The organism is Paenalcaligenes sp. Me131 (genome assembly GCF_050487225.1).
GTDB lineage: Bacteria > Pseudomonadota > Gammaproteobacteria > Burkholderiales > Burkholderiaceae_B > Paenalcaligenes.
Map to the genome: position 1 here is coordinate 57,672 of NZ_JBKQGY010000004.1, position 230,686 is coordinate 288,357.

Sequence of the window (230,686 nt, forward strand, 5' to 3'; positions counted from 1 at the left end):
GTAGTGCTAGCCATTCTTCAGGGCTTTTCACAAAAGCGCTGGAGTCATAATTAATGACCCCATCGCGATCCAGTATGGCAAGCATTAGGCCGCCAGCCTTGAAATGTCAGCAACCTGATTCATCAACTGGTGCAGCTTTTGCAACAGAGCCAAGCGGTTGTGTCGCACCGCAGGGTCTTCAGCCATCACCATCACATCAGCAAAGAAGTTGTCCACAGGCTCTTTGGCTTGTGCCAAGGTAGCTAAACTTGCGCTGAACTCACCCGCCAAGAATTGGCTTTCTGCCACAGGGGCTAATTGCTCAATGCAAGCAGCCAGCGCTTGCTCTGCAGGTTCTGCTAACAATGCTGCTTGTACAGCACTGAGTTCGGTCTCGGCTTTACGCAGCAAGTTGCCAATACGCTTGTTGGCACTGGCCAAGCTTTGTGACTCGGGCAGGGCAGCAAATTCGGAACATGCTTGAATACGGGCTTGTACTTGTTGCAGTGGGGGCTGTTGCGCCAACACGGCTTCAACCACGTTACGGTCGTGACCGTTAGCCACCAACTGGTTTCTATAACGCTCGTAGATGAAGTCTTGTACTTCAGCCAATGTAGTAGCAGCCAGTTCGCCTTCTTCAAAGCTTTGTGCTGCAATTTGCAGCAGTTCGTTCAAGTCCAAACGGCTGTGGGCGATATCACCTAAGTAACCACCGGCTTCTAACTGTTCAAAGGCACTGATTAGACCCAATGCAGCACGGCGCAACGCATAAGGGTCACGCTCGCCTGTAGGCGCTAAGCCAATACCCCAAATACCCATCAAGGTTTCGGCGCGTTCGGTCAAGAACAATAGCGCAGACACCAAGCTAGCATCGGTGACAGCATTGTTCAGACGGTGCTGGTACTGGTTGCGCAGGGCATCAATAACGCTAGCATCTTCGCCATCAGCGGCCGCGTAGTAGGCACCCATCACACCTTGTAGCTCAGGGAATTCGCCCACCATGTTGGTGTTCAAGTCGGCTTTGGCCAGCAGTGCAGCACGATCAGCTAAGGTCACATTTGCACCCAGACGTTCGGCCAAAGCGCGAATGATGGTGCGCATACGTTCTACACGTTTGCGTTGTGAACCCAGTTTGTTGTGGTAAACGCTGTTTTCCAAGCTGGAAACACGCTCTTCCAACGGTTGTTTACGGTCGGTTTCAAAGAAGAAACGTGCATCTGCCAAGCGAGGCAGAATTACTTTTTCGTTACCTTGAACGATGTTGGAAGGATCTTCCAACTGCATGTTGCTGACAATCAGGAACTTATTGGTCAGCGTACCTTGTTTAGGGTCAAACAGTGGGAAGTAGCGCTGGTTCAGACGCATGGTCAGAATCAAGCACTCAGGTGGTACTTCCAAGAAAATAGGATCGAACTGACCAACGTAAACGCTAGGGTGCTCAACCAGTGCGGTCACTTCATCTAGCAGCTCTACTACTTCAGGGTCTGTGCCTAGGCTGGCTTCCAGACGTGTGCAAGCGTCTTGCAATTGCGCTTCAATACGTGCGCGGCGATCAGCGTAAGACGCAATCACTTTACCTTCGGTTTCCAGTTGGGCTACATAGCTTTCTGGGCTTTGGATGGTAATCAGGCTTTCGCACATGAAGCGGTGGCCTTTGGTGGAGCGGCCAGCTTGCAGCCCCAAGGTGTTCACGGCAACGACGTCATCACCCCATAGCGCGATCAAACTGTGGGCTGGGCGCACAAAGCGTACGCTAGTCAGGCCATCCGACAATTGATAACGCATGACTTTTGGAATAGGCAGGTGCGTAATGCTGTAGTCCAACGCGGCTTGCAGGCCTTCTGCCAATGCAGCGCCTTTGGCCATACCTTTAGCGAACAAGCAATCTTGTTTGCCATCGGACTCTACATGCAGATCTTGTGCAGTCAGGTGACCCAAACCTTTGCTTTCCAAGCGTTTGCTTAGGGCAGGGGTCAGATTGCCATCAGCATCCAGACCGATTTTGACGGGCATCAGTTTTTCAGAAAACGGCTGATCATCAGCGTGGTTTTTGACGCTACTGATTACGGCGGCCAGACGACGTGGTGTGGCGTAGGCGGTAACCGTTGCGTCAGCGTCTACCAAATGCTGTTCACGCAGTGTTTTGAGCAGACCATCGGCAAAAGCCTGACCCATGTTGTTCAGTGCTTTGGGTGGCAGCTCTTCAGTTTGCAGTTCAACCAGCAATGAGCGGGATTCGTTTGGCATCATGGTCATTTAGTTGGCCTCCGCAGCGTTACTAGGCAGCATAGGGAAGCCAAGGCGTTCACGTGAATCATAGTAGGCTTGTGCCACACCGCGAGATAGATTGCGGATACGGCCAATGTAAGCAGCACGCTCAGTCACACTGATGGCGCCACGGGCGTCCAGCAAGTTAAAGGTGTGTGCGGCTTTTAGCGTTTGTTCGTAAGCAGGCAAGGCCAGATCGATTTCAATCAGGCGTTTGGCTTCACTTTCGTAGTCTTGGAAGTGCTGGAACAGGATCGCAGCGTTAGAGTGCTCGAAGTTGTAGGTGGACTGCTCTACCTCGTTTTGATGGTAGATGTCACGGTAGTACACCGTGCGGCCATGCGCATCACGTGTCCACACCAAGTCGTACACACTTTCTACGCCTTGAATGTACATCGCCAGACGTTCTAGACCATAAGTGATCTCGCCGGTAGCGGGCACACAGTCCAAACCGCCTACTTGTTGGAAATAGGTGAATTGGGTGACTTCCATACCGTTTAGCCAGACTTCCCAGCCCAAGCCCCATGCGCCTAACGTTGGGTTTTCCCAGTCGTCTTCTACAAAGCGGATATCGTGCTGTTTGGGATCAATGCCCAATGCCTGCAACGAGCCTATGTACAGATCCACAATGTTTTCAGGTGCAGGTTTCAGCACGACTTGGTACTGGTAGTAGTGTTGCAGCCTATTGGGGTTCTCGCCGTAGCGGCCATCACCAGGGCGGCGTGACGGCTGCACGTAGGCAGCGCTCCATGGCTCGGGGCCAATAGCACGTAAGAAGGTTGCAGTATGGGAAGTGCCTGCGCCGACTTCAAGGTCAATGGGTTGTAGCAAAGCGCAGCCTTGTTTATCCCAATAGTGTTGAAGCGTAAGGATCAGTTGCTGGAAAGTAAGCATAGGGTAGTAAGACTATGGTTCGATGTACTGCCAAAATTCTTCCATTTTAGCTGGTTTTGAGTGCTGACGGGGCAGAGACTGTGTTTGTTCTACGCGAGATGAGGCAGGACAAGTACAATAACGGGATAAGACGTTTTGGCTTTTATTTGAACCGAAGACAAGCATATGACCACGATTATCAAAGAACAGGACTTAATACAGTCCATTGCTGATGCCGTACAGTTCATCAGCTATTACCACCCCGCCGATTACATTCAGCACTTGGCCCGCGCCTACGAACGTGAAGAAAGCCCAGCCGCCAAAGATGCTATCGCTCAAATTTTGACCAACTCGCGCATGTGTGCAGAAGGCCATCGCCCTATTTGTCAGGACACCGGTATTGTGAACGTGTTCCTAAAAGTAGGTATGGATGTGCGTTTTGACATTAAAGGCAGCTTACAAGAGGTCTGTGATGAAGGGGTACGTCAAGGTTACTTGAACCCGGATAATCGTCTACGTGCCTCGGTGTTGTCCGACCCGCTGTTTGCCCGTAAAAACACCCGTGATAATACGCCCTGTATTATCTCTGTAGAGCTGGTGCCTGGCTCTACAGTGGATGTACAAGTGGCAGCCAAAGGCGGTGGTTCAGAGAATAAAACCAAATTTGCCATGTTGAACCCTAGCGAATCCTTGGTGGATTGGGTGCTGCGCATGGTGCCAGAAATGGGTGCAGGTTGGTGTCCGCCCGGTATGTTAGGGATTGGGGTTGGTGGTACGGCTGAAAAAGCCATGCTGATGGCCAAGCAGTCCCTGATGGAAGACATTGATATGTACGAGCTGCTGCAGCGCGGTCCACAAAACAAATTGGAAGAGCTGCGTATTGAGCTGTACGAAAAAGTGAACGCCTTGGGTATTGGCGCACAAGGTCTGGGCGGTTTGACTACTGTGTTGGACGTGAAGATCAACACTTACCCAACACACGCTGCCTCTAAGCCTGTGGCCATGATTCCTAACTGTGCAGCTACACGTCACGCACACTTTGTGCTGGATGGTTCTGGCCCAGCTCACTTACAAGCGCCATCCTTAGATTTGTGGCCTGATGTGCATTGGGCACCTGATTACAACAAGTCCAAGCAAGTAAATCTGGATACGCTGACTAAAGAAGAAGTTGCTAGCTGGAAACCCGGTGAAACATTGCTGCTGTCCGGCAAAATGTTGACGGGTCGTGATGCGGCTCACAAACGCATCCAAGACATGTTGGCCAAAGGCGAGAAATTGCCAGTGGACTTCACGAACCGCGTGATTTACTACGTAGGCCCTGTGGACCCAGTACGTGACGAAGCCGTTGGTCCAGCAGGCCCAACTACAGCGACTCGTATGGATAGCTTTACCGACATGATGTTGGAAAAAACAGGCTTGTTGTCCATGATTGGTAAGGCAGAGCGTGGCCCAGTGGCGATTGAAGCGATCCGCAAACACGGTTCTGCTTACTTGATGGCTGTAGGTGGCGCGGCATACTTGGTCTCCAAAGCGATTCGCGAAGCCCGTGTAGTGGGCTTTGAAGACTTGGGCATGGAAGCCATTTACGAGTTTGAAGTCAAAGATATGCCAGTGACCGTAGCGGTAGACTCCGCTGGTACATCGGTACACAAAACTGGCCCAGAGGTCTGGCGCAAACGTATCGCAGAAATCCCTGTGGTTCCTGTGTAAGTATGTGCGGTTGCTATTAAGGGCGGTGGTGGAAACACATCGTCCTTATGAAAACACCCTATGCGTAATGCTGGGGTGTTTTTTTATGTGCTGTTCGTGTGCGTGAAAGTGGAGGTAAAAGCCCGCTTACTGACTACTGTCTGCCGTAGCCTAAGGCTGCGAAAGTATTTTTTAATTTGTAAACTAAATAAAAAAATACTTCCATCCGCCTTTCCTTCATCGCTTGCCTAAGTTTTTGTTTTGGTTGCTGCTGTAGAGTCTCGGATTTCTGGTGAGTACGCTACTGTGGGGGATAGGCAATCAGCTGTCAGTTTCAATGCTTTAGGGGCAGAACAGCACCTGTAGTCTTGCACCGAGTGCCGTATTCACAGCAATGACAGGCCAGTAAGTAGAAGTACAAAATCAACCATGAATGGCTGTAGCCTGAGTCCGCTTAAGAAAGGGCAGTACGCCTGACGCCGTCCAATACAGTCGTGGGGACGGAGAGGAAACTTTTTTGATTTGGTGTCTCAAATCACAAAAAGCTTTCCTGCAGTTCCCACAGCGCGTGCGATGAATGCCGCCTCTCTATTTGAGTAATTAACTAACGTCTTCAGCCTCAAACAACAAAGCCCCAGCAATACACTAGGGCTTCGTTAGCAGACTAAGACTGGCAGCTAGGAACAGCGCAGACGTATGAATCAATCGTCGTCTTCGTCATCAAACCCCATATCTAAAGCTTCAATACCTTGATCTGCCACGCTAGGCAGCAAATCCTGCACTGAGCCTTGAGCCAACTTCAGCGTAGGAGCCAAATCAGCCAAGGGGTACAGTACAAACGCACGTTGGTGCATTCTGGGGTGCGGCAGAGTGAGTTCAGGGGTGTCCATCTGCGTATCACCAAACACCAACAAGTCTAGATCCAGCGTGCGTGGGCCATTGTGTTCAGTGCGTACACGACCATGCTTGTTTTCTAGGGCTTGCAAGGCATGCAACAACTCTAGCGGACTAAGCGTAGTGTGTAGGCTGACTACCGCATTAATGAAATCAGGGCCTGATGCTTCAAACGGTTTGGTGCGATAAAAACCAGAGCTTTCCAAATTAGAGCAGTCAGGCAGTTCGCGTAATTCATCAATCACATCCAGCAGCATGCCAATGGGGTCGCCTAAGTTGGCACCCAATGCAATGTAGGCAAGTGTTTTACTCATTTGAAGAGGTGTCCTGCGTGGCGGTGTTTTTTGGACGTCTACGTGGTGTGCGTCGGCGGCGGGTAGTTGTGCTGCGTGGTGCAGTGGGGCGGGCTTCAATCATAGCGGCGCGGGTTTCTGTGTTTTGGCTATCGGCCAAATCCATCCACCATTGCGCCATGATGCTATCCACTTCTTTGGCTTCCGCACGCAACTGTAAGAAATCAACCGCAGCACGAAAGCGCGGCAGTTCGATCATGCGCCAGATGGCTCTATTGTTCACCCGCTCAAAGCGTGGCTGCATGAACCAGATTTCACGCATATCACCTTGGTAGCGGCGTTGAATAGGCAGTGTGCGACTTTGTTCTTCAATCACGATGTCGCTGGCTTCAGACAGTGCTTGTACCGGAGGGGAGCCTGCTTTGAGGCGCTTTTCCCATTGCTCTTGTACCGCTTTCCAGAGCAGAGCAGCAAACACGAAGCTAGGGCTGGTGTTGCGGCCACTACGTACACGGCTATCGGTGCGTGCTAGTGCAATCTCCAAGAACAAGCGTTGTTCAGGGTCAGCGAGGCTGTGCTCCAAAAATGGCAACAGATACGGCACTAAAGCCTCTTGCTGCAATTGCTCTAAGCATCGCAAGGCATGGCCACATTCCAGCAGCTTCAGCATTTCATCAAACAGTCTGGACTCAGGCACATTCGTGATGAGTGAGGCCAGTTTTTGAATAGGCTGATGCGTTTGTGGCTCGATGGTGGCATTTAGCTTGGCGGCAAAACGCAGCGCGCGCAGCATACGTACCGGGTCTTCACGGTAACGGGTATCCGGATCGCCGATCATGCGTACCACACGGTTTTTTAAGTCTTCCACACCGTTGTGGTAATCAATCACTTCTTCGGTAATAGGGTCGTAGTACAGCGCGTTTAAGGTGAAGTCACGACGGTTTACATCGTCGAGTAGCTCACCGTATTCGTTGTCACGCAAGATACGGCCATGGGCATCTGTTTGTTGCTTTTGGCTGTCTCCGGCCCTGAAGGTGGAGGTTTCGATGATTTCACGGCCAAAAACCACATGCACCAGTTTGAAGCGTTTGCCAATAATACGGGCACGCCTAAATAATGGGCGAATTTGCTCTGGCGTGGCGTTGGTCGCCACGTCAAAGTCTTTGGGCTCCAAGCCGGCAATCAGATCGCGCACAGCACCGCCCACTACATAGGCTTCATAGCCATGTTGTTGCAGCACTTCGCATACTTTGAAAGCATGACGAGACACGAGGTCTGGATCAATCCCGTGTTGAGATTGAGCCAGCCGTTTGGGGCCTTTAGCTGGTGCGGCGAATAGTCGCGCGACGAAAGTTTTTATTGTTCGTTTCAGCATGTGAGTTGATTAGGATTTCTCATCCATTAACTGTGCGAACAGGTCTAGCACGGCCCAATTGCGCTCGTGTGCTGTACGACGCAGCCCTTCACCTGGGTTGGTGGCTACAGGATCAGAGACCAGTTCCATTAAGGGTAAGTCGTTGCTGGAGTCGCTGTAGAACCAAATGCGGTCGAAGTTGTTGCGTTGTAAACCTAATTCGTGCAGCCATTGGTCTACACGGGTGATTTTGCCTTCTCTAAAGCTAGGCACGCCGGTTAGTTTACCAGTGTAAATACCATCACGTTCTTCGGCTAACGTAGCAATTAGGTGCTCAACGCCTAAGGCTTTGGCGATGGGGGTAGTTACGAATTCGTTGGTGGCGGTGACAATGGCGCACAAGTGGCCTTGCTGTTGGTGGTAACGCAGCAAATCCAAGGCGGCTGGTGTGATGGAAGGCAGAATCACTTCTTCCATGAATTCCGCTTGCCATGCCAGTAATTCTTGACGTGGTGTGTTGCTTAACAACCCCAGCATGAACTCGGCAGACTCTTCTGCCGTGAGGTTGCCTTGGTTGTAGCGATCCATCAGATCTTCGTTTTTACGTCTAGCTTCTTCTGGATCACCAGCACGACCTGTGCGCGCCAAAAACTCGGCCCACTGATAGTCGCTGTCTAAGGGAAGCAGAGTGTGGTCCAGATCAAAAAGTGCCAGATTGGTTGGGGTATTCATAGCTACTCAACAGAAAGAAGGCCTTCGGCCAATAAATCTCGGAGCAACGGCAGGGTAATGTGCCGTTTGCGCGTTAGGGAATAACGGTCCAGTGCATCAATTAGGTTGATGAGCTGGCCCATGTCGCGTTCATAGTGGGTTAATACCCAGTGCATGACCTCTGGGGTCAGGTGCAAACTTTTTTCTAAGGCACGGGTGCGCAGCGCTTCTTCACGTTCCGCATCCGATAAGTGTTGTAATCGGAATACCAAATCCCAGCCTAGCCTCGTGCGTAAGTCTTCACGTACTTTAGTAGCCAGTGGGGCAAATTCACCGGAAACTAGGATAATAAAGGCTTGGCTGGATGCTGCACACTCGCGCCAGCGATTGTACAGAGCAAATATTGCAGCTTGTCCTGCCGCGCTGAATTGTTCGATATTGTCAATAGCGACCAGTGGTTGGGTGAAGGATTCGGCCGAGATTAGCTTCTTTAGCTGCGCAATAGAATCAGAAGCACTAAAATAGACTCCGTGATGACGCGCAGCCATGGCTTGCAGCAAATGCGTACGACCAACCCCAGGCGCGCCATATAGATAAATGGCGCGACCAGACTGACACTGCATCAGGGCGTTTAACACTTCCTGATTGGAACCGATAACAAAGTTATCCAGTGTTGGTGTAGGGGTTGGAGAAATATCCAGAATCAGTTGTTGGTTCATGTGTCGTACAATCTCATCCAACCTGTAATTCTTACATATCCCACGGCTTTTCTCATGACAAACAATCAATCCGTATCATTAACCTACCGCGATGCTGGGGTAGACATTGACGCAGGGGATGCCCTTGTTGATCGCATCAAACCTTTAGCCGCTAGAACCATGCGCCCTGGCGTCATGGCAGGTATTGGCGGCTTTGGTGCCCTGTTCGAGGTACCTAAACATCTCAAAGAGCCCGTATTGGTCTCTGGCACTGACGGTGTCGGCACCAAATTACGTTTGGCTTTTGACTGGCAACGCCACGATACCGTTGGTATTGACCTGGTTGCCATGAGTGTTAATGATATTCTGGTTCAGGGTGCTGAGCCATTGTACTTTCTGGATTACTTTGCGTGTGGAACTTTGTCAGTGGATACCGCTGCACAAGTTGTCGCAGGTATTGCCAAAGGCTGTGAGCTCTCCGGTTGTGCACTGATTGGTGGCGAAACAGCAGAAATGCCTGGTATGTACCCCGAAGGCGAGTACGACTTGGCAGGTTTTGCGGTGGGTGCTGTAGAAAAGTCACACATCATTTCTGGCCAAAACATTGAAGCTGGTGATGTGGTGTTGGGTCTGGCATCTAGCGGTGCGCACTCCAACGGTTTCTCGCTGATTCGTAAGATCATCAGCCATGCCAATGCGAAGCCTACAGACCTGTTAGATGGTCGCCCATTGTCTGACGTAGTGATGGAACCTACACGCTTGTACGTGAAATCCATGTTGTCGGCGTTGGCAGCACACCGCGAAGCCATTAAAGGTATGGCTCACATCACAGGCGGTGGTTTGTTGGAAAACATCCCACGTGTTCTGCCTAAAAACACAGCGGCACGTATTCAGCGCGATGCGTGGGAAATGCCAGCTCTGTTCAAATGGTTGCAAGAAAACGGTGGCGTGGCTGACGAAGAAATGTGGCGTGTGTTTAACTGCGGTATCGGTATGGTAGTTGTAGTGCCTGCTGCTCAAGCTGACGTGGTTGCAGCACACCTGAGCGAGCAAGGCGAAACGGTATACCGTTTAGGCGAGATCGTAGAAAGGGTTGCAGATCAGCCACAAGTGTTGATGGTGTAACACATTAGGCGGTGGGCCAGACCTGAGCGGCAGCGTCCACCACCACTTCCGCTTTATGCGGATTCAAGCAGTCCATACTAAGCCGTTGCGGGTCACTACGCAGCCAAGTCAACTGACGTTTGGCTAGCTGTCTGGTGGCAGCAATGGCTTTTTCTATGGCGTCGTCTTGTGAGCATTCGCCATCCAAATGTGCCCATAGCTGTCGGTAACCCACGCAACGAATAGATGGCAGCGTAGGGTTTAGGTCGGGTCGCGCATACAGGGCCTGTACCTCGGCAAGCAGCCCTGCATCAATCATTTGTCGGTAGCGCAAAGCAATCTGAGCATGTAGCCAGGCTCGGTCAGAGGGCTCTAGGCTGAGGGTGTGAAACGGAATGCTGGGTTTTTGGCGTTCTTGTTCTTGTAACCACGCACTCATGGGTTTTCCACTGATCTCGTAGATTTCCATAGCACGTTGTATACGTTGGCTATCGTTAGGGGCCAAACGTGCGGCTGTGATGGGGTCGTATTCTGCTAGCAACTGGTGCATAGCGGGCCAACCTAGTTGTGCCGCTTGTTCGTCTAAACGTGCGCGCACTTCAGGGTTAGACGATGGCAGATTATTAAGCCCTTCACGTAGCGCTTTGTAATACAGCATCGTGCCACCACAGAGCAGTGGGTAGCGTCCACGTTGCCAAATCTCTTGTATGAGTTGTGTGGCATCCGTAGCAAAGTCTGCAGCAGAGTAGCTTTGTGCAGGGTCGCGAATATCGAGCAAATGATGCGGTACTAAGGCTTGTTCTTCGGCGCTGGGTTTGGCCGTGCCTATGTCCATACCTTGGTAGATAGTGGCCGAATCCATCACGATGATTTCTATGGGCCACCGTTTGGCTAACGCCAAGGTAGAGGCACTTTTGCCCGCAGCGGTAGGGCCGGTCAAACAAATGACCGGCAGGCGTGAGGTATCTGTACTCATGTTTTATTGTCCACGCAGGAAAAGTTTGTCCAAATCAGCGATGGACCAGTAAAACCAGGTTGGGCGGCCATGGTTACACAGATCAGCTCTGTCGGTGTGTTCCATGCGGCGCAGTAAAGCGTTCATTTCGTCCAGTGTTAGACGGCGGTTGGCTCGTATCGCACCGTGACATGCCATGGTGGCGAGCAACTCGTTGCGTTGTTGGGTTAATTGGGCTGAGCTGCCTAGGTTGTTCAGGTCTTGCAAGACGTGGCGGGCTAGGGCTTCGATATCGCCTCTTGCCAGCAAGGCTGGTACGGCCCGTACCGCTAAAGCGGTGGGGCCAGCCGGGCTGATTTTTAGCCCTAGCTCTTGCAAAGCCTCTTGATGGTTTTCTACCAAGGCCATATCGGTTTCAGATGTTTGGAACACGATGGGGACCAGTAATTCTTGGCAGGGCAGATCGCGCGCATCCATGGCTTGTTTAAGCTGCTCGTACACCACGCGCTCATGGGCGGCGTGCATATCCACCAGAATCATACCGTGCTGAGTCTGCGACAAAATATAAATGCCGTGCAACTGGGCGATTGCTATACCCAATGGTAGTTCTTCGGCGGCAGAGCCGGGCTCAGAGGCTGGCAGGGTTGCACCAACTGTAGCCACTGGCTCCGCTAATGAGGGAGGAGTCTGCTCTGGCAGAGGTGCGTAGAGCTTTTGCCACTGCTCGCCTTGTTGGGTGCTGTATGGCTGCTGCAGATCAAATCGGCCTTGGTGTCTGTAGCTAGGTTGCAAAGGGGCGGAGGGGGCCGAGCCTGTAGCTGTGTCACCCGCTACATAGGTAGGTGATGCAGTAGGTGGGAATGACATGACCGAGGGTGCGGAGTCATCCATCGTATGAGTTTGGTGTTCGGCTTGGCTTTGTGCCAGAGCAGCACCTAAGGTTTGCACAATAAACTTGTACACAGCCCCAGATTCGCGGAAACGTACTTCGTGTTTGGCAGGGTGTACGTTGACGTCTACTGTGTTGGGGTCTACGTTCAAATACAACGCGTACGAGGGCTGTCTATCACCGTGCAGTACGTCAGAATAGGCTTGTCGTATCGCGCTGCTGACCAATCTGTCGCGTATAAAGCGACCATTCACGTAGAGAAACTGTTGATCTGTACGGCTGCGGGCATGGGCAGGGCGAATGATTAGGCCATGCAGTGAGATCAAGCCTTGGGTTTGGCCAATGTTAATGCTTTGGCTAACGAACTCTTCCCCTAATACATCCAGAATGCGCTGTTCGATGGAGCCGCTGCGCCAGTGACGGGTGGCTTTGTCGTTATGAAACAGTCTAAAGCTGATATCGGGCCGGGCCAGAGCAATACGCTCTAAGGCGGTGACGCAGTGGCCGTATTCGGTGTTTTCGGTGCGTAAGAATTTGCGGCGAGCAGGGATGTGGTCAAACAGTTGGCGTACATCTACCGTAGTGCCGACGTTGCCGCTGGCGGCCTCGGGGTGTTGCTGGTTTTGACCTTCTAATTCCCATGCATGCGCGGCGTCTTCGGTGCGTGAACGTAAGGCCGTGCGTGCTACTGAGGCAATGGAGGCCAATGCCTCGCCCCGGAAGCCCATAGAGGCGACGGCTTCTAACTCAGACAGACTACGGATTTTACTCGTGGCATGACGCGTGAATGCCAAGGCTAATTCGTCGGGGGGTATACCGTGCCCATCGTCGGTGACTGCTATACGGCGAATGCCGCCTCCTTCTAAACGTACTTCGATGTTGGTGGAGCCCGCGTCTAGGGCATTTTCCAGCAACTCTTTGAGTACGGATGCAGGGCGCTCAATAACTTCACCTGCGGCAATCTGGCTTACCAACAGATCTGGCAGGGCGGCGATAGAGTGACGAACTGGCATATTCTGTAATTTGTAGTGAGAGTGTGCGTATTTTGGCGGTCACGTGTTGTATAGTCTGGTTTTCCCCAAATATAGTACGACGTTGAATAACGATGCCTGAAATACTGACGATGATTTTGCAGATAGATCAAACGCTAGGGCTCTGGGTAGAGCAATATGGTGCGTGGATTTATCTAATCCTGTTCCTTATTATATTTGCTGAAACAGGTTTGGTGGTTTTCCCGTTTTTACCGGGGGATTCCTTGCTATTTATCGCGGGGGCGTTTGGTGCATCGGGTATGCTGGATCCAGTGGCTTTAGGGGCGTTGTTGTTTGTAGCGGCGGTTCTAGGAAATACGGTTAACTACTATATAGGGCGTTATATCGGCCCCAAAGTTTTTACGACGGAGTCCCGTTTTCTGGATCGCAAAGCGTTGGTCAAAACGCAGGCTTTTTACGCTAAACACGGTGGTAAAACGTTGGTAATGTCGCGTTTTTTGCCCGTCTTCAGAACCTTTGCCCCGTTTGTGGCGGGTGTGGGTAGTATGAATCAAGCACTGTTCCAGCTTTACAATACGTTGGGTGCTTTCCTGTGGATTGTGGGGTTGATTACGGCAGGTTATTTCTTTGGCAATGTACCCATTATCAAAGATCACCTAAACACCATCGTATTGATTGGGATTGGCGCAGCAGCCGTGCCGGTTGCGGGTGGTTTGATCTGGAAATTGGTACGACGTAGTGCTGAGAAGCAGTAGAAATAAAGCCTGTTAGAGACCGACATTAACAGCAATAGTCTACAAACAATTTGCCCCCACATCCGAATAGGATGTGGGGGCAAATTGTTGAGAGCGTTATGGCTTATTGGCGTTTCAGTGCCATACCCAGCAGCAGCATGCTCCAGCCTTGGAACAGCAAGTCTACGGATAGGATCAAACCCAATACCCACAAGCTGTTTGTAGGCCAGCCAGCAGCAATAATCAGACCTACAACCAAGGTCAGCAAACCAGACCAAGCAATCCAGCCACCACCTGCTTGTGTACGGTTTTGTAGCCATACCCACAAACGGAAGAAACCAGACGCAATCAGCGACGCACCAAATACCAAGGTAAGCACTTCAGCACCTACTAATGGGTTTAGGATCGCAATCACGCCAGCCACTAAATACAGCAAGCCGCTTAATGACCAGAACAAGAAAGAGCGCCAGTTTTTGCAGCTCCACGCGTGTACGATTTGCAATGCACCACCAATGGCCATCAGCACGCCAATAAACAGCACGCTTGCCAAGGTGGCACCAACCACGTAGATAAACGCAATCAGACCCAACACCACAAATGCAGCACCCAAGCCCATCAACCAACCGGGGCGCAACTGTGACTTCCATGCATTGATCAAGTCATTGGGGTTAGGAGGAGTGTTCTGCGGCTGAACAGGTTCAGTGCTCATGTAAATCTCCGGTGGTATGCAAAAAGGTTAGCCGTGGTTAGCCAAGGCTACGCCCGATGAAAAATAGTCGTTGATGCCAGACAGCATCGCTTGAGCTAATTTATCTTGGTGACCTGCACTACGTAGCAAACGTTCTTCGTTAGGGTTACTAATGAAGGCGGTTTCAATCAGGATAGAAGGAATATCCGGTGCTTTCAGCACAGCAAAACCAGCGCGTTCTACCTGACGTTTGTGCAGTTGGTTGATCTTGCCAATCTCAGAGAGAATGCCAGAGCCCACACGTACGGAGTCATTGATCTGCGCAGAAGTGGACAAATCTAACAGTACCTCGGCCACTTGACGGCTTTGGCCACCGATATTGACCCCACCTACTAAGTCGGCTTGGTTTTCTTTATCGGCTAACCAGCGGGCTGCTGTACTGGTTGCCCCGTTTTGGGACAGTGCATAGATGGATGACCCACGCGCAGAGGGTTTAATCCACGCATCGGCATGAATGGAGATAAAGAGATCGGCCTTTACACGACGAGCCTTTTGTACGCGTACGCCTAGCGGCACGAAGAAATCTCGGTCGCGAGTAAGGTAGGCGCGCATGTTGGGTTGCGCATCAATTAAGCGTTTTAGGCGCTGAGCGATTTGCAGAACCACATCTTTTTCGCGTGTACCACCTGGGCCAATCGCCCCTGGGTCTTCACCACCATGACCTGGGTCTAAGGCAATCAGTACCGGGCGGTTACGGCCTGGTGCCTGATTGACGCGAGGCACTGTGGTTGTGGGTGGTGGCGTAGTAGGTTGCGCAATGCGGGGTACTTCTTGACCTTGCACAGACGGGGGCGGAACCACTGGCTGGTTTTGTGCCAAGCTTTCTAGCACACCAGCTAAGGGGTCGTTATCGTCAAACTGTTGCAACGCCAAGAGAGGATCGGCCGCTACACGTGGGTACAGGTCTACCACCAAACGGTATTTGTACTCACCTACCGGTTTAAGCGTAAACAACTGCGGGGCAATGGGCTGTTTAAGATCCATCACCAAACGCACCACGTTATCGCGGTTTTGGGCGATACGGATGGTAGAGATATACGGATCATTGGGGCGAACTTTAGACACTAGTTCCTGCAGCGTGCTATTCATGGTGAGACCTTCAATGTCTATCACCATACGATGCGGGTTTTCTAGTGTGAAGTGTTCAGCTTTTAATTCGGTATCCATTTCCAGCGTGACGCGCGTGTAGTCGTCAGCGGGCCACGTACGCACAGCCACAATGGCGCTGGCGTGAGCGACGCGAGGAACAATGGGTAAGAGAATCAGCGAGGACGCGGACGCCAGCAAGCGTCGGCGGTTTATGCTTTGGGTGGTAAATTCTGAATTTTTGTTTTGATCAGTTCTAGCCATGATTGCCCCTTCTTGCTGTAGGCCGAGAGATTGATCTGCCTGCCCGGTTCGCAATAGTCAAACGTGATCGTTAGGTCGGGAGTGGGTAACAACGCACCTGCTTGATCAGGCCATTCAATGAGCACAACAGCATTTTCCTCAAGCATATCACGAAAACCCGCATCTAACCATTCTCGGCTATCGCTAAAACGATAAAAATCAAGATGATACGCCTTTAAGCTAGAAAGATTATAGCTTTCTACTAGACCGTAACTTGGGCTTTTGATACGCCCCGTTACACCTTCGTGTCGTAAAAAAGCTCGCGTGAAACTGGTTTTTCCTGCACCTAAGTCGCCAATAAGGTGAATGTGGCCACCATTATCGTTAGCGGAGCACACCAACGGCGACAGCCATTCGGCCACTTGCTGGGTGACGGATTCGTCAGCCGCATACAAATCTAGGCTAAGCAAAGGAGCAGGTTTAGTGGTCATGACTATAAAAGAAAGAGGCAGTATGTAGGGTAGCAAAGAGAGTGCAGCAAGGAGTGTACCTAATGACGGGGTGCTGTCACCAGTTCACCCTTGCTGTGACTATCGAGTGTTGTGCTGCCTATATATAGATATAGAGGGAGCCACAAGAGCCGGAGGCTACTTTTTATCGTTTAGTTTGGCGTAGAAGTTTGCCAATATCGCACCACTGATGTTGTGCCAAACGCTAAATAGTGCACTTGGAACCGCCACAATAGGATCAAAGTGTTTGCTGGCAAGTGCTGCGCCTAAGCCACTGTTCTGCATGCCTACCTCAATAGAGATGGCTTTACGTTGTGCCAAGCCTAACCCCATGATGCGGGCAACGATGTAACCAAACAGATAACCAAAAGTATTGTGCAGGATCACAATAGCAATGATGATCAAGCCAGTTTCTTGCAAACGCGCTTGGTTCAGTGCCACAACGATGGCGACGATCATGACAATGCCAGCCACCGACACGATGGGTAGCACAGGGGTAATTGTGGAGACGCGGGCACCCAATAACAGGCGTACCACTAAACCCAGAGCAATAGGCACAATCACAAAGTTGATGATGGACATCATCATGGCGTAGAAAGAAACGTCAATGCTTTCAGCGGCCAACAACTTCAGCAATAGCGGAGTCATGAATGGGGCTAGCAATGTGGTTATGCTGGTAATCGTTACGCTCAGCGCCACATCACCACGAGAAAGATAGGTGATCACGTTGCTGGAAGTACCGCCTGGGCACGAACCTACCAGCACCACACCCAGTGCTAGCAGTGGGTCAATGTTGAAAAGCTTGACTAAAGCCAGAGCCAGCAACGGCATGATAATGAATTGAGCGCATACACCTAGCAGAACTTGCAGAGGTTTTTTTACTACCTCAGAAAAGTCCTTTACTGTCAGGGTTAGGCCCATACCGAACATGATTATCCCTAAAAAATAGACGATTAAGTCTTTTAAGGGGACAAACATCTGAGGGGAGAAAAAGCCCAACAGAGCAAATAATAAGGTCCAGATGGCAAAGGTTTTACCAATGAACTCAGAAAATAGATTTAGAAAACGCATGGAAATCGTAAACGGTTAAGTAAGCAGAGGAGTGCTTGTAAAAAGCCACATGATGATTGCTATAAAAACAGCTTTTGACTGTGGGTGACTACTGACGTATCCGTGTCAGAGATGGAAACCGTCGTTGTCAGTATCACGGTGTAGCAGATTCCATGTGATGTTGAATCTGTAGTTGCAACCATCATGATAAAGAAAATTGAATCCAAAGAGGTAGTGTTAGTGCCGCCAGCAGTGTGCCTAATGACATCGTAGTGGCGACCAAGTCACCTTTACCGCCCATGCGGGCCGCCAGTACGTGAGCTGACGATGCGGTAGGTAAGGCGGCAAACAGAATCAGCATTTGTGTTTCTAGTGGTGATAGCGCCAGTAACTTGCTGATGAATACGGCAGAGATAGGCACGATCAGCAGTTTGACCGCAATAATCCAGCCCACTAAGCGTTGAGCACCATGCAGCGCCTTAATAGAAATAGTGGCCCCCACGCAGAGCAAACCAATCGCCAAGGCACATGCGCCTAAACGGCTTAGCGCTGTGTTAATGGGAGTGGGCATAGAAATATCCAGCAAGCTAAAGGCCAAGCCTAAGACGGTTGCAATAATGAGCGGGTTTGCCAGAATTTCTTTGTACGGGTTGCGATTGCTATTACGAGCCAGTGCATGCACAGCCAAGACGTTCACTATAGGTACAGACAGCCCTACAAATACCGCCATGATGGCTACGCCATTAGGGCCCGCCAAAGCAGAGGCTAAGGACAAGGCCAAATACGTATTAAAGCGAAAGGCGCATTGTTGTAGCGAGGCGTGTTGTAAGCCGTCGCATTTTAAGATTGGTTTTGCTAACCAGGCCGCGACAGCACCTACGGCAGTAAGGCACACGACGGCAGCTAAGAGCAAGAGAGTCTCATCACCTTGCAATGAGGTCTGGCTAATAGAGTAGAAGAGCAGGGCGGGAAACAGCACGTAGTACACCAGCTTTTCAGCGTAGCTGAAAAACTCACCTTGAAAGCCTAGGCGGTGTTTCAACAGGGCGCCCAGAGCTATCAATAGGAAGTCAGGCAGTATCAGTAGAAAAGTATCGAACATGCTGGAAAGTCTAGGCTGGTCGCGCAATCTGTTAGATTACGCTATTTTCATTTGCCCGTACCAGCCTAAAGTCTTTATAATTTTGGGCTGTGGCTCCATAGTTAAATGGATATAACTTTCCCCTCCTAAACAAAATTGGGCACGCCTAAGCGAAAGCTTGGCAGTGAATGCGCTTAAATTCGGTGAACCCCCTGTGCAAACGCGGCAATACCGAGCGAAGCCTCGCAAGAGGAACGTGTAGAGACTCGACAGGCGCAGCCTACGGCAATTTGCTATGGCTAAGATAGAGTCCAGACTACAAACCTGTGCAATGCAGGGCAGTGAAAACTGTAGTGGTACGAAGGGAAGATTACAGGTTCGATTCCTGTTGGGGCCGCCATCTATACCGCCTATTTTCAAAACAGAGCGGTATCAAAGCGCAGAGCATGGCGTTTCTCGCTATCATCTACATTCTGTCATATTGGGCTTTTATGATGCAGGAACGGCATCAGGGCGGCGTGTGCTGCACTGAGCCTTGTGTCCCTGTTTTGTAGTGCCAACGATGATCTCCCTGCCATTTCAAGCTTTTTTGCTGGTTGCCCAGCATGGCAGCATTACCTATGCTGCGCAACGGCTAGCCCTTAGCCAACCTACCATCACCAACTATATACGGCAGATAGAACAACGCTACGGTATTGAGCTGTTTTATCGGCAAGGTAAAGGGCTGGTTATCAGCAAAGAAGGGCAGCACATATTGCCGCATTTGCTCTTACTGCAGCAGCAAGCCACGCAAGTGGAGTTCATGCTGCGCGACTATAAAAAAATGCAGGGCGGCTGTTTACGGGTGGGGGCGACAGGCCCGTACTACATCATGGAAAAAGTGCATGCGTTTCAAGCACGCTATCCTGCGGTAGAAGTCTGTTATCTGCAAAAAAACTCTGTAGACATACTTAATGCGGTACGCAATTACGAGCTAGAAATAGGTACGTCGTCTTTACTCATACAAGACGATGCTATGCGCTGCAAAGTGTTGGCGCAGGATCAGCTTTTTTTCGTGTGTCATACGCGTCACCCCTTGGCAAGAAAAACGGCAGTGTCATTAAACGATCTGGTGAAGCACGACTTCTTAGTGCGTGAGCAAGGGTCTATGACACGCCATATCGTATTGGACAGTTTGCAGCAGCACGATGTGAAACTGGCCTCCCTCATCGAGGTGGGTAGCCGCGAAGCCATCCACTGGGCGTTGCGCCACAACATGGGCTGTAGCTTGTTGCCCCAACGTGAAATCCCTCCTTTCCCTGATGTGCGGACCATCCCGCTATTGGATGTGTCATTGCCGGTGCACGAGTACGTGTATTTCTTGAAAGAGCGCCAAGAAACGGCAGTGATACAAGCCTTCGTCGATACCTTGGAATTGACCGCACCTTAAATTTTGTAATGCATGCATCAAGAAAAGCATGGTTGCTGTCATTCACCTATCACTTCGCCTCGCGATACTGGCACATGTTCCTGGTTGTACGTGTGTGCAACGTATCACTTGCTGTAGGCATGACAAAGGTTGGTGTGTTTTGTCGCGCGGTATGGCGATTTTAAAGAAGCTCTATCATGACATTGGTTCCTCTTCGTAAGAAAAAAGGTTGGCGCGCAGGAACAGTTACCGTAACGGTGCTGTTGACCGCATTATTAAGCGCGTGTGGTGGCGGTAGCGATGATGACGACTCATCAACAACCACACCGCCAGAGCAAAGCTTTGGTGCTCTGGGCGGTAAAAAAACACTAGTCGTTCATGTGGATGGATTGGTGATGGAGCCATTGCAGGCAGCATTATCCATGCATCCAACCTTGCAGGAACTCGGCGAATTGCTGCCACTGCGCAGCGGTGGTTACGCCGGAACGTCATCGGAACAACAAACTAAAGCCTTGCCAAGTTGGGCTTCGTTGGTAACAGGCACATGGGCGGTTGAGCATGGCTTGAGCACAGTATTGCCTAGCACTGGTCCTGCACTCAAAACACCAACGGTTTTTGACTGGGTAAAACAGGCTGATCCAGAAGCGCAAACAGCATTGGTGGTGAGCACGCCTGACTACCTCACAACCTTACAAACGAACGTGGATGACGGCGACATTACGGCGTTATCAGAATGCGCCAATGACGATGGCTGTGTGACCACGCATAGCCGTGAAGCGGTTGTGAACGGTGATGATTTTATTTTGGCGCAGTACTCGGGCCTGCTAAAGCTCTCTGATCAGCATGGTTTAGGTTCAGCGCAATATAAACAGCAGTTGCAAACGGTGTTGAGCGACCTTGACGGTTTAGTCGCATTGATCGGTGAGCGTGAGGCGTTGGCGGCTGATGAATCATGGCAGATCGTGTTGGTGGGCAGCTATGGCATGGACGAGTTCGGCTCGGTATCGGGCGCACAGTTCGAGCGTAATAAAACCGGTTGGATGTTGAGCAATATTCCGGTGAGTGACACGGTTATTGCCGCAGGCGATGTGTCTCGCGGCGTGTTGGATCATGCGGCTATTGTGGACGTACTGCCTACGGTGTTAGCGGGTATGGATGCAGCACCGTCAGCCGGTAACTACGCCTTTAACGGTAACGATCTACGTAACCCGGTTCAATTGACCAAACTGGTCTATGACTACAACCTCAGCACGTACAACTTAGTGCTGGAGTGGACGTTATACAGCGATGCTCAGTTTGCTGCACCGGTGGAAATTTATCGTGAAGGTCAACTGTTAGCGAGTGTTGATGCCACGACTCGTCGTTATGTGGATTACATGATCCCTAGCGGCCCAGAGGGTGAGTTGCTACCACTGCGTTATGAGATCCGTACTCAAGGTGGTACGGCAGCAGTGCAAACCGTTGTATTGCCTCCGCCTATGTTGAATGCCAGCGTGCTAAACGGCATGGTGCTGTACTACCCATTCTTGAACGGTAAAGCAGATGACGTGAAACAGGTCTCTACCTTCACGCCATGGAACACGGCTAACCCAGGTGCCACATGGGTGACCAATGCCAGCGACTTGCCCTACAAACCCTCCACTACACCTAGTGCCAATAGCGCCTTGATGATGGATCTGGGTGCATACAAACAAGGTGGTTTAGCCGGTTACAAGCTGAATATGGCCAATGCCGATGTGACGACAGATCCTTCCGTTGAGGCATTCACGATTGGTTTCTGGTTCAAAACAAACGGCGTATGCATAGGCGGTGGTTCGTCTGTTTTGGCGAACAAAGACTACGACAGCGGTAACAACCCTGGCTTGGCAATTGGTATGTTTGCTAACTGCGAGCTGCGCTTCAACACCGGTGGTGGAGGCAATAGGGATGAACTGCAAAACTTTAGCTTAACGCCTAATGAGTGGGCGTACGTAGCTGTAGCTGTGGATAAGAAAAACAAACAGCTTTATGCCTATTTGATGGACCCCGTCGCAGGTCAACAAAATAGCCAGAAAGATATGGCAGATGCTCGTGTGAAAGCCATTGGTGGCACGGGAGCCGGTCTGATGGGCTTTGGTGACGACGTGACCGGCAAGTACTCCAAAAACTACAGCTTCACCGGCGTGAAAAGCTACAGCGATTTAGCCGTGTGGAACCGTCTGTTGACGCTAGATGAGGTGAAAAACATTTATGCCTCGCGTCAGCCTATTTCTGCCTTGCACCCTTAAGGATTAGTTATGTTCACATCAACGCAATTTTCGCGTCCTGCTATATGGGGACGTTATCTGGGCCGCCTGTTTTGTGTGGTGGCACTGAGCATAGGACTGGCCGCTTGCGGTGGTAGTAATGACAGTGATGATGATTCGCCTACTACGCCTGAAAAACCAGATCCTTCCACTCCTCCCGCCGCAGTGATTCACTGTGCTCCTTAATTGCAGGACAAGATAAACGTCATGAGTGTATCCAGAAGAAATTTTATCCGTGGTATGGCAGGTAGCAGTGTGGCTGCTAGTGTGTTGGCTGCTTTCCCGCCCAGCATTAAACGTGCATTGGCTATTCCGGCAAATTCACGTACCGGCACGATTGAGGATGTAGAGCACATTGTGGTGCTCATGCAGGAAAACCGTTCCTTTGACCATTACTTTGGCACCATGAAAGGCGTGCGTGGTTTTGGGGACAGGTTTACGATTCCAGCACCTAACGGTCGATCCGTATGGGAGCAGCATGATAGTGCGGGCAAAGAAATCACGCCCTATCATTTGGATAGCAGCAAAGGGAATGCGCAGCGTGTCAGTGGTACACCACATACTTGGGTAGATGGTCAATTGGCGTGGGATCACGGCCGTATGACAGAGTGGGCCAAGCACAAACAAGCGCATTCTATGGGCTTTTACCGTGAAACAGAGCTGCCTTTTCAGTTTGCGATGGCTAATGCGTTCACTATCTGTGATGCCTACCATTGCTCTATGCACACAGGTACTAACTCGAATCGTTTGTTCTTGTGGACCGGCACCAACGGCCCTACTGCTACGAACGAAGCGGTGGTGAACAATACCTTGGATAGCATAGGGACATCATTGGTGGGGTTTGAGTGGACAACCTACCCTGAGCGTTTAGAGGAAGCAGGCATTAGCTGGAAGGTATACCAGAACATGCCAGATAACTTTACGGATAACCCTTTGGCTGGCTTTAAGCAGTACCGTAAAGCCAATGTGGCCTCAGGTAAGCCAGTGGGCGTGTTGTTCCCTGCTTACCACCCCGATGATGACGCCAAAGCACCGTTGTACAAGGGCATCGCTAACACCATGCCTGATGGCGGGATGCTGCAACAACTACGTGATGATGTACAGAACAACGCCTTGCCACAAGTGTCGTGGATTGTTGCGCCAGCCAACTACTCCGAACACCCAGGGCCTTCCAGTCCAGTACAAGGTGGTTGGTACACCCAAGAAGTATTGGATGCATTAACCGCTAACCCTGAAGTCTGGAGCAAGACCGTTTTACTGGTGAACTTTGATGAAAATGATGGTTTCTTTGATCATGTACCATCACCATCAGCGCCTTCGTATAACGCAGACGGTTCACTAGCAGGTAAAACAACACTTGCTGTAGAGCAAATGGGTTATGAGTACTACACACATAAAAAACCTAGTAGTGCAGGCAGCCAGCCTACACCGGATAGAAAAGTGTATGGCCCAGGTATTCGTGTACCCATGTATGTGATTTCGCCATGGAGTCGTGGTGGGTGGGTGAACTCGGATGTGTTTGACCACACCTCTGTGATTAAATTTATAGAAGCGCGTTTTGGCGTGATGGAGCCTAACATCAGCCCATACCGTCGTGCTGTATGTGGTGATTTGACCTCTGCCTTTAACTTTAAGACCCCTAACGATGAACCCTTGCCATTCTTGAAAGGTCGTTATACCAAGGGTGAGGCGGACTCTATTCGTGCTGCTCAACAGGCATTAGCACAGGTGCCACGTCCATCCATTACTAAGCTTCCAGCGCAAGAAGTGGGTGTACGTCCATCGCGTGCTTTGGATTACCACCTGCATGTGAGTGCACGTTGTGATGCAAGCTCTGGTGTGTTGCTGATGTTTAGCAATACTGGTAAGCGTGCGGCGGTATTCCATGTGTACGACAAGTTGAATCTGGATCGTTTGCCACGTCGCTACATGGTAGAGCCAGGTAAAACATTGGAAGATACTTGGGATGTCGTGAAGGACAACGTGGGCCGGTATGACTTGTGGGTATTGGGTCCTAATGGTTTCCATCGTCACTTCAAAGGCAATACCAGCAACCTGACCTTCAACCCCGCTAATCCTGAGATCCGCGTGTGTTACGACGTGACCAATGGCGATGCCTATGTGGAACTGATGAACGGCGGTAAAGAGGCATGTACGTTTACCGTGCAAGCTAACTTCTACCGTGAAGATGGTCCATGGGTAGCAAAAGTAGGTCCAGGTGAAAAACAGAAATTGGCTTGGGAGCTGAAACAGAGCGGTCATTGGTACGACTTCTCGGTGAGTTCAGATTCTGATCCAAGTTATGTGCGTCGATTTGCTGGTCGTGTAGAAACCGGCAAGCATGGCGTGAGTGATCCGGCATTGGCTTTGCAGGATTTCTAAGCTAACGCTGTACTAGGCAGGCAAACGCCCATGAGTTTCTCATGGGCGTTTTTTATTGGTATGGGTGCGTGGCTAAAGGATAATAGGGCAGAACATCAGCGATTGTGCAAAGGAGTCAAATAGTGGCCGTGAACCTTGCAGCCGAGTTAGTGCGTATTAGCGAACTTGATGAGATAGAGCGCGCGCACGCTTATGAAGACCTTATGTATGATGCGTCCAGCTTGGTTGAGCAGGGCCAGATTGAAGCGGCGTTACCTATACTCGGGGTGCTGGCAGAGTTGGATCCCTACGATGATTTACTACAGGCGGTCGTGGAGCCTGCTATCACGTATTTAGAGGCATTAGGGCGTCGAAGCCCCATACCTCTCTCAGACATCGAGCACGATTTGTTGCAGCGTTTTCATACGTTGGCGGACGATAAAAAATATGTAGCTGTGGCAACGAGCTTATTTAGAAGCTATGAGCACAAAAGACGCGATGCGCTGATGTTGGCGTTGGTCTATGTGGATAAGCTGCCAGAAGCAGCACGCAATCCTAAGGTTGGGGCATTAGCGGCACAAATTCATAAGGCCCTAGCGCAACCTATAGGCGTAGAAAGTGTGCGTATAGGCGATAGCTGTTGAGGTATCGTTGCGTGAGATACGACGTATGGTGAGGTCAACATGATGGGTTTATTGAATCAACTGATTCAATTCAATAATAGGCAGCATCACAGCCAACACAATCAGCATCACAAAGCCGCCCATAAATAGAATCATCAGAGGCTCTAAGATGGCTGTGCTAGTGGTGGCACGTTGTTCCAATTCAGTAGACAGGGTGTTGGCAGCACGCTCAAGCATGAGCGCTAATTGCCCTGTGCGTTCACCGCTTTGCACCAAGTGTATTAATAGCGGTGGAAAGCCTTGGTGTTGGCGTAAGGCCGAGGCAAGGCTAGAGCCTTCCTGTACAGCGAGCGTACTTTGGGCGATGGCTTGCTGTAAGTGGGTGTTGCGTATGGTGCGTTGTGCGGCTTGTAAGGCCGCCAATAACGGGACGCCACTGCTATTTAAAATCGCTAAGGTAGACGCAAAGCGGGCAATATCCACGCCTTGTAAGTATTTCCCTAGCAAGGGGGCTTTCAGTAGTTTGGCATCCCAGGCTAAGCGTAGTGAGGGCACGCGTAAGGCAAAACGCCAACCAACAATCGCTATACCTAGAACAATCAGACACACCACGCCCCATTCGCGGGTGAAGTCACTTAACCAAATCATGGCTACCGTTAAGGGTGGCAAGCTATTTTGGGTTTGTACAAAGGCGTTGACCACCTGCGGTACGACATAGCTCAGCATAAAGATCACGATCAATACCGACACAATGCTGACGATCACTGGGTAGATCAGGGCATTGGTGAGCTTGTTACGCAGTTGGTGGCGTTTTTCTATGTAGTCCGCCAGTTTGGTCAGCACGGTATCTAACTGGCCTGAGTGCTCACCGGCATCCACCAAAGCGCGATAAATGTCGGGAAATATGTGTGGAAATTGCCCCAAGGCTTGGCCCAGACGTTGCCCCGATCGTATTTCTTGGCGTATGTGGCGCAGCACCTGCTGTGTCGCAGTACTGTCGCTTTGTTCTATCACGGCGGTTAAGGCTGCCTCTAAAGGCAGTTGCGCATCTAACAAACAGGCCAGTTGGCGGGTCATCCAACTTAACTCTCGGTCGCCTAGTTTTAAGGAGCGCTTAGAGTGAACTCCTGTGCGCGATTTGGCGCGTAGTTTGAGTACCAATAAACCTTGCTGGGCGAGTAGCGACTGTGCCTGTTCGGGCGTATCAGCTTCAATAAAGTCCTGTATGGTTTTACCCGCAGCATCAATAGCCTGATAGTGAAAGTACGTCATGGCTAATGTTCTCGCGTGACGCGTTGCAGCTCTTCTTCTGAGGTTTGGCCACTATCTAACCAGCGCAAACCGTCATGGTGCAAGTCGTGCATGCCGTGTTCTTGGGCATGGTGGCGCAGCGTGTGGGTATCGGCGTTTTGGCTAATCAGGCTACGTAAGCTGTCATCCACCACAAATAGCTCGTGTATGCCAGTACGCCCTCGGTAGCCCGTGAATCCACAATGCTCACAGCCCTGTGGGTTACGTTGTGCGCGCCCAGAGGCGATGGGTGTTTTACAGTGCTCGCATAGCTTACGGATAAGCCGTTGAGCTAAGGCTCCTTGCAGCGTACTGGCGAGCAAAAACGGTTCTATACCCATATCAATCAAACGTGTGACGGCGGATACGGCATCGTTGGTGTGCAAGGTGGCTAATACCAAGTGACCCGTCAGCGATGCTTGCACGGCAATTTGTGCAGTTTCTAGGTCGCGGATCTCACCAATCATGATGACGTCGGGGTCTTGGCGCAGGATGGCGCGCAGTGCCGTGGAAAAGTGCAGATCAATGCGCGAATTTACTTGTGTTTGCGAGACGCCAGCCAAGTCGTACTCAATAGGGTCTTCGACGGTCAGGATATTGGTGGTTTGTGCATCTAAACAGCCAATGGCGGCATATAAGGTGGTGGTTTTACCGCTACCAGTTGGGCCAGTCACCAGCACAATGCCGTGGGGGCGACGTATCAATGAGGTCAACTGCTGGTAATGGGTAGGGGCTAAGCCCAACGCAGCTAACTCTAATCTGCCAGCTGATTTGTCCAGTAAGCGCAGCACAGCGCGCTCGCCGTGACCCGTGGGTAGGGTAGACACGCGTACATCAATGGCACGCCCCCCTACACGTAGCGAGATACGGCCATCTTGGGGCAAGCGTTTTTCAGCAATGTCCAATTTAGCCATGATCTTGATACGTGAGATCAGGGCGTTATGCAGGGCACGTTTGGGCTGCACAATATCGCGTAGCGTGCCGTCTATACGAAAGCGCACCACCGACCGGTTTTCAAAGGGTTCTATGTGTATATCGCTGGCCCCTTGGTTAGCAGCTTGGGTCAGCAACGCGTTGATCATGCGGATGATGGGGGCATCATCGCTAGACTCCAGCAAGTCCTCTACCTCAGGCATTTCATGCATGAGGGAATCCAGATCAATCTCGTTGCTAGCGGCATCCATGACGGCTGCCGCGTTATCTTGCTGGCCGTAAGAGCTGTTTAACCACTGCTCAATTTCTTGAGCGGGCACCAGTTTGAAATCGGCTTGCCTATAGCGTCTACGTACTTCGGCCAGCGCCCAGTCTGGGGTGTCAGTACAGTGCAGCGCCTGCAACTGTTGATTGTCTTCACGCAAGATCAGGCGTTGGGTTTTAGACCAGCTATAAGGCAATAACATTAGTATTGGCCTCGCATGTCTAGCTGCGATTGCTGTAATGGCGTTAAATCTGGCAACGCATTTGGGCCACCAATATTGCTAAACCACAGGTCATTAAAGGGCATGGCTTGTTGGGTAGAGCGCATGTAGTTGTAGCGGTCCAACGTCAGGCGCTGGCTATCTTGCTGGTCGCGCACAATGTGGGGGCGCAAGAAAATCATCAGGTTGGTTTTGGTGCGTTTACGTGTTTCATAGCGAAACAGGCTACCTACCACGGGTAAGCTGCCCAAAATAGGCACGGCAGAGGTGCTGTCATGGGTGCTGTCTTCCAACAAACCACCCAATACAATCACTTGGCCATCATCTACCAGCACATTGGTTTCCAGCGCTCGCTTGCGTGTGACTAGCGTGGATGAGCTCATCGACATATTGGGGTCTATGCTGCTGACCTCTTGGTACAAGGCCAGTTTCACTGTACCGCCTTCTGAGATTTGTGGGCGTATACGTAAGGTCAACCCCACGTCTTCACGCTCAATGGTTTGAAACGGGTTGCTGGATCCATCGCCAGAGGTGGTGTATTGCCCCGTCACAAAGGGGACGGTTTGGCCCACGATAATGCTGGCTTCTTCGTTATCCATGGTGAGGAGGTTAGGCGTGGACAAGATGTTAGCTGCGCCATTTTTTTCCAAAGCGCGTGCTAATACACCCAAGTTAACGATCTCTTGGCCTAGTACGTTGACAGTACCTTTCACCAAACCAAGGCTTAGGCCTTGCCCCAGCGCATCCAGTGTGGTGGCACCGGTGATTGTCGTGCCTACACCGCTACCTCCTAAGTTAGTACCCCCAACAAAACCGCTACCGCCTTCACCCAAATGGCTACCGCCCGCCATCCACTGAATACCAAACTCAGCGGCATCGTCAGCGTTGACTTCAATGATTAAACTTTCTACCAGTACTTGGGCACGACGTTGATCCAGCAGATCAATTACCTCACGTATGCTGCGATACAGAGGTGGTGGGGCAGAAATAATTAAGGTGTTGGTGGTGGGATCGGCTTGGATGGTAGCGCCCCCTGCTGAGACACTCACTGGCTGCAAATTGGTGGGTTGTGGCAATGCGCCAGAAGCCATCAAGTTGTTTTGCATGGTGTCGGCATTGATGGCTGTGGGAGCGGGGTTAGCGTTGGCAGAGGTTGCTGCTGGCATAGCTGATCCCATACCGGTTGCGGGGCTTTGTGGGTTTAAGCCTTCCAGTGCTCCCTTTAGTACCTGTGCTAAATGGGTGGCCTGCGCATTTTTGAGGTACACCACATGCAGGTTGTTGGGTCTGGCGTTAGGCGAGTCGATTTTGTAGATCAGGTCCTTGGCCATCTCCAATCTGGACGAACTACCGGCACGGATAATAATAGAGTTTGTACGCGGGTCAGCCACGATTTGCGTGCGTGCATACGGTTCGCTATTGGCGTCGTTCAGCAGTTGATTCGCCAAGGCTGCCACGTCCAATGCCACGCCGTGTTCGATGGTGATGAGCTCAGTGTTTAAGCTGTGTGAGGTATCAATGCGCGCAATCACATCGGCGACGCGAGCAATGTTGTCGGCGTAATCGGTAATCACCAAGCTGTTGTTATTGGGGTAGGCGGTGATGGGGTTGCTGGGCGATACCATAGGACGCAGCACAGCCACCAAATCAGCGGCTTTTTCGTAGTTCAGATTAAAGACCTGCGTGACAATTTCGCCGCTAAGGTTAGCCAGCTCTGAGGCTGAATAGCTGACGGCACTGGCGTGTACTTTGGCCTCGGCTTCTGGCACGACTTTGCTGCTGCCTTCACTGTGTACGACAGCAAAGCCTTGCATACGCAATGCACCTAACAGCATGCTGTAGGCTTGCTGTGGGCTAACCGGTACTTCTGACACTAACGTGAGCTGACCTTGTACACGAGGGTCTACGATAAAATTTCTGCCAGTAAATCTTGCCAACGTACGCACAACCTGTGCCAGGTCCGCTTCCACAAAGTTTAAGGTCAGGGTGTCACCGGGGTTTTGTGCGCCTATAGGGGCAGGGGCCGATAACCTAGGTGTTTCAGCCGCTTGCTTCCACGTGGAAGCCGGGCGCACAGGGCGTCTAGAACTCTCGCCTACGGTACGGGTGGCTGCAGGTTGAGCATACGCATCTGCGGCAACCGTTCTGGAGGTTTGGATGGTAAGCGGGCTAGAGGGCGGGCGGGATTCTGACTCTGACAAGGTACTACAGCCTTGAAGTACCAAAATGCTGCTTAATGCTGCTAACGGGAAAAAACGTTCAATACGCATAACAAAAATCACGCCAAATGATCAAGGTGCAGTCTGCAGGCGAATAGCAGCACGTCCATCGTGGACGGGGCCTAGCAGGTGCAATAACGGTTGTAAGGCAGCAAAGTATTCTGGGCTGCTGTAAGCCTCCCCGGTAAAACTCCAGGGTTGTGTGGCGCCGAAGCTGCCCTGACCACGCAGTTGCAGCGGGCCGTGTTCGGTACGTAGTTGCAGTGAGGACGATTTAGCCAGTTGTAGGTCTAGTACATACGAACCCAAGGGGCGTAAGGAGCTGACGGCTACAGAGGCGTCCTGCCAGTGCAATTGCAGATCTATGGCTGCAGGTGAGTTGGCATAGAAGGTGGGCCAGCTTAGGCTAAGGTTGCCTTGGGGTTGCAGCGATGCCAGTAACGGGTGGACGCTGCTTAACAGGCTGGCCGGTAGTTGCAAGCGCGATTGACCAATACTGAGTCTGGTACCGTTCAGAGTCAGCAGTAAGGGTTGAGCCAGGTCATCGCTGTTGATCTGTAGTTGGGGCCACGGAGTCCAGTTCCACTGCCAGTGAATACGCGAAGGTAGCGCTTGTGGGTGTTGAGTATTCACGATGAGTTGTGAACTTCCTTTCCATAGAGTGCCTTCACTGACATTAAGTTGTAGAAAGGCTGGCATCAAAACGTGTAGCCAGGATGCGGGTGCAGCCACTAGAAAACCGGCTGCAAACGCGAGGGCAGCCATAAGAATAAGAAGAATTCGTGTCATGATTGTGACACTCCCTCAGTAGCGGGAATTTGGTATTGCACGGTCACGGTCCCACTGAGTACGCCGGCTTGTTCTCTTCCTTCAATGCGTGATCGAGAAAGCTTAGTAGCCGTAATGTGTAGATTCAACGAAGCAGGGGTGTGCAGCAGCCACACCAGCGCCTCTTCAGCGGGCACCTGCTGTAAGCGTAATTGCCAGCTGTTTGTGTGATCAGGTAGGGAAACCAACGTGGCTTGATCGTTTTTAAACGGCTGCAAACTGTTTTGTAGTGCCTCGTATACCTCAGTAGGCGAGTACTGTGCAGTAGGTATTGCGGTAGGTGTGGGCTGACCTAGTAGCGTTTGTAGCTGAGTAAATTCGTAGTGTGCGACGCGTAGCTGCTGCGAGTGTTGTTGTGATAGCTGCCACAGTTGAAACGCGACGTATCCCAGCACCAAAAAAGGCAGACACCATAACAGTACACGTACACGCAACCGTTCTCGTGGTGTTTGGCGCTGCCACTGTTGTTGCAGGCCAGAAAGTAAGGGTTGCAGACGCTGGTCTATACGCTGACGTAAGTGCAGTAAGGATGAGGCCGGTTTCATGGTGTTAAGGGTTGTAGTTGCAGCACAAGAGGGGCTTTCTTCGGCTCATATACCCACTGCAATCCTTGTGCTTGCAGTTGTGTGTGGGTCTGTTCCAGTAAGGCGTCTACGGATTGCGTATTGCTATCGGGTTGTAGTGTGATGCGTAGGGTGTGATCGTCCCAGGCTATGGAGTGCACGGCAGGGGCTAAGGGCTGCAGCCATTGGGCTGATCGTTGCAGTAACGTTGGCAAGCTAAGCGCAATAGACGGATCGGGTTGGCCTGTACTTTGCAGCGCTTGTTGAGCTTGCTTGAGGGGAGCTATCACCACAGGCAACTGCGGCCACCGTTCACTCACGGCGTGCTGAGCCAGGGTGTGTAGCTGCTGCAGTTCGTGACGTTGTTGACGGGTGTGTACATACAGAGCAGCCACCAATACAGCCAACGCGATTAATGTCCAGCCTAGTGGGCGGCGTAGTCGTTTTTCTAATGGGGTGTGATGCTGCAGTTGGGCGCCTAATTCCAGCGCTTTACTCCAGACATAGCAGGTGGGGGCGTTAGCCTGTGTTTTGCTGAGGCAAACAGGTTGCATCAGCACACGGTTTACCCCTAGCGCATGCAGACTATGCAGCAAGGTTTGCAAAGGGGCTCGTTCTGTCCACGCGACGCTAAAGCCGTGATCGGGCAAAGGCTCATAACAAAACAGATGTTGTTGTAGTGGTGCCAGCAGCATTTGCTGTAAACGGCTTTGTATGGCCATGGCTTGCTGAGCTTTTTTGACGGGTGGAATACGAATGGTGGTATGCACCGTATCCAAGGTGTGCACCATCAATAGAAATGGCACTGTTGCAAACTGTTGGGCCAATTGCCTAAGCGTAGCGTTGCCTTGTCGTGTAATGTGTTCACGCTTGTAGATCAGCGCAAACGCCACCTCACTCTCTACGGTGAGGTGCTCTAGTTCAGGCAGCAGAATTTGTAAATGGGTGCGCATGATTAATACCGTATCCAGCGAATGAAAGCTTGTGAGCCTTTGCGTTCTACTAGAGCTTGCAACGATTGCTGAGTGCCGGAAATCTCCAATAGTCCCTGCGCACTAAACCACTGGCTTTTGACGCCTAACGTGCGAGCGGGGATGGACACTCCAGGGGGGAGTTGCAAGCTGAGGTCCGAGGCTTGGTTAAACCATCTGCCTTGATCTCGTTGCGTGGTGAGCCGTACCGCATCGGCAAGGCTTAAATCGTCTATGTAGCTATGCAGCACTTGGGGGGAGGCCATATTGATGTTTAGCAGCGTATCGGGGGGCAGCAACGTGGTGTAGTCATCTAAACGTGCGCGTTGTGCAGGGCTTAACGACTGTGCCGCAATGAGTTCAGAAGGCAGTCTGCCCCCCACCTGAGTGGCTGGGTGTTGAGTACTTTGATACGCCTGAGCAATTTGCTGGGCAAGAGCCGTCGCTAAGGTTTTGGGTAGTTGAACACTGTGCAGCAGCTTTTCTAACCGGGTGATTTCTTCGGGGCGAGTTTCACCTTGTCGTTGCAAGCGTAGTAGGTTGAATTTGGCTTGTTCATCGCTGAGAAAACCCGAGAAATAGGCCGTGCTGCGTTCATCTTCAATAGGCATACGGTCTATACGCTGCGCCCATAAGCCATGTTTGGTGGTAAGCGCACTATGGCGGCTATCTTGCAGCAGCAATTGACGTGTCCAATCCATCGCACCACGTAACAACCACGTGGCTTGGGTCACATCGTTTTCAATGATGGATTGTTCGCTGTATTCCGTTTGTTTGCTAATCAAGGCCGCGGCAATTGCGCTGGTGGCAAACACGATGACCAAGGCATTAATGACGGCCAGCCCTTGCTGTAACGTAAAGCGATTCATGATAGTGGGATCACCTTGCGATAGCGTACTGATTGGCCACGCTCTAGTCTGACGATGGTGATTTCTATGCCAGTCGGTGCTCGTGTGGTTTGTGTCAGCGGTAGCGGCATCCAGCCACGTGCGGGTATCCACGCGCGTGCGCTGAATTGCTGAACGTCATCCAGAACAGGGTTTTGTGTAGCAGGTAAAGCGCCAGGCAAGGTCGCAAATGGTATGCCTTGATCTCGGTACAGTACGTTGTTCTCACTGCGCCATTGCAGCCACACATTACCCACAGTTGGTGGGGTAGCCGTTTGGCGTATGGCCAGTACGTTACTGCGTGGTTGTTGCTCCCAGACCAAGGCGCTGTAGGCGGAGCCAATGCCATCCGGATGCAGCGGAAAATCGCTAAGCTCTTCATTGAACAGTGGTGAGCTTTGGCGGTGCAGTATGTCGTGCTCTAACTGCTGTAGCACAGCATGTATGGATTGATGCCGTGTTTGGGTGTCTTGCAGTTGCGATTGCGTACGCTGTATGTAATCCAACGCGCGCCACGACAGCACACTCAGCAAGCTCATGATCAGCAGCGTCACTAACACCTCTAATAAGGTGAAGCCGCGCTGTGTGGTGGCCGCGTGCGTCATGGTTGCATCAAAATGCCGTGCAAATAGGCAAAGTTTTGTTGATGATCAGGCAGCGTGACGCGCACCGTGATTTGTCTGAACTTGGCATGTTCGGTGCTAGCACTGGTGACTTCACAGTTGAACTCGTACATGCCTTGCGTACAGGGGTAATTCTGTTTTCCTGGGGAAGGGAATTGTCGTTGCAAGCGTAGTTCAGCCAGTGTGTTACTCGCACTATGCAGGGCTAGATTACGCATCTTGATAGATTGCGTGCTGCGAGTGCTGAGTTGCAGGGCTTGCAGCACAGCCGTCAGCGCAATGCTAATGATGGCCAGTGCTACCAACACCTCTACCAAGGTATAGCCTTGTTGTGATGCAGTGCGGTTCATGGTGCACTGACATCAAAATTGCCATGCAAATCTCGGCGGATAATCAACCTATCTACGCCGTTATCGAGTGTGATGAGCAAGGGGGTGTACAACCACGAGGGTTCTATCAATAGCGTGCTAGACGGTTGCAGCGTTACGTTGGTGGATCGTGCGCCACGCCATGAAACATGGGCGAGGGAGGCAGGTAAGGGCGAGTTAAAAGTTGGGTTTTCTAGTGCCTCAAACCCAAAGCCATCTTCGCGTTTTTGCCAGCGCAGTGTTTGCTGATGTTGGATGGCATAGCGCTGGGCCGCCTGAAAGCGCTGCGTCAACAGCTTGGCATCTTGGCTCACGCTGTTGTCGTAGGTAGAGGGTAGGTAATGTATGCCTACACTGGTGCTTATGCCAATGATGAACAGCACAATAATGACTTCCAATAATGAAAAGCCGTGTTGCCTAGGGTTGCGCTTACTGCCAAGAGCCAATGTCTGCATTCATTTCTTCGCCGCCGCGTTGACCATCCGCGCCAAAAGAGAACACATCCACATCGTTACTCACGCCGGGGTTGAGGTATTGGTACGCATTACCCCATGGATCCGTAGGCACTTTATCCAAATAACGCTGCCAGTTTTGTGGCGTAGGTGGTGCGGAAGGTTTTTGCTGTAACGCTTGCAGACCTTGTTGTGCGCTGGGGTAAAAACCATTGTCCAAGCGGTAGAGCTTCAAGGCTTGCATGATGCCCGCAATATCTTGTTTAGCCGCGACAACACGGGCCTGATCGGGGCGACTAAGCAGGTTGGGAACCACCAGTGCGGCCATGATGCCCATGATGACAATAACCACCATGATTTCTATCAGAGAGAAACCGCGCTGTGAGGCTTGGGCGGTTGTAGAGCGGGGGAGTGAATGCTGTGGTGTCATACTTCTTTCATTAATACATGCCAGACTCTGGGGTGGAAAAAATCATGCCGGTCAGAGCACTGTTGAATCCGGTCCCCAGTGTATAGATGAGATATGTCAGTTTTATGGCGCGATGGATACAGCGTTTGATGGTAGTGGTAGCCGCTGGCGTGGCGGGTTATGGCACGGCTTATTTAGCCGCACCCACCACATTACGTTTTGCGCCGTTGGCGGCGACGCATACCGTATTGCAAGGCATGGAGGCCGATGCTGTGGCCACATGGTTTGGCAAAGCTGGAGGCCCTGTGCGCATACTCATACAAGGAGTAATGAGCTCTAGTCAGCCCAGCCAAGGCGCCGCGCTATTAAGTATTGATGGGGCACCCGCACAAGCCTATAGAAACGGTGATTGGCTAGCCGATGGTGTGCGTTTGGTGGTGGTAGAGCCGCGATCTATACAAGTAGAACAACACGGGGCTCGCTACACCGTAGACGCCCCTCAAGAACCCGTTGCGGTATTGCAAGAAGCCATACGTGTGGTGCACCCCACGCCATGATGGTGATGCTGGCTGTGGGGCTAACCTCGCTGTTGTATTTGCGCTGGCAATGGGCGGCTTGCTGCCAGGAGTTTTCAGTCGCAGAGAGGATAAATCGTCGTCAGCAAATACGGGTGTACAGCGGGGTAGTAGCGAGTCTGTTGTTGGCGTTAGCCTTGCCCGCCAATGCTATGCAGCAGATGGCGTTGAGCTTATTTCTTGTGCAACTGTGGCTGTTAATGTGCTTTGACGGCTGGTACGGCTATTTACCCGATAAGTTGAGCTACACCTTACTGTGGTCTGGATTGCTATGGTGTGCTTACGATACGCCGTGGGTATTGTCAGATCGCGTGTGGGGGGCGGCACTAGGCTACGGTTTGCCGTGGGCAGTAGGCACAGTGTTTGCGCTATTACGCGGTAAAGAAGGCTTGGGGCGCGGGGATGCTAAGTTCTTAGCAGGTATAGGAGCATGGTTGGGCGTGCTAGCTGTGCCGTATGTACTGTTTGTAGCCAGTGCGCTGGCCTTGTGTTACGCCGTGCTACAGCGTTGCCGTACAGCCAGTTGGCCCACCATGCTGTATTTTGGCCCGTTTTTAGGGCTAGCCGCTGGCATGATGCTGATGGTGCAGTATTGGCGTTAAGGCCAGCGGCAAGTACGTCGTGTTAGTCGGCTTGATCTAAGCCCATCTGCCAGAAATCCACCTCTAACCGTGTGGCATCTCTAAAGGTAGTGGCCAGATAATCCATACGCGCTGGATCTATGTGGCTAAGGTGTTGGTTCAGCCAGTCTTTCTCGGCGTTGGCGGCCTGCTGAAATTCAGGGCTGATGTACATCTTGATCCAATCTGCGTATGGGTTATCGTCGGATAAATCAGTAAAGTCTTGTTCTACCAACCAACTGGCGATTTCAGCGTACCCAATCAGACATGGCACCAGTGCGACGTGCAAATCCAATAAATCACCACGGTTACCCGCATCTAATACATAGCGGGTATAAGCCATGGTGGCGCGGGCTTCAGGCAGTTCACCCAGCTCTTTTTCGCTAATGCCCCAGCGCTCGCAGTACTGAATGTGCAGGCCCATTTCCAGATCAACAATGGCTTTAAGGCTATCCAGACCTTGGCGCAGTTCTTGCATAGAACGGCTTTTATACACCGCTAAGCCCCAGGCACGAGCAAAGTGCACGAGGAACAAATAGTCTTGGCGTAAATAATGCTTGAAGGCTTCGGCAGGTAACGACCCTGCGCCTAATTGGCGCACAAAGTCGTGCTGAGTGTAGGCTTTCCACGCATCGTGGCAACGTTGTTTAAGCTGGTCAAAAGGAAGCAGGTCAGAACTCATGGGGCCTCTTACAAAAGAAAAAGCACTATAGGGGCTCACACTACATGGCGTTAGGTTGTGGTGAGGGGCTCAGAAATTTCGATCAAATTCAGGTCAGGGTCACGCAGATAAATAGAGCGTATGGGGCCAGTAGCCCCTGTGCGTGGCACAGGGCCTTCTACAATGGTGATGCCCTTGGCGTGTAAGTGTGCAATCACGTCATCTAATGGGCGATCAGCCATAAAACAGAGGTCCAACGCACCGGGGACTGGTAAGTGAGCTTTGGGCTCAAACTCTGCACCTTTGACGTGCACATTGATTTTTTGACTACCAAAGCTAAAGGCTTTACGGTTCTGGCCAAAGGTGACAAGTTCCATACCCAAACCGTCTACATAAAAAGCAACACAGGCGGCTTCGTTACTGGTGGTCAGTACCAAATGATCGAGGTGATGAATCATGCGCTATTCCAGTAAAAATTAAGCGTGTGCGTCTAGCCCAGCGTCTACAGGGGTAGCACCTAAGGCCGTGACCAATGTGGTGGGCGGCAGTTCCAGTAGGTAACCACGCTTACCGCCATTGATCAAAATAGTAGGAAATTCCAGCAGGCTTTGCTCTATGAAAATAGGCATGGTTTTGCGTGTGCCAAACGGCGATGTGCCGCCCACCATATAACCTGAGTGACGTTGAGCAACTTCTGGTTTGCAGGGGGTGACTTTTTTTACACCTATTTGTCTGGCGAGGTTCTTAGTGGATACCTCGCGGTCGCCGTGCATCACAATAATCAGTGGCTTGGTATTCTCATCTTCCATGATCAATGTTTTCGCAACTTGGGCAGGCGGAAACTTCAACTGTCGTGCCGCCTCTTGAGCACCACCGTGATCGATGTAGTCATAGTTGTGTTCAGTGAAGACGATATTTGCTTTGCGTAGCCACTGTGTGGCTGGGGTTTCGCTAACGTGTTTTGCTTTGGCCATAACGAAATTATGCTCGTGGATGGTGTTGTTGATGCAGTTGTGTGAGCCGCTCTCTGGCAACGTGGGTGTAAATCTGGGTGGTAGAAATATCAGCGTGCCCAAGCAGCAATTGCACGACACGTAAATCAGCACCGTGATTCAGTAGGTGCGTGGCAAAGGCGTGACGCAGCACGTGGGGCGATAGCGGTGCGTGAATGCACGCTTGCAGCGCATACTTTTTGATCAGCAACCAAAAGGCCTGTCGGGTCATGGCTTGACCACGCCCGGTCACAAACAAAAAGGGGCTACGCTGTTGGCCTAGAATTAGCTGTCGTGCATGCTGTAGATAGTTCTGTAGGCAGTCTTGGGCTTGCGCACCTAACGGCACTAATCGGTCTTTTCCACCTTTACCACCTACTACACGTATCACACCATCATTCATGCTCAGGTGTTGCAGTTGCACGTTGATGAGCTCACTTACGCGCAGTCCGGTGGCGTACAGCGTTTCCAACATGGCGATATCGCGCAACCCCAAAGGCGTATCGGCTGGGGGCGCTTGCAGCAACGCATCCACCTGCGCTTCGCTCAACGTAGCAGGTACGCGTACCGCTTGTTTGGATGAGTTCAGATTTTGGCACGGGTTATGCGCGATCAATTGCTGACGCAGTGCCCAGCCATAAAACTTTTTCAAGGTCGCCAACCGTCGGTTGGTGGTGGTGGCTTTATGGGTTTGAGCCTCTACACTGCGCCACGTTTGTATAGCTTCAGTGGAGGCATCCAGCAGGGGTTTGTCATGTTGCTCATGTAACCACTCTGCAAAAATAGTAAGGTCGCGCTCGTAGGCGGCTAACGTATTGTTGGCCAACCCTTCTTCTAGCAAACAGTATTCTAAAAAGGCAGCAAGCTTGGACGTATTCATGCCTAGCATAATACTACGAGAGCACCGTCCAAGGCAGGTGCAGCAGCGGGATTACTCTGCTGTGAAAACCACGGTTTATACGGCGTTTGCGATATCTATATACATCTATATATAATGATTTCATAGATTCTTACAACTTGCCAAGGAGAAGGCATGAAAAGCTATAGCCGTATTGTTCGAGCGCTCTGTGTATCGGGTGCGTTGAGTGCAGGTCTGGTTTTTGGTACTGCTGTTCAGGCCGGAGAATTGTTGGTGTCAGGTGCTGCTAGCTTGACCAATGCATTCAAAGAAGTTGGTGAGGCGTTTGAGAAAAAACATAGTGACACTAAAGTGCTGAACAGCTTTGCGGCGTCAGACGTGTTGCTGCAGCAAATCGTGAATGGTGCTCCCGCTGATGTGTTTGCTTCGGCTGACCAAAAAGCGATGGATAAAGCCGTTGAAGCAGATGCCGTCGTGCCTGATTCACGTGCTGACTTCGTGCGCAACCAAGTGGTGCTGATTGTTCCTAATGACAATCCTAAGAACGTAGAAGGCTTGGCCTCATTGTCCAATACTGATGTGACCCGTATTGCATTCGGTAATCCCGAAACAGTACCAGTAGGCCGTTACACCAAAGGCGCTTTGGAAAAAGCAGGTGCTTGGGAAGCGGTTACTGAACGTCAAGTGTTGGGCCAAAACGTACGCCAAGTATTGGATTACGTGAGCCGTGGTGAAGTGGATGCAGGTTTTGTGTTTGCCACTGATGCCGCCATCATGAAAGACAAAGTGAAAGTGGTAGAGGTTTTGGAAACAGTGACGCCTGTGACCTACCCAATCGCGGTTGTGAAACGCGATGGCGCGAACCCACAAGCACAAGAGTATGTAGATTTCATCTTGTCTGATGAAGGCCAAGAAATTTTGGCTAAATACGGCTTTTCTAAGCCTTAATTAGGCTAAGCATATGCTGTCAGGACTGTGGGTCCCCCTGTTACTTTCCTTGAAGGTGGCAGGGTGGGCCACTTTTTTTGCCTCCATTCTGGGTATTGCTGGTGCGTACGCCTTGTCGCGCTGGAAGTCCCCATTCTGTAACGTGGTTGACTCAATCTTGACGTTACCGATGGTGCTGCCTCCTACCGTGGTGGGGTATTACCTGTTGGTATTGTTGGGGCGTCGAGGCGTAGTGGGGCAATGGTTGGCACAGTGGAACATCGAATTGGTGTTCACCTGGCAGGGGGCAGTGGTTGCCGCAACCGTGGTGGCCTTCCCTATGGTGCTCAAAGCCGCCAGAGCAGCCTTTGAAGATGTAGATCAGCGGTTGGTAAATGCGTCAAAAATTTTGGGCGTTTCCGATACTGCCACCTTTTTTAGAGTGACCTTACCCTTAGCCATGCGCGGCATTATGGCAGGTGTGTTGTTAGCGTTTGCCCGTGCGTTAGGTGAGTTTGGTGCCACCTTGATGATCGCGGGTAGTATTCCGGGCCGCACACAAACCTTATCCATTTCTATTTACGAGGCTGTGCAAGCCGGTAATGATGATTTGGCGATGGTACTGGTCATTACCACCTCTATTAGTTGTGTGTTGGTGTTGTGGTTGGCAAGCTATATCAAGCCTGCTTATGCTCGCCGACAAGGAGCACGCTAATGAGTATCACCATACGTATACAGCGCACCGTAGGGCAGGGCGATAGAAGTTTTAGCCTTGATGTAGACATACATACCGAAGCCAGACGCATCGCGTTATTTGGTCCATCAGGCTCTGGAAAAACCTTAACGGTGCAAGCCGTGGCAGGTTTACTGCGCCCTGATAGCGGGCACATAGCCGTGGGCGATAGGGTGCTGTTCTGCTCGGAAAAGAACATTCTGGTATCACCGCAGCAGCGCAGGCTTGCGTATTTGCTGCAGGATTATGGCTTGTTCCCTCACCTGACGGTGGCACAGAATATTTGCTATGGCTTGCGTCGTTCGTGGTTGAACCCTGGTCGCAAGTTCTTGCCTGAGTCAGCAAAACGGTGGGTGCAGGCATTTGAACTAGAAGCGGTATTGCACAATTACCCAGCCGAAATTTCAGGTGGGCAAAAGCAGCGTACCGCCTTGGCTCGTGCGTTGGCGGTAGAGCCTGAACTGTTGATTTTGGATGAGCCTTTAGCAGCATTGGACGTGCATCTGCGCCGCAAAATGCGCGTAGAGCTACGAGAGCTTCAGCAGCAGTTGGATATCCCTTCAATCATCATCACGCACGACCCCGAAGATGCCGTGGTCTTGGCGGATGAAGTCTATCGTATCCGTCGTGGGCGTATAGAAGGCAGCTGTACACCAGCTGCCTTGCAAGCCGAATCAGAAAGCCAGTTAGCGCAGGAAGAAGTAGGTTAATCCAGCGTACCGAGCAAGACGCTAGAAGCTTTAAAGATGGCACACGCATCTTGGCCTAAAGTGAGTTTTAGGCGTTGCATGCTTTCGCTGGTGATGGTGGCGGCAATACGATGCCCGCTAGGTAACTCCAAGCCTACCTCTGCACCCACTTCTTCACTTTGCAGGTGAACGATTTTGCCATGCAGAATATTGCGTGCTGACATACGAGCCGTACCGCAATCTGTGCCAATAATAATGGACGAGGCTTTAATAAACGCCAGCGCCCGTACCCCTTTGGTCAGCCCTAGTGTTTCCACACTTTCGCGGGTAACAGAGGACACAATCTCAAACTGTTCACCAATGCTCAGGCGTACTTCAGCGCTGATTTGAGACAGGGTGACATCACTGACTGTACCGATGAAATTATTACGTGCAGAAGTTTGTACCATCATGTTTTGCAATACCTGCATGGTTTGTTCAGAACCCGGACGGGCACGGGACAAGCGTTTCATGAAACGCTGATGCACTTCGTCTAAGTGCTCATACAGCTCAAGAATCTCAATGGCTTTTGGGGTGAGCATTGCGCCGCCCCCACGTTGGCCACCTGTGCTGCGTTCTATGAGGGTTTCATCAGACAAGTTATTAATGGTGTCGATGGCATCCCACGCGGCTTTGTAGCTCAACCCTATATCGCGGGCAGCAGCAGAAATAGAACCGTGCTCACGGATAGCCGCAAGCAATGCCATGCGTCGTGGGTTCCCCCAGTTCTGGGTTCCAGACCTAAACCATATGGAGCCAGCGAGTTCAAATTCAGGCATAGAAGAGTCGGACATAATTCAAACAATACTGTCAGTAAGTAAAGGGCATCTTAGTACAAGGAGGCCGCTACAATAAGCATCTATATTACAGGACAAAGCGGAGGCAAATCCCCGTCATGCAGGAAATTCCTTATTTGCAGATGCACGAACTGGGCGAGTTGGAGAGTACTCAAACCTTGATTCTGACGGTGAATAACCGTTTTGCCCGGCGTATTCTGGAAACCTTGCAGCGTTCGCTGAACGCCGGTCAACGCACGATGGCGGTGCCAGAAATCATGCCCGTAGGAGCATGGTTGCGCCAGTTGGCGGACGAGCTGTGTTTTAGCGAACGCTTTACGCCTGCTGCGCATGTGCTGGACAGCTTTGGCTGCCACTATGCATGGGAAGAGTCCATACGTGAGGAAGAAGCCACCGAGGGCGAAGGCTTGTTGGATATGCGTCAAGCCGCCAAGTTGGCCAGTGAGGCGGATACACTGCTGGACGATTGGCAAATAGATGTTCTAGAGGCCGAGCAGTCTCCTGACTACGAGCGTTTTTTACGGTGGCGCGAACGCTATAAGAATAGACTGCAAGAGTCGGATTTAGATGATGCTAATAGGTCGGCTAATAGAGTGTTGCAGGCGCTACAAGCCTCGGCCTTACAGCCACCCTTTACCACACTGGTATTAGCGGGGTTCCACGAGCTATCGCCGCGTTTCACCGTCTTGTTGCAAGCGCTACGTGCTCAAGGGGTAAGTTGCTATCAACTGGCGACACAAGAAGTGGAAGTCTCTGATCCATTGCAAATAGCTGCACACGATAGCGATCAAGAATGGCGTTTGGCCGTGCAGTGGGCGGTAGAGCAATTGCGCGCGAATCCATATCACAAAGTGGCAATTGTGGCAGCGCAGTTGGAAAAAAATGTGCCCTTAGCCCATAGGCTATTAAGCGAAGCCTGCCGAGGGGGTGGGGATAATCTACCTGCTTTAGCGTGGAACGTGGCGGTAGCTAGACCGTTAACAGAATGGCCGTTAGTACGTGCAGCCTTAGCATGGTTAGAGGTGATGGCCGAGTTGTTGCGCACCGAAAACGTCACTGCCAGTACTGTAGGCAAAGCCTTATTGGCAGGAGCCTGCGCAGGCAGCATGAGTGAAGCCGCCTCGCGGGTGATGTGGGATGTACGCTTGCGCCAGCAAGGTGAGCTGAGTCTAGATAGGCTGACATGGGAAACCGCACTGACTGAGCGTTTGCCTGAACTGCATCAAGCATGGGGCGTGGCTTGGGCACACTTGCAAGCACAGCCAACACGCCAGTCCGCCTTGGGGTGGGCGCAATGTATGCGTACCTTGCTGCAGCACTTGGGGTTCCCCGGTCAAGAAAGTTTAGATAGTCACGCGTTTCAGGTAATGGAAGCGTTTGATGCCAAGTTGGGGCAATTTGCTCAGCAAACGCCTTTGTTATCCACACTGCGTTTTGGGCAGGCGCTGCGATTGTTAACACGCTTGCTGCGTGAAACCGCCTTTCAGCCCCAGCGCGATCCGTCGTCTCGCTTAGATGTGTTGGGGATGCTGGAGGCCGAGGGCGGTCAATGGGATGCCATCTGGATTCTAGGGTTAAGCGACGAAGTATTGCCTGCTGCAGTGCGACCTAACCCGCTCATTCCCTACAGTGCGCTACGGCGTGTGAATGCACCGCGCTCTACCCCCGAGCGTGAGCTGCAATGGGCGCGTTACTTGTTTAACTCGCTGTGTGGCAGTGCCAAGGTGGTACGCGTGAGTTATCCACAGTATCAGGGCGAGCAGTTATTGCGTCCTAGCCCATTACTGAGCAAGTTAGAGCAGTACGACTACACGTTACCGGCAGTGGATACAGAGGCTGCTGCACTGGAGTATGTGCGTGATGAGCATGGTCCTGCTCTAGTGCAAAATACCCCAATACGCGGTGGGGCAGGGGTGCTGGATACGCAAGCGCGATCCCCCCTATGGGCATTTGTGAAATACCGTTTATTTGCCGCCGCCTTGCCAGATTATGCGCAGGTGGGTGAACAAAACGTGCGTGGCCAGTTTTTGCACAGTGCCATTGAACGCGCATGGGAAGCATGTGAGCCACGCACGCAAGCTGGCTTGGCACAGTGGCTAGAAACCCAACCCCAAGGGTTGGCAGAGTGCATTGAAAAAGCGGCACAAGAAACCTTGCACGGCTATTCAGCGCGGTTGCGCCAACTGGAGTGCGAGCGCGCTGACATGGTATTGCGTAGTTGGTTTGCTTTTGAGTTGACGCGTCCCGATTTCGAGGTGCGTTCATTAGAGCAAACGCTGTACTGGGCCTATCAGAATTTGAGCTTATCCATGCGACTAGACCGATTGGATCAGTTGGCGGATGGCAGTGTGGTGGTGCTGGATTACAAAACCTCGTTGAACAGACGCAATCCGCTAGATGATTGGTTGCGACCTAGACCCATAGAGTTGCAGTTGCCGTTGTATGCCGCGCATTTGCAGCAACAGGGAGAAGACGTGGGTGGTGCGGCGTTAGCGTGGCTGAATACCCGAGCACCCGGTGTGACAGGGTATGCGCAGCAGCCTTTTGGCGATGTGATGACGCCGGAGTCAGCCAGTAAGAAATACGATCTTCCCGATTGGGAAACACAAGTGCAGCAGTGGCAACAGGCTATAGAAGCGTTAGCGGATGAGTTCTGCGCGGGCTATGCCGCAAATCAATTATGGAATGAGCAAGATCTCATGTTTTGTGACGTATTACCGATGTTGCGCTTGAATGAGGTGAACGATGATCACGCCTAATGACGCCGCCGTACGGCAAACCGCCATTGACCCACGACGTTCATTCCTGGTGCAAGCGCCTGCCGGCTCAGGAAAAACCGAGCTGCTTACCGATAGAATTTTGGCATTGCTAGCCACCGTGAGACGGCCAGAAGAAGTAGTTGCTATCACCTTTACCAAAAAAGCAGCGGCAGAAATGCATGCTAGGGTGCTAGAGAAATTGCGGGCAGGTGCATCGGATATCTCTCCCGTAGAGGCCTATAAGCGCCAAAGCTGGGAGCTGGCCCGTCAAGCCATGCAGCGTGATGAGGAACTGGGCTGGAGTTTGTTGGATTACCCCGCACGCTTAAGTATCCGTACCATTGACTCCCTATGCGCGCATTTGGTGCGAGCCATGCCGTGGGTGAGTGGCTTAGGCGGTATGCCTGCCGTAGCCGAGGATGTGAGCCAACATTACCGCCGCGCTGCACAAGCCACATTGGCGATGATCGAAGAACAAGAGCCGGTAGCCAAAATGATGGCGCATATGGATGTGCACGTACCGGCGGCAGAAGAGTTGTTGATGCAAATGTTGGCGAGCCGTGACCAGTGGCAGCCTATTTTGGGTGATCCCGAAAGCATCTTCCAAATCGAAGATAACCTGGAAGAAATCCTGCAGGCAGAACTAGCCTTGTTGGCATCCTCCATGCCGTTAGGCTGGGCACACGATTTAGCACCATTGGTGCGCCATGCTGCCGAACAACTTGCGGCAACAGGTAATGACAGCCTGCTGTTATTACAGCAATGGAATGGTGAGCCTTTATCGGCAAACATAGATGCCTTACCGCAATGGCGCTGTTTGGCCGACTTTTTGCTGACAGGTAAAGGCGAGCTGCGTAAGCGCATTACAGTTGCCCAAGGTTTTGCCCCTAAAACCACTGAGAAAGCTGCCTTAGAGGAATGGATTGCATCCGCCGCTGTCGATGCGCCGTGGATCGCTGCTTTGGCACGTGTGCGTGATTTGCCCAATGGCTACAGTGAAGAGCAATTAGACGCGTTGATGAATTTCATCCAAGTGCTGTGGTTGGCAAGCTTTCAACTGCGCCAAGTATTTGCCGAGCAAAGCGAGGTGGATTTCATCGAAATTTCACAACGGGCTTTGCACGCTTTGGGTAGCGCGGATGAGCCTTCCGAGCTTTTGCTTAAGGCTGACCGTGCCATACAGCATTTGCTGGTGGACGAGTTCCAAGATACGAGCTTGACGCAAATCGCACTGCTAGAAGGGTTAAGCTCTGGGTGGGAAGCGGGTGATGGTCGTACGCTGTTCTTGGTGGGCGACCCTATGCAATCTATCTACCGGTTCCGTAAAGCGGAAGTGGGATTATTCTTGCGCGTGAAAGCGGCGCGAGCGCTAGGCTCAGTCAGTTTGGAGCCCTTAACGCTAACCACCAACTTCCGCTCACAAGCCGGATTGGTAGAGTGGGTGAACGTAGCCGGTAGGTGGTTGTTTCCAGCTTACGATGACAGCGATATGGGGGCGGTGAGCTATAGCCCGTCCGATCCCTTTAACCCTGCGTCTGAACACACAGCAGTGAGCTTTCACCCCATCTGGAGCACCTCTGAAGACGAGAGTGCTGAGTACATTGCCCAGCAATCACAGCAGCAGGTGGTGGCGTTATGCCAAGACGGTTTGCAGCGTTATGCTGGCAGTGCTCACCCTGTGGCGATATTGGTGCGAGCACGTAGCCATTTACGCCAAGTGGTGCGAGAGCTCACCATGCAAGGCATTCCATGTAGGGCGGTAGAGCTAGAACCACTGGCTCACAGACCCGTAGTGGGTGACCTCGTACAGTTGGTGCGTGCCTTATGCCACTCTGGTGATAGATTGGCGTGGTTGGCCATCTTGCGCTCCCCCATGGTGGGTCTGAGGTTAAGCAGCTTGCACAGTTTATGTGGGAACGATGCGAACACACCCATACCAGAATTGCTCGCTGCAGTATTGGCGAGTCCAGAGCGCTGCGCTGCCATAGATAGCGATGAACTGGCAAGATTGCAGGCAGCAAGTGCGGCTCTGTTTGCGCAGAGCAATCGCAGCGGTAGCCAACCCTTTGCGGCGTGGTTGCACGAAGTCTGGCAGCGCTTGGGTGCCGAACAGGTTTATGCGCATTCTGCTGACCGTGACGATGCTGAACAGGTTTTCCGTTTGCTTGAAAATCTTGCACCCTATGGTGACGTCAACGTTAACGACTTTGAAGAACGCGTGCAACGACTGTTCGCCGTGCCACAAGGAGCAGGGGAGTGTGTGGAAATCATGACCATACACAAATCCAAAGGGCTGGAATTTGAATCGGTTATTTTGTATGGCTTAGAGCGCGCTGCGCGCGGCGACACCGCACCGTTGATTCGCTTGGAACAAAGCGATGGTCGCTTACTGTTGGGTCCTGTTAAACCTCGCGGCAGCGAAGACCAAGACCCTGTATCGGCGTTTTTAGCAAAGCGAGAGCAGCAACGTGCTTTTCACGAAGCTAACCGCTTGTTGTACGTAGCCGTAACCCGTGCTCGCAGCCAATTGCATGTGGTGGCCGATATGAAAGTAGACGACGCGGGCCAATTCAAAGCACCGAGTGGGCAAAGCTTACTAGGCAGAATTTGGGATTGCTTACCCAAAGAGGATGCCGCAACCTCCCTCACCGAGTTTGGCGCTACAACAGCCTCCTCAGGCACGCAGCGGGTATTGAAACGTGTACAGCAGGTACAGCCTGTGGTTGTGCCGCCTAAAGTAGTTGCTGTGGCACATAACGCGTGGCGCTGGCCTGAATCCACGCAAAACGAAAGTGCGTTGGGCATAGTGGCGCACGCGTGGTTAGAGCGTATGGCCGCAGCCCCTGCTCAGTTTGCCGATGCGGCTAGCATCACGCCGTACGCCAACACCATGCGCAAACAATTGCTGCGTGCCGGTACGGAGCCAGAGCGCGTCATGCAGTCTTTGGATATCCTGCAACAAACCCTTAAAGCCACAATCAGTAGTGAACGAGGGCAGTGGTTGTTGGGTGTTGCTAAAGCCTATAGAGAATGGTCGTTGTTGGACGCGGGAGGGCGGGTCTCCGTGATTGACTTGGCGATCTCGCAAGAAGACCACTGGTTAATCGTGGACTACAAAACTTCTGCACCTGCAGAAGGAGAAACCATTGCTATGTTTGAGCGACGCATGCTAGAGCGACATAGTGCGCAACTACAGCGTTATTGCGAGCAAGTACATGCCTTGGATGGGCGGCAGGCTAAAGCGGCGTTGTATTTCCCACGGGTGGATCTGTGGGTGCCATATGTGATTGCGCCAGTGGGGAGTCAGATGGCGTTGCTGTGAGTCTCGTTGTTCACAGCGTAGGTGATGAGTGTGGCATTGTTTTAATCAAGAACAGGCTGTGGTCTCTAAGGCATCATGGTTTACGTATCAGGTTTCAGAAAGGGCTGTAAATCTCACTACACCCAGATCAACCGGGGGACGGAGAGGAAACTTTTGTGATTTGGTGGTCAAATCACAAAAAGTATTCCTGCAGTTCCCAGCGTGTGCGATGAATGTGGAACCAACGTACTCACCACTGGCTGCTGTAGCTAGCACTGCGAAAAGTATTTTTTAATTTGACCACCAAATAAAAAAATACTTTCCTCCGTTTTCCCTTCATTGCTTGCCACGGTTTGTAGAGTGGTTGCCGTTGAGACTAATGCGTGCTTCTGTGACAGGTGAAGGGGCATGTTTACCAATTTCTGAAGATGCCTACTTGTTTTATGTGCTGATAGTTTCGGCACTTGCAGCCTTCATCAAAACAACTCGACTGCTTTTTCTGATAGTACAGCTGACCTTACAAACGATTTGAAGACCTGCTTCCAATTGATCAAGCTTTGCCATTGCCAACAACCCAAAAGAAAGGGCTGTAAATCTCACTACACCCAGATCAACCGGGGGACGGAGAGGAAACTTTTTTGATTTGGTGGTCAAATCAAAAAAAGTATTCCTGCAGTCCCCAGCGTTGGCGATGAAGGCTATCTCGCTCTTATACGCCATAAATCTAACGCTGTAGTATTCCAATTTCGCAGATACGTCGGCCATTACAGAGCCAAAGTCAGCGGCTTACCTTTACGTATCAGCACCTTATAAAACCACCACCTAGAATTTCGCCCAGCCTGCCACACAGCTGTAATACCTATGCTACAATCTTTCGTGGCGGGTCCCTTCGCATGGTTCAACAGTCAACCTGGTCAGGTCGGGAACGAAGCAGCCATAGCTGTCCCGAATCAGTGCCGAAGTCAGGCTCGCCACCCTTCTACTGGCCTATGCCTATCTGTTACATCTCCCCCTTTAGCGTTATTCTGCCCATCGAACACGGGAATCCGGTACACTTTTGCTTTCGATAGCATCTAGTGGATGCTGGTAATTTTCTGGCCTTCTAAAAGCATGACCTATCTTGTTCTTGCCCGTAAATGGCGCCCCCGTTCCTTTGATACCCTCATTGGTCAGGACCACGTTGTCCGTGCATTGAGCCATGCGTTGACCACGCAACGGCTGCATCATGCGTGGCTGTTCACGGGGACTCGTGGGGTGGGGAAGACCACGTTGTCGCGTATTTTGGCCAAGGCGCTGAACTGCGAAACGGGCATTACACCTAATCCCTGTGGGCAGTGCCGCGCGTGTCAGGAAATTGATAGCGGTAGGTTTGTTGATTATGTAGAGCTGGATGCGGCGTCCAACCGTGGTGTGGACGAGATGACGCAGTTGCTAGAGCAAGCGGTGTATGCGCCTAGTGTGGGCCGGTATAAGGTCTACATGATTGACGAGGTGCACATGCTGACGGGGCATGCGTTTAACGCCATGCTGAAGACCTTGGAAGAGCCGCCAGCACACGTGAAGTTTATTTTGGCGACCACTGATCCACAGAAAATTCCTGTGACGGTGTTGTCGCGTTGCTTGCAGTTCAACCTCAAGCAAATGACAGTCCCCGCTATTGTTGAGCACTTGCAGTACATTCTAGAAGAAGAAAAAATCGAGTTCGATGTGCTAGGTTTGCGCTTGATTGCGCAAGCGGCAGCGGGCTCTATGCGTGATGCGCTGTCATTAACCGATCAAGCTATTGCCTACAGTGCTGGCAACGTCAACAATGATGCCGTGCAAGGTATGTTGGGCACGATTGACCAAGGGCATTTGTGCCAGTTGTTGCGAGCATTGATTAATCGCGATGCGCAGGCCTTGATGGCGGTGGCTGATGATTTGGCTTTGCGTGGCTTGTCTTATTCCGCCGCGCTGGGTGATTTAGCGGTATTGCTCTCGCAGATCGCAGTAGAGCAGCGTTTGCCTGGTGCAACGCCTGCTGAACATCCTTTACAAGCAGATATTCAAGATTTGGCTAAGCAGTTGGGGCCAGACTTCGTACAGTTGTTTTACTCGGTCGCCGTACATAGCCGTAAAGAATTGAGCTTGGCTCCGGATGAGTACGCTGGCTTTGTGATGGGTTGCTTGCGCATGTTGGCGCTGATGCCGGGTGATGCCTTGCCATCGCAACCTGAGATTCGTAGAGAGCCGTCAGTGGCCGCGCCTGCGGTGGCTGCTGCTGTGGTGACGGCCCCTGCAGTCGCCTCTCCACAGTTAGAGCAAGCGGTAGAGTCTGCAGTAGAAGCGGCTCAGCACGCTTCTGTGGACAATCCAGCGCCAGAGGCTGCCGTTGAGCCTGCACCGGCAGAGCAAACGGCTGAAGCCGTCTCGCCTAGCTCGGCGGCGGCACCAGCGGAAACTCCCGCTGTGCAGCAACCGCCTGCAGCACGTGATGATGAGCCACCCGCACCGCCAGCAGGCGCTATGCCGCCAACCACAGAAGTGGGCGGTACGATTCTGAATAAGCCTAGTGCTCCCGCGCCAGAGGTTGTGGCTGAGCCTGCTTCAGCGGCGAATGAGCCTCCTGCGGGTTTTGATGATATTCCGTGGGAAGATGAAGCCAGCGCGAGCGATGATGCTCCGTATGAGCAGGCGGGTGATCCAGGTTTTGATGATTCGTTCTCAGGCCAAGATGATGTGTCGTCTTTTGAGGCGAATGTCGCGGAACCAGATTTATCGGGTTTAATCTCAGAACCTAGAGAAGTCGCAAAGTCTGCGTCTCTCAAAAGAATGAATTCTGAAGGCTGGCCTGCGGTGGCAGCTAGTTTGCCGCTTAGCGGTTGGGCGGCGGAGCTCGCACGTCAGAGTGAATGGATTGGTGCTGACAAAGAAGGTCAGATCGTGTTGCGTGCGCAAATACGCTCCGCCGATGACAGTCAGGCTAAAGCAAGGTTAAGTACCGTGCTTGCTGAGTATTTTGGGCAAGTAGTACGGGTTAATATTGAATACGGTGCAACGGGTGATGCAACGGCCTACGCGGTAGAGCAGGCCGAGCGTGAGCAGCGCCAGCATCAGGCGGAGCAAGATGCGCCTAAAGATCCGTTTATCGTTAGTTTGATTCGTGAGTTCGGGGCGCATATTATGCCCGGCTCCATACAGGCCAATCATTTGAAGGCCGTTTAAGTTTTAGGTTTTATTTCAACAGGAAGACGTTGTTATGATGAAAGGACAGATCGCTGGGTTGATGCGTCAAGCGCAGCAAATGCAAGAAAACATGAAGAAAGCCCAAGAAGCCTTGGCTAGCATCGAAGTAGAAGGTGCAGCAGGCGGTGGTCTGGTGAAAGTGGTGATGACATGTCGCAATGATGTGCGTCGCATCACTATTGATCCTAGCTTGTTGGAAGATGACAAAGACATGTTGGAAGACTTGGTTGCTGCAGCGATGAACGACGCACTGCGTAAAGCTGAAGCCACTTCCCAAGAGAAAATGTCTTCTGTGACAGCCGGTTTGCCATTGCCTCCAGGCATGTCCTTGCCGTTCTAATGTCCACACCGGTATTACCTGAACCCGAACCACTACGGGCGCTGATTGATGCGTTGCGACGCTTGCCCAGTGTGGGTGAGCGTACCGCGCGTCGTATGGCGTATCACCTGCTGCAGCACGATTTGTCGGGTGCGGTGGTGTTGGGGCAGGCACTAGATAGAGCCACCCAATCATTGAAGCATTGTGAACAGTGCAATAGCTTTAGTGAGACCGTGGTGTGCTCCTTGTGTGACAACGCGCAGCGCGATAGATCGTTGTTGTGCATTGTGGAAACCCCTGCTGATCAGAACACCGTTGAGTCCAGCCATGGTTATCAAGGGCTGTATTACGTGCTGATGGGCAGGCTTGCCCCCATAGAAGGTATAGGCCCAAACGAACTGCAATTCGATAGATTGCTGCAACGAGCCAGTGGGGATGAGGTGCAGGAAATTATTCTAGCGACTAACTTCACCGCAGAAGGTGACACCACGGCGCACTATTTGGCGGAGTTACTACGTCAGCGCGGTAAGCGTGTGACGCGGTTGGCCAGAGGTGTGCCTGCAGGAAGTGAGTTGGAATATGTAGATGCCAGTACGATGGCATGGGCATTGCAGGAGCGTAGGGAAACCTAACGCTCCCGCGTCGCCATTAGGCTTGCTGGGTTTTGACCTGAGTGATCAATTGATCCAGAGTCAGCGCATCAGCGGTAAATAGTCTGATACCTTCGGCCAGTTTTTCTGTGGCCATCGCATTGTCGTTCAGACGTGTGCGGAAATTGATTTCATTATTAGCACGCCATTCAGGCGCCACATCTTTGGCGTACTCAGGGTCTAGCTGCAGCGGCACTTCGCCGGTTTTTTCTTGCAGTTCAGCCAAAAGAGCAGGGCTAATAGTGAGTAGATCGCAGCCACTCAGTGCTTGGATCTGACCAATATTTCTAAAACTCGCCCCCATGATCTCGGTCTTGATGCCATAGGTTTTGTAGTAATTGAAAATCTTGCGCACTGACTTCACACCGGGATCATTCACGCCAGCGTTAGCGGCTTCGTCCCAACTGCTGCCCGCACTTTTCTTGTACCAGTCGTAAATACGCCCAACAAAGGGTGAAATCAGGGTGACGTTGGCGTGCGCGCAGGCTACTGCCTGTGTCAGCGAAAACAACAAGGTCAGGTTGCAATGTATGCCTTCGGATTCCAACTGGCGAGCAGCTTGTATGCCTTCCCACGTGGCGGCTAATTTAATCAGCACACGCTCACGGGAAATGCCGGCGGCTTCATAAAGCTCAATAATCGTACGGGCGCGCTCAATGCTGGCTTGGCTATCAAACGACAAGCGGGCGTCTACTTCGGTAGAAACGCGGCCTGGTACTATATCGAGAATGGCGCTGCCAAATGCGACTAACAGGCGATCGCATAGCTCAGTAATACTGGCTTGTGGTGCGGCCTTCACGGTTTTTTCCAGCAGGTAACGATATTGTTCCTGTTGTACGGCTTTTAGAATCAGCGACGGGTTGGTGGTCGCGTCAGTGGGCCTGAAGGCCTTCATGGCTTCAAAATCGCCGGTATCGGCCACAACGGTGGTGTGTTGCCGTAAAGATTCAAGCAAGGTGGTCATGGTCTACTGCCTTATCACATCAACTACGGGTCAGATACAAGCCACATACTGTAAGCTATTTTCTGAAAAAGCGTGGAATATAAACGTCTGATTTTCGTAGTCCTTTATGTGAAGGCCGAAGTCAGCGTATAATTGGAAGGTTTATTTGTAAATTTAAAATCCGGGGTTTAAACGTGCTGCCGTCTCTCTTTCCTGAAGAGTCTCATGCTACATCAACTGCAATCCTGGCCCTTTCCGATGGTACGGTATTTAAAGGTATCTCTATCGGGGCAGAAGGCCACACAGTTGCCGAAATAGTCTTCAATACAGCCATGACTGGCTATCAGGAAATCCTCACCGATCCCAGCTACAGGGGTCAGATCGTTTCTCTCACTTATCCACATATTGGTAATACAGGCATTAATGCTGAAGACTCTGAGTCTGCAGGCGTTCAAGCTGCCGGTTTGGTGGTGCGTGATTGTGCGTTGAAGGTTTCCAATTTCCGTTCAGAACAATCGTTGCCAGAATACCTCAAGAAAGAGGGCATTGTGGCGATCGCTGGGGTTGATACCCGTAAGCTGACTCGCATACTTAGAGAAACAGGCGCTCAAGGCGCATGTATCTTAGTTGGCGATGACGCCGAACGGGCCATTCAACTGGCCCGTTCTTTTGTGGGAATGGTTGGTCAAGATTTGGCTAAAGAAGTTTCCGTGCGCCAACCAGGTGGTTGGACACAAGGTTCCTGGGCTTTGGGTGGTGGTTTCACATCCCCAGAACTGGGTCGCTTCAAAGTGGCAGTGTATGACTTTGGTGTGAAGGCCAATATTTTGCGTCTGATGGCAGACCGTGGTTGCGATATCACTGTATACCCCGCGCAAACACCGGTCGCCGACATCTTGGCTACACAGCCTGATGGTGTGTTCTTGTCTAACGGTCCTGGTGACCCAGAGGCGTGTAGCTACGCGATCGAAGCAACTAAAGCTGTTTTAGAAGCCAAAGTACCTGTTTTTGGTATTTGCTTGGGTCATCAGATTCTGGGCTTGGCTGTAGGTGGCCAAACTGTGAAAATGAAAACTGGCCACCACGGTGCGAACCACCCTGTGCAAGAAGTTGCATCAGGTCGTGTGTTTATCACCAGCCAGAACCATGGTTTTGCGGTAGACGCCAACACGTTGCCTGCCACAGCCAAGGTTACTCATATTTCGTTGTTTGATGGCACATTGCAAGGCTTCGAGCTGACAGATCGTCCCGCATTTGGTTTCCAGGGTCACCCTGAAGCCACTCCAGGTCCACGTGATATCGCCGCCTTGTTTGATACCTTCATCAACCTGATGGAAAAACAGGCCTGATCCGCCTAGCAGACGAAAAAGTATTATGCCAAAGCGTACAGACATAAAAAGTATTCTTATTATTGGTGCCGGTCCTATCATTATTGGTCAGGCGTGTGAGTTCGACTACTCCGGTGCTCAGGCGTGTAAAGCCCTGAAAGCCGAAGGTTACCGCACGATTCTGGTCAACAGTAACCCCGCCACCATCATGACTGACCCTGCTACTGCAGACGTCACGTACATTGAGCCCATTACATGTGAAGTAGTAGAGAAAATCATCGAGCGTGAGCGCCCAGATGCTTTGCTGCCAACCATGGGTGGTCAAACTGCCTTGAACTGTGCTTTGCAATTGGCAGAGCGCGGTATCTTGGAAAAGTACAACGTCGAAATGATCGGTGCCAACGCTGCAGCGATCGACAAAGCAGAAGATCGTCAGAAGTTTAAAGAGGCGATGACTTCCATTGGTTTGGAGTCAGCTAAATCTGGCGTAGCCCACTCCATGGAAGAAGCATGGGATGTGCAACGTCAAATTGCTGCTGAAGTTGGTACATCCGGCTTCCCAGTGGTAATTCGTCCTAGCTTCACCTTGGGTGGAACGGGCGGCGGTATCGCTTATAACCACGAAGAGTTCGAAACTATCTGCCGCCGCGGCTTGGAAGCTTCGCCAACTAAAGAGTTGCTGATCGAAGAATCCTTGTTGGGTTGGAAAGAGTTCGAAATGGAAGTGGTGCGTGATAAAGCAGACAACTGCATTATCGTGTGCTCTATCGAGAACTTGGACCCAATGGGCGTGCACACTGGTGACTCCATCACTGTGGCTCCAGCTCAAACACTGACCGATCGCGAATACCAATTGATGCGTAATGCTTCTATTGCTGTATTGCGTGAAATCGGCGTGGAAACAGGTGGTTCCAACGTACAGTTTGCGGTGAACCCAGATAACGGCCGTATGATCGTTATTGAGATGAACCCACGTGTGTCCCGTTCTTCTGCCTTGGCTTCCAAAGCAACCGGTTTCCCTATCGCTAAAATCGCAGCACGTTTGGCCGTAGGTTACACACTGGACGAGTTGAAAAACGAAATCACAGGCGGTCTGACTCCTGCTTCGTTCGAGCCTACTATTGACTACGTAGTCACTAAGGTTCCTCGTTTTGCCTTTGAGAAATTCCCTCAAGCTGACTCCCGTCTGACCACACAGATGAAATCTGTAGGGGAAGTGATGGCGATGGGTCGTACCTTCCAAGAGTCCTTCCAGAAAGCCCTGCGCGGTTTGGAAGTAGGCGTGGATGGTCTGAACCAAATGACTACCGATCGCGAAAAATTGCAGATCGAGTTGGGTGAGCCTGGTCCTGAGCGTATCTGGTACGTGGGCGATGCCTTTGCCCAAGGCTGGAGCTTGGAAGAAGTACACAACATCACCAAGATCGACCCATGGTTCTTGGCGCAAATCAAAGATATCGTGGATATCGAATTGGCGCTGGAACAAAAAACATTGGCCGATTTGGATCGTGACACCTTGTTCGGTTTGAAACGTCGTGGTTTCTCCGATCGTCGTTTGGCCTTCTTGCTGGATACAGCAGAGTCCGAAGTACGTAAAACACGTCACCAGCTGAATGTTCGTCCTGTGTTCAAGCGTGTAGACACCTGCGCTGCAGAGTTTGCTACTAACACAGCGTACATGTACTCCACGTACGAAGAAGAGTGTGAGTCTCAGCCTACTGATCGCCAGAAAATCATTGTTCTGGGTGGTGGCCCTAACCGTATTGGTCAAGGTATCGAGTTTGACTACTGCTGCGTGCACGCCGCTACGGCATTGCGTGAGCAGGGTTACGAAACCATCATGATCAACTGCAACCCAGAAACAGTGTCTACAGACTTCGATACATCGGATCGTCTGTACTTCGAGCCACTGACTCTGGAAGACGTGCTGGAAATCGTACACATCGAAAAACCGGTAGGTACTATTGTTCAGTATGGTGGTCAAACACCATTGAAATTGGCACGTGCTTTGGAAGCTAACGGTGTACCTATTATTGGTACTAGCCCAGAATCCATCGATATCGCCGAAGACCGTGAGCGTTTCCAAAAACTGTTGACCAAACTGGGTCTGCGTCAGCCACCAAACCGCACCGCTCGTACAGAAAGCGAAGCGATTGCAATGGCGGGTGAAATTGGTTACCCACTGGTGGTACGTCCTAGCTACGTGCTGGGTGGCCGCGCGATGGAAATCGTCCACGAGCAAACTGACCTTGAACGCTACATGCGCGAAGCGGTTAAAGTCTCCAACGATTCCCCAGTGTTGCTGGATCACTTTCTGAACAACGCTACCGAAGTAGACGTGGATTGCTTGTGCGATGGCGTAGACGTGTTTGTGGGCGGTGTAATGGAGCACATCGAGCAAGCGGGTGTGCACTCTGGTGACTCCGCATGCAGTCTGCCTCCATACTCGTTGTCCAACGAAGTGGTTGAGGAAATCCGTCGTCAAACAGCGTTGATGGCTAAAGCCCTGAACGTAAAAGGTTTGATGAACGTACAGTTCGCGATTCAAGATGGCGATGTGTACGTGCTGGAAGTGAACCCACGTGCCTCTCGTACCGTGCCGTTCGTATCCAAAGCTACAGGCTTGCAGTTGGCAAAACTGGCTGCTCGTGTGATGGCTGGCGAAATGCTGGCAGACTTGTGCTTGGACGCGCCAGCAAAAGAAGGCTACTTCGCGGTAAAAGAAGCCGTGTTCCCATTCGTGAAATTCCCTGGCGTAGACACCATTCTGGGACCAGAAATGAAGTCTACCGGTGAAGTCATGGGTGTGGGCCGCAGCTTTGCCGAAGCATTTGTGAAATCACAAATGGCTGCTAGCGTGAAATTGCCAGAGTCCGGTCAGGCATTCCTGAGCGTACGTGATGCAGACAAAAAACGTGCTGTAGCAGTGGCGCGTGGTTTGATCTCTCTGGGCTTTAGCGTTGTGGCTACACGTGGTACAGCAGCGGCAATCAGCGAAGCTGGCCTAGAAGTGAAAGTAGTGAACAAAGTCACAGAAGGCAGACCTCACATTGTGGACATGGTCAAAAATGGCGAAATCGCTTTGGTCATCAACACAGTAGAAGAGCGTCGTAATGCGATTGCGGACTCACGTACTATCCGTACTCATGCGTTGGCGGCTAACTTGGCTTACTACACCACGATTGCGGGTGCGGTAGCAGCGGTTGAAGGTTTGCAGTACATGCGTCATGGCGAAGGCCTGCGTGTGTACTCCTTGCAGGAAATGCACAGCCTGTAATAGGGTAACCAAGCCGTATAAAGTAGTAACAAAACCAGCCAGATCCGTTATGGGTCTGGCTGGTTTTTTCATGCTACCTTTAGGTGTATGTCCCTTGAAATAAATGCAGAGCGACGTTTCAAGTAGGGGATAGAGTACGTGCAGGACCAGATACCTCATTCATCAATAATAAAATCTGGTTGCAGGAAATAACGCTAATAGGGCTACTCAGGGTTATTCTGGGTATGGTGCTTAAGCTGTTGTTCTATAAAGTATTTCTTGTTTTTTTATAGCTAGTATCAAATATTTTTATTGGACGTAGTGCCTAGCATTCCCTATCTTGCTGTCTAACCTAACTCTAGGCTCGGTATTTTTACAGGGAGACTACCGCAATGAAGCTACGCTGCAAACCCTTGTTGGCTGCTCTGATGTTGGCGGCCACTGGTCCGGCTTTGGCTGGAACCGTGACAGTCATTACCTCTTTCCCCAAAGAGCTGACTCAAGCGTATAAATCGGCTTTCGAAAAAGCGAATCCGGATATCAAACTGGAGATTCTGAATAAAAATACAGTTTCCGGTATTGCTTACGTACGTGAAACACCTGAAGGCAAACGCCCTGAAATTTTCTGGGCGAGTGCACCTGATGCGTTCGAAGTGTTGTCCCAAGCGCAGTTGCTAGAAAACGTGTCTGACATCGCTAACCCAGCGGTGCCTGCAACGATTGGTAGCTTCCCTATTAATGATCCTAATGGCATGTTCCTGGGCCAAGCCTTGGCGGGCTACGGGATTATGTACAACACTCGTTTGGTGAAAGCGAAAAAACTGCCAGAGCCAAAAACATGGGAAGACTTACTACGTCCCGAGTGGTTTAACAACGTAGGCCTGACATCGCCTTCACGTTCGGGTACTACTCACTTGACCGTAGAAACTATTCTGCAGGGCGAGGGTTGGGAAAAAGGGTGGGAAACACTGCTACGTATGTCCGGTAACAGTGCCGCCCTCACAGACCGCTCCTTTGGTGTGCCAGATGGCGTGAATAACGGCCAGTTTGGTGCAGGTCCTGTGATCGACTTCTTTGGTTTGTCTAGCAAGTACTCGAATTTCCCTGTGGAATTCGTTTACCCAGATGAAACCGCGATTGTGCCAGCCAACATTGGTTTGATTGCTGGTGCATCCAATACAGAAGAAGGCAAAAAGTTCATCGAGTTCTCGTTGAGCAAAGAAGGCCAAGAATTGCTGTTGGCACCACAAATTTCTCGTTTGCCGGTGTTGCCATACGAGCAGTTGGATAACATTCCAGAGAATTACCCTAATCCTCTGGAAATTGTAGAGCGCAGTAAAGTGAACTTTGACGTAGATCTGTCCCAACAGCGCTACTACATTGTTCAAAATTTGTTTGATCAGACAATCACCTTCCGCCACAAAGAACTGCAAGCAGCCAGCAAAGCCATTATCGATGCTGAAGCCAAACTAGGCGCTAACCCACAAGGTCAAGCGGCTGAGTTGTTGGCTGAGGCTAAGAAATTGGCATGGGCGCCATTGATCAGTGCTGAACAAGTGCAAGACCAAGCATTGATTGATTTGTTTGCAGGCGATAAAAAAGACACACAGATCAGCCAACAACTGTCTAAGTTGCAAGGCGACTGGAATAGTCAGGCCAAAGCTAACTATGAGAAAGCTGTTGAACTGGCAAACCAAGCTGCGTCTTTATAAGGCGTAGATGTGACACACCCACTCTTCTAGCCGGAAGAGTGGGTCTTATTGTTTTTTATTACTGACGCGATGTGAGCAGTCTTGTCGCGGTGTATTCATGGCGCATTCTTTTTCTTCCCGCTATCCAGTAGGACTAATCATGGCCGCCCTTGTGGTGTTGTCCTTTTTAGTATTCTTTCTGGTTGTTCCTGTAGGGAACGTGTTCTACACAGCATTTTTAGATGCTGACGGTGGCTTTACGCTGGGTCACTTTGGTGCTTTTTTCCACCAAACCCTGCTTAAAGAATCGTTCATGAACAGCTTATACGTGGCCTTTATGTCCACGGTGTTCGCGTCGTTGATCGCCATTCCTTTGGCGTATTTGACGATTCGATTCCAGTTTCGTGGTGCGCTGATTATTCAGACACTGGGTATTTTGCCGTTGATCATGCCGCCATTCGTGGGCGCGGTTGCGATGCAACTGTTGTTTGGCCGTTCGGGTTCGTTGAACCTGATGCTAGACGACTGGTTTGGTATCACGCTGCCTATTATGGATGGCTTAAACGGTATTATTTTTGTTGAAGCGCTGCATTATTTCCCCTTCATTCTGATGAACCTGACCGTTGCTCTGCGCAACATTGATGGCGCAATGGAAGAAGCGGCGGTGAACTTGGGTTCCAAAGGCTGGCGCTTGTTCCGTCGCATCATTTTCCCATTGGCGTTGCCAGGCTACATTGCTGGTGCATCGTTGGTGTTTGTGAAGGTGTTTGATGACCTAGGTACACCACTGGTGCTGGGTATTACCAATATGCTGGCGCCTCAGGCGTACTTGCGTATTACCCAAGTGGGTATTGATGATCCGCTGGGTTATGTCATCAGTGTGCTGATGATTGGTTTCTCTATTTTGGCATTGTGGTTGTCGGCCTCGGCATTGAAAGGTCGTGATTACTCCACCATCCAGAAAGGCGGCTCGTCTATACAGCAACGTCGTTTGACCAAGCCTCAGGCGTGGCTGGCGTACATCTGGATTGCCTTGGTATTGCTGCTGGTGCTATCACCGCACATCGGTGTGTTGCTGCTGTCATTGGCGACCGTATGGAGCTACGCGCCGTTACCTGATGGGTATACCTTGGCGCACTACACGGCGGTATTCCAAGAGTCGCAAGGCATGATTAAAAACACCTTGTTGTACTGCGGTATCGCAGCGGGTGTGGATGTGGTCTTGGGTACGGCGATTGCCTACATTATGTTGCGCACCAAAATACCGGGGCGTCAGTTTATGGACTGGATTGCGTCTGCGGCGTTGGCCGTACCCGGTATTGTGTTGGCCATTGGGTTTATGCGTACCTTTAGGGATGTGAACTTACCCTTTACTGAAGTGGGGCTGACCTCGACGTGGCTGCTCATCATGATTGCCTACGCGGTGCGGCGATTACCGTACGCGTTACGATCGTGCGTGGCCGCCTTGCAGCAAATTAGTGTCTCGTTAGAAGAGGCTGCCGCATCAGTCGGTGCGAATCGCTTCAATACCATTAGGCGGGTAGTGATTCCGCTGATGGGTGGCGGTATTTTGGCCGGTTTTGTGACAAGTTTTATTACCGCAGCGGTGGAGTTATCTGCCACCATCATGCTGGTGACACGCGACAGCGACGCTCCCATGAGCTACGGTATTTATCTGTATATGCAAAGTGCATCAGGCCGTGGGCCCGGTGCAGCGTTAGGGGTATTGGCAGTGGTTGCGGTGGCAGTCGGTACCTATATTTCCCATGTCATCGTTGAACGTACGTCCGCGCGTCAGCGCCCAGGTAAGGTGGATCAGGAATAGCCATGAAGAAAGTAAGTGTTGAATGCCGTAACATCCGGCTTGCCTACGGTAAAAATGAAGTACTGAAGGACATCAATTTAACGATTGAGCCCGGCGAGTTCTTTGCCTTGCTAGGCCCATCCGGTTCAGGGAAATCCACGCTGCTGCGTCTGATTGCTGGTTTTAATCAGCACAACTCAGGCCAGTTGCTAATTGATGGTAAAGACATTGGCAATATGCCTCCGCACAAGCGCAACATCGGTATGGTGTTCCAGAGCTATGCGTTGTGGCCACACATGACCGTGTGGGATAACGTTGCCTTTGGTCTGGTAGAGCGTAAGTTGCCGCGTGCTGAAGTGCGCGACAAAGTGGCGGCTGCTCTAGAGTTGGTAGGTTTGGCTGATTTTGCCAAACGTAGACCTAACCAGTTGTCAGGTGGTCAGCAACAGCGTGTGGCGTTGGCCCGTACGACGGTGATTGAGCCACAAGTACTGCTGCTAGACGAGCCGTTGTCTAACTTGGATCAAAAGTTGCGTGTACAGATGCGCCAAGACTTGCTGTCGTTGCAGCGTCGTTTGGGTATCACTACCATTTTTGTGACACACGACCAAGAAGAAGCCATGACCACGGCTGACCGTATGGCCGTTATGGATCAAGGTGTGGTGCAGCAAGTGGGTGCGCCAGCAACCTTGTACGACTTCCCGTGCAATCGTTTTGTCGCGAACTTCGTGGGTACCATGAACGTGTTAAACGGTGCGGTGAAAGAGCGCTCAGCCTCGTCCATCACGCTGCATGTAGAAGGTATAGGCGATGTGAATATGCCTCTGACACCAGACGTACCCGAAGGCAATAGCATGGCCTTGAGCTTCCGTCCGCATACCGTGCAACTGGAAAGCGGCAACATGGGCAAAATGGATGCACGTTATCTGTGGATTCCTGGCAAAGTGGCCCGCAGCGAGTTTTTGGGTGAGTTCACGCGTTACGAAATTGATGCAGGTGATCAAATTATCGTGGCCGATCAGGCGCACTACGCGGGTTCTTCCTTGTTAATGCCTGGCGCTCCTGTGGCAGTTGGGGTGGAACCCGCACAGATTCGTTTGCTTCCCGTCTAACCCGATCGATGGAAATTCATCAAATCAGGGCTTTTGTGACGGTCGCGCGTCTAGGTAACGTGACGCGAGCAGCAGAAGCCCTGAATCTGACTCAGCCTGCGGTGACTACGCAGGTCAAAGCTCTGGAACAGAGCTTAGGGGTGAGTCTTTTTGAGCGGGCAGCAGGGCGCATGAGCTTGTCCAAAGCAGGCGAACGCTTACTTGCCACCGCAGAGCAGCTACTGGTGCAGTCCAGACAACTGAAATCCGAAGCCAAACAACTACAAGGTGAGTTGAATGGTGTGATTTCTTTAGGGCTGCCCAGTGAGCACTTAGACTTTTTGCGTTTGGGTGAGCTGGTCAATAAAATCTCTACCCAGCTTCCTCTTATTGAACTGCAAACGCAGATCATGCCGGCGATGCAGCTGGAAGAGTACGTCAGCACCAGTAGGCTGACGGCAGCGTTCAGTATTTCGGTGTATCCGCCTAGAGACGTAAACTGGCTGCCCTTACGTAGTATCAGCTACCGACTGGTGTTGCCCAATAAAATGGCACAAGAAGTCAGTCTAGGTGGATGGTCGGAAGTGGCCGCGCTGCCGTGGCTAGATGGCTCTTTAGGTAGCCATACGCATTTGCTATTGCGTGAAGTCTTTGAAAAACGAGCCCTAACCCCCAGAATTATTTTGCACAGTGATGATCAGGCGCAAATGGATGCTTTGGTGCGTGCTGGTTCCGGATGTGCATTGTTGCGCGAGGAGGTAGCCTTGCAAGGTGTGCGACAAGGTCACTTTACGATCTGGGGTAACGTTAAAATGGAAGCGTCGTTGGGGTTTATTACCCCACTGGAAAGCGTGGAGTCACCCCTAACGGTGGCGTTGATCTCCATGCTACAGCGTATCTGGCACTTAGATGGTGCCTCTACAACATGAGTAGTCATGACTAGTACACATATTTGGTTGATAAGGCACGGCGAAACCGCATGGAATGCAGATCGTCGTTTGCAAGGCTGGCAAGATATTCCTCTAAATGAAGTGGGTGAGCAGCAAGCCCATAATCTGGCTAATTTCTTAGCGTCAGACAGGTTTGACGTGCAGTTTGATCAGGTGGTGAGTAGCGACCTGCAACGTGCTGCGCAAACCGCAGCGATTGCGTGTGCTCATACAGGTTTGGGTGTGGTGCTAGATAAAGGCCTGCGTGAGCGAGGCTTTGGTGTACTTGAGGGTCGTAGCTGGGATAGCTTTGGTGGCCGCGTGCCCGACCAACCCGGTGATAGTGCCGATCTCGCACCTGAGGGTGGGGAGTCTATACAAACCTTTCAGCAACGCGTGTTAGCGGCCGTAGAGCAGTTGGCCGATAAATACCCAGGCCAGAAGCTAGCGGTGTTTGCGCACGGTGGTGTGATTGATATGGTGTGGCGCAGGTTGTTGCAGGTGGATTTGTTCGCGCCCCGTACACAAACTATTTTGAACACCAGCATTAACCATTTCAGTGTGAGCACAAGCGCATCGGGTTACGACTGGACGGTGCAATGCTGGGGGCAGGCCTCACATATTTCTGACAATGCGTTGGATGATGTGGGTTAATAACCCGAGCTATAGATAAAAATAAACCCCGCCAAGGCGGGGTTTTTATAGTGTTCTAAGGCTGTTGCGCCAACCTTGGAACGATAACCGCTGGGCAGGCGGTGGCTTTTTATTGTTGTAGTAAACGCATAACACTGCCTAGGGCAGCGTTGAACGTAAATTCTATTGTAAGCCTATTCTCAATGAAAATTTGATTATGGTTTATACCAAGAACTGAGAATAGTGTTGCATGTTACATGCTTTTGTTCATAAGTCCTTGTTGTGCCATGAATACTGCTTGCTCGGATTGTAGCCCAGTCTTAAACTTTCGCCTCAGTTAGCGACTCTTTTCTTCTTTTCCCTATGTCTGATTCTTATTTTCCCCGCTGGAAGCGCGTGTCTCGCGTACAAGCGGATGGGGTAGTACAGCCTGATGAATGCTTGCCAGGACCGCAAAGCGTGGCGATGGCTGCTCAGCACGTGGTAGCGATGTTTGGTTCTACCATTCTGGCTCCCTTGTTAATGGGTTTTGATCCCAACTTGGCCATCCTGATGTCAGGGATCGGTACATTAATTTTCTTTGTGTTCGTGGGCGGTAGAGTTCCTAGCTATCTGGGTTCCAGCTTCGCGTTCATTGGTGGTGTGATTGCCGTCACTGGTTATGCTGGTGTGGGCCCCAACGCAAACATAGGCGTGGCTCTGGGCGCTATCATCATGTGTGGTCTAGCTTATACCCTGATTGGGGCATTGGTATGGGCCATGGATTACAAAGCCGGTCGTGCAGCAGCCATCATCAACCGCATGATGCCACCTGTAGTGACGGGTTCCATCGTTGCGGTGATTGGTTTGAACTTGTCGCCCATTGCGGCCAAAAGTGCGATGGGTAGCGGTACCTTTGATTCCATGATGGCGCTGATGACGGTCATGTGTGTGGGTGGTGTCGCCGTATTCACGCGTGGTGTGGTACAGCGGTTGCTGATTCTGGTGGGGATGATCGTCGCGTGTTTGCTGTACGCGATTTTCACCAACGGCATGGGCTATGGCGTGCCTATAGATGTGAGCGGTGTGAGCAATGCCAAGTGGTTTGGTATCCCTAGCTTTTCATCCCCAGTGTTTGATGTGCAGGCCATGAGTGTGATTGTGCCTGTGGCCATCATTCTGGTTGCCGAGAACTTAGGCCATATCAAAGCCGTGTCTGCCATGACAGGCCAAAATCTGGACAAGTACTTGGGTCGTGCCTTTGTGGGTGACGGTGTGGCGACGATGTTGTCAGGCTCGTTGGGTGGTACAGGTGTGACGACATATGCCGAAAATATTGGCGTGATGGCGGCTACCCGTATTTACTCCACCTTGGTGTTTGTGTTTGCAGCCATTATTGCGTTGTTCTTGGGTTTCTCGCCTAAGTTTGGTGCGGTAATTCAAATGATTCCAGGTCCTGTGCTGGGTGGTATGTCAGTGGTGGTCTTCGGTTTGATCGCTGTGGCCGGTGCCCGTATTTGGGTAGTGAATCAGGTGGATTTCAGTCATAGCGGTAACTTATTGGTGGCTGCCGTGACCTTGGTTTTGGGTGCGGGTAACTTCTCCTTAGACTTTGGCATGATTCGTCTGGATGGTATTGGAACAGCTACCTTTGGCGCGATTATTTTGCAGGCTATTTTAGGTCAGCGGCAAAAAACCGTATAAGGCTTGTTGCGGGTTTTCCTGTAACGGTAGTGCTTGCAATTTCTAGTGCTTTTGCCGACAATGTACCTAACCGCCCCAAGAAGCTTGGGGCTTTATTTTCGGCTATTGAACCTGTGCTGGCAGCACGTCACAGTCGAAAAAATCCAGTGATCAGGGTAGCGAAACCCTGAAAAATGTAATGAGTGCGCCCCCGTAGAATGTGGGCGCTTTTTAATTGTTTATCAGGAATACTATGTCCGCGATCCCGTTGACAGCGCAGGGCGCAGAGCGCCTGCAGGCAGAACTGCACAGATTGAAAACCACCGAGCGTCCCGACGTTATCAACGCGATAGCGGAAGCACGTGCTCAGGGGGATTTGTCTGAAAATGCCGAGTACGAAGCCGCACGCGAACGCCAAGGTTTTATTGAAGGCCGCATCCGCGAATTGGAAGGCACATTATCGAATGCACAGATCATTAATCCAGCAGAACTGGACACAGATGGTCGTGTAGTGTTTGGTGCCACCGTCCAAATCGAAGATCTGGATTCTGGCGAACAGCTGAATTACCAAATTGTTGGTGATGTAGAGGCCGATATCCGCTCGCTACGCATTTCTATTTCTAGCCCCGTTGCTCGTGCCTTGATTGGTAAAAGCGAAGGCGATGTGGTTGAAGTTCAAGCTCCCGGTGGTGTGCGCGAGTTTGAAATCATGCGTATTCAGTACATCTAAGGTTAGGCCTTAGAACTGACGTAGATAAAAAAAGCCCATGCACTGTTGCATGGGCTTTATAATTTCAAAAGCAAATCAGTACGGTTTAGCAGGTTTTCTAGGTTTGCTTAGGCTGCTAGGTGTACGCTTTCTACTTTGTGTATCAGCTGTGGCTACACGGCTTGCAGGGTTGGACGGTTGTCTAGAAGGTTTCTTCTTAGTCTTAGTAACGCCAACGGCAGCAAGTTTTTTAGGTGTGTAAGGCTCATTGCCTTTACGCACGGCACGGGTAGCAGGTTCGGACGTATCCAAAAGGTCAGGGCGTTCAACATTACGTCGGTAGATCGTTAAAATCTTACCGATATGGTGAATAGGTTCGGCCTGAAGGGAACTGCAAATAGTGTCGAAGGCGGCAAGACGGCTTTCACGGTCATCGCCAGCAACGCGGATTTTAATCAGTTGGTGTGCATTCAAGTGCACGTCGATTTCTTTCAAAACTGCATCCGATACGCCCTTATCGCCAATCTGTACTACAGGGCGAAGGGAGTGGGCAGCGGCGCGTAAATCGTTGCGCTGTTGGATAGAGATATTTAATGTGGGCATAGCCAAGATTGTACGGGAATGGGCAAGAAAAAAACTTCAAAAGCGTGGGTGCAACAGCATATAAATGATCCTTACGTCAAAATGGCGCAACAAAAGGGTTACAGGGCACGGGCGGCTTTCAAATTGTTGGAGCTGATTGATGCAGAAAAGCTGTTGCGACCTGGCAACGTGGTGGTGGACTTAGGGTCTACACCGGGTAGTTGGTCTCAAGTGGCGCGTGAGCGCATGGTTGGGCCAGGTGGCATTATTAATGGCCGTATTATCGCATTAGATCTGTTGGAAATGGAGCCTATTGAAGGGGTGGAATTCATCCAAGGCGACTTCAGAGACGATGAGGTATTAGAAACTTTAGAAAAAACACTAAAAGGTGAAAAAGTAGACCTTGTAATTTCTGATATGGCCCCCAATCTATCAGGAGTAGCATCCGCTGATGCAGCGCGTATCGCCCACGTTTGTGAGATTGCTCTAGACTTTGCTGTAAATCACTTGCGTCCCGATGGGGCGTTAATTGTGAAAAGCTTCCATGGAAGCGGCTTCTCACAAATCGTGAAACTGTTCAAAGAGCACTTTTTAAATGTTGCTGAGCGTAAACCTAAAGCCTCACGCGACAAGTCATCAGAAACTTTTTTGGTGGCTCGTAATTTAAAGCTTTAGAGTTGGGTTACACGCTTTTTTATCGGGTAGAATGAGACTTACGGTTTCTGTTCAGCAATATGTCAGTCATAACGTTGGGCAGTTAAAGACACAGCAGGAGGTTGGCATTGAACAACTCATTTTCTAAAGTTGCGATCTGGATGGTGATTGCATTGGTACTGTTTACTGTGTTTAAGCAGTTTGACAGTCGCCCTGCAGCCACCGACGGCGTAACTTATACACAATTCATGAACGATGCCCGTGCCGGACGCGTAAGCAAGGTGGATATTCAGGGCGATACCCTGTTCGTTACACCTGATTCGGGGCGCAGCTATACCCTGACATCGCCTGGCGACCTGTGGATGGTTCCAGAGCTGGTGAAGGCTGGGGTGCAGGTGTCTGGGAAAGCGCGCGAAGAGCCTTCTTTCTTGGCTAGCATTTTCATTTCCTGGTTCCCAATGCTGTTGCTGATTGGGGTGTGGATCTTCTTTATGCGTCAAATGCAGGGCGGTGGTAAGGGCGGAGCATTCAGCTTCGGTAAATCCCGTGCCCGCATGCTAGACGAAAACACCAACCCTGTGACGTTTGCTGACGTGGCTGGTTGCGATGAAGCTAAAGAAGATGTGCAAGAACTGGTAGATTTCTTGCGCGATCCAACACGCTTCCAGCGTTTGGGTGGTCGTATTCCTCGCGGTATTTTGATGGTGGGTTCACCTGGTACCGGTAAAACCTTGTTGGCTCGTGCGATTGCGGGCGAAGCCAAAGTACCGTTTTTCAGCATTTCAGGTTCTGACTTCGTTGAAATGTTTGTTGGTGTGGGTGCTGCGCGTGTGCGTGACATGTTTGAAAACGCCAAGAAACACGCTCCTTGCATCATCTTTATTGATGAGATCGATGCGGTAGGTCGTCAGCGTGGTGCAGGTTTGGGTGGTGGTAACGACGAACGTGAACAAACCCTGAACCAATTGCTGGTTGAAATGGACGGTTTTGAAACTGGCCAAGGCGTACTGGTAATTGCGGCAACTAACCGTCCTGACGTATTGGATCCAGCCTTGCTGCGTCCAGGTCGTTTTGACCGTCAAGTGGTTGTGGGCTTGCCTGATATCCGTGGTCGTGAGCAAATTTTGCACGTGCACATGCGTAAAGTACCGTTGGCCGGTAACGTTGATGCACAAGTATTGGCTCGTGGTACGCCTGGTTTCTCCGGTGCTGACTTGGCTAACTTGGTGAACGAAGCAGCATTGTTCGCGGCACGCCGTAATGGCCGTACCGTTGATATGCAAGATTTTGAGAAAGCCAAAGACAAGATCATCATGGGTGCTGAGCGTCGTACGATGATCATGCCTGAAGAAGAGCGTCGTAACACGGCTTACCACGAATCTGGTCACGCCTTGGTAGCACGTCTGTTGCCAAAAACTGATCCGGTCCACAAAGTCACGATCATCCCTCGCGGACGTGCTTTGGGTGTGACGATGCAATTGCCAGAACAAGATCGTTACAGCATGGATAAAAACCACTTGCTGAACATGATCGCTGTATTGTTTGGTGGCCGTATTGCTGAAGAAGTTTTCATGAATCAGATGACGACTGGCGCGTCTAACGACTTTGAGCGTGCGACACAAATTGCACGTGACATCGTGACTCGTTACGGTATGACTGACTCATTGGGTCCTGTGGTGTACGCTGAAAACGAAAACGAAGTATTCTTGGGTCGCAGTGTGACTAAGACGACTAACGTGTCTGAAGCTACAATGCAGAAGGTTGACCAAGAAATTCGTAAGATCATTGATGAGCAATACAACATTGCGCGTAAACTCATCGAAGATAACAGCGATAAAATGCATGCAATGGCGAATGCTCTGTTGGAATGGGAAACCATCGATGCAGAACAAATCGAAGACATCATGCAAGGTCGTGAACCACGTCCTCCAAAGGACTATACTGACAAAAATACAGGTGGCAAGTCGGATGAGAATCCTCCTGCTTCAGGTGCAAAACCAGCAGAGGACGGAAGTTCAGCCGCCACTACTCCGGTTTAACCTCTATACTGTATTTCCATGAATCAAACATGGCTTTGCGGGCGTTTCGAGTTAAGTCTCGAACGCCCGTTATTGATGGGTATTGTGAATATTACGCCCGACTCGTTTTCGGACGGCAATGCCCACTATCGTACTGATCTGGCACTGGCTCATGCAAAGAAACTGATTGCTGACGGTGCCGATATTCTTGATATTGGCGGTGAGTCCACTAGACCAGGTGCAGAGCCTGTGTCCATCGAGGAAGAGCTGCGACGTGTCCTGCCTATTATTGAAGGCTTGCGCGACACCAACATCCCCCTTTCTGTTGATACCTTTAAGCCTGCCGTGATGCGCGCCGTGTTAGATGCTGGTGCCGACATCATTAACGACGTGGCTGGCTTTCGCTCAGAAGAGGCTTTAGCTGCTGTGCAAGGCCGTGGTTGTGGTGTGTGTGTGATGCATATGCAGGGCGAACCTAAAACCATGCAGCAAGCTCCGCAGTACGACAACGTACTTGAAGAGGTGCAGCGGTTTCTGATGCATCAGGTGCAGCGCCTGCGTACCGCAGGTTTGCGACCTGAACAGATTATGTTGGACCCTGGGCTGGGGTTTGGCAAAACGGTAGAGCAAAATTACCAGTTGTTACGCTCGTTGCCTCAGCTCCTGCAGGAAGGCTATCCTGCATTAATAGGCCTATCACGTAAATCCATGATTGGACACGTAGTGAATAGGCCTCCCATGGAACGTGTAGCGGGTAGTTTGGCTGGCATGTTAGCCGCAGTGCGGTATGGTGCTAGCGTATTACGAGTACATGATGTTGCTGCGTCGGCAGATGCCCTGCGCGTCTGGACAGCAGTAGAGACCGGAGTAATTGATGAGCGCACGTAAATATTTTGGTACGGACGGCGTACGCGGCTTAGTAGGCGGTTCTACCATTAATGCAGAGTTTGCCCTACGTTTGGGCTATGCAGCGGGTAAGGTGTTTAGCCGCTCTTTGCATACAAGGAACAACAGACCAACTGTCATTATTGGTAAAGACACTCGTATCTCTGGCTACATGCTGGAATCCGCGTTAGAAGCGGGTTTATCCGCTGCTGGTGTGGATGTATTGCTGGCAGGGCCTGTGCCTACACCTGCGGTTGCTTACTTGACTCGCACCTTGCGTTTAACGGCAGGGATTGTGATCAGCGCTTCGCATAATCCATATCAGGATAACGGTATTAAGTTCTTTTCTCACCAAGGTATGAAGTTGCCCGATGAGATTGAGCTGGCAATTGAAGAAGCGTTAGACGCTCCACTTGATTGCGTATCATCCGACAAACTCGGCCGTGCCCGTCGTTTGGAAGACTCTGCGGGGCGTTACATCGAATTTTGTAAAAGTACATTCCCCAACGAATTAGACTTGTCGGGTCTGAAGATCGTGGTGGATGCCGCTAACGGTGCGGCCTACCATATTGCTCCACACGTCTTTCGTGAGCTAGGTGCAGAGGTGCACGCCATTGGTTGCGAGCCTGATGGTTTTAACATCAATGCAGGCGTAGGTGCTACGCATCCAGAGCATTTGCTAGAGGTAGTGCGTGAACTGGATGCCGACCTTGGCATAGCGCTAGACGGCGATGCTGACCGTTTGCAGATGGTTGACCGTTCGGGTAAGCTTTATGACGGTGACGAATTACTCTATATCATCGTACGTGATCGCATGAAATCACGTCACGTGAAAGGGGTGGTTGGTACCTTAATGACCAATTTCGGTCTAGAAAAACGATTACGTGAGTTGGGGGTGTCGTTTGCCCGCGCCAACGTAGGGGATCGTTACGTTTTAGAGCAATTGTTACAAAGAGGTTGGTTGTACGGCGGCGAAAGCTCAGGGCACTTGCTGTGCTTGGATTACCATACCACGGGTGATGGTATTATTGCCGCGCTACAGATACTGACCGCGCTTCGTCATGACAATTGTCAATTGGCTGACTTGGTTGCAGACCTTAAAATGTATCCGCAGATCATGGTCAACGTAGTGTGGGAGCAGGGAAGGGATTGGCGACAGCACGAAGGGCTGGTACAAGCCAAGAATGAAGTGGAAGCAATGTTAGGCGATCAAGGGCGCGTATTGATCCGAGCTTCCGGTACAGAACCCAAGCTACGCCTGATGGTGGAAGCCGAAACGGCTGAGCTCACCGAGGCTGGCATAAATAAACTACAGTCGGTTGATGTTACAAAATAGACATATAGATATCAAGAACCTGCAATATCGGCAAGGCATGATAGAACAAACGCTTTGGAGGCCACTATGCTAATTCCAAGAAAGTCTGTTTCGCAGGGGAAGATCACTCAGTCGGTCTGGAGCAATCCAGAAGCCCGGGGCATACAGCTTAGACTGGTGCAAACACCGGAAGAGCTGAGGGCTGTGCAAAAGTTACGCTACGACGTGTTTACTAGCGAAATGAATGCCGTCTTTCCCAGTGCCGATTTAGGGCTGGATATAGATAAATACGATGAACACTGCATCCACTTTATGGTGGTAGATGAAGAGAAAAAGCAGGTGGTAGGTACCTACCGCATGCTGATGCCTGAAGGTGCGAAGAAAGTAGGGGCGTATTACTCTGAGTCTGAGTTTGATATTTCGGCACTGGATAATATACGTGACAGCGTGGTAGAAGTTGGGCGTTCCTGCATACACCCAGCCTACCGCAATGGTGGCGTAATTATGTTGCTGTGGACGGGCATAGTCTCGTTGACACACCAAGCTGGTTATCGATATTTGTTGGGTTGTGCGAGTGTGAGCTTGCGTGACGACGGCGTAACAGCCGCAAAAGTATGGCGCGAAGCCAAAGACTTTATGGAGCGTAATCCTAACGTAGTGCGCCTGCAGCCTTTGCATCGCTACCCAGTAGAGAAGCTCAACAGCCAATTGCCGGCACGTATTCCACCACTGATCAAAGGTTACCTAAACTTAGGTGCTCAAATCTGCGGTGAGCCTGCATGGGACCCTGACTTTAATACAGCGGATTTTCCTATTCTGTTAGATATGGAAGAAATGGATATACGCTACAAACGTCACTTTGGTATCGCTGACGAGTAACTAAAAAAACCAGGCTTTTGCCTGGTTTTTTTATGCTGCACGATACGGTTTACTTAGTGGTTTTGAGTTTGACGCTCAGTAAGCCTGTACGCTCCCATTGCTGCTGTTCAGTGCGTAAAGCAAACTCGGATAATGGACGGGCAGCTAGCCAGTCTTTATTCGTGTGTATGAACAGTTTTTCTGGGGTGCTTTGCAGGTGCAGGGGAAGCTCTGCTAAGTCTTCGCGGCGGCGCATCAGCATGACGGCCAAGCGCAAACAGAGTAGTGCCTGCCAGTGCGTAGGCTCAGCATCAAACGATGGTAGCTTGGTAAGCTTGCCTTGGTGACCTCGGGTAAAGAAAGCAAGCAGCACTTGGTCATCTTTAGAGAAACCCGGCATATCTGCATTTTCTAGCACATAGGCAGTGTGGCGGTGGTAATCGCTGTGGGCGATGCTCAGCCCTACTTCATGCAACGAAGCAGCCCAACCCAACGAACGACGTAGCTCTTGGTTCTCTTGGTTATTCACTAGCGCTAACTGATCAAACAAGGAGAGTGCAGCCGTTTTGACGCGCGTGGCTTGTTTGAGATCCAGATGGTAGCGTTTGCTTAGCTGTATAACGGTTTCTTCACGTTTATCGCGTTCAGAATCACGTCCTAGCAGGTCGTACAGCACGCCTACTCGTAATGCACCTTCACCAGGCAGCATCAGCTTGATCTTCAACTCTTGGAACACTGCAATCATAATCGCCAGACCAGCCGCGAGTACCGGAGCACGGTGTGGTTTGATGTCAGGTAGCTCACTCATTTTGACAGAGCGATCACGTACCAATTTGGCTCTAAGCTGCTCCATGCCTTCCAGCGTAATGCCTTTTTTGGACATTTCTGTGGCTTGCAAGATGGCAATAATGCCTTTAGCTGTACCCGACGAACCATAGGCTTCTTGCCAGCCGGTTTTACGGTATTGTTTGGCAATGCCTTCCAGTTCGTTACGCGCCGCCAAAATAGCTTTTTGCATACGAACTTCGGTAATGACGCCATCAGGAAAGAAGCGGTCGGTATAGCTCACACAGCCCATAGACAGGGATGACAGCAACATGGGCTGAAAACCTTTGCCTATGATGACCTCGGTAGAGCCACCACCAATGTCTATCATTAGACGTCGGTTAGGGGACGGTGGGAGTTCATTGCTGATACCAGAAAAAATCAGTCTAGCTTCTTCGTAGCCGGAGATCACTTCAATGGGGAAGCCCAGAGCGTTCTCGGCTGCCTCAAGCAAGGCCTGACGATTTTTGGCAACGCGGAAGGTGTTGGTGGCGACTGCACGTACTCTATTGGGGTGGAACCCAGCAATACGCTCATGAAAGCGTTTAAGTACTGAGACTGCCCGTTCAATCGCTTCAGGGTGTATACGTTTGTCTGCGCTCATACCAGAGGCTAGACGTACGGATTCATTTAAGCGATCTACCGCATAGATCTGAGCATGACCATTATGTTGTTCCACTCTGCCTATAGACAGGCGGAAACTATTTGAACCCAGGTCAACCGCTGCGAGTAGTTGTTCCATTATCTGTGCTTAGTGCTGACGATTATTATGCGATTATACGTATAAGCCACTCACTATGGCACGGTAAATATCAAGGCAAGCTGTGGGTCTGTAAAACGCACATACACCTTCTTTGTTATGAACTTTCATAAAACTGTCAAAATAGCAGTGTAAAAAGTGTGACGACGGCAACGATGAGTACTTTTTGAACTATGCTCCCTTCTTCTGATGCGATTTTCTTAAATCGCGAACTTTCCCTGCTGAAATTTAACGAGCGCGTGATGGCCATGGCGGAAAATGCCGAGGTGCCATTGCTGGAGCGACTGCGTTATCTCTGTATTGTGAGCTCGAACCTGGACGAGTTTTTCGAAATTCGTGTGTCCAGCCTTAAAGAGCAAATCCTGCAAAAAAACGATCATGTGGGTGAAGATGGTTTTACGCCACAGCAAGCCTTTGATAGGGTGCAGCAGGCGGCTCACGCGCTGGTCGATAAACAAAACAAACTGCTGGTGCACCATGTGTTGCCACAGTTGATGGAAGAGGGCATTGGTTTACTGATGCCTAACACATGGACGGACGAGATTCGTGCTTGGGCCTATGAGACCTTTAGCCGCGAAATTATGCCGCTACTCACGCCCATTGGCTTGGATCCGGCTCATCCGTTTCCACGTGTGTATAACAAGAGTCTGAATTTTATTATTCAGCTTAGTGGGTCAGATGCGTTTGGGCGCACTGGTTCTATTGCTATTGTGCAAGCCCCTAGAGCATTGCCGCGCTTAATTGCTGTGCCACCAGAAATCGCTGGCATTCCGCATGGCTACATGTTGTTGACCTCATTGATTAAAGCCTTTGTGGGGGAGCTATTCCCTGGCATGCAGCTTGATGGGGTGTACCAGTGGCGTGTGACCCGTAACAGTGATTTGTTTGTGGACGAGGAAGAGGTCACTAATCTGCGTCAAACGCTGCAAGGTGAGCTGTCGCAACGTAACTTTGGTGCGGCAGTACGGTTAGAAATTGATTTGTCTGCACCAGCCAATCACACGGATTTTTTGCAGCGAGAGTTCAATCTAACCGAAGCGGACACCTACAGAGTGTTGGGGCCGGTGAACCTGTCTAGGTTATCTAGGTTATGCGATAACGATGATCGGCCAGACCTATTGTTCCCGCCCTACCGTGCGCCAGTGCCTGCGCCATTTGACCTGTTGGATGATGATCCTAGTGACTTTTTCAACGTATTGTCTAAGTCAGATCAACTGTTGCATCACCCGTACCAGTCCTTCTCGCCTATTTTGAGTTTCTTGCGTGCTGCAGCGCTTGATCCACATGTGGTGGCGATTAAACAAACGATTTACCGTACGGGTGAAGACTCCGAGCTGATGAGTGTGCTGCTGATGGCCGCCAGAGCGGGTAAGGAAGTCACGGTAGTGGTAGAGCTGATGGCACGTTTTGATGAGCAAACTAATATCAACTGGGCGGCACGTCTGGAAGAAGTTGGTGCGCACGTGAGTTACGGGGTAGTAGGGCACAAAACACACGCCAAAATGGCGTTGGTGCTACGCCGTGAAAAAGGGTTGATTCGTCGTTATGGTCACTTGGGTACGGGTAACTATCACCCACGTACCGCTAAACTGTATGAAGATTTTGGTTTGCTCACCGCCGACACAGCGATTTGCGAAGATATGGACAAAATCTTTGCGCAGCTAACTGGCTTGGGGGCTAGGCGTAATCTCACGTGTTTGTTGCAAGCGCCATTTACCTTGCATGAAGCCATGATTGCGCACATACACCAAGAGCGTGATAACGCGCTGGCGGGTAAGAAAGCCAAAATTATGGCTAAGATGAATTCGTTGCTAGAGCCACGCATTATCAAAGCGTTGTATGAGGCCAGTCAGGCAGGTGTGAGTATCTCGTTAGTGATACGGGGTATTTGTGCGTTGCGCGCAGGTGTGCCAGGGCTGTCGGAAAACATACAAGTACGCTCTATTGTGGGGCGCTTCTTAGAGCACTCACGCGTGTTCTATTTCTACAATAGTGGCGAAGAAAATGTGTACTTGTCATCGGCTGATTGGATGGAGCGTAATTTCTTCCGTCGTGTAGAGCTAGGAGTACCTGTCTTAAACAAACGACTGAAACGCCGTGTGATCAGCGAATCATTCACTTACTCTTTGAAAGATAACCAATTGGCCTGGAAAGCCTTGCCAGACGGTAGATATGTGCGTGTAAAAGGCCGTGGAAAGGTTGTGAATGTTCATCAGTTGTTGATGGATAAGTTAGGGCCAGGCAACAATAAATCCTAAGATGTCTACATGTCATGAACATGTAATATTTGGGTTTTACTATAGCTGTACGTGCAGGGATGTGCCTGTATAACCAAACGAATATCCATCTTGAGGGTGTCTAGATGTTGAAACGAGTTTTTTCTAAAGTGGCTGTGGCCGTTACATTCGGTGCTCTGGCTGTGTCGGCACAAGCAACTAATATTACGGGTGCTGGTGCATCCTTCCCTTTCCCTATTTATGCGAAATGGGCTGCGTCTTACCACACTGAAACGGGTAACCAAGTGAACTACCAGTCTATTGGTTCTGGTGGTGGTCAACAGCAGATCATTGCAAAGACAGTAGACTTTGGTGCTTCTGATGACCCAATGAAAAGCGATGCATTGGCTGAAAACAACTTGCTGCAGTTCCCAGCGATCATTGGCGGTACAGTACCTGTAGTAAACGTTGAAGGTATTACTCCTGGTCAACTGCGTTTGTCCGGTGAAGTATTGGCCGACATCTTCTTGGGGAAAGTCACTAAATGGGATGACGAAGCGATCAAAGCGCTGAACCCAGAGCTGACATTGCCTTCCACATCCATCATTGTGGTACACCGTTCTGACGGTTCCGGTACAACATTTGGCTGGACTAACTATCTGTCCAAAGTCTCCAACGACTGGAAAGAGCAAGTTGGTGAAGGTAAAGCTGTTAAATGGCCTACAGGTCAAGGCGGTAAAGGTAACGAAGGTGTTGCCGCTTACGTACGTCAGTTGAAAAACTCCATCGGTTACGTTGAGTACGCTTACGCCAAACAGAACAACCTGTCTTGGACACAGCTGCAAAACAAAGATGGTCAATTCGTACAGCCTTCCCAAGAAACATTTGCTGCCGCAGCCGCGAATGCTGACTGGAATAGCGCACCAGGCATGGGTGTGATCCTGACTAACGAAACAGGTGCTGACTCCTGGCCTGTAACGTCCGCTTCCTTTATCTTGGTACACAAAGTGCAAGATAAACCTGAAAACGGTAAAGCTGTGCTGGATTTCTTCAACTGGGCCTTCGAGAACGGTGCTCAGCAAGCCGAAGAAATGGATTACGTAGCGTTGCCTAAAGCAGTGACTGATCAGATCAAAGCCAGCTGGGCTTCAGAGATCAAAGCCGCTGATGGCACAGCTATCTGGAAATAAACAGCTTTTGCTTCAAGTTGTAGTGTAAAAGCGTAATTCTTCGAGGACGGTTCCAACCTGTTAGGTGGTTCCGTCCTTGTTATGTGACAATTACGCTTTGTTAATTTGGGATACGTGTTGGTGTCCCGTACAATTTACACAAAAATGGGGCACGATCCCGAGACGCTGTTATGAAACAAACCCAGAATTCTTTCTTGGATGCCATATTCAAGAACCTGACCCGCTCTTTTGCTTTCCTAGTATTTATCCTTCTTGCAGGGATCATGGTGTCCCTGATCTACGGTAGCAGGGAATCTATTGCAGAGTATGGTCTCTCTTTCCTCTGGACCAATGAATGGGATCCTGTACGTAATGAGTACGGCGCATTGGTACCAATCCTCGGTACGCTTGCAACATCCTTTATCGCACTGCTGATCGCCGTGCCAGTATCCTTCGGGATTGCGATGTTCTTGACCGAGCTGTCACCAGTTTGGCTACGTCGTCCACTGGGTACAGCGATTGAGATGTTGGCGGCTATTCCGTCCATCATTTACGGGATGTGGGGGTTGTTTGTGTTTGTGCCCCTGTTCCAAGAGTATGTGCAGCCAAGCCTGATTTCCTTGTTTGAAGGTGTGCCAGTATTGGGCACAATCTTTGCAGGGCCACCCTTTGGTATTGGTGTGTTCACGGCAGGTTTGATTCTGTCCATCATGATTATTCCGTTCATCACCGCCGTTATGCGCGATGTGTTTGAACTGGTGCCTTCCTTGTTGAAAGAGTCTGCCTACGGTTTAGGTAGCACGACGTGGGAAGTAACCTGGAAAGTCGTATTGCCCTTTACGCGTAATGGGGTAATTGGTGGGGTGATGTTGGGGCTGGGTAGGGCCTTGGGTGAAACCATGGCAGTAACCTTTGTGATTGGTAATGCCTTTAATTTGCCAAACTCCATCTTTGCACCTTCCAACTCCATCGCGTCTGCGTTGGCGAACGAATTTAACGAAGCGGGCGGTATGCAGAAATCAGCGCTGTTAGAGCTAGGCCTGATTCTGTTCTTGATCACCACCGTTGTGTTGGCCTTGTCCAAAATGATGTTGCTTCGCTTGTCTAAGAGCGAAGGTAGCAAAACATAATAGGAAGGCGACATTATTATGACTACAAAACCAACTTCTATCCTGAACCTGAACAACTCGGTGTACAAACGCCGCTCCTTAATCAACAAGTTGATGCTGACGTTGTCTTTCGTCGCGTTGATCTTTGGCTTGTTCTGGTTGTTCTGGATCATTATTACGCTGCTGATCAAAGGTGCTTCGGCACTGAGCTTTAGCCTGTTTGTAGAAGCTACACCGCCTCCAGGTAGTGATGGTGGCTTGCTGAATGCCATCTTGGGTAGCTTTATGATGGCGGGTATGGGCACGTTGATCGGTACACCAATTGGTGTATTGGCTGGTACGTACTTGGCTGAGTATGGTCGCCGTGGTTGGTTGGCTCCAGCGACTCGTTTCTTGAACGACGTTCTACTGTCCGCGCCGTCCATTATTATTGGTTTGTTTATCTATGCTACGTATGTGGCACAAGTAGGCCATTACTCAGGTTGGGCAGGGTCGCTGGCGTTAGCGATTCTGGTGATTCCTGTGGTGGTGCGTTCTACCGATAACATGCTGCAGTTAGTACCTAACAGCTTGCGTGAAGCAGCGGCGGCATTGGGTTGCCCGCAATGGCGTGTGGTCACCGCGATCTGTTATAAAGCGGCTCGCTCAGGCATTATCACTGGTGTTCTACTGGCTATCGCCCGCATTATGGGTGAAACAGCACCGTTGCTGTTTACGGCATTGAACAACCAGTTTATGTCCATGAACATGAATGGCCCTATGGCCAACTTGCCAGTGGTGATTTTCCAATACGCGGCAAGTCCTTTTGAAGACTGGAACCGTCTGGCATGGGCCGGCGCTGTACTTATTACCTTGTTTGTGCTGGGCATCAACATTCTTGCCCGCTCGCTGTTCCGCAACAAGTAGATTGAACCGGAGTAACCATGTCAGAACAGACAACGACTATGCAAAATTCGAACACTAAGCTGGAAATCAAAGATCTGAATTTTTACTACGGTGGTTTCCATGCGTTGAAAAACGTCAACATGTCCATCCGTGAAAAGAAAGTGACGGCGTTTATTGGCCCATCTGGTTGCGGTAAGTCCACCTTGTTGCGTACCTTCAACCGCATGTTTGAACTGTACCCAGGTCAACGCGCAGAAGGTCAAATCTTGCTGGATGGCGAGAACCTGCTGACGTCCAAGCTGGACATCTCCTTGATCCGTGCCAAAGTGGGCATGGTGTTCCAGAAGCCAACTCCATTCCCAATGAGCATCTATGACAACATCGCTTTTGGCGTACGTTTGTTTGAGAAGCTCAGCAAGGGTGAAATGGATGAGCGTGTGGAATGGGCGCTGACCAAAGCGGCACTGTGGAACGAAGTAAAAGACAAACTGCACCAGAACGGCAACAGCTTGTCTGGTGGTCAGCAGCAGCGTCTGTGTATTGCTCGCGGTGTAGCGATCAAACCAGAAGTATTGTTGCTAGACGAACCTTGTTCCGCGCTGGACCCTATCTCTACCGCTAAAGTGGAAGAGCTAATCGCCGAACTGAAAAGCGATTACACCGTGGTGATCGTAACGCACAACATGCAGCAAGCGGCGCGCTGTTCCGATTACACCGCCTATATGTACTTGGGCGAGTTGATGGAATTCGGTGAAACCGATCAAATCTTTGTGAAACCTACTCGCAAAGAAACAGAAGACTACATTACGGGCAGATTCGGTTAAGCCGCCTACGTAGTGTGTAGAAATAAAAACCTGCCAGAGTTCATGCTCTGGCAGGTTTTTTTAATTGTTGGGCTTGTCTAACAGCACAATATTCCACAAGAATCGGCAGGGCTGCTCGCTGGTATTGGCAAAGGAGTGTTGGGTATGAGTGGGGATACGGAAACTATCGCCAGTTTCCAATAACACCGAGTGGTTGTCTAAGCTCACTTGCAGTTTCCCTTCCAGTACATAGCAGAACTTCTCACCCGTAGCATCCATGTATTTGACCTCGCCAGAGCGCGCTCCGGGCTCCAGAATAATTAAATACGCCTCGATGAGGCCGGGGGAATCTGGGGAGGTGAGGTACTTACTCATCCCCGCTTTATTCAGAATTAGTCTACGTTGTTCGTCGTGGCGCACTATGTAGCGCTCTGACGAGTGATGATGGTGTTCAGGCTCATCAAAAAAACGTGCAATGGGTGTGCCTAATGCCATGCTCAACATACGTAATGAGCGCATGGAAGGGTCTGTCAGATTACGTTCAATCTGGCTAATTAGGCCCGTAGACATGCCGCTAAGGTTGGCGACCTGTTGTAGGGTCAGTCCTGCTTGCTGCCGCAATTCTCGGATGCGCAGGCCAAAGCGGAAGCTCTCGTCCGCAGGATCTGTGGGTGAGTATACGCGTGACACGGCAGTATTTGTCTCCGAATTTCAAGAAGTTAGTACCTTTTGATGCGTGATCGCTAGGGATAACCCCAGAGAGAATCGTATTGACGGTACTTCAGCAAACCTATAATAATTTTAGTGTGATTAAAAAATTATAAAAAACAATTTAGCACAATTAAATTTTAAGAGAGACAATATCATGCACAAAACTGATCCTACATTAGCTCTATCTGTTGGGCAATTCACTCGACGTCGCGTTATTCAACTAGGCTTGTCTTGCTGCATGGGATTAAGTGTTCTCAGTACTGCGCTCTGGGCACCACAGGCAGTAGCGGCTCCACCTAGCAGTCCTACGGGGCAAGTGGTGATGGGGCTGTCACAAGAGCCTACCATTTTGCACCCTTTAATCTCCTCTATCGAAGCCGATCATGGGGTGTGGTGGAATTTGTACGATCCACTGTGGGCACCGGATGAAAAGGGAAATTTTGTGCCGCGTTTGGCGGTAGAAGTACCGACCGTAGAGAACGGTGGGATTTCTGAAGATGGTTTGACATGGCGCGTCAAACTGCGTGATGACGTGGTTTGGCATGATGGTGAGCCCTTTACCGCAGCCGATGTGAAATACACCTTAGATCTGATTAATCAGGAAGGGTTTAACACTCGTACACGCCAAGGCCATGAACTGATCGAAAAAGTAGAAATTATCAACGATCACGAAATCATGTGGACGATGAAAGAACTGTACGCACCGTACATTTCGCAATTGAGTTCCACCTTCATGGTGCCTAAACATGTGTTGGAGAAAGACGCGGATCCTAACGCATCCAGCCTCAGCCAAAAACCCATTGGTACGGGCCCATTTAAGTTTGATAGTCGAGTGCCTGGTGATCGCGTAGTGCTGGTGGCAAACGAGCAATACTATGGTGATGGCCCCTACTTAGAGCGCTTGGAGTTTAAATACATTCCAGACATGAATGGGTTGTACACCCAGTTTCGTACAGGACAAGTTGATGCGGTAGGTATACAAGGTATTCCGCACAACTTTTACGATGAAATCAAAGATGTGCCTGAGTTAGATGTGCGTGTTGTGCCTATTGCTTCTATTGAAGGAATTGCCATTAACCACGAGCATCCCATTCTGTCAGAGAAGGCGGTACGTCAGGCACTGTTTCACGCTATTAACCGTGATGCCATCGTAGAGCTTATTTATTACGGATTGCCAGAGACGACAGAAAGCTTCTTGCCCAAGACATCATGGGCTTATGCCGATGATTTACCTGCTCAAGAGTACGACCTAGAAAAAGCGGCCCAGCTTTTGGATGACGCTGGTTGGACAATGGGTGCAGATGGCATACGAGAAAAAGACGGTAAGAAACTGTCCTTTATCGTGGCCACTACCTCTGGTAATGAATTGCGCGCACAGACTCAACAGTTGATCCAACAGGATTGGAAAAATATTGGGGTAGAACTGAAGATCAACAATATGCCTGCAGCGGTTATGTGGGGGGATCATTGGTTTAAATCACAATTTGAGTCCGTGTTGGTGAGTGTGAACTACATGACGGGCAATGATCCTGATGCTAACTACCGCTTTAACAGCCGTGCTATTCCTGCTCAAGGCGGCAGTGGCAGTAACGTAGGGCAGTATAAAAACCCTGAGGCGGATGCGCTGCTAGAAAAAGGGCGTAAAACCATGGACCTCGAAGGGCGCAAGAAGATCTACCACGATTTGCAGCATGTACTGCGTGAGGATCTAGCGATCTTGCCGCTGTATCAGACGGTGCATGTAGAGGGTACCAAGAAAGGTTTGGAAGGTTTCACACCTAACGTGAACGTGTTGTCTAACGCATGGAATGCGGGCTCTTGGTACTGGGACAAATAAACCATGGCAAATTTTATTGCACGACGGCTGTTGATGGCTGTTGGCATCTTGCTGCTGGTGACAATGATAGGCTTCACGGTGCTGCATATGGCACCGGGAGGCCCCATGTCACAGTTTGCGGCCAGCAGTGATTTAAGTGCCGCAGATATCGCGGCCATTGAAGCACGTATGGGGTTGGATCGCCCTGTTTACATACAGTACCTAGATTGGGTGTGGCGTATGGTGCAGGGCGACTGGGGAGCATCATTTCGCGATCAGCAGCCTGTATTGTCAGTGATTGGTTCGCATTTGGGGGCGACCTTTCAGCTCATGATTGCCGCAACGGTGTTGGCTGTATTGCTGGGTGGTTGGATAGGGGTAATGGGGGCGATACGTCGTAACTCATGGTTTGACTCTATTAGCACCATTGCATCCATGATCGCTATTTCTATTCCTACTTTCTGGTTTGGCTTGATAGTGATCTATGTGTTTTCCATTGAGTTGCAATGGTTGCCCTCAGGAAACCGCTATACCGCAGGTGATGGGTCTTTCTGGAATTACATCCATCACTTGATTGCACCATCCATTGTGCTGGCGTTGGTTTCAACGGCGACATGGAGTCGCTATATGCGCTCCTCTATGTTGGATGCAATGAGCCAAGACTTTGTTCGTACCGCACGATCTAAGGGAGCAAGCGAAAGCCGAATTTTATTTGGCCATATTTTGCGCAATGCCATGTTGCCCATGATTACTGTGGCTGGTTTGCAATTACCTATGTTGCTAAGCGGAGCCTTGGTCACTGAAACGGTATTTGCCTGGCCAGGGATGGGGCGATTGTTTCTGGACTCTATCAGCTACCGTGATTATCCCGTGGTGATGGGCGTGTTGATGTTTACCGCCATCTTGGTGTTGTTGGGAAGTTTGTTGGCTGATTTGCTGTATAGCGTGGTAGACCCACGCATACGTGAGCACTAAGGGGTAAAACTATGGCAACTGTAGACGTGATTCAAGAAGGGGCAATCCCTCTTCAACATCGCAATACAGCACTGCGCCGTTTCATGAGCCATCGCTTGGCCATGTTTGGAGTGGTAACGATTGTTTTGTTGGTGGCTGCCTGTGTGTTTGGGCCGTACTTTCTGACGCATAACGATACGCAGGTCAATATTCTGGCGCGTTTCACACCGCCTTTAGACGGTAAGTATTGGTTTGGTACTGATCAGTTAGGCCGAGATATGCTGGCTAGATTGTTGATGGCAGGGCGTATTTCATTAGCAGTGGGTTTTGGCGCCATGCTGATTAGTATGTGTATTGGCGTCGTGGTTGGTGTGGTGGCCGGCTATTTTGGTGGCAGCATCGGTACGCTGTTAATGCGTTTTGTGGATGCGGTTTTGTGCTTTCCCACCATCTTTTTGTTGTTGGCATTGGCTGCATTTATTAAGCCAGATGTGAGTTCCATTATTTTGCTTTTGGCCGCGACAGGATGGATGGAGGTGGCGCGTATTGTTGAAGCGCAGATGCGCTCATTGAAACAGCGAGATTTTGCGGTGGCATCGCTGGCGTTGGGTGCTAGCAGTTGGCGCATTATGTTTAGAGAGTTATTGCCTAATGCGGTAGCCCCCATTGTCGTAGCCGCGACATTAAGTGTGGCGTATGCCATTTTAATGGAATCCTATATCAGCTTTCTGGGCTACGGTATCCAGCCACCTGTCCCTAGTTGGGGAAACATGCTGGGTGGCGCGCAATCGTATTTGCGCAATGCACCGTGGTTAGCCATTTTGCCTGGTTTGATGATTACGTTGTCTGTTACCAGTATCAACTTTATCGGTGATGGTTTGCGTGATGCGTTGGATCCTAAAGCGGAGGCTCAGTAATGCAACATGAATCCAAACAGGCAACGCCGGTACTGCAGGTAAAAGACTTAAGCGTGCGCTTTAAAACAGTCAATGGCTTGGTGACAGCAGTGAATCAAGTCTCTTTCGATGTGGCACAAGGGGAAACCGTCGCGTTGGTGGGCGAGTCGGGATCAGGCAAAAGCGTCACCAGTTTAGGGCTGATGCGGTTAACGCCCCCTGCCCCTAGAGCGCAGTTATCGGGTGAGGTCTGGTTTCAGGGAACGCACGATACGCAGCCAGTAAATTTGTTGTCATTGTCTGAAAAAGAAATGCGACACCGCCGTGGTACAGATATAGCCATGGTGTTTCAAGAACCCATGACATCGTTTAACCCGTTACACACTATAGGCAAACAGATTGCAGAAGGGGTACGTATACACCATGGAATCAGTAAAGCGGCAGCCTTTGATAGGGCAGCAGAACTACTGGATATGGTGGGTATTTCTGCACCCCGAGAGCGTTTGAAAAACTATCCCCATGAGATGTCTGGAGGGATGCGTCAGCGTGCCATGATTGCCATGGCATTAGCCAATGATCCCTGTCTGTTGATCGCCGATGAGCCCACCACGGCACTGGATGTCACGATACAAGCGCAAATCACAGAGTTGTTGCAAGAGCTTCAGCAAAAAACCAAGATGGCATTACTGTTCATTACCCATAATTTGGGGGTGGTGGCAGAAATTGCTGACAGAGTCATGGTGATGTATTGCGGACAGATTGTAGAGCAGGCCACTGTAGAAGCATTATTTGCGCAACCAGGCATGCCTTATACCCAAGGACTATTGAAGTCTGTGCCTAAACTGAGTTTGGGAGAGGGGCATCAAAGCGATCTGCCGGCGATTCCTGGTTCTGTTCCTAGTCCTTTGGCATTGCCTTCAGGTTGTCATTTCGGCCCACGTTGTCAGCACTTTGATGCGGATGTTTGTCAGCAAGCAAATCCCGCATTGGCTGAAGTCAGTGCCCAGCATTGGGTACGTTGTGCTCGATGGGAAAACGTAGCAGGGAGCCTGCAACATGCATGAAGAAACAGTATTGGATGTGCAAGGGCTGAGTAAGCGCTATGCCATTAAAAAAGATTTTTTCGGACGGGTGCAGCAAGAACTGCGTGCTGTGGACAACATTAGTTTTAGTCTACAACGTCAGGAAATCCTAGGGTTGGTAGGGGAGTCTGGTTCAGGTAAGACCACAGTAGGTCGTAGTGTATTGCGCTTGGTGGAGCCTTCTGCTGGAAAGATACTTTTCAAAGGGCAGGATATTACCGAGTTAGATAAACGTAGTTTGCGGACTATTCGTCGCAAAATGCAGTTGGTGTTTCAAGATCCTTATGCCTCGTTAAACCCACGTCATACCATTGAAGCTATCCTTAGTGCGCCATTAGAAATTCATAAGCTAGCGAATACTCGCGACGAACGTCGTAACCGCATTGAGGAAATGCTCAAGACAGTGGGCTTGCGGGCAGATCAAATGCAACGTTATGCACATGAGTTTTCTGGGGGGCAACGTCAGAGGGTGGGTATAGCGAGGGCCTTGATGTGCGAGCCAGAGTTGTTAGTGGCCGATGAGCCAGTATCTGCATTGGATGTGTCTATTCAGGCGCAGATAGTCAACCTGCTGCTAGAGCTGAAAAGCAAATTGGGTATTTCCATTTTGTTTATTGCTCATGATTTATCTGTAGTTGGGCATATTTCCGATAGGGTGGCAGTGATGTACCTAGGCAGAATGGTAGAAATAGCACCTACTGCTAGCTTGTTCACTAGCCCACAACACCCCTATACCGAGGCACTGCTTTCTGCTGTGCCTGTGCCTGATCCGACTAAGACCAAACGTAATCGTATTGTGTTGCAAGGTGATATTCCTAGCCCTATTAATCCTCCTTCTGGTTGTGTGTTTCGTAACCGGTGTCGCTATGCGGTGGCTGGTTGTGCCGACACACGACCAGAACTTAAAGAGGTGCAGCCAGGGCACTGGAAAGCCTGTATACGTGATGATCTTAATTTGCGTGCTGTTGAGCTTTAACTCCATAGAAAGGTATAGATATGCCATCAGATTTGCTGAAAATAGAAGTGGATCAGGACATGCCTGCAAGCACCGATGTAGTTGTGGTTGGGGGCGGAGTTGTTGGTGTAGCCACTGCCTATGAGTTAGCTCGTAAGGGTGTGCAAGTGGTGCTACTAGAAAAAGGGCGAATTGCCGATGAGCAGTCCAGCCGAAATTGGGGGTGGTGTCGTAAGCAAAATCGTGATGAGCGCGAAATCCCACTGATCAAATACAGTCTGCAACGGTGGGCAGAGATTTCGGAAGAGATTGGCCGAGATATTAGTTTTAGGGCTTCCGGTATTACCTATGTATCCGACAAGCAATCTGATGTAGATCAGTGGGAAGCTTGGAATCAGATGGCTAAAGCCTACGATATGGACTGCAGAATGCTGAGTGCGCGTGAGGCACAAAGCATGGCTAAAGGCACGACCAAGCAATGGCTGGGAGGTGCAACTAGTCCTACAGATGGTAGGGCGGAGCCTGGATGTGCAGTGCCGTTTTTAGCGCAAGCGGCGCGACGTGCTGGCGTGATAATAGTGCAGCATTGTGCCGTGCGCGGGGTGGAACTGAGCGCAGGTCGAGTGAGCGGCGTTTATACCGAGAAAGGTTACATCACTTGCCATACGGTGGTGTGTGCAGGTGGGGCTTGGTCGTCGTTGTTCTTGCGCAGGTTGGGGGTTAGTTTGCCGCAAGCTAGTGTGTACAGCACGGCCTTGCGTACTGGGCCAGCACCAGAAATTTTCACCGGTGGGCTATCTGTGCCGGGAGTAGCCATGCGTAGGCGCTTGGATGGCGGTTATACCTTAGGCCTAGGTGGTCGTGGTCGTTTGGATATTACGCCTCAGGGAATGCGTTATGCACCCAAGTTTCTACCCATGATGAAAGAGCGCCATGGTGGCTTAAAAATACGCATAGGTAAGAGTTTTTTTGAGGGGCCAGAAGCGTGGTATCGCCAGTGGTCTTACGACGAAGTTTCGCCCTTTGAACGTTTTAGGATCTTGCCATTACGGGCTGAAGACTCATTAGTCGCTGAAGCTGAAAAAGTAATGGTGAACACATTTCCAGAGCTTAAAGGCGTCAAGATCGAGGAGGCGTGGTCTGGACTGATTGATAGCACCCCCGATGGGATACCTGTTATTTCCACGGTAGAGCACATTCCGGGGTTGATTATCTCCTCGGGTTACAGTGGGCACGGTTTTGGTATAGGTTTAGGCGCTGGGAGGCTCACGGCAGACTTAGTGTGTAATGACACGACCGTGGTAGATGCGACGCCGTTTCGCCATGCTAGATTGGTAGATGGCAGTGCGATTCAGCGTCCGGGCATGATGTAACGCTAGCGTTAATAACCTAACTCGGGACTATAGATGTTTTGCATCGGTTGTCCCGACTCATGTGCTGTAATCTGGGCAGACAAATAGGTCACTCGGGCTGCGCGTGGCGCATTAGCGGCGACGTGTGGACTGATCACGACTTGTGGGTGAGTCCATAGCCAGCTTTGGGTGTCCAGAGGTTCTTCTGCAAATACGTCTAAATAGGCATAGCCCAAGTGCTGTGTATCCAAGGCATTTTTTAGGGCCGTAATATCCAGATGTGTGCCTCTGCCCACATTAATAACGGTTGCGCCTTTGGGAAGTAGGGCTAGGGTTTGGGCATTTAAAATATGCTGCGTTTCGGGCGTTTGAGGTAGCAAGCACACGATGATGTGGCTACGCTGTAAAAACTCAGGTAATTGTTCATCGCCAGCGTAGCTGTCCATAAATGGAATATGTTTGGCGGAGCGTGACCAACCTATGACCTTAAAGCCTGCATTGTGTACATATTGAGCAGTGTGCAGGCCAAGATTTCCTAAACCCATAATACCTACCGTGATATCACTGGCAATGGCGGGGGTTTCATAGGTGTGCCAAGTTTTGTTTTGCTGCTGATGGGTGGCTTGAACAAATCCCCGTGTGGCCATCAAACAGCACATCAGCACATGTTCTGCCATGTGTTGTGCAGACTCCGGCGTATACATGCGGACTAGGGGAAGGTGTTTTGGGTAGTCGGGATCACGCGCAGTGATATGGTCTACCCCAGCGCCACTGCTGAAAATAACCTCTAGGTTAGGGAACTGCCCCAGAAAGCCCGGGTCGGGTTCCCACACTAAGACATAACGGACGTTGTTTGGGTCTACGCTAGTATCTTCCCACCAGCGTACAGTGAGTTTGGGTAAATGCTCAGCAAATAGTGATTGCCATTGCTGAATAGAAGAAGGGTCTCCGGATTTTATAAGTATGGTCATGCTTGTCTCACAGTGCGACTACGTACATTGCGTAGAATTAATAATCAGTATCAATACTTCTGCTGCACGTCATACACATTACGCAGCGATTCCCCAGCTTCAAAGTGTCGTATTTGTTCAGACACGTAGTGAATGCTAGCTTCCAGCGTAGCATTCGCGGCTACGTGCGGGGTAGTGATGGCACTAGGGTGCTGCCAGAGCCACGAATCAGCAGGCAGGGGTTCTTGCTCAAACACATCTAAGAAAGCATAGCTTAAGTGTTGAGAATCCAGCACAGCACGTAGGTCATCGGTCTTCACATGCGCGCCACGTCCTACATTAATCAGGCTAGCACCGGCAGGTAGTTGGCCTAATGTGTGTTGATTCAGAATGTGGTGTGTGGCATCGGTGCGGGGCAACAAGCATACCAAGATATGGCTGCGTGACAGGAAGTCAGCCAGCTCTTCTTGGCCGGCATAACACTCCATAAAGTCATGAGCATGGCGTGAGCGTGACCAGCCAATGACGTTAAAGCCACTGCGGTGCAACTGTTGGGCTGTATGCAAACCAAAGTTGCCTAACCCCATAACCCCCACCGTGGTGTTGGCAATGCTGCGTGGGATTTCATAGTCTTGCCATTGGCTGTGTTGCTGTGCGCGCATGGCAATGGGGTAGCGCCGTACACTCATCATGCTACACATCAGTACGTGTTCCGCCATTTGTTGGGTGGCTTCTTGTGTATGCATACGTACTAGCGGTACGTGCCAGGGGTAGTGTGGGTCGCGAGTGATGTGCTCTACACCCGCGCCCGTGCTAAACACCACTTTTAGATTAGGTAGAGATGCCAAGAAACCGGGTTCTGGGCGACATACCATCGCGTACTGAATGCTTTCTACATCCAGGTTTGGGTCGTTCCATAATGCTATAGGCAAGTTAGGCAGATGCTGCGCAAACTGCTGACGATAATCGTCTAGGGTTTGGGTGCTGTATTCGGGTTTGGCTACTAGGGTCATAACATACACAAAAAAACTTAATTCCAGCGGCCACCAGAGCCACCAAGGCTGTGTCTACCAGCACCTTGCAGGGCGATGCACAGACTACCGATCAAGAACAGGGCTTGCAGTTCAATACGCCAGCCACCACTGCTGTTTAGGCTGAGGAATTGGTGACTATGGGCTAACCATAATGCAAAAAGCATGCTGACGGTAGCGAGCCAACCAGCCAAGCGGGTGTACAGGCCAGTAATCATTAATAGCGGTGCGATGATCTCGCCTACAAAAACCCCCCACGCTACATAGTGCGGTAAGCCTTTGTTAATCAGTAATTGCTCAATGCCGCTTACGCCATAAGAGAGCTTATGTAGACCGTGCAGCAAGAGTAAGACGCCCACACCTAAACGTAGCAGTAGTTTGGCCAGATCGTCGGATGAAGAAGAGGACATAATAAGCCTTTGAGTTGCGGTAGTGCAGGCCGTTATAGGCCAGCTTTTACTAGGGGACTAGCGCTATTATAGAGAGTTCATACACAGGGGTTGCCGCAGAGTAGGTAATTCTCTGTAAACAAGTTGACGAGGAGAAAAGCATGATGGAAACACAGGAGGTGTTACGTAATCTGGCTCCGTCGGGCGTGCTGCGTGTGGCCATGAATTACGGAAATCCCGTGTTGGTACAGCGTGGCGCGAGTGATAGCCAACCGCAGGGTGTGGCAGCTGACTTGGCTAGAGCAGTGGCAGAGCGCTTGGGTGTGACCCCTCAGTTTGTCAGTTATGACGCCGCAGGTAAGGTGGTGGCTGGGCGTGATAACGATGAATGGGATTTGGCGTTTTTAGCCATAGATCCATTACGGGCCCAACGTATACAGTTCACAGAAGCATACGTACAAATAGAAGGCACTTATATGGTGGCCAAGGATGCGCCCTTTACTAGTGTTGATCAGTTGGATCAAGCGGGTGTGCGTATTGCTGTGGGGCATGGGGCTGCTTACGATTTGTTTTTATCGCGCCATTTGCAGCATGCCAGTTTAGAGCGAGCTTCTACTTCGGCAGCGGCCATGGATCTATTTGCCGAGCAGAAACTAGATGCAGCAGCAGGTGTGCGCCAGCCGTTATTAGCCTATGTGGCAGAGCATCCTGAGTATCGCGTGTTAGACGGGCATTTCACGGCTATTCAGCAGGCCATGGCCGTCCCTAAGGAGCGTCAACTGGCCTATGATTGGTTAGTAAGCTTTTTGCACGAGATGAAACACAGCAACTTCATACGGGCGGCTCTGGAAGCGAGCGGCCAATCAGCGGAGATAGCAGCACCATGACAACACAAACAATGAATGCTCTACAGTCACAATGGCAACAGGGTAAAGGCCCTATTCGCCATCAACCAGAGACGGTTGAGCGAGTGCAAGCATTGCTAGAGCGCTTGCATGCAGAAGGGAAATTGCCAACGGTAGAAGCCGGTTATAAGTTGCTGCTAGCAGCCGATAAAGTCAGCTGCATGGCCATGAGTATCGTGGCCCACATGACCTATGCTCAGCGCATTAATTTGTCGGGCGCGCCATTACAAGCCGAAGATTTTAAAGCTGTACCTGAGGGGCATACGGGTGGTGCTCTGAATATGGTGCCAGCCTTTGTGGCCTACTTGGTGGCTAATGCGCTCACAGGCGATACCCGTTCGTGGTTAATGGGGCAGGGGCACTGCGTGGCGGCAATTGAGGCCATTAATGCGCTGACAGGGGATGTGTCTTCCTACCAGAAAGGTAGGTATGACCGCAGCGAAGCAGGGTTGGCGCAGTTAATGAAAGACTTCTATAGCTATGCGATGGATGCGGAAGGTCATGCCGCTGTGCCGTTGGGTAGTCATGCTGGTCCAGCAACAGCCGGTGCCATTATGGAAGGGGGCTACTTGGGCTTTGCAGGTTTGCAATATGTGCATATGCCTGTGCCTGGTGAAAGCGTCGTGGCATTCTTAAGTGATGGTGCTTTTGAAGAGCAGCGTGGTGCGGATTGGGCGCCACGTTGGTGGCGTGCCGAAGACAGTGGCATGGCTATTCCCGTGATGGTATTGAATGGCCGCCGTATTGAAGAGCGTACCCAAATCGCACAAGAAGGTGGTGCGCCGTGGTTGGCAGAAGACCTACGCCATAATGGGTTTGATCCTATGATCGTCGATGGCAGAGACCCCGCCGCGATCGCATGGGGCATCCTAGAAGCCGAGCACAGATTGGCTAACTTTATTGCTCAGCCTCAACATCAGTACCCCGCACCGTTGCCGTACATCATTGCAGAAACCGAAAAAGGTTTTGGCTTTGCGGGTGCAGGTACGAATGCTGCTCATAACCTGCCTTTGGGTGGTAACCCTTCTAAAGACCAGCATGCGCGTGATGCGTTTAATAACAGCGTCAGTGCGTTGTTTATCCCCGCTGTTGAGTTGGATGAGGCCTTAGCATGCCTAGATACGCATCAGCAGCAAAATAGGGTGAAAGAAAGTCAGCATGCACTGGTGGATCGTCATCCAGAAAACATTAGTTTGCCTGCATGGGAAGGGGAAACGGTAGGTAAAGTGGCGTCTCCTATGCAAGCCTTGGACGATTGGTTCCTGAGCGTACTGGATGCCAACCCAGACGTGCGTGTACGCATTGGAAATCCGGACGAGCTGGCCAGTAACAAAATGGGCGGCACCTTACAGCGTTTGCGTCACCGTGTGAACGAACCCGAAGCAGGCGTACCTGAAAGCGTGTTGGGGTCAGTGATCACCGCCTTGAACGAAGAGGCTGTAGCCGCTGCTGCGCTGGCGAACAAAATAGGTCTGAATTTGATTGTGACCTATGAGGCCTTCGCGGTGAAAATGCTGGGCATCTTGCGTCAGGAAATTATCTTCTCCCGTCGTCAGCGTGAAATGGGGCAAAGCCCTGCATGGTTGTCGGTGCCACTGATCGTGACATCCCACACCTGGGAGAACTCCAAAAACGAGCAGTCTCACCAAGACCCAACGATTGGTGAGGCGTTGCTGGGCGAAATGTCTGACACGTCTCGCGTGCTGTTCCCTGTAGACGGTAATACCGCGATTGCGGCGATGAGCAATGTGTATCAACACCGTGCTCAAGTGGCGACCTTGATTATCTCTAAGCGTGATACGCCTAACCGGTTTGATGCTGATACCGCAAAGAAACTGGTGGAAGCAGGGGCATGGCATTTGGTGGGTACACCTGAATCCGCTGAGGTGCAGTTGGTGGCCATGGGGGCGTACCAGCTAGAAGAAGCTTTAAAAGCGCATGCATGGTTAGAAAAGCAGGGTCGCAGCAGTTGTGTGACCGTGATTATGGAGCCAGGCCGTTTGCGTGTGCCCCGCGATAAGCTAGAAGCGCAAAGTGTGTTGGACGATGCTACCTTGCAGCAACTGTTCCCTGCAGGTATGAAACGTGTGCTGCTGACCCACACACGGCCTGAGCCTATGTTGGGTGTATTGCGTAGATTGGATAGCGGTGTGGCGGGCACACGGGCGTTGGGTTACATCAACCGCGGTGGCACCCTAGATGTGTTCGGTATGTTGTTTGCTAACCGTTGTACGTGGGCGCATGCGGTAGATGCAGCGGCTGAGCTATGTAGTTGGGATAGAGCGCAGCTACTCGAGCCACAGCATCTGCAGGCGTTGGATGGCAAAGGTAAGCCATCTGATCTAGATCATCCTGAGGTGTAAAAAACTTGACCCTAACACAGTAGGAAGCTTTACGTTGTTAGGGTCAAATTTTCAGGAGTGATCATGACACGTTTAGCTTCCTGTGTGCTGGCGTTAGCCGCACTGGTTCCTGTGGGTTCGGCGCTGGCAGCACCAGCAACATTGCAAGCGGTGTTGCACAAAGATCCATGGTGTGGCTGTTGTAATGCCTATGCCGATTACTTAGAGCAGCATGGCATGGCCGTAACACGTGTGGATCATGCCGACATGGTGCCTGTCAAACAGCAGTTAGGCACAGATCAAGCGCCTAGTTGTCACACGGTAGAGTTGGATGGTTACGTGATTGAAGGACACGTGCCTGTAGCAGCGATTCAGAAGCTCTTGGCAGAGCGACCTAAGGCGGTAGGTATTTCGGTGCCAGGGATGCCGCAAAACTCGCCAGGCATGGGGCCAGAGATTCCAGGAACCTTGCCAGTGTATTTGTTGGATGAGTCTGGCAATGTGGTTGCCGAGTACGGCCGTTTCTAATGTGGTGTACGTAAACCGTACTCGCTGTAAATAACAAAAGCCTCTGGAGTCCAGAGGCTTTGTTTTTGGCTGTGTGTTTCAGCCATGAAAAAAGGGATTACATCGTGTGATGTAATCCCTTTTTAGTATTGGTCGGGGCGACATGATTCGAACATGCGACCCTCTGGTCCCAAACCAGATGCGCTACCAGGCTGCGCTACGCCCCGAAGAATTAAATATTAACACAGTGATTTTTAAAAAGGAAGCTTTTTATGGAACTAATGCTAAACCAATGCGTAATTGGGGTTCGCTTTTGTGTCTGTAGCCCAATAAAGTCTCACCATAACCGCGATAATATTGCAGGTACAAATAGCCGTTCATCCCGCTATACAGTCGTTTCAGAGGCCATGAGGCATCTAGCTGCATAGAATTTCGTCCGTGATGACCTTGTCTATAAGTACCTGCTAATTTCAGGCCATTATCTTGTGCCCAGCTCAGTTTCCAGTCCACTCTACCCAAATAATCGGGGTAGTCACCGTTTTCACTCATCGCAAAATAGGCTTTTACGCGTGGGCTGAACTTCAATGTGCTGCCGCCATCGAAGCGATAAGCAAACTCTGGCTGTATGTAGAAATCATTCAACGAACGGGAGTCATCGCCATCCTTACCGTTGGAGGCGTGTTCTACCCCCGAGTTCAAGCCTACAAAGAAGCGATTGTTTGCGCTGTCCCACATGCGTTCTTTGTACCAGAACACGCTGGGGTTATAGGTGGTGTCTACAAATGGCAGTGAGTCAGAGCTTAAGTCCCACAGTGAGGTTTGGGTATAGGCCGCATAGAAGTGATCCATGAAGCTATCTTGTGTGGGGTCCGTAGGGTTAAACAGGCGATATTTAAAGCTTAGTTGGAAACGCGCATTGGTTTCTGGTCTATTGCCCAACACAAAGTAAATAGGCTCATACAAAGAGATCGCATTGCGGAAGTTCTCAAACGCCGATGTACCAACAGGGGCATGGGCGGTTTGTGTGACCGAAGGGCCGTAGCCTTGCGTAGCACCTGCGGCGCGTACGCTGGTTTCGTCCAATACCGGATCATGCGTTTCACCTGGTGCAGCGGCACCAGCATTGACTACAGGTGTTTCAGCTAACGACGCTAACAGCGGGTTAGGATCACCACGGCTGGTATCCAAAGCAAATAAATCCGGAGCACCTTCAACACTGACTGCTTGAACGCCATTTACAGCCGTAGGAACAACAGCCGTCCAGTTGAAAATAACGAAGTTGTTAACCGGCACATCAACGGGTTTGCCTTGGGTTTGCAAATACGCCAAGCTGCGTGTGACGGAATCTTTGCCACGCCATTGCATGACTAAGTTTTTTGGCGGTGTCCAGCTCAGTGGCGCGCTGCCATCATTAAATAAAATGGCGCGTACGGTGACTGTCTCACCCGGCGCGGCCTGATTCTCTAATAGCGAGTAACTGATACCAGCCTGAGCGGTGGTTAAACTTAGCATTAAGGTCAGTAGCGCAATACTGAAGCGGCGTAGAACTAAAACGAAAGAAGGCATTATCAAGACAGGGAAGATAAGGGTTACAGCGTAGAATGACTGCACCAGTATATAGTGTTTAGGCCCCTGATTTTGTTGGTTTCCTTACGCCCCAAGGTGACTATTTGTACACGTTGGGCGTGAATGTTGCATTCTAGTCAGAAGTACAGTGCAATAATGCTGTCTTGAATTTTCTCTTTTTAGATGCGCTAGCGATGATACCTATATTGATGTATCACCAGATCGGTGAGCCCTCGCCCCGAGGCACATACTTGCGCGGTGCTACTGTGCATCCACGCCGCTTTGCAAACCAAATGCGGCTGTTGAAAATGCTGGGCTACACCGGTGTGAGCATGCGTGATGCCTTGCCGTATTTACGCGGAGAAAAACAAGGCAAAGTAGTGGCACTAACCTTTGATGATGGTTACGTGAACGTGCTAGAAAATGCATTGCCCGTGTTGTTAAAGCACGGCTTTACGGCAACCAATTACATGGTGTCAGGGTTACGGGACAACGGTTGGGCGCAGGCTAAAGGTGCGTTGCCGTCTGAACTGATGAATGCGGATCAAATGCGGCAGTGGCATGCGGCGGGCTTAGAGGTTGGGTCACACACTATTGATCACGTTTACATGACCAAAGTGGGCAAAGAGGAAGGTGTACGACAGTTACGAGAATCTAAGTCGGTACTGGAAGACATCACTCAAGCCGAAGTGCAGTCGTTTTGCTACCCTTTTGGGGATGAGTCTGTAGAAGTACGGGAATGGGTAAAAGAGGCAGGTTACAGCAATGCCACGGCCACCTTTAGGGGGTTGGCGCATGCTGGAGATGATATGTTTGCCTTGCCGCGCGTGTCTATTTTGCGCTCTACCCACCTTTTCAACTTCTGGCAAAAGTGCTGTACATCGCGTGAAGAGAAGAAGCGTCAACAGAATGCTCAGCGCTGATACGCGTAGTGCTTTCTTTTGCGCCTAGCTTCACGCTATAATCCCTGATTCACTGGAGTTCATCTCCTGAAACGCGTCCATAGCTCAGCTGGATAGAGCACCCGCCTTCTAAGCGGGCGGCCGCAGGTTCGAATCCTGCTGGACGCGCCAGAACATTGCTAATGCCTTTAAACCCGCTATTACTTGTGATAGCGGGTTTTTTGTTGCTCGCGCAAAAGGCAGAGTGCAGTATGTGGCTATGTTGTACTGTGTAAAGGCGGCTCACACGGCATTACCGTGCCCCCACACGTGCCCCTACTCTGTACAAATGAGCCAAGTAGGGCAAGCAAGACTGACATCACGTTGTAGAACACATAGAGCAATCAACCATGACGACTAAATCTACTGCAGAGTATTCCCCTGAGTTCCGCCGCGAAATTGCCGACGAGGCCTATTTTCGTACTACGGATGGCTATGAGAATCTAGCGAAGCGACGTGGCATTCCAAATGAGCTGGTCTGGCAGTGGGTAGAGGAGTTCCATCCTAAAGGGCCGCAGCCAAACGATGTTATACATTGTTGGGTGGGCACGTTTCCTGGGGATAAGTTCGCTTTTTATGACTATCTTGGCAACGACGACGGTGAAGATTCCGCGATGCTGGCGGATATGGGGGAGGCAGGCGAGTTTGACTACGATCTGTTTTACGCCGAGTTTTTTGACGAACCACTGCCGGTGGCTGACGCATTAGCGGATGCAACGTTCTCAACAGACACGGCTGAGTCGGCAGCCTTAGCCCAAGCGGTAGCAGTAGGCATTGATCAGGTGAATGCCGTTATTTGTTATGGCGATCCATCATTGGTCGTGCCTGAGGGGACGGTATTCCGTGGGTTGCACTACCTAGGTGTGTACCCAGATCGCCCAAAACATATTTCATCACTCAATGAATGAATTGAATGTGTTAGAGTAAGTTTATCGTTGGATAACCATAGGTTTGTAGCAAACCGGTCTTACCCAGAAGGTCATCTTGCTTATGTCTTCTACTACATTGCTGTCCCGTTATTTTGACTGCCTTGGTTATCAGGGTGAGCGACAGCCTACGCTGGCGTTATTGCGTACCTTGCACGCGCTGCATCCTCAAACATTTCCGTTTGAAAATCTTGCTCCATATAACGATTTACCTGTATCGCTGGATCTGGATGCGTTAGAAAACAAGCTATTGATTCAGCGGCGTGGTGGCTATTGTTTTGAGCAAAATACACTGTTTAGAGAAGTGTTAGAGCAGTTGGGTTATGACGTAGTGCCGCTGATTGCTCGTGTACGGTGGCAGGTTCCCGCGCATGTGGAAACGGGGCTTACCCACATGTTGCTTGGGGTGCGTATAGACGGCGGCTTATGGTTGGTGGATGTGTCGTTTGGTTCCACCACGCTAACAGCGCCATTAGCGTTGGTGGTTGATGTGCCTCAAGAAACGCCGCATGGTTGCTTTAGAGTGACGGAACATACACCTGGCTGCTACTGCGTAGAATTCCAAATGCCCAGAGGGTGGCGGGCGGTGTATCAGTTCACGTTAGAGCCAGCGCAACGGGCCGATTATGATGTGGGGAATTGGTACACCAGTACGAACCCTAGGTCGGTGTTTAAGCAAGAGCTGATCATTAGCCGCACCACGCCTGACGCGCGTGAGTTGTTGCATAACGCGACTTTCACGAAGCGTGGCAGCGCGGATCATAAGGTGTATAGACAGCAATTTACTGAGGCAGGCGAGTGGTCGGCATGTTTGCAAGATAGGTTTGGTCTGGTGTTAACACTAGATGAAGCCGAGCAAACCTTTGCACGAGTCCGTGCTGCGCATAAAGGTATAGAAAACTAAGCTCTGTTTTATGACTTTAGATTTTCTAAAGTTATAGGCTAGAAATGATCGTTTTACTCAATTCAACACCCAACGGAGAATAGGCTATTTGGTAGCTGCTAGAAATTAGAAATACTAATTTTTAGCAGCCATGTAGAGTAGTCACCGTTTGATGCAAAAGGCCTGTTGGTGTGACGTTAGCCTGTGTGTCATTGAGGAAAAGATCATGAATACTGTAGTAGGTGTGTCTTCTGTTGTGGCGGGGGCATCTTCCCCTGCCTTTAGTACCCACCCCGGTTATAGCCGTATGTTTGCGCCCGAACGTTTAACCCTGGGTGTGTTCTTGCCCTTGCGCTTTTTTCAAGGGGATATGACGGTGCTGCAGGGCCAAGCAGATTTGGTAGAAAAGCTGGATCGCTACGGGTTTGCAGCGACGTGGGTGCGTGATGTGCCCTTGTTTGATCCTTCATTTGGTGATGCTGGGCAAGTGTTTGACCCCTTTACCTATTTGGCGTTTTTAGCAGCTCGTACGACGACGATTTCGTTGGCGACGGGTAGCGCTATTTTTACGCTACGACATCCTTTGGATTTAGCGAAAGCAGCCACAACCATTGATCAGCTATCGGGTGGTAGGTTGGTGTTGGGGATAGCATCGGGCGACAGGCCTGTAGAGTTTCCGGCTTATGGGTTGGAGCATGGTGAACGAGCACAACGCTTTGCAGAGTCGGTAGCCTATTTTCGCCGTGTGATGCAAGAGGGCGAGCTGTCTATACACTCTACGCTGGGCGAAATGGGCGGGGTAGAGTTCTTGCCTAAACCGGTGACCGGGCGTGTTCCGTTGCTGGTCACAGGGGGATCAGGGCAATCGTTATCGTGGATTGCAGAGCATGCCGACGGGTGGTTAACCAATCCAGACGCAACGCATCATGCACAAGGTCCACAACGGTTGGCAGAGAAGATACGCGCATGGCGAGCGTTGATTCCGGACGGAGGCTTTCGTCCACACACCACCAATGAATGGATTGATTTGGTGGACGATCCTAATTACCCACGTACTCCCTTGCAAGGTGGTTTTGTACTGCGTACTGGGCGTAAAGGCTTGATGAGCTTATTACATGACTGGCAAGCGGCAGGGGTGAATCATGCGGCATTAGGTATTCAATTTGCTAAAAGGCCTGCTGCAGAGGTAATTCAAGAGTTGGCAGAGGAAGTATTGCCACACTTCCCTTCGCATAACGCGATAGTGCCGCACACCGTATCGTGGTGATAACGATGCAGCCCCAACGTTGAGGGGCTGCCGTGTTACGGGGCGATTAGGTAATCAGCATTAACCAGCCCATGGCCATCAGCATGCAGGCCACCGCTACGATGCCGCCTGAGCGGGTGAATTCGGCAAACGAGATTTTCACGCCGCAGGTGGCAGCCTGCTCCACCACGATAATGCCGGCCAAGCTACCAAATACGAATAAATTGCTAGAAAAGCCAGAGCCTAACGTCAACGCTGCACCCAAGGCGTCTTGTGCCCCTGCTGCTGGGTGTAGGAAGGGAATGAGCAGCATCACAGCGGGGTTATTGCCCACAATGGTGCTCAGCACTCCAGTCGTCCAAAAGAGTAGCAATGGGTTATTAAGGTTCACGCCCCACTCGTTTAGGTGGTGCAGTAGGTCTTGTGGCAAGCCGGTATTGGCAAAGGCGGCATTCACCACAAATAACCCCATGATCAACAACAGCAAGTTGCCATCCACATGTTTAAGCATGTCACTGGAGGCAATTTTGCGGTTCATGAGCAAAAAGCCAGCGGCCGTCAGGGCGATGAGTTCGCGAGGCCAGAGGCCAACCATAAAGGCCACAATCACCAGCAATGTGATGAAGCCCGCTTTGAGGGTTTCCCAACGGTCTAGCGGGGGTGATACGACTTCGGTAGGAATGGGAGAGGCGGTGCGCTCAGTCGCAGGCAGTGCCCAACGGCCACGGTATAACCAGGCTAATACGGCCCAGATCACAACCAACGACAGCAACGCGGGCAGGCCAGAAACTTTGAGTAAACCCATAAAGGATAAGTCTAGGCCTTGCGCGGCAATCATATTTTGCGGGCTACCAATCAATGTGCCTGCTGCCCCGTTGTTGGCAGCAAAACAAAAGCCTAGCAAAAAAGGGATAGGGTTTAGGCCGCGCGATAAGGTAATGGATACCAGTAGAGGTGTCATGGCGACTACCACCACATCGTTGGTGAGCAGGGCAGAGAGTAGTCCTCCCACGCCAATTAATACGGCCAGTAATGTGGGCTCGCTGACCTTTAACGAGGCAACACGCTGTGCGGTCCAATCATAAAAACCAGAAACGATAAAGCTGGAGGACACGACCATTAGGCCAAACAGCATGCCGATGGTGGCGTAGTCAATGGACTGCCATGCTTGAGCGGGACTGATGCTGCCTATCGCCATCATGGCAAGCGAGCCAATCACCGCAGCACCTGTGCGATCTACCTTGAGTCCGGGGAGTTTGCCAAAACCCATGGCAACGTAAACCAGCAAAAATACTAGGACGGTTTGGGTCATGCGATGTCAGCCTGTGAGCAGGTGGGCGTAAAAGAATTCCAGATTGTACTGGATAGGGCTGACAAGAATAGGTCAGACGATGGCGGCCAATTATCAAGTAAGTTAAAGAGGCAAGAGCCTTAGGAGGGTCAGAGCACGCACACTGACCTAAGTGGCATCGTACATTCAGTGTGCGTGTTCGTTTTTTTGTTTCCGGTGGCCGGATCGGTAGTCTTTACTACCACTTTGATTAAGAGGCGAGCAGTTGGTGACTTAGCTGGTTATGGGTGCGCACTATTGCTGAGATATCCACATGCTGAAATTGGCCATCTTGTATAAGCGTGCGGCCATTCACGATGCTATGTGAAACTGCGGCACTGCCACATAATAAGGTGGCGGCAATGGGGTCGTGCAATGCGCCAGCGTACGCAAGATCATTGAGATCAAAGGCGATGATGTCTGCGGCAAAGCCTATGCTTAATTGCCCTATATCATGGCGATTGAGTACGGCTGCTCCGCCCCGCGTTGCGGCCCATAGTGCTTCACGGGCCGTGAAGCGACGAGGGTCTTCAGCCGCTACACGTTGCAGTAGCATGGCTTGGCGGGCTTCGTTCAGTAAGTTGCCTGAATCGTTAGAGGCACTACCATCTACGCCTAACCCTACCTTCACTTTTTGATCCAGCATGGCGCGTATGGGCGCAATGCCTGAGCCCAAGCGCATGTTCGAGCAGGGGCAGTGGGCAATGCCCGTGCCGGTGCGTGAAAAGAGCTTAATGCCATGATCATCCAGATGCACGCAGTGGGCATGCCACACATCTGGGCCTACCCAGCCCAGTTCTTCTACATACTCGGCTGGAGTGCAGTTGAACTTTTCGCGGGAATAGGCCAAGTCATTTTGATTCTCGGCTAAGTGCGTATGCAGCGAGACCTGTAGGCTTCGGGCTAAGGCAGCACTTTCACGCATCAAGTCTCTGGAAACTGAAAATGGAGAGCACGGGGCAAGCGCTATACGTAGCATCGCGCCGTGACTGGCATCGTGGAACTGCTCAACCAAGCGCTGCATGTCGCTCAGAATATAGTCTTCGTTTTCGACCAACGCATCGGGGGGTAAGCCGCCTTTGCTTTCACCTACGCTCATAGCGCCACGGCTGGCATGAAAGCGCATGCCCATTTCGTGAGCCGCTTCAATGGTGTGGTCTAGCTTGCTGCCATTAGGAAACAGATACAGGTGATCGGAGCTGGTCGTGCAGCCGCTATGCAGTAATTCAGCCATGGCTGTTTGGGTAGAGGCGTGCAACATAGAGGGGGTGATGCGACCCCAAATGGGGTATAGCGTTTTGAGCCATCCAAACAGCTCGGCATCTTGGGCTTTAGGGACCGCACGCGTCAGCGTTTGGTACATATGGTGGTGGGTGTTGATCAACCCTGGCATCACCACGTGGTGGCTTAGGTCTATCGTTTTATCCACCTGAGCATCGGGGCAGTTGGCTTGTGAGCCTACGTATTCGATGAGATTACCGTTAATCAGAATAGCAGCTTGTTGCAGTTCATCTTGGCTATCGTTCATGGTAGCCAACGTATGAATGTTTTTGAGCAGGATGCGAGTCATCGTAAAAACCTTATGAATACCAGTTGTGCAGAGGCACGCTTGGTGTGAATGCCAATGGACTGATACGCGTACCGGCGGTGCAAGGGCGGTTCCCCTGTCAGGCTGAACGTAGTACTCACGACTAGGTTCAGCCGGAATACGATTAGGCTTGATGTGGTGTGGTGGATTGCTTCAATCCGTTGAAATACAAGTTAAGCAGCACAGCAGAAAATGAGGCCAATAAAATCCCGCTGTGTAAGATGGGTTCTAGCGAATCGGGCAATTGGCTAAAGAACTTAGGGGCCACGGTAGGAATAAGCGCCATGCCTAAACTGATGGCCACAATAAAGGTGTTATGGCGCTGATGGGTATAGTCCACTTGGGACAAAATACGTATGCCGGTGGCAAGCACCATACCGAACATGACAATGCCAGCGCCACCCAATACAAAGGTGGGAATAGAGGCCACTAATAGCGAGATCTTAGGCACCAAACCTAGCACCACCAGAATAATACCGGCCATCACGCCTACCCAGCGGCTACGTACACCGGTAATGCCTACTAGTCCTACGTTTTGTGAGAACGAGGTATGCGGAAAGGTATTGAAGAAGCCACCGATCACAGTGCCTAAAGCATCGACGTTCAAACCTTTTTCTAGGGCTTTACGGTCTACAGGACGCTCTACAATTTCACCCAACGCGAGGAACATCCCCATGGATTCGATAAACGTGATGAGCATGACTACAGTCAGCGTCACGATAGACCACAGCTCGAATTTGGGTGGTCCAAAATGAAAAGGCAGAATCAGCGCAAACCACGCCATATCATCAATGCCTTGCAGACTCACTTCGCCCATAAACATCGCAATCACAAAGCCAAATGCCATACCTAAAAGAACAGCAATATTGGCGATGAAACCGCGCACGTAGCGGGTAATCAGCAGGATGAATACCAGTACAGCAAGCGAGGTCAGTAGGTATCGTGGTGCACCATAGTCTGGGCTACCTACACCGCCAGCGGCCCAGTTAATGCCTACACCAATGATGGAGAGTCCAATGGAGGTGATGACAATGCCGGTCACAAGTGGCGGGAAAAATCGCATGACTTTTCCTATCAACGGCACAAAAAGCAGTGAGATAACACCTGCAGCAATGGTGGCACCGAAAATGCCTTGTAAGCCCATATCAGGATTGAGGCCTATGCTGACCATAGGGCCTACAGCGGCAAAGGTCACCGCCATAATGACGGGTAAGCGAATACCAAAGCGCCCAAACCCTATACATTGAATAAGGGTCACGACGCCACAGCAGAAAAGGTCGGCGCTGATCAGAAAGGCGATAGTGGCTTTATCCAATTGCAGCGCGCCACCAATAATCAGCGGTACAGCGACCGCGCCGGCATACATCACCAGCACGTGTTGTAAGCCTAAGGTGAAAAGCTGCATAAGAGGGGGGCGTGCATCAACAGGATGCGCCTGCAGTGCTGCGGTGTTTGACATGTTGTCTCCATTAATTTTTTATAGTTTGATGCTTGTGCAATTGGGGTGTGTTTAGGTCATGGTGTGTGCAGTAAAACAAAAGAGGTAGCGGTGTATAGTGCTGAAAATCATCACTAACACACGGAAAATCGGACAAATGGTCTTAAAAAGTATGGACAGCGATGTATGGCCTGTCCATAGTTGAACTGGAATGACGGTTATTCCAATTTTCTGAACTTCATTGGTAAACAGGCATAAAAAAACCCCGTCAGGCGCAACGCACACTGACGGGGTGAGGCAAAAAAAACCGGAAATTTATTTTTTATCGGACCACAGAACACCGCCTGTTGCCCAGTTTTCGCGTTTTACATCAACGAAAACGATATCAACGGCTTCGGGGGAGCACCCCAATACGCGGCAGGATTCAGCGGTTAGTGCTTCCGCTAATTCACGTTTTTTCTCGACAGTACGGCCTTCAAAAAGTTGTACGGTAATAGAGGGCATGGTGTTTCCTTGTGTATGAAATCAAGTATTGAAATCGGGTTCTTCGCGTAGCAGTTTACGCAAGAGTGAGGCCCATTCCAACTCACCGTCTGGTGTGGGGCCAAGTGCTAAATTGGCTTGGGTCTGGCGCAACACATCGTCAGAAGGTTGTATGAGCTGGTCGGAGGCGGCCATAGCTGCCAATTGCGTCATACAGGATTTATCCAGATCAAACATCAAGACATAGGCTTCAGCTACGGTGCGCCCACAGGTTAGCGAGCCATGATTGCGCAAGAACATAGCAGCGTTCTCGCCTAACGAGGCTAGTAAGCGGCTCTGTTCGGCTGCACTCAAGGCTAGGCCTTCGTAGTCATGGTAGGAAATATGATTCCAGAAACGCATGGCATGTTGGGACAGCGGCAGCAGTCCTTGCTTCAATGCTCCCACTGCAATGATGGCGTCGTTATGCAAATGTATCACGCAATGTGCGTCTGAGCGGGCGTTGTGCACAGCCCCGTGAATGGCAAAGCCAGTAGGGTTGCCACGGCGGTTGGTACCATCAATCACATTGCCTAGGGTGTCGACCAGCAGCAGGTTGGACGCGGTAATTTCTTCAAATCTGAATCCATACGGGTTCATCAAGTAGGCGTTATCGCGGTCGGGCACTCGCAGCGAGATATGGGTATAGATTTGGTCATCCCAACCGTGGCGTGATGCCAATCTATAAGCGGCAGCCAAATCAACACGCGCTCGCCATTCGGCGGGGCTGATGTCGGCAGGGCGCGCTGCGTATAGCGTGCTACCTGGTGCGGTGCGAGGGTCGGTGGGGTACATCATACAAGGCAGCTCTCTAGCTCAGCGATGAGTGCGGTATGGTTTAAGGTCACGACATCGCAGTTGTCGCCAGGGCCTTGCCTATCAATCACAATAAAATCCACGACGCTTTCTAGGCCCAGTAAGGGGTGGTGCCAAACGCCTGTCGCGTAGTTCACGCCTTGATCGCCTCTGGCTAAAAATAAGCGCAGATCGCTAGGTTTTGGAGCATCCCCTTTGGGAGCGACCACGACCAAGTAGGGGCGACCAGACATAGGGATAAAAGCTTGGCTGCCTTTGGGATGACGTTCCATCATGGTGACGGTGAATGGTAGGCTGCGGGGTTGGCCTCGGAAAATAGACACAATAGCCTTACCGTCTTCGCCCGGATCAATAGTGGCTAGATCGTGATAGCGCTGCGTGTTGCCCTCGTTGATGCTGAATTGCTGTGCATGTTCGGAGGCTTCAATCACCTCACCAAAAGGAGCAAATGCCTCGTGTGTTAGGGTTTCCAGTTTTAATACTAGGCTCATGCGTATCTCCTCTACTCTTATTGGTATAGGGCAGGTAAGCGTGATGCGCCGCCTGCCGACAAGGCCTGACGGCATTGTCCAACCTAGTATTATCGGTGTTTTGTAAAAGCTGACTAGTGCTGTGCAAGTCTATACAGCACAAGCTTTTACTATTTGCTTAGAGAACGCGAGAGAGGCTAAAGAAAAAGAGCAGGCTAGTGCCTGCTCTGGGGGATTACAGATAAGGGCTGGCTAGCCAGATCACTCTGTTACGCAAACGCTTGTGGAAAGGTAGGTTTTGCAGGTGTTCTAGCGTGAGTGCTTCCGCCGTTTCGATTTCATTATCAATGAGGTTAGAAACCTGGCCGGTAATGTCTGTGTCGTAGATCTCCAAGTCCAGCTCGAAGTTCAGACGTAAGCTGCGCGGGTCCATATTCGACGAGCCCACATAACTCCATTGACCATCTACAGTAGCCAGTTTGGAGTGATTGAACGTGCCTGTTGCCATCCACACGCGGCAGCCCGCACGTATAAGCTGATCGATTTGGGCCATCATGGCGTAACCCACTAAGCGCAAGTTGTTATTTTTGGGGATCACAATATCGACTTGCACGCCACGGCGGGCAGCAGTATTGATTGCACCCATCAACACTTGGTCTGGCAAGAAATACGGGCTTTGAATACGAATGTGGCGGGTCGCTACCGCGCAAGCCCCTTGCAGCATGTGGTGGTTACTGCCGATAAAACGGTCTGGACCAGAACGTATACAACGAGCGGGCACGTGTGGCTGCGGGGCATTCCACTCTTTCACGCACCAGTCAGCATAGGGAAGCTCTTCTTTGGTCGTGAACTCCCAGTCGTGAGCAAAGGAAGAAAACAGCTGCAAAATAGCAGGGCCTTCAATACTGAAGTGCGTATCTTTGGCGGTGTTTTCTTTGCCAAACTCTGTCATGAAGCCTTCGCGTATATTCATGCCGCCCGCGAAGGCATGTGTACCATCCACAATCAGCAGTTTGCGGTGACTACGCAAATTGGCATACGGCATGCGCATGAAACCCAGTGGGTTGGTCATGAACAGCGCATGAGGAATCTGATGTTTACGCAGCAGTCGCGTAATAGGGGGGTGCGAATACTTGGCACCTACCGCATCAATCAGTACGCGTATGTTGACACCGCGCTGATTTGCCTCGGCCAACGCGTCGATAAAAATACGGCCAATGTGGTCATTATCAAAAATGTATGACTGCATGGCGATAGTGCTTTTGGCATTACGAATGGCTTCCAGCATAGCTGGGTAGGCTTCGTCACCACCGGCTAATAAGCGCACATGGTTGCCATTGCGTAATTGAAAGCGGCTTACCCTGTCGCCCAATATATGTAGAGAGCGGAACTGTATGCCGGCACAACTCTCTATGTCGGAGACAGGCGGCTCAGGGTAGCTGATGAATTGTTTAAAGGTTTTGTCGCGCTGCTCGTAGATTTGGCTGCGGCGTACGCGGTTGATACCGGCGATTAGGTAAAGCAACGGCCCTAGCAGCGGTGACATGATGATCACCCCTACCCACCCAATGGCGGCGCGCACATCGTTTTTGTTCATCGCGGCGTGAACGGCAGCAGACGCACTAACCAGTACGCTAAACGTTAGAACAATATGTGGCCAGTACTCAGACAGGAATTCGTGCAGGGTAGAAATGTGTTGTTGCATGGATGCCAGCGCAGACCTACGGGAGTGTGAGTGAAGTACCTAAGTCGTACAGAGTATAAGAAAGTGGTGATTTATACCAGCGTGTTAAGACACAGAATTGTGGACTTAGGTAAAGAACAGAGCGTGCTATCTGTGTGGCTATTGGTATTTTAGTAAGAAGGACGCCGTGGGATGAAGGCTGCAATCCAGTGGCTAGTGTGTTTTTAGTAAGCGGGGACGCATTTTTTTACTACTGGTAAGGGTCTAGAGAGGGGATATAGATACTATGTGCTGAACTTTTTCGTTGTGGCGGTTTTCTAATTTATTGAGTATTGAGTATTGAGTATTGAGTATTGAGTATTGAGTATTGAGTATTAGGGATTTTTGTCTGCTGAATTATTGGTTTTTTTAGAAGTGTTAAGCGTTAATTATGATTTTATTTGTAGTGATTTGAATTTTATTTTTCATGAATTTTTATAATTCACATCAATAGAATCACTAAAGCATGTATACGCAGTTAACTCAGGCTTCACGTTGAGCGATTTAGGGCAGGGCGGGAAGTCGGCGGTGGCGCACGCTAGGCAGCTCTATACTTGTGGTGTGCTGATGCGTGGCGAGGGAGGTGAGGGTAAGTGCTGCAGGTCAGAAATAGCTGTAAGAAATATGGGTTTTCTGTTTTTCTTAAATATTGAATATAGGTGTGAGGGGATAAGGACCACATGCAGAAAGAGTAATCCCCTTCTACATGTAGTGCTTCACTGCTTAGTGACCCATGCTTTTCATCATTTCTTCAGCTTGTTTCATCGCATCATTAGCAGCGTTGCATGCTGCATCTTGTGAATCTTTAGGCATCGATTCGATCATTTTTTTGGAATCATCGTATTGTGCTTTGATCATATCTACTTGGCCTTTCATGGCGTCGTGAGAAGCGATTTGTTCGACGTATTTATCTACGGCTGCATAGTAGTCTGTGCATGCTTGGGACAAATCGGCAGCAAAAGTAGCCGAAGACATAGATGCAATAACGCCTGCCAAAATTATTTTTTTCATAAATTGCCTGATTCTAGTAAATAAAGAATGAGTATCTGTATAGGTCTACAGTGACTCTGTGAAAGCCTAAAACTTGCACGGGTGTAATTTAAGCAAAATTGATTAGGCTTAAGGGTTACGGAGTGTATCTGGCTTGGTCCGCAGGTTATGTCTGTAATGAATTGCTGAAGAGCGATAATCTCAGGATTAGCCTGCGAGGCGTTTTAGGATGGTTTGAGTATGCAGTGACAAAGAAAAAGCCCCATTAAGGGGCTTGGGTGTACTGCTAAGGCGAAAAGAAATAACTCAGAAGGTCTATTTATTCAGGACGTTGTAGTTGCTGCAACCACTGGCGTGTCCATTATCACAAGCTTGTTTGAAAAGCTCTTTCGCAGTTGCTCTGTTTTGAGGGGTACCTTTACCTGTGTCGTACATCACCCCTAGATTAAACTGTGCAGAAGCATGGCCCTGTTCAGCCGCTTTCTCGAACCATTCAAACGCTTTAGTATCGTTTTTAGGTGTTCCCTGACCGCTGTGATACATAATCCCTAGATTGAGCTGCGCAGAAGCATGGCCCTGTTCAGCAGCCTTCTCGAACCACTCAAGCGCTTTAGTATCATTTTTAGGAACACCTTGGCCCGTGTCGTACATAACCCCTAGGTTGTACTGTGCGGAAGCATGGCCCTGTTCAGCCGCTTTCTCGAACCACTCAAGCGCTTTTGTATTATTTTGCTGAACACCTTGGCCAATGTCGTACATAATCCCTAGATTGAACTGTGCAGAAGCATTCCCTTGTTCAGCCGCTTTTTTGTACCACTCAAACGCTTTTGTATAGTTCAGAGTAGTGCCTTGACCCATTTCGTACATGCTTGCTAGATTGAACTGTGAAGAAGCATCCCCTTGTTCAGCCGCTTTCTCGTACCAAGCAACAGCTTTAGTTTCGTTTTTGGGAACGCCACGACCGTTGCGGAGCATATTCCCAGCGTTAAATTGTGCTTGAGCCATCCCTTGCTCGGCGGCTTTTTCGTACCATTCAAACGCTTTAGCGTCGTTCTGGGCAACGCCCTGACCAATGTCGTACATAATCCCTAGATTGAGCTGTGCGGAACTATGTCCTTGTTCAGCGGATTTTTTGTACCACTCAAATGCTTTTGTGTAGTTCAGAGGAATGCCTTGGCCTGTTTTGTACATAACGCCAAGGTTAAACTGCGCTTGAGCCATTCCTTGCTCAGCGGCTTTTTCGTACCATTCAAATGCTTTAGCGTCGTTCTGGGCAACGCCCTGGCCCGTGTCATACATAATCGCTAAGTTAAACTGCGAAGTTGCATGCCCTTGTTCAGCGGCTTTCTCGTACCACTCAATAGCTTTTGTATAGTTCTTAGGAACGCCACGACCATTACGGAGCATATTCCCTACGTTAAATTGCGCTGGAGCAATGCCTTGTTCAGCAGCTTTCTCGTACCATTCAAACGCTTTAGTATCGTTTTGGGGAGTGCTCTGACCGGTTTCGTACATAATCCCTAGGTTAAATTGCGCAGCAGCAATGCCTTGCTCAGCGGCTTTCGTGTACCACTCAAATGCTTTTGCCTCATTTCGAGGAACACCCTTACCCTTGTCGTACCTAACTGCTAGGATGAACTGCGACGATGTATGTCCTTGTTCCGCTGCTTTCTCGTACCAATCACGTGCCTTTTCGTAGTCGTTCATTTCGTCATAAAGAAGGCCTAGATTGTATTGTGCGATAGGGTTGCCCTTTTCTGCTTCACGTTGAGCGGTCTTAAAAAGCTCTTGATTCTCGGGTGTCAGAGAGGATATAGGCTCAGCGATAGACACAGAGCTGATACCCATGAAAAGTAGCAAGTAAGTGAAAGATTGCGCCCATGTTTTTTTCATTATCAATTCCAGTCGTCGCTTAACAAGTATTCGAGGAGACTCGATCATAGCAACTTAATGAGTAGAGTTAAGTGGCATTTGGTTTCGGTTTATCTTCAGATCTCTGAAAACGTCTTGATAGGTCGGATAGCGTCAGCTACCCACTGTTTTCCAAAATACTGTGTTTAAAAACAGAGCTATAAATGACAAAGCGGCGCAGTAGGTTACAGCGTGTATCGCGTTTTTTTCGGTCTGTAATGCTCGTTGTTAAATGCCGGTAAAACAGGTGTAATAGACGAAAAAAAAAAGACCGCTGTGTGCGGTCTTTGTTCTAAAGCTTAATTTTTTGTTCCAGTTTTCATTGTATGGGAAGCTAGTGTTTTTATAACCCAAGGAAAACTAGAAAGAATCTGGGGTGACCGATGGGGCTCGAACCCACGACAACCGGAATCACAATCCGGGACTCTACCAACTGAGCTACGGCCACCATTGTGTAGCAAAGAAAAATGATTATAGCAGTATTTTTATTTTTTGCACAAGTTTGCAGCAAAATAAATAAAGTTTAACGAGTTTGGCGAGAAACAGCGCTTTGCTCTATAGTGGATCAGACCTATACAAAGGAGTTTGACTATGACACAGGTATTTGTTGTTCATCCTGAAAATCCCCAAGGACGCATTCTGGCTCAAGCCGCACAGATCCTAGCTAAGGGCGGTTTAGTTGCCGTGCCAACTGACTCTAGCTATGCCGTGGTTGCGCGTCTGGACGATAAGTCAGCCGCTGAAGATTTGCGACGGGTACGTGGTCTGGATGAGCGTCATAACCTAACGGTGTTATGTCGAGACTTGGCAGAGATTAGTACATTTGCCAAAGTAGGGAACAGCCAATACCGTTTGTTGAAGATGGCTACGCCTGGTCCATGGACATTTATTCTAGAGGCCACTAAAGAAGTACCTCGCCGTGTGTCTCACCCATCACGTAAGACTATCGGTATACGTGTGCCGGATAACAAGATTGTGCGCGAGCTGATTGATCAAGTGGGCTCGCCGTTGTTGTCGACTACGCTGATTCCTGAAGGGGAAAGCGAGGCGCTCAATGATGTGGCTGAAATCGAAAAGCGCTACAAGGGCCAAATTGAAGCGGTGGTAGATGGTGGGGCATGCTCGATGCAACCAACTACCGTGATCGACCTGACTGACGAAACACCGGTAGTGGTGCGTGTAGGGGCGGGTGATCCGGTTAAATTAGGCCTATCGTAAGGGTTAAGGCAGTTTTTTTGCTTTTGTGCACGAGTCTGGTGAATAATGGCAAAAATGCTTTGAACTACGGTTTTTCATGAATGACTTAATACAGACCATCACGGTCTATGCTCTGCCTGTTTTGTTTGCGATTACGTTGCACGAAGCCTCTCACGGCTATGTGGCTCGCTTCTTTGGCGATAATACAGCAGCACAGGCAGGGCGCATTACGCTGAACCCCATTCCCCATATAGATCCCATCGGTACGATTGCTGTACCGCTATTCTTACTATTTACTACTAGCATGATGGGCGGGGCTGGTTTATTGTTCGGTTGGGCGAAGCCCGTACCAGTTAACTGGTCCAAACTGCGTCAACCTAAGCGCGATATGTTGTGGGTGGCGTTGGCTGGGCCTGCGTCTAACTTAGTGATGGCCATAGGTTGGGCTATTGCGCTGCGTTTTATGCTGGATAGCGGCGTGCCACACACAGGTTTCTTCCCTCGTATGGCAATCGCCGGTATTTGGGTGAACTTGGTGCTGATGGCCCTAAACCTGATTCCGTTGCCACCACTAGATGGGGGCAGGATAGTATTTAGCTTGCTGCCTAATAAATGGGCGTATCAGTATGGCCGCATCGAGCCATATGGCATGCTGATTTTGATTGTTTTGATGCTTACTAACGTATTAGGCATAGCTTTAGGACCATTTTTGTCGTTTGGGCAGAAAGTGGTGAGCTGGTTCTTATGATTTTGCGGTGAATCCTGTAAACTGCAATGATCTTTATGTTGTAAGATGTGTGCCGCTTTTTGATTCTGGAGAAAACCTCGATTATGGCAAACTCGGAGAATGCAACGCCTGTATTTCAAGGCAGTATGGTTGCGCTTGTTACCCCTATGTTCCCGGATGGGCAGTTGGATATCGAGGCGTATCGAAAGTTGATCGATTGGCATGTGGCTGAAGGCACAGATGCTATCGTAGTAGTGGGTACATCAGGTGAGTCGCCTACCGTCAGCATGGATGAAAACGCCGAGCTGATTAGCATTGCTGTGAAGCACGCTGCAGGCCGTATCCCTGTGATCGCTGGTGTAGGGGCTAACTCTACTGCTGAAGCTATCGAACTGTCCCGTCATGCACAAAGTGTAGGTGCTGATGCGGGTCTGTCCGTGGTGCCTTACTACAATAAGCCTACTCAAGAAGGTATGTACCAACACTTCCGTAAAATTGCGGAAACGGTTGACCTGCCATCTTTCTTGTATAACGTACCAGGCCGTACAGTCGCTGACATGGATAACGACACCATCGTACGTTTGGCTCATGTGCCAAACATCATTGGTGTAAAAGATGCTACTGGAAATATCGGTCGCTTGAGCGCACTGCTGCGCGACAAACCAGAAGAATTCATTGTGCTGAGCGGTGACGATGCTACTGCTGCTGCACTGATACTGCTAGGTGGTAAGGGTAATATCTCTGTGACTGCCAATGTGGCACCACGCATGATGCATGACCTGTGTATGGCCGCTTTAGCAGGCAATTTGCCAGAAGTTCGCCGCTTGAACATGGTGTTGGCTGAACTAAACAGCAAATTGTTTATCGAAGCCAATCCTATCCCTGTAAAATGGGCGCTGGCTGAAATGGGGAGAATGCAATTGGGTTACAGATTGCCATTGACTCCCTTGAACGAGAAGTTTCACGATATGTTGCGTCAAACATTAAGGGATGCAGGTCTGATTTCATGAGAACAATGCGTTTAACCAAGATTTGTGCCGCCTTGACGGTAGGCCTAGGTGCTGTAGCGCTAAGTGGCTGTTCCACTCTGGAAGAAATTACCGGTGGTTCAGAAAGCGTAGATTACAAAAGTACAGTACGCGGCGAGCCTTTAAGCGTTCCACCTGATCTAACACAAGCTCAGGCCGATGCTCATTACAAAGCACCGGAAGGCACCAGCTTCAGCAGCTACATGCAGTCACGCGAAGCGCAGCAACAAGCTGCCGCTAGTGGCTCTAACATCCTGCCGCAAACAGATGGTATTGAGGTTAAGCGCGATGGTCAGTTGCGCTGGCTGGTTGTGGACATGCCCGCAGAGAAAATTTTCCCAGAAGTGATTGAGTTCTGGGGAACGCAAGGCTTTACGATTCGTAGCCAAGATCCTCGTGCTGGTGTGATCCAAACAGACTGGGCTGAAAACCGTGCCAAGATTCCTGAAGGCTGGATTCGCAGTGCGTTGGGTGCCATCGTGGACCAAGTGTTCGACAGCGGCGAGCGTGAGCGCTTTACTACCCGTATGGAACGTGTGAATGGCAAGACTGAAATTTACATCAGTCACCAGCACATGGAAGAAACGCCTACACCTGACGGTACAACCTTCAAGTGGGTATACGGTAAAGAAGATCCTAACCTGAACGCAGCCATGTTGGCTCGCTTGATGGTGTACTTGGGTACTGATCAAGAACGTGCTCAGTCCAAAGTGACACAAGCGGAACAAACAGAGCGCGGTACAGCAGTAGAAACTGTCACTACCTCTAGCGAAGCCTTCTTACGTTTGAACGAGCCGTTCGACCGCGCATGGCGTCGTGTGGGTGTAGCGATTGATTCCGCTGGTTTTGCGTTAGAAGATCGTGATCGTTCCAGTGGTGAGTACTTCATCCGTTACTTGGATTCCGACACTGGCGAGAAAATCGAGCAAGCCAACATCTTTACTCGTATGTTTGGTGGTCGTAACACGGCCGAAGCTCAGGTATTCCGCATTCGTGTGGTTGCTCAGGGTAATGGCTCTGTGGTTACTGTGCTGGACAAAGATGGTCAAACCATCTCTACCGATACGGCCCGCCGTATCATCACGGTACTGTCCAACCATATCGGAAAATAAGCAGTACGTTTTTCGTGAAAGCCCACCTACACACAGGTGGGCTTTTTTATTGCACTAAAGGCTAGACAATCATCCTCAACTTATAGATAATGAGAATTAATATCATTTAATGTTGGTGATGAGGCAGGACATGACTAGTGCATATCTCTCGGCGGTAACGATGAATCAGGCAGAGCAATCTCGCTTGGATAAGGCTTTGCGCAAAGTACTTAAACCGGGTAGCTGGGGTATGTTGTTATGTGTGGCCAGCTTTATTTTGGCATCTGTGCTGGTGGCGTATGTGGGTTTGCAGTGGCAAGAGCGTTTCTCTACCACTAAGCTGGATGCCGGTACTAAGACGCTGACGCATGCATGGGATGGGGCAGCCTACTTAGAGCTGTCACCAGGCGCTAAGGCCAATGTGGTGGAGTATGGCAATAGACGCGAAGTCTATATGCTCACAGGCTCTGCTGTTTTGCATGTATCAGGCGATCAAGCGATGCCTACGTCTTTACACATAGGCAATAAGGTCTACCCCATTGCGGATGCGACAGTACAAGTTTCTGTGGCGTCGGAACGCCATAGCGGTTTGGCCACCAATCATGAGTTGTTAGTATTACAAAATACCGTGCCTGACCCTTTAGGCTAAAACAGCCTTACGTATATAAAAAAAGCCCCGCGTGTGTACGTGGGGCTTTTTAGTATTCAGGGTCATGAGCCTTGCTGTGCAGGGCAATGCCCATGTGGGCGATCTTCTGTTTACTGGCGTGGAAACTGCTGCTTCCAGTCGTACAGCAAGTCCAACGCATCGCGTGCACTTAAGTTGTCCACATCCAGTTCATTAAAGCGGCGTTGTAGCTCTAGCGCTTGCTCATCTTCAACACTAGGTACGGCAGCTAAGCTGTCTTCCGCTGCAGGAGCAGAGAACAAATCTAGCTGATTGCTAGGGTGTTGCGATTCCAGATGGTTCAGTTCGCGCATGGCTTGTCTAATCACTGCCATAGGAATGCCAGCACGTTGGGCCACTTGAATACCGTAACTACGGCTGGCGGGGCCTTCTTGAACTTCGTGCAGGAACACAATGCCTTGGGAGGACTCAGCCGCTGCTAAATGCACGTTCACGCAGGCAGGTTCGCTATCGGGCAGTCGGGTGATCTCAAAGTAGTGCGTGGCAAAGAGTGTTAGGGCTTGGTTGTGAGTTAGCAAGCGATGTGCGATGGCCCACGCCAAGGCTAAACCGTCGTAGGTAGACGTACCTCTACCAATCTCATCCATCAGCACAATACTGTGAGAGGTGGCAGAGGCCAAAATAGCCGCCGCTTCGGTCATTTCCATCATGAACGTAGAACGACCACCAGCCAAGTCATCCGCAGCACCAATACGCGTAAAAATACGATCCACAGGGCCAATACGTGCCGCCGTAGCGGGTACGTAGCTGCCGGTACGGGCCAGTAGAGCAATCAGTGCATTCTGACGCATGTAGGTGGATTTACCGCCCATGTTAGGGCCGGTAATCAGTAGCAAGCGTCTGTCGTGGCGCAGATCACAATGGTTAGGTGTGAAGTGCTCAATGCTGTGCTCTACCACAGGGTGGCGGCCAGCTTGAATCCATACACCAGCTTGATCGCTCAACTCAGGCGCTACCCAGTCATTCATCAAGGCGTGATGGGCAAAAGAAGCCAGTGCATCAATTTCCGCTAAGGCAGAGGCCGCCAATGACAAAGGAACCGTGAAATCGGTCAGCGTTTGCAGCAGCGTTTCAAACAGGAATTTCTCTTTCGCCAAACTACGTTCTTTGGCGGACAGCACTTTGTCTTCCCACTCTTTTAGCTCGGGCGTGATAAAGCGCTCTGCATTTTTGAGAGTTTGGCGACGACGGTAGTCTTCGGGCACATTGTCGGCTTGAGCACGGTTAACCTCAATAAAGAAACCATGTACGCGGTTGAACTCTACACGCAGGGTAGAGATACCTGTACGCTCGCGCTCGCGCTGTTCCATTTTCATCAGGAACTCGCCGTTATCACTGGCGAGTGAGCGCAGTTCATCCAGCTCGCTATCGTAGCCATCTGCAATCACGCCACCATCACGTACTAAAAGGGCGGGTTCAGGTGCAACCGACTGGTGCAATAGAGTGGCAAGTTCAGGATCTAACTGTAATTGGCGAGTCAAACGTTCCAGTGCTGGGGTGGCAGGAAAATGCTGGCTCAACAGTTGATGAAAAGCAGGTAACTCTTGCAGGGCATCGCGTAGGCTAGCCAGCTCGCGCGGCCGCACACTGCTTAAGGCGATACGGGTAGAAATACGTTCTAAATCGGGGAAGTTACGCAGCAGTTTATGTAGCGTCTGAAAGTGCTGGCTAGGTACGCCAGTGAGCAGCGACGACACGATTTGCTGGCGTTCCAATACGGCATCGTTATTGCGCAGTGGGTGGTGCAGCCAACGGCGTAGCAGACGCGCACCCATTGGGGTTTGGCAATGATCCAGCGTAGAAAACAGTGTGGGGGAGGTCTCACCACTAATGGTTTCAGTCAGCTCTAAGTTCTTACGCGTCACGCTATCCAGCACCACAAACTCGCCGCTGTGATGCACGCTTAATTTGTGGATGTGGTTTAGGCTTTGCGATTGTGTATGGCTGACATAACGCAGCAGGGCACCAGCCGCACACAACGCTACAGGGTAGTCATCCAAGCCAAAGGCCGACAAACTATCTACAGCGAAATGTGTGCACAGTGTTTGCTCTGCTCCCGTGCTTTCAAAGTGCCAGTCTGGCACACGGCTAAGCCTATAAGGGTTGGATAGCGTTTGTTGGCAGCTATCGCTCATGACCAGTTCAGCAGGTTCTAAACGGCTGAGTTCAGAGTCCAGCATATCGGGTTGGCATTCGCTCACGGTAAATTCACCGTTAGCCAAGTTCATCCATGCCAAGCCGATGACATCTTGACGGTTTTTACGCCCCGGTACCAAGGCAGCAATAATACGGTCGGCTTTGCTAGGGAGCAGAGCATCGTCGGTTAAGGTGCCGGGCGTGACAATACGCACAATTTGGCGTTCTACGGGGCCTTTGCTGGTCGCTGGGTCGCCCACTTGCTCACAAATAGCGACGGACTCACCCAGCGCGACGAGTCGTGCTAAGTAGCCTTCCATAGAATGAAAAGGCACACCCGCCATGGGCACAGGTTCGCCGTTAGACGAGCCACGTTTAGCCAGTGTGAGGTTTAGCAGTCGCGCACCACGCTCGGCGTCTTGGTAGAACAGCTCATAAAAATCCCCCATTCGGTAGAACAACAGATGCGAACCGGCCTCCGCCTTGAGACGCAAGTATTGCTTCATCATTGGCGTGTGATTCGAGAACTCCAAGGCTTCAATATCAATGTTTTGAGTAGTGTTGCTTTGCAATGATGTATCAGGAGTCGTACGTTTCTTGTCGGTCATGTTGGTGCTATCTGTGCCTATCTAAACGGGTGTAAAGAATGCAAGGGATCACGCTAGTACCTGTAGCAGGTAAAAGGGTGATCCCTAGTGTAGTGCATAGTCGCTATTGTCGCGTGGGATGGGTGGGTGATGCAATCCAATCCACGCGTAGGTAGATAAGGTGTTAGGTTGCTGCGCTATTTCTAGACAGTAGCAACCCACACCCCGCTGCTCCAAGCAACGCCGCACAACCACGGTTAAAACGGCGCTGGCGTTCTGGCACGGCGAACCATTTACCTAAGTGCGCGCCCATATATGCGTAGGCGGCGATGGCTATCCATTCCAATACCAAAAACAAACTGCCTAGCACCAAAAATTGTGGGGCAGCGGCGTCTGCAGGGTTCACGAATTGGGGCAAGAAAGCGGTAAAGATTAGGATGGCTTTAGGGTTACCTGCCGCTACCATAAACTCTTGGCGCATCAGTTTCCATAAGCTGTAATTTTTACTGGTGCTGCGGTTGTCGTCTTGGGGAGCTTGGCTGACTGGCGCACGCCACAATTGCCATGCCAAGTAGAACAAGTACATGGCGCCTACTACTTTGATGACGGTGAAGGCGATGGCCGAGGTTTGTAGCACCACGGCTAAACCGGACGCCGCAATAGCAATCATGCCCACAAAGGCGACTAAGCGGCCTATGCCTGCTAAGCACGAGACGCCAAAACCAAAGCGAGTAGCGTTAGAGACAGAAAGCAGGTTGTTGGGGCCTGGCGCCATATTTAAGGCAAAACAGGCAGGTATAAATAACAGTAGTAATTCTAAAGACATGATTAGGCTTTATTGCTGTGATTGTTAGGCGATAGCACGCCTTTATTCTACGATGCTAGGGTGCTGAATGCACTGTTGTGGCGCGATGATGTACAGAAACTTGACTCTGCCGTATAGGTGTATGGGATTAGCTGCATGGTCTAGCGTATTACGACTACAGAAAGGGCATGAGTCGAGGTTTCTGCATCATCTTATTGTTCTGCAATATAGCGACCCGGTGGTTTACCTAAGGCTTTGCGAAACATCGTAATAAAAGCACTGACGGACTCGTATCCCAGTGCATCCGACACGCGTTGCACACTAGAACCCGCTGCTAATTGTTGTAGGGCAATCAGTATGTGTAATTGCTGACGCCACCGCCCAAAACTCATACGGGTTTCACGTTGTACCAGTCTGGCTAAGGTGCGCTCACTCATCGCTACTTGTTCCGCCCATTGCGCGACGGTGTTGCGGTTGTTGGGGTGGCGTATGAGCGCATAAGCGATGCGTTGTAATACAGGATGTTCGGGTATAGGCAGGTGCAGTTGCTCTACCTGCATGCGTCGTAGCTCTTCGAGTAAGACGGCGGTGAGCTGCTTTTCATGTGGTAGATCTAAGTCGCTAGGATCTTCCAGTTGCGCTATGTGCCGGATCAGTTCTACGACCAAGGGGGTCAGTGATAGTGTGCAGCAGTGCTCGGGCAAGCCACTAATAGCAGGGTCTACAAACAGTAGGTAGACGTGCCCGTTGGCAGTGATGTGATTGCTGTGCAGCATACCCCCGGGAATCCATACCCCACAGCGCGGTGGCACCATCCACATGCCGCCTTCAGCTTGACACATCACGCCACCTTGAAACGAAACGACCAACTGCCCTTTATGGTGTCGATGAAAGGGTAACTCTCTGGATTCTTCGCGTGCATTATCCCGTAATGCCGTGACAGGGTATGGCAGAGCATCGGGATCAAAGCTAGGCGCGGCTTGATACGGAGGAGCTGACATAAATGTTGACCGTTTTTAGCAATAAATAGTCATTATAAGTAAATTCAGAAATCCCGGGGTGCGCTATCGTAGAGGCTGGCTAATTTACTATGTAGTGAAGATCTGTATGGCAGTATTTTCTAGACTTCCCCGCGCTGCTTGGCTAGTACTGGGGATTTTACTTTTCGCGACGACTCTGCGTGGTCCCTTTACCGCAGCGGGTCCCTTGCTGGAAAGCTTACGACCTGTGTTTGGGCTAAGCACCAGTGAGGCAGGGTTGCTCATTACGTTGCCACTGTTGAGCTTTTTTGTGGTGTCGCCATTTGCGCCGTTGCTGGCTCGAAAAATCGGCTTAGAGCGCGCGCTGTTTGTGGCCTTGCTGATTATGTGCGGTGCTATCGTGCTACGCTCATCGGGGTCTCTGTGGGGGCTGTATGCCGGTACCAGTATTTTGGGGGCGGGGATTGCGGTAGGGAATACCTTGTTGCCTAGTTTGCTGAAGCGCGACTTTCCTACGCAGATTACGACACTGACAGCGGTGTACGCCATTACCATGGGTGTGGCATCGGCCGCAGGCTCGGCCGTGGTAGTGCCATTGGCGCAAAGCCTCAACTGGCAATGGTCCTTAGGCGTATTTCTGGTATTGCCCTTGCTAAGTGCCTTGATCTGGTTGCCGCAACTTAAAGCAGTACGTACTCAGCCCGCCACTACTACCACTAAGCAGACCACCAAGCGCAGCGTATGGAGCATGGGTTTGGCATGGCAGGTGAGCTTGTTTTTTGGTACCTCATCGTTGACGTATTACTCCGTAGCAACCTGGTTGCCCGCTATGTTGGTGGATTTGGGTTACAGCCAGGCGCAGGCAGGTTCGTTACACGGTTTAATGCAGTTGGCAACCGCTTTTCCTGGTCTGGTGCTAGTACCTTGGGTGAAACGCTCTAAAGATCAGCGTGGCATTGCGATCTCGATGGCGAGTTTGTCATTTTTGAGCTTGTTAGGCTTGGTATTGTTTCCTGTTGCTGCAACGGTATGGGTAGTCGTGTTTGGCTTTGGTGTGACAGGGACGTTTATTTTGGGGCTGTCCTTTATTGGGATGCGTGCTGCTACAACGGCACAAGCTGCTGCGTTGTCCGGTATGGCGCAATGTATAGGCTATTTGCTGGCTGCTACGGGCCCCATCGTATTGGGTGCTTTGCACGATAGTGTGGGCAATTGGCAAGTGCCTTTGTATGTGTGTATGGCGTTATGTGTACTGCAGTCGGTATTGAGTATGGGTGCAGGTCGCGCTATACATTTGCCGCAGGATGAGCCAGTAGCGGAAGCAGCGGTCGCTGCCGCCGCTGAGTAACCTACGTTTGGCGTGTGGCTGCCACAAAGTTGGACGGCGACACGCCAAAGTGTTTTTTGAAGGCGACCGAGTACGCGCTGTGGCTTTCATACCCACAGGTCAGTGCAACGCTGACTATAGGAGCATCATTTAATAGCATGGGTAGCGAGTGCAGCAGCCTACATTGTTGACGCCAGCGTCCAAAGGTCATGCCCGTGCTGCGTTCAAAATGTCGATGAAAACTTTTGCTGCTCATGGCCAGTTGATTGGCCCAGTCCGTGGCCGTAAACGAGTGTGACAAGTTGGCGCTGAGGGCGTCACACACGTGGGCCATAGTAGGGTCTGAGGGCCACGGTAAATAGCAGGGCAAAGGCTGTTGTTGCTGTAATTCTTCTAGCAGTAATTCTGACAATAGCTGATGACGCCGCGAGAGAGTAGGGGGCGTAAAAGTGTCTTGTGATAACGCAATGATTAGCTCTCGCAGCAGCGGTGATACGTGCAGCACAGCGTCTTGATCAGCCAAGTGGTTACTGATTTCGGCCTTGATAAACAAGCCATGTGCACGTACCTGACTATAGGTAAAAAACGCATGGTCCGTTTGCGGGCGCAGCCATACCGCCGTGGTGGGGGGAAGCAACCATTCGCCACTGTCAGCCTCTACCCGCATCAATCCTTCGGCGGCATACAGCAAGTGATAGCAATCATGCTGGTGTGCAGGAACGTGCGTCTGGGCGGGGTAGTGCCCATGCACACCCGTGACCAGTAATGTACTTTGCTCGTGGTGCTTTAGATCTAGAAACGAGGCAATTCCGCCGTCTACAGTCATCGCCATAGGGTTGTCTATTTTGAACAATAATCTGTCTATTTTTCTGTAGATAGACAATTGGGTCAAGCTTACACTGTGTATTCCTTGGATGGATTTTGGGTTTTACGCCATGCCTCACGTACTACACAGCCTACGACTACTACGCTCCCTGACACTAGGTTGGGGTCAGTGCGTCGTTGTGCGCACCGTGACTTGTCCTGATTCCCCGTGGCCCCAACCGTACTAGCTTTTCCCTAGCAAGGGGAGTCAGGCAAATCATCGAATTTGATTTTCCTGAGGTGTTTATGCTGAGTAATCCGGCCCAAAAATACAAACCTTTTCCCGCCATCAATTTGCCTGATCGCCAATGGCCAGAGCGTACCTTAACGCAGGCTCCGGTGTGGTTATCTACAGATTTGCGCGATGGCAACCAAGCCTTGTTTGAGCCCATGAACAAAGAACGCAAACTGCGTTTGTTTGATGAGCTGGTGCGCATTGGTTTTAAAGAAATAGAAGTGGGTTTCCCATCGGCATCGCGTACGGATTTTGAGATTGTGCGCCATCTGATTGAGGATAAAAAAATCCCTGATGATGTGACCCCTATGGTGATCACACAATTGCGTCCTGATTTGATACGTGAAACGGTACGTAGCGTGATAGGGGCTAAACGTGTGATTGTGCATTTCTACAATGCCATTGCCCCAGCATGGCGTGAGTTGGTGTTCAACATGGAAGTGCCGCAAATCCAAGCCATGGTGCAAGAAAGCGTGCAGTTGCTGCGTGAGTTGACGGACCAGCATCCAGAAACAGAGTGGGTGTTGCAGTACTCACCAGAAACCTTCTGCATGGCCGAGTTAGAGGTGTCGTTGTTGATGTGCAATACCGCCATAGAAACGTGGGATGCAGGCCCTACGCGCCCCATGATTATCAACCTGCCTACCACTGTCGAAGTTTCTACGCCCAATGTGTTTGCCGATCAAATAGAGTGGATGCACAGACACTTGAACCGACGCGAACATGTGGTGTTATCCGTGCACCCGCACAATGACCGAGGCACCGGTGTGGCCTGCGCCGAACAAGCCATGTTAGCGGGTGCGGAGCGGGTAGAAGGCTGCTTGTTTGGCAATGGTGAACGCAGCGGTAACTTGGATGTGGTGACCTTGGCGTTGAACTTGTACACCCAAGGCATATCGCCCAAGTTGGATTTTTCAGATATTTCGGCCGTAGCCAGAATTGTGGAAGAAACCACGGCGTTGCCTATACACCCTCGCCATCCTTATGTGGGAGACTTGGTGTTTACGGCATTTTCAGGCTCGCACCAAGACGCGATTGCCAAAGGCTTTGCTGCACAAAAGCCCGATGCCGTATGGCGTGTGCCGTATTTGCCCATAGACCCACAAGATTTAGGACGTACTTACGATAGTATCGTGCGGGTGAATAGCCAGTCAGGTAAGGGTGGCATCGCCTTTTTGTTGCAACGTGATTATGGCGTGGTGATGCCTCGTCGCATGCAAGTGGAGTTCAGCGCGGTGGTGCAGGAGCATGCAGACAGCAGTGAAACCGAACTGAATAGCGCGCAGTTGTGGGCCTTGTTTGAGCGCTGCTATTTGGGTGACCAACAGGCATCCCCTGCGTATGTGTATCACGCTCATAAGCTACACGATACCGAGGGAGGGCTGCAATCCATCGTCTTGGAGATGACAGGGCCAGACGGTAAACGCGTCAGTGTAGAGGGGACGGGTAATGGTCCTATAGCAGCAGCGGTAGCCGCCTTAGGATTACCTGTGCGTTTGGACAGCTATGAAGAGCGCAGCATGGGTTCAGGAGCCGATGCGCAGGCCATGGCTATTGTGGAAGTGGTGTGGCCGGGCGTACCAGGTTCGCGCTTTGGGGTTGGGCAGCATCCTAACATTGTGACGGCCTCTATTCAGGCGGTGCTTAGTGCGATGAATAGGTTTGTAGCGACGATGCCTGAATTGTCGTAATTGCGGAGGTCTGGCGATGGTATGCATTGTGGCATTGTTAATGTGTCACTATCGTATTCATCGCACGCACAGGGGGACTGCAGGAATACTTTTTTTGATTTGAGACACCAAATCAAAAAAGTTTCCTCTCCGTCCCCCGAGCATTCCACTGTTGATAGGTTTATTGCCCTTTCTTAATCAGGCGCAGGCTACAGCCATCCATTGCTGATCTGTAGTTGCTGCGGATCTTACACTCGCTGCAAGACTACAGGCGTTGTTCTGCTTCTAAACCATGGGAGTTGTCATCAGATTACGGCAAAGGGACTACTCACTCTTAGCAATCAACCTAATAATGAATAGCCCCTCACCGTAGTTACTGTAGCTAGCACATGATTGCCTGTTAATGACAGAGTGTATTCGTCAGAAATACGAGCTTCTACAGCAACTACCAAAGCCAACCCTTAGGCAAGCGACGAAGGGAAGGCGGATGGAAGTGTTTTTTTATTTGGTGTACAAATTAAAAAATACTTTCGCAGCCTAAGACTACGGCAGACAGTCGTGGCTGCGCGGGCTTTTTACACCCACACTTTCACACACAAGCGCCACATAAAAAACAACCCCTACCGTAACCAACGATAGGGGCTTGTTTGGTAGGCATAATCGCTAATGACTAACCGCGAGCCGCAGCCTCATCAATCAGCGTACGTAATCCTTTCTCAGCAAACCAATGCGCACGTTCGTCCGCGGTAGGCGGGTTTTCGGCGCGTTCTTCTAGCCAGTGATCAATGGCCCTAGTGCGCCAATGTAAGCCTTCTTGATTGGCGATCTGAATGGCCAAGCCAGGACGTGCGTTCAGCTCTAACAGCATAGGGCCGTGGTTAGCATCTAGCACCAAGTCCACGCCTAAATAGCCTAGCTCGGTCAGGTCATAACAGCGTGACGACAAACGCAGTTGTATGTCCCAATCAGGGATCATGTGACCCGCTACTGCCACCTCGGTATCGGGGTGATGCGTAATATGTTGGTTCAGCCAAACCCCAGCAGTGGTATGGCCGGTTTCCAAATCAATACCCGTACCAATAGCGCCTTGGTGCAAGTTAGCTTTACCGTCAGAGTGGCGGGTGGGCAAACGTATCATGGCCATGGCTGGGCAGCCACGGTACACAATAATGCGGGTATCGGGCACACCTTGGTAGCTTAAGTGCTCAAAGGCTTGGCTAAACTCCACACGCTGCTCGATCATGGCCGTGTCAGGTCTACCCCCTAAGGAGTAGGCGCCTGCCAAGATGTTGCTCACGTGGTGCGCCAAGGCTTCGGCACTCATCATACGGCCATTGGCGCGGCGGTAAGCACCTTTGTCGTCCTTGCCATTGAACACCAAAATACCGCTACCACCACTGCCGTGTACCGGCTTGATCACAAAGCTGGATTTGTCTTGTAGCATGGCCCCTAGCGAACGTATGTCACGGTGGGTGTGTATCACACCGTACAGTTCAGGCACCGCGACACCCGCTTTGATGGCAAGCTCTTTGGTGAGGATCTTGTCATCCACCAACGGGTAACGGCTGCGCGGATTCAGCTTGGCAATGTACTCGCCATTGCGTTGGTTCATGCCAGCAATGCCCAGACGGTGCAGTTCTCGCGGACTGATCCATCGTTTCATGGCTTACTCCTTCAGGCGTGGCAGCGAGCTAAAACGGAACAGCTCAGACAGACGGTAGCCTGTGTATCTACCCAAGGCCAACAGCAGAGCCAGTACCACCAGCACCAGTTCTGGGAACACAAAGAACAGGTGTTCTACATAACGGTTAACTAGCAGCAGATAACACACGGCAGCAACGACCAAACTGCCTGCGCCTTGTTGGATAGCGTCGGCCGGGCCGTGCTCTTCCCATACTAAGGACATGCGTTCGATGGTCATGGCCAAGACCACGATTGGGAATAAACCTAACGACAAACCAGCTTGTATATCTAACTGGTGCGAGAACACGGCGAGCAACGTCATCAACACCACAACGATGGTGACGACGGCCGCTAATCGGGGTACCAGCAAGAGTTTTAAGTGCTCCAGATAAAAGCGCAGTACTAAGCCCAAGGCCACGATGGTGCAGAACATGATCACACCGTGCACGAGCTGCGTTTCACGGAAGGACAGCGCAATCAGCACCGGCATAAACGTACCAAAGGTACGTAAGCCGATGACGTTACGCAAGAACACAATCAGCAGCGTGCCCACGGGTAGTAATAGCAGGATGCGGTAGGTGTTTTGCACATCAATAGGCAGCTCCTGCAGCGAGAAGCTCAAGAAGCTGTCTTCTTGTTTTTGTGCGGCAGCTTGGCTGGCAGCGGTCATGGCATCCAGATAGCTGCTGCTGGTAGACCACGTGACCTTACCTTGACGAGCACGATCCAATGTTAATGGGCTTGCGCTATCGCCTACCCACCAGACCAAGAAGTCTTCAGGAAAACCGCGTTCGCCCGTAGTAGGGTTTAACGCTACCCATTCACGGGTATTGTGAAATTGCAGCCACGGGATCGCGTTTTGGTGTTGGCTACGATCAGACAAGCTAAAGCCATGCACCACACGAGCAGGAATACGAGCACCAGCCAGTAAATCCACAATCAGTTGGGTGCGTTCTAATGAGCTTGCTGTGCGTGCCAAGAAGGCGGCTACGTTTTCACTAGGCTGGCTACGGTTAACCTCTTGCACCAACAAGGTACTGAAGGAGTCGATGTCGGCTGAGCGGCTACGAATATCATCCAGCAAGGCATCGGCAGCGGTAGCCAACGCAGGGGGCAATTCTGGTCTAGCAGCCACACCGGGGAAGCCCTGTTGTGCTACAGGTTGGTTATCACGCACCAACTGCACACGGTAGTACAAGGTTTGTGGGCCACCGGGGCGACGTTGTGTCCATGTGGCGGTGCGGCCGTCTTTGGTGGTTTGGGTGCTTAACCCGTAGCCACGGGAAATAAAGCTTTCATCCACAATGGTGAAGCCTGGAGTGTAGTCAGGCAATTGCAGTTCAGCTTTGACAGAGCTCCCCGAGGGAACAAAGTCCACATTGGCTTCTACGGTCCACGCCTCAACCTGACTCACAGGCATGAGGGGAAACTGCAGGACTCGAACTTTATAAAAGAAAAGGCTGCAGGCAACAGCCAGCAACACGAATACCAGCAACGGCAGGTGTAAACGTTTCATGAGGAAATATCAGCGAAAAACTAAATTAGGAAGCACTAGGGCAATGAGGCTCGTGCATAAAACGTTTGCCTGAGTCTATGAGTATGGCACCACGCATGTGGTTGCGGCCTACCAGCAGTTGGTAAGTCAGTTCTGATCTATCGACCAGCGACACATCTTCTAGGCGCTCATGAGAGCCGATGCACAGGGGCAATTGTATAACCGGGCGGCTTTGGTGATTGCCGTCGTGTCGGACTATACGCACATTGCGTTTGACGGGGTATTCCAGCGCAATACGTTTTTCTTTGTCTGTGGGGTCTACAACATCAAAGCGTACCCAGTCTTTACCATCGCGTTCGAATCTTTCTATATCCAAAGCGTTAAGTGACGATGTGGTAGCACCAGAGTCAAGGCGGGCGTCGAAAACGAGGTCGGTACCAGCGATTTGTACTTTCTCTACGTAGCCTGCGATTTCTAGTGCTTGGGTAGAGGTGGCAGAACTGGTCGTAGAAAATAGACCTGTAACCAGAGCACATACGGAAAGCAGTTGTTTCAGTGTACGTGGTGTGGTTCGTGTGCGTGTTGTATGAGTCAACACTACCTCCTGATTTTTTTCAGCAAGTGGTTGATTTTACCAGATGAATTTCTGTAAATCAGACTGTACATCGTCAAATATTGATACGTTTTGTTTCTATAGCAGGGCTGAGCCCTATCGTTTGTTCCGCCCAGTAGTATGATAAAAGGCTTGAGGGCATGACTATCTAAGGGGAATACAACCATGAATCAGCTAGACCTGATCAGCAAATTGGGGTTGCAGACCCCAATAATTCAAGCGCCTATGGCCGGAGTGGCTACACCGGAATTGGCGGCTGCCGTCAGCAATGCGGGTGGTTTGGGTTCTCTGGGGTTGGGCGCTAGCTCTATGGAGCAAGCGCGGGACATGATTAGTGCTACGCGCGCGCTGACCGACAAGCCGTTTAACGTGAATGTGTTCTGCCACAAGTCGGCACAATTCGACGCCGCACGCGAAGAAGCATGGATTCGTTATTTCACACCGCAGTTTGCGCGCTTCGGTGCTACCCCCCCTACGTCACTCTCTGAGGTCTATACCTCGTTCTTAGATGATCAGTCCATGCAGTTCTTGATGTTGGCTCAACAGCCTGCTGTGTTGAGTTTTCATTTTGGGATTCCTGATACTGCGTTTCTGACGGCGGTGAAAGCGGCCGGCATCATCACGATGGCGACGGCCACCAGTTTGCGTGAGGCCAAAGTGCTGGAGCAAGCCGGTATTGATGTGATTATTGCCCAAGGCATAGAAGCTGGTGGGCATCGTGGCATTATGGACAGCGATGGCTCTGATGAGCAGTTGAGCACCGCCGTACTGACCCGTTTGCTAGTTAAGAAATGCCATACCCCTATTGTCGCGGCAGGGGGCATTATGGATGGCCAAGGCGCGCGCGCCATGTTGGATTTGGGGGCGGTGGCGGCGCAGATGGGTACCGCCTTTATTCTGTGCCCTGAATCTTCTGCGAACACCAGCTATCGCGAAAACTTACGCAGTGATCGGGCTGCATCAACACGTCTCACGCCTGTAATGTCTGGTCGCCCAGCGCGTGGCATGTTGAATGAATTAATTCAATGGGGGGAGGCCGAAGGCGCGCCAGCCGTACCGTCGTATCCCTTAACCTATGATTTGGCAAAACAGCTGAATGCAGCTGCCGTGGCAAAAGGCAATTATGAGTTTGCGGCGCAATGGGCAGGGCAGGGTGCGCCGCTGGCACGAGAAATGTCAGCGGCCCAATTGCTGCGCACTATAGCCAAAGAAATGGCTTAAACCCGTCCTAAGCTTTCACCAGGAATAATCACGGTTTTGATGGGGCGCTCGGCGGCTGGAGAGTGCCCTGCCAACAGCTCTAGCATCAGCAAGGCGGCTCGTGAACCAATTTCATCTGCAGGGATGCGTATGGTGGTGAGTTTGGGGTGCACCATGGTGGCCTCTTCCATGCCGTCAAACCCAACAATAGACAAGTCTTCGGGTACGCGAATACCTAGCATTTGGCATTCATAGAGCGCCCCAATAGCTTGTAAGTCAGTCCCGCAGAATAGCACGCTGGGTCTATCATCTAAGGCCCACAACTCGCGCAAACCTTGACGCCCGCCTTTGTACGAGAAGGGTTGTATGGTCATCCATTTTTCTGGCACTTCTATGCCTGCATGGGCGGCGGCGGTCAAAATGCCATTACGACGGCCACGAGAGCGTTCGTTATTTTCGATGGGGCCACCACAGATAGCGATACGTGTGTGACCGTGTTTAATCACATATTGCGCTAACTCATACGAGGCATCGAAGTTAGAGATACCTACGCAGTAAGGGTAGTGGCTATCATCCACCGACCACGTCAGCACATAAGGCATATTTAACTGCGATAGGATAGAAAACACTTCTTCGCTGTGATCCGTACCCACCATGATGATACCGTCCACACCGCGCTCCAATGTAGCGCGCACAATGGGCAGCTCGTCTTGGGTGTGATATTCGTGACTGGCAATCAGCAGTTGGTAGCCCCTGTCCCAGAGGGCTTGCTGCATAGAGTGGGTGGACTGCGCAAAGATGGGGTTATTCAGCGTAGGGTAGATCGCGGCAATGGTATGGGTGCGTCTAGAAGCTAGAGCACGGGCCGAGCCATCACGTATATAGCCTAGCTGGGAAACGGCTTGGTTTACTTTTTCTAAGGTGGTGGGTTTGACTTGCTCGGGCACAGAAAGAGCACGCGAAGCACTGCCCAGCGAGACGCCTGCCAGCTTGGCTACGTCAGCCAAGGTAGGCTTTTTAGTACGGGAAAGTCTGTAGTTCTTATTCATTGACAAGGATTTTAGTGGTTGTAATAATGGGCAGCAAATGAATTGAAACGCTTCAAATTATAAATGAGCTAGTATCCATCTTAACTGCTCTTTTTTTATAGATACCATTTGAAGCGCTTCAAATAAGGAAACTAGTGATTTGTTTGGCGTAATGCCACAAGTTAGTGTTGATAAAGGAGACAGTATGCGTTTCAAGAAAGTAACTTCCTTGCTGGCAGGAACCGCCGCAGTATTGGCGATGTCCTCCGCAGCAATGGCTGCAGAAGAAATTCGCATGGGTGCTTTGTATCCCTTCAGCGGAGCATTGGCTCAGCTGGGTGATGAAAGCTATAGAGGTCTAGAACTGGCCGTCAACGAACGCAACGCGCAAGGCGGTGTGCTGGGCAAGCAAATCAAATTGGTGAAAGCCGACGCGGTAGATGCTAACCAAGCCGTAGGTGAAGCGCGTCGTTTGACGTCCGTAGAAAATGTGGAAGGCGTTTTCGGTAGTTTCTCGTCTGCTTTGTCCTACGCTGCAACACAGGTTACAGAGTTGGCTGGCGTGCCGTACTTTGAGTTGGGTGCGGTGTCTGACAGCGTGACTGACCGTGGTTACCAAAACATTTTCCGTAGTAACTCCACCGCCAAAGACTTTGCGTACGCGATGGTAGATGCGGTGCAAGATGTGATTGCACCCGAACTGGGCGTAGACCCTAAAAGCCTGAAAGTGGCGATCATTCACGAAGACGGCTTGTACGGTAAAACACTGGGCGGTTTCCAGCAAGAACGCGCTAAAGAGTTGGGCTTGGATGTAGTAGAAGTATTGCCTTACTCGGCTAAAGCGGTGGACTTGTCTGCGCTGATCCTGCGTTTGCGCGGTGCTCAAGCTGACGTCGTACTGCAAACTTCGTACCAGAACGACACGATCTTGTTCTTCCGTCAGGCTAAATCTGCTGGCTACAAACCTAAAGCCGTATTGGGCGCAGGTGGCGGTTACTCGTTGACTGACACAGCCAAAGCATTGGGCGACACCATCGAAGGTGCGTTTGATGTGGACTTCCCTCAGTACAACACCAACGAAGCGGGTGCTCCTGGTTTGGGCGCGTTCGTCGAAGCCTACAAACAGCAGTACAACAGCGAACCACGTTCCGGCCACAGCTTGGCTAACTACGTAGGTGCGGTGGCCTTCTTTGACATCATTGAAGAAGCCGGCTCCATGGATGCAGACAAGATCCGTGAAGCGGTACTGGCATACAAAAAACCTGTAGGTTCTACCGCAACGGGTTGGGGCTTTGACTTTGCTGAAAACGGCCAGAACACCGCAGCGACAACGACGCTGATGCAATGGCAAGATGGCAAATTGTTGACCGTGTGGCCAGAAGCCGCCGCCGTAGCAAAACCCATTGTTAATAAGTAATGCATGAAACGTCTGCCCGGCTCACAAAGCCGGGCATGACGACGGAAGGAAGCTGCAATGGATATTTTTCTGCAACTGGTGATCAACGGCCTGCTATTGGGCGGCGCGTACGCGATTATCAGTATCGGCTTGACGCTGATCTTTGGTGTGATTCGGGTTGTGAACTTTGCCCACGGCGAGTTCTTGATGGTGGCGATGTACGCTGCCTATTTGTTCTCAACGCAATTGGGTTGGCACCCTTATGTGGCCGTAGTACCTATTGCAATCTTATTGTTTGGTCTGGGCGCGTTAATGCAGCGTGCCATTATTCAACCTCTGCTTAGTGCAGATGGGCATATTCAGATTTTTGCGACTGTGGGTGTGTCCACAGCATTGATGAACCTGGCATTGCTGGTGTTTGGCGCTGACGTATTGGCGATTCAAACCGACATTGGTACAGGCACGATCTTTCTGGGTGGATTCAGTATTGGCATAGGCCCGCTGATTACCTTGATTGTGGCGTTGTTATTGGTAGGGGGCATGCACTGGTTCCTGAAACATACCTACTTGGGTAGAGCGTTCAGAGCCGTAGCACAACACCAGTACGCGGCATCGTTAATGGGTGTGAACGTACCGGTAATTTACGTATTGGCGTTTGCCATTGGTTCAGCCTTTGTTGGGGTAGGGGGGGCGTTATTGGCTCCGCAATACCCAGTGTTCCCCACTATTGGTAGTTACTTTGTACTGACCGCCTTCGTGATCGTCGTGCTGGGTGGTATGGGTAGCTTGACCGGGGCGTTGTTCGGCTCGTTACTGATTGGTTTGGTAGACAGCTTGGCTGGCTACTACGTTGCGCCGGACCTTAAAGAAGTGGTGTATTTCGCCATCTTTATTTTGATTCTGGTCTTCCGTCCTACTGGCCTGTTTGGGCTGGGACGAGGTTCTGAGTAAACCGGGCAAGAGAGGTTTTACGTGTTTCCTGATATTCGACAACCACGGGTTTATGTGGGCTTGCTCTGCCTTGCACTGCTGCTCGTCATCCCGCTAATTATTCAGTCCCCCTTTGTGTACCACTTGTTTGTGCTGATTTGCGTCTATGGCGCATTGGCGACGGCATGGAACATCGTTGGAGGCTACGCAGGCCAATTGTCGCTGGGTCATGCTGTATTCTACGGTGTGGGTAGTTATACCGCGACCTTGTTGGTGATTAACTTCGGCATTACCCCATGGTTAGGTATGTTTGTAGGTGCAGGTATTTCGGCATTGGTCGCCGTGATGATTGCGTACCCAACCTTCAGACTGCGTGGGCCATTCTTTGCCTTGGCGACCATCGCTGTATTGGAAGTGTTCAAGCTGTTGACCGTGCACCAGTCCGACTGGACCGGTGGTGCAGCCGGTTTGAGCGTGCCACTGAACATCGGCCTTGAGTGGATGATTTTCCGCCAAAAATGGGCGTACTTGTTGGTCGCGTTTGGCATGCTGGTAGTGGCCATCTGGGTGACGTGGTGGATCCGTCACTCTCGCTTGGGCTTCTACTTGGTGGCTGTGCGTGAGCGTGAGTTTGCTGCACCGGCGGTAGGTATTAATACCATTAACGTCAAACTGAGTGCAGCGGTGATTTCCGCCATGCTAACCAGTATTGTGGGTTCGTTCCACGCCATGTACCTGACCTTTATTGAGCCATCTGCTGCCTTCTCGCTAGAACTGTCTATTCAGATTGCGATGTTTGCCTTGATCGGTGGTTTGGGCAGTGTAGTGGGGCCATTGGCCGGTACGATTTTGGTAGTACCTATTGCTGAGCTGGCTCGTGGTTGGTTGGGTAGCTTTGGCAGTGGTATGCACGGCTTTATTTATGGTGTGGTGCTGGTGGTTGTAGTGTTGACCATGCCGCGCGGTATTGTTGGCCAGTTTGGTAATTGGGCGTTGAAGTTCATCGACCGCTTGCCTGGGCCACACAGCAAAGCAGTTCCCGCTGCAGCGATGCCAGAGAAAAACACCGCGCATAAAGGCGAGCCTATCCTCAAAGCTGAACACCTGAACAAACACTTTGGTGGGTTGCATGCGACTAATGATGTGTCGCTGACCTTGCACGAAGGTGAGATTCTGGGTGTGATCGGGCCTAACGGCGCGGGTAAAACTACCGTGTTTAACCAGTTGTCGGGTTTCATTATTCCTGACAACGGTACTGTGAGCGTACGGTTGGAAGACGGCAGTTGGGTACAACCTCGCACACCGCAAGACTTTGCTAAAGCGGGTGTAGGTCGTACGTTCCAGATTGCGCAGCCATTCTCTGGTTTGAGCGTATTGGAAAACATCATGCTGGGTGCATTCATGCACACCACCGACAAACGTGAAGCAGAAGCGATTGCTAGACAAGTCGCAGAGCTGACCGAACTCACCGCCAGCTTAGATTCTGAAGCACGTAGTTTGACTATTGGTGGCCTGAAACGATTGGAAGTAGCACGTGCTTTGGCAACTCGCCCACGTATTTTGCTACTAGACGAAGTGATGGCAGGTTTGAACCCTACCGACGTGGAACGAGCCATCAACATGGTGCGTCGTATCCGTGATTCGGGCGTATCGGTTCTATTTATTGAGCACTTGATGCAAGCAACGATGGCACTGTCTGATCGCGTAGTGGTGATCAATGTGGGACAAGTGCTGACTGGTGGTGCACCAGAAGAAGTGGTCAACGACACGCGAGTGATTGAAGCGTATCTAGGCAAGGAGTATCTACGTGCTCAAAATTCATGATTTATATGCAGGCTATGGCAAGAGTGAAGTCTTGCAAGGCGTATCGCTAGAGGTACCAGAAGGCAAGATTGTCACGCTGATTGGTGCTAACGGTGCAGGTAAAACGACGACACTCAAAGCCTTGTGCGGTCAGTTGAAATGCCGCGGCAGTATCTCGTTTCAGGGGCAAGAAACCAATGGTTTGGCCCCTCACGAGATCGTGGATCTGGGCATCACCATGATCCCCGAAGGTCGCCAACTGTTTCCTTTCTTGTCGGTGAAAGACAACCTGCTGATGGGGGCGTATCGCAAGAAAGCGCGCCCAGTAGTGGCCGAGCGCTTAGAAGAAGTGCTAGAACTGTTCCCCCGTGTACGCGAGCGTTTGGATCAGTTTGCCGGTTCGCTGTCTGGCGGTGAACAACAGATGGTGGCGATTGCGCGCGGCATGATGGCATGCCCTAAATTGCTGCTGTTTGATGAGCCATCGTTGGGCTTGTCACCCCTGTTGGTGGAGCAGATGTTTGATGTGGTGCGTCGTGTCACCGAGCAGGGCATTACCGTGCTGCTGGTGGAACAGAACGTTTTCCACACCTTGCGTTTGGCCGATTACGGTTACGTGCTGGAAAACGGCAGCATTGTGTTGTCAGGCACTGGGGAAGAGTTGTTGGGCAACCCCCATGTGCGTCGCGCCTATTTGGGGCATTGATAAAGCAGGAGCAGTTGATGAGAAGTATGCAAGTGTTGGAGTTTGGGCAACCGCTAGTGCAAACTGAAAGCGCTGTGCCCGTACCCACAGGCAAAGAAATCTTGCTACGAGTCAAAGCGGCCGGTGTGTGTCACACCGACTTGCACCTCTGGCATGGTGGTTACGACTTAGGTCATGGCAAGCGTTTGTCCATGGCCGAGCGTGGCGTGAAGTTACCGCTAACGATGGGCCACGAAAACGTGGGCATGGTGATTGCAGTCGGTGACGACGTACGCAACGTAAAGGTAGGCGATGTGCGCTTAGTCTACCCATGGAACGGTTGTGGCCATTGCGAAGTATGTTTGGCAGGTCAAGAAAACTACTGCCTCACACCGTGCACCGTAGGGATTAATCGCCCAGGCGGTTATTCAGACCACCTAATCGTGCCAGATGAACGTTACTTGGTAGACCTGAAAGGGGTAAGTGCGATCAAGGCCGCGCCCTTGGCATGTTCTGGTTTGACCTGCTATTCAGCCTTGCGCAAGTTTGATCAAGCACGTCTGCAGCGTAATCTCATGGTGATTATTGGTGCCGGTGGTTTGGGCTTGATGGCGTTGGCCTTATTGAAGGCTATGGGTGGCAAAGGCGCGGTAGTGGTTGAGCCTGATGCGGCCAGACGCCAAGCAGCGGTAGATGCTGGCGCGGTAGCCGTCGTAGACCCGAATGCGGAAGATGCTGTACAGCAAATCCAAAAAGCAGTGGGTGGCTCGGTGTACGACGTGCTGGACTTTGTGTCTAACCCACAAACCACAGAGCTGGGCTTTAACGTGGTCACCAAAGGTGGGCACATGGTGTTAGTGGGCTTGTTTGGTGGGGCAGCTCCGTGGCCGTTGCCATTGATTGCCATGCGCGCTATTACGATTCAAGGCAGTTATGTAGGTTCGTTGGGTGAACTACAAGAACTGGTGGAATTGATAGCCAAAGAAAACTTGTCGCTGATTCCTGTGACCACATGCTCACTGGATGCGTTGGGGCAAGCCTTGCAAGATCTAGAGCAAGGAAAAATTCTGGGCCGTATGGTGATGACACCTGAGGCCTAAGACAGCCTAAAGGGCTAAGGCGGCGTGGCTGTCTTAGCCCTTTTTTAAATACACGTGCAATCGCTGGGCCGCATTTTGTAAATGTGTTTCGGCTGCGGTAGCGGCTGCATCGGGGTCTTGTTCTTCAATCGCTTGCAAAATTTCCTGATGTTCCTGCTGCACCGTCTGGATGAGATTGTGGTGGTAGGTGACGGTATGCTGTCGTGCTTGTCTAATGAAACGTCGGGCGTGCTGCTCTAGATACTCATTAAGTTGAATGAAATGGGGGTTGTGCGTAGCGTCCACGATAGCTTGGTGAAAGGCATAGTCTTCCTCATCGCCTGGTAGGTCGCTCAAGATGGCGTACTCCATCGCGATTAAGGCACGTCGTATGCGTTTCAAATCGTCAGGGGTACGGCGCATGGCGGCATAACGTGCGGCTGACCGTTCAAATACCTGAATCAACTCTAGCGTGTGGGCTAAGCCTTCGGCATCGTGTAGCTCGGTATAAGGTAGCCTAAAACTTTGTCGGCTGCCCCGTTCGCTCACAAACACACCTTTGCCTTTGTGCGACACCACTAGGCCCTCAGACTTCAATTGCGACAAGCCTTCGCGTACCACAGGGCGACTCACGCCAAATTGCTCACACAGTTGTTTCTCACTGGGCAATTTGTCACCAGGCACTAAAGACTGGTTGTTGATCTGCTCGGCAACCCACGTTACCAGCGGGGCGCTGAGTGAGGGGCTGGCATCAGTGCTAAGAAATGTGTCCATAGTCTGGCGGGCGGTAAAGGTGGATGATGCAACGTTATTGTACAAGTCTGCTTTGTTTTTCTGCGTGTAGAGCGGTGTACGGCCTACTAAAAGCCAGTAGCGATTGACAAGCGTTTTTCGCCAAGCATAGAATGCTTTATCCTGTCTGACAGGTTTCGTATCCTATCAGTTAGGTTGGTTTGAATCAATGTGGATGAGAATATGAGCAATCAAAATACAGTAGCGCAAACGGAGTCTGCTCCGTGGGCACGTTACGCTGACCTGAAAGATAAGGTAGTTGTCATCACCGGTGGTGCAAGCGGTATTGGTTTTTCCATGGCCCAAGCCTTTGCCTATAACGGTGCTAAGTTAGCGCTGGTGGATATAGATGCCAATGCCTTGGCAAAAGCGCGCGATACGCTGTTGGGCGAGTATCCACAAATGGCAGTAGCGGTGTACACCTGCGCGGTGAATGACCAGGCTGGCGTACAAAACGTGTTTGCACAAGTGCAAAACAGCTGGGGTCGCGTAGATGTATTGCTGAATAACGCCGGAATTTCCATGAATACACCTACGTTGGAATTGTCGGGCGACGATTGGCGTCGTGCGATGGACATCAACGTGAATGGCGTTTTCTATTGTGCTCAAGAAGCGGCACGTTGCATGGTAGAACAAAAGCAGGGCGTGATTTTAAACATGTCGTCCATGTACGGTGTGGTGGCCGCCCCCCAACGCGCAGCCTATTGTGCAAGCAAAGCAGCGGTAGCCATGCTAACCAAAGTGTTGGCTAATGAATGGGGTGAGCACGGTTTGCGTGTGAATGCGATTGCTCCCGGTTATGTACGTACAGCGTTGGTAGACGATTTGGTTGCACGCGGCAGAATGGATCTAGACGCACTGACTGCACGCACGCCTTCCCGTCGTTTGGGTACGCCTGAGGAAATCGCAGCGTTGGCGATCTTTATGGCTTCCGAACAGGCAGCTTTCATGAATGGTCATGTGGCTGTGGCAGATGGTGGCTGGTCAGCATACAGCTACATTTAATGAGCGGTGCTCACGTAACGTGCAGTGTGAAAGTTGCGTGAGTTTTGTACTATGTACGCTCAAAGCAGATCAGCGTATGATAAAGTTTGATTTTTTTGAAGCGCTTCATTTATAGAGTTGACGCTTTTGTTTTGCTAAAAATATGAAGCGCTTCAAGTATGAGGAGACAGAGATGGACAAGAAAATGAAACGTGTAGAACACGGTGCTGGTGGTGATGTAGAGGTTCTGCATCTGGTGGATGCAGAAATCCCTGTCGCAGGCGCAGGTGAAGTACTGATTAAAGTAGCGTACGCCGGTGTGAATCGCCCTGACGTATTGCAGCGCAAAGGCTTATACCCACCACCAAAAGATGCATCGCCTTATTTGGGCTTGGAAGTATCGGGTGAAGTGGTTGCCTTGGGTGAGGGCGTGAGCCAATGGAAAGTCGGCGACAAAGTCTGCGCATTGGTACCCGGTGCGGGTTACGCCGAATACTGCGTTACCGATGCGCGTCACTGTATGCCTGTGCCAGCTGGCTTGAGCATGTTGCAAGCTGCCGCATTGCCCGAAACCTATTTAACCGTATGGACCAACGTTTTTGAGCGTGGTGGTTTGAAAGCGGGCGAAAGCTTCTTGGTACACGGTGGTTCCAGCGGCATAGGTTTGACGGCTATTCAATTGGCCAAAGCCTTTGGTGCGCGTGTATTCACGACAGTAGGGAATGCAGAAAAAGCAGACGTATGTCGTGCACAAGGTGCAGACATTGCCATCAACTACCGCGAAGAAGATTTCAGCCAAGTGGTGCAGCAACACACTGATGGCCAAGGCGTAGAGTTGATTTTGGACATGGTAGGTGGTGACTACATCACGAAAAACGTGGCGTCATTGGCTCTGGAAGGTCGCTTGGTGCAGATCGCTTTCTTGCAAGGCAGCCGTGTAGACATGGACTTGATGCCCATCATGCTGAAGCGTTTGACGGTCACAGGTTCTACATTGCGTGCGCGCAGTAACGAACAGAAAGCCGCCTTGGTCAAAAACTTAGTCGATGCGGTGTGGCCGTTGCTGGAAGCCGGGAAATGCTTGCCGGTTATTCATGCCGAGTACACGCTTAGCGAAGTACAAGCCGCACATCGCTTAATGGAAAGCAGCCAGCACATTGGCAAAATTATGATGAAAGTAGAGGAATAGACCATGCAGCATCAAGATAGAGTAGTAGTGGTCACAGGTGGTCTAGGCGGTATAGGCAGAGCCATTGCAGAACGTTACCTGCAAGATGGCGCCAGTGTTGCCATTGTAGATATGGATGCAGCGCGTGGCGAAGCGCTGTGCGCTGAATGGAAAGACGCCGGTCATAAGGTGGCATTTGCCGCAGCAGATGTGGCGGATTACCAAGCCTGCGAGCGTGCAGCAGAGCAACTGCAAAGCGTGTTGGGGCCTATTGATACCTTGGTGAATAACGCCGGTATTTCCCCCAAACATGATGGCCACCCTATGGCCTTCTACAAGATGGACCCGGCTGAGTGGAATCGCGTGATGAACGTGAATCTGAACAGCGCTTTTAACTGGTCGCGCATTCTGACCCCCGGCATGGTAGAGCGCCAATTTGGTCGCATTGTGTCCATGTCGTCAGTAGCCGGTAAAGCCAATATTGTGGACATTGTGGCGGCGCATTACAGCACCACCAAAGCAGCTTTGATTGGGTTTACACGCCACTTGGCCGGAGAGTTAGGCCCACACGGTATCACCGTGAATGCCTTGGCTCCAGGTCGTATTAATACCCCGTTGCTGAAAACAGTGGTTAGCAGTGCTAACGAAGACGTCGTGCAGGAAACACCGTTGCGCCGTTTGGGTGAGCCAGTCGAAGTGGCGGATGCCTGCTTGTTTTTGACCTCGCCCAGCGCGGCGTTTATTACCGGGCAAGTGGTGGATGTGGCCGGTGGCTGGATGTTGACCTAAGGAGATCATGGTTATGCTGATTACAGGAAATACTCGTTTATTCGCCATCTTGGCTGACCCTATCGCCCAGGTACGCACACCGGAAGTGTTGAATGCGTACTTTGCTGAGCACCATGTAGATGGCGTGTTAGTGCCTATGCATGTGCCGGCAGACAAACTGGCTATCACCCTAGATGCTATACGTGGCATGAAAAACATGGGTGGTTGCATCATTACCGTGCCACATAAAAATGCGGTGGCTGAGTTGTGCGATGTATTAGGGCCTACTGCTAAAGCAACCGGTGCGGTGAATACCGTACGCCGCTTGCCTGATGGGCGCTTGTACGGCGATATGTTTGATGGCGCTGGCTTTGTAAGCGGTTTGATTAGCCAAGGTCACGACCCCAAAGGCAAACGTGTGTTGCTAGTTGGTGCTGGTGGCGCATCTGGGGCAATTGCGTTTGCGTTGGTACAAGCTGGTGTGGGCGAGTTGGTAATTACCAATCGCACCTTGAGCAAAGCCGAAGAAATCGCCACTCGCATCAAGAGCATTGTGGCCGATGCACCAGTACGTGCGGGTGAGAGCAATGCGCAAGGCTACGATATCGTGGTGAATGCCACCTCGTTGGGTATGCGCCCAGACGATGCCTTGCCGCTGGATGTGAATAGCATTGCGAGCAGTACGTTGGTGGCAGAAATTATCATGAAACCGGCCTTAACACCGCTGTTGGATGCAGCACAGCAGAAAGGGTGTCCCGTGCACTTTGGTCGTCATATGTTAGATGAACAAGTGCGATTAATGGCAGAGTTCATGCTGGATACCGCTGATCATGTCTGATGCCAACCAAAGCTTCGATTATGTAGTGGTAGGGGGTGGTACCGCCGGATGTATTCTGGCCAACCGCCTTACGGCCAATGGACGCTATAGCGTGTTGCTGCTAGAAGCTGGCGGGCAAGGTAAAGGTTTTTGGATTCCTATACCGGCTGGGTTTAGCAAGCTGCTGACTAACCCTAAATTTAATTGGCGTTTCTCCACAGCCCCCGAAGAAAGTACCTTAAATAGGGTGATTGCCGTGCCTCGTGGTAAGGGCTTGGGTGGCTCAACGCTGATTAACGGCATGATTTATGTGCGTGGCCAAGCGCAAGATTACGACCATTGGGCAGAGTTAGGCGCATCAGGTTGGGATTACCAATCCGTAGAACCTTACTTTCGCAAGTTGGAAACCTATGCGCAAGGTGGTGAAGGGCGCGGCACGGATGGCCCTATGCATATCTGTGAAGTCACCGAGCGTCACACCTTATCCACCGCCTTGCTGGATGCTGCCCAACAGGCAGGTCAGCCGTTAAATGCCGACTACAACAGTGGTGACCAAGAAGGTTTTGGGTATTACCAAGTGGCGCAACATAAAGGGCGTAGATGGAGTGTGGTGGATGGCTATTTAGCGCCAGCACAACAACGCCCTGGCTTAACCGTGCGTACTGATACCCATGTGCTGAATCTAGAAATAGATGAGCAAAAACGCTGTACCGGCGTGCGCTATGTGCACAACGGGCAGACGGTCACGGTAAAAGCTAAGGCCGAAGTCATTTTGGCTGCGGGTGCTGTGCAGACGCCGCAAATCCTTGAGTTGTCGGGTATTGGTAAGCCCGACGTATTGCAGAAAATTGGGATACCGGTACGTCATGCGTTGGAAGGGGTGGGCGAGAACTACATCGATCACTTCTGCACGCGTATGAATTGGCGCGTAAAAGGAACCAACTCACTCAATGAACTCACGCGTGGTATGTCGTTAGTGTCGGCGGTGGGTCAGTACTTTACACGTCGTACAGGGATTCTGACTCTGGGTACAGGCTTGGTGTTTGGCTTTGTAAAAAGCCGCCCTGAGCTGACGGCCCCTGACGTGCAGTATTTCTTTATGCATGCCAGTTATGCCAATGCTGCAGAACGTAAACTCGATAAGCTGCCGGGTATGACCTTAGGTGTGGCACAGTTGCGGCCTAAGTCTCAAGGCAGTATTCATGCGCAATCATCTGATCCCTACACCCAACCAGCCATCAAACCTAACTTCTTAGCGGTTCAAGAAGACCAAGACAGTTTGATTGGGGGGATGCAAGTTGCGCGACACATCATGGCGCAACCCGCGATGAGCCGCTACGTAGAGCAAGAAATGGCTCCAGGTAGTGAGGTGCAAACGCATGATCAATGGCTGAAGTTTGCTCGAGAAAACGGTCAAACTATTTATCACCCTATAGGTACATGCCGTATGGGGACTGATGATAAGGCCGTGGTAGACCCAAGCCTGAAAGTACGTGGCCTGCAAGGGTTACGTATTGTGGATGCATCGGTAATGCCAGCCATGGTCAGCGGTAATACCCAAGCGGCGGTGATGATGGTGGCTGAGAAAGGGGCGGATCTGATTTTGAAGGATGCGCGCTAACCGTTGTATTTGTTGTGTCACGATGAATGGTGAATGCCTCAGTAAGTGTTAGTGGTGCATGTTGAGGCATTCATCGCATATGCTGGGGGACTGCAGGAATACTTTTTGTGATTTGAGACACCAAATCAAAAAAGTTTCCTCTCCGTCCCCCGATTGTTCTAAATGCGGAGAGGCTTACAGCCCTTTCTTGGCCACAGAAGTACGCATGAGTCACAACGGCAACCACACTACAAACCGTGGCAAGCGATGAAGGGAAAACGGAGGAAAGTATTTTTTTATTTGGTGCACAAATTAAAAAATACTTTTCGCAGTGCTAGCTACAGCAACCAGTAGGGAGCATGTTGAGGCAGCATTCATTGCATACGCTGGGGATTGCGGAAAAACCTTTCGCAGTACTAGCTAGGGCAGCCAGTGCTGAGCGCGTTGGTGCCGCATTCATCGTACATGCTTGAGAACGGCATATTCACACCTCTACAGCGCGTTTTCTCGCCAGATAAATCGCTTCATGATTTTGATCTGCCCACTGCACTAATTGCTGCATGGGCTCCAGAAACGAACTCCCTAACTCGGTTAACGCGTACTCCACCCGTGGTGGTATTTCGGGGTATTGCGTGCGATTGATATAGCCGTCGTTTTCTAAGCGTTTCAACGTACGCGAAAGTACTTGTCTGGATATATCGCCTATTTCACGGTGCAGTTCGTTAAACCGCAGTATACGATCTTTTAGAGACTCCAAAATCAGCAAGCTCCATTGGTCGCCGATGCGATCTAACACATCACGAATGGGGCAGGGCTGGTCAAATTCAATACGCTGTTCGCTTTTTTCAGACATGGTATGCACTCTTGCTAACAGGAAGGTCACGTTGAGGTGACTGGGGCACGTTCGTGTGACTTCTTGTTCCTGATCGGGGAGGAGTGTAGCATTCTTAATATTCTAGGTCTATTTTAGTGACCTAGTACTCATTTCGGATTAAGGGAGCAGAATATGGCACATATTGCATTACTGGGCGCAACAGGACAGGTGGGGTCACGCATTTTGCAAGAGCTAGTAAACCGAGGTCATTCGGTTACCGCTATTGCTCGCCATCCTGAGCGTGTACCGGCATTGTCAGGTGTGACAGCGAAGGCTGGTGATGTAAAGGATCTAGAGGCGTTGACGCACTTGTTGGCAGGGCATGATGTGGTGATCAGTGCGGTTAAGTTCTTAGACAGTGATACCCATACCTTGATTGCTGCGGTACAGGCTGCTGGTGTGCCACGTTATCTGGTGGTAGGTGGTGCAGGCAGTTTAGAGGTGGCTTCTGGTCAGCGTTTGGTGGACCTTCCTGCGTTTCCTGAGGAATATAAGGCTGAGGCGATCAAGGGCGCTGAGTTTTTAGATCTGTTACGCAGAGAGCAAGCATTGGACTGGAGTTTTTTATCGCCTTCGGCTGAGTTTGTGCCGGGTGAGCGCACAGGGGTATTTAGAATTGGTGGCGACCAATTGCTGCACAGTGAAGAGGGTAGCCGTATTTCCTTTGAAGACTACGCGATGGCATTGGTCGATGAAGTGGAACGCCCAGCGCATTCGCGACAACGTTTCACAGTAGGGTATTAATAAGGGAAGTAATAATGACTACATGGCGTTATGCATTTTCTACGGCTGCGTTGGCAGTGGCTGCTGTACTCGCTGGGGCAGCCACGACGGCAGTGGCGACAGAGCCTACGGCGGCTTCTGCTGTAGCCGTTAACCCCGCACAGCACACTACCTTAACCATAGAACCCTTTAATTGGGGTGACGAGGCTATCTTCGCTGTGTCGTCAGTGTTGGTACAAGGTAAAGAGGAAGCCATTCTGATTGATGCGCAGTTTTCCGCTACCGAAGCGAAGCAGTTAGTCGAAAAGATTACAGCGACAGGCAAACGCTTGAGCACTATCTATATTAGTCATGGTGATCCTGATTACTACTTTGGGTTGGCAACCTTGCATGCGGCTTTTCCGGATGCACACATCGTCGCCACACCAGCCACTATCGCTCATATTGAAGCCACCAAAGATGCCAAGCTAGCGTTTTGGGGGCCAAAGATGGGGGATGGCGCGCCCAGCCAGTTGATTGTGCCGCAACCTTTAGAGGGTGATACGTTGCTGTTAGAGGGGCAGGAACTCAACGTAGTGGGGTTGGACGGCCCTACACCTGATCGCACGGTGGTGTGGATACCTTCTATTAAAACCGTGGTAGGCGGGATTCCGGTGATGTCTGGCGAGCACGTATGGATGGCGGATACTCGAACCCCGCAATCTCACGCAGATTGGTTGGCAACACTAGAGCACATTAAAGCGTTAGCACCAGAAGTAGTCATTCCTGGTCACTATCTGGGGGAGTTACCTACTGGCGTAGAGGCGGTCACTTTTACGGCTGATTACATACAGGCTTTTGATGAAGAAGCCGCCAAAGCCAGTAATTCGCCAGAGCTTATTGCTGCCATGAAAGAGCGCTATCCCGCATTGCTTGGTGACGACTCGTTGGTGTTAAGTGCTGCTGTGGCTAAAGGTGAGATGCAATGGCCGTAATCGTTACACCGTAGCAAGGCAGAGCCTCAGATATGAGCGTGCCGTTCGTGGCCTGAAAGTAGGGGTAACGACAGATGCAGCGCTTACGTATATCTTCAGTGCTGATGTATGGCCCTTATTAAGTAGGGTGATGCATCAGCATTTTTTTATGTGACCAAGATAAAGGGGGTAGGTTTTTTAGGTGTTGGTAAGGGTTTGTTTCATAGTGGTTTTCATAGATATGCTTCTAGGGAAACGCGTATTTTCGTAGCAGGTTTATGCCTATGAATATGCCGCTTTGGTTATGCTGAACTGGACTGAAATTGATTTATTGATATAATGATTAGCTCTAGAATGATTCGGAGTCTAATGATTATGTTAATAAATAAAATCCTGAAGCGTCTATGTGTTGCAATGGGTACCGCTGTTTTTGGCCTAGGGTTATTGGGAACTAGCAGTGCCTATGCCCAAGACAAAGGTACTGTGCATTTGGCCTATGTAGAGTGGTCTTCTGAAGTAGCCTCTACCAACGTGATGCGCGTCTTGCTGGAACAAGCTGGCTACGATGTGAAAATGAGCTCACTGACGGGTGCTGCAATGTGGCAAGCCGTCGCAAACGGTGATGCTGACGCCATGCTGGCAGCGTGGCTGCCTACTACCCACGAAGATTACTTCGAGCAATTGGGTGACAAAGTTGAAGACTTAGGCCCTAATCTAGATGGTACTAAGTTGGGTTTGGTAGTACCTGCCTACACAGAAATTACCTCTATTGAAGAGCTGAACGACAATGCCAAGAAATTCAATAACGAAATTATTGGTATTGATCCCGGTGCTGGCCTGCAACGCCTGACCGGTGATGTAGTAGACCAGTACGAGTTGAAACTGCGTTTGCGTGATGGTACGGATGCCACCATGACAGCGGCTCTGGCGAACGCCATTCAAAACAAAGAAGACGTTGTGATTACAGCGTGGACACCACACTGGATGTTTGCCCGTTGGGATCTGAAATACTTAGAAGATCCTAAAGGTGTTTATGGTGGTGCAGAGCAAATTCACACTATCGCTCGTAAGGGTCTGAAAGACGATAAGCCAGAGGCATATGCCATTCTGGATGCCTTTAACTGGACTACCGACGACATGGGCGAAATCATGTTGATGAACGAAGAAGCCGGTAGTGATCCGTATGAAAATGCCAAAAAATGGGTAGAAGCCAACCCAGAAAAAGTACAAGCCTGGATGCCCGCTACTGAGTAAGCCACGCCGTGGTGAACCAGTAATGTCGCTATAGGCACAAGGCCGGGCGCATTGCGACCCGGCCTTGTACTTTTCAATTACAGTAAAAGAGGAACGGATGACGAATAATCGAACTGTAAAAATCAAAGTCCGTCAGTTAAGTAAAGTGTTTGGTGCTAATCCTGAGCGAGCACTGGCTTTACGTAAGCAGGGTAAAAAGCGCCCTGAGATTTTTGAACAAACTGGTCAAACCCTAGGGCTGTACGACATCAATTTTGATGTGTACGAGGGTGAGTTGCTGGTCATTATGGGTCTGTCCGGGTCAGGTAAGTCTACGCTGATCCGTTGTTTGAATAGACTGATAGATCCTACCGAAGGTCAGGTAGAAATTGCCGGACAAGACATCACCAAGTTATCTGAAAAAGAATTACTGGCCGTGCGCCGCCAGCATTTCTCTATGGTGTTTCAGAACTTTGCCTTGTTCCCGCACCGAACTGTGCAGCAAAACGTAGAGTTTGGGCTAGAAATACGCCACATGGAAAAAGAAGAACGTGGCCGTATTGCTGTAGACGCACTAGAGCAAGTGGGCCTTAAAGGCTGGGAAGACTCCTATCCTTCACAACTGTCAGGCGGTATGCAACAGCGCGTGGGTATTGCGCGAGCGCTGGCTAACGACGGCAGTGTGTTGTTGATGGATGAGGCCTTTTCGGCGTTAGACCCATTGATTCGTAAAGACATGCAGCAAGAGCTACAAGAGCTGCAGTACCGCACGCGTAAAACCACTATTTTCATCACGCACGATTTGGATGAGGCACTCAACATTGGTGATCGCATTATCTTGCTGAAAGACGGTGAGATTGTGCAAGAAGGTACGCCAGAAGAAATACTCAGTAAGCCCGCCGATGACTATGTGGCTCGCTTTATTGAAGGGGTGGATAAGGCACGTGTGCTAACAGCCAGTAGTGCCATGCGTTCGTCACGAACCACGGTGCGCCCAGATGATGGCCCACGTACAGCCTTGCGCAAAATGAGTGAAAACAGTATCGACTCGGTGTACGTGACGACCCGCGATAGACGCTTAATAGGGCTGATTGAAGCGGCTGTATTGCGTAAAGCCATACAAGAGCAGGCGCAAAGCATACAAAACTATATAGATACTGACATTCCTAAAGTAGGGCCGGACGAACCGTTGAATCAACTGTTTGGGTTGTTCGATCGCAGTATTCCTGTCGCCGTAGTGAACGATAAAGATCAGTTATTGGGCGTGGTGGTGAAGGGTGCCGTGTTGGATGAACTGGCTAAAGCAGGAGAAACCTCATGATGAGTAGTATTCCAACCTTACCCCTAAGCCGGTGGATTGAGCAGGGGCTTAACTCGCTGACCTCTAGCTATTCTGGCGTCACCCGTAGCGTGTCACGCTTTACTCAAGATGGTATTGATCTACTGAACGATGGTTTGTTGGCATTGCCAGAGTGGTTGCTGATTGCGGCCTTTGCACTGCTGTGCTGGCGTGCGTCGGGCTGGCGTTTAGCTATAGGTGCTGTGGCAGGTTTGGGTTTGATCTGGAACCTAGGCTTGTGGGTGCCCATGATTCAAACCTTAACGCTGGTAGTGATCGCCACCTTAGTCGCGATTGTGATCGCCTTACCTATTGGTATTGTGGCCGCGTTGTCTAACCGCTTATATAAAGTGGTGATGCCGCTCTTGGACTTCATGCAGACCATGCCGGCGTTTGTGTACCTGATTCCTGCCATTCCGTTTTTTGGTATTGGTGCGGTATCGGCCATTTTCGCTACAGTGATTTTCTCTATGCCACCCGCGATACGCCTGACGATTTTGGGCATACGCCAAGTGCCAGAGGACTTAATCGAAGCTGCTGATGCCTATGGTGCAACACGCCGCCAAAAACTGTTTAAAGTACAGTTACCCTTGGCGTTGCCTACCATTATGGCTGGTGTGAACCAGACCATTATGTTGGCCTTGTCCATGGTAGTGATTGCCGCCATGATTGGTGCCGATGGCTTGGGTAGCGAAGTATGGCGTGCGATTCAACGACTGCGTTCTGGTGATGGTTTTGTCGCCGGTATTGCTGTGGTGATTCTGGCCATGTTGCTAGATAGACTGACGCAATCTTTGCAAAAGCGCAGCAGCAATAAGAAATAAATGGCAGTAGTAAAAATAAAAAGGCTTGGAGATATCCAAGCCTTTTTTGTGTCCATAGCCCCTGTCATTATTGCTTGAGAAAGGGCGGTAAACCTATCAGTAATCCGAGTACTCGGGGGCGTAGAGAAAACTTTTGTGATTTGGTGTCTCGCATCACAAAGAATATTTCTGTAGCCCCAGAGCAGGCAATGAATACTGTTTTGACTACAGCGATTTAAAGGCCTCAGCCGCCAACGTATACGAATGCAAACGCGCTTTCTGGTCGTAAATATTGCTGGTGACAATCAGCTCATCGGCTTGGGTATTCACCAGTGTTGAGTGAATCTTCTGACGAACGGTGTCCACGTCGCCAATAGCTGTGCAGTGCATCATATGGTTGATAAGCTCTTGTGCTTGTGGGCTGGCGTTGTCCATATAGCCCGGTGCTGGCGGCGGTAGGGTAACCGGTTTGCCTGAACGCAGGCTCACAAACGATTGCTGCCACGATGTGGCAAGGTCTTCAGCTTCTGCCGTGGTGTCCGCAGCAAAAATGTTAAAGCCCAGCATCAAGTACGGTTTGTCTAAGTATTTGGAGGGGCGGAAATGCTGTCGGTAGATTTCGCAGGCATGCGCCAACTGAGCAGGTGCAAAGTGAGAAGCAAATGCATAAGGCAGCCCCAGTGCAGCAGCTAATTGCGCACCGTACAAGCTACTGCCCAAAATCCACACGGGTACTTTACTGCCTTTACCGGGTACTGCCAGTACCGGCTGTTCAGGTTCGTCGGACAGGTAGTCCATCAGTTCCAGCACATCGCGTGGGAACTGTTCGGGGTCAGAGTTTAAGTCACGACGTAAAGCTCTAGAGGTAATTTGGTCAGACCCTGGTGCACGGCCTAGCCCTAAATCTATACGACCTGGGTACAGACTTTCCAACGTACCAAATTGCTCAGCAATCACTAAGGGGGAGTGATTGGGCAGCATGATGCCACCAGCACCTACGCGTATGCGTTGCGTTTGCGAGGCCACGTGGCTGATCAAAATGGAGGTGGCGGCGCTGGCAATGCCGGGCATGCCGTGATGCTCGGCTAGCCAATAGCGGCTAAAGCCTAATTGTTCACAGTGTTGAGCCAGTTCAGCAGCACGAAGGAAGGCATCTCGGGCGGTCCCCCCTTGAAGAATAGGGGCTAAATCCAGCACAGAAAAAGTGGCACGAGTAGACATGTTAGTGAGTCCTTGTAACAGACAACGATACCCATATCATAGGGCAGTTAAAACCCGTTATGATGGCGACAGGTGATGTTTATTTTGGGAGAAAGGTGAATGACTGAAACACAGCTGATCGAAAACTCAACGTTATCTTTGCTACAGACGTTTGGGGTCAATCTGCTTTTAGCTGCTCTTATCCTTATTGTTGGATGGTGGTTATCGTCGGTGGCAGCGCGGTTTTTGCGCAAGTTTTTAACGCGTATGCCGCACATGGATCGCACAGTGATCCCTATGCTCACCATCGTGTTGCAATGGTTTATACGTATTATTGTGCTGATTGCTGTATTGGCACGTTTTGGGGTGCAAACCACCAGTATCGTAGCCATGCTAGGTGCGATGGGGTTGGCGGTAGGCTTGGCCTTGCAGGGCACCTTGCAAAACGTGGCATCGGGCATCATGTTGCTGATACTGCGCCCTATTAGCGCTGGTGAGTTTGTCTCAGTCGTAGGGCAGGGTGATGGTACGGTAGATGAGGTGGGCTTGTTCCTGACACGCTTCATACAGGTTGACGGTATTGAGTTCACTTTACCTAACAGCTCAATTTGGGGCAGTGCCATCATTAACTACAGCCGCAACAAAACTCGTCGTATGGATGTAGAAGTTGCTGTGCGTTATGGTGATGATCTGGATAAAGCCATTAGTACCTTGAAGCAAATGGTAGAAAGCAACGAGAATGTGCTTAAAGATCCAGCGCCTCAAGTAATGGTGACGCAATATAAAGACAGCACCATTGTGGTGACCGTGCGTGTATGGAGTTTGGCCGAGAAATTTTGGGACTTGCGTTTTGAGTTATTACGTAGAGCCCCACAAGTGCTGCAAGCACAAGGCCTGCGTATTCCTGTACCAGTACGTGAAATCAGTGCACCTAACGATGCAGAAAAAGCCAGTGCGTAATAGCATGCTGTAGCGTAGTGATACACAAAAAACCCGCCCTATGTAGGGCGGGTTTTTTTATGCATGGCCTAACGAGAGTTGTACACGACTACGAGTAAGAAGTTGCGTGAGTGGGGCGTAAATAGGGTGTAGCGGTGATCTGGAAAAATCGTTGTTTTTGGCTGATATCACCAATTTCAGTGATATCGCTACAGAGATGAACTTATTAGAATCCGGGGGAATAGATGGTTAATAAGTGTTAAGGGCAGCCGCCCAAAGCGATCTACAACAAAAATTGGGAAGAAACAGTATGAATCATATTTATAAATCGCTTTGGAGCATGGCCTTAGGCACATGGGTGGCGGTGCCGGAAACTGCGCGTAATCACCAGGGGGGTACGGCAAGTAGTAGTGCGAGCTTAGTGACAACTAGACCCGTGTGGCGCAAGCAGACTCTGATACTCGCCATTGCTATGGCATGGGGCAGTTTGGCAGTAGCTCCCGTTTATGCACAGTGGTGTGAAACAACTGGCTCTCAGGTAAGTTGTAGCGGTTCTGCAAAGGGGTATGAGTCTAGTATCGATAATTTGACAGTAAATATAGAGTTTGGCGCTATTGTCAGTCCACGGGATGCTGCAAGGTATGTGATGCTCCTGCCAGGTAGCAATATTAGCTTCACTAATTCTGGGCAGGTCGAGGCTTCTAAGGATGCTGTTGGTCGTGCTAGGTCAGCGGTATTGATCGGTAATAGCAATAGCAGTACTCATAATATTAGGAATAGAGGTTTCCTAGTGGGGACTTTTGGAGATGATCTTACTAATATTGATGGCGTTGCGTTAGCGGTTCACAATGGTGCTAATGGTTCCACAGTGATTACGAATCATGGAGATATTCAGGCTAAGGCGATTAATGGCAGTACTAAAGCGGCAGCAGATGCTCCAGTGATTATTGTTCATAGTCCGGGGAACACTTCAGAAGGGGCGGGTTCCCAAGTTAGGTTTGTGAACGAGTCATTAGCTACTATCACCGGACGTATCGCGTTTCAAGGAACGTCAAACAGTGATGGTAATTCTTTCACTAACGCAGGTAGGTTGAACGGTAGTCTGCATATGGGCACAGGTGGAAGCGCTAACCATTTTTATGCTGTGACAGGCTCAATCCTGACAAGTGATTGGGGCGTGGCCACCGAGACAACAAAAGATGGCCTGGTGTTTGCTGCCACAGGCACTGTCAATGCTGGCTCAGCCAATAATGGCAATACCTTAACACTAAAAAACGCCACGGATGGTGACGGTATAGGGTCGGGCGGCTCGGGAGGAATAGCTGGCGATCAGTTCCTGAACTTTAGCCATTTAGTTGTTAACGGCGGTACATGGAACCTGTCTGGCAACCTCTTTCCATCAAGCACCTTAAATCCTACAGTAGTGCTTAATGATGGCGTGCTGAGTACCACAAGCACAGCATTAGGTAATGCCGTGGTGATAGCCAATGGCGGTACGCTTCATGCAGCTGGAGGAGCGGACATGATTAGCAATGCCATCACATTGAAGGGCTCTCTCATTGTGGATTCCAGTAATGCACTCACGTTGGCAGCGCGTATTGATGGCACAGGATCACTGTTGAAACAGGGTGCGGGGACATTACGGTTAGACGGTAGTAACACCTACAGTGGCGGCACAGAGTTGCATGCTGGAAAGCTGCTGCTTAGTAACAACGCGGCTGTAGGCAGTGGTGAGTTGAGGGTAACAGCGGATGCTACCTTGGATAATAGTAGCCCTATATCTATGACTAATTCAGTTGCGGTGAGAGCTCAACTGACAGTGGCAGGCAGTCAGAATATGATGCTGGCCGGCGTGATTAGTGGCAGAGGGTCATTAGTCAAGAATGGCTCAGCAATATTGACCTTAGCTGGCCAGAACACCTATACAGGGAATACGACTGTTAACGCAGGGCTTTTGCAGTTGCAAGGGAATAGTAGTCTAGCCAGTGCCCAGGTTACCGTGAACAAGAATGCCACCTTAGCAGGACAAGGTGTGTTGGCTGGTAATGTTCAGGTTGCTACAGGGGCGATGTTAGCGCCTAGTGACGAAATGGGTGTGAATGGCCTGACGATCAAGGGCAACTTGATCATGGCGCAAGGTAGTCTACTGGGGGTGGAGCAGGGAGCCAGCACCAGTGTAGACGGGGATCTTGCCTTAAATGGTGTGCAGTTAGCTGTGCAACAAGCCAATGGCTTGGGTTTGGGTGTATACCGACTGTTTGATTATAAAGGTACGCTAAACACGGCTAATAGAGGGATAACTGGCATTCCAGCGGGTATGGCATTGCAGTATTTGCATGATAAAAAACAGATTAACCTACTCAGTACTCAGGGCCACATACTGAGTTTTTGGAATGCTAGTGGTGTAGCCTCAACAAACAGCTTTGGCGGTACTGGTGTATGGAGTGTGGGTGCTACTACCTGGTCAGATGCGCAGGGTACCCTGATAGGAGCCATGCTTCCACAGCCAGGTTTTGCCATCTTTACGGGAGATGCCGGTACCGTTTCAGTAAGTAATCAGGACGGAGCAGTGCAAGCCATCGGCATGCAGTTTGCCAACGATGGTTATGTGATGGATGGCGATACCTTAACGCTAGTCGCTGGCAGCACAAATTCCGGCCCAGTGGAAATACGTGTAGGTGATGGCAGTGCTGTTAGCCATAGATGGCAGGCTACCATCAAGAACGTCTTAGCGGGTAGTGATGGCTTGAATAAAACGGGTGCTGGCACATTGCTGCTAACGGCTGTTAACCGTTACAGCGGTGGCACTACGGTATCTGCTGGTACGCTGTCAGTAGAGCAGGATGCGAACTTAGGGCAAAGCGGTGAAGCAGTCACCCTGAACGGCGGGCGTTTGCAGATTACCGGTACCAGCTTTACCAGCAATGGTAACCGTGTCTGGGGGGTGGGTGCTCAGGGCGGTACCGTAGATATTGCGGATAGTGCCAATCTATTCACGCTAGACAGTGATTTGTCTGGTAGCGGCGTGTTCACCAAAGCGGGTGATGGCACCTTGGTGTTGACAGGTGCAAACAGCTACAGTGGTGGCACGGTTATTGATGGCGGTACGTTGGTGGCCAGTGTGGCCAATTTAGGCAGCGGAACGATTAAGACCAATGCCGAACTACAGTTAGATCAAGGTAGCAATGCCACGTTATCGCAAGCCATAGAGGGCAGTGGTAGTGTGACCAAAACCGGTACGGGCGAGCTGCATTTAACAGGGCATAACACGTGGTCTGGCGGTTTGAATATTGACGATGGCAGTGTGGTGGCCTCCGCAGATAGTTTAGGCAGCGGCGCGCTTGTGAATAATGCCAACTTGCAGCTACAGCAAAGCAACGATGCTACGTTGGCGCAAGCCATTAGCGGCACAGGCCACATCAGTAAAACAGGCGCAGGTGTGCTGACGCTAACCGGCAATAGCAGCACTTTCTCGGGTAGCACACAGGTTGCCGATGGTAGCTTGCTCATCACTAAAAACAGTAGTTTGGGTGGTGATGTGACCGTGGCTAACGGAGCAACGTTGGCAGGCACGGGTACGGTAGGTAATGCGGGTACGCTCACAACCGTGCAACGCGGCGCCACGATTAACCCCAGCGAGCATGCTACGCGCTACGGCACGATGCGCATTGCAGGTGACTTACGCTTAGAGCAAGGGTCTACCTATTACGTACAGGCTGACCCAGACAGCGATAGCAGCAGTCTGTTGAAAGTGGCTGGTACGGCTACGCTAGGCGGCAGTGTCTTACATGCTGGTACTGAGCTGAATGCCAAAACAGATTTCCAAGTCGGCAAAACCTACACCATCCTAGAAGCCAGCAGTATCCAAGGTAATTTTGGTGAGGTGAAATCTAACTATGCGTATTTGGATGTGGCCTTGGGCTATGGTGCCAATGCCGTAAGCTTGAAACTAGAACGTAAGTCAGAGGAAGAAGAAGGCGGTGGCACAACCGTCATTGATTTTGCTGATTTAGCACAAACAGGCAATCAGGTTGCGACCGCACAAGGTATAGAAAGCCTGCCTAGCAGCCACGCGTTGTACAAATTTGTAGAAACCTTGCCTGCTGGAGTACCACCAGCGGTGTTTGACAGCTTATCAGGCGAGGCCCACGCCAGCGTAGCCAGTGGTTTGGCGAGTGTAGGCAGCTTGGCATCCAATTTAGGTAGTCAGCATCTGTATAGCAATTTAACGGCAGGCAGACGTGCTGGCGATCCTGTTGCGCAAAGCGATGGCGCCTTACCGGCATCAGCATGGCCATCCTCTAAAGCATTGCCAGCATGGGCTGAAGTCATCGGCCACTGGCAGCGTTTTGATGGTGACAATAACGTAGGCCAGATGAAGCAGCGCACTACCGGTGTTTTCCTCGGCATGGATGAAAAACTGGGTGGTAGCGATTGGCGAGTTGGCGCAGCCGTGGGTTATATACATGCCAAGACAGATGTAGATGACAGGTCATCAAACACTAAAGTTGATAACTACAGCGTTGCCATTTATGCCGGTAGAAGCATGGAAGTTGGCGCAAACCACATCAATATGTTGGGTGGCTTGGCCTATACCTGGCACGACATTCGCACCGAGCGTACCGTGTCTAGTTTGGATCAAAAACTCAAAGCCGATTACAGCGCGCATACAGCACAAGCCTTTGCTGAAGTGGGTTATGCCTTGGGGCAGTACGACCAAATGGGCATAGAGCCATTTGTGGGGATGAGCGTGTCTGAGCAGCGTATACGTGGCTTCAGTGAGAAAGGCGGTTTTGCGGCGTTAGAGGGTAAGTCCAGCAATCACACCTTAGCCAGCAGTACCTTAGGTGTACGCCTGCACAATAACTTCCAAATGGGTGAATACGATGGCAGATTGCGAGCCACGTTAGGCTGGCGTCATGCTATTGGCTCTGTCACGTCTGATAGAACCATGGCCTTTGAAGGCGGCCAAAACTTCACTGTGGCGGGTGTGCCGTTGGCACGAGATACCGCACTCATTGAGCTGGGTGCCGAAGTATCACTAAGCCGTTATTCTTCGGTGGGCATTGGCTACAAAGGGGAACTGGGCAATGGTCAACGAGATCATTCTGCACAAGTGCAGGTGCGTGTGGCCTTCTAAGGGGTTAGGCGTGTAAGGAAGCGCTAACTCTGTACTGATGTTAGGGAGCAGTTCTTTAGGTCATTGAGGGTTCCTCAATGACCTTTTTTTAATGATGCACTGCTAGCGCTTGCTAGAGGTCCACTGCACCGCAAACACACTAACTAACACAATCAGTAAACCCACCAGTGCTGAACCGCTCATGGCTTGTGACAATAATGCCCAGCCTAAGATCACGGCTGTTAAGGGGCTAAGTAAGCCTAGGGACGCCACAGCAACCGTAGGCAGTCGCACAATCCCTCTAAACCACAATACATAGGCTAACAAGGCACCCGCCAAACACAAGTAGGCATAAGCCAGAAATTGCGTGGCGGTTAAGTGGGGCAACGGGGCATCCACCAAATAGGCTACAGGGGCCAACATGGCTCCGCCTAACAGTAGCTGCCAACCCGTAAGCGCTAGTACAGGTAGCTGCACTTGCCAGCGTCGGGTCAGCCAAATACCCGCGGCCATGCTGGCTGCACCTAACAGGGCAGCCGCGACGCCTATGGGTTCAAACTGGGTTTGTGGTGACCACAATAAAATCGCCATGCCTATTACCCCCGCTACTGCTGACCATAAGGTGGTTTGTGCGGGGGACTTCCCCTCTACAGCCCAGACTAGCACCATCACTAATAACGGTTGTATAGCGCCTAGCACAGCCGCTAAGCCGCCGGGTAGGCGGTACGCGGCGACGAATAGCAAGGCCTGAAACACGCCAATATTTAATGCGCTCAAGATGAGTAAACGTAGCCAGTCTTGGCGTAAAGGCAGTTTGCGCGTGAGTAATACCAGCAGTATGCCTGCGGGCAGTGCGCGTATGAGCGCCGCCGTAAATGGCCTATCGGGTGGCAGAATCTCAGAGGTCACAATATAGGTAGACCCCCAAATGGCAGGGGCCAGTGCTGTGAGCAAACTATCGCGCCACGGAAAAGTAGAGACAGGAGCAGTCATTTTGGATTAATCTTGAATTTAAGATAAATTCATTCTGAGAGCTTTTTATCTTGATGTCAAGATAAATGCAAAGGCATGTGATGACCAAGAAGAACGATGCGGTAGAGATGATTCTGGATCAATGGCGACGTGAGCGCCCTGATTTAGATGTAGAAATCATGGGCCCCATAGGGCGTATTAACCGTTGTGCCATGTTGTTAGAACAACGATTAGACGAGTGTTTTGCCGAATACGGTTTGTGCTTGTGGGAGTTCGATGTGTTGGCGGCGCTACGGCGCAGTGGCGCACCGTATTGCTTAAGCCCTACGGCCTTGTTCTACACCTTAATGGTGACATCTGGCACCATGACGCACAGGCTAAAACGCCTGGAAAGCAAGGGTTGGATTGTACGACTGCCTAATGAGCAAGACGCGCGCAGTATGCTGGTGCAGCTCACCGATGAAGGCTTGGCCTTGATTAACAAGGTAGTGGCTATACACGTGGATAACGAGCGTAAGATGCTGGCTCCCATGGCGGTAGAACAGCTAGCGGTGTTGGACCAAAGTTTGTCAGCGTTGCTGCAAATTTTAGATCCCGCTAAGGCCTAGACGCAGGTTCTTCGCACCCAATAAAAATGCCTAGAGGAAGTGATTCCATCTAGGCATCGTCGTGCGTGTTGTGAGGGCAAAACGACGTACTCTACGTCGTGGCGTTTGCCTCAATCGTGGCGATTATTTGGCGAGCTTTGCTGTTTTAAGCATGGCGGTGCACATACCGCGCAGCATCGCCACTTCGTCCACGCTTAGACGATTACGACTAAAAATTTGTCGCATACGAGTAGGCAGTTTTTTGGGGTTTTCGGGGTCTAAAAAATCCACGCCTATTAAGGCTTCCTCAAAGTGCGTCATAAAGGCATCCAACTGCCCCATGGTGGCCAATGCCTTGCCTGGATCCACCTTTCCGGGGGCGATAGGCATAGTTTCTAGCTCATACTGTTGCAATAATGCATAACGCAATTCCCACGCGGCTAATTGCAGTGCTTGGGCAACATTCAGCGAACTGTACTCAGGATTCGCCGGGATATGGCACAGGTGCTGACAGCTTTCCAGCTCTTGATTACTGAGCCCTGTACGCTCTGTGCCCAATACAACCGCAATTTTCCCTGCGCCTTCAGACAGGTGTGTCGCACCCAATGTTGCGCTTTGGCGTATGTCTAATGGCGGAGGCCCTAGATAACGCGGTCTGGCTGTTAGCGCAAAAGAAAGTGAAACAGGCGCCAATGCTTGCTCTAAACTTGGTACGATAGAGGCTTGGCTTAAAACATCGGTTGCACCACTGGCCAGAGCGATCGCTTCGGCGTGCTCGGTAATGTGCTCATGTTTTGGTGCCACCAAACACAGTTCTTTAAAGCCCATAGTTTTGATTGCGCGTGCTGCAGCCCCCACGTTACCGGGATGGCTGGGCCGTACCATAATGAAGCGAACCTGCTCGAAGGCAGGGTGATTGGTGTGTGCCGATGTTTGTGTCATAAATACATTGATACAGAAAGCTTTTGTAGCCCTATTATTGCATTCGGGCAGCACAAGAGCAGGAAAATTTTACCGAACGGATTATCTATGCATCCCATGCTGAATACCGCCATCAAGGCGGCACGCCGAGCAGGCACCATCATTAACCGTGCTAGCGTGGATCTAGAAAAAATCAAAGTTGGCCGCAAAGGCCCCGGCGATTACGTAACCGAAATTGATGCGGCAGCTGAAGAAGCAATCATTGACATACTGCGTACAGCGTACCCTGACCATGGGTTTATTGGCGAAGAAACAGGCGAACTCATGCCCGAAGGCAATGACAACCCTGAAAACGTGTGGGTGATCGACCCGTTGGATGGCACCACCAACTTTATTCACGGCTTCCCTCACTACGCCATTTCCATTGCGATGCTGAACAAAGGCGTGCCTACACATGCCGTAATTTTTGATCCAGCTAAAAACGAAATTTTTCACGCCACTCGTGGCGGCGGCGCGTTCTTGGACGACCGTCGTATGCGTGTTTCTAGCTTGCGCAAATACCATGACGCACTGTTGGGCGCACACGTGGCGGATTCCGGCGGCGTGGTGAAAAGCACCTCCCCATTTTCCGCTATGTTGAGCGATTGCGCTGCTGTACGCCGCGTAGGCGCGACTGTGCTGGATTTGGCTTATGTGGCATGTGGTCGTTTGGACGGCTTTGTAGCAACTAATCTAAAACAGTGGGATATGGCTGCGGGTGCGTTGTTGGTACTGGAAGCAGGTGGTTTGGTGGGCGACTTCGCTGGCGAACAAACCTGGTACGAGTCTGGCAACATCATTGCGGCTACACCAAAAATCTTCACACAAATGATGGTGCACTTGGCTGAATAAGCGCACCGTGAAGTAATAAAAAACACCCCAATGTTCTTGTAATGTTGGGGTGTTTTTATTAGCGATGCGGGCACAAAGTGGGGCCGTTATGTTCAAGGTTAGTAGAACGGGCGACTGCGCGGTAATCGCTACAGATGGCTATAGGTAAGCAGGCGTAAACAGCCCATTGTGATTTGATCTTGGGTCGTGTTCAAATACCCCTGTTTTATTCGTGATGCAGCAAGGCAAGAAAACGCCACTTTCCTGCGTCAGGGCTACGGTTATACACAGCCCATTTTCATTGATTTTTGCTATTTCCGGGTTTTCATGACTGACTACACGCTGTACTTAATCAAAGCTGCGATTTTGGGCCTGATTGAAGGGTTCACAGAATTTATTCCGGTTTCCAGTACAGCACACTTGTTGCTGTTAGGTGAGTGGATATCCTTCCCCTCAGACAGTAATAAAGTGTTTGAGGTGGTGATTCAGTTTGGTTCCATCATGGCGGTGATCTGGCTATTCAGAGCGCGTATTTGGCAATTGATCAAAGGCACATTTAGCGGTGATCGCACCGAAATGATGTTCACCCGAAACCTGATCATTGCCTTCTTGCCTGCAGCGATCATCGGTGCGTTGACCATCAAATACATCAAAGCGCTATTTCATAACCCCTTGGTATTTGTGTTCACACTGGTCATTGGTGGTTTGATTATGCTGTGGGTAGAGCGTAAGCCAGCCTACGCAAAACAGCACCCTAACTACAAAGTAGAAGACGGTGTAACCGCCACATCCGAAAAAGCTACCGCCTATTCGCTAGAAGAAATCACCTGGAAACAAGCGTTGGTAGTAGGCTTCGCGCAGTGTATTGCGATGGTGCCAGGCACATCACGTTCCGGCGCTACTATCGTGGGTGGGATGCTGGCAGGTGTACACCGTAAAACAGCGACTGAGTTCTCGTTCTTCTTGGCCATGCCTACTATGATGGCAGCCACCGTGTACGACTTGTACCGTAACGGTGCTAGCTTGAACGTAGAGCAAGGCTGGGGCATTGCCGTAGGTTTTGTATTGGCTTTCTTTAGTGCGCTGTTCTTAGTGAAAGCTGTACTGCGCTTCGTATCACGTCACACCTACCGTCCATTTGCATGGTATCGCATCGCCTTAGGTGCGGTTGTATTGCTGTGGTTGTATGCGTAATTGCTAAGCACTGAAACGATAAAAAGCCCGATTCTAATGAGTCGGGCTTTTTTTGTGGCAAGGGGCAGTCGTCGCGTAAATTTATTTAGTGCTATTTGGTATACGACTAGTGATCCAACCCAAGAAGCTGACCAGAAATAACACACGGATCAGGTGGTGAGTGGTCACGATGGCGGGGTCTATGTTTAACGCCAACGCCATGACGCCTATTTCGGGTGCGCCACCTGGTAGCAATACCAGGAATACAGCACCAAAAGGTGCGCCAGTGAGGGTGTGTAAGGCAAGGGCGCAGACTACAGCGAGCAAAGCTAAACCTATACCCACAAGTATGGATAACCAGCCGTCTTTGATCAGGACTTTCCAGCTGTAGCCCACAAAGCGTACGCCTACACTGGTGCCAATCACTAATTGGGATAGTGCTGCGGCAGCAGGGTGAGCAATGGCTTGGGTGTATCCTGATGCATGCAAAATCGCGGAAAACAACAGCGGGAACAGCAACATGCCGGTAGCAAAGCGTAGTTGTCGTGCGAGTAACCATCCTGCTACGGCACAACCCACTAATACCAATTGCGATACCCATGAAAACGTAGCTTGATCGGCATATTGCCCAATGGGGAGCGCGCTGGCGGGTAGCTCGTAATGGCCTACGTAGTGCAGCACGATGGGGGTTAGCGCAAGCAAGGCGACCAAGCGTGCAGAGTGGCTTAAGGCAATGCGTCTGCTATCGGCTTTATAGCTGTCGGCGATGGCGCTAACAATGGATAAACCACCGGGAATGGCTGCAAAAGTGGCGTTGATTCTATCCATACCAGACCAGCGTGCCAGTACTTTGAAGCTGATCAGGAAGTACACCACCGTCAGAATCAGCATCACACTTAGGGTGGGAACCCATTGGCTTAGCGTATGTAATGTTTCAGGGGAAAAGCTGCTGCCGAGGATAGTGCCCAACATGGCCATGGCATAACCGCGCCACGCAGAAGGAATGGCCAGTTTTACGCCACAAAGAGCAGCAAGGGAACACGCTACTAAACTGCCTAGCACCCACGGCAGAGACAGGCCCATTTGTATGAAGCTTAGGCCGCCTAGTAAACCTACGCCAAGGGCGATTAAGCCCTTGGAGCGGGATTGCATATAGCTAGAAACACGATTCATCATTAGTGTGCTTGCGCCATTTTTTTCATTTTCTGGCGTCGCAGCATAGGCATGATGATGACCGAGACAATGAACAAGACCAGCAAGCCTATAGCGATAGGACGTTCGGTAATGTAGCTAAGTGGGCTACCACCAGAGATCTGCAAGGTGCGCACCAGTTCACTTTCTGTCATTTGGCCTAGCAATAAGCCAATCACAGTAGCGGCTACCGGGTAGTCGTGTCGGCGCATCAACCAACCTAGACCTGCAAACACCATGACGGTAATAGGGCCAGCAATAGTACCGGTAATCCCAAAACCACCCCATGCACACAACGCTAAGACGGAAGGCACTAGATAGTTCAGAGGAATGCGTACGACCAGACCTAGAATAGGCAAAATCATCAGGGCAACAATACCCAGCAAAATCACCTGACCAAAGTTACCCATGATGATGGCGTAGACCACATCACGTTGGTCGCGAATGAAGGACGGGCCACCTACCAAGTTATGGAACGAGAACGCTGCCAACAGTACCGCTGTTGCCGCACCGCCGGGGATACCCAAGGCGAGCAGCGCTGTCATGGAACCGCCTTCGGAGCTAGAGTTAGAAGACTCCGCAGCAATTAAACCCTCTGTGCAGCCTGTACCGAACTTTTCTGGTTCTTTAGAGGATCGACGGATTTCACCGTAGGCCACCAAGTTAGCCACAGATGAACCTACACCGGGCACAGCGCCAATCAGTGCACCAATAAAACTGCCTTTGAGCAGGATTTTTGGGTACTTAAAGACTTCTTTGAAACCTACTAAAATTTTACGCAGTGAAATGCTACGTGCGGCTTTGTCTTCCACCAAGTAGGTGCTAGAACGCAAACGCAGTAATTCGGACGCGGCAAACAAACCAATCATGGCGGGTACTACGGCAATACCATCAATCAGGTACGGTGTACCCAAGGTGGCGCGCATCGTACCGGTAGACGACATACCTACTTGGCTAAGTAGCAAGCCAAAAGCACCAGCCAACAAGCCTTTAAGTACGGTGCTGTCGTTCAGGGTAGCAATTAGTGCCAAGCCCCACAGTACGATCATCACCATTTCTAGCGGGCCTAGACGCAAGACCATGCCAGCCAAGGGTTGAATCAGCAGCATCAGTAGCGCGTAACCGATGAACGTCCCTACAACAGATGCACCCAGACCAATACCCAGCGCTTCGTTGTGTTTGCCTTGGCGCGCCATGGGGTAGCCATCAAAGGCCGTGGCGACACTGGACGATGAGCCAGGTATGTTCATTAGCACCGCTGTCACCCCGCCGCCGTATGCACCACCTGTGAAGATAGCGGTTAAGAACAGCATGGCTTGCAGGAAGTCCATTGCCCACGTTACTGGCAAAAATACTGCCATCGCCATGGAGATCTGCAAACCGGGTACAGCACCAAAAACCAGACCAATAATGAGGCCGGGAATCACGAATAGCCAAGGGTCGAAACTGGTGAACAGCAAGCCCAAAGACTGAGAAAAAGCGAAAGTATCAATCATCTCAGAACACCAGAAGTGGCATAGGGAATGGGAACAAAGAGCCAAACCCTTTGATCAGCGCCAAGGTAAACAAGAACGCAAAAATAGGTGGCGCAATTTTGTTTTTCTCACCGCCCATTAAAATGCCTACCCACACAAAAACGAAGGTGGCGACATCAAAGCCGACAGTAGTCAGGCTAAGGCAGAAAACGGCAAAAGCACCCAACAGCAAGAGATCGCCTAAGGTGGATTTGCGAGCTGCTTGTGCTTCGCTAGGTGTTGCGGAGGTTTTGGTGGCAGGTTTGCGTAAATTGCTGATGGCTATACACAGCACCAACAGTACGCAAGCTATCCCGCTGGGTACCACCACGATCAGGTTGTAGAGTTTGTCTGAAGCACTGAAGGCGCTCCAGTTGAGGAAGATTGCGGCGGCGCAAACCACCAGCAAAAACACAAGGTGTGTAAGAGAAATTCGTGTAGCCATTAGAGGTTTCCAAAGCGGTGGGTCTGGCGACTGTTCGTTCAGTCAAAAGTGCCCGCCAGACCCAGGGCTATTAGAGTTGATCTTTGTACTGCTCTAGCACTTCAAAGTTTTTGTAGATGATTTCGGTAGTGCGATCTGGGCCTAGCCAGTCCGAACCAATACCTTGTTTTTTCAAGGTTTCTTTGAACTCTGGATTGGACAGCACTTCGCGGTAGGCTTCAGCAAATTTCTCGAAGCGCTCTGGGTACTGTTCTTTAAATTCGGCGTGAGCAGCGATACCGCGCATGGAACCCACCAACGTTTGTACCGGTTCGCGGCCAGCTTGTTGCAGCACTTCGTTCAAGGTAGGGGCATCCCATTCTTCTAAACGCTCATCCGATGCCACAGCCAATGGGCGGATAAATTCGGCGATAGGAATAGTGCCATCAGCCGCTAATACAGCCATTTCTACTTGACCACCCGCTACTGCTGTACGTGCGGCATTACCGGATTGGTAGGTCACGATATTGACAGCATCAGGCTCTAAACCGTAAGCCTGCAGCATTTGAATGGTGTTGATGTGGCCAGTTGAGCCAGGCACTACGCTGATACGGAATTTGCCGGGTTGCTCTTTGATGGCTGCAATAAACTCGTCCAAGGTTTGGTAAGGCAGTTTGGCATTCAGCGCAAACAAGTCCATGTCGGTCCATTGGCCGTTCACAAATGCAAAGTCATCCAAACTATAGTCAGCATCCAGATTTAGAATGGCGCTGCTGATGTAGGGATGAATGGAAGTCACCAAAAAGAAAGTGCCGTCTTTTGGCATATTGCGGAAATACACTTGGCCCACATGGCCGCCACCGCCTTCTTGGTTGATGGCACGAATAGGTACACCGAGCTTTTCTTGCATTTGTTGTGCGACCAGACGTGCGGTGCGGTCAGCAGAGCCCCCAGGTCCTAACGCAATCACAAAGGTGATTTGCTGGTTAGGCCAGTTATCTGCTTTTTGTGCTACAGCGGGTGCAGCAGCGGACAAGGTCAGAGAGCTACCTACCAACAATGTGGCTGCCCATGTTTTGATGCGTTTGAAATTCATTGCTTATTCCTGATGAAGGCAGAGCGCCAAACTGAAAATGTTTACAATGTGTGTTTGTGTAAGGCTATTGGACTTCCATAGGTTTCTATCATCAATTAGGGTTTCTACTAGAATATGTGTTTTATTAAGGGGTTAATGCTATATTTCAGTAAAAACACACTCTACCTATTTTTATTGCGAGACTAAGATTGTTTACAATGTCAGGTATTGATCCCCAAGGCCACGGTTCGGCAAGCATGAAAATTGCCCAAGAACTGGCCAATGACATCATGGCTGGAAAGTTGCAGCCAGGTGATAGGTTGGGGGAAGTGGTGTTGGCTGAGCGTTTTGATATCAGCCGTGGTCCGGTACGAGAAGCCCTACGTAGTTTGGTGGCGTTGGGGTTGATAACGTTCACGCCCAATATTGGGGCAAGTGTGCGTGTGATGACGGCAGCAGATGCTAAAGCGCTTTATGAGGTACGTGCTGCATTGGAAACCGAAGCGGCACGATTGGCGGCGCTGAATGTGGATGATTCGGCTAAGGCGGCATTGCAGCCATTGTTAGAGATGGATGCACACTCCGTAGCAAGTCACCCTTCGGGTGCGTACTTGCAACGTAGTGGTGATAGAGATTTCCACAACCTGATTGCCCAGCTAAGTGGCAACGAGTTAATTCGTCGTGCGTTGAGCGAAGAGCTGTATCCGCAATTGGTTTTACTGCGCTCGCAGCATAAAAATGTGCGCGGCAGGGGGCAGGTTGCGTTGAAAGAGCACCAACGCATTGTAGAGGCCATCATGGAGCGAGACAGCGAATTGGCTGCGCTGCTGATGCGTCGACATTTGACCGCAAGCTGGAACGCATTTTCCAGCCAGTTAGAAAACAACATGGAGTAGACAACAGGCATGGCCCATCAACAACGTATACCCGCCGTGTTCATGCGCGGTGGCACCTCTAAGGCGCTGATGCTGAAACGCGCTGATTTACCTGCAGATCAACATCAATGGCCCGCTATTTTTTTGGCAGCTTTGGGTAGTCCTGATCCTTATGGCAGGCAGTTGGACGGCATGGGTGGCGGGCAGTCGTCGCTGAGTAAAGTCTGCATCATAGGCCCTAGCTCAGTAGAGGGTGCGGATGTGGACTACACCTTTGCGCAAATCTCCGTTACCGGTACTAATGTGGATTACAGCGGTAACTGCGGCAACATGAGTTCTGCGGTGGGGCCTTTTGCCTACGACGAAAAAATGGTGGATGGGCCGGTTGATGGTGAGTGTGTGGTCAGGATCCATAACACCAACTCCGGCAAGATTATTGTGTCGCGTTTTGCGGTAGAAGGCGGCGAAGCGTGCGTGAGTGGCGATACTCGCATCACGGGTTTGGCTTCTGCTGGTGCACCCGTCACCTTGAGTTTTGAAGACCCTGCCAATACGCGTGGTCGCGGTGTGCTGCCTGCCGAGGCAGTGGTGGTGGATTTACCTACCGCACAGGGCGGCAGTGTGCCGGCGACGCTGGTGGACTCGGCTATCCCTGCGGTATTTGTGCAAGCGCAAGCACTGGGTGTGAGTGCTGACATCATGCCGGATGCCGTAGATGCGCATGCCACATTGTTGGCGGATTTAGAGCATTTACGCCAAGCCGCATCGGTGCGCATGGGAATTGCCGCCTCGATGGAAGAGGCAGCACGCATTATTGCTATTCCTAAACTGTGCATGGTGGGTAAGGCGCAAACCTATACGGCGCTCAACGGTCAGGAAATCGCCGCACGTGATGTGGATGTGATGGTGCGCATGATTTCAGCGGGGCAACCGCATCGCGCAGCACCTATTACTGTGTCGTTGGCTACCGCAACCGCAGCAGCGATTGCCGGCAGTGTGGTGCAGCAGTGTGTGGGTGAAGACGTGGATTTGAGCGCTATACGTTTGGGTTCACCCAGCGGTGTGGTGCAAGTGGGTGTGGATTTAGTGCAGCAAGCCGGGCTGCCTACACCACAGATTCTTTCGGCAAGTATTGTGCGTACGCAGCGTCGCCTGATGGAAGGTGCTGTGTGCGTTCCTACGCTATAAATTTCGTTATATGAATGGATGGAAATAATGACTAATACCGATGCAAAAGCTGTGTGGTTAGAGCAGCCGCAACCGCGTGGTCTAGGGGCTCAACTGGCAAGCTACTGGGAACAGAAGAAATTCATTTCCATCGTGGGTGCATACGATCCCATTGGTGGTTTGCTGGCGCGTGATGCCGGTTTTGAGGCTTTGTATCTGTCAGGTGGTGCGTTAACAGCATCACTGGGTTTGCCCGACTTAGGCTTGATCACCATGGAAGAGCTGGTCACACGCGCTCAGGCCATTGTGCGCGTTACCCGTTTGCCGCTGGTAGTAGACGGCGACACAGGCTTTGGTGAGGCATTAAACGTCATGCGTTTGGTGCGCGAGCTGGAAGACGTGGGCGTGGCAGCAGTGCAGTTAGAAGATCAAATTTTGCCTAAGAAATGTGGTCACTTGAACGGCAAGCAATTGGTTAGCCCTGAAGACATGGCTGCCAAAATTGCTGCGGCATCTAAGGCACGTAGTGACCTACGTATTATTGCGCGTACCGATGCGGCAGGCAGCGAAGGGTTGGAGGCGGCTATTGCTCGCGCCAAGATGTATGTGCAAGCCGGCGCCGATGCTATTTTCCCCGAAGCGCTGACCACACAAGAAGAGTTCGAAATTTTCTCTAAGGAAATTGATGTCCCTTTGTTGGCGAACATGACGGAATTTGGTCGTACACCACAAACCTCTGCAAAAGAGTTTGAGGAATTAGGCTACGACATGGCGATTTGGCCAGTATCCAGTTTGCGTATTGCGGCCAAAGCGATGGAGCTTTTCTACACTAGCCTGAAGCAAACAGGTTCTGCGGCCAGCAGCGTACCGAACATGCAAACACGTGCCGAACTGTATGAGTTGATCAACTACTTTGGCTATGAGTCCTTAGATAGCTCAATTCAGCGCACGATCATTCCTGACGTCATCGACTAAGAAAGAAAGCGTACAGCGGTACGAGTGAATACAGGCCAGCGTTTATACGTTGGCCTGTTGCTGTTGCGTGGGAGTAGAGACTACATCGCACAGTAGGTCATCATGGCCTTGGCGGTGCAAGGTGATGTGCTCAGGGGTAATAGATAGCCATCCTGCGCGTGGTGGCTGGCTGTGATCGAATTCCCAGTCAGGCAACACAATGCGTCTATAGCTAGGGTGTTCGGCGTCCACCTGATGCAGGGCAGGGCGGTGAGTATGCCCGTGTATCAGCGTAGGCTGATTATTCTGCAGCATGATGTCTAGGCATGCCTCGGTGTTCACGTCGGTGATCTGGTACGTTTTATGCTGGCCAGCGGCTTTGCTGCGCTTTCTGAAAAAGTTGGCAATGCGCTGTCTGGCTTTTAAGCTCAGGCTATAGAACAGGGCTTGTGTCAGCGGGTGACGCACAATGCGTCTAAAACGCTGGTAACTGTGGTCATCTGTGCACAACTCGTCGCCATGCATTAACAAAAACTCAAACGCATCGGTGCGCAGTATGACTTGATCGGGCAGTAGTTCGGCCTGTAAGAATGAGGCTAACTGTTTGCCTATTAAGAAGTCGCGGTTGCCACGTACTAGATAGAGCTTTTTGCGTTGGCTAAAGCGCTGTAGGTGCTGCAGAGCATCGTTTAGCCAGGATTCAGGGGCATGTATTTGCTCGTCCCCAATCCACGCATTGAAGATGTCACCCACTAAAATCAGGTGCTCACATACATCAGCGGCCTGCTCCAAAAACTGGTAGAAGGCCGCTGATGTATGGGGGCCTTGCGGCCCCAGGTGTATATCCGCGGCAAGCCAAACGGTGCCGCGTAACGCCCGTTTATTCAACGATAGTGGCGCTTTCAATGATCAGGTCTTCCACTGGTACGTCTTGGTGGAAACCTTTGTTGCCAGTTTTCGCTGCTTTCATGCTGTCTACAACGTCTTGGCCTTCAACGACTTTACCGAATACGGCGTAGCCCCAACCATTAGGTGTAGGGGAAGTGAAGTTCAGGAAGTCGTTGTTCGTCACGTTGATGAAGAACTGAGCTGTAGCAGAGTGAGGATCGGAAGTACGAGCCATAGCCAGTGTGTACTGGTCGTTTTTCAGGCCGTTGTTCGCTTCGTTCTCTACTGGGGATTTTGTGGGTTTTTGCTTCATGCCAGCTTCAAAGCCACCGCCTTGAATCATGAAGTTGTTGATCACACGGTGAAAGATCGTGCCATCGTAAAAACCGTCTTGCACGTAGCCGATGAAGTTTTCTACTGTTTTAGGTGCTGCTTCGGCGTTCAATTCGATGATGATGTCGCCTTTGTTGGTTTGCAGTTTAACTTTTGGGTTTGTGCTCATGGCGCTACCTTGTGTTGTAGTTGATGAGGCCGCATGCGCTGGTGAATACACCAGACCTGCAAAACAGAGCAGGGCGGCAAGAGTAAAGAGGCGCATAGCCAGGACATGCGCAGACTTGAAAAAGGGTAAGTTTTGCATAATAGGCGATGCTCGTTAAAAATACGCTAAACAGTTATTGTTGCAGAATTTGCTGGGTTTGTTGTGAACGGCCTTGGCCTAGCTGTCCCGAGGCTTTAAAAGACTCGTTAGCCAGCATCAGTTGCACTTCACCCATGTTGGCACGAGCAACTCGGTAATTAGGGTCGGCAGCCAGTGCCATTTCTAGTGCTTCTTGAGCCATTTGCAATTTGCCTTGGCGCATATATTCAGCGGCCAGATTATTCCATGGCTCGGGCAGTTCAGGGGCATCAATAGTTAGTTGTTGGTACGCAGCGATGGCTTCGTCGTGGCGTTTTAACGCCGATAGGGCTCTGCCCTGTAAAAACAACAGTTGTACGTCAGAGCCTATTTCGTTGCGCGCTTCACGTTGTGCCAAGCGTTTTTCAATGGCGTCCAAGGCTTCAGCGGCTTGTCCGGCATCTAGCATGCGCTGAATACGCTGAGTGATCTCACTGGCGCTTAATGGGCGTGACGTGTCAGCGCCGGGGCTGATGGAGTCCAAAATGCGGGCCAAACCTTTCCAGCCTCGATCCTCTTGCACTTCATTGGCAAAAATCTCTTGATCTTGCGCAGAGAGTCTGGTGTGAGGGGTTTGAGCATGAGCAATGCTGGAAATACCCCCTATAATGAAAAGCGAGGCGAATACACACGCTTGCAGGCGATTAAGAGTCTGGTTCACGAAGTCAGATGCCTTTATTGGTATACTTTACGATCCGTCATTTTAGCGTGTCTGTTGGTTTGGTGGTGATTCACGCTTGCGTTGGCGTGTTTTTTTATTCTATCGTATTGATTTTTAAGTGATTACTGTACATGTTGCACATTTATAATACATTGTCGCGTAGCAAAGAGGAATTCAAGCCTAGTCAGGCTGGCGTTGTGCGCATGTATGTGTGTGGGATGACGGTGTATGACTTCTGCCACCTTGGTCATGCTCGCATGTTGGTCAGCTTTGACGTGATTCAGCGTTGGCTGCGTCAGTCAGGTTACCAGGTCAATTACGTGCGCAATATTACAGATATCGACGACAAGATCATTCGTCGCGCCGTAGAAACAGGCCGCACCTTAGGTGAGGTAACTGAGTTCTATATTGCCGCTATGCACGCTGACGAAAGTGCCTTGGGCGTGGAATCCCCTAATGCCGAACCTCGTGCCACCCAATATGTGGGCGATATGTTGGGTATTATCCGCAAGCTGGAAGAAAACGGCTTAGCCTATCAGGGCAGCGATGGCGATGTGAACTTTGCCGTACGCAAGTTCGATGGTTACGGCAAATTGTCAGGTAAAACCTTGGATGATTTGCGCGCTGGCGAGCGTGTTGCGGTGACTGATGGCAAACGTGACCCGCTGGATTTTGTGTTGTGGAAATCCGCCAAAGCCGAAGAGCCGGCAGAGTCCAAATGGGAGTCCCCTTACGGTTTAGGTCGTCCGGGCTGGCACATTGAGTGCTCGGCCATGAGCCATACCTTACTAGGCATGCCCCTAGATATACATGGTGGCGGTCCTGATCTGAAGTTCCCGCACCATGAAAACGAGATTGCGCAGTCTGAAGGTGCGTTTGGCGGCACCATGGCCAACTACTGGATGCATTGCGGCCCCTTGATGGTTGATGCCGAGAAAATGTCCAAATCGCTGGGCAATTTCCGTAATATTCGTCAAACCATTGCCGCAGATGGCGGCGCAGCGGATCAAGCTACCTATGTGGCAAACCCGCGCGAAGCTGAGATGTTGCGTTTCTTTATTGTGCGCAACCACTACCGCAGCACCCAAAATTACGCAGCCGATAACTTATTTGATGCACAACAAGCGGTAGACCGCTTGTATCAAACCTTGGCAAACGTGCCTGCAACCGAACAAGAAATTGATTGGACATTGCCAGCAGCACAACGTTTTGCGGCGGCCATGAATGATGATTTCAATACGGCTGGTGCCATAGCAGTGCTGTTTGAGCTTTCTGCTGCTGCCAACCGTGACAAATGCCAACAAAGCGCCAGCCTGATGAAAGCATTGGGTGGCGTGTTGGGTCTGTTGCAAAAAGATCCTGCGCAGTATTTGCGTTCTGCATCCCGTTATGTGCGTGATGCACGTCAAGGCTCTACCGAAGGCCAGCTCACCGATGACGCTATTGATGCTCTGGTAGCAGAGCGTACTCAAGCCAAAGCTGACCGTGATTTCGCCAAGGCTGATGCCTTGCGCAAGCAATTGCACGACGCGGGTATTGAGCTAGAAGACAAGGCGGGTGGCGTCACTCAGTGGCGACGAGCCTAGGAGCAGAGATAGTGCATAAACCGCATTATTGGGATGAAGCCAAAACACATTTGATGAAACGCGATAGGATTCTGCGTAAAATCATCCCCACGTTTGCTGAAGAACACCTGAAACCGCCTTCAGAAGCCTTTGCTACATTAGTGCGGGCTGTGATTGGTCAACAAGTGAGCCGCCGCAATGCGGAGGCTATTTGGGAACGATTTAATAATGCGTTTGCATCGCCTGCGACGCCCGCTGATGTGTTAGCGTTGGAAGTCGCAGCCTTGCAACAGATGGGTATGCCCAAACGCAAAGCCGAATATATTCTGGATCTTGCACTACATTTTGAAGAGCGCAAGGTAAACCCAGAAAGTTGGCAAGATATGGACGATGAGGCCATTATCAGAGAACTCTGTGCTATTCGTGGCATAGGCCGTTGGACGGCAGAGATGTTCCTGATTTTTAACCTGCATCGTGCAGATGTATTACCGTTGGATGATGCCGGATTAATCCGGGCAATCTCTCAACATTATTACAGTGGTGAGCCAGTCTCCCGCTTTGAGGCACGTGAAGTGGCTCAGGCCTGGACTCCCTGGTGTACGGTGGCAACTTGGTATCTGTGGCGTAGCCTGGATCCTATTGCCGAAAGCGAATGAATTAGCGATTAACCCGAAGACACAACAATGCGAAATACATTTCTGGAGTTTGAGCAGCCTATTGCTGAACTCGAAAACAAGATCGAAGAGTTACGTTTTGTTCAAACGGATTCTGCTGTTGATATTTCGGAAGAACTCAGCAGGCTGCAACAAAAAAGCCAGACCTTGGCGCGTAGCATCTACGAAAAATTAACGCCTTGGCAAACTGCGTTGGTGGCCCGCCACCCACAACGTCCCTACACCATGGACTACGTGAATGAAATTTTCACTGACTACCATGAGCTGCATGGCGACCGTATGTACGCGGATGACCAAGCGATCGTCGGCGGTTTAGCGCGGTTTAATGGTGTGCCTTGCATGGTGATTGGCCATCAAAAAGGCCGTGATACCAAAGAACGCGCACGTCGTAATTTCGGTATGCCTCGTCCAGAGGGCTATCGCAAAGCCTTGCGTTTGATGCGTTTGGCTGAAAAATTCAATATCCCTGTCTTTACCTTTGTAGACACCCCCGGTGCTTACCCAGGTATTGGTGCAGAAGAGCGCGGTCAGTCTGAGGCTATTGGGCATAATCTGTACGCGATGGCCGAGCTAAAAGTGCCTATTATCACCACCATCATTGGTGAGGGTGGTTCGGGCGGTGCCTTGGCAATTGCGGTAGGTGATGCCGTATTGATGCTGCAATACGCAACTTACGCGGTCATCTCCCCAGAAGGTTGTGCTTCTATTTTGTGGCGCAGTGCTGATAAAGCATCGGTAGCCGCAGAAGCCTTGGCCATTACTGCTCCGCGTCTTAAAGAGTTGGAGTTGATTGATAGAGTGGTGAATGAGCCTGTAGGTGGCGCACACCGCGATCCAGCCACGATGGCCCGTCAATTGGGACGTGCATTGGCTGAGTCCTTACGCCAGTTGACTGGCTTGAGCCCTGAGCAACTGCGTGAGCGTCGCTTGGAGCGTTTGCTGTCTTATGGCCGTTTCCAGGAAGTTCGTTCGTAAATTTCCACTCGCACAGGTACATGCCCATCCGTTGGCTGAACTGTGCGATGTAGGCTTATTGCAGTCCATCCATACGCTGTATACCAACCTGCCGCAGCCAGCGCCGCAGCAGGTTGCGGTAGCATTGAGTGGTGGGGTGGACTCGGCAGCCTTGGCGCTGCACATGGCAGTTTGGGCGCATGCGCTAGAACTGCCTCTACATTGCTTTCACGTACATCATGGTTTGCAAGAAATTGCGGATCAGTGGTCGCTGCACGTGCAAAATCTGGCCAACCTGATTGGGGCCAGCATCCACATCGAAAGGGTAAACGTAGATCTGCTGTCCGGTACCGGAATAGAAGCGGCTGCGCGCGATGCCCGTTATCAAGCTTTTCACACGCTATGCCAACGTACAGGCGTACAGCATGTGTTTGTGGCGCATCACCAAGATGATCAGGCCGAAACTGTGTTGCTACGGTTATTGCGGGGTTCTGGGCCTACTGGCTTGGGCGCTATGGCGCCTGTTAGCTCGCGTGACGGCTTTATGGTGTTGCGCCCATGGTTGGATATACCCCGTAGCCGTATTGTGGCTGTAGGCGAGCTGATGAGCCAACGCTTAGGTTGGACGGCTGTTCAAGACAGCACCAACCTCAATGATGATTACACACGCGGTGCGGTGCGTGAGCGCCTAAAGCCGCAGTTGAATGAGCGCTGGCAAGGGTGGCAGAAAATACTGACACGTCATGCGAAGTTAAGCCGCGATGCCGCCCAGTTACTGGAAGAAGTTGCTGCTGAAGATTTGCAAAAATTGGATTACCGCACACGAGATCACAGTTTTGATTTGAAATCGTGGCGTGAACTAAGCCCTGTGCGTCAGGCACAGGTAATACGCCATTGGTTGGCCTTGGCAGGCTTGAAAATGCCAACGGAAGCGCGACTCGACGACATGATGCGTCAGATGCGCACCTTACACGCGTTAGGCTTTGATAGGCAGATGCAAGTAAAACATGGTGCGTTTTACGTGATTTGTCGCCAAGGGCGTGTGATTTTGCAACAATATGCATGAAAAGTCTGATAAATGCCCCATGGGTGGGTAAAAAATGTCGTTAGAATAGAATGGCCCTTTTTGGGGTACACAGACACCATTCCTATTGATTTTCGAGTAATAAGATGTCCTTGATCGTACAAAAATATGGTGGCACTTCTATGGGCTCCGTGGAGCGCATCAGAAATGTCGCAAAACGCGTGGCTAAATGGCATGCGGCCGGTCACCAAGTCGTAGTTGTACCTTCTGCTATGTCTGGTGAAACCAACCGTTTGCTGGGTTTGGCTAAAGAAATTAGCCCACGTCCCGATGCACGCGAACAGGACATGCTTGCGGCAACCGGCGAACAGGCCAGCAGCTCTTTGCTGGCGATGGCGCTGATCGCAATGGGTGTGCCTGCACGTAGTTACGCTGGTTGGCAGGTAGCTGTACATACAGACTCCGCCTATACCAAGGCCCGCATTAAATCTATTGATAGCGAACGCGTACAGAGCGATCTGGATGCTGGGCGCGTCGTGATTGTGACCGGTTTCCAAGGTATTGATGACAACGGCAACATTACGACCTTGGGTCGTGGTGGTTCTGATACGTCAGCCGTAGCGATTGCTGCTGCCATGAGCGCAGAAGAGTGCTTGATCTTTACCGATGTGGATGGTGTCTATACGACGGACCCTCGTGTAGTGCCAGAGGCACGTCGCATGAGCGTAGTGTCCTTTGAGGAAATGTTTGAGCTGGCTTCGCTAGGCTCCAAAGTACTGCAAATCCGCTCGGTAGAGTTCGCAGGTAAATACCGTGTGCCGGTACGCGTATTGTCTTCGCTTACCGACCCAGAAATTCCGCTCGAGGAAGAGAAAAACTCGGGCACACTGATTACATTCGAGGAAGATCAAAAAATGGAAGCTGCCGTTGTTTCAGGTATCGCTTTTAGCCGCGATGAAGCCAAATTTACCCTGCGTGCCGTACCTGACACCCCAGGGGTGGCCTATTCCATCTTGGGGCCAATCGCTGCCGCTAACATCGACGTAGACATGATCTTGCAGAACTTGTCTGCACAAGGTACTACTGACTTCTCCTTCACCGTCAATCGTATTGATGCTGACCGTACCAACGAATTGTTGGAAACTCAGGTAGGCCCAGCAGTGGGTGCAGGCGAAATCGTATTCGACAGCAAGGTTGCCAAAGTATCCATCGTGGGTATTGGTATGCGTAGTCACGCCGGTGTGGCGAGTGCTATGTTCCGTGCGTTGTCCGAAGAGGGCATCAACATTCAGATGATCAGCACCAGCGAAATCAAAACCTCTGTAGTGATCGACGAAAAATACATGGAATTGGCAGTACGTGCACTGCACAAAACCTTCGAATTGGATCAAGAAAAAGCGCAATAATTCGCTGGTACGCGGTCTTTGATCGCGTACCTAGGAAAAAATCATTCTAGGGCTAGCAAAATTCGTTTTACTCGTGCTAGAATAGCTTTTTTGCTGGGAATGTGGCCGAGAGGTTGAAGGTACTCCCCTGCTAAGGGAGCATGCGGCTTATACCCGCATCGAGGGTTCGAATCCCTCCATTCCCGCCATTGCTTAGTCTAAGCAAGTCCAGCAAGATTCAAAAAGCCCGTAGAATCAACGTTCTACGGGCTTTTTTCTATCCTAAACAGTCCAGCGAGATCCATCCAAAGCTAATCGTAGTGCTGGTATCGTTGTTGGTATTCCTGTGCTATCTTTGATTTGTCACTGAAAATACCAACAGGAACCGCTTATGTCTCTGACTGACTTGGCTATTCGTAATGCTAAACCTAGCTCACGCTTACAGAAAATTTCTGATGGCCGCGGGTTGCAATTGCACATTACTACTACAGGTTCTAAGCTTTGGCGGTTAGCGTATCGCTTTGATGGAAAGCAAAAGCTGATGGCGTTAGGTATCTATCCTGATATTTCGTTAGCACAGGCACGCCAAGCGACGGATGAGGCTCGCAAGCTGTTGGCTGTTGGTGTGGATCCGATGGAGCAGCGTAAAGCTGACCGACAGGACCAGAAACGTACTGTAGAAAATACGTTCGAGACTATAGCAAGGAAATGGTGGGCACATTGGTCACCTATGCGTAGTCCTAGACACGCTGAGTATGTAATTCGTCGTTTAGAGACAGATGTTTTTCCTGTAATAGGAGAGCGTCCTGTAGATGAAATACTAGCGCCAGAGATCGTCCAGATGGTGAAAACGATAGAGGGGCGTGGTGCGCTTGATATAGCAAAGCGTTCATTGCAAACCTGTGGGCAAATCTTTCGCTATGCTATTGCGCACGGCTTTGCGACCCGTAACCCAGCGACTGATATTCGCCCTAGTGATGTGCTGGTGAGTCGTCGCAAGCAGAACTATGCACGTTTAGATGCCAAGGAGCTGCCAGAATTGCTACGACACATTGAGGTCTACCAAGGCAGTAGTGTGACGCGTATGGCAATGAAGTTAATGGCAATGACTTTTGTACGCACCAGTGAACTGATAGGGGCGCGTTGGGAAGAGTTTGATCTGCAAAATGCGCGTTGGGATATTCCTTCCGAGCGGATGAAGATGCGTACACCGCACATTGTCCTGCTATCACGCCAAACTGTGCAATTACTTCAGAATCTGCATACGTTGACAGGCCATCGCGAACTACTGTTTCCAGGCGAAAGAAACCCTAAGACTCCTATGTCGAACAACACTATCCTTAAAGCTTTAGAGCGTATGGGGTACAAAGGGCGGATGACTGGGCACGGTTTTCGTGGTATAGCCTCAACTGTGCTGCATGAGGAAGGGTGGCCTCACGAACATATAGAACTACAGCTAGCACATCAAGAGCGCGATAACACCAGTGCTGCTTATAACCACGCGTTGTACCTTAAGCCTAGAGCTGAAATGATGCAGTGGTGGTCAGACTATCTGGAGCAATGCGTAGCGAAGGGTTCTGTTATGAAGTTGACGGCGAGAGTGGCGTAGTAAGTGGCTTTGAAACTCATTGAGGCGCTTATTGTCATAACGTCAAACACAGTGGTTTGGGCTGCTGCAAAAGAGCTGGTTGAGCAGTCGGCGACATTTTGGGTCTCGGCAGTCAATTGAGCGCCTGAGTAGCAAGTGAAATACCTATCGTGACTAATTGCGAGAATGCGCTATAGACGTGTTCTGGGGAAAATACTACAAAAGTCCCAATCAGAGATGAGGCAGCACCCACAATGATGATTTCTGATTGGGCGGATAGAATCTGAGGAAGCTCCACCTCTTTGTGTCGAGTCAGCCTTTCATGGGCCATCTGCGCATAATTGAAAACAGACTCGATGCGCATATCGACATGATCAGCCAGTGTCTCATGGTCTCTGCGTAGCTCTTCTAGTTGTTTCTGTAGATTCGTAACAGGATCAGATGTCAAAACGGTAGTAGAGAAGAGTTTCAGTCGTTTTGCTGATATAGGCTCGTATGGCTCTATGTCATTGATAGCGGCTCTACGAGCTTTCAGCGCATTCCTGAATGCAACGAGAATTGTAATCACTGCCGAGAGGATTGAGAGTAAAAGACCGGCAGTCGCAAAATGGTTGGTAGATAAGCTGCCCAGAATGAGTCCAGTGAAAAACAAAACAATGGGTATTGATAGAGCGGTTATAACGTATGTTTTATTCATGTCTCTCTTACTGAGTGGGTTTTTCATATAAGTAATGATGCCTGGGTAAACTTCTTGGTTACAGCTAATAGTTTTTTGGCTTTAAGCGGCTAAGAGTTGTTGCTTAGTTTAGGAAGTTAGGGGTTGCTCCTTTCTAGTCCTGTTGTTCTTCTATGTGCGTACTGATGTTATCGCTGGCTTTTAGAAATGTGTATCAAAACTCTCTTTGCTTCTTCAAGCAATATGTTCAATAGTGGCATGCTCATAGGGGGAAGCTACTGGCTAGGCTGCTTGGGTAGGTTTCTGGCTCACTGTAGGCGCTTAAGGATTTTATTTCTTATAAAGTAGGTTATGGTTTTTTAAGATGTCGAGTCTTGTTGTTTTCTTTGAACGATAGGCTTAGAAACCACTACATCAAGCACCATCATCAGTTCAGACGGCAAAACACCTAAAGCCTTACTGATAGCGATAATATTCATCAACGAGATGTTCTTCTCGCCTCTTTCAACTGTACCTAAATAACCCGGATGCAGCTCTGCTGCAGCGGCAAGCTCCTCTTGCGTCATGCCGGCGGCAATGCGATAGGCTTGACTGCCTGGCCAAAAGAGGCGAGTGATCTGTCGGTGTTTTTAGGGCGCATGATTTCTTCTGTATGCAAAATCCCATCCCACCAAAACCACATCTATAGGTAAAGAACTTATAAGTTAGGTTATTATTGTTTTTGGGAATCGAATAACTAAGCTAAACCAAAGGGAAGCCAACGTTTTCGATGGCAGTGAAGAGAGAGCTTCACTGCTCTAAAAGCGATAAAACTACTTTATAGAGGTGGTAAGTGGGTTACTCAATTAATAAGATTGCGATTTATACAGGTCTGGCGCTACTGGCGGGGTGTAGCAGCAGCGGTGGAGGTGGTAAGGGTTCTGAGTCTATACCTCCTGTGACAGACTCTTCATTGAGCAGTGTTCCTGCGGAATACCGTGATGCTGTGAAAAAAGCTAAGACCTTTGATCCGCTGGCGATTGTTCGAGAGGATTTGGCTGATGAGGGAGCAACGGTAAAGAGCGTTACTCTGAACGGGCAAACATTGAATGGGACTGAATACAACTTTTCAGAGCTCAAGAACGGGCTGCAAGATCTGTCTTTCACGCTTGAGGTGGAAGACAGCCAGCAGGCGAAGCACCAAGTGGAAGGTAAAGCCTTTCTCTATCAGCAGCCGTACTCGCTTGCTATGGGAAGTTTGATCAGCAAAATGCAAGGCGCACAGGCATCTGATCTTAATGTGTTTTACGTAGACAGTATTAAAGGTTTGCAGACAACAAGTACCGCTATAGCAGGGCTAGATGGCCAGTTTACCTATCAAGGGGTTGCTTTCAATGGTAGTGACGAGGGCAAGCTAAGCTATGTTGTAGATTTCGGTTCACGCGAGGGCTCGGGGCAGATTAGCGGCCTAACTGAAACAGGCAAAATTGATCTCTTGAAAGCTAACATTGCTAGCCTCAACCAGGAAATGATCCAGGGTATGGGGATTGTTGGTAAAGCGACGTTTGAAAAAGATCCTACCGCGGACATTAGTTACGAATTAGGTTTTTTTGGTCCAAATGCTGAAGAGATAGCAGGGCGTGTGAACTATGTACGAGATGGCGATAACGTTCACAACATCAGTGAAGTAGGTTTTGGCGGTAAACGCTAATTTCATAGACCTTGTTACTGCCTAGCATCACACGCTAGGCAGTATTTTTTTGATTGCTACTTGTGCTTTCTCTAGCTAAATATTCTTTAGTCCACCATTTTTTGATGGTTGGTTTTCTGTGCATGTGTACAGTGGTGCAGGCGCAGGCGCTTGATGTACACCGTTTCGAGCCTGCTGCAGTACCAACAGTGTTACCCCGGGTTCTGCAAAATGAATCCGACATTCAGTCTTCCTCTGAGCAGCAAAATCAGAGTGTTCAGAATGAGGCGCTTGCACAGATTTCAGGGAGTGAGTTAAGTCAGCATCCTACTGTGATGGCCCAGCTTATTAGTCAGGCAATACAGCAGCAACAGTGGCCGTTAGTGGAGTTGCTTATACCAGAGTATGAGGAGCATGCAGATGCAGATCCTTACTTGGTGTTATATGCAAAAGGCGCACTGTATCGGCATAACCAAAACTACTACATGGCCATAGGTGCGTTTAAAGCATTGTTGTATCTCGATCCCGCGTTGAGCTATGTGCAGCTGGACCTAGCTGTGATGCAGATAGAAGATAAACGCTATGCAGAGGCTATGAGTACATTAGAGGTCTTGTTGGAACGGCCAGAAACGCCTACTGCTGTCAGAGCAATGGCCTCACGCTACATTGATAGCCTGCAAAAACTCTATAGCCCTAATGTTGAGTTGTCGCTTAGTTATACGCGTAACGATAACGTAAACCAGGCTTCGGCTGAACGTACATTAGAGCTCTGGGGAGCCACTTTTGAAAAGAATCCAGATAGTCTCCCCAAATCTGGCCACGGTGTGAGCTATGGAGTCAATGTGACGAAGCTAACTGCTCTCCAAGGCAACCACTCTTTGTGGTTGGGGTTGCAGTATAGGGGCACGTACTACTGGGACCAGAAAGACTATAACGAACGTGTTTTGCGTTTAGCGCCTGCATATCTGTATCAGAACCATCGTCAGTGGCTACGCATTGGCCCAGTGTATGAAAAAACCTGGTTAGGTAATCAGCGATATGGTGATAGGTTCGGCGTGCAGGCAGAATACGGTCAGCAGATCAGGTCTCAGCACTATGTAATTCCTACCCTAGAGTATGCCTATAAAAACTACGATGACAGCAGATTACGGCCTTATGAGGGTAATGTGTATAGTGCAGGCTTGAGTTGGGTTTTTCAGCCTAAGGCTGGTGTTTCATTGTCAGCAGGTGCGTACTATCAGCAAGATTACCTACGCGATAAAGCCGAGTCATCACGGACTATTTCAACCAGATTGGGCGGTAGTTATCGTTGGATGAATGGCCTTAATGTCCAGGCAAACCTACAAGTAGGCAAGCGGCATTTTGATGCCCCGCATTTTCTGTTTGGCGAGGTGCGCAAAGATAGAGAGCTAGCTCTTAGCTTAGGCGTCTGGCACAGCAAATTTAATCTCCTAGGGGTTACACCAAAATTGGTATATCGCTACAACAGGGTTAACAGCAATATGCCGGCCTTATACAGTAGAACCAGCAAAGGGTTTATGTTGGAGATTGTAGATCTGACGTTTTAATTGCTCATTGCATAAGGTGTACTCCTTATGACTAGCACCCTAGATTTTTTCAGAACCATATCACCTTGATGAGAGTAAGCGGTTGCTTGCTCATTTATGCCGTTTTTACATCAAGGAGTTTTCATGTCTGAACCATCATGCCCATCATTCTCAGATGACGCACATAGCACTCGTCGGTCGGCTGGCCCTGTTAGTTGTCCGGCGTGTGGTTCGTCTCATCTTCAAACTAAAAATTACGCTCAAAAGTTTGCTGGCATTGTAGGTGCCAGTGTTGGAGTTTTGCGTGCGTTATCGGGAGGTGTTCAGTTTGCCGTGTCCACCTCAGCGCTTACGCGTATTTCGACAGCGGTGTTAGGTGCCTTTGTAGAGGGTACTTTAGGTTGCGTAACGGGTGCGGCGTGTGGGCAAGTGATTGATGACACGATCCTCAGTAATTACCAGTGTTTACGTTGTCATCACTCATTTCAAGCTACTTAACGCTTACAGGAGCATCACTATGGCACATTATGTTGAGCAGATGGCCTATGTAGGCCAAACCCCTTGGCATGGCTTGGGTAATCAACTATCTGCTAATCAACCTATTGAAGTCTGGCAACAGCAAGCAGGCATGGACTGGGACATAAAAGAGGCGCCTGTACAGTTCATGGATTCCGTGGATGATACCCAAAGCCGTTTGATTACCTTTCCGCAGAATAAGGTCTTGTACCGCTCAGATACGAATGCACCGCTATCTGTAGCCAGTCAACGCTATCAAGTCGTACAGCCACGCGAAATTCTGGAGTTCTACCGAGATCTCAGCGAGGTATCTGGTTTTCAGTTGGAAACTGCTGGTGTATTAAAAGGCGGTAAAAAAGTATGGGCGTTAGCGCGTACCGGACACTCTGCCACCTTGCAAGGCAACGATGTCACCAACGCCTATGTGCTGTTAGCCACAGCTTGTGATGGCACGCTGGCTACCACCGCACAATTTACAGCTATTCGTGTGGTATGCAATAACACGCTAGCAGTTGCACTGGACGATAACAAAGGAGCGGTTAAAGTCCCGCACAGTACCTCCTTTGATGCTCAAGCGGTAAAACAGCACTTAGGCATTTCTGTCTCTAGCTGGGATGGTTTTATGTATCGCATGAAGCAATTGAGTGAACGTAAAGTGAAGCACTCGGAGGCCGAGCAATTCTTCCGGCAGCTATTCTCGGGTGGCAAGCGAGCAGTCACGCAATCACCGAATGAACATGCCATGCGTAAGATGCTCAGCATCTATAACGGTCACGGTCGTGGTGCTGAATTAGGATCCGCTAAAGGTACGGCATTGGGGCTGCTTAACTCGGTCACAGAGTTTGTGGATCATGAACGCCGAGCCCGTAACAGTGACTACCGCTTAGATTCTGCCTGGTTCGGACAAGGGGCAACACTTAAACACTGTGCCTTAGAGCAAACACAACTCATGCTCGCCTAAACCACCTTTCCTTTTCTACTATTACAGCATAAGGCCCAGCGACTTCATTGCGCTGGGCTTTATGCTTTTTAGGAGCTCTTCAGATGAATATCGCTACCGCTCGCGTCATCGAACGCGCTAATCGTCCTGCCTTACGACTCATCAACACTAAAGACCTAGATCGTGCTGAGTGGCTATCTGTACGCAAAAACGGCATCGGGAGCAGTGATGCTGCCGCAGCCGTTGGACTCAATCCCTATCAATCTTCGTTGGAGCTTTGGTTAATTAAAACAGGACGGGATCAAGGCTTAACCAAACCCAACCCAGATGACACTACCTCTCCCGTTTACTGGGGGAGCTTGCTGGAACCCATTGTGGCGGCTTCCTACACGAAGCAAACAGGACGTCGAGTGCGCAAAGTAAATGCCGTACTACAGCACCCAGATCCAGACAAAGCTTGGATGCTAGCTAATATTGACAGGGAAGTAGTGGGGGCACCTGACGTGCAGATCTTAGAATGTAAAACTGCTGGTGAGTTTGGTGCTCGACTGTGGCGAGATGGGGTGCCGGAGTATGTTCAGCTACAGGTACAACACCAACTCGCTGTGACAGGCAAACAAGCTGCGGATGTCGCCGTCTTGCTGTGCGGCCAAGCCTTGCAAGTGCATCGTATTCACCGCGATGAACGTTTGATTGAACGCCTCATTGAATTGGAAACACGGTTTTGGCACTACGTCACAACGGATACGCCACCACCAGCTGATGGCTCATCCTCGTCCGCTTCAGCATTGCAGTGCCTCTATCCGCACGATAACAGTGAGCGTCTTGACCTAACCCAGGATCGGGAGATGTCAGTATTGTTTACGGATATGGTGGAGGTACGTCACCGTATTACACAGTTTGAGCAACAAGAAGCACAGCACAAACAGCGTATCCAAGAACGTATGGGCGAAGCCAGTCATGCAGCGTTTGAAACAGGGTCTGTCAGTTGGAAACGCAGTAAAGACAGCTCGACTCTAGACACTAAAAGCCTATTAGCTGATCACCCGGAGCTCTTTGCTCGCTACTCACGAATCCGAGCAGGGAGCCGTCGCTTTGTCGTGCAAGTCTAATCTCACCATCTCACACGTTAGCCGCTCTGAACAGGGCGGCTTTTTTATGCCTGGAGTCATTGTGCGTTATCACACAGCATCCGTTCACTTATCTCTACCGTTCGTACTGCTGGAACCTACTGGTAGGAGCACACTAAGTAAAAATACAGCACAACAACGGCGTGATCTACTGGGCCGTCAATTGCCTACACATGAAGCCGTAAAAGCCTTTCTCTGTTCAGAGCTACAGAACGTCACAGAAGAGACATTTGCCATCCTCTTACTCGATACGAAATATCGAATACTTCATTTTTATCAAACACCCAACGCTACTCTGGCCATAGCCTATCCCCGCGAGGTCATTCAGCGTGCTCTGAGATACAAAGCTCACACCATCGTACTGGCACGTGGCTTTCCTTCTGAAGAGCCACACGATAACCGGGCAGAGATCAAACTCGTTAAGACTCTTAAAGAGCTTCTCGCACTGGTTGATATACACCTGCTCGACCACATTAGTGTAGGACCTTCTGGCTGTGTGTCACTAGCAGGTAGTGGGCGGCTATAGCGTAGCCAGGAAGTGTGCGCCCAACCTCTCCTTTTCACCTTTTACACGCTACTAATTATTGTGGCGTTTTTTATGTTTTGAGGAAACCAATCATGCGTTACCACAAACTTAAAGCTGGCCCTGAGCCAGGCACTTACGTCATGGAAAGCGCTATTGTGACCGAACACGATATTCTGACCATGGCGAGACAACTCGCACGTAAGCGTTTTGCTAAGGGCCGAAGCCTTGCGAACCCCAGCGACGTCAAAGCTCACTTACAAGCACTGTATGCGCATTATGAGCATGAGGTGTTTAGTATCTTGCTGCTCGACAATACCTACCGTGTCATTGGTCTACATGAACTCTTTCGTGGCACGATCAATTCGGCTGTAGTGCATCCACGTGAAGTCATTAAGCTGTCCCTCAAACACAATGCTGCTGCCGCTATTTTGGTACACAACCATCCTTCAGGTAACCCTGAACCTAGCCAAGAGGATATTGATCTCACCCGCACCTTAAAAAACACACTTGATCTAGTCGCTGTGCAAGTGGTGGACCATATCGTTGTAGGAGCTGAAGGCTGCACGTCTTTAGCAGAACGTGGCCAGATATAGCAAGTTACTTAGTACTGTTGTTATCACCCTTTCCTAAAGCCCTCTGTGTATGCCGTGGGCTCTTTTTATTTGGAGTTCATCATGATTAAAGGTTTAGCGATTACTCCCCCTGTACTTGGCCGTATCTCTATTGGCCGTGTTGTTGAACGTAACGGTAAACGACTACCTGAGAAAGACGACCAATTCACCATCACCAGCCAGATTCATACGAAAGACGGCTGGCTTGTTCACCCCTTAGATGAAACACTACGCAAACAAAGCCCTAACGGTAAGTTGCGCTCTATTCCTATCACATTACTTTTTAATGATCCCGATTTGAACCTACGCGCAGAGTACTCACTGTTTGATCGCAGCTCAGGACGTCCGGTGTGTGTTGGTAATGGGGATACGTGCCGACGGCTTACCACTAGTGGCATACAAAACCTACCATGCCCTGGTAGCGATAGCTGTGAGTTAGCAAAAGGAGGTGCGTGTAAGCCTTATGGACGCTTAAACGTCAAACTCAGTGACGATGATGCGCTAGGGTCATTTATCTTTAGAACGACAGGCTACAACAGCATTCGCACTCTAGCCGCAAGGCTCCATTACTTCCAAGCCGAAGCCGTATCAGGTGATCTACTCGCTTGCTTGCCCTTAGATTTACGGCTACGAGGTAAGAGTACCGCCCAATCTCGCGGCACACCCATTTACTACGTGGACCTCACCATACGCGAAGGCATGACGCTAGAAGAAGTGTTGACCCAAGCACAACAAACACATGCACAGCGCAAGGCCATGGGATTTGATCAACAAGCACTAGACGCCATTGCACGTACTGGCTTTGCTAACGGAGCTTTTGAGGACAACGCAGATGAGGCTCCAGAGGTGATAGAGGAGTTTTACTCAGAAATGTCAGCTGTCATAGATCGTCTTTCTGCTCTTTCATACAGCTAGCTGCGTAGCGGAGCATTTCAAGATCAATATCACTTGGTCTGTGAGGAGTTCGGCCTTAGCCAAAGCGCTAACCATGTATCAGGCGAAATACACGAAAGAGAATGATACGATCGCCGATTTGTTATTACTCCTCAAGCCGAGGAAATGCTTAGTGCGAGAACCTTTGGAACCCTGGGAAATGTTACCACTTGGCTGCAGCAGAAAGATAACTAAACAATGTAAGTGTATCCATAGAGGTTTTATTTTTTGGATTATGGATTTCATTGTTCACTAATATGAACAATGAATTAAGCTAGAGTGACTATACAAGCAAAGAATGCGTTCCTAAACTGCTCTTTAGGAAAGTTAAATCTTCCGATGAAAGAGCAAGCAATGAAGTAATACATCTCATCAATGGCTGTACGGGGAAAGACAACGGCACATAAGCTGTAGACGATCCAGCTATCGGGAGGGATCACTTAGAAGCAACTGAAGACGTTGATACAACTGTAGCTGCTGCTCATGCTGACAGCAAAATGAGTTAGCACCGCTGTGCAACTCTTATGATTAATAGTTCTTTTTACCTTTACGATAAAACTTAAGGAGAAGGCTGAGTAGTTTGTGGTCAGTTTGTTTCGGGATGTATCACGTTGTTTTGCATGGTGGTTTTTTACATGATTATTCAAAAATATAATAATGGAGACAAACATGAAAATGAAGAAGCTATGTGGTTTATTCGTTGGCGCATTTATGACGTTTAATGCCGTCGCCAATGATGATTTTCCAAATGCACCCATTAATATCGTAGTGCCATACGCCGCAGGCGGTGTAACTGACGTCATGGCTCGTGGTTTTACCTCAAAGTTTGGTGAAAAACTAGGTACCACTGCCGTAATAACTAACCTTGGTGGAGGTGGAGGAAGTATCGCAGCCTCTAGGTTGCAAGGGGGGAGGCCTGACGGGTACACCTTAGGTTGGCTTACCACCTCCATTACTACTGTACAGCCACAGATAAAAAACCTGCCATACAATGCAAACAGCTGGACACCGGTATGTAGGATCTCCGCTTACCCAATGGTGTTTTTTGTCAATGAGGATAGTCCATTTAACAGCATGGACGACGTCTATAAGGCGGTAGAAGAGAACCCAACTGACTATATATTCGGCTCTAGTGGTATGGCAACGGCGCCGCACTTTGCTCTCGTTGCTGCGTTCGTAGCCAAAGGCCTAGGCGATAACGTCAGGCATATCCCTTTTGAGGGTGGTGGGCCCGCGTTGCAAGCACTTATTTCTGGTCGTGTGCAGTTTTTAGCTGATAGTCCACAATATGTGAAACGTGGGAACTTTAAGCCTTTAATGGTATTTAGCGAAGAACGTTTGGAAGAGTACCCTAATGTTCCCACAGCAACCGAGTTGGGTATATCTCCACCCCTAAACATAATCAAGGTTTGGAATGCCTTATTTGCGCCTGCAGGCTTGCCAGAACGAACTCTTAATGCCCTCAATGAGGCGTGTGACTATAGTGCAAACTCCCAGGAGTATATAAAACTCTTGAGAGAGCAAGACGTTTCACCATTTCACATGGGAGCGGAAGAATTCGAAGGCTACTTTCAATCACAGTACGAAGCGAGCAAAAAACTTATTGAAGCTGCCGGTTTAGAATAATTCCGAAAATCATCACCCATCTGCTCATAACCATATAAATGGATATATATATGCAACAACCATTAATTAAGTATCACTTAAAGGGCCGTTGCGCCTTAGTCACTGGTGGGGCTTCAGGAATAGGACTGTCCACAGTCGAGTTTTTAGCTAAGTCTGGTTGTAGTGTAGCTATTAATTACTTACCTAATGATGAAAAAGCAGTTGAGAAAATACAGCAGTTAACTCAAGAGGGGTATGACGTTACCGGCATTCCACATGCTATTGGTGATGGTAAGGAGTATGAGTTAATAGAAAGAACGATAGAAAAATTAGGTCAGTTAGATTTGTTAGTTAACAATGCTGGTACACCGGCTACTAATGAATCACTTAATCCAAAAGACCTTGATGCCATTACTGATGCAATGTGGAGCGAGGTGCTTGATGTCAACTTGGTTGGGCTTTTTAGATTAACTAGAGCAGCAGCCTCTTTTTTGCGTAAGTCCTCAGGTGCTGTGGTTAATTTAGCTTCCGTCTCAGCACTCTCTTCACGGGGGTCAAGCATGGCCTACGCTGCCAGTAAGGCTGGTGTTATAAGTTTAACTAGGCATATGGCAATTGCATTGGCACCTGAGGTACGCGTAAATGGCGTAGCTCCAGGAGCTGTGGATAGTACTTGGCGTATTGAGTGGACAGACGAGCAGCGCCTCTCATCAATTGAGGCTACTCCATTAAAGCGACGCTGCACTACGGACGAAATTGCAGAGTCGATTGTGTATTTAGGCTTTTCCGCCCCCATGATAACGGGTCAGACCCTAGTCATTGACGGCGGCCTAATTTTATAAAATTGCTCTCAATTTAACTATATAACTCCCATTAAGGTATAGGCAGAGGAACATATGAACAGCAAATCTTTGAATGGAGCGCAGTGGCTAGCTCGCGCACTTTCTGATAACAACATTACCCATGTGTTTTTTATTGATGCGGTACTCAGGAACACATTAGTGCAATTAGATCTACCGGACCATAAAAAAGTAAAAAGAGTATTAGCTCACTCAGAAAAATCTGCTGCTTATATGGCAGATGGATATGCGCGAGCCTCGGGTCGCCCCGGTTTTTGTTTTGCGCAGTCAGTAGGAGCAGCAAACCTAGCTGCTGGATTGCAGGATGCTTGGCTTGGCCAAAGCCCAGTAATTGCGCTTACAGGTAGAAAACAATCTACTTTTCAGCACAGAAATGCGTACCAAGAGGTCATGCATAAACCCCTCTTTTCAGCAGTAACTAAGTTAACTGCTGCCGTTGAGCATGCGGAAGACTTACCCCGATTATTTTTACAAGCTTGCCGAAAAGCCACAAATGGACGTCCCGGTCCGGTACATTTGGATCTCAATGGTATCTATGGCGATATCGTCGAGTTGGGAGAGGTAAATCAAGCTGTACCCTCCATAGAAGAGCTTAAAGAAAATCAGCCTATCCATCGCACTATATCTCAAAGAAGCAGATTAACTGAAGCAGCACAACAGCTCAAATCCCATAAAAAAGTTGTAATAATTGCGGGGCGTGGTGCAGCTATTTCACAAGCTGGTGCCGAGATAATAGCTCTAGCAGAAAGACTCCATGCTCCAATCGCAACGGAGTTGGGGGCGCTAGATATAATCCCGTATGCTCATCCAAACTTTATTGGTGTCGCTGGTAGATATGCAGCACCTCCTACAAATGAAATCATTTATAGTGCTGATTTGGTCTTCTTCATTGGCAGTGATACTGGTGAACTGGTCACCGACTCATGGCAAGTACCTGCCTTGGAGAAAAAAGTTCTACAAATCGATATTAACCCTATTGAATTTGGCAGATCCTATAGTGAAACCTATGGTTTAGCAGGTGATCCGAAGCTAACTGTATCTGAGTTGCTCAAACTTGTAGATGAAAGTGTATCGGATTCAACCTACCTAAATTGGGCAAGAGAGATTACTCGAAAATGGCATGAGAAGCTTAGTCTCGATGAAAAGAGTCAAGCGAATCCCATCCACGTTTCACGCCTATTAGATGCTATTAATGAAACTCTTCCTGAAAATGCTGTAGTAGTTGCCGATACGGGATTTTCTGCCATATGGACTGCAACGCATTTAAAATTAAATGGCGTAAACCAAAAATTTTTTCATGCGGCTGGCTCATTAGGTTGGGCTTTTCCAGCAGCGATAGGGGCTAAATGCGCACTACCCGAGTCCCCTGTTATATGTTTCACAGGTGACGGCGGTTTTTATTATCACATGAGTGAGCTGGAAACAGCAAAACGCCTAGGGGTCCCGCTTGTGGTTGTCGTAAATAACAACTCAGGCTTTGGTCAAAGTTGGACAAATATTAGCCGTACACAGGGCTCATTCCCTGGAGATCCTTCTGAACTAGCTAAGTTTGGCCCAACCAATTTCGCCAATATTGCCGAATCGTTTGCTATTCGATCACGAAGAGTAGAAAACCCAAGCGAGTTAGAAGATGCATTGAAAGAGGCGTTGAATTCAGATGAGCTTTTCCTATTGGATATAGTTACGGATTTTAATGCCCGTGCGCCGCAACCTTGGTTACCTTCAAGGAAATAAGAATGGAACATATAGCTATTATCGGTGCAGGTACCATGGGGCATGCATTAGCTGCTGTGTTTTCAATGGGTGGCCATACTGTTTCACTATATGACACTGATGCCAAAACCTTAAATTCAGCTACTGATCGTATACTCAACATATTTGACACTATTAATTTATCAAATGGCTATGAGCATAAATTAGAAAATGAAGATATAAATCGTATTACTCTATGCCATAACCTACCTGAAGCAGTAATAAATGCAGATATCGTACTTGAGGCAATTATTGAAAGTCCGAAAGTAAAATCAGAGTTATATGAAAAGTTAATATCTCTTATGAGGAAAGAGGCAATATTAGCTAGTAACTCAAGTCATCTAGATATATTCAAGCTGATTCCAAAGGAGTTACAATCTAGGTCAATTATTACGCATTGGTATACTCCCCCCTATATTATTGATTTAGTTGATGTTGTTCCAGGCCCTGAAACTGAGCAACGTCATACTAAAAAGATAGTGAAAATCCTTGAAAATCTCAAAAAAGAGCCGTTGGTCTTTAAAGAGTTTCTACAGGGGTATATTGCTAATCGAGTCCAATCAGCCATTAATGCTGAGGTATGTGGTTTGCTCGATACAGGTCTAGTCACTCCCAAGGATATTGATATCTCTATTCGTGAAGGACTCGCACTAAGAATGCTTGTCCTAGGTGTGCTGGCCAAAGCAGATTTTACAGATTTAAACCTGATGGATAGTGGTCTACGAAATAAGAAAAACCCTATTGAAAGCAAGATAATAACCGAACTATTAAAGAAAGGGGATATAGGTATTAAGTCTGGTAAAGGTTTTTATGACTGGGGGAACGAAGATGTTGATGTGCTTTCAAAAGATCGGGACCTACGTTTATTAAAGATAAAAAGTACACTAGCTGATGTGAAAATGATGCTTGGTAAATAAAAGGAGCGAGGGATATATCTCAGAATATATTCCTTGGTATCCTCGTTCAGGAGTTATGTGTATGGCTACATCAGTTGATAAATTATCAAAAATAACATTTGTAGTGATACTGGCACTGTCAGTTATTTTGCTTATTTATACCTATACATTGACAGAAGTGAAATCGGCAGGCTATCTAAGTAGAATGTCACTGCCTAAAGTATTGCTTCTACTTATGGTCATATTAAGCGCTATCTTGACTTTCCAGGAATGGAGAGTGCCTCAAAGAAAACCAGATGAAGAGGATGTAGAAGTAAAAGATGAGTCTCTATGGCCAGCAGCTGTTGTTTTCGTTACTACCGCTATCTATGCGCTTTTCTTTGAGGACTTTGGCTTCATGGTTATGTCTATTTTTTGCTCTCTGATCACTCTGAGATGCTTTCAAATAAAATCATGGCTAGTGATTGTCTTATACGCTATTCTCGTTCCTCTAGTCATGCTTATTCTGTTCCATAATCTTTTGGGTTTACCTATCCCTATGTCTCCTTTTTCCTATTACTTCTAGATAAAAATCGTCGGGGCAATTAAACACCCTGACTAAATCATAACACTGATATTTTTGTTAAGGTGTCGACATTAGGAATTACATATGTTCGATTTTATATCCGTTGCCGCCGAGCTACTAACCTCTGCTGATAGCATTATAGTGCTAGTGGCAGGCTCTTTAGTCGGTATTGTTTTAGGTGCGCTTCCTGGTATTGGTTCAACAGTAGCAGTAGCGGTAGTGCTACCATTTACATTTGAGATGGGGCCAAATTTAGCTATTATCTTATTGGTAGGGGTATATGCTGGTTCCGTTTATGGAGGCTCAATCTCTGCAATCTTAATCAATACGCCAGGAACGGTACAATCTGCGGCAACTTGTTTAGATGGTTATCCAATGGTGAAGCGTGGTAAAGCAGGAGAAGCCTTAGGTTGGGCAACTGTTTCTAGTGTGATTGGTGGTTTTGTTTCCGCGGCTGCCTTAATTGTTATTGCCCCTCAATTGGCTTCGCTTGCCTTGTACTTTGGTCCGATAGAAACATTATCATTATTGTTTCTTGGTATGGTGTGCATCGTGGCTGTATCGGGGAAAAGCATTTGGCGCGGCTTACTCGCAGGTGTGCTTGGTATGTTTTTAGCTACCGTTGGCGGTGATCCCTACACGGGCGAAGCCAGACTTACCTTTGGCTTTTGGCAGCTTATGAGCGGCATTGACCTCATTGCAATGATTATTGGTTTATTTGCTCTATCGGAGGTTTTAATACAGGTCACGGATCGTAGTTCTAGTGAAGGCAAAACCCTTAAGTACACAGGCATGGTGTTACCTAAGCTACGCGATTGGTCAGGTCGTAAATTGGGCCTCATAAAATCTACTTTTATAGGCCTGTTAATTGGTATATTACCCGGCACCGGCGCCGCCACAGCTGCTTTTGTGTCTTACGCAGAAGCAAGTCGTAGCTCACCACGAAAAGAAAACTTTGGAAAGGGTGAGCCTGATGGGATTATTGCTTCAGAAAGTGCCAACAATGCTGTCACGGGTGGCGCACTCATCCCAACCATGGCTCTTGGTATCCCTGGTGACTCTGTCACAGCGGTTATGTTAGGAAGCTTTATTTTGCACGGTATCACACCAGGCATGAACTTAATGCGAGATCATGGTGACACAGTAACATCTATCTTTATCGGCTTTTTACTAATCAATCTATTATTACTACCTTTAGGTATGCTGGTTGCTCGTTTTTCTGCACCTCTATTTAGGCTAAATAAAGCTTATATCATGTCAGGTGTTATTATTTTATGTATGCTTGGCACATACTTGGTTCGTGGCAACGTATTTGATCTGATGGTAATGACTATTGCAGGTGGGTTAGGATATGTTCTTAGAAAGCAAGATATTCCTATGGCACCCATAGTAATTGGTATGGTTCTTGGGCCAAATATTGAAATGTCTTTACGGCAAGGGCTAATTATAACAAACGGTAATGTTTATAAACTATTATTCGATTATCCAATTGCGTTAACTCTAAATATTATTGTTGTTTTTGCTCTAATTATTCCTATTTTCCGTCGATGGAAGCTATCTAGAATATAATGTTTTTCTTAATAAGTAATTAAGTCGGTCACTATTTGGAAAAATTTTAATTTTACTAGGTAGTGATCTTTTACTTGGTTTCGTAATCAAATGGTCTGATACAGTGTAATGTTCTGGTGAACACACGTTGAATCAGGCAGGTTAAATACGAGTTTCTGCTGTCGTTTGAGGTGGTTCACTGAGTGAGTCTCAATGTTTTGCACAGTTGGGTAATGGGTACGAATGCTACAGCAAGCTTGGCTTGTCGGATAGTAGTGTCAACGAACTGCTGTTTGTTAACACGCGGCAAATTTCACTGCTGGAACTGGGCCACGTAGATGTTTACGATTGGCCTGCGTCTTGCTGTGTTTAATCTTGTCGAATATCGGATACAAACAGGTAAGCGTAGTTCTCTGGCTTACTGTAATACTCGGAGCGACGGTCAGTCAGTATGCATGGTAGCTCAGATATTTTGTTCTGCGAAGAAGAGTAGCACACGATTATTGAGCTGGTCTGCTTACCCGCAGGCGGCGTCTTAGTCGAATAGAACTTGGCTGTGGTTCATTTCGAATTCGTGTTAAGAACGCTCTTCGGATATATTCGTCTAAAATCTTTTGGTTCTTATATAGAGCGTATCCCCACCTCCTAGAGCGACTCAATATGACGTTGGATGGCATCACCCAGAGACAGAAGTTTATCCGTCACACTTTGCTGATGCTACTGTTGCTTACTGCTAAAAATGGGGCTATTAGCCTTCCTAGAATTTTTTCTAAGCAGGGCTAACTACTATCGCATCTGGAGTGGCCTCTTATGTGTGCTTACATTAACACTTCCACTCCACCTTTCAGCGAGCATGAACTACGCCCAAACTTAACCGAGGATAGAACCCCTTTATCTGTGGAGGTTATATCCCCTTGGTCTACCTAAGTTAGTAGCTCTAGGCTTATAGTGCCCTTGTCTATAAGAGCGGTAGGCTTTGTTTGCTGCATCACGCATCCTAAGCCTGCCCTTGTCTTCTTTGACCAAGTAGTTTGCAATAGCTTTTAGGTTCTGTATCTTTAAGCTGTCTTGGTAGTGAAGCATACCTACCGCTACTGTTTGGTATTTACTGGTGTTCATGTTGGCACTGTAGTAGTCACCGATGTTACGGGTGATAGTGTGAGTCCAGTATTCGCCTATGCCTTTGGCAAGTAAGTAATCATTTCTTACGTGTTGCCCATCAAAGAAAAATAGCACATGGTAGTGCCATTTTCTGTCTTCTCCGTACTCAAGCTTTGCCGCGTAGGTGATGTGGTGTTCGAATAGACTATTGAATCGCAAGTTATTTCTCAAGTGCGTAAATGCGTGATTCATGTATTCATAGGTGTTGATATCTTCGTAGTTACTTTGTAAATAGAAATCCATACGGACCACTAGTAGTTTTGAATAGTCAGTAAACAATTTATCGATGAGGTTATGCAGTCTGCTTTGATTAGAAGAGTTAACTGGTACTTGAAGATTGATGGTAGGTGTATGCATGTCTATGCTCCTATTGAATCAGTGAGGAATAGCTATTGAATGAAATGATTTAAATGGATATGTATAAAACCCTCTTGAAAATGGCTGCGCTTTTCCATTGTTTAATTTCAATTAAATAACATCTAAAACCTAAAATCATGAACCCAAGTTATGTAGGGGTTTAAAGTACAAAAAGTACATAACTATCGAGATATAACAAGCCAGTAATAAAAATAATTTCTACACACTTAGGTCTATAAGTATAGGGGGATATGTATAAGAAATACCCAACTCCAGCGTATAAAGATTGATCGCTTGCTTTAGGGTTTCGTTTCGGTTTTTGGTGATAAAAACTCAATTTGGAAAGCAATTTTCTGGCTATTTTCGCTATATAGCAGAAATAGCAGGTAGAGTAGCCTTGGAAGACAGCTGCAACTACCTGTGGGCTGTCGTGTGATTATTGGGGGCGTGGGTTTGACGCCCCTTCTGTAACCACCTAGTTTTCGGGCGATCGAGAATACGTTCTATTTATCTGTACAATGACGGGATAGCTGGTGAAGTCCCCGTATTCCTTAAGAACTGTATAAGTGGGGGCTTATGGTAAGGGAAGTACGCAATAGTCCCTTGTGCCGCTAGGTAGTGGAGTGCCAGCTCAAGCTTCTCTTTCTTTCTTAAGCGATTAGGGCCGTACTGCAAAATATGGGCTCTGGTTACTGTTTGTGGAAAACAGTAGTATGGGTTCCTATAAATCCAGTTTAACAATAGCTCTCCATATTCTTGCCCGAGTTGATAGACTGTTTTTTCACCAAAAATAGCAGCAAATTCTAACAAGTAATAGCGAGCTAGTTTGCATGCTGCCATAGCTGTTTTTGCGTCAATCTCGGTGTTGGCAGCACCATGCTGATATGCATGTAGCAATGCGGCGATGCGAGTGGCATTATTGAGAATCTTTGATCCGGCATCTCGGATATCACTGAGCCATCCAAACTTATTAAGCTGCGGCTCTACTTCATTGTATAGAGTAGTGAGATGATGACGAGCCTCCGGATTGAAGTTGAGAATCACTTTGGATTGATTGGCTTGATAGTGCATGGATTCCATTGACAGTTGTTTGATTCGCTTCTGAAATTGCTTGAGATGTATCTCGTCTAGATCGGAAAGAGCGTGACTGAACCGTTGCCCCTGAGTTGACTCAGGCGCTGTAACCAACATCCGAGATAAGTATCCCGATAAGCGTAGTAGGTCTCCTTTCTTATCGGAAATGCGCTTTAATACGGCTGGCTGTATCATCAGAGATAGAGTGAGTCGGCCATTCGTGATGAACGTATCCCCTGTTTTTCTCAGAATGGTGACATTATCACCATCCCACAGTTGGTTGCTGTTACTTATAAAGTCCATGTTTGTTCTGGTCAATAAGTTCCCAGCATCGCTTGAGTGCAGCGTAATTGCTCGGCCGTCTCCAGCAAGAGACTGGAAGAGAGCGGCTGGGGTGACGTCGGATAAGATTGAGCGAGTGGACTTGATGGCTCCTGGCTTTTGTTTCTGGTGGGTGCTCAACGCACCTCTCAATTTATCGATCTGGTCTTGATCATCCTGAATGATGCTTTTTTCCAGCTGCTGGATCAGATGCTTACGTAGTTTCTCCCAAACCAGACTTTCAACTTCCTGGTCAGAGGCTTTCTCAATACCGAAGCTCAGCATGTTTTTTTCATGCTCAAGCAGGGAGGAGGCTATCAGCTTATCTGTGCTTGTTTTTCGTTCTCCAGACTCTGCGACAACTAGAGTGAACAAACTAACGGGCTGTGTGGTTCCATACATTGTCTCTACGCCAAAATAGCCTTGTGCTGTTGATGAAAGCGTAGACAGAACCGATGTAGTGATAAGAGGCAAAGGAGACTGTACGTTGTTGTACACGGCATAAATTGTCTGATTTAAATCAGACGGGAGAGCTTGCAAGGCATCTATGAATACTTGATGGATGCTGTTACTCATCATGCTTCTTTCTCCTGCAGAACAAGAGAGTCTATATAGGCGTATACATCTGCTGCTTTCCAGCCGATAGATCGGGCTGATTTTTTGATGGGTTTAGGGAAGTTGGGTTTGTAGTATTTGGAATTGGGATTCATGTCTTCATACAGCATGGATTTTGAACGTTGCAGCAGCATGCAGACTTCTTTGATGCACAGTATGCGATAGCCTTCGTTGAGGGGTAGGTTACTTGCTGAAGCAAGCTGTTTGTGTAAATGGAGCATTGATAGATCCTGTATGGATTACAAGGACTCGGTTCCGAGGAGGTTCCCGAGGCTAGGTTCATACTGTATTGGAGTGAGGAATCCTTCCCAACCGGAAAGTTGGCGCTATGCTGCAAGCCCTCTAGATTGAACGTAAGTAAGGAGGGTAAGTGCTACACATCGCTAGGTAGGACGCTGGTTTCGCGTTGATTTCAAAGTGAAATTAAGGGTGAAAGAGGTAAACGCGGATGAATGTCAGTACACTGGTGTTGCGTGTATCTGTTGGGCTCCGGGGAGTGGGCCAACGATTCTTATTTTGATGGTTTACTACGGTTCTAATGAGAAGCTATGGAAGCACTTTCTTTCAGTCCCAATTCCAATCTGTCAATGCTGAATTTTTTGCATATCCTTGATGACGTACTCGGGTGCTTTGACTCTACCCTTGGTGTTAGAGGGAAGCGTTTGTCTTCTTACGGTACCAAGAGAGATTTCTATAGCGACAGCATGAAGCAGCAGTTGCTATTGGCTTTCCTGGGGGAGAGCAGTCTCGAAAGGTTGCAAATTCACTATCCAGATGAACTTGAGAACACAGAAAAAATTTTCACTCACTTGTTCGAGGTTTTTGAAGAGCTGATTTTTTTTATTCAACGTGAGTATGACTCCTCGCTGTATGAAGAAATAGAATTCCTTGGATGGCATTTCGTTTTTTTGTTTATGGTAATCACCGCTCAGGAAATGTCTAAAAGAGCTGATTCATATTTAAAAACGTGTCCGATTATCTATTTAAATAGGTGTGTCACCGATGTGTTTGAAAATGGTGGAAGAGTATCTAAAGCGATAAGATCAAGTGTGGGCCAGCTTCTCGATGAACTCAAGGGAGAGCATCAAAAGAGTGTAATTGGTATGTATACGTACCTAAATAAAATTGACGACAAAAAAAATATTTCAGCGTCGTTTTCCTCCGTATGTGAACAAGTGGATGATTTGCGTACTGAGCTCAAAGATCTCTATTGGAAGAAAGAGCTAGATTCTTATCAGGTCAGTTTGATAGACGAGTTGCAAGGAGTCTATAGCTGTTTCCTTGTTTTGGCACGTCTTCAGCGAGTGTATGAGCAGAGTTCTCAAAGGGGAGAAAATCAATTCTTCACGCTTTTAGGGCATTATTTGGAAGTCTCAGAAGAGGTTTATGCCGCCAAGAAGTTCCCTAAAGATGAAATAAAGGCTTATAAGGGTGATGCTAGGAGTGTTGTAAATCTGAGAGAGATTATTATCCCGTTTTATGACGGGTTTCATAATTACATTTGGACTGCTAGTCCTTTGGATAGGGCCTCACGTTGTTTGGAGGGGTATAGTGATCTCTATAATGGTTTATTTCTTAGTTTGGAAAACGTTAGTTTTGTAGAGGTTGAAGGTTTAATGGATCAGTTGCGATCTTACTCTCCAGCGACGCCGGAGATTGATAGGATCATCAGTTGTTTGATTTGCATGCAGCATAACGATAGAAAACAGGCTTTCGAGATTGTGTGTGGTTTGACAGATAAACTGAGTGTTTTGCCTTATTCTTTAAGAAATTTTGTTTGTCTTCTATATGTTGCTTTGTCTTTGTCAGCCAGCTTCAGGGTTTCGCCAAGAAATCTAGATCGATACGTGAGCATGTTTCTTGAGACTTCATTGACGAGGATGGTATATTATGCTGCGATGTGGGGTGATGGTGGAGAGTTAGTTGGCGGTGATTTGGAGAGCCTAGGGGCAGAAAAGGGGTATGTTTTTAATGCTGGTCTAGTGGATATGATTGGTAAGTACAATCGATTTATAATTAACAATAATTTCGATTTTGACCTCTTTCTAGTTAATCCATTTTTGAAAATCAACGAATTTTTGATTGCTTTTTATGATCGCTATGAAAAGTATAAGAGCCAGCATACAGACGAGGAGTGCGTCAGGCTAGCCTTGACTGGGCTTCAGTCTAAATTTAAACGTGCAAAAGCCTCGTTCATTGACTTTGGTTTTAAGGATTTACGAAGTGACTCTCTCATTCATAGGCTAGGCTTATTGGAGGTGGTGGATACATATTCAGGCTGCCAAGCGATTGGACGGTTTATCCAGCTGCCTATGTCTAGGAGAGAGTTTATTTTTGAAGAGTGTGAGAATGTGTTTTCCAGCTAATCTCTAGTGTGAGGCAAGAGTATCAGGATCCTAGCCTTGTGCCCCATCGATGTTGTTCATACTGGAGAGAAATAGTGGCATGTGACTAGAATGGAGCATGCTTATGTCCGGGAAGGTTCGAAGTGGTGTGAGTGAAGCCGATATCGTTGCTGGTATTTTTGTTGGTATCCTTGATTCTGGAAAAATAATATACCTTTGTTTTATAATGGCTTACGGATCTAATATGGATGACTCCATTCGCCATTGCTTTTAAAGCAAATGTCCAGCAAGATTCAAAAAGCCCGTAGAACGCAAGTTCTACGGGCTTTTTCCATTCTACATAGGGCTAATGTTTGATTCATAACATGGCGCTATGGTTCTTGCCTGCAGAAAGATTGCTGATAATTGTGGGTTTGCTAGCGATACAGAAGGCATTGCGACGCAGAGGAAGCGTGGCAATGCCTTTTTAAGTCTTAGCCTAGTACCTGACGTCGTGGGCGGCCTTGTACGGCTGACATACCGCCTATAGGTAATCCAGAGGCTGGTACAGCTCTTTCTCGTCCCCATGTTCGAATGCTTTCTATCTGTTCTGGTGCTGTTTTAGAGAGAGGCACCACATTTAAAAAGCTTTTACGGAATAGTTCTGGTGTGACACTGTTATCGCCATTGAGATAGGCTTCTTTCACTACCTCTCTAACCGCTGCCTCTAAGTCTGAACCAGCAAAACCCTCAGATAACTCAACCAATTCTTCCATCAGTTCTGGTGACTGAGAGGTTTTTAAGCCGCGTTGAATATATATGTCGATAATGTCGCGACGCTCGGTTGGAGTGGGCAGATCCACAAAGAAAAGCTCATCAAAACGACCACGACGTAGTAGTTCAGGTGGGAGCATTGAAACATCATTTGCTGTAGCCACGACAAACACCCTAGCACTGGCTTCTTGTAACCAGTACAGGAATTGGCCCACTAAGCGCGTGGAGGTACCCCCATCGCCGCCACCTTGTCCTGCTCCTGCTAACCCTTTCTCTATTTCATCAATCCATAAAATACATGGTGAAACGTGGTCAGCGGTTGCCAGTGCATCTTTGAGTCGTGACTCACTTTGCCCTAAATATTGGCCATGAATAGTGGATAAGTCCAACCTATACAAAGGCAGATTCCATGTGGCTGCGATGGCTTTAGCGGATAGTGACTTACCGCAACCGGGTACGCCTACGAGCAATACGCCACGAGGAGGGCGGATACCGCGCTCACGTAAATCTGCCGTCAATAGTGGACGTTCTTTATCCAACCATGATTTCAACCCGCCTAAACCGCCCACGCTTAGTGAGCTGCCGCGTACGTTAACTCGTTCAATACCACTAATGTCAGCAAAGATACGGTCTTTGGCATGCATGAGCTCTACCATGTCAGCCTTAGTAATACTGCCGTTAGCTAACAAGGTGGCAATAATGTTTTCTGCTTCTATACGAGTGATACCAGCAAGAATTGCAGCGGCTTGACGCACATCGTCGGCATCCCACTCTATAGGAAAATGTCCCCTGTAGGCATCCAAGTTCTCACGAATGATTTCGTGCATTTCATCTTCACTGGGTGCTGACAGTGTGAGTGCCATGCCCGCACGCTGTAGTTGGCCCCATACAGGTTTAGTGGTGATGACAATAATGGTGCCGCTATGCTCTGCCGCCAACATTACTACATCTAACAAATGCCTTGCTGAGGCTGTATCGTCCTCAATATCCGACACTTCAGTCAGTATGCAGGAGAGGTTTTGGCGCTGTGCGAATTGTTGACTAAAGAAATCCACAGCTCCTGTCACTGAGCGATCTTCATTTAAGGTTCGGCCACTCAGTAGTTCTCGTGTCCCTTGTGAAAGCGTATGCATATATGCAGGAGCGTTCAGCGGGCTAATCACCTCACGAATGAGCTCTAAGACGCGACTACGCTCTGCACTGCGAATAGATATAAAAGGAATACGCGCCTTCAAATAACGCGTCAAGGTTGCTTTAAACTCTGTGGTATCACTCATTGGGAATCAACTTAGGATGTTTCGTCGTCGGATGCCGCCAGACAATGGAGTAGTGTTGGATGAGAGGGTCGCAGGCGTAACGGTAGTACGCTCAATGGAGGACTCTATCACGGAGCTTTCATAACGACTTAAATTGTTATTACGAAGGACCACAGCCAACCTGCCAGTACGGTCTGTTTTTGCGCTGTCCTCTAAGGAGGTTTGCGCGCGTTGTGCAAATTTTCGCACTTCATCTGATAGGTGCGTTCGCAAGGTTTCAGGAAAGCTCTGAACGTGAGCTAAACGGTGTAGAAAAGCGAGACTTTTTCGTGCATTGAGAATGGCACGAACCACGCCTGACTCATCAGAGCTACGCTGTAAATCGCGGGTTAGTAAGTCTGAACAGCGGCTAAGCCGAGTATTAAATTCCTCGGCTAACCGTTTAGAGAATAACGACACTACCCCACCCACCAAGGCCAGACTACCTTGACTCATGCTCATCAAACATGCCTCATCGTGATTGCCTGTCGCTAATAGCTCTAGACACTCACTCCACTGCGCATAGGTTTGCAAGGTTACCGTATTGCTCATGATCGTTGACGACGTACGAATGCTGTAGCAGGTAATAAGTCCCAATCAGGTAAGGCACCCGCTAAGGCGTCTTGGTTTGCGGGTAGCATGGCTGGTTGCGGTGCGGCTGTACTCTGCACGCTTTCCTGAGAGGTGTGTTTGATAGGATCTTGCTGATCTGTATTGGTTTCTGTATCGGTATGAATTTGACGAACCATGATAATGACTCTTTACGCTGGATTCATGACACGACGAACCGCATCATAGGAAGATAAAACGTGTTGTTCTGGGCTGATGCTTTCAACAAAAGTTTGCACTTTCTCTGCATAGGCGTCTCGGGCCTCTATATCACGCCGGAACTCCACAACCTCTGCTATGCAAGCTCGTAAAACACCGCTTGCTTCCTGACGGAGTTTTGCGTAATTAGCGCGAATTTTTACGCGTTGAGATTCCAGTCCGCGGTAAGCGAAAAACACCCATAATAAGCAAGCAACTCCTATTAACAAGGCTATTCCACCATAGGACAATGCACCCACCACTAGCAATGCACCAACAGCACCTGCAATCCAGTGTGTGGGGCGGAATTTCACCTCTTTAAGCGCTGCTGCCTCTCGTTGTTCAATGGTGTTATCCAAACTGCGCAGTAACTCCGCCTCGTTTTCACCATTTTGGGTGATACCGCTCCAGGTGTCGTTTACACCAATATCCATGCTAACTTCGACATCCACTGGTACCGCTTGGCGCACTGTGGCAGTAATGTCAGCATGGCCATCTAAAATCCAATCACGTGAGTGAGCAACTGCAAATCGTTGGGTGGCGCGTGTGACATGCGACATCTCAGGATACATGGCGGCGTTAGTGAGCAATTGTGTGAAGTCAACCTCAGACTCTAATGCCACACTTTGTTGATCGAAGCGTTGCTCGGCTACACGGCGATCACCGCCTTCTTCAATAATCAGATTTACTCTTCGTTCCTCACGGCGCAATGGCAGTTCTTCTTCGTCGAAACTGCTCACGAGTTTTGTGAGTAAGTCGTCGACGGCAATCAACACACTGTTCGCAGGACGAATTTCGCCGTCAAAGATGGTTTCAAAGTGTTTTAATACGCATTCCTGCATGGCCATGTTATTTATTGTTTGATTCAACGTTGGCCATGTACTGCTGTAACGTTGCAGATGTGGATAGCTACCTGCGTAATCATTGTTAGGTGTCTTAGAGCTTAAGGCTAAGCTCCATTGCTTGCGCTGGCCCTCGGCAAACCCTACTTGCTCTGATAACTCTGCAATCCATGCCTCAATGCGCTTATCGCACTGCATTGTTACATTGGTGCCGAAAATCCCATTCGCCAGTGCATCAATCATGATCACTGTTTGTCTATTTAGTTCGTAAGGATTTTGTAAACCGAAATAACGATCTAACCACGTTAGGTTTAAATCATTACGGTCTGCTCTACGAGCAATAAGTCCAAAGAATAGAGAAGTTTTTTCATCGTCTCGGCGTATGGCTTCTGCTAAAGCTCGCTCTGCCAATGGGCGGTTATCACTTAACCATGCTGACAAAGCCACCAGTGCTGGAGCTAACCAGTAGCGCGGTGCTGAGATGATGTGTTCTTCTGTCGCACCGCGTAAGGTTTCTTGGCGTACAAGTTGAATATCAGAGGCTTGCAGAATACCTGTAGCTTGACGTCGAACTACCCCATAATGCGTAAACTTGTTATCCAACTCTTGGCGGATTTTAACCAGGCGAGTTTCTGCTAAAGCAACTTCTTTAGCACGCCCGTCTTTTTCAATAAAATCCTGAATCAGTTGCTCTAATCTCGCCAACTCGGAACGGGTATCGCTCAACTCCTGACCTACGGTATGTACTTGCCCTGATACCACACCAATATCACTACTTAGACTTCGTAGTGTATTAAAAATATTGCTAAGGTCTGCTGCTTGAATAATACGATCAGACATGTCGTTCCAAATAGGTTAAAGATCAATAATAGCGGTTTGTCCTGACTGACTTACGGTGATTAGTTTGTCAGTGTAGACCTCAATAAAAGAATAGTGAGGCAGGCGTGCGAGAGAACGAGCAGCTTCCATGCCCTTAGGTAAAGGAGCACCTTTCTTGTAGTGCTGAATAATCTGTCCAACATAATCTAGGGTATGTACCTCAAACGGTTCGCCTAGATAGCATTTAGAAATAATTCCAATAGGTAACCCTTCAATCTGCACATCAGGGAACTCAGCATGCATTGCATCGACCAATGCCTGAGTTTGGGTTTGACTGTGTACATGCCCCCCGGCATCTAGCGTAGTCATAGCCTCGATATAGGCAGTAGATCTCTTTTGCCGCAAACGAGCTTTCAGAGCAACAGCGTCGAGTTTGCTGCGTGTAGATGAGGCTGCTGATTGACTCTGCACGTTTGTTTGTAGTTGCGGGGCTTTATTCATAACCCCAAGTAGCGCTCGTGCCATAGTAATGCCATGCCGGTTTATAGGCTCAATTGATTAAGAAGTATTTGTAAACTTGTCAAAAACAAGTTTAAAAGTAAAAGTGCGATTAATCTTCGGCCCTAGGAAAATTAAACGTATATCTGGTTTCTTGCGATCGTAATTTCGAAAATGGTTACTGCTTTTGTTATCAAATCATGCTTTGCTGTAGACAGTAGCGTGTCCTAACAAAATACTAGGTATTGTAATCAAAAGGACTACCCGTGACACGTTACTGATTTACGTGCGTGATGTAATGATAAGCACCGTTAATGATGTAGTAGATTGTTTGTATTAATACGATTTTGATAGCGCATGCCACTTTTAGGGTTGTTGACGTATTGCAGGTGGAAAATGGTGGCATCTGCACCTGCTACCTTTAGGTTTGTACGAGACTTGCTTGCTTAAGCCCTTATAATGACCACAAATCAGCACAAATAGAGGTAAGGACCATGCGGATCGCATTATTTATTTTTGGTGCCATAGCCGTGGTTTACCTGGTACTTAAAGGTTTTAAGCAGGTAATAGAGGAAAGCCGTGAAAAGCGGCAAAACCAAGATTCAGACCATAGGCTGAAATAACTATCGTAGTAAGCCTGCCAACGTGGTGTAGTTACAGGACGGTTTAATGGATACAGAGCAAAATGTACAAGGGCAACGCGCCGTTGCTTTTGAGGGCGTTACGAATTTTCGGGATTTAGGCGGTTATCAAGGCGTAGATGGCGGGCGAGTGCGTTGGCAAACCCTCTACCGATCTGCGCACCTTGCTGACCTCACCGCCGCTGACCAGCAGCAACTGCAGGGTCTACAGGTCAATCAAAGCATAGACTTGCGCGGCCAGTTTGAACGCCAGAAAAAACCTTATAACTACCAGTTCTTGCAGCACACGGTGTGTGGTATTGAACCCGAGGTAGCTAGATTGGTAGATGGTATGGTGCAGCAGCATGGTCATGTCACGCCGGTGCAAGCCAGCCAGTATATGCAAAGCATGTACCACGACTTTCACGAGAACAATCAAGCTCACTTTTCACAGTGCATCAGCACCGTATGTGCGGCGTCCGAACCCTTAGTCGTGCATTGCACCGCGGGTAAAGATCGTACAGGTTTTGCATCGGCACTGTTGCTGAGTATGTTGGGTGTGCACCGTGACGATATCTTGGCCGACTACATGCTGACTCAACAGTACTATCACCGTTCCTTTAACGCTGAATATGGCATGAGCGAAGCGGTCATGCGTATTTTGTGGGGGGTGAGTGCGCAGTATTTAGAGCAAAGTTTTACCGAGCTCGATGCTCAATATGGTTCTGTGATGAATTATGTGAGCAAGGGGTTGAACATTAAAGACGACGAAGTAGCGCAATTGCGTGACCGGTTGCTGGTGTAAGCAACTGGTTCTGGCTGCCTATACGGCCACGAAACTTGAAATCTAAAGCGGTGTGCGAGTCTGTAGCGTTATGTGCTGAATAGAAGCATTTGGTAACATAGATGTACGGTATGGTTCTCACACCCCTTTTCGAGTTTGCCTCGCACGAGGCCTGATGGTCTGTATAGGAGTCATGGATATGAGCTCGCAAGCGCCAGTAGGTACGTCTTCCCTCGATCAAATTTTCTCACTGGGGGCCGTACGATCGGACCTCTGGCGTGATCTGTTAGTCGCCGCTCAGAAATGGGCCCGCCAAGAGGGTGACAATCAGGTAGTACAAGAAAAATTTCAAAACCTGCGTGATCTGGAAATCCTTCATGCGTACCCCGGCCGCCATTTGATGGCCACGTTGGCCGCTCATTTGCAAGAAGACCGACATACCGCGTTTGTAGAGCTAGCCAGCCGCATCTCTTTTGCCATTCTGGCACGCTATTACAAAGATGATTCCCGCGAATGGGAAGCCAATAATGACGTAGATCACTACGGCGATATTCGCCACGAAGGTGAAAGTTTAGGCGGCGGTAGACCATACTTTGAGGTGTTAGTCGTAGCACCTGGCAACAGCCCTCGTGTAGAGCGTAACGTACAGCTATTACGCGCGCAGCGTCGCAAAGAAGATGACTTTGTGTACGAACCTGTGGTGGTAGATAACTTTCAAGATGCTTTTTGCGCTATCTCGGTAAACAGCAATATTTGCGCCGTCGCCATCTTTGAAGGCATAGATTTCAAAAGCAAGCAGTCGGTACCGCTGCTAGACCAAGCCATCCAAGAGCTGGATGTGCATGTGGATGAAAGCCATTTAGCCTTGCAATTGGCCGTCACGCTGGCGGATTACCGCCCTGAGTTGGACATTTATTTACTGTCAGATTTGCGTCCGGAAGAGATTGCTAGCGATGAGCGCGCTAAGAGTGTGCGCCGTGTACTGTATGCGGTAGAAGAGCCTATGGAACTGCACTTATCCATTTTGGAAGGTGTACGTGCCCGTTATCAGACCCCATTTTTTGACAACCTCAAACGTTACGCCAGCAAGCCCATCAGCACCTTCCATGCGCTGCCTATTGCTCGTGGTAAGTCGGTGTTTAAATCAGATTGGATTCGCGACATGGGCGAATTCTATGGCCTGAACCTGTTTTTGGCCGAATCCTCAGCCACTACCGGTGGTTTAGATAGTTTGTTGGAGCCCACAGGTAACATCAAAAAAGCCCAAGAACGTGCCGCTAAGGCCTTTGGTGCCGAGCATTGCTTTTTTGTAACCAACGGTACCAGCACCTCGAACAAAATGGTGTTGATGGCTATTGCGCAGCCCGGGGACATCATTATTGTGGACCGCAACTGCCATAAGTCGCACCACTACGGCATGGTGTTGGGTGGCTTGCAGCCTTACTACGTGGAGGCCTTCCCGATGAAGGAATACTCCATGTATGGCGCAGTACCGCTGCAAAACATTAAACGTGCCTTGTTGAACCTGAAAAAAGAAGGCAAGTTGGATCAAGTGCGTGCGGTGGATTTAACCAACTGCACCTTTGACGGTCACGTCTATAACACTCGACGTGTGATGCTAGAGTGCTTGGCCATTAAACCTGATCTTGTGTTTTTGTGGGATGAGGCATGGTTCGGCTTTGCGCATTGGTCACCATTTTTGCGTCCTCGTACTGCAATGGGGGCGGCATCCTACATCGAAAAATGGATGGCTAACCCAGAGTCAGTTAAAGAATACGAGCGTCAGCAGCAAGAGTTGGGCGACAACCCTAGTGATGAGCAATTGCTGAGTACGTACTTGTTGCCGGATCCACGCCAAGTACGCCTGCGTGTGTACCAGACTAACTCCACCCATAAGTCCATGTCGGCGATACGACAAGGTTCTATGGTATTGGTTAAAGACGTGGATTTCTACAGCATTGAGCCGCAGTTGCACGAGGCTATCTTTACTCATGCGACCACCAGCCCTAACCAACAGTTGATCGCCTCGCTAGACGTTGCGCGCAGACAGATGGAATTAGAAGGCTATGGCTTGGTGAACAATGCGATTCAGATCGCGTTTGATATTCGCAGTCAAATTAACAAACACCCACTGATTTCGCGTTATTTCCAAGTGCTGGGTGCAGACAAGATGATCCCTGCCGAGTACCGTCAAAGCGGTTTCCAAGACTTCTTGGTGCCCGGTACAAACTGGGATGATGCCGTATGCAGCATCCGTGATGATGAGTTCTTCCTAGACCCAACACGCATTACGCTAGTGTGCGGTACTGCAGGTTTTGACGGTACGCAATTCAAACAATTGCTGGCAGATCGTTTTGACATACAACTGAACAAAACGTCACGTAACTCGGTCTTGCTACAGTCCAATATCAACAACACCCGTAGTGACGTGGCGCACTTGATTCGCGTATTGCTGGAGATTTCTAGCGACGTAGAGCAGAAGCTGACCAAGACCGGCGAACAAGGGCGACTGCGCTTTGAAGAGCGTGTGACCAGCCTGATGCACGACGTGCCTGATCTGCCTAACTTCAGCCATTTCCATGAGAAATTCCGTCATGACAGTAACGGTGCGGTAGCGGTAGAGGGCAATATACGCGAGGCTTTCTTCATGAGTTGGAAAGAAGAAAATTGCGAGTATGTGGCCTTGAATAGCGAAGAGTGCGATAGACGCCTGCAAGAAGGGCCGCCGATGGTATCAGCCAAAATGGTGATTCCGTACCCTCCAGGCTTCCCTATCTTGGTGCCTGGTCAGGTGATTAGCCGCGACACCATTGAGTTCATGCGCAAGCTGGACGTGAAAGAGGTGCACGGTTATGAAGCCAGCCGTGGGCTGCAGCTACTCAAACTTCGTTAATACAACTATGAGCTAATCGTCATAACGGCCAGTGCTGATCAAGTTCTGGCCGTTATTGGCGTAGTAGGGGGAAATATGGCGATTTGGCATTGGATAGAGCAAACCTTGCGCAGCTATCCCGAGTTGGCGATCTTTTTAGCGCTGGCGGTGGGCTACTGGATAGGTGGCAAAAAATTTGGCAGTTTTAGTTTGGGTTCCGTCACGGGTACGTTGTTGGCGGGCGTGATTATTGGGCAAATAGGCATCGATATTTCACCGCACATTAAGTCGGTGTTTTTCATCATGTTCTTGTTTGCCGTAGGTTTTGGGGTAGGGCCGCAGTTTGTTCGTGGCGTAGCAAACGACGGTTTGCCACAAGCGGTGTTTGCGGTCATTGTGTCGTGCTTGTGCTTGTTGTCAGTCTATCTGGCAGCGGTATTGTCAGGGTATGGCCCAGGTTTGGCCGCCGGCTTATTAGCAGGTACACAAACCATTTCAGCTTCTATTGGTTTGGCGACTGACGCCATTAATAGGCTAGATATTGGAGCCGATCAAATCCAAGCACAGTTAGATGCTATTCCGGTCGCGTATGCGGTGACGTACTTGTTTGGTACGGTGGGTACGGGTTGGATTATTGCGTATCTGGGCCCCAAAATATTGCGTATTAATCTGCAAGAAGAATGTGCGCGCTACGAGAAAGAAATGTCCGAGGGCGAGCCAGATGGCGGTATGCAGTCGGCGTGGTACCAGTATATTGTGCGTTCTTTCAAACTGACCAAACCTGATTTCATTGCCGGTAAAACCGTGGCCCAAGCTGAAGCTGGCATGACGGGTGGAGAGCGTTTGTTCCTAGAAAACCTACGTCGCAACGGTAAGATTATTGAGTTTGATAGCAACACGGTTTTGCAAGTGGGCGACGTGGTGGCCGTATCGGGTAGGCACGAGACACTGGTGGATTGGTCTAATCGTGCCGAAGAAGTGGCTGACCAAGAGCTGCTGCAGATTCCTATTGAGTCTATTGATGTGGTGGTTACTAGTAAAAATGCCAACGGTAAAACCCTGCTAGAGCTTTCTAAAAGCCCGTGCGCGCGTGGCGTCTATGTCACGCGTATACGCCGAGGTTCCATGGGTGTAGACATCCCCGTACAGGCACAAACCAAACTACACCGGGGCGACATCGTGAGCGTGAGCGGTAGTCGCAAACACGTGGAATCTGTGATCGAAGAATTCGGTTTTGCTGATAGACCCACCAGCGTGACCGATATGGTGTTTGTTGGCTCAGGTATTGTGATCGGGGGCTTAATCGGTGCGATTGTGGTGCCCGTGGGTGGTATTCCTATTACCTTGTCCACCTCGGGTGGTGCGTTGATCGCCGGTCTGGTCTTTGGGTGGTTACGCAGCTTTAAACCCAAGCTTGGTAGCGTACCTAGAGCTACCTTGTGGTTCATGAACTCCGTTGGCTTGAACGTGTTTATTGCCGTGGTGGGGATTACCGCCGGACCAACCTTTATCCAAGGGGTGAAAGAGGTAGGGATAGAACTGTTCTTCTGGGGCTTATTTGCGACTAGCCTGCCTATGTTGCTGGCACCGCTCATCGGCAAATATATCTTCCGCTTTGACCCTGCCATTAACTTGGGCTGCTGCGGTGGTGCGCGTACCAGTACGGCGTCGGTAGCGATGGTGGCTGAAGCGGCAAGAAGCAACGTACCTATGCTGGGTTACACCGTGCCCTATGCGATCAGTAATACGTTTTTGACGCTGTGGGGGATGGTGATTGTGTTGCTGCTAGGGTAGTGTTCTAGCGCGACAAGATGAATGCAGCACCCATAAAAAAAGCCCAGTGTAAAAACTGGGCTTTTTTGTGGCCTGCTTAGAAGTAACGTTTCTTTTGGAAGAGGAACGCCACAATCCCGCTAATCACTACCATGCTGATGATGATGGCGGTGAAAGCACCGGGTTCTTCCTGGTAAGGCAGCGGTACGTTCATCCCGTAGATGCTGGCAATCAAGGTAGGAATAGACAGCACAATGGTCACGGCGGTCAGCAGTTTCACAATGTGACTCACGTTATTCTGAATGATATTGCCGTACGCATCCATCACGTTGTTCAGGTTGATTTGGCTGATTTTGGTGATGGAGTGTACTTGCTCTACTTCTACCAAGGCTTCCTCAAACAGTAGGCGAGCACGGGAGTCCATAGGCAGTGGGCTGTCTTTCTGCATGCGGTTCATGACGTGCATCATGTTTTTCAGTGCGGTGGTCAGGTAGATCAAGCTTTCGTTCAGATACAGCAAAGTGTACAGCTCTTGGTTGCGGTATGACTTGGACAGCTCGTCTTCGGCTTTGCTGATGGACTCATCCAGCGTTTTGCTGGCATCGGCAAAGACGTGGGCGACTTGGTTCAAGATAGAGAACAGGTTGTAGCTTTGGTTGTGCTCATCCAAAATCAGGCCTTGCTGCACAAAGAAGTCTTTGTTGATAAAGCCGCTTTCTTTGCACACAGTCACCATGTGACCACCGCTAAGAATAATGCCGAAAGGAATGGTTTTGTACTTCACATCGTCGTACAGGTTTTTGACGTTAGGATCGCTGTACGGGATGTGCAGCATCAACAAGGTGGCAGGGCCACGGTGCTCAATGCGTGGGCGTTCGTCAGTATCTAAGGCGTCATTCAAGAACTCAATAGGCAAGTTCAGTGTGGTTGCGACGTCATGGATTTCATCCAGCGTAGGGTTAGTCAGTTGTACCCAGCTGTTTTGGTTGATTTTTTCAACTTTGGTTAGCTCGTTGTTGCGGCTGCAGTAGATAGTTTTCATGATCGTTTCTCGTGCAAAAAGGGTTCCAAGGGCAAGCCAGACTTACAGGCGCAGGTATTTTTTCTTGTAGAAAAGCACCACAAGGAATGCGCTGATGGCAACCATGGCAATACTGATCACGACAGTGGAAATCCACTCTTCTTCGTAAGGCAGCGCCACGTTCATCGAGAAAATGCTGCCTATCATGGTAGGAATGATCATCACGATAGTGAGCGTGGTGAGCATTTTCAGCACGGAGTTCAAGTTGTTGTGAATGATGGCAGCATAAGCGTCCATCAAGTTACTTAAGCTTTCACGACGCATTTCGGTGATTTCCGCCGATTGCTGAATATCAATCAAAATGTCGTTCAAGCGTGTTTTTTCTTCGTCGTGGATTTTGATGTCCACACCTTCCATCAAGCGTTTGTACAGAATGGACATCGCGCTTAGCGAGGTAGAAAAATACACCAGGCTTTTGTTCAGGTTGATCAGGCCAAATAGCTCGTTGTTGTGGTACGAGGATTTGATTTTCTTTTGCAAGCCGCTTACCTGATGGTTGATCTGGTGCAAGCAGTTATCAAAGGCTTGTGATACTGCTTTGAACAGCAGCAAGCTGATACGGGTTTTCATGAACGATTGAAAATCGCCGTATTTACCTTTGATGAGGTCGCCAATAAAGGGCAGTTTTTCACGCGCCACAATCACCAGATTGTCTTGGGTGTGAATCAAACCTATGGGGGCTGTTTTGTAGGGCACGCCAGCTTTAGCGCTTTCTTCCGAAACACGTACAGGAGCATTGACGACGATCAGTGAGGCTTGGCCTGATTTCTCGATGCGTGGCAGCTCGTTTTTATCCAGAGAGTCTTCAAAGAAATCCAGTGGAATGTTCAGTGTTTTAGCGGTGCTTTGGATTTCCTCGGCGCTAGGATTTTCCAGATACACCAGACTGTTGTGGGTGATTTCTTTAACGTTCAGCAGGGTGCCTTGGGCGTCGCTTTTGTAAATATGCAGCATGGGTTTCTCCAGAAACTTAGAGGATCCGACGGACTTTGAGGGTGACAACCAACAAAGTGGCGATGAGCAGGGCAATACCGCCTAGTGCCGCCAAGGCATACGGTTCATCCTGGAAAGGTAAGGGGGTGTTCATGCCATAAATGCCAGCAATTCCCATAGGAACGGCTGCCACAATGACATATACAGATAAATACTGAACGACCAAGCTCAGGTTGTTCTCAACGGCTGCTGAATACGCGTCCATCAAGTTGCTCAGGTTGATGTTGTGAATCTCGGCCATGCTTTGGGCTTGTTCGGTTTCAATAATGGCATCGGCCAATAAAGCATGACTGGATTCGTCTGAGTAGAATTTTTGTCGTAGCTGTATCTTCTTCAAAATATTCAAATTGGATTTCAGCGTACTGGATAATAAATTCAGGTTTTTATTATTTTCCAAAAGCTGAAAGATTTGTTTATTTTGAATGGCGGTTTTTAAACCGTTTTCAATCTCTTCTACTTTATGATTGATTTCAGAAAGTGCTTCTACAAATTTTCCTGCACAGACTTTCAAAATATGAAACAGCAGCGTATGCACACTGCTATGGTGAGCACCTTGATTGAAGCTATTTAGCAAAGTGTGAATGGATTGATTGGAATCATCACCTAAGGTCACGATGTGCTGATCGCGCATCACGATAGTGAGGTACTCCATATCGAACAAACGCTTAGCGGTGGGGGCGTTTTTCTTCGTCACAGCCAGCGTAATCATCATGGTGCCGTGGTAGTCCATAGCCAAGGGACGGCACGACGAACCCAACTGCTTTTGCAGGGTCTTGGAGTCCAGAGAAAAAGTGCTGGCTAGTGCACGCACCACGTCTTGCCCTGGGTTGGCGTGGTGGTCCCAGCTGACACGGCCAACGGCCTGATCAGCAACATGTGCTGTAGTGGCTTGATAGAGCTTTAACATGTAAAACACCTTGCTGTGCATGGGTTTATCGGCTCATCCAGAGGATGACACCGTAACGGTGTCCATTAGTTGGTGAACTAACAGGCAATGAAAACACGCCTCTCCAGAATGGGGCGTGCGTTCGCAAGGTGTGGCCAGAGAGGCGAGTCACCGTTGTTCATGCACCAGATTGGCAGAGGGCGATAGCCTTCCACCAATGCACCCCAAATCATTGAGCTTTAGCACTGCACGGCATAAGAGAGTGAACCCTAGCTACGTTATAAACCACCTTAAGTCGATGGTTTCTGTTCAAACCCATTGGCGTCTTTGGACGTTTCTGGGCAGTAGCGTTTCTCCGTACAGGAGCCTTACCTAACGAGGTCTGGTCTGTATCGACTTCATAAGTATAGATCGCTTATTTTTTATAATGTAGCGATTAGGCTTTGTATTTGGTATAGGATGAATATCCTTTAGTATATTTTGTTTTTTATTATTCATTATTTTTAAATTACCTTAACATGCTTTTTATTATTAAGGTGGTTTATTTATTCTATTGATGTATATAAAAAATATCTCTCGCATCCATGAGACAGATTCAACACCTAACGCCGTTATTAGAGTGATTCATGCAGTCAGAAAAACCGTAAAAGAGGCTATGGTGGTTACAGCACAGCGTGCGAATTACTGATTGGTAAGGGGGGAGCAGCCTTGGGACAGTGGCCACCACGCTCTGTGTTCTAGGGCATTGATAAACTGAATGCTGTTGAGGCTAAGGGTGATGACCGTAATGCAGCGCGAAGAAAGAGCCAGAGACATGCTGAAGACTACGCAAAATAAGGTAGTCTTTATTATTGTGACTTGTGTGCTGGCGTACTAGTCATCACAACATCAAACCTGCTTTATCGGGATCTACAGTGTATGGGCGAAAAAGTGAACTTGAATGCAGTACAAAGTTTTGTAGACGTAGTGGCGTTGGGCAGTGTCTCGGCGGCAGCGAAAAAGCGCGGCGTGACGGTAGCTAACCTGAGTAGGAAAATGTCTACGTTAGAAAAAGACCTAGGCATGCCGTTGTTTGATAAACGAGGGGGTAATTTGCAACTGACTGAACAAGGTCAGTTGCTGTGGCAAGCATGGTCGCCTATCGCTGGCCAGATTGATGCCGCGCTAGACACCATGCAAACCGAGCAGCACGAACTACACGGCGTATTGCAAGTCGTATTACCCGCCGAAATAGGTCCACGTTTAGTGGGCTCGGCAATGGTGAGTTTTGTGCAGCAACACCCCGCGCTGGAAGTGCAGTGCATGACCAGTTTGCAGGGTACGGCGTTCCAGCCGCATGTGGATGTGGCGATATGGTTGGGGCGTGGCTTACAGGCAGATAGCCCTTATGTGGTACGTCAACTGGGGCAGTTGCACAGCAAAGTGGTGGCTGCTCCGTCTTTACTGGCTCGTACGGGTTGTCCTCGATTATTAACGGATTTGGCTACCTCACCGTGCATTACCACCAGTGAAGAGTTGGAAGGTACACCGTGGACATTTATCTTGCCGTCCGGAGAACTAGAGTCGCCGGCGATAGAGCGTTGTTTCCGAGTAGATAGCGGGCAATTGGCAAAAGAGGCTGCGCTGGCGGGGGTAGGGTTTGCAGTGTTATTAGAGCAAGACTGCGCAGCACATATAGAAGCAGGAGAGTTGGTGGTGGTCGAGTTAGACGCGTCGCCCGCCCCGTTGGATATCTACGTGGCCTATGCGCATCGCCAACTTGTGCCGCGCAAAGTGCGCGTGTTTGTTGAGCATTTGACCGATAGTCTAAGGGTAGACCTCATTCCAAAAGATAACCCTGGCAATACGTCGTCGTTAAAGCCGAGCAAATCAACAGGCTCAACAGGGAAGAAATAAGCGAGTAACGGATGGGGGACAGCGGCCCCCTTTTTTATGGCATATTGAAACCGCGCTTTGCTCCAGTATAAAAAAGTGATTTAATAAGTAGACCAATTAGTCTATTTTTTTAACAAAGGAGGTGAGTGAAGTATGAGCAGCAAACCGTTAACCGATAAACAGCGTGCCAAACGGAAGGAAATCGTTGAGGCCGCTATGGTGTGTTTTTCCCGAAAAGGGTTTCATGCCACATCTACTGCCGAGATCTGTAAGGAGGTAGGGATGAGCCCTGGTAACGTGTTTCATTACTTCGCCACCAAAGACGAAATTATTCAAGAAATCGCCAAAGAAGACCGTGAACTACTCACAGAGATTTTTGAGCGATGTTCTTCTGAGAAAACCGTGATGGATTCCATCGTGCAAATCATTCGCACCATTATTGATGTGATGAACCACGATCCTATCTCTGCCCGCTTAAGTCTAGAGGTGGGTGCAGAAGCTGCCCGTAACCCTGAAGTGATGTCGATTTTTCTAGAAAATGAAGACTTCAATAAGCAGAAGTTGGTTCAGTTGATTGAACAGGGCATGAAAAACGGTGAAATAGATGTAGAGCTAGAGCCGGAAGCCACGGCTACGTGGTTGTTGATGCTGGGCGATGGTGTGTTAGGTCGAAGCATCATGCAGCCTGGCTTCAAATGGGAGTCACAACTAGATATTCTAGAAAAAATGATACGTAAAGCCTTGCGGCCTTGAACACTATCCGTTGCTTAACGCGCAGAGGGTTGAGCGGTTGCTAACCCTGCAGCTTGCCAGGCATCGTAGCCAGCAGGTAGTCGCGTAGCCAACAAGCCATTGTTGTGCAGTATTTGTACGGCTTCGCTGGAGAGTACGCAATAGGGCCCGCGGCAATAAGCGACGATGGTTTTGTTGGTAGGCAATTCGTGCAATCTGCCTTGCAGGGCAGAGACAGGAATATGCAAGGCATCTGGTATGTGGCCAGAGCGGTATTCGTCGTCAGGACGTACATCTAGCAGTACCACGCTGTCCGTTTTGATTTGTACCAGTAAGTCTTCAACCGACAAACCATCTAAGCGCTCGCGTTGATGTTGGTTGTCGGTGAGCAGTTCGTGTATTTGCGTATGTTGGAATGCTAGGTATTGCTGCAAACTGGCTAGTATCACTTGAACAGGGCCAGCACTGGATCGATAGTAAATATACTTGCCATCACGCCTGGTTTGCACCATGTCAGCACGCTTTAGGTTTTGCAGGTGCTGAGAGGTATTGGCAATGGATAAACCACTGCGTTCAGCCAGTTGTTCTACCGACCATTCTTCATTGTGCAAGAGCGTCAGTAACGCCAAGCGGTGCTCATTGGCCAAGGTGCGTGCAATATCGGCCAATGCTCCGAATGAGGGCTGAGTAGACGGCTGGCTAGTGGTGGTCATAAGTGCAATAGAAATATTCAATAAATTGATTATACAAATGCTGGGGAAAGTCGTGAATGTAGATGACCTTACACGCCGTACATGGACACAGAATGACAAGCTTGCCATCACCACATTTGTGGACGGTGATCCCAACGAGAATCCGTGGGTGGCAGGTAAGCCGCAGGTAGAGAAAATGGAAGTGGTGGCCTACGACCCTGCGTGGGTGTTGCGCTATCAGTATGAACACGGCCGTATTCAGCAGGCCTTGGGAGATAAGGCACTAAGTATTGTGCATGTAGGGTCTACCGCTGTGCCTGAGTTGCCCGCCAAGCCGGTGATTGATATTGATGTGTTGGTGGCAGACCCTACCGACGAAGACAGCTATGTGCCCGCCTTAACACAGTTGGGATACCAACTGACTGTGCGCGAACCGTCGTGGTATCAGCATCGTATGCTACGCCACGAACATCCGCGTGTGAACCTACATGTGTTCGCACCGGAATGCCCAGAACATATTCGTCATGTGCTGTTTAGAGAGTGGCTGTGTAATCACGACGCTGACAGAAAACGTTATGCTGCATCTAAATTCACGGCTGCCAGTGGTACAAACAATGCGCTCGATTACAACCGTAGCAAGCATGAGGTTGTACACGCGATTTATCAGGATATGTTCGCTGCACATGGGTTGTTGGACTAGTCATCAGATCACGTCAGGCTGACTGTCAGTGCCGCACAAAGCACGATATATGGAATAACTAGATCATGGAAAAGTTGGTGTTAGGTTCTGCGAGGCGTAGACGTTTGCGCACCGTAGTAGCGGGCAGTGCGATGGCATTATTGAGCACGATTACTGTGGCACAGTCGGCGATGTTATTACCGCGATCAGATGGTTCTGACATCGTGTATTACGTACAACCGGCTGCGCTACAACCCGCGCAGCAGTTATTGGTAGTGATGCAAGGGTCGGACTGCAATAGCGTGATTCATAACCCCCGCATACAAGAGATGTTTGTGCCCATGTTGCCGGGAGCAGATGTGCTGACTGTGGAAAAGTACGGTATTGATGCCTCATTACCGTGGGATCAAAACACGGAACGTACGGATTGCCCTGCTGACACTATTCAATACGATAGCTTGATGCAACGGGTGAGCGATTACCAAGCGGTATTGAATATGCTCAAGTGGCATCAGAATTATAAAAATGTGGTGGTGGTAGGCGGAAGTGAAGGGGCTGTGACTGCTGTGCTGCTGGCTGCAGAGACGGATCTGGTTGATGCCAGTATTGCCTTTAATGGTGGTGGGCGCTGGTTTAAAGAGGATGTGATACACAGCATTCGTGTAGCACCCTTAGCGGAGTCCGAAAAGGCAGAAGCTTTAGCCGGTATACAAGGCTTTATCGAATACGTCAGCGGCACGCCTGATCCTGAGTTGGTCGCGAGCAATCACGGTGTGGCATGGTGGCAAAGCATGTTGCGTCACGACCAACAGGCCGCGTTAGCCAGCGTAAAAACACCATTACTGCTTTTGCAAAGTGGTTTAGATACTTCCGTGGACCCAGTAGCGGTAGAGCAGATGGTGAGGCAGGTGCAGCAGGCTGGGCCGACACAGGTACGTTATCGCTACTACCCAGAGTTAGATCACGTCATGCAAGATGCCCAGGGGCAAAGCCAGTTGAAGGATGTAATGGCTGATATGCAGGATTGGTTGGCTGAAGTGCTGCTGCCCCAACCATGACACTCACAATGCAGGGTGCAGCGCGGATTGCTTATCTAACAAACTAGCCGGCAGTTCTGCGCCACCCACGGCTTTGTGCAGCGCAATCACCGCGTTAGCCTGTTCGGCTTGGGCATCCACGACTTCTATTTGGCTGCGACGTTTTTGCAGTGATGCTTCTAACACTTCATGCAGCGGAATCATGCCCTGTTGATACAACTCTTGGGCTCTGTCTAAGGCACGTTGAGTGAACGCCAACTTGTGTTGGGCGTGCTGCACAGCAGTGGTGTGTGTGGCGATCGCCAACAAGGCGTTTTCGGTTTCTTCCACGCCTTCTAATACTGCTTCGCGGTACGCCAAAATGGCTTCGGCTAGCTGTGCTTCACGCGCATTGACCACCGCTTGTCTGGCACCCCAGTCTAGTAGCGGAATGTTCAGTGAGAAAGAGCCGCCTGCAATTTCTGTGCGACCCAATAACGGTTTACCCGTCAGGTTGTCGCTGAGGCTGATATTGCCCAATAAACGTAAGCGTGGGTAAAGGTCTGCTTGGGCGACTCCTAGCTCTGCACTGGCTTGTGCCACCTTAAATTCCGCTTGCTGAATAGCAGGACGTACACGCAGTAACTCAGCAGGTAGCATGTTGAAACCTAGCCGCTGCGGATTGGGTAGGGGGGAAAGTGCACGTAATTCCGTATCTACGCTAGATTCGCCTGTTAACACAGCCAGGCGCAGCAATGTTTGTTGTAGTGCTTGCTGTAGTTGTAGTTGTTGCTGTTGCAGGCTAATCAGGTCAGCGTGGATTTGGTCTTTTTCGTAATCGGCAAGTAAGCCTGCTGCGTGTCGTTCTTCAGTGCGTTGCAAAAGGGTGGTTTGGTCTGCCAGGTTTTGTTCTGTCAGCGACAACTGCTGTTGTTGTGCCCGTAATTCTACGTAATTGCGTACTACTTCAGCGATCACGCTGACATGGACATGGCGTAAATCGCTGTAGGCCACACCGGCAGCACTGTGAGCAGAGTCACGTTGCGATGACACACGGCCAAATAAATCCAGCTCCCACGCCGCATCAAAGCCCGCTTGGTAATAGCCCGTCGTACGTTCAGAGTCAGGGGCCAGATCACCGTCTACCGTGGGGTCCATGAGTGGTGACGCATTGTGCGAAGTAGACAACTTTCGTTGATGTTGGGTTTCCGCTTTAGCCGTGATTTCAGGTAAGCCCGCCGCTACCGCTTGTTGTATCAAAGCTCTAGCGCTGTGCAGTCTATAGGCGGCCTGCGCCAGTGATAGGTTTTGTGCCTGTGTTGTGGCGACGAGGGCATCCAACAGAGGATCCTCAAAGGTTGTCCACCACGAAGCGGGGTCAATCTCAGGCGTTTGTGTGAGCAATGCATGCTGTTGTGCCCAGTTTACTGCTAGAGGTACGTGCTGATCTGGCAAGGTGGGGGTGTTGGTGCACGCAGACAGCGCAAGGCTGAGTCCAAGTGCCATAACAGAGTGATGTAAAGCGAATGGGCGACGTAAATGCATAAGGGGTGCAAAGCAGAAGTTGACAGCGTAGAGCATCTTCTAAATAATAGATCGACTAATCAGTCTAACAAAAAAATGTACAGTTTGCTGCATCACTATGAATAGTTCTACAGAAAAATCTAACGCCGTGCTGACAGGCTTACGCAGCAAGTGGGGCATAGGCAGCTTATGCGTGCTGGTAGTGCTGGCAATGTGGTTTTTGTTCTCTAGCAAAGACACCGTACCCGATGAACCGTTGTTGCGCATTAGCACCGTTAAAGCCGATGCGGTGGTGTTGCATCCACGGGCGCGGGTGAGTGGCTCGTTAGTGGCCAAAGATACCGTTGAGATTGGTACGGCATTAACCGGGCTGCGCATAGAAAGCGTGTTGGTAGAACAGGGTGAGCGCGTCACACAAGGGCAGTTGCTAGCTGAACTGGATAACACCGTGCAGCGAGCACAAGTGCAACAAGCCCAAGCGAGTGTGGCCAGTGCGATGGCTGAATTGCAGGAAAAGTTGGCGCTGCATCAAGAGGCTCAGAAAAACCTCAAACGTGTGACAGGTTTAAGCCAAGGTACGGTCAGTGCGCAAACCTTAGATGAACGACGTACACAAGCTCAAGCGGCACACGCAACGTGGCAAGCCGCACAAGCCGTACTGAGCAAGGCGCAGGCCGAGCTAGCAGAGCAGCGAGAGCAGTTGGATAAAACGCGCATTGTGGCCACGGTTGAAGGATTAGTGTTGCAACGTCATGCACAGGCCGGAGCGCAAGTGGGCAATGATGCGCTGTTTACACTGGCTAAAAATAGTGTGATAGAGCTGGAAGGCGATGTGGGCGAAGGGATGTTAGCGCAGTTGCATACCGGCATGCCTGCCGCCGTGCAGTGGACGGGGCAATCCGAGGCAGCGGCAGGGTCTGTACGACTGGTGTCAGCACAAGTGGATAAAGCCTCACGTATGGGGTCGGTGCGTATCACCTTAGACACCGTGCCATCCGTCGTGATGGCAGGTATGTTTGGTAGAGCAGAGCTGACCTTGGCTAGCCATACTTTGGCGATTGCCGTACCTGCCAGTGCGGTATCCGTGAATAGCCAAGGGGAAGCCGCAGTGATGAAAGTGGTAGACGGCGGGGTGGTGTCGTACCAGCCTGTGCGCATAGGCTGGCAAGATGCTCAGTGGGTGGAAGTAGTGGAAGGCTTGAGTAAGGGCGACAGCGTGGTGGCGACCGCTTTCGCGTTTGTGAAAGACGGCGATCATGTGGATGTGCATGAGTTGGAGCGCGCTCAGCCATGAATTCGCAGTTGTCATCTTGGGCAATACGTAGGCCCATTCCCACGTTAGTGCTGTTTTTTATGCTGACCATCGCAGGGTGGTTGGCGTTTCTCAAGTTGCCTATCAACTCAAACCCTAGGGTGGAGTTTCCTATTGTGACGGTGTTGGTGGCCCAGCCCGGCGCTGCACCTAGTGAACTGGAAAACGCCATTACCCGTAAGGTAGAGGAAAGCGTTGCTGGCATGGCCGGTGTGCGTCACATCACCTCTACCTTAAGTGAGGGTACATCGCTGACCACCGTTGAGTTCAACTTGGGTGTAGACCCAGACAGGGCTACCAACGATGTGCGGGATGCCATCACCACTATACGTTCGGAGTTACCGCAAAGCATCTTAGAGCCGCAGGTCACTCGCGTGGATGTAGAAGGGGGCGCGATTCTGTATTACGCCATCAGTTCTACCGAGCGTTCGCCAGAAGAGCTGTCGTGGTTTGTGGATGACCGCGTTAGCCGCGTGCTGTTAGCCGAGCCTGGCGTGCAGCGTGTACAACGCTTAGGTGGTGCTAAGCGAGAGGTGCGCGTAGAGTTGCGCCCCGACCGCCTAGAGGCTTTAGGTATTACTGCCGAGGAAGTGAATGCTCAGTTGGTGCGTAGCAATATTGATGAGCCGGGTGGGCGAGCCGTATTAAGTGGTCGCGAGTTGGCTATACGTATTTTGGGTAGTACCAAAGAAGTAGCCGAGCTGGCGCAGTTACCTATTGCCTTGTCAGACGGGCGCTGGGCGGTGTTGTCCGAGTTAGCTGTGGTCAGCGATGGCAGTGCAGAGCGTCGTAGCAAAGCACGCTTAGCCGAGCGCGAAGTTGTGGGCTTTTCCGTATTTCGCAGTAAAGGTGCTAGCGATACGGTAGTGGCTGAGCTGGTAGAAAAGGGGATACAAACGCTGCAGCAAAGTCATAGCGACATACGCATACAGCCTATTTTGTCATTGGTGAAATACACCGAAGATAGCTACAAAGAATCCATGAAAACGCTGTTAGAGGGCGCACTGCTGACAGTGCTGGTGGTGTTCGTATTCTTGCGCAGTTGGCGTGCCACGGTGGTGGCCGCGATTGCTTTACCGCTGTCTATCTTGCCTACATTTGTGGTCATGATGCTGTTGGATTACACCTTGAACAGCATTACCTTGTTGGCGCTGACTTTAGTGATTGGTATTTTGGTGGATGATGCCATCGTCGAGGTAGAAAATATTGAGCAGCACCTCTATAAAGGAAAGCGCCCGTACCAAGCGGCTATTGATGCGGCGGATGCCATCGGGTTTGCTGTGGTGGCTATTACGGCGACCATTGTGGCGGTGTTTTTGCCGGTGAGTTTCATCGGTGGTTATATCGGTCAGTATTTTGAGCAGTTTGGGGTGACGGTATCGGTAGCCGTGCTGGCATCGTTATTGGTGGCGAGGTTAGCGACCCCTTTGTTGGCGGCGTATATTTTGCAGCCGTTGCCAGCAAGCAAGCTGCATGCCGCCAATGCTCCTGCCAAAGGCTTGTTGAAACGTTACTTATCTATTTTGGAGTGGGCGCTTAACCATAGACGTCGCACCTTAGGAGTGGGGGCGTTGTTTCTGGTCGCCTCCGCCATGTTGTTGGCATTCATCCCGGTAGGTTTTATGCCAGAAGGGGATCAGAGTCTCATCAACATGCAGGTGAAACTGCCGCCAGGTGCCACCTTGGCCCAAACCGACGCCAAAATTGTTGCCATGTCACAAAAGGTGCGTCAGCACCCCGAGGTAGATGCCGTGTTTGCCAGTAGTGGTGGTGATGGGGATGATAGTTCGGGTGTGGCCTCTGGTTCAATGATGATACGGTTAGTGCCATTAGCGAAGCGTGATGCGTCACAGAAACAAGTGGAGCAGCGGTTGCGTAGTGAGTTGGCGCAATTCGAAGATGTGCAGTTCTCATTTGGCGGTGGCGAGAGCCGTGATGTGTCCGTCATTTTGGTGAGTGCTGATGGGCAAGCGCTTTCCGACGCCGCACACCGGTTGCGTAAGCAAATGGAGGGGTTGAAAGGCATTGCTAATGTGCAGGTCAAAGAGCCATTGGCGCGCCCCGAGTTGCAAATACGGTTGCGCACCGATGAGTCGGCGCGAGCAGGGGTTACCGCGCAAAGTGTAGGTGCTGCCTTACGTATCGCGACAGTGGGTGATATTGATGCCAGTTCGGCACGTTTTAATGCTGCCGATAGGCAAGTGCCCATACGTGTGTTGTTAAGCGAGCGAGACCGCAATGACGTGGAAACGCTGCGTCAGTTGCGTATACCGTCACAACAGGGTGGTACGGTGCCTTTGCACACGGTAGCGGATGTGGGTTTTGGGGTAGGGCCTGCTCAAATTGAACGCTTTGATCGCATGCGTCGTATTGCGGTAGAGGCTGATCTGCAGCCAGGGCAGTCTTTAGGTACGGTGTTAGAAAGCGTCTATGCCTTACCCGAGATGCAAGACTTACCCACAGGTGTGACGCTGATGAAGTATGGCGATGCGGAGTTTCTGACTGAAATGTTCGAGAAATTTGCGTTGGCCATGGGCTTTGGTATTTTGATGGTGTATGCCGTTTTGGTGCTGTTGTTCAAAGATTTCCTGCAACCCCTCACTATTTTGGTCGCCTTGCCGCTGTCTATGGGGGGCGCATTTGCCGGATTATTACTGCAAGGGGCCACCTTAGATTTATCTGCCGTGATCGGTATTTTGATGTTGATGGGTATCGTGACAAAGAACTCCATCTTGCTGGTGGACTTTGCCTCGGAAAAACACCGAGCCGGTATGAATCTTGCACAGGCATTGTTGCAGTCGGGTAAAGAGCGCGCACGTCCTATTGTGATGACCACCATTGCGATGGTGGCAGGGATGATTCCTGTTTTGCTCAGTACCGGTGCAGATGCTGGTTTTAGGGCACCAATGGCCGCAGCGGTGATTGGTGGGTTATTAACGTCTACGTTACTCAGTCTGGTGTTCATTCCTGTGGTGTACAGCTACATGGATGATTTGCGCCAGTGGCTAGGTAAACATTTGTCCAAGCTGACATCGGTAAACGATGAGGACAGGCGGTTAGCCGATCAGCCATTTATCAATCACTAGTTGTTTAGTAGGGAAGTATGCTGTCAGAAAACAGTGCAGTACCGTATCGCTATCGTTGGCTCACCTTGCTGGCGGTAGCCAGTGCGTTATTGTTGATTGTGGTGGATATTACGGTGTTGTACACCGCCTTGCCCTCCTTAAGCGCGGCGTTACACACTACCACCAGTGAAAAACTATGGATTGTGAACGCCTATTCCTTAGTGGTGGCTGGTTTGCTGTTGGGAATGGGCTCACTAGGGGATCACATCGGCCACCGTCGTATGTTTATGAGTGGCCTAACGGTATTTGGTTTGGCCTCGTTGTGGGCAGCGTTCTCACCGTCTTCCTTGATCTTAATTATTGCGCGTGCTGCTTTAGGGTTGGGGGCGGCCATGATGATGCCCGCGACATTAGCGATTATTCGCGATGTGTTTACGGATGAAAAAGAACGCTCGTTAGCGATTGGCGTGTGGTCATCCATTGCCGCCGGTGGTGCGGCGATGGGGCCAGTGGTGGGTGGTATGTTGTTGGAGTACTTTTGGTGGGGATCGGTGTTTCTCATCAATGTGCCCATTGTGGTGCTCACGTTGGTGGTGAGTCTTTGGGTAGTGCCCAAACACCAACCTGAGCCTACGCATAAAAAGTGGGATGGCTGCAGTTCATTGCTGGTGATGGTGGGCTTAATTGCTGCCGTCAGTGCATTGAAAGAAGCCGCTTTGCCTAACACCTCGTGGGCGTACTTTTGGGGCAGTGTGGTCATGGCATTTGTGTTTCTGGGGTGGTTTACTCACAGGCAACTGCATGGCCCGTATCCACTGCTCAGTTTCGCCATTTTTAAAAATCCGCTGTTTAGTGCAGGGGTGATTACAGCCTTCTTAAGCACCGTTACGCTGTCGGGTGTAGAGTTCGCCTTTACCCAACAGTTGCAGTTGGTGCTAGAGCATTCCCCTTTTAATGCGGCCTTGGTGCTGCTACCACTGCCTATCTCGTCCTTATTAGCCGGGCCCTTAAGTGGTTATGTGATGCGTTATCTGCCGTACCAACGCTTGTTGGTCGTGGCGGTGTTGCTGTCATTGGTGGGAATGACCTGCTTTGCTGTACTGCATGACATGGGGACGTGGCCACGCGCAGCCAGTTTGATTTTGCTTGGGTGTGGGCTAAGTGCGGCAATGACTACCGCGTCGTATGCGGTGTTAGAGCAAGCACCGGCGAATCAGGTGGGTATGGTGGGCTCACTAGAAGAAATCTCGTACGAACTAGGCGGTGCGATGGGGGTGGCCGTGATGGGCAGTGTAATGTCGGCGGTGTACAGCGCTTATATGCTGGCAACCGCCAACAGCATGAATTTGCCTAGCGCTGTGGATAGCTTGGATGAGGTGCGTTATTTGGTGGGCAGTATGCCTGCAGAATCGGCTCAACCATTGTTGCATGCTGCCTTGCAGGCCTTCGATAACGCATTTAACGTTGTATCGTGGTCGGCGGTGGGGATTATGGCAGCAGCACTGTTGATGGTATGGGGGTTGGTGCGGCAGTCTGAAAAAAAACATCCTGCCTCGTCATGATGGCAGGATGTTTGTAACCCTAGGTGGTATTGCGGTGCTTAGGGTTTGGTAGATTGGTTCAGGCGCTGTAACTGTTGGCTGAATAGTTGTTCTTCCAGCGAGATACCTTGGGACTGCAGCAGTTTTTCTAGCAACGGCTGCAAGCTGCCCAGACTTTCTTGAATACTGTCGCGAATGGTGTCTACCACGACCTGAGTACCGCGTTCGATTTCAATATTCACGGTGTCGTTCACGCCTTTGTCTTCTAGCGTGGTTACACGGCGGGTCTCAGGAATCAGCCAGACCTCAAACCAGTTTTCTTGTTTGTTGACCTCAGATACAGTCAGGCTGGCACCGTTAATCGCAATATAGCCTTTGGCAAAAATATAGCGACAGAACTCAGCCGGTACGCTGAAGCGTACTTGTTTGTTGTCATCAAAAATCTGGATGAGGTTGATGGTACCTACGAAATCCACGTGACCTGACAGCGGATGACCACCAATTTCAGCGCCATCTTTGGCAGCGCGCTCTACGTTGACCAAGGTACCTTCTTGGTACTGCGACAACGTGGTGATGTTCAGACTTTGCAGCATGACATCAAACGAGGCCATGGTGTCAGACAGTAATTCGGTAACGGTCAGACAGACGCCATCCACCGAGACGCTAGCGCCAATTTCCAGCCCTTCGCAGAAGCCGGCCGGAAACTCTAGTTCTAGAGTGCGTAGACCATTGTGATCTTTAAGGGTGGCAATGCGTGCTTTGCCTTGAACTATACCTGTGAACATAGCTAATAGGTGTGCAGAGAAAGAAATAGGAATACAGTAAGCGATTAGGGCTTAAAGACATTATTGTAGTCTACGCTAAAGCCCTAGGTATCAAAGCCGTATCCTCACAAGGGATAGGCGTAGATCATAGAGTAAAACACATTATGACGAATTATTTTGAAAGTCCTTTCCGAGGCAAACTGCTCTCGGAGCAAGTCACCAATCCCAATATCGAGGTGGGGCGTTACAGCTACTACTCTGGTTATTATCATGGGCACTCGTTTGATGATTGCGCCCGCTACTTGATGCCAGACCGCGACGATGTAGATAAGCTGCGCATTGGTGATTTTTGTTCCATAGGCAGTGGTGTGGCCTTCATGATGGCGGGTAATCAAGGCCACAGACACGATTGGGTATCGTCTTTTCCCTTTTTCTTTATGTCAGAAGAGCCTGCTTTTGCAGGGGCTGAAAATGCTTACGCACCAGCAGGGGACACCATTGTTGGAAACGATGTGTGGATAGGCACTGAAGCTTTAATCATGCCAGGGGTAGAGATAGGCCACGGTGCAGTGATAGCGAGCCGCGCCGTCGTGACTAAAAACGTAGAGCCCTACGGCGTGGTGGGCGGTAACCCTGCACGTCAGATTAAAAAACGTTTTCCCGACGATGTGGTTGAGCAATTGCTAGCAATAGCATGGTGGGATTGGTCATTAGAGCACTTGCAGGCATGTATGCCTTTACTGTGCACCAATGACGTTACAGGGCTCTATGCTTATTGGGAAGTCAACAAAGCCGCTATTAGGGCAACGTCAGTGCGCTAAGACTACGACAATACGCTGTGTTGGAAACGTTGTATCAGCCAATGCAAGGCAGGGCCTATATGCTTGCTTTGGCTGGTAATCACATCAATACGCACGCTTTGGTCTATGTCTCGCAGTTGAGTATCTAGCACCTCTAGTAGGGCAAGTTGATCTTTGTGTATAAAGTTGTCGTAGGCGTACTTAGACACAAAGGCCCAACCTATGTGATTCATCACCATTTGCATAGAGACCCAGTGGCTTTCCACGTACCATGATTCCAGCGATAACTTAAGCGTCTTTCGGCTCAAGCTGTGATTACGGCCTGAAATCAAAATCTGCCTGTGTTTGCGCAACTCATCCACCGTAATCGGAGAAACACCACGCAACGGGTGTTCTAGTCCGCATACCAGTACCAGCGGTACGCTGCCTATGGGGGTAAAACGCAGACTATCGCGGCTGGGGGATTGTCGCCATGACACGCCTATGTCTACGATACCTTGCTCCACTAAGTCTTCTACATCGTCCATCAACGGGAAGTAGATTTCTACCTCGGTGTGCGGAAAGTGCAGAGAAAACTCACGCAATAAAATGGCAACTAAGGATTCAGGAAAGATCTCGTCTATGGCCAGCACCACACGGCTTTCATGCTGCTTTTCAAAGCTGTGCACCATTTGTATTAGGTGTTGGCGGCGCTGCAAAATGAACTCAGCTTCTTGGTAGATCTTTTCGCCTTCAGGTGTCAGCGTGGGAATGCGCGTGCTGCGATCAAACACCTGTACACCTAGGTCTGCTTCTAGGTTAGCGATGTGTGTGCTGATCACCGATTGTGAGCGCCCAGCTTGTTTAGCCGCTTGCGAGAACGATCCTGCTTGTACGGCCCATACCAGAGCTTGTAGTTGATCAATGGATAGATTCATATATCGGTTAAAGCGATGGTTATCAACTTGGTAGAGGTAAAGCCTGCGTGTATAACATAAGCTTTGCTGTATAACGTGGATCGATGATGCAAGCCAGAAGTTTAGCCGACCGTATCAGGCATGCCCTGATGTTTGAAGCCATAGCATTGATGCTATTTATTCCCATTTTTACGTACTTCTTGGGGTACTCTATCGCCTCTATGGGCGTGGTGGGAATGGTATCATCCATTGTGGCCACACTTTGGAATTTTGTTTATAACATCCTTTACGATAAAGTGATGTACCGTTTGCGCGGTAAATTAGATAAAACCGTAAAAGATCGTGTGCTACACGCTATATTATTTGAGTTCGGTTTATTGTTTTTGCTAATACCTTTTATTTCTTGGTATTTGAATATAACAATCATAAAAGCATTGATTATGGATTTATGGATTGTGGCGTTTTATTTGTTTTTCGCCTTTTTCTTTAATCTACTTTATGACCGAGTTTTCAGGGCGCAGCGGCATCAAGCGTTGGTGGCAAGTGTAGAAACACAGGCGGCAGAGTAAATATCAAACAGGGGCTATATAGCCCCTGTGGTGTTATGCCTGTTTGGTAGGTGGTGCTTCGTTGTAGTAGGTGTAGGCAGCAACCGCTTGTTGAGTCGCTTGTGTTAACGGAGTGGGTAGATTATCAAGGGGAAACCAACCCAGTTCAGCGTGTTTTTCGGGCTCTTGTAGATGGGCTTCACCAAGGTAGGATGTCGCCAAATACACGCCAGCTAACCAATGCTCATTGCGCTCACTATCAAAGTGGTTCACGTTCACCAACAAGTAGAGTGATGTCAGTTGCAGGCCTGTTTCTTCTAGGGTCTCTCGTGTGACAGCATCTTCAATTTTTTCCATCCAATCTATTTTTCCACCAGGAATTCCCCAATGATTAGATTCTGGGTTTTTCTTTCTTTTTAATAGTAAAATATTATTGTTGTTGATAATGACAGCGCCGCAGGCTGCTTGTATATTTTTTGACATGGTAAATGAAAATTTATTCACAGGTTTTTAATGATTCATTATAGAACAGCTATTGCTTCTGATGCTGATCAATGCATAGAGATTCGTGGTCTAACGCGTGAAAACGCATTCTCGCGTGACGAGTTAGCCGAGTTGGGGATCACACCCCAAACATGGGCTGAGGGTATAGAAAACGGCGAGTCTTTTGGCTATGTGTGTTTGGACGACCAACACATGGTGGGTTACTGCTTTGGCGAGCTTGCGCAAGGCGAAGTACTGGTGTTGGCGTTGTTGCCCGAGTATGAAAACCAAGGCATAGGTAAGCATTTGCTGAGTTTGGTCATGCAAGATATGAAAAGCGCTGGTGTAGACAGGCTTTTCCTTAGTTGTGCTGCCGATGCACAGGTTAGGTCTTATGGCTTTTATCGATACTTGGGCTGGTGCTCTACGGGTGAATTCGATGACGCAGGCGACGAGATTTTGGAGTATCGTTGGGAGTAAATCACGTCATACATACAGCGGTCACCTCTATAGAACACACTATATAAAACGTCCACCATCAAGGAAAAGCCATGCTGAATAGTATTTTGGTTGTGCCAAATACCTCTCATTGGGCGACTTTTATTGCGCTATACCAAGAGTATCTGGATCAAAACTGGGCGGGTGAGCAATGCGATGCGGATCTACTGATTCAGCGTTATGCAGAAGGTCCTAGGGCATTTTTATTGCTGTGTGATGATAGGGTGCCCGTAGGGTTTGCCAACGTGTGGGTAGACACACAGAATCCCGATGTGGCGAACGTTGCCGAATTCTACATACGGCCATTGTCGCAACGACAAGGGTATGGGCGTTTGTTATGGGGGCATATTTTGCGCTGGACGGGCGAGAAAGCCGTACAGGCCGTACACCTAGAGACTGATGTACATAAAGAACCAGCTAACCACTTTTGGCGCGCCTTAGGGTTCAAAAAAATCAGTGCCGATGAAATGCGTGTGCAGTATGCACGCGATTGGCACGAGTTGTGGCAAGTTCAGGAAGCAGCACAGCGTGCCGCTTCCTGAGCACTCAACGAATTACTTCATTTTAGCCAATTCGTCGCACATTTCTTTTTTCTGTTCAGCAGTCGCACCAGCGATCTGCTCTTTACCTTGGCTGAAGCCAGAGTCGAAAGCTGTGTTGAAATCAGCTTCGGAAACGCCCATTTCTTTCAGTGCAACCATTTGTTGGGATTTCATTTCAGCCAACTCAGAGCTGGAGTACGTACCGCATGTTTCAGCAGCAGCGTGCATTACACCGCCCAATTCTGCCAAACCAACCATGGTTTGTGCATCTTGTGCAGCTGCAGGGCTCAACATAGCCAGGCTCAGAGCACCAGCAGTCACAGCTTGGGAAACGATTTTCAACATAAGAATTCTCAATAAGCAGGGAAAATTAGAAGTATACGGTGACGCGTTATATACAGGGGAGTAAACCGTGTTTTTGCTGCATATATAACACGGCAGAGATGTTAAATATTGTGAGTAATGTGGCACTGAGCAATTTTTATGCAGTGCGCATACACACGCGTATTTATTCGCATTGGACAGAGTGTTAGCAGGCTGTCCCCATACTTATGCACATATACAGTGGATAACACCGTAAGTGAAAAAAAGCGCCCTGAGCATTACAGGAATGTCAGGGCGTGCAGAGGAAAGAAACTCACTTATGGTAATTATGCATTAGCGTGATTCTGTTGGCCGAAATAGGCCACGGCAGCTTTCTTTTCACGGCTTGAAATAGGGTAGGCCATAACCACCCATTTGCCGTTTGATGTTGCCTCTTTGGTGGGACGGATAATGTTGTTGCCGCTTGGCATGTAGGCCACTAAACAGCCTATCAGTACGCCAATCAGCAAGAAAACACAGATAGAACCTAACAATGCTGTGGGTGCTTCATGCACGAACATAGGGATCTTGGAGTAATACAGCATGGCCCAGAACACAACGCCTACTAGCACCCCTAAAACGGCTGACCAAATGTGCGCCGAAATAGCCGCTTGTCCCATGTGGGTGTATTCATTTTTAAGCTTGGCTTCCAAGGCGGGGTCGTTGGGTTCAACCACAATGACTCGGGTAGAGTCGTCAGACAAAATATGAGATAGCTCTTTGACTGCTTGTTCAGCGCTGTCCCCCGATGGAAAAATCCCCATGGTCTTACTGGCCGAGCGCAAATTTTTGGTTTTTTTCATCTTTACCCCCCAAGGTGAAGCACGTCATAGTGCCTATGTAAAACGGTAGATTACATGCAGTCTAGGCAATAAATCTCGTAATTTGAGAACAGGATAGACGGAGGTTCACTGCCATTCGTTGACTTGGCTCAACATCGCTCTGGATTTGATAACTAAAGCATAAACTATTGATTTAGAGCAAAAAAATTTGGTTCCAAATGCTAGTCGTGTGTCTAGATGTAGGTTGTGCACAGCTACTGTGCATAAGCTTGGGGATAGTCTGATGACATCTGTCACAAAGCACGGAATCAAGCCTGTCTTGCAAGGGTGGGTAAAAATTGCTCAGAAGCAAATTACGGTTAGGTCAACCGGTTTATCCCTTGGTACAGGGTATGCCCTTAGATGGCGTAGCGCGCATGAATTAAGGGCTGTCATAGGTTAGCTAAGCTTACTTATAAAGCAAAATTTATCGTTTGTTAGCCCTATGTTTCGCGGGCAATATAGTCTCGTTCATAAATTATAAAAACGCAGACTTCGCCTCTTAAAACATTATTTATTGAAGTCTGTTTCCCCATCCTCAAGGAGGAGACAAAATGAGTAACGTTACGCGTAGACATTTCATTAAGGCTGGCTCTTTATTCACCGCCGCAACGGTTTTGGGGGCAGGTTACACCCAGCCTGCATGGGCCAATAAACGCCCTAAATTCCGACTGAAGTACGCTAATAATCTGCCTATTAGCCACCCAATGAACATACGGGCTAAAGAAATGGTAGAAGCCATCGCTGCAGAATCCGATGGTGAAATCGAAATCCGTATTTATCCCAGCAGCCAGTTGGG

At 49.9% G+C, this 230,686-nt stretch carries 205 protein-coding genes, 4 tRNA genes, 1 other RNA gene, 1 pseudogene and 1 riboswitch (2 of these 212 only partly in view); of the genes and pseudogenes, 121 read left to right on the forward strand and 90 right to left on the reverse strand.

What is annotated here, in order from left to right:
- The 3 genes in view from gmhB to glyQ are tightly spaced (at most 9 nt apart) and all read right to left on the reverse strand, a layout consistent with a single transcriptional unit that may run on beyond the window.
- On the reverse strand, positions 1-85 hold the beginning of the coding sequence (gmhB, locus tag ACLPHM_RS15275) for a D-glycero-beta-D-manno-heptose 1,7-bisphosphate 7-phosphatase (protein WP_430222071.1). 461 nt of this gene lie to the left of the window's left edge; the window shows 85 of its 546 coding nt (coding positions 1-85); its start codon is at positions 83-85; the stop codon falls past the left edge of the window.
- Positions 85-2,226 carry a glycine--tRNA ligase subunit beta gene (gene glyS, locus ACLPHM_RS15280; RefSeq protein WP_430222275.1) on the reverse strand — a complete coding sequence of 714 codons (2,142 nt, stop codon included), beginning with the start codon at positions 2,224-2,226 and terminating at the stop codon, positions 85-87. Before glyS ends, gmhB begins: the two co-directional genes overlap by 1 nt.
- Positions 2,227-2,235: 9 nt before the next feature.
- Positions 2,236-3,141 (reverse strand): glycine--tRNA ligase subunit alpha, encoded by a 906-nt coding sequence (gene glyQ, locus ACLPHM_RS15285; protein ID WP_430222072.1) that lies wholly within the window; start codon positions 3,139-3,141, stop codon positions 2,236-2,238.
- A gap of 165 nt (positions 3,142-3,306) precedes the next feature.
- Here glyQ and ACLPHM_RS15290 point away from each other — a divergent pair, with 165 nt between their 5' ends.
- Complete coding sequence (locus tag ACLPHM_RS15290) at positions 3,307-4,830, forward strand: fumarate hydratase (RefSeq protein WP_430222073.1); 1,524 nt, start codon at positions 3,307-3,309, stop codon at positions 4,828-4,830.
- Positions 4,831-5,510: 680 nt separating this feature from the next.
- Here ACLPHM_RS15290 and folK read toward each other — a convergent pair.
- From folK to hda, 4 genes are read right to left on the reverse strand one after another with little or no spacing between them, the layout of a single operon-like run.
- Positions 5,511-6,017, reverse strand: coding sequence for a 2-amino-4-hydroxy-6-hydroxymethyldihydropteridine diphosphokinase (gene folK, locus ACLPHM_RS15295; RefSeq protein ID WP_430222074.1), 507 nt, complete (start codon positions 6,015-6,017; stop codon positions 5,511-5,513).
- Positions 6,010-7,371, reverse strand: coding sequence for a polynucleotide adenylyltransferase PcnB (gene pcnB, locus ACLPHM_RS15300; RefSeq protein WP_430222075.1), 1,362 nt, complete (start codon positions 7,369-7,371; stop codon positions 6,010-6,012). The genes folK and pcnB overlap by 8 nt, the downstream gene beginning before the upstream one ends.
- Positions 7,372-7,380: 9 nt before the next feature.
- On the reverse strand, positions 7,381-8,082 hold the full coding sequence (locus ACLPHM_RS15305; protein WP_430222076.1) for an HAD family hydrolase: 702 nt from the start codon (positions 8,080-8,082) through the stop codon (positions 7,381-7,383).
- Positions 8,083-8,084: 2 nt separating this feature from the next.
- Complete coding sequence (gene hda, locus ACLPHM_RS15310; RefSeq protein ID WP_135861645.1) at positions 8,085-8,780, reverse strand: DnaA regulatory inactivator Hda; 696 nt, start codon at positions 8,778-8,780, stop codon at positions 8,085-8,087.
- A gap of 54 nt (positions 8,781-8,834) precedes the next feature.
- Between hda and purM the strand changes: the two genes are divergently transcribed.
- Positions 8,835-9,884: a phosphoribosylformylglycinamidine cyclo-ligase gene (purM, locus tag ACLPHM_RS15315; protein ID WP_430222077.1), complete on the forward strand. Its 1,050-nt coding sequence runs from the start codon at positions 8,835-8,837 to the stop codon at positions 9,882-9,884.
- Positions 9,885-9,888: 4 nt separating this feature from the next.
- On the opposite strand, the gene miaA is transcribed toward purM, so the two are convergent.
- Both miaA and mutL read right to left on the reverse strand, forming a co-directional pair.
- Positions 9,889-10,839: a tRNA (adenosine(37)-N6)-dimethylallyltransferase MiaA gene (gene miaA, locus ACLPHM_RS15320; protein ID WP_430222078.1), complete on the reverse strand. Its 951-nt coding sequence runs from the start codon at positions 10,837-10,839 to the stop codon at positions 9,889-9,891.
- 3 nt (positions 10,840-10,842) lie between these two features.
- Positions 10,843-12,720, reverse strand: a complete 1,878-nt coding sequence (mutL, locus tag ACLPHM_RS15325) for a DNA mismatch repair endonuclease MutL (protein ID WP_430222079.1) — start codon at positions 12,718-12,720, stop codon at positions 10,843-10,845.
- Between the two features lie 92 nt (positions 12,721-12,812).
- On the opposite strand from mutL, the gene ACLPHM_RS15330 reads away from it, so the two are divergent.
- Positions 12,813-13,454: a VTT domain-containing protein gene (locus ACLPHM_RS15330; RefSeq protein ID WP_430222080.1), complete on the forward strand. Its 642-nt coding sequence runs from the start codon at positions 12,813-12,815 to the stop codon at positions 13,452-13,454.
- Positions 13,455-13,557: 103 nt separating this feature from the next.
- Here the strand turns inward: ACLPHM_RS15330 and ACLPHM_RS15335 are convergent, their stop codons facing one another.
- From ACLPHM_RS15335 to ACLPHM_RS15355, 5 genes are all read right to left on the reverse strand, one after another.
- Positions 13,558-14,142, reverse strand: a complete 585-nt coding sequence (locus ACLPHM_RS15335; RefSeq protein WP_430222081.1) for an HdeD family acid-resistance protein — start codon at positions 14,140-14,142, stop codon at positions 13,558-13,560.
- Positions 14,143-14,169: 27 nt separating this feature from the next.
- Positions 14,170-15,531, reverse strand: coding sequence for an N-acetylmuramoyl-L-alanine amidase (locus ACLPHM_RS15340; protein ID WP_430222082.1), 1,362 nt, complete (start codon positions 15,529-15,531; stop codon positions 14,170-14,172).
- Complete coding sequence (gene tsaE / locus ACLPHM_RS15345) at positions 15,480-16,001, reverse strand: tRNA (adenosine(37)-N6)-threonylcarbamoyltransferase complex ATPase subunit type 1 TsaE (RefSeq protein ID WP_430222083.1); 522 nt, start codon at positions 15,999-16,001, stop codon at positions 15,480-15,482. Before tsaE ends, ACLPHM_RS15340 begins: the two co-directional genes overlap by 52 nt.
- Positions 16,002-16,157: 156 nt before the next feature.
- Positions 16,158-17,090, reverse strand: a complete 933-nt coding sequence (locus ACLPHM_RS15350; RefSeq protein ID WP_430222084.1) for a bile acid:sodium symporter family protein — start codon at positions 17,088-17,090, stop codon at positions 16,158-16,160.
- A gap of 181 nt (positions 17,091-17,271) precedes the next feature.
- Positions 17,272-18,171: an AEC family transporter gene (locus ACLPHM_RS15355; RefSeq protein ID WP_430222085.1), complete on the reverse strand. Its 900-nt coding sequence runs from the start codon at positions 18,169-18,171 to the stop codon at positions 17,272-17,274.
- Positions 18,172-18,712: 541 nt separating this feature from the next.
- On the opposite strand from ACLPHM_RS15355, the gene ACLPHM_RS15360 reads away from it, so the two are divergent.
- From ACLPHM_RS15360 to ACLPHM_RS15380, 5 genes are all read left to right on the forward strand, one after another.
- The gene (locus tag ACLPHM_RS15360; protein WP_430222086.1) at positions 18,713-19,579 is read left to right on the forward strand and encodes a LysR substrate-binding domain-containing protein; all 867 of its coding nucleotides are present in this window, start codon (positions 18,713-18,715) and stop codon (positions 19,577-19,579) included.
- A gap of 176 nt (positions 19,580-19,755) precedes the next feature.
- Positions 19,756-21,825 carry a LamG-like jellyroll fold domain-containing protein gene (locus ACLPHM_RS15365; RefSeq protein WP_430222087.1) on the forward strand — a complete coding sequence of 690 codons (2,070 nt, stop codon included), beginning with the start codon at positions 19,756-19,758 and terminating at the stop codon, positions 21,823-21,825.
- A gap of 9 nt (positions 21,826-21,834) precedes the next feature.
- Positions 21,835-22,029, forward strand: coding sequence for a hypothetical protein (locus ACLPHM_RS15370; protein WP_430222088.1), 195 nt, complete (start codon positions 21,835-21,837; stop codon positions 22,027-22,029).
- A 21-nt stretch (positions 22,030-22,050) separates the two neighbouring features.
- On the forward strand, positions 22,051-24,225 hold the full coding sequence (locus ACLPHM_RS15375) for a phosphocholine-specific phospholipase C (RefSeq protein WP_430222089.1): 2,175 nt from the start codon (positions 22,051-22,053) through the stop codon (positions 24,223-24,225).
- Positions 24,226-24,347: 122 nt separating this feature from the next.
- The gene (locus ACLPHM_RS15380; protein ID WP_430222090.1) at positions 24,348-24,848 is read left to right on the forward strand and encodes a hypothetical protein; all 501 of its coding nucleotides are present in this window, start codon (positions 24,348-24,350) and stop codon (positions 24,846-24,848) included.
- A gap of 48 nt (positions 24,849-24,896) precedes the next feature.
- Here ACLPHM_RS15380 and gspF read toward each other — a convergent pair whose 3' ends face one another.
- From gspF to gspG, 11 genes are read right to left on the reverse strand one after another with little or no spacing between them, the layout of a single operon-like run.
- The gene (gene gspF / locus ACLPHM_RS15385) at positions 24,897-26,099 is read right to left on the reverse strand and encodes a type II secretion system inner membrane protein GspF (protein WP_430222091.1); all 1,203 of its coding nucleotides are present in this window, start codon (positions 26,097-26,099) and stop codon (positions 24,897-24,899) included.
- Between the two features lie 2 nt (positions 26,100-26,101).
- Positions 26,102-27,517 (reverse strand): type II secretion system ATPase GspE, encoded by a 1,416-nt coding sequence (gspE, locus tag ACLPHM_RS15390; RefSeq protein WP_430222092.1) that lies wholly within the window; start codon positions 27,515-27,517, stop codon positions 26,102-26,104.
- A complete protein-coding gene (gspD, locus tag ACLPHM_RS15395; RefSeq protein ID WP_430222093.1) occupies positions 27,517-29,805 on the reverse strand; it encodes a type II secretion system secretin GspD in 2,289 nt (762 codons plus the stop codon). Before gspD ends, gspE begins: the two co-directional genes overlap by 1 nt.
- Positions 29,806-29,826: 21 nt before the next feature.
- The gene (gene gspN / locus ACLPHM_RS15400) at positions 29,827-30,543 is read right to left on the reverse strand and encodes a type II secretion system protein N (protein WP_430222094.1); all 717 of its coding nucleotides are present in this window, start codon (positions 30,541-30,543) and stop codon (positions 29,827-29,829) included.
- Positions 30,540-31,127 carry a hypothetical protein gene (locus tag ACLPHM_RS15405; RefSeq protein WP_430222095.1) on the reverse strand — a complete coding sequence of 196 codons (588 nt, stop codon included), beginning with the start codon at positions 31,125-31,127 and terminating at the stop codon, positions 30,540-30,542. Before ACLPHM_RS15405 ends, gspN begins: the two co-directional genes overlap by 4 nt.
- Positions 31,124-32,098, reverse strand: coding sequence for a hypothetical protein (locus tag ACLPHM_RS15410; protein WP_430222096.1), 975 nt, complete (start codon positions 32,096-32,098; stop codon positions 31,124-31,126). Before ACLPHM_RS15410 ends, ACLPHM_RS15405 begins: the two co-directional genes overlap by 4 nt.
- A 2-nt stretch (positions 32,099-32,100) precedes the next feature.
- Positions 32,101-32,985 carry a type II secretion system minor pseudopilin GspK gene (gspK, locus tag ACLPHM_RS15415; RefSeq protein ID WP_430222097.1) on the reverse strand — a complete coding sequence of 295 codons (885 nt, stop codon included), beginning with the start codon at positions 32,983-32,985 and terminating at the stop codon, positions 32,101-32,103.
- Entirely contained in the window at positions 32,982-33,608 is a 627-nt protein-coding gene (locus tag ACLPHM_RS15420) for a PulJ/GspJ family protein (RefSeq protein WP_430222098.1), read from the reverse strand. The genes gspK and ACLPHM_RS15420 overlap by 4 nt, the downstream gene beginning before the upstream one ends.
- A complete protein-coding gene (gene gspI / locus ACLPHM_RS15425) occupies positions 33,605-33,976 on the reverse strand; it encodes a type II secretion system minor pseudopilin GspI (protein WP_430222099.1) in 372 nt (123 codons plus the stop codon). The genes ACLPHM_RS15420 and gspI overlap by 4 nt, the downstream gene beginning before the upstream one ends.
- Positions 33,973-34,449 (reverse strand): prepilin-type N-terminal cleavage/methylation domain-containing protein, encoded by a 477-nt coding sequence (locus ACLPHM_RS15430; RefSeq protein ID WP_430222100.1) that lies wholly within the window; start codon positions 34,447-34,449, stop codon positions 33,973-33,975. The genes gspI and ACLPHM_RS15430 overlap by 4 nt, the downstream gene beginning before the upstream one ends.
- Positions 34,424-34,876 carry a type II secretion system major pseudopilin GspG gene (gene gspG / locus ACLPHM_RS15435; RefSeq protein ID WP_430222101.1) on the reverse strand — a complete coding sequence of 151 codons (453 nt, stop codon included), beginning with the start codon at positions 34,874-34,876 and terminating at the stop codon, positions 34,424-34,426. Before gspG ends, ACLPHM_RS15430 begins: the two co-directional genes overlap by 26 nt.
- Before the next feature lie 104 nt (positions 34,877-34,980).
- Here gspG and ACLPHM_RS15440 point away from each other — a divergent pair, with 104 nt between their 5' ends.
- Positions 34,981-35,412 carry a type II secretion system protein N gene (locus ACLPHM_RS15440; RefSeq protein WP_430222102.1) on the forward strand — a complete coding sequence of 144 codons (432 nt, stop codon included), beginning with the start codon at positions 34,981-34,983 and terminating at the stop codon, positions 35,410-35,412.
- Positions 35,409-36,032 (forward strand): prepilin peptidase, encoded by a 624-nt coding sequence (locus tag ACLPHM_RS15445; RefSeq protein WP_430222103.1) that lies wholly within the window; start codon positions 35,409-35,411, stop codon positions 36,030-36,032. The genes ACLPHM_RS15440 and ACLPHM_RS15445 overlap by 4 nt, the downstream gene beginning before the upstream one ends.
- 22 nt (positions 36,033-36,054) lie before the next feature.
- Here the strand turns inward: ACLPHM_RS15445 and tenA are convergent, their stop codons facing one another.
- Genes tenA through xerD form a run of 4 tightly spaced genes read right to left on the reverse strand, consistent with a single transcriptional unit; the run spans position 36,055 to position 38,583 of the window.
- Positions 36,055-36,732: a thiaminase II gene (gene tenA, locus ACLPHM_RS15450; protein ID WP_430222104.1), complete on the reverse strand. Its 678-nt coding sequence runs from the start codon at positions 36,730-36,732 to the stop codon at positions 36,055-36,057.
- Between the two features lie 50 nt (positions 36,733-36,782).
- Complete coding sequence (locus ACLPHM_RS15455; RefSeq protein ID WP_430222105.1) at positions 36,783-37,169, reverse strand: VOC family protein; 387 nt, start codon at positions 37,167-37,169, stop codon at positions 36,783-36,785.
- Between the two features lie 18 nt (positions 37,170-37,187).
- The gene (gene ybaK, locus ACLPHM_RS15460; protein ID WP_430222106.1) at positions 37,188-37,685 is read right to left on the reverse strand and encodes a Cys-tRNA(Pro) deacylase; all 498 of its coding nucleotides are present in this window, start codon (positions 37,683-37,685) and stop codon (positions 37,188-37,190) included.
- Between the two features lie 7 nt (positions 37,686-37,692).
- Positions 37,693-38,583: a site-specific tyrosine recombinase XerD gene (gene xerD, locus ACLPHM_RS15465; protein ID WP_430222107.1), complete on the reverse strand. Its 891-nt coding sequence runs from the start codon at positions 38,581-38,583 to the stop codon at positions 37,693-37,695.
- Positions 38,584-38,736: 153 nt separating this feature from the next.
- Here xerD and modA point away from each other — a divergent pair, with 153 nt between their 5' ends.
- The 3 genes from modA to ACLPHM_RS15480 are packed head-to-tail and all read left to right on the forward strand — an operon-like array spanning position 38,737 to position 40,932.
- Positions 38,737-39,510: a molybdate ABC transporter substrate-binding protein gene (gene modA / locus ACLPHM_RS15470; RefSeq protein ID WP_430222108.1), complete on the forward strand. Its 774-nt coding sequence runs from the start codon at positions 38,737-38,739 to the stop codon at positions 39,508-39,510.
- A 16-nt stretch (positions 39,511-39,526) separates the two neighbouring features.
- Positions 39,527-40,204, forward strand: coding sequence for a molybdate ABC transporter permease subunit (gene modB / locus ACLPHM_RS15475; RefSeq protein ID WP_430222276.1), 678 nt, complete (start codon positions 39,527-39,529; stop codon positions 40,202-40,204).
- On the forward strand, positions 40,204-40,932 hold the full coding sequence (locus ACLPHM_RS15480; RefSeq protein WP_430222109.1) for a sulfate/molybdate ABC transporter ATP-binding protein: 729 nt from the start codon (positions 40,204-40,206) through the stop codon (positions 40,930-40,932). Before modB ends, ACLPHM_RS15480 begins: the two co-directional genes overlap by 1 nt.
- On the opposite strand, the gene ACLPHM_RS15485 is transcribed toward ACLPHM_RS15480, so the two are convergent.
- Positions 40,929-41,744: a TOBE domain-containing protein gene (locus tag ACLPHM_RS15485; protein WP_430222110.1), complete on the reverse strand. Its 816-nt coding sequence runs from the start codon at positions 41,742-41,744 to the stop codon at positions 40,929-40,931. The two genes, ACLPHM_RS15480 and ACLPHM_RS15485, sit on opposite strands and share 4 nt — an antisense overlap.
- A 101-nt stretch (positions 41,745-41,845) precedes the next feature.
- Here ACLPHM_RS15485 and ACLPHM_RS15490 point away from each other — a divergent pair, with 101 nt between their 5' ends.
- The gene (locus ACLPHM_RS15490) at positions 41,846-44,506 is read left to right on the forward strand and encodes a PD-(D/E)XK nuclease family protein (protein ID WP_430222111.1); all 2,661 of its coding nucleotides are present in this window, start codon (positions 41,846-41,848) and stop codon (positions 44,504-44,506) included.
- Positions 44,493-47,828, forward strand: a complete 3,336-nt coding sequence (locus ACLPHM_RS15495; protein ID WP_430222112.1) for a UvrD-helicase domain-containing protein — start codon at positions 44,493-44,495, stop codon at positions 47,826-47,828. Before ACLPHM_RS15490 ends, ACLPHM_RS15495 begins: the two co-directional genes overlap by 14 nt.
- A 420-nt stretch (positions 47,829-48,248) precedes the next feature.
- Here the strand turns inward: ACLPHM_RS15495 and ACLPHM_RS15500 are convergent, their stop codons facing one another.
- Positions 48,249-48,572, reverse strand: coding sequence for a hypothetical protein (locus ACLPHM_RS15500; RefSeq protein ID WP_430222113.1), 324 nt, complete (start codon positions 48,570-48,572; stop codon positions 48,249-48,251).
- A gap of 113 nt (positions 48,573-48,685) precedes the next feature.
- Here ACLPHM_RS15500 and ffs point away from each other — a divergent pair.
- The 4 genes from ffs (at position 48,686) to recR (ending at position 51,983) form a co-directional block, all read left to right on the forward strand.
- Positions 48,686-48,783: signal recognition particle sRNA small type (ffs, locus tag ACLPHM_RS15505), an RNA gene on the forward strand.
- A gap of 134 nt (positions 48,784-48,917) precedes the next feature.
- Positions 48,918-51,011 carry a DNA polymerase III subunit gamma/tau gene (locus tag ACLPHM_RS15510; protein WP_430222114.1) on the forward strand — a complete coding sequence of 698 codons (2,094 nt, stop codon included), beginning with the start codon at positions 48,918-48,920 and terminating at the stop codon, positions 51,009-51,011.
- 34 nt (positions 51,012-51,045) lie between these two features.
- Entirely contained in the window at positions 51,046-51,372 is a 327-nt protein-coding gene (locus ACLPHM_RS15515; protein ID WP_135866171.1) for a YbaB/EbfC family nucleoid-associated protein, read from the forward strand.
- A complete protein-coding gene (gene recR, locus ACLPHM_RS15520; RefSeq protein ID WP_430222115.1) occupies positions 51,372-51,983 on the forward strand; it encodes a recombination mediator RecR in 612 nt (203 codons plus the stop codon). Before ACLPHM_RS15515 ends, recR begins: the two co-directional genes overlap by 1 nt.
- Positions 51,984-51,999: 16 nt before the next feature.
- Here recR and tal read toward each other — a convergent pair whose 3' ends face one another.
- Entirely contained in the window at positions 52,000-52,965 is a 966-nt protein-coding gene (tal, locus tag ACLPHM_RS15525; RefSeq protein ID WP_430222116.1) for a transaldolase, read from the reverse strand.
- A gap of 173 nt (positions 52,966-53,138) precedes the next feature.
- On the opposite strand from tal, the gene carA reads away from it, so the two are divergent.
- From carA to greA, 9 genes are all read left to right on the forward strand, one after another.
- Positions 53,139-54,293: a glutamine-hydrolyzing carbamoyl-phosphate synthase small subunit gene (gene carA / locus ACLPHM_RS15530; protein WP_430222117.1), complete on the forward strand. Its 1,155-nt coding sequence runs from the start codon at positions 53,139-53,141 to the stop codon at positions 54,291-54,293.
- A 25-nt stretch (positions 54,294-54,318) separates the two neighbouring features.
- Complete coding sequence (gene carB / locus ACLPHM_RS15535; RefSeq protein WP_430222118.1) at positions 54,319-57,549, forward strand: carbamoyl-phosphate synthase large subunit; 3,231 nt, start codon at positions 54,319-54,321, stop codon at positions 57,547-57,549.
- 371 nt (positions 57,550-57,920) lie between these two features.
- Positions 57,921-59,240: an ABC transporter substrate-binding protein gene (locus ACLPHM_RS15540; RefSeq protein ID WP_430222119.1), complete on the forward strand. Its 1,320-nt coding sequence runs from the start codon at positions 57,921-57,923 to the stop codon at positions 59,238-59,240.
- A gap of 97 nt (positions 59,241-59,337) precedes the next feature.
- Positions 59,338-61,044: an ABC transporter permease gene (locus ACLPHM_RS15545; protein ID WP_430222120.1), complete on the forward strand. Its 1,707-nt coding sequence runs from the start codon at positions 59,338-59,340 to the stop codon at positions 61,042-61,044.
- A gap of 2 nt (positions 61,045-61,046) precedes the next feature.
- Positions 61,047-62,135, forward strand: coding sequence for an ABC transporter ATP-binding protein (locus ACLPHM_RS15550; protein ID WP_430222121.1), 1,089 nt, complete (start codon positions 61,047-61,049; stop codon positions 62,133-62,135).
- 8 nt (positions 62,136-62,143) lie between these two features.
- A complete protein-coding gene (locus tag ACLPHM_RS15555; RefSeq protein WP_430222122.1) occupies positions 62,144-63,043 on the forward strand; it encodes a LysR family transcriptional regulator in 900 nt (299 codons plus the stop codon).
- Between the two features lie 6 nt (positions 63,044-63,049).
- The gene (locus ACLPHM_RS15560; protein ID WP_430222123.1) at positions 63,050-63,697 is read left to right on the forward strand and encodes a histidine phosphatase family protein; all 648 of its coding nucleotides are present in this window, start codon (positions 63,050-63,052) and stop codon (positions 63,695-63,697) included.
- 342 nt (positions 63,698-64,039) lie between these two features.
- The gene (locus ACLPHM_RS15565) at positions 64,040-65,359 is read left to right on the forward strand and encodes a solute carrier family 23 protein (RefSeq protein ID WP_430222124.1); all 1,320 of its coding nucleotides are present in this window, start codon (positions 64,040-64,042) and stop codon (positions 65,357-65,359) included.
- A 232-nt stretch (positions 65,360-65,591) separates the two neighbouring features.
- A complete protein-coding gene (greA, locus tag ACLPHM_RS15570) occupies positions 65,592-66,068 on the forward strand; it encodes a transcription elongation factor GreA (RefSeq protein WP_430222125.1) in 477 nt (158 codons plus the stop codon).
- A 75-nt stretch (positions 66,069-66,143) separates the two neighbouring features.
- Here greA and ACLPHM_RS15575 read toward each other — a convergent pair whose 3' ends face one another.
- Complete coding sequence (locus ACLPHM_RS15575; RefSeq protein WP_430222126.1) at positions 66,144-66,650, reverse strand: YhbY family RNA-binding protein; 507 nt, start codon at positions 66,648-66,650, stop codon at positions 66,144-66,146.
- A gap of 18 nt (positions 66,651-66,668) precedes the next feature.
- Here ACLPHM_RS15575 and ACLPHM_RS15580 point away from each other — a divergent pair, with 18 nt between their 5' ends.
- From ACLPHM_RS15580 to ACLPHM_RS15600, 5 genes are all read left to right on the forward strand, one after another.
- Positions 66,669-67,304: an RlmE family RNA methyltransferase gene (locus ACLPHM_RS15580; protein ID WP_135863952.1), complete on the forward strand. Its 636-nt coding sequence runs from the start codon at positions 66,669-66,671 to the stop codon at positions 67,302-67,304.
- 107 nt (positions 67,305-67,411) lie between these two features.
- Positions 67,412-69,322, forward strand: a complete 1,911-nt coding sequence (ftsH, locus tag ACLPHM_RS15585; RefSeq protein ID WP_430222127.1) for an ATP-dependent zinc metalloprotease FtsH — start codon at positions 67,412-67,414, stop codon at positions 69,320-69,322.
- A gap of 18 nt (positions 69,323-69,340) precedes the next feature.
- Positions 69,341-70,189, forward strand: a complete 849-nt coding sequence (gene folP / locus ACLPHM_RS15590) for a dihydropteroate synthase (protein ID WP_430222128.1) — start codon at positions 69,341-69,343, stop codon at positions 70,187-70,189.
- Positions 70,176-71,522 carry a phosphoglucosamine mutase gene (glmM, locus tag ACLPHM_RS15595; protein WP_430222129.1) on the forward strand — a complete coding sequence of 449 codons (1,347 nt, stop codon included), beginning with the start codon at positions 70,176-70,178 and terminating at the stop codon, positions 71,520-71,522. The genes folP and glmM overlap by 14 nt, the downstream gene beginning before the upstream one ends.
- 66 nt (positions 71,523-71,588) lie before the next feature.
- Positions 71,589-72,380, forward strand: coding sequence for a GNAT family N-acetyltransferase (locus ACLPHM_RS15600; RefSeq protein WP_430222130.1), 792 nt, complete (start codon positions 71,589-71,591; stop codon positions 72,378-72,380).
- Positions 72,381-72,429: 49 nt separating this feature from the next.
- Here the strand turns inward: ACLPHM_RS15600 and ppx are convergent, their stop codons facing one another.
- On the reverse strand, positions 72,430-73,926 hold the full coding sequence (gene ppx, locus ACLPHM_RS15605; RefSeq protein WP_430222131.1) for an exopolyphosphatase: 1,497 nt from the start codon (positions 73,924-73,926) through the stop codon (positions 72,430-72,432).
- 191 nt (positions 73,927-74,117) lie between these two features.
- Here ppx and ppk1 point away from each other — a divergent pair, with 191 nt between their 5' ends.
- The 5 genes from ppk1 to pstB all read left to right on the forward strand — a co-directional run bounded on the left by ppk1 (position 74,118) and on the right by pstB (position 80,147).
- Positions 74,118-76,202 carry a polyphosphate kinase 1 gene (gene ppk1, locus ACLPHM_RS15610; RefSeq protein ID WP_430222132.1) on the forward strand — a complete coding sequence of 695 codons (2,085 nt, stop codon included), beginning with the start codon at positions 74,118-74,120 and terminating at the stop codon, positions 76,200-76,202.
- Positions 76,203-76,306: 104 nt separating this feature from the next.
- Positions 76,307-77,350: a phosphate ABC transporter substrate-binding protein PstS gene (gene pstS / locus ACLPHM_RS15615; RefSeq protein ID WP_430222133.1), complete on the forward strand. Its 1,044-nt coding sequence runs from the start codon at positions 76,307-76,309 to the stop codon at positions 77,348-77,350.
- Between the two features lie 170 nt (positions 77,351-77,520).
- Positions 77,521-78,459 (forward strand): phosphate ABC transporter permease subunit PstC, encoded by a 939-nt coding sequence (gene pstC / locus ACLPHM_RS15620; RefSeq protein WP_430222134.1) that lies wholly within the window; start codon positions 77,521-77,523, stop codon positions 78,457-78,459.
- 18 nt (positions 78,460-78,477) lie between these two features.
- Positions 78,478-79,344 carry a phosphate ABC transporter permease PstA gene (gene pstA, locus ACLPHM_RS15625; RefSeq protein ID WP_430222135.1) on the forward strand — a complete coding sequence of 289 codons (867 nt, stop codon included), beginning with the start codon at positions 78,478-78,480 and terminating at the stop codon, positions 79,342-79,344.
- A gap of 17 nt (positions 79,345-79,361) precedes the next feature.
- Positions 79,362-80,147, forward strand: coding sequence for a phosphate ABC transporter ATP-binding protein PstB (gene pstB, locus ACLPHM_RS15630; protein WP_135866731.1), 786 nt, complete (start codon positions 79,362-79,364; stop codon positions 80,145-80,147).
- Between the two features lie 60 nt (positions 80,148-80,207).
- On the opposite strand, the gene ACLPHM_RS15635 is transcribed toward pstB, so the two are convergent.
- Complete coding sequence (locus ACLPHM_RS15635) at positions 80,208-80,816, reverse strand: cupin domain-containing protein (RefSeq protein ID WP_430222136.1); 609 nt, start codon at positions 80,814-80,816, stop codon at positions 80,208-80,210.
- Positions 80,817-80,991: 175 nt separating this feature from the next.
- Here ACLPHM_RS15635 and ACLPHM_RS15640 point away from each other — a divergent pair, with 175 nt between their 5' ends.
- Genes ACLPHM_RS15640 through ACLPHM_RS15665 form a run of 6 tightly spaced genes read left to right on the forward strand, consistent with a single transcriptional unit; the run spans position 80,992 to position 87,913 of the window.
- On the forward strand, positions 80,992-82,674 hold the full coding sequence (locus ACLPHM_RS15640; protein ID WP_430222137.1) for a peptide ABC transporter substrate-binding protein: 1,683 nt from the start codon (positions 80,992-80,994) through the stop codon (positions 82,672-82,674).
- 3 nt (positions 82,675-82,677) lie between these two features.
- Positions 82,678-83,628 carry an ABC transporter permease gene (locus tag ACLPHM_RS15645; protein WP_430222138.1) on the forward strand — a complete coding sequence of 317 codons (951 nt, stop codon included), beginning with the start codon at positions 82,678-82,680 and terminating at the stop codon, positions 83,626-83,628.
- An 11-nt stretch (positions 83,629-83,639) separates the two neighbouring features.
- Positions 83,640-84,524, forward strand: coding sequence for an ABC transporter permease (locus ACLPHM_RS15650; protein ID WP_430222139.1), 885 nt, complete (start codon positions 83,640-83,642; stop codon positions 84,522-84,524).
- Positions 84,524-85,567, forward strand: coding sequence for an ABC transporter ATP-binding protein (locus ACLPHM_RS15655; protein ID WP_430222140.1), 1,044 nt, complete (start codon positions 84,524-84,526; stop codon positions 85,565-85,567). The genes ACLPHM_RS15650 and ACLPHM_RS15655 overlap by 1 nt, the downstream gene beginning before the upstream one ends.
- The gene (locus tag ACLPHM_RS15660; RefSeq protein ID WP_430222141.1) at positions 85,560-86,561 is read left to right on the forward strand and encodes an ABC transporter ATP-binding protein; all 1,002 of its coding nucleotides are present in this window, start codon (positions 85,560-85,562) and stop codon (positions 86,559-86,561) included. The genes ACLPHM_RS15655 and ACLPHM_RS15660 overlap by 8 nt, the downstream gene beginning before the upstream one ends.
- A 20-nt stretch (positions 86,562-86,581) precedes the next feature.
- Entirely contained in the window at positions 86,582-87,913 is a 1,332-nt protein-coding gene (locus tag ACLPHM_RS15665) for an NAD(P)/FAD-dependent oxidoreductase (protein WP_430222142.1), read from the forward strand.
- An 8-nt stretch (positions 87,914-87,921) separates the two neighbouring features.
- On the opposite strand, the gene ACLPHM_RS15670 is transcribed toward ACLPHM_RS15665, so the two are convergent.
- From ACLPHM_RS15670 to ACLPHM_RS15680, 3 genes are read right to left on the reverse strand one after another with little or no spacing between them, the layout of a single operon-like run.
- Positions 87,922-88,863 (reverse strand): 2-hydroxyacid dehydrogenase, encoded by a 942-nt coding sequence (locus tag ACLPHM_RS15670; RefSeq protein WP_430222143.1) that lies wholly within the window; start codon positions 88,861-88,863, stop codon positions 87,922-87,924.
- 50 nt (positions 88,864-88,913) lie between these two features.
- On the reverse strand, positions 88,914-89,855 hold the full coding sequence (locus ACLPHM_RS15675) for a 2-hydroxyacid dehydrogenase (protein ID WP_430222144.1): 942 nt from the start codon (positions 89,853-89,855) through the stop codon (positions 88,914-88,916).
- 17 nt (positions 89,856-89,872) lie between these two features.
- Complete coding sequence (locus ACLPHM_RS15680) at positions 89,873-90,283, reverse strand: DoxX family protein (protein WP_430222145.1); 411 nt, start codon at positions 90,281-90,283, stop codon at positions 89,873-89,875.
- Positions 90,284-90,423: 140 nt separating this feature from the next.
- On the opposite strand from ACLPHM_RS15680, the gene ACLPHM_RS15685 reads away from it, so the two are divergent.
- The 3 genes from ACLPHM_RS15685 to ACLPHM_RS15695 all read left to right on the forward strand — a co-directional run bounded on the left by ACLPHM_RS15685 (position 90,424) and on the right by ACLPHM_RS15695 (position 94,037).
- Positions 90,424-91,149, forward strand: a complete 726-nt coding sequence (locus ACLPHM_RS15685; RefSeq protein WP_430222146.1) for an ABC transporter substrate-binding protein — start codon at positions 90,424-90,426, stop codon at positions 91,147-91,149.
- On the forward strand, positions 91,146-93,530 hold the full coding sequence (locus ACLPHM_RS15690; protein WP_430222147.1) for a phosphoketolase family protein: 2,385 nt from the start codon (positions 91,146-91,148) through the stop codon (positions 93,528-93,530). Before ACLPHM_RS15685 ends, ACLPHM_RS15690 begins: the two co-directional genes overlap by 4 nt.
- A 63-nt stretch (positions 93,531-93,593) precedes the next feature.
- Entirely contained in the window at positions 93,594-94,037 is a 444-nt protein-coding gene (locus ACLPHM_RS15695) for a DUF411 domain-containing protein (RefSeq protein ID WP_430222148.1), read from the forward strand.
- A 129-nt stretch (positions 94,038-94,166) separates the two neighbouring features.
- Here the strand turns inward: ACLPHM_RS15695 and ACLPHM_RS15700 are convergent.
- Both ACLPHM_RS15700 and ACLPHM_RS15705 read right to left on the reverse strand, forming a co-directional pair.
- Positions 94,167-94,243 (reverse strand) — tRNA-Pro (locus ACLPHM_RS15700).
- A gap of 43 nt (positions 94,244-94,286) precedes the next feature.
- Positions 94,287-95,582, reverse strand: coding sequence for a phospholipase A (locus ACLPHM_RS15705; RefSeq protein WP_430222149.1), 1,296 nt, complete (start codon positions 95,580-95,582; stop codon positions 94,287-94,289).
- A gap of 209 nt (positions 95,583-95,791) precedes the next feature.
- On the opposite strand from ACLPHM_RS15705, the gene ACLPHM_RS15710 reads away from it, so the two are divergent.
- The 5 genes from ACLPHM_RS15710 to ACLPHM_RS15730 all read left to right on the forward strand — a co-directional run bounded on the left by ACLPHM_RS15710 (position 95,792) and on the right by ACLPHM_RS15730 (position 99,599).
- Complete coding sequence (locus ACLPHM_RS15710; RefSeq protein ID WP_430222150.1) at positions 95,792-96,505, forward strand: polysaccharide deacetylase family protein; 714 nt, start codon at positions 95,792-95,794, stop codon at positions 96,503-96,505.
- A 73-nt stretch (positions 96,506-96,578) separates the two neighbouring features.
- Positions 96,579-96,655: transfer RNA gene (locus tag ACLPHM_RS15715), tRNA-Arg, on the forward strand.
- Between the two features lie 218 nt (positions 96,656-96,873).
- A complete protein-coding gene (locus ACLPHM_RS15720) occupies positions 96,874-97,431 on the forward strand; it encodes a hypothetical protein (protein ID WP_430222151.1) in 558 nt (185 codons plus the stop codon).
- Positions 97,432-97,513: 82 nt separating this feature from the next.
- Positions 97,514-98,353: an arylamine N-acetyltransferase family protein gene (locus ACLPHM_RS15725; RefSeq protein ID WP_430222152.1), complete on the forward strand. Its 840-nt coding sequence runs from the start codon at positions 97,514-97,516 to the stop codon at positions 98,351-98,353.
- 205 nt (positions 98,354-98,558) lie between these two features.
- Positions 98,559-99,599, forward strand: coding sequence for an LLM class oxidoreductase (locus tag ACLPHM_RS15730; protein WP_430222153.1), 1,041 nt, complete (start codon positions 98,559-98,561; stop codon positions 99,597-99,599).
- 46 nt (positions 99,600-99,645) lie between these two features.
- Here ACLPHM_RS15730 and ACLPHM_RS15735 read toward each other — a convergent pair whose 3' ends face one another.
- The 10 genes from ACLPHM_RS15735 to ACLPHM_RS15780 form a co-directional block, all read right to left on the reverse strand.
- Positions 99,646-100,890 carry an ArsB/NhaD family transporter gene (locus tag ACLPHM_RS15735; protein ID WP_430222154.1) on the reverse strand — a complete coding sequence of 415 codons (1,245 nt, stop codon included), beginning with the start codon at positions 100,888-100,890 and terminating at the stop codon, positions 99,646-99,648.
- Positions 100,891-101,119: 229 nt separating this feature from the next.
- Entirely contained in the window at positions 101,120-102,478 is a 1,359-nt protein-coding gene (locus ACLPHM_RS15740; protein WP_430222155.1) for an 8-oxoguanine deaminase, read from the reverse strand.
- 142 nt (positions 102,479-102,620) lie between these two features.
- Positions 102,621-103,955, reverse strand: a complete 1,335-nt coding sequence (locus tag ACLPHM_RS15745; RefSeq protein ID WP_430222156.1) for a nucleobase:cation symporter-2 family protein — start codon at positions 103,953-103,955, stop codon at positions 102,621-102,623.
- Positions 103,956-104,249: 294 nt separating this feature from the next.
- Entirely contained in the window at positions 104,250-104,438 is a 189-nt protein-coding gene (locus tag ACLPHM_RS15750) for a 4-oxalocrotonate tautomerase (RefSeq protein ID WP_135863921.1), read from the reverse strand.
- A 21-nt stretch (positions 104,439-104,459) separates the two neighbouring features.
- A complete protein-coding gene (locus ACLPHM_RS15755) occupies positions 104,460-105,254 on the reverse strand; it encodes a class II aldolase/adducin family protein (protein ID WP_430222157.1) in 795 nt (264 codons plus the stop codon).
- Positions 105,251-105,763: an ureidoglycolate lyase gene (locus tag ACLPHM_RS15760; protein ID WP_430222158.1), complete on the reverse strand. Its 513-nt coding sequence runs from the start codon at positions 105,761-105,763 to the stop codon at positions 105,251-105,253. Before ACLPHM_RS15760 ends, ACLPHM_RS15755 begins: the two co-directional genes overlap by 4 nt.
- A gap of 214 nt (positions 105,764-105,977) precedes the next feature.
- Positions 105,978-107,447, reverse strand: coding sequence for a phospholipase D-like domain-containing protein (locus ACLPHM_RS15765; RefSeq protein ID WP_430222159.1), 1,470 nt, complete (start codon positions 107,445-107,447; stop codon positions 105,978-105,980).
- 741 nt (positions 107,448-108,188) lie between these two features.
- Positions 108,189-108,476 carry a DUF5339 family protein gene (locus ACLPHM_RS15770; protein ID WP_430222160.1) on the reverse strand — a complete coding sequence of 96 codons (288 nt, stop codon included), beginning with the start codon at positions 108,474-108,476 and terminating at the stop codon, positions 108,189-108,191.
- A 294-nt stretch (positions 108,477-108,770) separates the two neighbouring features.
- Positions 108,771-110,348 carry an SEL1-like repeat protein gene (locus ACLPHM_RS15775; protein WP_430222161.1) on the reverse strand — a complete coding sequence of 526 codons (1,578 nt, stop codon included), beginning with the start codon at positions 110,346-110,348 and terminating at the stop codon, positions 108,771-108,773.
- A gap of 390 nt (positions 110,349-110,738) precedes the next feature.
- Positions 110,739-110,814, reverse strand: a tRNA-His gene (locus tag ACLPHM_RS15780).
- Positions 110,815-110,957: 143 nt separating this feature from the next.
- Here ACLPHM_RS15780 and ACLPHM_RS15785 point away from each other — a divergent pair.
- From ACLPHM_RS15785 to ACLPHM_RS15805, 5 genes are all read left to right on the forward strand, one after another.
- Positions 110,958-111,584: an L-threonylcarbamoyladenylate synthase gene (locus ACLPHM_RS15785; RefSeq protein WP_430222162.1), complete on the forward strand. Its 627-nt coding sequence runs from the start codon at positions 110,958-110,960 to the stop codon at positions 111,582-111,584.
- 76 nt (positions 111,585-111,660) lie between these two features.
- On the forward strand, positions 111,661-112,311 hold the full coding sequence (locus ACLPHM_RS15790) for a site-2 protease family protein (RefSeq protein ID WP_430222163.1): 651 nt from the start codon (positions 111,661-111,663) through the stop codon (positions 112,309-112,311).
- Positions 112,312-112,394: 83 nt separating this feature from the next.
- Positions 112,395-113,300 (forward strand): 4-hydroxy-tetrahydrodipicolinate synthase, encoded by a 906-nt coding sequence (gene dapA, locus ACLPHM_RS15795; protein WP_430222164.1) that lies wholly within the window; start codon positions 112,395-112,397, stop codon positions 113,298-113,300.
- A gap of 5 nt (positions 113,301-113,305) precedes the next feature.
- Positions 113,306-114,430 (forward strand): outer membrane protein assembly factor BamC, encoded by a 1,125-nt coding sequence (gene bamC / locus ACLPHM_RS15800; RefSeq protein ID WP_430222277.1) that lies wholly within the window; start codon positions 113,306-113,308, stop codon positions 114,428-114,430.
- 130 nt (positions 114,431-114,560) lie between these two features.
- The gene (locus tag ACLPHM_RS15805) at positions 114,561-115,058 is read left to right on the forward strand and encodes a hypothetical protein (RefSeq protein ID WP_430222165.1); all 498 of its coding nucleotides are present in this window, start codon (positions 114,561-114,563) and stop codon (positions 115,056-115,058) included.
- 110 nt (positions 115,059-115,168) lie between these two features.
- Here ACLPHM_RS15805 and mutS read toward each other — a convergent pair whose 3' ends face one another.
- From mutS to ACLPHM_RS15820, 3 genes are all read right to left on the reverse strand, one after another.
- Positions 115,169-117,841: a DNA mismatch repair protein MutS gene (gene mutS / locus ACLPHM_RS15810; RefSeq protein WP_430222166.1), complete on the reverse strand. Its 2,673-nt coding sequence runs from the start codon at positions 117,839-117,841 to the stop codon at positions 115,169-115,171.
- A 163-nt stretch (positions 117,842-118,004) separates the two neighbouring features.
- Positions 118,005-118,646 carry a LysE family translocator gene (locus ACLPHM_RS15815; protein ID WP_430222167.1) on the reverse strand — a complete coding sequence of 214 codons (642 nt, stop codon included), beginning with the start codon at positions 118,644-118,646 and terminating at the stop codon, positions 118,005-118,007.
- Positions 118,647-118,837: 191 nt separating this feature from the next.
- On the reverse strand, positions 118,838-119,626 hold the full coding sequence (locus ACLPHM_RS15820) for an AraC family transcriptional regulator (RefSeq protein WP_430222168.1): 789 nt from the start codon (positions 119,624-119,626) through the stop codon (positions 118,838-118,840).
- A 106-nt stretch (positions 119,627-119,732) separates the two neighbouring features.
- Here ACLPHM_RS15820 and ACLPHM_RS15825 point away from each other — a divergent pair, with 106 nt between their 5' ends.
- A complete protein-coding gene (locus tag ACLPHM_RS15825; protein ID WP_430222169.1) occupies positions 119,733-120,953 on the forward strand; it encodes an MFS transporter in 1,221 nt (406 codons plus the stop codon).
- A gap of 1 nt (position 120,954) precedes the next feature.
- On the opposite strand, the gene ACLPHM_RS15830 is transcribed toward ACLPHM_RS15825, so the two are convergent.
- Complete coding sequence (locus ACLPHM_RS15830) at positions 120,955-121,824, reverse strand: AraC family transcriptional regulator (protein ID WP_430222170.1); 870 nt, start codon at positions 121,822-121,824, stop codon at positions 120,955-120,957.
- A 218-nt stretch (positions 121,825-122,042) separates the two neighbouring features.
- Between ACLPHM_RS15830 and leuA the strand changes: the two genes are divergently transcribed.
- Positions 122,043-123,722 (forward strand): 2-isopropylmalate synthase, encoded by a 1,680-nt coding sequence (gene leuA, locus ACLPHM_RS15835; RefSeq protein WP_430222171.1) that lies wholly within the window; start codon positions 122,043-122,045, stop codon positions 123,720-123,722.
- Between the two features lie 649 nt (positions 123,723-124,371).
- Here the strand turns inward: leuA and ACLPHM_RS15840 are convergent.
- From ACLPHM_RS15840 to ACLPHM_RS15850, 3 genes are read right to left on the reverse strand one after another with little or no spacing between them, the layout of a single operon-like run.
- Entirely contained in the window at positions 124,372-125,364 is a 993-nt protein-coding gene (locus tag ACLPHM_RS15840; RefSeq protein ID WP_430222172.1) for an alpha-L-glutamate ligase-like protein, read from the reverse strand.
- A gap of 3 nt (positions 125,365-125,367) precedes the next feature.
- A complete protein-coding gene (locus ACLPHM_RS15845; protein WP_430222173.1) occupies positions 125,368-126,900 on the reverse strand; it encodes a UUP1 family membrane protein in 1,533 nt (510 codons plus the stop codon).
- Between the two features lie 25 nt (positions 126,901-126,925).
- Entirely contained in the window at positions 126,926-127,474 is a 549-nt protein-coding gene (locus ACLPHM_RS15850; protein ID WP_430222174.1) for an ATP-dependent zinc protease family protein, read from the reverse strand.
- A gap of 183 nt (positions 127,475-127,657) precedes the next feature.
- Between ACLPHM_RS15850 and ACLPHM_RS15855 the strand changes: the two genes are divergently transcribed.
- Positions 127,658-128,713, forward strand: coding sequence for an NAD(P)H-dependent flavin oxidoreductase (locus ACLPHM_RS15855; protein ID WP_430222175.1), 1,056 nt, complete (start codon positions 127,658-127,660; stop codon positions 128,711-128,713).
- Here ACLPHM_RS15855 and ACLPHM_RS15860 read toward each other — a convergent pair.
- Positions 128,710-129,741 carry a LacI family DNA-binding transcriptional regulator gene (locus ACLPHM_RS15860; protein ID WP_430222176.1) on the reverse strand — a complete coding sequence of 344 codons (1,032 nt, stop codon included), beginning with the start codon at positions 129,739-129,741 and terminating at the stop codon, positions 128,710-128,712. The genes ACLPHM_RS15855 and ACLPHM_RS15860 overlap by 4 nt on opposite strands.
- Before the next feature lie 184 nt (positions 129,742-129,925).
- Between ACLPHM_RS15860 and ACLPHM_RS15865 the strand changes: the two genes are divergently transcribed.
- The 5 genes from ACLPHM_RS15865 to ACLPHM_RS15885 are packed head-to-tail and all read left to right on the forward strand — an operon-like array spanning position 129,926 to position 135,634.
- Positions 129,926-131,137: an ABC transporter substrate-binding protein gene (locus ACLPHM_RS15865; protein WP_430222177.1), complete on the forward strand. Its 1,212-nt coding sequence runs from the start codon at positions 129,926-129,928 to the stop codon at positions 131,135-131,137.
- Positions 131,138-131,194: 57 nt separating this feature from the next.
- Positions 131,195-132,067, forward strand: a complete 873-nt coding sequence (locus ACLPHM_RS15870; RefSeq protein WP_135864058.1) for a branched-chain amino acid ABC transporter permease — start codon at positions 131,195-131,197, stop codon at positions 132,065-132,067.
- A 21-nt stretch (positions 132,068-132,088) separates the two neighbouring features.
- A complete protein-coding gene (locus tag ACLPHM_RS15875) occupies positions 132,089-133,870 on the forward strand; it encodes a branched-chain amino acid ABC transporter ATP-binding protein/permease (RefSeq protein WP_430222178.1) in 1,782 nt (593 codons plus the stop codon).
- Positions 133,854-134,555 carry an ABC transporter ATP-binding protein gene (locus ACLPHM_RS15880; RefSeq protein ID WP_430222179.1) on the forward strand — a complete coding sequence of 234 codons (702 nt, stop codon included), beginning with the start codon at positions 133,854-133,856 and terminating at the stop codon, positions 134,553-134,555. Before ACLPHM_RS15875 ends, ACLPHM_RS15880 begins: the two co-directional genes overlap by 17 nt.
- 17 nt (positions 134,556-134,572) lie before the next feature.
- Entirely contained in the window at positions 134,573-135,634 is a 1,062-nt protein-coding gene (locus ACLPHM_RS15885; RefSeq protein ID WP_430222180.1) for an alcohol dehydrogenase, read from the forward strand.
- Between the two features lie 33 nt (positions 135,635-135,667).
- Here the strand turns inward: ACLPHM_RS15885 and ACLPHM_RS15890 are convergent, their stop codons facing one another.
- On the reverse strand, positions 135,668-136,387 hold the full coding sequence (locus ACLPHM_RS15890; protein WP_430222181.1) for a FadR/GntR family transcriptional regulator: 720 nt from the start codon (positions 136,385-136,387) through the stop codon (positions 135,668-135,670).
- Between the two features lie 201 nt (positions 136,388-136,588).
- On the opposite strand from ACLPHM_RS15890, the gene ACLPHM_RS15895 reads away from it, so the two are divergent.
- The 5 genes from ACLPHM_RS15895 (at position 136,589) to ACLPHM_RS15915 (ending at position 141,763) form a co-directional block, all read left to right on the forward strand.
- Positions 136,589-137,410, forward strand: coding sequence for an SDR family NAD(P)-dependent oxidoreductase (locus tag ACLPHM_RS15895; RefSeq protein WP_430222182.1), 822 nt, complete (start codon positions 136,589-136,591; stop codon positions 137,408-137,410).
- Positions 137,411-137,582: 172 nt separating this feature from the next.
- Complete coding sequence (locus ACLPHM_RS15900; protein ID WP_430222183.1) at positions 137,583-138,578, forward strand: NAD(P)H-quinone oxidoreductase; 996 nt, start codon at positions 137,583-137,585, stop codon at positions 138,576-138,578.
- Positions 138,579-138,581: 3 nt separating this feature from the next.
- On the forward strand, positions 138,582-139,346 hold the full coding sequence (locus ACLPHM_RS15905; RefSeq protein WP_430222184.1) for an SDR family oxidoreductase: 765 nt from the start codon (positions 138,582-138,584) through the stop codon (positions 139,344-139,346).
- A gap of 13 nt (positions 139,347-139,359) precedes the next feature.
- A complete protein-coding gene (locus ACLPHM_RS15910; protein ID WP_430222185.1) occupies positions 139,360-140,163 on the forward strand; it encodes a shikimate dehydrogenase family protein in 804 nt (267 codons plus the stop codon).
- Complete coding sequence (locus ACLPHM_RS15915) at positions 140,156-141,763, forward strand: GMC family oxidoreductase (RefSeq protein WP_430222186.1); 1,608 nt, start codon at positions 140,156-140,158, stop codon at positions 141,761-141,763. The genes ACLPHM_RS15910 and ACLPHM_RS15915 overlap by 8 nt, the downstream gene beginning before the upstream one ends.
- Before the next feature lie 463 nt (positions 141,764-142,226).
- On the opposite strand, the gene ACLPHM_RS15920 is transcribed toward ACLPHM_RS15915, so the two are convergent.
- Complete coding sequence (locus ACLPHM_RS15920) at positions 142,227-142,595, reverse strand: winged helix-turn-helix transcriptional regulator (protein WP_430222187.1); 369 nt, start codon at positions 142,593-142,595, stop codon at positions 142,227-142,229.
- Positions 142,596-142,748: 153 nt separating this feature from the next.
- Here ACLPHM_RS15920 and ACLPHM_RS15925 point away from each other — a divergent pair, with 153 nt between their 5' ends.
- The 5 genes from ACLPHM_RS15925 (at position 142,749) to ACLPHM_RS15945 (ending at position 147,688) form a co-directional block, all read left to right on the forward strand.
- Positions 142,749-143,360: an NAD(P)-dependent oxidoreductase gene (locus tag ACLPHM_RS15925; protein WP_430222188.1), complete on the forward strand. Its 612-nt coding sequence runs from the start codon at positions 142,749-142,751 to the stop codon at positions 143,358-143,360.
- Between the two features lie 14 nt (positions 143,361-143,374).
- Entirely contained in the window at positions 143,375-144,313 is a 939-nt protein-coding gene (locus ACLPHM_RS15930; protein ID WP_430222189.1) for an MBL fold metallo-hydrolase, read from the forward strand.
- A gap of 393 nt (positions 144,314-144,706) precedes the next feature.
- Positions 144,707-145,546, forward strand: a complete 840-nt coding sequence (locus ACLPHM_RS15935; protein ID WP_430222190.1) for a glycine betaine ABC transporter substrate-binding protein — start codon at positions 144,707-144,709, stop codon at positions 145,544-145,546.
- A 97-nt stretch (positions 145,547-145,643) separates the two neighbouring features.
- Positions 145,644-146,846, forward strand: a complete 1,203-nt coding sequence (locus tag ACLPHM_RS15940; RefSeq protein ID WP_430222191.1) for a quaternary amine ABC transporter ATP-binding protein — start codon at positions 145,644-145,646, stop codon at positions 146,844-146,846.
- Positions 146,843-147,688: an ABC transporter permease gene (locus ACLPHM_RS15945; protein WP_430222192.1), complete on the forward strand. Its 846-nt coding sequence runs from the start codon at positions 146,843-146,845 to the stop codon at positions 147,686-147,688. The genes ACLPHM_RS15940 and ACLPHM_RS15945 overlap by 4 nt, the downstream gene beginning before the upstream one ends.
- Positions 147,689-147,892: 204 nt before the next feature.
- On the opposite strand, the gene ACLPHM_RS15950 is transcribed toward ACLPHM_RS15945, so the two are convergent.
- Positions 147,893-148,888: an LLM class flavin-dependent oxidoreductase gene (locus ACLPHM_RS15950; RefSeq protein ID WP_430222193.1), complete on the reverse strand. Its 996-nt coding sequence runs from the start codon at positions 148,886-148,888 to the stop codon at positions 147,893-147,895.
- 99 nt (positions 148,889-148,987) lie between these two features.
- On the opposite strand from ACLPHM_RS15950, the gene ACLPHM_RS15955 reads away from it, so the two are divergent.
- The 3 genes and pseudogenes from ACLPHM_RS15955 (at position 148,988) to ACLPHM_RS15965 (ending at position 154,946) form a co-directional block, all read left to right on the forward strand.
- The gene (locus ACLPHM_RS15955; protein WP_430222194.1) at positions 148,988-149,827 is read left to right on the forward strand and encodes a mechanosensitive ion channel family protein; all 840 of its coding nucleotides are present in this window, start codon (positions 148,988-148,990) and stop codon (positions 149,825-149,827) included.
- A gap of 289 nt (positions 149,828-150,116) precedes the next feature.
- Positions 150,117-150,218: pseudogene (locus ACLPHM_RS15960) on the forward strand (ESPR domain-containing protein); the annotation flags it as partial.
- A gap of 378 nt (positions 150,219-150,596) precedes the next feature.
- Positions 150,597-154,946 (forward strand): autotransporter domain-containing protein, encoded by a 4,350-nt coding sequence (locus tag ACLPHM_RS15965; protein WP_430222278.1) that lies wholly within the window; start codon positions 150,597-150,599, stop codon positions 154,944-154,946.
- A 102-nt stretch (positions 154,947-155,048) separates the two neighbouring features.
- On the opposite strand, the gene ACLPHM_RS15970 is transcribed toward ACLPHM_RS15965, so the two are convergent.
- Positions 155,049-155,918 carry an EamA family transporter gene (locus tag ACLPHM_RS15970; RefSeq protein WP_430222195.1) on the reverse strand — a complete coding sequence of 290 codons (870 nt, stop codon included), beginning with the start codon at positions 155,916-155,918 and terminating at the stop codon, positions 155,049-155,051.
- 80 nt (positions 155,919-155,998) lie between these two features.
- On the opposite strand from ACLPHM_RS15970, the gene ACLPHM_RS15975 reads away from it, so the two are divergent.
- A complete protein-coding gene (locus ACLPHM_RS15975) occupies positions 155,999-156,505 on the forward strand; it encodes a MarR family winged helix-turn-helix transcriptional regulator (protein WP_430222196.1) in 507 nt (168 codons plus the stop codon).
- Positions 156,506-156,628: 123 nt separating this feature from the next.
- Here ACLPHM_RS15975 and ACLPHM_RS15980 read toward each other — a convergent pair whose 3' ends face one another.
- Positions 156,629-157,426: an RNA methyltransferase gene (locus ACLPHM_RS15980; RefSeq protein ID WP_430222197.1), complete on the reverse strand. Its 798-nt coding sequence runs from the start codon at positions 157,424-157,426 to the stop codon at positions 156,629-156,631.
- 87 nt (positions 157,427-157,513) lie between these two features.
- Between ACLPHM_RS15980 and ACLPHM_RS15985 the strand changes: the two genes are divergently transcribed.
- Positions 157,514-158,296: an inositol monophosphatase family protein gene (locus ACLPHM_RS15985; RefSeq protein WP_430222198.1), complete on the forward strand. Its 783-nt coding sequence runs from the start codon at positions 157,514-157,516 to the stop codon at positions 158,294-158,296.
- Positions 158,297-158,602: 306 nt separating this feature from the next.
- On the forward strand, positions 158,603-159,469 hold the full coding sequence (locus ACLPHM_RS15990) for an undecaprenyl-diphosphate phosphatase (RefSeq protein WP_430222199.1): 867 nt from the start codon (positions 158,603-158,605) through the stop codon (positions 159,467-159,469).
- A gap of 81 nt (positions 159,470-159,550) precedes the next feature.
- Here the strand turns inward: ACLPHM_RS15990 and ACLPHM_RS15995 are convergent, their stop codons facing one another.
- The 4 genes from ACLPHM_RS15995 to ACLPHM_RS16010 form a co-directional block, all read right to left on the reverse strand.
- Positions 159,551-160,624, reverse strand: a complete 1,074-nt coding sequence (locus ACLPHM_RS15995) for an AbrB family transcriptional regulator (protein WP_430222200.1) — start codon at positions 160,622-160,624, stop codon at positions 159,551-159,553.
- Complete coding sequence (locus tag ACLPHM_RS16000; protein WP_430222201.1) at positions 160,624-162,135, reverse strand: tripartite tricarboxylate transporter permease; 1,512 nt, start codon at positions 162,133-162,135, stop codon at positions 160,624-160,626. The genes ACLPHM_RS15995 and ACLPHM_RS16000 overlap by 1 nt, the downstream gene beginning before the upstream one ends.
- 1 nt (position 162,136) lies before the next feature.
- The gene (locus ACLPHM_RS16005) at positions 162,137-162,598 is read right to left on the reverse strand and encodes a tripartite tricarboxylate transporter TctB family protein (protein WP_135866445.1); all 462 of its coding nucleotides are present in this window, start codon (positions 162,596-162,598) and stop codon (positions 162,137-162,139) included.
- A 70-nt stretch (positions 162,599-162,668) separates the two neighbouring features.
- Positions 162,669-163,673, reverse strand: a complete 1,005-nt coding sequence (locus ACLPHM_RS16010; protein WP_430222202.1) for a tripartite tricarboxylate transporter substrate binding protein — start codon at positions 163,671-163,673, stop codon at positions 162,669-162,671.
- Positions 163,674-163,870: 197 nt separating this feature from the next.
- On the opposite strand from ACLPHM_RS16010, the gene ACLPHM_RS16015 reads away from it, so the two are divergent.
- From ACLPHM_RS16015 to prpB, 3 genes are read left to right on the forward strand one after another with little or no spacing between them, the layout of a single operon-like run.
- A complete protein-coding gene (locus ACLPHM_RS16015) occupies positions 163,871-164,548 on the forward strand; it encodes a GntR family transcriptional regulator (RefSeq protein WP_430222203.1) in 678 nt (225 codons plus the stop codon).
- Between the two features lie 9 nt (positions 164,549-164,557).
- On the forward strand, positions 164,558-165,715 hold the full coding sequence (locus ACLPHM_RS16020; protein WP_430222204.1) for a PrpF domain-containing protein: 1,158 nt from the start codon (positions 164,558-164,560) through the stop codon (positions 165,713-165,715).
- Positions 165,716-165,742: 27 nt separating this feature from the next.
- Positions 165,743-166,669 (forward strand): methylisocitrate lyase, encoded by a 927-nt coding sequence (gene prpB / locus ACLPHM_RS16025; RefSeq protein ID WP_430222205.1) that lies wholly within the window; start codon positions 165,743-165,745, stop codon positions 166,667-166,669.
- Positions 166,670-166,711: 42 nt separating this feature from the next.
- On the opposite strand, the gene ACLPHM_RS16030 is transcribed toward prpB, so the two are convergent.
- The 3 genes from ACLPHM_RS16030 to ACLPHM_RS16040 all read right to left on the reverse strand — a co-directional run bounded on the left by ACLPHM_RS16030 (position 166,712) and on the right by ACLPHM_RS16040 (position 168,876).
- Positions 166,712-167,554: a UDP-2,3-diacylglucosamine diphosphatase gene (locus ACLPHM_RS16030; protein WP_430222206.1), complete on the reverse strand. Its 843-nt coding sequence runs from the start codon at positions 167,552-167,554 to the stop codon at positions 166,712-166,714.
- On the reverse strand, positions 167,529-168,038 hold the full coding sequence (locus tag ACLPHM_RS16035) for a peptidylprolyl isomerase (RefSeq protein WP_430222207.1): 510 nt from the start codon (positions 168,036-168,038) through the stop codon (positions 167,529-167,531). Before ACLPHM_RS16035 ends, ACLPHM_RS16030 begins: the two co-directional genes overlap by 26 nt.
- A 172-nt stretch (positions 168,039-168,210) precedes the next feature.
- Complete coding sequence (locus tag ACLPHM_RS16040; protein ID WP_430222208.1) at positions 168,211-168,876, reverse strand: tetratricopeptide repeat protein; 666 nt, start codon at positions 168,874-168,876, stop codon at positions 168,211-168,213.
- A 131-nt stretch (positions 168,877-169,007) separates the two neighbouring features.
- On the opposite strand from ACLPHM_RS16040, the gene cysS reads away from it, so the two are divergent.
- The 7 genes from cysS (at position 169,008) to ACLPHM_RS16075 (ending at position 176,087) form a co-directional block, all read left to right on the forward strand.
- On the forward strand, positions 169,008-170,462 hold the full coding sequence (gene cysS, locus ACLPHM_RS16045) for a cysteine--tRNA ligase (protein WP_430222209.1): 1,455 nt from the start codon (positions 169,008-169,010) through the stop codon (positions 170,460-170,462).
- Positions 170,463-170,515: 53 nt separating this feature from the next.
- The gene (locus ACLPHM_RS16050) at positions 170,516-171,097 is read left to right on the forward strand and encodes a DNA-3-methyladenine glycosylase family protein (RefSeq protein ID WP_430222279.1); all 582 of its coding nucleotides are present in this window, start codon (positions 170,516-170,518) and stop codon (positions 171,095-171,097) included.
- Between the two features lie 27 nt (positions 171,098-171,124).
- Complete coding sequence (locus ACLPHM_RS16055; RefSeq protein WP_430222210.1) at positions 171,125-172,090, forward strand: acetyl-CoA carboxylase carboxyltransferase subunit alpha; 966 nt, start codon at positions 171,125-171,127, stop codon at positions 172,088-172,090.
- On the forward strand, positions 172,062-173,135 hold the full coding sequence (gene tilS / locus ACLPHM_RS16060) for a tRNA lysidine(34) synthetase TilS (RefSeq protein ID WP_430222212.1): 1,074 nt from the start codon (positions 172,062-172,064) through the stop codon (positions 173,133-173,135). The genes ACLPHM_RS16055 and tilS overlap by 29 nt, the downstream gene beginning before the upstream one ends.
- Before the next feature lie 104 nt (positions 173,136-173,239).
- The gene (locus tag ACLPHM_RS16065) at positions 173,240-174,499 is read left to right on the forward strand and encodes an aspartate kinase (RefSeq protein WP_430222213.1); all 1,260 of its coding nucleotides are present in this window, start codon (positions 173,240-173,242) and stop codon (positions 174,497-174,499) included.
- Between the two features lie 95 nt (positions 174,500-174,594).
- Positions 174,595-174,687 (forward strand) — tRNA-Ser (locus ACLPHM_RS16070).
- A gap of 182 nt (positions 174,688-174,869) precedes the next feature.
- The gene (locus tag ACLPHM_RS16075; RefSeq protein ID WP_430222214.1) at positions 174,870-176,087 is read left to right on the forward strand and encodes a tyrosine-type recombinase/integrase; all 1,218 of its coding nucleotides are present in this window, start codon (positions 174,870-174,872) and stop codon (positions 176,085-176,087) included.
- 112 nt (positions 176,088-176,199) lie between these two features.
- On the opposite strand, the gene ACLPHM_RS16080 is transcribed toward ACLPHM_RS16075, so the two are convergent.
- Together ACLPHM_RS16080 and ACLPHM_RS16085 are read right to left on the reverse strand one after the other, a co-directional pair.
- On the reverse strand, positions 176,200-176,763 hold the full coding sequence (locus ACLPHM_RS16080; RefSeq protein WP_430222215.1) for a hypothetical protein: 564 nt from the start codon (positions 176,761-176,763) through the stop codon (positions 176,200-176,202).
- Between the two features lie 338 nt (positions 176,764-177,101).
- Positions 177,102-177,359 (reverse strand): helix-turn-helix domain-containing protein, encoded by a 258-nt coding sequence (locus tag ACLPHM_RS16085; RefSeq protein WP_430222280.1) that lies wholly within the window; start codon positions 177,357-177,359, stop codon positions 177,102-177,104.
- Between the two features lie 215 nt (positions 177,360-177,574).
- On the opposite strand from ACLPHM_RS16085, the gene ACLPHM_RS16090 reads away from it, so the two are divergent.
- The 14 genes from ACLPHM_RS16090 to ACLPHM_RS16155 all read left to right on the forward strand — a co-directional run bounded on the left by ACLPHM_RS16090 (position 177,575) and on the right by ACLPHM_RS16155 (position 191,861).
- Positions 177,575-178,432, forward strand: a complete 858-nt coding sequence (locus ACLPHM_RS16090; RefSeq protein ID WP_430222216.1) for a factor H binding protein domain-containing protein — start codon at positions 177,575-177,577, stop codon at positions 178,430-178,432.
- Between the two features lie 122 nt (positions 178,433-178,554).
- Complete coding sequence (locus ACLPHM_RS16095) at positions 178,555-179,979, forward strand: surface lipoprotein assembly modifier (protein ID WP_430222217.1); 1,425 nt, start codon at positions 178,555-178,557, stop codon at positions 179,977-179,979.
- A gap of 123 nt (positions 179,980-180,102) precedes the next feature.
- Positions 180,103-180,456: a hypothetical protein gene (locus ACLPHM_RS16100; RefSeq protein ID WP_430222218.1), complete on the forward strand. Its 354-nt coding sequence runs from the start codon at positions 180,103-180,105 to the stop codon at positions 180,454-180,456.
- A gap of 19 nt (positions 180,457-180,475) precedes the next feature.
- Positions 180,476-181,435, forward strand: a complete 960-nt coding sequence (locus tag ACLPHM_RS16105) for a DUF932 domain-containing protein (protein ID WP_430222219.1) — start codon at positions 180,476-180,478, stop codon at positions 181,433-181,435.
- An 83-nt stretch (positions 181,436-181,518) separates the two neighbouring features.
- The gene (locus ACLPHM_RS16110; protein WP_430222220.1) at positions 181,519-182,526 is read left to right on the forward strand and encodes a YqaJ viral recombinase family nuclease; all 1,008 of its coding nucleotides are present in this window, start codon (positions 181,519-181,521) and stop codon (positions 182,524-182,526) included.
- A 46-nt stretch (positions 182,527-182,572) separates the two neighbouring features.
- Complete coding sequence (locus tag ACLPHM_RS16115) at positions 182,573-183,070, forward strand: JAB domain-containing protein (protein ID WP_430222221.1); 498 nt, start codon at positions 182,573-182,575, stop codon at positions 183,068-183,070.
- Between the two features lie 92 nt (positions 183,071-183,162).
- Positions 183,163-183,663, forward strand: coding sequence for a JAB domain-containing protein (locus ACLPHM_RS16120; RefSeq protein WP_430222222.1), 501 nt, complete (start codon positions 183,163-183,165; stop codon positions 183,661-183,663).
- 81 nt (positions 183,664-183,744) lie between these two features.
- Entirely contained in the window at positions 183,745-184,596 is an 852-nt protein-coding gene (locus tag ACLPHM_RS16125) for a recombination directionality factor (protein WP_430222223.1), read from the forward strand.
- A gap of 687 nt (positions 184,597-185,283) precedes the next feature.
- The gene (locus tag ACLPHM_RS16130) at positions 185,284-186,240 is read left to right on the forward strand and encodes a Bug family tripartite tricarboxylate transporter substrate binding protein (RefSeq protein WP_430222224.1); all 957 of its coding nucleotides are present in this window, start codon (positions 185,284-185,286) and stop codon (positions 186,238-186,240) included.
- Positions 186,241-186,290: 50 nt separating this feature from the next.
- Complete coding sequence (locus ACLPHM_RS16135) at positions 186,291-187,061, forward strand: SDR family NAD(P)-dependent oxidoreductase (protein WP_430222225.1); 771 nt, start codon at positions 186,291-186,293, stop codon at positions 187,059-187,061.
- Between the two features lie 54 nt (positions 187,062-187,115).
- Positions 187,116-188,813 (forward strand): thiamine pyrophosphate-binding protein, encoded by a 1,698-nt coding sequence (locus ACLPHM_RS16140; RefSeq protein ID WP_430222226.1) that lies wholly within the window; start codon positions 187,116-187,118, stop codon positions 188,811-188,813.
- Between the two features lie 2 nt (positions 188,814-188,815).
- Positions 188,816-189,748 (forward strand): 3-hydroxyacyl-CoA dehydrogenase family protein, encoded by a 933-nt coding sequence (locus ACLPHM_RS16145; protein WP_430222227.1) that lies wholly within the window; start codon positions 188,816-188,818, stop codon positions 189,746-189,748.
- A 61-nt stretch (positions 189,749-189,809) separates the two neighbouring features.
- Positions 189,810-190,292 (forward strand): tripartite tricarboxylate transporter TctB family protein, encoded by a 483-nt coding sequence (locus ACLPHM_RS16150; RefSeq protein WP_430222228.1) that lies wholly within the window; start codon positions 189,810-189,812, stop codon positions 190,290-190,292.
- An 84-nt stretch (positions 190,293-190,376) separates the two neighbouring features.
- Complete coding sequence (locus ACLPHM_RS16155) at positions 190,377-191,861, forward strand: tripartite tricarboxylate transporter permease (RefSeq protein ID WP_430222229.1); 1,485 nt, start codon at positions 190,377-190,379, stop codon at positions 191,859-191,861.
- An 870-nt stretch (positions 191,862-192,731) separates the two neighbouring features.
- Here the strand turns inward: ACLPHM_RS16155 and ACLPHM_RS16160 are convergent.
- The 3 genes from ACLPHM_RS16160 to ACLPHM_RS16170 form a co-directional block, all read right to left on the reverse strand.
- Complete coding sequence (locus ACLPHM_RS16160) at positions 192,732-193,358, reverse strand: YagK/YfjJ domain-containing protein (RefSeq protein ID WP_430222230.1); 627 nt, start codon at positions 193,356-193,358, stop codon at positions 192,732-192,734.
- Positions 193,359-193,865: 507 nt separating this feature from the next.
- Positions 193,866-195,332, reverse strand: a complete 1,467-nt coding sequence (locus ACLPHM_RS16165) for a YfjI family protein (protein ID WP_430222231.1) — start codon at positions 195,330-195,332, stop codon at positions 193,866-193,868.
- On the reverse strand, positions 195,329-195,589 hold the full coding sequence (locus ACLPHM_RS16170) for a helix-turn-helix transcriptional regulator (RefSeq protein ID WP_430222232.1): 261 nt from the start codon (positions 195,587-195,589) through the stop codon (positions 195,329-195,331). Before ACLPHM_RS16170 ends, ACLPHM_RS16165 begins: the two co-directional genes overlap by 4 nt.
- Before the next feature lie 327 nt (positions 195,590-195,916).
- On the opposite strand from ACLPHM_RS16170, the gene ACLPHM_RS16175 reads away from it, so the two are divergent.
- On the forward strand, positions 195,917-197,734 hold the full coding sequence (locus ACLPHM_RS16175) for a hypothetical protein (protein ID WP_430222233.1): 1,818 nt from the start codon (positions 195,917-195,919) through the stop codon (positions 197,732-197,734).
- Between the two features lie 452 nt (positions 197,735-198,186).
- On the opposite strand, the gene ACLPHM_RS16180 is transcribed toward ACLPHM_RS16175, so the two are convergent.
- Genes ACLPHM_RS16180 through ACLPHM_RS16200 form a run of 5 tightly spaced genes read right to left on the reverse strand, consistent with a single transcriptional unit; the run spans position 198,187 to position 202,754 of the window.
- Positions 198,187-199,743, reverse strand: a complete 1,557-nt coding sequence (locus tag ACLPHM_RS16180) for an AAA family ATPase (protein WP_430222235.1) — start codon at positions 199,741-199,743, stop codon at positions 198,187-198,189.
- Positions 199,744-199,749: 6 nt separating this feature from the next.
- On the reverse strand, positions 199,750-200,313 hold the full coding sequence (locus ACLPHM_RS16185; protein ID WP_430222236.1) for a hypothetical protein: 564 nt from the start codon (positions 200,311-200,313) through the stop codon (positions 199,750-199,752).
- The gene (locus tag ACLPHM_RS16190; RefSeq protein ID WP_430222237.1) at positions 200,310-200,510 is read right to left on the reverse strand and encodes a hypothetical protein; all 201 of its coding nucleotides are present in this window, start codon (positions 200,508-200,510) and stop codon (positions 200,310-200,312) included. Before ACLPHM_RS16190 ends, ACLPHM_RS16185 begins: the two co-directional genes overlap by 4 nt.
- A gap of 12 nt (positions 200,511-200,522) precedes the next feature.
- Positions 200,523-202,250, reverse strand: a complete 1,728-nt coding sequence (locus ACLPHM_RS16195) for a hypothetical protein (RefSeq protein ID WP_430222238.1) — start codon at positions 202,248-202,250, stop codon at positions 200,523-200,525.
- A 15-nt stretch (positions 202,251-202,265) separates the two neighbouring features.
- The gene (locus tag ACLPHM_RS16200) at positions 202,266-202,754 is read right to left on the reverse strand and encodes a hypothetical protein (protein ID WP_430222239.1); all 489 of its coding nucleotides are present in this window, start codon (positions 202,752-202,754) and stop codon (positions 202,266-202,268) included.
- Between the two features lie 642 nt (positions 202,755-203,396).
- Here ACLPHM_RS16200 and ACLPHM_RS16205 point away from each other — a divergent pair.
- The 3 genes from ACLPHM_RS16205 (at position 203,397) to aspT (ending at position 208,797) form a co-directional block, all read left to right on the forward strand.
- Positions 203,397-204,152 (forward strand): tyrosine-protein phosphatase, encoded by a 756-nt coding sequence (locus tag ACLPHM_RS16205; protein ID WP_430222240.1) that lies wholly within the window; start codon positions 203,397-203,399, stop codon positions 204,150-204,152.
- Between the two features lie 172 nt (positions 204,153-204,324).
- On the forward strand, positions 204,325-207,024 hold the full coding sequence (locus tag ACLPHM_RS16210) for a beta-eliminating lyase-related protein (protein WP_430222241.1): 2,700 nt from the start codon (positions 204,325-204,327) through the stop codon (positions 207,022-207,024).
- A gap of 75 nt (positions 207,025-207,099) precedes the next feature.
- The gene (gene aspT, locus ACLPHM_RS16215; RefSeq protein ID WP_430222242.1) at positions 207,100-208,797 is read left to right on the forward strand and encodes an aspartate-alanine antiporter; all 1,698 of its coding nucleotides are present in this window, start codon (positions 207,100-207,102) and stop codon (positions 208,795-208,797) included.
- A 76-nt stretch (positions 208,798-208,873) separates the two neighbouring features.
- Here aspT and ACLPHM_RS16220 read toward each other — a convergent pair whose 3' ends face one another.
- From ACLPHM_RS16220 to ACLPHM_RS16230, 3 genes are read right to left on the reverse strand one after another with little or no spacing between them, the layout of a single operon-like run.
- Positions 208,874-209,818 (reverse strand): magnesium transporter CorA family protein, encoded by a 945-nt coding sequence (locus tag ACLPHM_RS16220; RefSeq protein ID WP_430222243.1) that lies wholly within the window; start codon positions 209,816-209,818, stop codon positions 208,874-208,876.
- A gap of 42 nt (positions 209,819-209,860) precedes the next feature.
- Complete coding sequence (locus ACLPHM_RS16225; protein WP_430222244.1) at positions 209,861-210,811, reverse strand: magnesium transporter CorA family protein; 951 nt, start codon at positions 210,809-210,811, stop codon at positions 209,861-209,863.
- A gap of 16 nt (positions 210,812-210,827) precedes the next feature.
- Positions 210,828-211,757 carry a magnesium transporter CorA family protein gene (locus ACLPHM_RS16230; RefSeq protein WP_430222245.1) on the reverse strand — a complete coding sequence of 310 codons (930 nt, stop codon included), beginning with the start codon at positions 211,755-211,757 and terminating at the stop codon, positions 210,828-210,830.
- A 195-nt stretch (positions 211,758-211,952) separates the two neighbouring features.
- Positions 211,953-212,123, reverse strand: a riboswitch (M-box (ykoK) riboswitch).
- A gap of 531 nt (positions 212,124-212,654) precedes the next feature.
- Between ACLPHM_RS16230 and ACLPHM_RS16235 the strand changes: the two genes are divergently transcribed.
- Both ACLPHM_RS16235 and ACLPHM_RS16240 read left to right on the forward strand, forming a co-directional pair.
- The gene (locus ACLPHM_RS16235) at positions 212,655-213,632 is read left to right on the forward strand and encodes a LysR family transcriptional regulator (RefSeq protein WP_430222246.1); all 978 of its coding nucleotides are present in this window, start codon (positions 212,655-212,657) and stop codon (positions 213,630-213,632) included.
- 132 nt (positions 213,633-213,764) lie between these two features.
- The gene (locus tag ACLPHM_RS16240; protein WP_430222247.1) at positions 213,765-214,364 is read left to right on the forward strand and encodes a TetR/AcrR family transcriptional regulator; all 600 of its coding nucleotides are present in this window, start codon (positions 213,765-213,767) and stop codon (positions 214,362-214,364) included.
- Between the two features lie 14 nt (positions 214,365-214,378).
- On the opposite strand, the gene ACLPHM_RS16245 is transcribed toward ACLPHM_RS16240, so the two are convergent.
- A complete protein-coding gene (locus tag ACLPHM_RS16245) occupies positions 214,379-215,056 on the reverse strand; it encodes an ArsR/SmtB family transcription factor (RefSeq protein WP_430222248.1) in 678 nt (225 codons plus the stop codon).
- 37 nt (positions 215,057-215,093) lie between these two features.
- On the opposite strand from ACLPHM_RS16245, the gene ACLPHM_RS16250 reads away from it, so the two are divergent.
- Complete coding sequence (locus tag ACLPHM_RS16250; RefSeq protein ID WP_430222249.1) at positions 215,094-215,735, forward strand: GrpB family protein; 642 nt, start codon at positions 215,094-215,096, stop codon at positions 215,733-215,735.
- 65 nt (positions 215,736-215,800) lie between these two features.
- Positions 215,801-216,772 (forward strand): alpha/beta hydrolase family protein, encoded by a 972-nt coding sequence (locus ACLPHM_RS16255; RefSeq protein ID WP_430222251.1) that lies wholly within the window; start codon positions 215,801-215,803, stop codon positions 216,770-216,772.
- 3 nt (positions 216,773-216,775) lie between these two features.
- Here ACLPHM_RS16255 and ACLPHM_RS16260 read toward each other — a convergent pair whose 3' ends face one another.
- Positions 216,776-218,236 (reverse strand): efflux transporter outer membrane subunit, encoded by a 1,461-nt coding sequence (locus tag ACLPHM_RS16260; protein WP_430222252.1) that lies wholly within the window; start codon positions 218,234-218,236, stop codon positions 216,776-216,778.
- A gap of 136 nt (positions 218,237-218,372) precedes the next feature.
- Between ACLPHM_RS16260 and ACLPHM_RS16265 the strand changes: the two genes are divergently transcribed.
- From ACLPHM_RS16265 to ACLPHM_RS16275, 3 genes are read left to right on the forward strand one after another with little or no spacing between them, the layout of a single operon-like run.
- Entirely contained in the window at positions 218,373-219,548 is a 1,176-nt protein-coding gene (locus ACLPHM_RS16265; protein ID WP_430222253.1) for an efflux RND transporter periplasmic adaptor subunit, read from the forward strand.
- Positions 219,545-222,652: an efflux RND transporter permease subunit gene (locus tag ACLPHM_RS16270; protein WP_430222254.1), complete on the forward strand. Its 3,108-nt coding sequence runs from the start codon at positions 219,545-219,547 to the stop codon at positions 222,650-222,652. Before ACLPHM_RS16265 ends, ACLPHM_RS16270 begins: the two co-directional genes overlap by 4 nt.
- A gap of 17 nt (positions 222,653-222,669) precedes the next feature.
- Complete coding sequence (locus ACLPHM_RS16275) at positions 222,670-224,193, forward strand: MFS transporter (RefSeq protein WP_430222255.1); 1,524 nt, start codon at positions 222,670-222,672, stop codon at positions 224,191-224,193.
- 38 nt (positions 224,194-224,231) lie between these two features.
- Here ACLPHM_RS16275 and ACLPHM_RS16280 read toward each other — a convergent pair whose 3' ends face one another.
- Positions 224,232-224,957 carry a riboflavin synthase subunit alpha gene (locus ACLPHM_RS16280; RefSeq protein ID WP_430222256.1) on the reverse strand — a complete coding sequence of 242 codons (726 nt, stop codon included), beginning with the start codon at positions 224,955-224,957 and terminating at the stop codon, positions 224,232-224,234.
- A 143-nt stretch (positions 224,958-225,100) separates the two neighbouring features.
- Between ACLPHM_RS16280 and catB the strand changes: the two genes are divergently transcribed.
- A complete protein-coding gene (catB, locus tag ACLPHM_RS16285; RefSeq protein WP_430222257.1) occupies positions 225,101-225,757 on the forward strand; it encodes a type B chloramphenicol O-acetyltransferase in 657 nt (218 codons plus the stop codon).
- Positions 225,758-225,759: 2 nt separating this feature from the next.
- On the opposite strand, the gene ACLPHM_RS16290 is transcribed toward catB, so the two are convergent.
- Positions 225,760-226,653: a LysR family transcriptional regulator gene (locus tag ACLPHM_RS16290; RefSeq protein WP_430222258.1), complete on the reverse strand. Its 894-nt coding sequence runs from the start codon at positions 226,651-226,653 to the stop codon at positions 225,760-225,762.
- A gap of 83 nt (positions 226,654-226,736) precedes the next feature.
- Between ACLPHM_RS16290 and ACLPHM_RS16295 the strand changes: the two genes are divergently transcribed.
- Entirely contained in the window at positions 226,737-227,201 is a 465-nt protein-coding gene (locus ACLPHM_RS16295) for a PACE efflux transporter (protein ID WP_430222259.1), read from the forward strand.
- Positions 227,202-227,234: 33 nt separating this feature from the next.
- On the opposite strand, the gene ACLPHM_RS16300 is transcribed toward ACLPHM_RS16295, so the two are convergent.
- Positions 227,235-227,663, reverse strand: a complete 429-nt coding sequence (locus ACLPHM_RS16300) for an NUDIX domain-containing protein (RefSeq protein ID WP_430222260.1) — start codon at positions 227,661-227,663, stop codon at positions 227,235-227,237.
- 30 nt (positions 227,664-227,693) lie between these two features.
- Between ACLPHM_RS16300 and ACLPHM_RS16305 the strand changes: the two genes are divergently transcribed.
- Both ACLPHM_RS16305 and ACLPHM_RS16310 read left to right on the forward strand, forming a co-directional pair.
- Positions 227,694-228,143: a GNAT family N-acetyltransferase gene (locus tag ACLPHM_RS16305; protein ID WP_430222261.1), complete on the forward strand. Its 450-nt coding sequence runs from the start codon at positions 227,694-227,696 to the stop codon at positions 228,141-228,143.
- Between the two features lie 71 nt (positions 228,144-228,214).
- Complete coding sequence (locus ACLPHM_RS16310; protein WP_430222262.1) at positions 228,215-228,703, forward strand: GNAT family N-acetyltransferase; 489 nt, start codon at positions 228,215-228,217, stop codon at positions 228,701-228,703.
- Between the two features lie 12 nt (positions 228,704-228,715).
- On the opposite strand, the gene ACLPHM_RS16315 is transcribed toward ACLPHM_RS16310, so the two are convergent.
- A complete protein-coding gene (locus tag ACLPHM_RS16315) occupies positions 228,716-229,048 on the reverse strand; it encodes a hypothetical protein (protein ID WP_430222263.1) in 333 nt (110 codons plus the stop codon).
- A 305-nt stretch (positions 229,049-229,353) separates the two neighbouring features.
- The gene (locus ACLPHM_RS16320) at positions 229,354-229,869 is read right to left on the reverse strand and encodes a hypothetical protein (RefSeq protein ID WP_430222264.1); all 516 of its coding nucleotides are present in this window, start codon (positions 229,867-229,869) and stop codon (positions 229,354-229,356) included.
- A gap of 572 nt (positions 229,870-230,441) precedes the next feature.
- Between ACLPHM_RS16320 and ACLPHM_RS16325 the strand changes: the two genes are divergently transcribed.
- Positions 230,442-230,686 carry the 5' end (the start) of a TRAP transporter substrate-binding protein gene (locus tag ACLPHM_RS16325; RefSeq protein ID WP_430222265.1) on the forward strand. Its footprint extends 790 nt past the window's final position, so 245 of the gene's 1,035 nt are visible here — the first part of the coding sequence; its start codon is at positions 230,442-230,444; the stop codon falls past the right edge of the window.

Bases quoted from the DNA above. Each gene is read 5' to 3' on its own strand.
- mutS (WP_430222166.1), bottom strand. From the start codon at position 117,841: ATGACCGACAAGAAACGTACGACTCCTGATACATCATTGCAAAGCAAC.
- ACLPHM_RS15430 (WP_430222100.1), bottom strand. From the start codon at position 34,449: ATGCAGACATTGGCTCTTGGCAGTAAGCGCAACCCTAGGCAACACGGC.
- ACLPHM_RS16105 (WP_430222219.1), top strand. From the start codon at position 180,476: ATGGCACATTATGTTGAGCAGATGGCCTATGTAGGCCAAACCCCTTGG.
- ACLPHM_RS15770 (WP_430222160.1), bottom strand. From the start codon at position 108,476: ATGAAAAAAATAATTTTGGCAGGCGTTATTGCATCTATGTCTTCGGCT.
- ACLPHM_RS16275 (WP_430222255.1), top strand. From the start codon at position 222,670: ATGCTGTCAGAAAACAGTGCAGTACCGTATCGCTATCGTTGGCTCACC.
- ACLPHM_RS16170 (WP_430222232.1), bottom strand. From the start codon at position 195,589: ATGCTCCATTTACACAAACAGCTTGCTTCAGCAAGTAACCTACCCCTC.
- ACLPHM_RS16165 (WP_430222231.1), bottom strand. From the start codon at position 195,332: ATGATGAGTAACAGCATCCATCAAGTATTCATAGATGCCTTGCAAGCT.
- aspT (WP_430222242.1), top strand. From the start codon at position 207,100: ATGGCGATTTGGCATTGGATAGAGCAAACCTTGCGCAGCTATCCCGAG.
- ACLPHM_RS15740 (WP_430222155.1), bottom strand. From the start codon at position 102,478: ATGACTCGCATCCTGCTCAAAAACATTCATACGTTGGCTACCATGAAC.
- ACLPHM_RS15375 (WP_430222089.1), top strand. From the start codon at position 22,051: ATGAGTGTATCCAGAAGAAATTTTATCCGTGGTATGGCAGGTAGCAGT.
- ACLPHM_RS15735 (WP_430222154.1), bottom strand. From the start codon at position 100,890: ATGACCCAAACCGTCCTAGTATTTTTGCTGGTTTACGTTGCCATGGGT.
- ACLPHM_RS15990 (WP_430222199.1), top strand. From the start codon at position 158,603: ATGACTGACTACACGCTGTACTTAATCAAAGCTGCGATTTTGGGCCTG.
- glmM (WP_430222129.1), top strand. From the start codon at position 70,176: ATGAGCGCACGTAAATATTTTGGTACGGACGGCGTACGCGGCTTAGTA.
- ACLPHM_RS16260 (WP_430222252.1), bottom strand. From the start codon at position 218,236: ATGGCACTTGGACTCAGCCTTGCGCTGTCTGCGTGCACCAACACCCCC.
- ACLPHM_RS16050 (WP_430222279.1), top strand. From the start codon at position 170,516: ATGAAACGCGATAGGATTCTGCGTAAAATCATCCCCACGTTTGCTGAA.
- ACLPHM_RS16185 (WP_430222236.1), bottom strand. From the start codon at position 200,313: ATGAGCAATACGGTAACCTTGCAAACCTATGCGCAGTGGAGTGAGTGT.
- ACLPHM_RS16225 (WP_430222244.1), bottom strand. From the start codon at position 210,811: ATGCTGCATATTTACAAAAGCGACGCCCAAGGCACCCTGCTGAACGTT.
- ACLPHM_RS15445 (WP_430222103.1), top strand. From the start codon at position 35,409: ATGATGGTGATGCTGGCTGTGGGGCTAACCTCGCTGTTGTATTTGCGC.
- ACLPHM_RS15930 (WP_430222189.1), top strand. From the start codon at position 143,375: ATGACTACATGGCGTTATGCATTTTCTACGGCTGCGTTGGCAGTGGCT.
- xerD (WP_430222107.1), bottom strand. From the start codon at position 38,583: ATGAATACGTCCAAGCTTGCTGCCTTTTTAGAATACTGTTTGCTAGAA.
- ACLPHM_RS15495 (WP_430222112.1), top strand. From the start codon at position 44,493: ATGATCACGCCTAATGACGCCGCCGTACGGCAAACCGCCATTGACCCA.
- ACLPHM_RS16205 (WP_430222240.1), top strand. From the start codon at position 203,397: ATGGATACAGAGCAAAATGTACAAGGGCAACGCGCCGTTGCTTTTGAG.
- pstS (WP_430222133.1), top strand. From the start codon at position 76,307: ATGTTGAAACGAGTTTTTTCTAAAGTGGCTGTGGCCGTTACATTCGGT.
- ACLPHM_RS15925 (WP_430222188.1), top strand. From the start codon at position 142,749: ATGGCACATATTGCATTACTGGGCGCAACAGGACAGGTGGGGTCACGC.
- ACLPHM_RS15640 (WP_430222137.1), top strand. From the start codon at position 80,992: ATGCACAAAACTGATCCTACATTAGCTCTATCTGTTGGGCAATTCACT.
- ACLPHM_RS15775 (WP_430222161.1), bottom strand. From the start codon at position 110,348: ATGAAAAAAACATGGGCGCAATCTTTCACTTACTTGCTACTTTTCATG.
- ACLPHM_RS16145 (WP_430222227.1), top strand. From the start codon at position 188,816: ATGGAACATATAGCTATTATCGGTGCAGGTACCATGGGGCATGCATTA.
- ACLPHM_RS16115 (WP_430222221.1), top strand. From the start codon at position 182,573: ATGCCTGGAGTCATTGTGCGTTATCACACAGCATCCGTTCACTTATCT.
- ACLPHM_RS16295 (WP_430222259.1), top strand. From the start codon at position 226,737: ATGATGCAAGCCAGAAGTTTAGCCGACCGTATCAGGCATGCCCTGATG.
- ACLPHM_RS15725 (WP_430222152.1), top strand. From the start codon at position 97,514: ATGTCTTCTACTACATTGCTGTCCCGTTATTTTGACTGCCTTGGTTAT.
- ACLPHM_RS15755 (WP_430222157.1), bottom strand. From the start codon at position 105,254: ATGATGTACCCCACCGACCCTCGCACCGCACCAGGTAGCACGCTATAC.
- ACLPHM_RS16210 (WP_430222241.1), top strand. From the start codon at position 204,325: ATGGATATGAGCTCGCAAGCGCCAGTAGGTACGTCTTCCCTCGATCAA.
- ACLPHM_RS15650 (WP_430222139.1), top strand. From the start codon at position 83,640: ATGGCAACTGTAGACGTGATTCAAGAAGGGGCAATCCCTCTTCAACAT.
- ACLPHM_RS15860 (WP_430222176.1), bottom strand. From the start codon at position 129,741: ATGAATAAGAACTACAGACTTTCCCGTACTAAAAAGCCTACCTTGGCT.
- pstB (WP_135866731.1), top strand. From the start codon at position 79,362: ATGTCAGAACAGACAACGACTATGCAAAATTCGAACACTAAGCTGGAA.
- ACLPHM_RS15765 (WP_430222159.1), bottom strand. From the start codon at position 107,447: ATGCAACAACACATTTCTACCCTGCACGAATTCCTGTCTGAGTACTGG.
- ACLPHM_RS15980 (WP_430222197.1), bottom strand. From the start codon at position 157,426: ATGACACAAACATCGGCACACACCAATCACCCTGCCTTCGAGCAGGTT.
- ACLPHM_RS15545 (WP_430222120.1), top strand. From the start codon at position 59,338: ATGGCGCATTCTTTTTCTTCCCGCTATCCAGTAGGACTAATCATGGCC.
- ACLPHM_RS16000 (WP_430222201.1), bottom strand. From the start codon at position 162,135: ATGATTGATACTTTCGCTTTTTCTCAGTCTTTGGGCTTGCTGTTCACC.
- ACLPHM_RS15515 (WP_135866171.1), top strand. From the start codon at position 51,046: ATGATGAAAGGACAGATCGCTGGGTTGATGCGTCAAGCGCAGCAAATG.
- bamC (WP_430222277.1), top strand. From the start codon at position 113,306: ATGCGTTTAACCAAGATTTGTGCCGCCTTGACGGTAGGCCTAGGTGCT.
- ACLPHM_RS16305 (WP_430222261.1), top strand. From the start codon at position 227,694: ATGATTCATTATAGAACAGCTATTGCTTCTGATGCTGATCAATGCATA.
- gspE (WP_430222092.1), bottom strand. From the start codon at position 27,517: ATGTTATTGCCTTATAGCTGGTCTAAAACCCAACGCCTGATCTTGCGT.
- tilS (WP_430222212.1), top strand. From the start codon at position 172,062: ATGGCCGTTTCCAGGAAGTTCGTTCGTAAATTTCCACTCGCACAGGTA.
- ACLPHM_RS15910 (WP_430222185.1), top strand. From the start codon at position 139,360: ATGCTGATTACAGGAAATACTCGTTTATTCGCCATCTTGGCTGACCCT.
- purM (WP_430222077.1), top strand. From the start codon at position 8,835: ATGACAAACAATCAATCCGTATCATTAACCTACCGCGATGCTGGGGTA.
- ACLPHM_RS16250 (WP_430222249.1), top strand. From the start codon at position 215,094: ATGCTGGGGAAAGTCGTGAATGTAGATGACCTTACACGCCGTACATGG.
- ACLPHM_RS15410 (WP_430222096.1), bottom strand. From the start codon at position 32,098: ATGCGCACCCATTTACAAATTCTGCTGCCTGAACTAGAGCACCTCACC.
- ACLPHM_RS15895 (WP_430222182.1), top strand. From the start codon at position 136,589: ATGAGCAATCAAAATACAGTAGCGCAAACGGAGTCTGCTCCGTGGGCA.
- leuA (WP_430222171.1), top strand. From the start codon at position 122,043: ATGCTGAGTAATCCGGCCCAAAAATACAAACCTTTTCCCGCCATCAAT.
- ACLPHM_RS15900 (WP_430222183.1), top strand. From the start codon at position 137,583: ATGGACAAGAAAATGAAACGTGTAGAACACGGTGCTGGTGGTGATGTA.
- ACLPHM_RS16010 (WP_430222202.1), bottom strand. From the start codon at position 163,673: ATGAATTTCAAACGCATCAAAACATGGGCAGCCACATTGTTGGTAGGT.
- pcnB (WP_430222075.1), bottom strand. From the start codon at position 7,371: ATGCTGAAACGAACAATAAAAACTTTCGTCGCGCGACTATTCGCCGCA.
- ACLPHM_RS15690 (WP_430222147.1), top strand. From the start codon at position 91,146: ATGACAACACAAACAATGAATGCTCTACAGTCACAATGGCAACAGGGT.
- ACLPHM_RS15825 (WP_430222169.1), top strand. From the start codon at position 119,733: ATGGCAGTATTTTCTAGACTTCCCCGCGCTGCTTGGCTAGTACTGGGG.
- ACLPHM_RS15805 (WP_430222165.1), top strand. From the start codon at position 114,561: ATGACTAGTGCATATCTCTCGGCGGTAACGATGAATCAGGCAGAGCAA.
- ACLPHM_RS15845 (WP_430222173.1), bottom strand. From the start codon at position 126,900: ATGAAACGTTTACACCTGCCGTTGCTGGTATTCGTGTTGCTGGCTGTT.
- catB (WP_430222257.1), top strand. From the start codon at position 225,101: ATGACGAATTATTTTGAAAGTCCTTTCCGAGGCAAACTGCTCTCGGAG.
- glyS (WP_430222275.1), bottom strand. From the start codon at position 2,226: ATGCCAAACGAATCCCGCTCATTGCTGGTTGAACTGCAAACTGAAGAG.
- ACLPHM_RS16230 (WP_430222245.1), bottom strand. From the start codon at position 211,757: ATGTTAAAGCTCTATCAAGCCACTACAGCACATGTTGCTGATCAGGCC.
- ACLPHM_RS15945 (WP_430222192.1), top strand. From the start codon at position 146,843: ATGATGAGTAGTATTCCAACCTTACCCCTAAGCCGGTGGATTGAGCAG.
- mutL (WP_430222079.1), bottom strand. From the start codon at position 12,720: ATGCCAGTTCGTCACTCTATCGCCGCCCTGCCAGATCTGTTGGTAAGC.
- ACLPHM_RS15935 (WP_430222190.1), top strand. From the start codon at position 144,707: ATGGGTACCGCTGTTTTTGGCCTAGGGTTATTGGGAACTAGCAGTGCC.
- ppx (WP_430222131.1), bottom strand. From the start codon at position 73,926: ATGGAACAACTACTCGCAGCGGTTGACCTGGGTTCAAATAGTTTCCGC.
- ACLPHM_RS15950 (WP_430222193.1), bottom strand. From the start codon at position 148,888: ATGTCTACTCGTGCCACTTTTTCTGTGCTGGATTTAGCCCCTATTCTT.
- ACLPHM_RS15500 (WP_430222113.1), bottom strand. From the start codon at position 48,572: ATGGCCGACGTATCTGCGAAATTGGAATACTACAGCGTTAGATTTATG.
- ACLPHM_RS15405 (WP_430222095.1), bottom strand. From the start codon at position 31,127: ATGAAACCGGCCTCATCCTTACTGCACTTACGTCAGCGTATAGACCAG.
- ACLPHM_RS15335 (WP_430222081.1), bottom strand. From the start codon at position 14,142: ATGAGCACTGAACCTGTTCAGCCGCAGAACACTCCTCCTAACCCCAAT.
- tal (WP_430222116.1), bottom strand. From the start codon at position 52,965: ATGACCACCTTGCTTGAATCTTTACGGCAACACACCACCGTTGTGGCC.
- ACLPHM_RS16195 (WP_430222238.1), bottom strand. From the start codon at position 202,250: ATGTCTGATCGTATTATTCAAGCAGCAGACCTTAGCAATATTTTTAAT.
- ACLPHM_RS16200 (WP_430222239.1), bottom strand. From the start codon at position 202,754: ATGGCACGAGCGCTACTTGGGGTTATGAATAAAGCCCCGCAACTACAA.
- ACLPHM_RS15340 (WP_430222082.1), bottom strand. From the start codon at position 15,531: ATGGCTAGAACTGATCAAAACAAAAATTCAGAATTTACCACCCAAAGC.
- ACLPHM_RS16120 (WP_430222222.1), top strand. From the start codon at position 183,163: ATGCGTTACCACAAACTTAAAGCTGGCCCTGAGCCAGGCACTTACGTC.
- ybaK (WP_430222106.1), bottom strand. From the start codon at position 37,685: ATGGCCAAAGCAAAACACGTTAGCGAAACCCCAGCCACACAGTGGCTA.
- hda (WP_135861645.1), bottom strand. From the start codon at position 8,780: ATGAACCAACAACTGATTCTGGATATTTCTCCAACCCCTACACCAACA.
- ACLPHM_RS16095 (WP_430222217.1), top strand. From the start codon at position 178,555: ATGTGTACAGTGGTGCAGGCGCAGGCGCTTGATGTACACCGTTTCGAG.
- ACLPHM_RS15840 (WP_430222172.1), bottom strand. From the start codon at position 125,364: ATGAAACGATGGATCAGTCCGCGAGAACTGCACCGTCTGGGCATTGCT.
- ACLPHM_RS16140 (WP_430222226.1), top strand. From the start codon at position 187,116: ATGAACAGCAAATCTTTGAATGGAGCGCAGTGGCTAGCTCGCGCACTT.
- ACLPHM_RS15685 (WP_430222146.1), top strand. From the start codon at position 90,424: ATGATGGAAACACAGGAGGTGTTACGTAATCTGGCTCCGTCGGGCGTG.
- ACLPHM_RS16235 (WP_430222246.1), top strand. From the start codon at position 212,655: ATGGGCGAAAAAGTGAACTTGAATGCAGTACAAAGTTTTGTAGACGTA.
- ACLPHM_RS15750 (WP_135863921.1), bottom strand. From the start codon at position 104,438: ATGCCCTCTATTACCGTACAACTTTTTGAAGGCCGTACTGTCGAGAAA.
- ACLPHM_RS15365 (WP_430222087.1), top strand. From the start codon at position 19,756: ATGACATTGGTTCCTCTTCGTAAGAAAAAAGGTTGGCGCGCAGGAACA.
- prpB (WP_430222205.1), top strand. From the start codon at position 165,743: ATGACTAATACCGATGCAAAAGCTGTGTGGTTAGAGCAGCCGCAACCG.
- gspF (WP_430222091.1), bottom strand. From the start codon at position 26,099: ATGACGTACTTTCACTATCAGGCTATTGATGCTGCGGGTAAAACCATA.
- ACLPHM_RS15790 (WP_430222163.1), top strand. From the start codon at position 111,661: ATGAATGACTTAATACAGACCATCACGGTCTATGCTCTGCCTGTTTTG.
- ACLPHM_RS15305 (WP_430222076.1), bottom strand. From the start codon at position 8,082: ATGAATACCCCAACCAATCTGGCACTTTTTGATCTGGACCACACTCTG.
- folP (WP_430222128.1), top strand. From the start codon at position 69,341: ATGAATCAAACATGGCTTTGCGGGCGTTTCGAGTTAAGTCTCGAACGC.
- ACLPHM_RS15355 (WP_430222085.1), bottom strand. From the start codon at position 18,171: ATGTTCGATACTTTTCTACTGATACTGCCTGACTTCCTATTGATAGCT.
- ACLPHM_RS16280 (WP_430222256.1), bottom strand. From the start codon at position 224,957: ATGTTCACAGGTATAGTTCAAGGCAAAGCACGCATTGCCACCCTTAAA.
- pstC (WP_430222134.1), top strand. From the start codon at position 77,521: ATGAAACAAACCCAGAATTCTTTCTTGGATGCCATATTCAAGAACCTG.
- ACLPHM_RS15575 (WP_430222126.1), bottom strand. From the start codon at position 66,650: ATGCCCACATTAAATATCTCTATCCAACAGCGCAACGATTTACGCGCC.
- ACLPHM_RS15420 (WP_430222098.1), bottom strand. From the start codon at position 33,608: ATGACGCACGCGGCCACCACACAGCGCGGCTTCACCTTATTAGAGGTG.
- ACLPHM_RS15540 (WP_430222119.1), top strand. From the start codon at position 57,921: ATGAAGCTACGCTGCAAACCCTTGTTGGCTGCTCTGATGTTGGCGGCC.
- ACLPHM_RS16125 (WP_430222223.1), top strand. From the start codon at position 183,745: ATGATTAAAGGTTTAGCGATTACTCCCCCTGTACTTGGCCGTATCTCT.
- ACLPHM_RS16315 (WP_430222263.1), bottom strand. From the start codon at position 229,048: ATGTTGAAAATCGTTTCCCAAGCTGTGACTGCTGGTGCTCTGAGCCTG.
- ACLPHM_RS15655 (WP_430222140.1), top strand. From the start codon at position 84,524: ATGCAACATGAATCCAAACAGGCAACGCCGGTACTGCAGGTAAAAGAC.
- ACLPHM_RS15865 (WP_430222177.1), top strand. From the start codon at position 129,926: ATGCGTTTCAAGAAAGTAACTTCCTTGCTGGCAGGAACCGCCGCAGTA.
- ACLPHM_RS15550 (WP_430222121.1), top strand. From the start codon at position 61,047: ATGAAGAAAGTAAGTGTTGAATGCCGTAACATCCGGCTTGCCTACGGT.
- miaA (WP_430222078.1), bottom strand. From the start codon at position 10,839: ATGAGTACAGATACCTCACGCCTGCCGGTCATTTGTTTGACCGGCCCT.
- ACLPHM_RS15675 (WP_430222144.1), bottom strand. From the start codon at position 89,855: ATGACCCTAGTAGCCAAACCCGAATACAGCACCCAAACCCTAGACGAT.
- greA (WP_430222125.1), top strand. From the start codon at position 65,592: ATGTCCGCGATCCCGTTGACAGCGCAGGGCGCAGAGCGCCTGCAGGCA.
- gspG (WP_430222101.1), bottom strand. From the start codon at position 34,876: ATGACACCACAGCATTCACTCCCCCGCTCTACAACCGCCCAAGCCTCA.
- ACLPHM_RS15670 (WP_430222143.1), bottom strand. From the start codon at position 88,863: ATGACCATACTTATAAAATCCGGAGACCCTTCTTCTATTCAGCAATGG.
- ACLPHM_RS16180 (WP_430222235.1), bottom strand. From the start codon at position 199,743: ATGAGTGATACCACAGAGTTTAAAGCAACCTTGACGCGTTATTTGAAG.
- ACLPHM_RS16130 (WP_430222224.1), top strand. From the start codon at position 185,284: ATGAAAATGAAGAAGCTATGTGGTTTATTCGTTGGCGCATTTATGACG.
- ACLPHM_RS15490 (WP_430222111.1), top strand. From the start codon at position 41,846: ATGCAGGAAATTCCTTATTTGCAGATGCACGAACTGGGCGAGTTGGAG.
- ACLPHM_RS15995 (WP_430222200.1), bottom strand. From the start codon at position 160,624: ATGATGAATCGTGTTTCTAGCTATATGCAATCCCGCTCCAAGGGCTTA.
- ACLPHM_RS16155 (WP_430222229.1), top strand. From the start codon at position 190,377: ATGTTCGATTTTATATCCGTTGCCGCCGAGCTACTAACCTCTGCTGAT.
- ACLPHM_RS15580 (WP_135863952.1), top strand. From the start codon at position 66,669: ATGGGCAAGAAAAAAACTTCAAAAGCGTGGGTGCAACAGCATATAAAT.
- ACLPHM_RS15660 (WP_430222141.1), top strand. From the start codon at position 85,560: ATGCATGAAGAAACAGTATTGGATGTGCAAGGGCTGAGTAAGCGCTAT.
- tsaE (WP_430222083.1), bottom strand. From the start codon at position 16,001: ATGACCACTAAACCTGCTCCTTTGCTTAGCCTAGATTTGTATGCGGCT.
- ACLPHM_RS15705 (WP_430222149.1), bottom strand. From the start codon at position 95,582: ATGCCTTCTTTCGTTTTAGTTCTACGCCGCTTCAGTATTGCGCTACTG.
- ACLPHM_RS16075 (WP_430222214.1), top strand. From the start codon at position 174,870: ATGTCTCTGACTGACTTGGCTATTCGTAATGCTAAACCTAGCTCACGC.
- ACLPHM_RS15730 (WP_430222153.1), top strand. From the start codon at position 98,559: ATGAATACTGTAGTAGGTGTGTCTTCTGTTGTGGCGGGGGCATCTTCC.
- ACLPHM_RS16265 (WP_430222253.1), top strand. From the start codon at position 218,373: ATGAATAGTTCTACAGAAAAATCTAACGCCGTGCTGACAGGCTTACGC.
- gspI (WP_430222099.1), bottom strand. From the start codon at position 33,976: ATGAACCGCACTGCATCACAACAAGGCTATACCTTGGTAGAGGTGTTG.
- pstA (WP_430222135.1), top strand. From the start codon at position 78,478: ATGACTACAAAACCAACTTCTATCCTGAACCTGAACAACTCGGTGTAC.
- ACLPHM_RS15645 (WP_430222138.1), top strand. From the start codon at position 82,678: ATGGCAAATTTTATTGCACGACGGCTGTTGATGGCTGTTGGCATCTTG.
- ACLPHM_RS15915 (WP_430222186.1), top strand. From the start codon at position 140,156: ATGTCTGATGCCAACCAAAGCTTCGATTATGTAGTGGTAGGGGGTGGT.
- ACLPHM_RS15885 (WP_430222180.1), top strand. From the start codon at position 134,573: ATGAGAAGTATGCAAGTGTTGGAGTTTGGGCAACCGCTAGTGCAAACT.
- ACLPHM_RS15485 (WP_430222110.1), bottom strand. From the start codon at position 41,744: ATGTCCGACTCTTCTATGCCTGAATTTGAACTCGCTGGCTCCATATGG.
- ACLPHM_RS15555 (WP_430222122.1), top strand. From the start codon at position 62,144: ATGGAAATTCATCAAATCAGGGCTTTTGTGACGGTCGCGCGTCTAGGT.
- ACLPHM_RS16320 (WP_430222264.1), bottom strand. From the start codon at position 229,869: ATGAAAAAAACCAAAAATTTGCGCTCGGCCAGTAAGACCATGGGGATT.
- ACLPHM_RS15975 (WP_430222196.1), top strand. From the start codon at position 155,999: ATGACCAAGAAGAACGATGCGGTAGAGATGATTCTGGATCAATGGCGA.
- gspK (WP_430222097.1), bottom strand. From the start codon at position 32,985: ATGAATCGCTTTACGTTACAGCAAGGGCTGGCCGTCATTAATGCCTTG.
- ACLPHM_RS15560 (WP_430222123.1), top strand. From the start codon at position 63,050: ATGACTAGTACACATATTTGGTTGATAAGGCACGGCGAAACCGCATGG.
- ACLPHM_RS16160 (WP_430222230.1), bottom strand. From the start codon at position 193,358: ATGCATACACCTACCATCAATCTTCAAGTACCAGTTAACTCTTCTAAT.
- ACLPHM_RS16240 (WP_430222247.1), top strand. From the start codon at position 213,765: ATGAGCAGCAAACCGTTAACCGATAAACAGCGTGCCAAACGGAAGGAA.
- ACLPHM_RS16020 (WP_430222204.1), top strand. From the start codon at position 164,558: ATGGCCCATCAACAACGTATACCCGCCGTGTTCATGCGCGGTGGCACC.
- ACLPHM_RS16300 (WP_430222260.1), bottom strand. From the start codon at position 227,663: ATGTCAAAAAATATACAAGCAGCCTGCGGCGCTGTCATTATCAACAAC.
- ACLPHM_RS15695 (WP_430222148.1), top strand. From the start codon at position 93,594: ATGACACGTTTAGCTTCCTGTGTGCTGGCGTTAGCCGCACTGGTTCCT.
- recR (WP_430222115.1), top strand. From the start codon at position 51,372: ATGTCCACACCGGTATTACCTGAACCCGAACCACTACGGGCGCTGATT.
- dapA (WP_430222164.1), top strand. From the start codon at position 112,395: ATGGCAAACTCGGAGAATGCAACGCCTGTATTTCAAGGCAGTATGGTT.
- ACLPHM_RS16150 (WP_430222228.1), top strand. From the start codon at position 189,810: ATGGCTACATCAGTTGATAAATTATCAAAAATAACATTTGTAGTGATA.
- ACLPHM_RS15710 (WP_430222150.1), top strand. From the start codon at position 95,792: ATGTATCACCAGATCGGTGAGCCCTCGCCCCGAGGCACATACTTGCGC.
- ACLPHM_RS16005 (WP_135866445.1), bottom strand. From the start codon at position 162,598: ATGGCTACACGAATTTCTCTTACACACCTTGTGTTTTTGCTGGTGGTT.
- ACLPHM_RS16065 (WP_430222213.1), top strand. From the start codon at position 173,240: ATGTCCTTGATCGTACAAAAATATGGTGGCACTTCTATGGGCTCCGTG.
- ACLPHM_RS15820 (WP_430222168.1), bottom strand. From the start codon at position 119,626: ATGTCAGCTCCTCCGTATCAAGCCGCGCCTAGCTTTGATCCCGATGCT.
- ACLPHM_RS16055 (WP_430222210.1), top strand. From the start codon at position 171,125: ATGCGAAATACATTTCTGGAGTTTGAGCAGCCTATTGCTGAACTCGAA.
- ACLPHM_RS16110 (WP_430222220.1), top strand. From the start codon at position 181,519: ATGAATATCGCTACCGCTCGCGTCATCGAACGCGCTAATCGTCCTGCC.
- ACLPHM_RS16175 (WP_430222233.1), top strand. From the start codon at position 195,917: ATGGAAGCACTTTCTTTCAGTCCCAATTCCAATCTGTCAATGCTGAAT.
- ACLPHM_RS16135 (WP_430222225.1), top strand. From the start codon at position 186,291: ATGCAACAACCATTAATTAAGTATCACTTAAAGGGCCGTTGCGCCTTA.
- ACLPHM_RS15665 (WP_430222142.1), top strand. From the start codon at position 86,582: ATGCCATCAGATTTGCTGAAAATAGAAGTGGATCAGGACATGCCTGCA.
- ACLPHM_RS15565 (WP_430222124.1), top strand. From the start codon at position 64,040: ATGTCTGATTCTTATTTTCCCCGCTGGAAGCGCGTGTCTCGCGTACAA.
- ACLPHM_RS15600 (WP_430222130.1), top strand. From the start codon at position 71,589: ATGCTAATTCCAAGAAAGTCTGTTTCGCAGGGGAAGATCACTCAGTCG.
- folK (WP_430222074.1), bottom strand. From the start codon at position 6,017: ATGAGTAAAACACTTGCCTACATTGCATTGGGTGCCAACTTAGGCGAC.
- ACLPHM_RS15890 (WP_430222181.1), bottom strand. From the start codon at position 136,387: ATGGACACATTTCTTAGCACTGATGCCAGCCCCTCACTCAGCGCCCCG.
- ACLPHM_RS15760 (WP_430222158.1), bottom strand. From the start codon at position 105,763: ATGAGCCTAGTATTAAAACTGGAAACCCTAACACACGAGGCATTTGCT.
- tenA (WP_430222104.1), bottom strand. From the start codon at position 36,732: ATGAGTTCTGACCTGCTTCCTTTTGACCAGCTTAAACAACGTTGCCAC.
- ACLPHM_RS15940 (WP_430222191.1), top strand. From the start codon at position 145,644: ATGACGAATAATCGAACTGTAAAAATCAAAGTCCGTCAGTTAAGTAAA.
- cysS (WP_430222209.1), top strand. From the start codon at position 169,008: ATGTTGCACATTTATAATACATTGTCGCGTAGCAAAGAGGAATTCAAG.
- ACLPHM_RS15330 (WP_430222080.1), top strand. From the start codon at position 12,813: ATGCCTGAAATACTGACGATGATTTTGCAGATAGATCAAACGCTAGGG.
- carB (WP_430222118.1), top strand. From the start codon at position 54,319: ATGCCAAAGCGTACAGACATAAAAAGTATTCTTATTATTGGTGCCGGT.
- ACLPHM_RS15510 (WP_430222114.1), top strand. From the start codon at position 48,918: ATGACCTATCTTGTTCTTGCCCGTAAATGGCGCCCCCGTTCCTTTGAT.
- ACLPHM_RS15290 (WP_430222073.1), top strand. From the start codon at position 3,307: ATGACCACGATTATCAAAGAACAGGACTTAATACAGTCCATTGCTGAT.
- ACLPHM_RS15920 (WP_430222187.1), bottom strand. From the start codon at position 142,595: ATGTCTGAAAAAAGCGAACAGCGTATTGAATTTGACCAGCCCTGCCCC.
- ACLPHM_RS16035 (WP_430222207.1), bottom strand. From the start codon at position 168,038: ATGAGCACAAACCCAAAAGTTAAACTGCAAACCAACAAAGGCGACATC.
- ACLPHM_RS15370 (WP_430222088.1), top strand. From the start codon at position 21,835: ATGTTCACATCAACGCAATTTTCGCGTCCTGCTATATGGGGACGTTAT.
- ACLPHM_RS15360 (WP_430222086.1), top strand. From the start codon at position 18,713: ATGATCTCCCTGCCATTTCAAGCTTTTTTGCTGGTTGCCCAGCATGGC.
- ACLPHM_RS15905 (WP_430222184.1), top strand. From the start codon at position 138,582: ATGCAGCATCAAGATAGAGTAGTAGTGGTCACAGGTGGTCTAGGCGGT.
- ACLPHM_RS16220 (WP_430222243.1), bottom strand. From the start codon at position 209,818: ATGAAAACTATCTACTGCAGCCGCAACAACGAGCTAACCAAAGTTGAA.
- ACLPHM_RS16190 (WP_430222237.1), bottom strand. From the start codon at position 200,510: ATGGTTCGTCAAATTCATACCGATACAGAAACCAATACAGATCAGCAA.
- ACLPHM_RS16290 (WP_430222258.1), bottom strand. From the start codon at position 226,653: ATGAATCTATCCATTGATCAACTACAAGCTCTGGTATGGGCCGTACAA.
- ACLPHM_RS16245 (WP_430222248.1), bottom strand. From the start codon at position 215,056: ATGACCACCACTAGCCAGCCGTCTACTCAGCCCTCATTCGGAGCATTG.
- ACLPHM_RS15985 (WP_430222198.1), top strand. From the start codon at position 157,514: ATGCATCCCATGCTGAATACCGCCATCAAGGCGGCACGCCGAGCAGGC.
- glyQ (WP_430222072.1), bottom strand. From the start codon at position 3,141: ATGCTTACTTTCCAGCAACTGATCCTTACGCTTCAACACTATTGGGAT.
- ACLPHM_RS15350 (WP_430222084.1), bottom strand. From the start codon at position 17,090: ATGCGTTTTCTAAATCTATTTTCTGAGTTCATTGGTAAAACCTTTGCC.
- ACLPHM_RS15680 (WP_430222145.1), bottom strand. From the start codon at position 90,283: ATGTCCTCTTCTTCATCCGACGATCTGGCCAAACTACTGCTACGTTTA.
- ACLPHM_RS15745 (WP_430222156.1), bottom strand. From the start codon at position 103,955: ATGTCAAACACCGCAGCACTGCAGGCGCATCCTGTTGATGCACGCCCC.
- gspD (WP_430222093.1), bottom strand. From the start codon at position 29,805: ATGCGTATTGAACGTTTTTTCCCGTTAGCAGCATTAAGCAGCATTTTG.
- ACLPHM_RS15970 (WP_430222195.1), bottom strand. From the start codon at position 155,918: ATGACTGCTCCTGTCTCTACTTTTCCGTGGCGCGATAGTTTGCTCACA.
- ACLPHM_RS15440 (WP_430222102.1), top strand. From the start codon at position 34,981: ATGGCGCGATGGATACAGCGTTTGATGGTAGTGGTAGCCGCTGGCGTG.
- modA (WP_430222108.1), top strand. From the start codon at position 38,737: ATGAAAAGCTATAGCCGTATTGTTCGAGCGCTCTGTGTATCGGGTGCG.
- ACLPHM_RS15870 (WP_135864058.1), top strand. From the start codon at position 131,195: ATGGATATTTTTCTGCAACTGGTGATCAACGGCCTGCTATTGGGCGGC.
- ppk1 (WP_430222132.1), top strand. From the start codon at position 74,118: ATGCTCCCTTCTTCTGATGCGATTTTCTTAAATCGCGAACTTTCCCTG.
- ACLPHM_RS16255 (WP_430222251.1), top strand. From the start codon at position 215,801: ATGGAAAAGTTGGTGTTAGGTTCTGCGAGGCGTAGACGTTTGCGCACC.
- ACLPHM_RS16015 (WP_430222203.1), top strand. From the start codon at position 163,871: ATGTCAGGTATTGATCCCCAAGGCCACGGTTCGGCAAGCATGAAAATT.
- ACLPHM_RS15785 (WP_430222162.1), top strand. From the start codon at position 110,958: ATGACACAGGTATTTGTTGTTCATCCTGAAAATCCCCAAGGACGCATT.
- gspN (WP_430222094.1), bottom strand. From the start codon at position 30,543: ATGACACGAATTCTTCTTATTCTTATGGCTGCCCTCGCGTTTGCAGCC.
- ACLPHM_RS15855 (WP_430222175.1), top strand. From the start codon at position 127,658: ATGAATCAGCTAGACCTGATCAGCAAATTGGGGTTGCAGACCCCAATA.
- ACLPHM_RS16100 (WP_430222218.1), top strand. From the start codon at position 180,103: ATGTCTGAACCATCATGCCCATCATTCTCAGATGACGCACATAGCACT.
- ACLPHM_RS15455 (WP_430222105.1), bottom strand. From the start codon at position 37,169: ATGATTCATCACCTCGATCATTTGGTACTGACCACCAGTAACGAAGCC.
- ACLPHM_RS15480 (WP_430222109.1), top strand. From the start codon at position 40,204: ATGAGTATCACCATACGTATACAGCGCACCGTAGGGCAGGGCGATAGA.
- ACLPHM_RS15955 (WP_430222194.1), top strand. From the start codon at position 148,988: ATGACTGAAACACAGCTGATCGAAAACTCAACGTTATCTTTGCTACAG.
- ACLPHM_RS15720 (WP_430222151.1), top strand. From the start codon at position 96,874: ATGACGACTAAATCTACTGCAGAGTATTCCCCTGAGTTCCGCCGCGAA.
- ACLPHM_RS16080 (WP_430222215.1), bottom strand. From the start codon at position 176,763: ATGAATAAAACATACGTTATAACCGCTCTATCAATACCCATTGTTTTG.
- ACLPHM_RS16270 (WP_430222254.1), top strand. From the start codon at position 219,545: ATGAATTCGCAGTTGTCATCTTGGGCAATACGTAGGCCCATTCCCACG.
- ACLPHM_RS16310 (WP_430222262.1), top strand. From the start codon at position 228,215: ATGCTGAATAGTATTTTGGTTGTGCCAAATACCTCTCATTGGGCGACT.
- ACLPHM_RS15815 (WP_430222167.1), bottom strand. From the start codon at position 118,646: ATGTCTTTAGAATTACTACTGTTATTTATACCTGCCTGTTTTGCCTTA.